We start from the raw sequence: 186,821 nt of genomic DNA on the forward strand, positions 1-186,821 counted from the left end.
CTCCGCTCAGGCACAGCAGGCCCGTATCGGCGCCCGGATGGAGTTCCTCCTGTCGTGCCGGGACCCGGGCGAAGGCGCGGGCCATCCGGGCGAGGCGGAGTCCCTGCCGGGCGTAGTCATGGGTCTCGATCCAGGCTCGGGCCGCCCCCTCGACCCGTCTGGCCGTTTCGGTTCCCTGCCCGATGTGCTCCAGGGCCTCGGCGATGCCATCGGCCATATGCTCCGGCGTAATGCCGGGGAGGCGGAATACCGCGTCGCCCAGATCGTCGAAGAACGGCAGCGGCGTCACGGCGACGGGACGGCCGACCGACAGCCCGTACCGGACGGACCCGCTCGCGGATTCGCTCGTCTTCTGATAGGGGTTGACCACGAGGTCGGCTTCGGCGAGCAGTGGGAGGCAGACCTCGTCCGCCAGGAATTCAGTGCGGAAATCGATCTCGGCGGCGAGATCGAGGCGGTCGATTGCCTCCCGGATCTTCTGCACCTCCTGCGCCGACACGCCGGCGGGATGCTCAGCATTGAGCATGCGTACGTGCACGGTCTTCCCCCGCTGCTTCAGGATCCCGACGGCCTCCACCAGTTCCACCAGCCCCTTGTTGGGAAGGCAGAAGCCGAACGAGGCGATCAGCGGCGGCGTGTTTTGTGTGTGCAGGTCGGAAAGATGGACCTTGTTCATGGCGCCGTGCGGGAACAACAGGACATTGTCGACGAGTCCGAGCGTCTTGAGGCGTTCCATGTCGCCCAAAGTATGCGCCAGAATTCTGCGGCACTTCCGGAGTCCGCCGATGAAGTCCGACAAGCGGAAGTTGTCCATCCCGTCATAGGGATCGATGGTCGAATGCAGGTCGATGAAGACCGTCACTCCCCGGTCGGCGCACGACTCGATGAAGTCGTTCAGTTCGAAGTGGTTGAAGAAGCCGTAATTGAATTGGATGACGACGGCGTCGATCGACAGTGCGGCCACATCGTCCAGTACCTGATCGAAGCCGTTCCTGACCTTCTCGACAGTCCAGTTCCGGAGGCAGTTGGGGCCATCGGGCACCAGCGGTTCCTTGCGCGGGGCGAAGATGTAGACTTCCTTCGAGGGGATGGCCGCGAGCAGATGCTCTGAATAAGTGGCGATCCCGCACTTTTCGTTCCAGGTCGTGATCCACGCCATCCGGACCGGTCCCGTTCCGCCGACGAGTCCGTCCCGTACGGCCCCGCCCAGCGACGCCAGGCGTATCGCCGCATCCTTCCAGGTGAAGTGGGCGAGAAGCCGGCGACGGCCGGCCGCGGCCTTCTCCCGGCGCTCGGCCGGCATGGCTCGGTAGGCGCTCCACAAGCAATTGTCGAGCGAACCTGCGATGGGATCGGCCAGAACGCACATTGCCGGAGTACCGGGGACAGGAGCCCGCCGGTAGTGGAAATCGACGAGCCAGGCGTTCGTATCGTCGCAATAATCGAGGTGGTCGCCCCAGCCGGTCGCAATCACCGGCAGTCCGGACAGGAATGCCTGCGCAATCGTCTGGTCCAAGCCCGGCCTGCGGACGGGAGCGACGAAGACGTCGCACTGCTCGTAGAGCGCCTTCAATTCGCCGTCACCCAAGGCCGTGCCGATCACGACGACATGCGGGTAATGCGGGTTGCCGCTTCGAAGCTGGTCGAGTTGGGCCATGGTCCCGGGCATATCCGGGCCGTTCTGCACGACGATCAGGGACACGTCGTCCTCGTCGCTGAACACATACCCGAACGATTCCAGCAGCAGGTCGAGGCCTGTGTCCGCTGTCCTGAACGAGACGTGCAGGAAGCGGAAGCCCTTGCCCGGGGCAACGACTCCCGGAGCGGTCGCCACGGCCTCCCAGTGGTCCACTCCAATGCCGACGACGGCTGCAGGAATGGAAAGCCCCTGATCGACCAGGGTCTTCAGGCTGTGCCTCGAGATGCAGGCGATGCCACCCAGCCGTTCGTTGGCGCGGTCGACCCACTCGGCTGGGACGCCGGTCTCCGTCCAGCCATGCTCCACCAACAGGGGCCACGCCTCCCGGACATCGGGTGGCGTGGCGGGCAACGCCCCGACCACGTTCACATCGGCAGCAAAGGGCGCTCCGTCCGGAACGACGACACCGCCGAGTTGCTCCACGCTGCGCCGGATTTCGACCAAGGCAGGTGAACGACAATCGGCGGCAGGGCCGAAGCGCCACGTCAAAGCGTTCAGGAGGGCGAGGCTGTCCAGTTCCGGATCGCTCCGCTCCGCTTCGCCCTCTCTCCGCTGGGCCAATTCACGCCGGGCCATATCGAGCAAGGTACGGGTTCTGGCCAGGGCGTTTCGGGTCGGTTCCAGCACCTGACGATTCTCGCGCAGCTCGGCGCATGCGGTGGCGAGTTCGGCCTGCGTCGCCTCGTGGTCCTGCTGGATCCGGACGAGGTCTTGCCGGGTCCGGACGAGGTCTTGCCGGGTCCGGTCGAGGGCGTCCTGCTTTTCGTGGAGCGCCGCCTGCAGGGCGGTGCGCTCGGCCTGCACCGCCTCGTGGTCCTGCTGGATCCGGACGAGGTCCTGCCGGGTCCGGTCGAGGGCGTCCTGCTTTTCGTGGAGCGCCGCCTGCAGGGCGGTGCGCTCGGCCTGCACCGCCTCGTGGTCCTGCTGGATCCGGACGAGGTCCTGCCGGGTCCGGTCGAGGGCGTCCTGCTTTTCGTGGAGCGCCGTCTGCAGGGCGGTGCGCTCGGCCTGCACCGCCTCGTGGTCCTGCTGGACCCGGACGAGGTCCTGCCGGGTCCGGTCGAGGGCGTCCTGCTTTTCGTGGAGCGCCGTCTGCAGGGCGGTGCGCTCGGCCTGCACCGCCTCGTGGTCCTGCTGGACCCGGACGAGGTCCTGCCGGGTCCGGTCGAGGGCGTCCTGCTTTTCGTGGAGCGCCGCCTGCAGGGCGGTGCGCTCGGCCTGCACCGCCTCGTGGTCCTGCTGGACCCGGACGAGGTCCTGCCGGGTCCGGTCGAGGGCGTCCTGCTTTTCGTGGAGCGCCGCCTGCAGGGCGGTGCGCTCGGCCTGCACCGCCTCGTGGTCCTGCTGGACCCGGACGAGGTCCTGCCGGGTCCGGTCGAGGGCGTCCTGCTTTTCGTGGAGCGCCGTCTGCAGGGCGGTGCGCTCGGCCTGCACCGCCTCGCGGTCCCGGTGCGCCTGGACGAGATCCAGTTGGACCTGGGTCAGTATGTTGCGACTTTCTTGAAGAGCACCCTGCGTGGTTGCGAGCTCGGCCTGTGCCGCCTCGCGGTCCCGATGGGCCTGGACGAGATCCTGCTGCACCCGGTCCAGGATTTCCTGGCTCCTGCGCAAATCTCCTTGTGTCGTATCCAACTCCTGCCGGGTCCGGACAAGCTCCTGCTGCGTCTGGGTCAGGATTTCCTGCTTTGCTTGGAAGGCGCTTTGTGTGGTTGCGAGCTCTGCTTGTGCCGCATCTCGTTCCTGTCGTGCCTTGCCAAGCTCATGATGCACATGGTTCAGTGCCGCGTGTGATTCCTCGAGATTGCCGCGCAGCTCCGATTCCGTTTCCTGGAGCCGGCCGCGTTCCGCGAGGAAGCGACTCTCGGCTTCCCGGCTGTGGGCATCGGCCTCAGCCCGCACCTGTTCCAGCTCGCCCTTGTAGCGTTGCACAATGGCGCCAGCCGTCCAGTTGTTCTCGCATGCCTGGACTTCATCAAAAAGGCAAAGCCCGTAACGGAAATGTTCCTTCAGATCAAGATGGGCCTTTGACAAATAATAACGATTTAGCGCATCGAAATAAACAAATACGTATCCTTTAGAGAGAATCAAACTCTCCCATTCTCTGTAGTTTTCAGAACGATTTACCGGATCTATTGCTTCGATGACTATGATCCAGGGGCGCCGCTTGGACTTTGTCCAGCCTCTGAGGACAGCGGCCTCAGCGCCTTCGACATCGATTTTCAGCCAGTGTATGTCATCGGTCGCAGATCGCCCCAGAACATGGTCCAGAGTGATCGACGGAACATCATGGACCACGAAATTATAGCCCTGGCGCCGCCGTTCCTCGGCAATGTCGGCCTTTACCGTGGACATGCCGGGATTGTCCACGATTTCATAGTAGGTCAGCCCTTCAGGGTGATCCAGGACCGCGGCCTGCAGAACGAGTTCATCAGGACGGTCGCGGCGCAGCGCGTCGGCGTATCGCAAGTTGGGTTCGACATGTATGCCGCGCCAACCCTGCTCGTAGAAGGCCTTGCTCACCGAGTCGTAATTGGGATCCCATGCCCCTATGTCGATGTATGTGCCTTTGCTGACGTGCTTCAGGGCCCGCCACAGCAGAGCATCTTCAAAATTCTGGGCATAGGAGACGAAAACCATATTACTCCTTGCATTTTAAGCGTGATTCATCCGCGCCCAGGCGCTTTGGCAATGACAATTTTACCAGCCCGATGGGAGAGCGTGAAGTGTAACTTTCCATGGGGCGCACGTGGGGCCTGTTCCATTTCGCGTATGCCCCACCACCTGTTTCCGATTATAACGTCTTACGTTAGAATCGTTCCGGCGAACAGGGATGGCGGTTCACCTTGCCTCGCCCCGGGCCGCCGGGGCATGGAGGAGGCATGATGAAACCATGGGAGGAGAGGCCAGCGATCGGCCGTGCGGCAAAAAATCACATCCGGAAATTGCCGCAGATCGGAAGCTCATGTGCCGGTCCGGAGTTTCTGCTTGCGTTCAACCCGATTCGGCAACGCCGACTTTCCTGCCGGCGCGCATGGCCTGCTGGCGCAGAGGAAGCGGATGGAAGGGAGGCCAGGCAGGAAATTTCCATGAAAGCATGAGATTCCGGGTCCTTGATTCGCCTTCCGCCCGCATGAGTGCGACCACGCAATCCTGTTTCGCGGTGTTACCTGTTTGCAAGACAGGTGACGGTAATGCCATCTCGCCGAGATGCGCGCTCTTTTGCTTTTGATTTTCGTTGCTTTAGAGATAAATTCCTGTGGCTGCGCGCATAAATATGTTGATGCCTTCGGGGTGCTAAAAATGGACAATTCGAGCACAGAAGAATGCAAGGTCCATAATATTATTCGTGGCGCTTTCATAAATACAGCAGAGGAAAAGTGCAGTATTTATGAAAGCGGCCGCATGGTCTATAATTGCATCAATAGTTCTAATGTATACACACTAGATTATTTCCCGATCGACAAAATCGATGTTGGAGCGCTCGCATCGGAGGGGGTCGTCAGGCTTCTTGACGGCACGCTTGATGACGAGCCGCCGAGTTATGATTTCTGGATATTCAATTGGCACTTCATTACGATGGCCTCTCGCATCGACCTTGAGAGCATCGGAAGGCTTCCCGGCATCAAGTTTTCCATCCTGCTCGAGGTCGAGCCCGGAAATCCATTGCGCCACGTGGCCATCGACGTGTTCGACGGCTATATCGCCCTGGATCCGTCGACGCCTGCGACGGGCAAGATTTTTCCGTTTCCCCGCCCGCTGCCGGGAGAACCGCACCGCCCCGCGGAGAGGAACGGCATCCCGGTCATCAGTTCCTTCGGCTTCGGCACTCCCGGCAAGGGATTCCCGCTTCTCGTCGAACTGGTCAACCGGGAGTTCGATCAGGCGGTCGTCCGCGTGAATATTCCACCGGGCACCTATACGTCCTCCTTCGACGGGATCCACGGAACGGCGTATCCGCAGTACCTCGCCGCCCTGTGCCGGAGAATCGCCAAGCCCGGCATCGACGTCCGCTTCAGCTATGACTTCCTGTCGCCGGACGAACTGCTCGAATGGTGTTCCGAAAGCGACCTGAACTGTTTCCTGTACACGCGGCGCCAGGCCGGGTTGTCGGCGACCACGGATCAGGCGATCCTGTCAGGACGCCCGTTGCTGACCGGAACCAACGACACGTTCCGGCATATCCACAAATATATCCCCCCCTATCCCGTGATGACCCTGCGGGAGGCGCTCGATACCAGCGCGCCGTCCGTCCGCCGCCTGCAACAGGATTGGTCCTCCCAGTCGTTTACGCGGACGTTCGAGCGCATGCTCGCGACCTTCGGCATCGCCGCGGCGTCCGGGGAGAAGGGGGACACGCCGCTCCAGCAATCGGTCCGTCCGCTTCCGGTGCTGGTCCTCTCCTTCGAGGAGGCCGGCGGGACATCCATCCTCTTCCATGAGACCCGGCTCGTGGATTGCCTGGGGCGCTCCGGTGTCTACGATGTCCGCCTGGTCCGCCGTGACGAGCTGGACGACTTCGCGGCGCAGGATACCGGTTACAGGCCGGCGGCCGTGGTCGTGACGGGCTTCCGGGGTGATCCGGGAACACTGGACAGTGCCCTGCCCTTTGTCACCGGGCCGAAGATCATTCTGTGCGGCGAAGCTCCGGAAGGCGGCCCGGTTGCCCGGGGTGAGGACATCTTCGTCCTGCCGCGCCGCCCGATCATTCCCTATTTCACGATCGGTGCGGCCAGGCGGCCCGGGCCGCCGCGCATCTGGCTGATCGGGTTCGCGGCTGATGATTCGAACCTCGGGGAGATGTTGGAAAGGATCAGTCGGGACGTCGGCGAGGCCGAGGTGTTCGTCGAGGCTCCCGGGCCGGTCGGGGCGAAGCTGGAAATCCGCCTCGCCGCGCTCGGGTGGTATCATGATCCGACACGCGCCGTGACGGTTTCGGTACGCTCCCTGCCCGGTGACGCCACAGCCATCATTGAGGAGATGGCGGCGGATTCCATGGCCGTCTTCTACCATGATCCGAGCCGGGGCGAGGAACTCGAGAGCCTGGCTTGCCTCGCCCTGACGACGGAGCGGCCGGTCGTCTTCACGCACGCGGCGCCCTTCCCGCAGTTCCTCGGCAAAGGCACCTGTGTCGAGGATGTCTCGTTCGCCGAGATCATGGCAATGGGCGTCGCCGCTCATATCGCGTTGTACGCCGACTTCGGGGAATGGCAGACTTTCGCCGGGATCGACCGGATCCTGTCGCAGAAAATCAAGGTTTGGCCGGCTATGGGCATTCTGGACAGTCTTCCCGCGCTCGAGGGAGACGCTTTCGTCGACGGGGCCTACCGGGCCGTCCTCGGCCGCATTCCCGATCCGGCGGGGTATGCGCATCATCTGGCCCTGCTGAACGGTGGCATGCCGAAGGCCGAACTGGTGGGCAGCCTCTTCCTCTCCCCGGAAGGGCGGGAGCGGCAGACGGCCATCTACGGACCGATTCCCGGCCTGGACGGGCTGACGGCCCTGGAGGGAGGCGCTTTCGTCGACGGGGCCTACCGGGCCGTCCTCGGCCGCACGTCCGATCCGGCGGGACATGCGCATCACCTGGCCCTGCTGAACGGTGGCATGTCGAAGGCCGAACTGGTGGGCAGCCTTTTCCTTTCTCCGGAAGGGCAGGAGCGCCATCTGCAGAACCGGAGGCCGGCCGCGGGCACGGCGGGCGAGCTTCCATCGCTTTTCGGAGGCGCCTTCGTCGATAGGGCCTACCGGGCGGTCCTCGGCCGCGCGCCCGATCCGGACGGCTATGCCTACCATGTGGCCCGGCTGAAGAATGGCCATTCGAGGGCCGAGATGATCGGCATCCTGTTCCTGTCCGAGGAAGGACTGGCCCGCCAGGCGGCCGTTCACGGGCCGATGGCCGGCCTCGACGAGCTGCCTGTTCTCGAAGGGGCGACCTTCATTCATCGGGCCTATTGGGGTGTCCTCGGCCGCATGTCCGACCCGGAGGGCTTCGCCCATCATCTGGCCCTGCTGGACAGTGGTGTGTCGAAGGCGGAGCTGGTGGGCAACCTCTTCCTCTCCCCGGAGGGGCTGGCCCGCCAGACGGCCCCCGATACCCGGCTTCCCGGAGCGGATCTCCTGCTGGCATTGCGGGATGCCCACGCTCCTGCCGTGGCCGAGCCCCTCCCCTCTCCCCCGGCGGAGGCCCCGCCGTCGGCAGAGCCTTCGGGCGAGGAGGCTCCCGTGTCGGAGGCGCCCGCCCCGGTCGAGGCGGCACCGCCCCTCCCTTCTCCGCCTCCCCCTTCTCCGCCCGCTCCGCCGATCGTCCTGAAGGACACGGAGAGCGGCCGCAGCATCTTCGTTCTGGTCGAAGCCTCGGACTCGCCGCAGGTCGTGCTGCCGAACTTCGTCCTCGGCCTGGGCCAGGAGCTGCTCGCCCAGGGAGAGATCCTCCGCTTCGTCCGCTGGAGCCCCGAGCTCAAGAAGTTCGTGCTTCTGCGCCGGGACGAGCTGAACCGGCTGTCCTGGGCCCCCCATGACTTGCGCCACCTGGAACTCCACTCCGTCCGCGACGAACCGCCCGTCCTTCTCGACGCGCCCTTCACCCCGGGACGCGACTGGCTGCTCGTCCCGGGAACGGTGCGGGCGACGCCCAGCGTTTCCTACCTGTTCGAGACCGACCTGATCATCGAGGCGCGCCGGCTGCGGCTCGGCACGGCCTTTGTGTTCCACGACGCCGACCCCCTGCGGCGGCCCTCCTGCGCCGGTGAGGAGGCGGCGGCATTCGAGCTGTACATGCAGGCTCTCCTGTTGGCCGACGTCCTCATTCCCGCGTCGACGATGGCGGAAAACGACCTGCTCGGCTTCCTCACGCAGCACCAGCGCGCCGACCGGGTGCCGCTGATCAGGCGAATTCCCTTCGCCGCGGACGCTCCCTCTCCTGCGGGAGCCGCCGGGCCGGATGCGGTCCGGCGCCTGCGAGGTTTGCTGAGCGAGGCATCCGACAGTGCCAGGCACCCGACGCCGCTCTATCTCTGCCTGGATGCCGGGACGCCCAGCCGGGCTGACGTCCTGTTCGCCCAACGTCTGGCTCACGCCTTCGCGGTGAGAGGGATCGGCGTCGTTCCCGCTGCCTGGGACTGCGAAGCCGGGCGGCTGGTTCCTGCGGCGATGGCAGATCTTGCCCGTCTGGAGTTGGTGGGCGGGGCAGGCGTCTGGTCGGAATGGATCGGCCCGCAGGAGACCGGGGCGCCGGGCTGGGTGGTCGTCCCCAGGGGCGTTCGCGGAGCGGCGCTTACAGGTCTTTCCGTCTACGCCAAGGCCAACGGGTTGCGGGTCGCCGCCATCCTGACCGACGCCGGGGGCGCGTCCGAGGATGCCGGCCCCTGTTTCGAGGAGATTGCCCGCTTCGACAAGGTGCTGTGCGCATCGGACGGGGCCTTCGACGCTTTCTACCGTTTCCTGCTGTCCTGGCGCGGCAAGCTCTTCTGTGCCGAGGATCGCTTCAAGCGGCTGGCCTCGGCGAACGAGATCCCGGAGCGGCTGCGGCCCGGTGCGCCCAGGCGGTCTGGGCCCGGCGCGCTCCGGATCCACGCGGTGGTCGAGCCGGGCTACGCCGTTCATCTCGGCCCGCTGGCCATGGCGGTGGCCGAGGCGGCACGGCAGGCGACCGGCGGCATAGCGCTCACCATATCCGGTGTGGCGCCGGATACGGCCCTCGCCGGCGCGCTGAAGGGCCATGCCGGCTTCGAACTGCGCTTCGACCAGGATCGCGACGGGGCGGTTGCCGGGCGCTGCCGGGAGGACGCGGATGTCGTCATCTCGCTCAGCGGCGATGGCGCACGAGCCCCGGCGGTGGCCGACAGCCTTTGGCTGGGCGTTCCCTGCCTCGTCCTGGACGAGGGGCCCGGCACGGCCGGCCACGCGCCTGGTCTGGTGCTGGCCAGCCTGCGGGATCAGGCGGCGGTCAGGATCGCGATCCTGAAGCTGCTGGATCAGGATTGGAGGAGCTGCCTCGCCCGCGAGGCTCTCGCCCTGCCGGTGCGGACATGGAACGCCTACGCGCGGGACATAGCCGTCGAACTGGCCACCGACCGGCTGGCGGAGACCCTGTGCGTACCGGAAAGGCGGATGCGGCGCGACATCTATGCGGCGCTGCCGAACCTGCGGCGGCGGCCCAGGCTGTCCATCTGCATCAGTACCTACAAGCGTGCCGGCTGGGTGGCGCTGAGCCTGCAGAACATCTTTGCGCAGATCGGTTCCCCGCGCTCCGATCTGGAAGTCCTGGTGGTCGACAATACCTCACCCGACAACACGCCGGAGGTGGTGAAGCCGTACCTGGACCGTCCGGACTTCACCTATGTCCGCAACCCGAAGAACGTGGGCATGCTCGGCAACCTCGCCGTCACCGCGCAGCGGGCGCGGGGCGAGTATATCTGGATTCTCGGCGACGACGATCTCACCCGGGCCGGCACGATCGACCGGATCCTCCGGATCCTGGACGAGCATCCTGGCATCGGCCTCATCTACATGAATTACGGTTACAGCTCCGAGAACAATCCGGGCTCCATCACCGACCTCCAGGGTTTCCTCGACGGGTACAACACGCTCGAGCCGCCCGGTCCGGACGAGGTCGCTCCGGTCAAGCATCTGGCAGCCAAGTGCGAAAACTTCTTCACGGCGATCTACTCGCATGTCTATCGGCGGGACCATGGGCTGCGGTCCTACTGCCAGGACACCAGCGGCCGCATCTTCGCGACCATGGTCTCCTGCGTCCCGACGGCCTACTACGTCCTGCACTACATGGCGGACGAGCCGGCCTACTGGATCGGCGAGCCGTCGCTCGTCGTCAATTCGAACGTGTCCTGGGTCGACTACGGCGCGATGCTGGAGCTGGAGCATCTTCCGAACTGCTGGGATCTGGCGGAGCGGGCGGGCTGCGACCCGGCGGAGGTGGATCGCCGGCGCGCCAACCGCCTGTGGCTCGTCGAGATGATGTGGCGTGAGCTTTTCGAGAACGACCGCGTCGGGAACAGCGCCTACGTCTCTCCACCCCGGCTGCTCCTGCGCCTGAAGCACCTGGGTGAACTCGACAAGTACATTCCCAACTTCCGGGCCATCTACGACCGTGCGCGCCGGGAGGGCCATCCCGCCGCCCTGCTGCCGACGGAAGTCCTGTTCAGCGCCTTCGGGGGCTGAGGCCGGACGGCGGGGGACGGTCCCGTCTCCCGCCGCGGATCGTCACGCGCACGGAGCACCTCCCATCCGGCTTCAGGAGCGGGCGGGGCGGGTGCTGCTGGCCGGGAAAGGATACGGACGCAATGACCTCTCACGCCCTGACCTATTTCCTGCATATCCCCAAGACGGCGGGGACCAGCACGACCGAATACTTCTACGACTCTCTCCCCGCCGGGACCATCTGCCCCCATCGCCTGTGGGACGGGTTGATCACGGCCGGAGAGGACGAGCTTCGGCAATGGCGGGTCTACATCGGGCATTTCGGCGGCCTGCTGCCTCTGTGGCTGCGCGCCTGGCCGGACATCGTGACCGTGCTCCGCTGCCCGGTCGCCCGCACCATATCGCACATCAAGCATGTCCGGCGCGGCCCGGAGCACCCGCTTCACAAGCTGGCCCAGGGCCTGTCGGTCAAGGACTACTGCTTCCACCCGATCCTGTCGCGCTCCGTCGAGAACTTCCAGGCGCGCTATCTCGCGTCCCTGTCCTGGTCCCTGGACATCACCAGGACCGCCGAACCCGGAGCGAGGAACTACGGCGACGTGTCGGTGGCTTTCGAGGACGCGCTCCATTCCCTGCAACGCGGCCCCTATCTCCACCGCTATGCGGAGAGAGCGCTGGAGAGCATGAAGGCCGTGGGCATCGCGGAGAACCATCACAGGACGCTGGAGCTGTTCGCGGCGGCGCTCGGCCTGCCGGGACCGAAATCCGAATACCGCGCCAACATCGGCGCCACGGCCGACAGCCTGGGGCTGGAGATCACCCAGGACGACTACGCCGCCATCGAAGCCGTCACCGAGATCGACCGCGCCCTGTACGAATGCGCCGTCCGGCTTTTCCAGCGGGCCTGCGCGGAGCATGGCATCCCCGACGCGGCATAGCCGCGACCGACCGGCGTCAACGGCGTCGTCGGCCTGTCACCGGGAGCGTGATTCCCGATCACCAAAGAATCACACCCCATCAGATCATCGACACAATTATAATTATCAACAATGGAGAGATGAAAAATAAAAGGTTGCTAAAATTATTATATTCATCGCTGGCATGCCTCGGAGCGGCTCGACTTTCAGCTTCAACGTCGTTCGCGAACTGTCGCTGCGGCGGGGCTCCCTTCATCAATTGACGACGCCGAGCGTTGCCAAGCTACAGGCCAGTGCAGGAAACGCACAAAACGCCATCATGAAAGCGCATGATGCGGATGAAGAAACCCTGAATCTTGTCAGAAGCGGCACTGTGAAGGCAATCTGTACGATTCGGAATCCTGAAGACGCCATTGCATCCTGGATGGAGGCCTTTGGCGGTGATGTGGATATTCTGATTGCCAGTCTCTCGAAATGGTTCGAGCTTTATGATAATATTCGTGATCATGCGCTGGTCGTAGAATACCAGAAAATTTCTCAAGATACGGTTTCCGCTTGCGCAGTGATTGCTCGATATGTTTATCCGGACGTAAGTGACAGTGAGATAAAAGATATCGTATCACGTCACAATCAAAAGGCAGTATTTGAGAGATCACACGCCTTGAAAAGGGACGATCCATCCGTCAGGGACGTTGTCTTCAGCTACCATGACCGGGAAACGCTTTACCACAGAAGGCATGTTTCCACGCTCGACCCGCGACCGGCTCACGAACGTATCGGCGCGGAAGCCGTCGAGAAGATAAGGCAGGCTTTTCAAGGCCGCTCCATCCCCTGATTCCGCCTTTCAGCGCGGATCGTTCTTGACAATCATCCACACCGGGAATAAGAACAAACCATAAACACCAATTCTGCGCCCCGCGTGGCTCCTGCCGCGCGGGGCGTTTTGCGTTCGGGGCGGGCACGCCGCCGACGAGCGCTTCCCACGACCGGAGACCGCCAGCATGCCCGTTCTGCCCATCGACGACTTCGGCCAACGCATCCAGGTCCTGCTGCCGGGGACGCCGCAGGCCGTGACCATCGACGCGGCCTCACGCACCTCCCTTCCCTTCGGCGCGGACACCACCGTGATCCGGCTGGTTGCCACGTCGGCCTGCTTCCTGGCCTTCGGGCCGGCGCCGGTCGCTACGGCTGGCGACCACTATCTGCCTGCGGGGGTGCCGGAGTATTTCCGCGTCGTCCCCGGCATGGCCGTCGCGGTCGTCCGGGCCGGCACGGACGGCACGCTGCACCTGTCGGAGATGCTGTGATGCTGCCTCGTTTCGGCCGACTCCTGGCCGGCATCCGCCAAGCCCTGCCGTTCCTGAGAACCCGCGCGGGCGGCGTCCTCGCGACCCGTGCGGGCGACCGCCTCATCCGGAGATGACCCGCCATGTCCGAAACCGCCCTTCATGAACTGCCCGCCGCCGGCCCCCTGACCGGGGCGGAGATCGTCCCGGTCGACGACGGGACCGCCACGGTCCGGACGACCGTCGCGGCCATCCGGTCGGGCCTGGCCGTCCAGGGCCACGGCCACACGCCGGCCGATGTCGCGGGGCTGCAACCGGCGCTGGACGCCAAGGCGCCGCTCGCGGTCCCGGCCGGCTCCAGACTGAAGATCGGCATGTCGGCGGCAATCGCCGCGGGGCCGCACCGGCCCGAGAATGTGGGCGCAGTCGCCCTGACGGTGATGGACGGGGGTGGCGACAGCGGCGTGTTCGTCGAGAACATCCACGACGGCACCTATTCCAGCCAGCAGGTCGTGTTCCGCACGGCCCAAGGGGGAATCTCCGCGACCACGCCGCGGCTGCGGATCGCCCCGGACGGGTCGTTGCAGCACCGTGACGACGCCACAACGATCGTGGACGCGGCGTCGCACCTGGGGCTGCGCTCCTACACCGTCGCCACCATACCGACTGCCTCGCCGGCCGGCCGCCTCGCCTTCGTCTCGGACGGGTCGTCGAACCGGCGGCTGGCCGTTGCGGACGGAACCGCCTGGCGTTGGCCCGACGGCTCGGCCGTGTCCTGACCTCCCGTCATCGATCCCCAATTCAAGGAGGGCCACCATGCAGACGACCAAGCACCCCTACGAATTCCTGGTGCGCTGGGATCGCGGCGGAAATCTCGCCGGCGCGCACGCGCAGTTCCGCTACGTGACGCGGAGCGACGACGGCGCCATCGTCGGGGACTTCATCGGTCCGGCGGAGCCGGTGGGCGTGGCCGGTGCGGACGGCTTCCCGCTCGCCGACCTCCTGTCGGAGGTGCAGGCGTCCGCGCTCGCCGCGCTGGAGGCCGCCCGCGCCGAGCGTGACGCTGCCCTCGCCCGGGCTGCCGGGTGAACGGAGGCTGACGAAGCGCTCACAGCAGCCCGAGCGCCGCCAGCCGGTCGCGGTAGCGCCGGCCGACGGCGGCGGCGCTGTGGTTGAGGCGGACATGGGTCCGCCCGGCCCCGGCCAGCCGTGCCCTCAGCGCGGCGTCGACGGCCAGGGCGCGCATGCCCCAGGCCGCGTGGTCGATGTCCGGCTCGGCCCAGTAGGTGCCCTCCCCCCACGGGTACTCGCCGGGGCCGACCGGCCTGGGAGAGGCAGCCACGGCGATGGCCGTGTCCGGACGGACCAGTTCGTTGCTGCCGGACCATCCGGTGGCGACGACCGGCTTGCCCAGCAGCATCGCCTCGGCGATCGTCCGGCCGAATCCTTCCGCGCGGTGGAGCGACACATAGGCATCGCATGCTCCGATCAGCCCCAGGACGGTGGGCCGGTCCAGGGTTTCGGCAAGGATGCGGATGCGATGGTCGCCGGCGCAATGCTCCAGGAACTCCCGCCAGACCGGGCTGTCGGACGGCGGGTTCATGACCTTGAAGACCAGCCCGACCGGCTCGTTCCCATGGGGGAAGGCGCGCCGGAACGCGCGGGCGGCGGCGGCGGGATTCTTGCGGTCCAGATAGGAGTTGGCGTCGAACACATAGAGGAACAGGAAGTCCCGCTCGGGCAGGCCGAACTGCCGGCGCGTCACCGCGGCGACCCGCGGCAGTTCGACCGCCATCGGCATGTGGAGGACCGGAACCGGCGCCAGCGGGGCGAACGCCTCCTGGGTGAAGCGCGACGACACCCACAACTCGTCGATCAGCCCGAAGGCCGTCCGCCAGGGATCCGGCCACCGCGGCAGTTCCCAGGGCCAATAGCCGATCGCCCGGCGCCCGACGGTCGTCCGGAACCCGCGCTCCATCAGGAAACGGGCCGTGTCGAAGCCGGTCAGGCAGAATACCGTGGCGGCGTAGGGAAAGCCGTCGGCCACATGCGCGGCCGCCGAGGAGTCCTGCTTGCGGGCAACCGTTCCCTGCGAGAAATCGACGATGTTGACGGGCACCCCGCTGCCGGACAGGGCCTGCGCCATCATCCGCACATCCTCTCCGATCCCCAGCTCGCCATAGGCATAACCGACGAGGGTGCAGCCGCCGTGGGCCGGTAGCGGGGGAGCCGCCGGTTCCTCGTCCCTCTCCGCCGCCCTGCCGGCGGAGAGGGACGAGGAACCGGCGGCCGGACCTTGCGCGATGAGGCCGCTGTGCCACATCCAGTCGGCCAGTCGTCGACGCCCGTCTTCACCGGAGAGATCGAAGCGGCCCTGCAGATCCTCGCGGAAGGCCAGGACCGCGGACATCAGGTTGGTCAGCGGACGGGCGTCGCGCCCGCCGGCTTCCGCCGGAGCGTTGCACCAGGCGCGGATGCCGTCGTCCACCAGATCGTCGAGGCCCATCTCCCGCACCCCGTGCAGGAAAAGCCAGCCGAGCGCCCGCTGCGGCCCGCCGGGCTGAGCGGCACGGACAGCGGCGGCCACGTCGCCGCGCGCATCGAGCAGATAATGCAGGATCCGGGGAACGGTCAGGCCGCCCGGCGGGCCCGGGAAGGGGATGGGTTCCCAGGCGATCCGCCGCTGTTCCGGCGTGGCTGGCCAGGGAGCATGCTCCTTCCGGCCGAAGCACAGCCACCACATCAGAAAGCGGCGGCGGGTCTCCTCGTCTCCGACATCCTCGGTTCCCCGGACGTCGCCGCGCAACAGGAAGGTGAACCAGACATGCGCGTCGAAGTAGGGCGGCCACGATATCTGCCCGTGCGGGCGCAGACCGTCAGGCCGGTCCGCACGGGTTTGCATCTGCCCCACCATCCGCCGTCCGGTCGCCGTCACCGGTCACCGATGCGGGGGCTATGATCGGCCGTAATGGTCTTCCAGGCGGACGATGTCGTCCTCACCCAGATACGATCCCGACTGCACCTCGATCAGGTTGAGCGGTACCTTGCCCGGATTTTCCAGGCGGTGCGCGGTCCCGAGCGGAATGTAGACGGACTCGTTCTCCTGCAGCAGGATCTGCTCGTCCCCGCGGGTGACCAGCGCCGTGCCGTTCACCACCACCCAGTGCTCGGCACGGTGATAGTGCTTCTGCAGCGACAGGCGGGCGCCGGGCGCCACGGTCAGCCGCTTCACCTGGAAGCGGTCGCCGGAGTGCAGCGACTGGTAGAAGCCCCAGGGGCGGTGGACCCGGCGGTGCAGCAGCGGTTCGCTGCGGCCCTGCTTCTTCAGGTGCTCGACCAGCGGCTTGATGTCCTGTGCGCGGTCCTTGGCGGCAACCAGAATGGCGTCCTCGGTGCCGACCACCACCGTATCGGTCATGCCGAGCAGGGCGATGAGGGCGCCGTCCTCGCTGCGGATGTAGCAGCCGGTGCTGTCCCAGGCGACCGCATCGCCCTGGCAGACGTTGCCGCCTTCATCCTTGTCGCCGATGTCCCACAGGGCCGACCAGGCGCCGACGTCGGTCCAGCCGATGCTGCAGGGCACCACCGCGGCCGAATCGGTCCGCTCCATCACCGCATAGTCGATGGAGGTGGAGGGGGCGGCGGCGAAGGCCTCCTCGTCCAGGCGGAAGAAATCGAGATCCGAGCGGCCCTTGGCCAGGGCGGCGCGGGCGGCCTCCAGAACAGCCGGCTCCCAGCGCTCCAGTTCCGCCAGGTAACGGCGCACCGGCAGCAGGAACATGCCGCTGTTCCAGAAGAAATTCTTCTCTGCGATGTAGCGCTCGGCCATTTCGCGCGCCGGCTTCTCCACGAAGGCGGCGACGCGATAGGCGCCATCCTGCCCGGGAAGCGCGTCGCCGCGCCGGATGTAGCCGTAGCCCGTCTCAGGCGCAGTGGGGACGATGCCGAAGGTGGTGAGCTGCCCGGTCCCGGCGGCGGCGGCGGCGGTCGCGATCGCCTGCAGGAAGGCGTCCTGGTCCTGGATGGCATGGTCGGCCGGCAGGATCAGCATGAGCCCGTCCGGATCCTGTTCGGCGACGATCAGCGCAGCGACCGCCGTCGCCGCAGCGGTATTGCGGCCGACCGGTTCCAGGACGATGCGGGTGGCGGCGAGCCCGATCTGACGCATCTGCTCCGCGATGACGAAGCGATGCTCCTGGTTGCAGACCACCATCGGCGTGGCGAACAGTGCCGGATTGGCGACCCGTCCCACCGTGTCCTGCAGCATCGAGCGCTCCGAGCACAGCGACAGGAACTGCTTGGGATACTTCTCCCGCGACATCGGCCAGAGGCGAACTCCGGCGCCACCGGACAGGACTACGGGGTGGATGCGAGCGTTTTGCGAAGCATTCGTCATGGCAGCCGGTCGGATGATTGGTCCGGCGCTTTGTGTAGAGCTTTTATCGAAAGCTTGCTACAGCAAACTGCGCCGCGATCTTCGGCCAAATCGGCATCGGGCCGGGCTTTTGGCAATGGATCGCGGATGCATGGTCTCCGGCTTGTCCATGACCCGCGGCACTTTCCGCCGTCGGTGCCCCGTGCAGGGGTGGCCGGCGCAGAAATCGGGAGGACGGGGCTGTGAAGGAGGCCGGGATCGGGGTATAGAAGCGACCCGTCCGGTTGGTTTCGGAGTCCGTATGCTGCCGTCCATGACTTCCGCGTCATGCTGTCCCACTCCCCTGCCCGGCCGCCTCCCGTCTCGGGGTGCCCGGCGAGGGAGGGTCATGTCATGACGGTCGGGACCTGTTCTGACGCTTCCCCGCATTCGGGAAGCGGGCACCTCTATGACTCCGGCGGCGGCAGCGCCATGGAACAGGCCCGCGACGACCTGGTCAAGGGCGCGAGCCGCTGGCGGCTGTGGAGCCGGCTCGGTTGGCACGACATCCGCAAGCGCTACCGCCGTTCGGTCCTGGGACCCTTCTGGCTGACGCTCAGCATGGCCGTGATGGTGGCGAGCCTGGGACTGATCTACGGCACGCTGTTCCGGCTGGACCTGGAAGGATACCTGCCTTTCCTTGCCATCGGCCTGGCTACCTGGACCTTCGTCGCTTCCTTTCTCAACGAAGGCTGCATCGTTTTCATCGAGCTTGAGCCGCTGATCAAGAACGTGCGCATCCCGATGTCCGTGCATATCCTGCGGGTGCTGTGGCGCAATCTGATCATCTATGGCCACAACATCGTCATCTTCGCGGTGGTGGCGCTGGTCTTCGGGATCCAGCCGGGAGCAGTCGGCCTGCTGGCCCCGGTCGGCCTTCTGGTGCTGCTGGTGAATGCGGCCTGGATCATGCTGCTGCTGGGGATGATCTGTACGCGCTTTCGCGACGTCCCGCCGATCATCGCCAGCCTGATCCAGCTGCTGTTCTTCGTCACACCCGTCATGTGGAAGCCCGAACTGCTGGGCGAGCGCCGCTATCTGATGGCGCTCAATCCCTTCCATCATCTGATCGAGGTGATCCGGGCGCCGCTGCTCGGCCAGATGCCGGGCTGGGAGAGCTGGGCGGCCGGCATCCTGTTCGCCGTGGCCGGCTGGGTGTTCACCTTCGCCTGTTTCGCCCGTTTCCGCAAACGCATCGCCTATTGGCTCTAGATGGCTTCCATCCACCTGAACGACGTCTCGGTCGACTTCGTCCTCTATCAGGGAAGCGCGCGCTCCCTGAAGAAGACACTGCTGCGATCGTCCACCAGCGGAACGCTCAAGCACGATGCGCACCACCGGATCACGGTGAAGGCGCTGAGCGGCATCTCGCTCAAGCTGGAGCATGGCGACCGGGTCGGGCTGATCGGCGGCAACGGCGCCGGCAAGACGACGCTGCTGCGCGTCCTGGCCGGGGTGTACGAGCCGACCGGCGGACGGATCCGCGTCGATGGGCGGATTACCCCCCTGTTCGACCTCGGCCTCGGCCTCGATGTCGACGCCTCCGGCTATGACAATATCCGGATGCGGGCGGCCTATTTCGGGATCGACAGCGACGAGATCGAGCGGAAGATGGAGGACATCGCCGCCTTCACCGAACTCGGCGACTATCTCGACCTGCCGGTGCGCACCTATTCGGCCGGGATGACGTTGCGGCTGGCCTTCGCCGCGGCCACCGCGGTCGATCCGGAAATCCTGCTGATGGACGAATGGATCGCTGTCAGCGACATGCAGTTCCTGGAAAAGGCACAGCGCCGGGCCGAGAGCTTCGTTCAGCGATCAAGCATCATGGTGGTCGCCTCGCATGTCGAGGACGTCCTGAAGAGGCTTTGCAACAAGGCCCTCTGGTTGGATCACGGCACGGTCATGCGCTTCGGAGCGGTTGACGACGTGCTGGCGGAGTACCATAGCCAGCAGGCGGGCGGATTAACCCCATGGTAAAGACACGCTGCTCGATTTCGATATATTAGGCGGGCGGCGGAACGCGCTCGGGCATATTCGCCCGGCGCGGCGATACGGAGAACGGCAAGCATATGACGACGTCTATCCCCTTTTCCCTGGAAGGCAAGCGCGTCTGGGTCGCGGGCCATCGCGGCATGGCCGGGTCGGCCATTGTCCGCCGCCTTGAGCAGGAGCGGTGCGAGATCCTGACCGTGGGGCGCGAGAGTGTGGACCTGTGCCGCCAGGCCGAAGTGGAGGACTGGATGGCGGAGGCCCGTCCGGATGTCGTCTTCCTCGCCGCCGCCGTTGTCGGGGGCATCCACGCCAACAACAGCCGCCCCGCCGAGTTCATCTACAGCAACCTGGCGATCGAGACGAACGTCATCCATACCGCCTGGAGGGTGGGGGTCCGGAAGCTGGTCTTCCTGGGGTCCTCCTGCATCTATCCGCGGATGGCGGAACAGCCGATTCGCGAGGAATCGCTGCTGACTGGTCCGCTGGAGCCGACCAACGAGTGGTACGCGGTGGCGAAGATCGCCGGCATCCGCGCCTGTCAGGCCTATCGCCGGCAGTATGGCTGCGACTTCATCTCGGCGATGCCGACCAACCTCTACGGCTACGGCGACAACTTCGACATCGAGCAGGGGCACGTTGCGGCCGCCCTGATGGTGAAGATCCACCGGGCCAAGGCCGAGGGCCGCGACAGCGTGGTCCTGTGGGGCGACGGAAGCCCGTTGCGGGAGTTCCTGTTCGTCGACGATCTGGCCGACGGGCTGGTGTTCCTGGCGAAGACCTATTCGGGCGAGCCGCACGTCAACCTGGGCTCCGGCCAGGAAATCTCGATCCGCGGACTGGCCGAACTGCTGGCCGGGGTGATCGGCTATCACGGGACTTTCCGCTTCGACACCACCAAGCCGAACGGAACCCCCCGCAAGATCATGGATTCCAGCCGGCTCGCCGCCATGGGCTGGCAGGCGCCGACCTCGCTGCGCGAGGGGTTCGAGCATACATACCGCTGGTATCTCGAGAACCTGGGCACCGGGCGGCTGCGCGGCCTGTCCGCCGGCCGATAGCGGGGGAGCACCGGCCGCGCGGGTTGCGGATGGGTCAGCCGGGCGACAGGATCCGGCGGGCCCGGCGCAGCGTCCGGTGCAGCCGGTCCCGGCCATAACGCGCCAGATCGCGCAATGCATTCCGTGGCGTCTGGCCTCCTCCTTCCGCGGCCGTCAGACGCCGCTTCAACTCCGCATTCTCCATCCGGACGGCCAGGAAGCTTTCCTGATACAGCTCGATCCGCCGGCGCAGCCATGCCTCCGATTGATAGAGCGGCAGGCTGTTCTGAATGGCGTAGACCTCCGGCTGGCCCTTGGCGAGGTTGCTGGAGGTGCCGCCGAGCCCGAAGGACGCCACCGTGACCGGCATGTGCAGAAGCGTGACCGCATCGTCGGCGATTGCCTTCAGGAACCAGTCGTAATCGGCATGAACCCGCCACCGGGTGTCGAAGGGACCCGTGCGGTCGAAGACGCTGCGCCGCGCGAAGGTTCCCTGGTGGGGCAGACAGCCGCAGACCATCGTCTCCGCCGCCTTGTCCGGGTCCTGCGGAACATGGATGATCGTCTGCCCGTCCGGCATCCTGACCTCGATGTCGCCGTAGAAGAGGTCGCCCTCCGGGTGGCGTTCGACGAAGCGCACCGCCGCCTCCACCGCGCCGGGATCGTAGAACCAATCGTCGGCGTTGAGGAAATGGACGAGGTCGCCCGTCGCCCGCGCCAGCCCCTTGTTCATCGCGTCGTAGATGCCGGTGTCCGGCTCCGATACCAGCGCCGCGAGCCGGGGGCGGTGGCTTTCCAGCAGGTCCAGTGTTCCGTCGGTCGAGGCACCGTCGATTACAATGTGCTCGATGTTTCCGTAGGTCTGGAGCGCGACGCTATCCAGCGTGCGACCAATGACCGCCTGCGCGTTACGGCAGACGGTGATGACCGAAACCTTCATTTCCCGTACCCTGGTGAAACAACCTCCGGCTCGGACCGGCCGGGACAGTCGCTTGTATCCGATGGAGGTGCTACAGTACAGTCGCGCCGCCGGAAGAGCCACCGGGATACAGAGGGCAGATGCACAGCACGACCGATTCCGATCCGCAGAGCGCCTCGCCGCAGGCGTCACGGTCCACCAGCCTGCATGCGCTTGCGGTCGTCGCGCGCCATCATGGTCTGCATCTCTCGGTCGAGCAGCTTCATCGCGACCATGCCATCGAAACGGGAGAGCCGCCGACCAAGCTGCTCCTGAAGATGGCGGAGGAGAACGGCCTGAAGGCCCGGGCGGCGAAGCTCCGGTGGAAGCATCTGTCGCGCCTGGGCAAGGCCTTGCCGTTGCTGCTGCGGTTGCGCGACGGGCGGACCATGGTGCTGGTCGCCTTCCGCAACGAGCCCGGCAGTGCGTCCGCCGCCATGCTGCAGGATCCCCTAAGCCCGGACCAAGCCTGCATCGCGGTCGACGAGTTGCGGCTCTCCTCCGTCTGGGATGGCGAGGCGATCTTCGCCAAGCGGCGATACGGTGCCCGGGACGAGGAGCGCCCCTTCGGCTTCTCCTGGCTGGTCGGCCAGATCCTGCGTGAAAAGCGGATCTTCCGGGATGTCGGCGTGTCCGCGCTGATGCTCAGCCTGTTCGCCCTGTTTCCGCCGCTCGTCTTCATGATCGTGCTCGACCGGGTCCTGGTGCACCAGAGGATGTCGACGCTGTCCGTCCTGGCAGCCGCCATCGCCTTCTTCCTGGTGTTCGACACCATGTTCGGCTATCTGCGCCGCTATCTGGTGGCGCTCGGTACGGCCAAGGTGGATGCGCGCATCAGCACCTACATCTTCGACCGGATGATCGGGCTGCCGATCGATTTCTTCGAGCGGACCCCGACCGGCGTCATCTCCTACAAGCTGAGCGAGGTCTGGCGCATCCGCAACTTCCTGACCGGGCAGTTGTTCGGGACGATGCTCGACACCATGACCCTGCTGGTCCTGATCCCGGCCATGTTCGTGATGAGCGTGCCGCTCACCTTCCTCGTGCTGGGCGTCGCCATGCTCATGTGCCTCGTCGTGGTGGCCTATATCGGTCCGCTGGCGCGGGCCTACGGCAAGGTCGTGGTGGCGGAGCAGCGCAAGGGCTCCCTCATGATCGAGGTGCTGCACGGCATGCGCACGATCAAGTCGCTGGCGCTCGAGAGCCGCAAGCGCCATGACTGGGATGTGCGGGTGGCCGAGGCCGTGCGCGCCAACACCGACATGCAGCTTCTCGCCAACCAGCCGCAGACCATTCTGCAGCCGCTGGAGAAGGGCATCTATGCCGGCACCCTGCTGGTCGGTGCCTATCTTGCGATGGGGGAATCGGCCTCGGTCTTCAGCGGCACGCTGGTCGCCTTCAGCATGATCGCCAGCCGCGCCACCCAGCCCTTCGTTCAGATCGCCGCCCTGATGCAGCAGTTCCAGGAGGCGCGCGGCGCGGTCTTCCAGGTGGCGTCGGTAGTCAACCAGGCGCCGGAGCAGGGACTGGGCCGTCAAGGGGTCCGGCCGGAGATCAAGGGTGACATCTCCTTCTCCGAGGTGCGCTTCCGCTATCCCGGTTCGCAGAACCCGGCGCTCGACGACATCTCCTTCTCCATCGAGGCGGGCAGCGTCATCGGCATCATGGGGCGCTCGGGTTCGGGCAAGACCACGATCACCCGCCTGCTGCAGGGGCTGCACCAGAACTATGAAGGCCTGATCAAGATCGACGGCGTCGACCTGCGTGAGATCGACCTCACCCACCTGCGCTCCAACCTGGGCGTGGTGCTGCAGGATAACTTCCTGTTCAACGGGACGATCCGCGAGAACATCATGGCCGCCAACCGCAGCGCCACCCTGGAAGAGGTGATGCGCGCCGCCCGGCTGGCCGGTGCCGAGGAGTTCATCGAGCGCCTGCCGCGGGGCTACGAGACGATGATCGAGGAAGGCTCCGCCAACCTCTCGGGCGGTCAGCGGCAGCGCATCGCCATCGCCCGTGCCCTGCTGGTCGACCCGTCGGTCCTTATCCTGGACGAGGCGACCAGCGCGCTCGACCCGGACAGCGAGGCGATCATCAACAACAACCTGACCCGCATCGCCCAGGGGCGGACGATGATCGTCATCTCGCACCGTCTCGCCTCGCTGGTCGGCTGCGATCAGATCATGGTGCTCGAACGCGGCAAGCTCTACGACATGGGCAAGCACGACGAGCTCCTGCAGCGTTGCGATGTCTACCGCCACCTCTGGTTCCAGCAGAACCGCCATCTCTCTCCGGGACCCGCCCATGACCGCGCTTCTCTTACGCCGGCAGCAAACACCTGACCGGCTCGCCGAGCAGGCGATCATCGATTTCCAGGGCGAGACCGCGGAGATCACCGGCCGGCCGGAGCCTTTCGGTGCCCGCGCCGTACTCTGGGCGCTTGCCGTCATGGTGGCCACGCTCATCCTGCTGGCTTCGGTCCTGAAGCTCGACCGGGTGGTGACGTCGCAGGGACGGATCGTCTCGCAGTCGCCGACCATCGTGGTCCAGCCGCTGGAGATCTCCATCATCCGCAGCCTGAATGCGCGCGCCGGCCAAGTCGTGAAGCGCGGTGACGTGCTCGCCACGCTTGATCCGACCTTTTCGTCGGCCGACGTGGCGCAGTTGGAGCGGCAGAGCCAGAAGCTGACCGCCGAGATCGCCCGCCTTGCGGCGGAGGCGAAGGGGGCTACCTTCGCTCCGCCGGGCGAGGCCGGCCCCGATATGGCCCTGCAGGCTTCGATCTGGCGCTACCGTCAGGCGGAATACGCGGCCAAGCTCGCCAACTTCGATCAGCGCATGGCCACCTTGCAGGCGACGATCAAGCGCAGCCGGGAGGATGCCGACTATTACCGGTCCCGTCTGAAGATCCTGGGCGAGATCGAGCGCATGCGCCAGACGCTGGAGAAGAATCAGACCGGCAGCCGCATCAACTCGCTGGTCGCCAGCGATACCCGTGTGGAGGCGGAGCGGAACCTGAACCTCAGCGACGGCACGATCCGGACCTCCTCCCACGATCTGGAGGCCCTGCGGGCGGAGCGTGAGGTCTATACGCAGCAGTGGCGCAGCACCGTGCTCAGCGATCTGGCCACGCGCCAGGTCGAGCTGGAGCGTGCCCGTGAAGAGCTGTCGAAGGCGCAGAAGCGGCGTGATCTGGTCGAACTGCGGGCCATCGACGATGCCGTGGTGCTGGAGGTCGGAAGATACTCCGTCGGTTCCGTGGTGGAACCCGCCCAGCCGATCTATACCCTGGTACCGGTCAACGCCAAGCTGGAGGTCGAAGCGGACATCGCCGGCATCGACCAGGGATTCGTCAAGCCGGGTGACCAGGTGCAGATCAAGTTCGATGCCTACCGCTACGTCGAACATGGGATGGCAAAGGGCGTCGTCCGGACGATCAGCGAGGATTCCTTCAATCGCCGCAACGACCAGCCGACCACCCAGCCCTTCTTCCGCGCCCGGATCGAATTGACCGATGTAACCTTGCGCAACGTTCCGGAGGATTTCCGGCTCGTTCCCGGCATGCCGCTTGTTGCCGACATTGTGGTCGGCGAGCGCACCATCATGTCCTATCTTGTGGAAGGTGCGCTGAGGAACGGTTCGGAAGGCATGCGTGAGCCGTGAGGCGACACCGGGCTCGCCATGGCGGAGCCCTGTGAAAGGGAAAGGGTTTCGGTGCCTATGCGCAACCTGATCAAGGCGGCGGGGCGGCTGTTCGGTTCCGCTTCGCCGCAGGACGCCTATGACAGAGGGCTGAAGGCCTTCGAGCGTGACGACCACCAAGCAGCGCTGAGGGACTGGCTGGCGGCCGGCCGTGCCGGCCATGCCGAAGCCCAGTACCAGCTCGGCCGCATGTACGATCTCGGCAAGGGGGTGGTGCGCAACGCGGTCGACGCGGTTGCCTGGTATCGTCAGGCTGCCGACCAGGGGCATGGCGAGGCGCAGGCCCGGCTCGCCGAAATCTACTATTACGGCTGTGAACAGCCCAAGGGCATTGTCCCGACCGATGAAGCACTGTCGATCCTCTTCCCCAACGGCCTGAAGGTCGAGCAGGATTACGAAGAGGCGCTGCGTTGGGCACGGGCGGCTGCCGAACAGGGGGTGCTGGGCGCCCAGGCCATGCTCGGCTACATGTATGCGTCCGGCTTCGGCATCGCGACGGACTATGCCGAGGCCGAGCGCTGGTACCGGGCTGCGGCCGAGCGGGGGAATGCGGCGGCCCAGCTCGGGCTTGGAACCCTGCTTGCCGGCGGCTATGCCGGGAAATCCGATCCGCAGGCTGCGCACCAGTGGTTCCGCAAGGCCGCCGATCAGGACAACTTCACCGCCTGGTACTATATCGGCACGCAATATGCCGCCGGCCTGGGGGTCGAGCAGGACTATCAGAAGGCCATTGCAGCCTTTCGCCTGGCCGCGGAGCATGGTTTCGCCGCGGCGCAACGGGCGCTCGGCCTTCTCTACGTCCGGGGGCTCGGTGTCCAGGCCGATCCACAGATGGCGGAGACCTGGCTGCGCAAGGCCGCCGTCCAGGGGGATGCCGAGGCGATGCTGCAACTCGGTCATCTGAACAGCCGCGGGGCCGGCATGCAGCCCAATCTGTTCGACGCGGCGAGTTGGTACCGCGGGGCTGCCGAACTTGGGCATCGCGAGGCGCAGAAGATCATCGCCCAGATGTATCTGGCGGGGTCCGGTGTCCCGCGCGACGAGATGGAGGCGGCGAAATGGCTGGAGCGGGCCGCCGGCCAGGGCGATCCACTGGCCCAGTTGCGCATCGGCGCCCTCTATGCCGAAGGACGAGGCGTGGAGCGCGACTATGACCGGGCGCTCGACTGGTTCCGACGCGCCGCCGAGCAGGGAAATCCGGACGCGGTCTACAATATCGGCATGCTTCACAGCCTGGGCCTCGGCGTTCCGCGCGATCCGGTGGGGGCGCTCGACTGGTACCGGCGTGCCGCCGAGCAAGGCAGTGCGCTCGCCCAGTTCCGTTTGGGAGCCGCCCTGGCCACGGGGGGGGATGAGGTTCCGCAGGACTATGCCGCTGCAGCGCACTGGTCGCAGCTTGCCGCCGAGCAGGGCCATGTCGGAGCGATGGTCAATCTGGGCCGTTTTCGCATGCAGGGTCTGGGCGGGGAGCGCAACGTTCCCGAAGCGATCCGCTGGCTGACCGCCGCGGCCGACCGCAGAGAGCCGAGCGCCATGACGGCATTGGGCGAACTGCACTCCCACTGGGGGGACGTGAAGGATTTTGCGCTTGCCCGGACCTGGTTCGAGCGGGCAGCCGCCCTGGGGGACGAGCGGGCGAAGGCACTGTTGGCCCGGCTCCTTTCCGCGTCTCCCCCGGCCGGCGAAGGGGCGCAGCCGGTCGGGCCACCGTCGGAGCGCGGCGTGGATGCAGAGGTTCATGCAGCCGGCAAGGGGTAACTTCCGCCTCGCCACTTCCACCTCGTCGCTGCCGGATGGGAGCGGCGCCTTGTCCGTACCGCCGTCGACAGCCGTTTTCAGACCATCAGGATGATCGGCTCCCGGCGGAGCGATCCAGGCCGCAGGGCTATGGCCATCCGGCGATGCGGCGTCCTTGTCTCAGGCAGCAGGACGGTTCCCAGGTCGGCATAGCCAAGCCGGCGGTAGAGCCGCAGGGCGCGGACGTTGTGGGGCAGGACCGCCAGCTCCAGCCGGCTGGCGCGCCCGCTCGCCCAGCAGTGCGCTGCCCGCATCAGCGCTTCGCCCATGCCCCGGCCGCGAACGTCGGGATGCAGCTCGATTCCCAGCGACAGCGCCCCGGAACCCGGCTCGACCGGCCAGTCCGGCGACACCCGGCAATGGCCGACGAACCGGCCGTGTCGTTCGGCGACCAGCCAGCAGTGGCCGGCGCCGGCAAGCCAGCCGGCGAGGGTCGTCGCATCGGGGATCGCCGCCGCCGCATCCCCGCCGTTCAGTTTGACGAGATCGCCCAGCAGGCTCCGGAGCCGTTCGATGTCCGCATGAACCGGGCGCGCTGGTCGCAGGACGACCGGTGGAAGGGTGAAGATCGCGGTCCGGGGGGAGCCGGCGGGCCGCGCATCGGGGAAATCCGGCAGACGCAGTTCCACCTTGTGCTCGCGACCGTCCAGGATGCCGGGCAGAGGCAGGGTAAAGCCATAGCGGCCATCTCCCTTCCCTGCCGCCTCCAAATCGGCACGATGGAGATCCGCAACCGTCTCCGCCCGCAATCTCAGTCCGCAGCCGTCATCGAACAGAACGGTGACCCGCAGCCGCCGGCCCGGCTCGGCCGGCAGCCAGACCCAGCCGGCTACCTGCCGTCCGACATCCTCAAGATAACCTTCGAGGAGAGTGGTCATGGAGCCACCGGAGCCGGTCACGGTCGAAGGACCGGTACGGGACCTCCATCACCTGAGTGGAGCATCGCCGTCGAGCAGATCAAGCAGATATTGGCCGTAGCCGCTCTTGGCGAGCGGCTGGGCAATGCGGGCAAGCTGCTCGGACCCGATGAACCCCTTGCGCCAGGCGACCTCCTCCGGCGAGGCGACCTTCAGGCCCTGGCGGGCTTCGATCGTCTGCACGAATTCGGCGGCCTGCAGCAGAGACTCATGGGTCCCAGTGTCGAACCAGGCATAGCCGCGGCCCAGCTTCTCCACCGCCAGTTTGCGGCTGTGGAGGTAGACGTTGTTGACGTCGGTGATCTCCAGCTCGCCACGGGCGGACGGCTTGATGGTCGCGGCGATGTCGAGAACCGAATTGTCGTAGAAGTAGAGGCCCGTCACCGCATAGTTGGACTTCGGCAGGCGGGGCTTCTCTTCGATGGCGACCGGCCGGCCCTCGGCGTCGAAGCTGACCACGCCATAACGTTCCGGATCGCGGACATGGTACCCGAAGACCGTCGCCCCGTCCTCCCGTCCGGCGGCGCGCAGCAGGGCCGGCTCCAGGTCGTGGCCGAAGAAGATGTTGTCTCCCAGGATCAGGCAGACTCGGTCATCGCCGACGAAGGAGCGGCCGATGAGGAAGGCCTGCGCCAGCCCTTCGGGCTTGGGCTGCTCGGCGTAGGAAAGCGAGATGCCCCACTGGCTGCCGTCGCCCAGCAGCCGGCGGAACTGGGGCTGGTCATCCGGGGTGGTGATCAGCAGGATGTCGCGGATACCGGCCAGCATCAGCGTCGACAGCGGATAGTAGATCATCGGCTTGTCGAACACCGGCAGCAGTTGCTTGCTGGTGACCTGGGTCAGCGGGTACAGCCGCGTGCCGGCGCCTCCGGCCAGGATGATGCCCTTCATGCCTTACGCTCCCATGTCCTGGCGGTCAGTCGAGAATCTCATCCAGCACATGATCCAGTCCGGTTGGCCAGTCCGCCGGCAGGATACCGTAGGCTTGGCCGATGCGGGTCGTGTCGAGTACGGAGTTGGCCGGCCGCTTGGCCGGCGTCGGGAAATCCGCGGTGGTGATCGGGATGACCGGCGGTCGGCGCCCGATGCGGCCGGCCGCCCGTTCCACGATGCGGTCGGCGAAGCCGTGCCAGGTGGTGGCCGGTGTCCCGCCGAAATGGAAGATGCCGGGAGCCCAGCCGCCGGTCAGCCGGGTGCGGGCGATGGTGGCGATAGCGGCGGCGATGGCGGCGGCCGGGGTCGGGCAGCCGTGCTGGTCGGCGACCACCCGCAGCTCGTCCCGTTCCCGGGCCAGCCGGATCATGGTCTTCACGAAGTTGGCGCCATGCGCCCCGAACACCCAGGCGGTGCGCAGGATCACATGGTCGGGCAGCAGCGCCTGCACCGCCTCCTCGCCGGCCAGCTTGCTGGCGGCATAGACGCCTTGCGGGCCGACGGGGTCGTCCTCCCGCCAGGGATCGCTCTTGCTGGTCCCGTCGAAGACATAGTCGGTCGAGATGTGGACCAGCGGAATGCCGGCGGCGGCGCAGGCCCGCGCCAGGTTGGCAGGCCCGTCGCGGTTGACCGCGAAGGCCTTGTCCGCCTCGCTCTCCGCCTTGTCCACCGCGGTATAGGCGGAGGCGTTGACCACCAGGGCCGGGCGATGGGCGGCGACCGCCGCCGCGACCGCCGCGGCGTCGGTCACGTCGCCCTCCGCGCGGGCCAGCCCGACCGGGCGCAGCCCCGTCCCCCAGGCGGTGCGCAGCAGCTCGAAGCCGACCTGCCCGCCCGCTCCGAAGACGAGGACGGTCCGCTCCCCGGTCACGGCGTCCTCAGCCATTGGCCGCCGTCCCGGCGGCGACGCCCAGGCGCTGCCCGCTGTAGCCGCGGGCGGACAGCCGCTCCCACCAGCTGCGGTTCTCCAGGTACCAGGAAACGGTGGCGCGGATGCCGGTCTCGAAGGTCTGCTGCGGACGCCAGCCCAGCTCGGTCTGCAGCTTGGTGGCGTCGATGGCGTAACGGTGGTCGTGACCCGGCCGGTCGGTGACGTGGGTGATCAGCCCGCGCCGCGGCCCGGAGGACAGCGGGCCGGCGAGCTCGTCCACCAGGTCGCAGATGGCGTGCACGACCTCGATGTTGCGCCGCTCGCTGTCGCCGCCGACATTGTAGCTCTCGCCCAGCCGGCCCCTGGTCAGGATGGTCCACAGGGCCGAGGCGTGGTCGTCGACAAAGAGCCAGTCGCGCACGTTCAGGCCGGATCCGTAGACCGGCAGGGCCTGGCCCTGCAGCGCCTTCAGCGTCATCAGCGGGATCAGCTTCTCGGGAAACTGCCAGGGGCCGTAGTTGTTCGAGCAGTTGCTGGCCACCGTCGGCAGGCCGTAGGTGTGGTGCCAGGCCCGCACGAAATGGTCGGAGGACGCCTTGCTCGCCGAATAGGGCGAGTTGGGGGCGTAGGGGGTCGTCTCCGAGAAGCGCCCCTCGTCGTCGAGCGTGCCGAACACCTCGTCGGTGGAGACGTGGTGGAAGCGGAAGCGCTCCTTCGCCTCCCCCGCCAGTCCGCGCCAGTAATCGAGGGCTACGCGCAGCAGCGTCACCGTGCCGATCACGTTGGTCTGGACGAAGGCCATCGGCCCGTCGATCGAGCGGTCGACATGGGTCTCCGCCGCCAGATGGATCACCGCGTCCGGGCGGTGGTCGGCGAAGACCCGGTGCACCGCCGCCTTGTCGCAGATGTCCACCTGCTCGAAGGCGTAACGTGGCGTCCCCTCGAAAGGAGCGAGGCTTTCCAGATCGGCGGCGTAGGTGAGCTTGTCGAGGTTGACGACCGCAGCCGTCGTGTTCGCCAGGACCCAGCGGATGAAGGCCGACCCGATGAATCCCGCACCGCCCGTCACCAGTATGCGCATGCCATCTCCCTTTACAGCACCCAGCGGCGCGGCGATTCTTCGCTATGCCAGGAACAGGTCTGCGGCTTCGGCCAGGGATGGGGCGACCGCATCCTTGCCCGACACCACCGAACCGGCCCCCTCCGGCCAGCGGATGCCGAGCGCGGGATCGTTCCATCGCACTGCCCGTTCGCACTCCGGCGAATAAAAGGCGTCGACCTTGTAGGCGACGATGGTATCGGGTTCCAGGGTACAGAAGCCATGGGCGAAGCCGACCGGAACGAAGAGCTGCTCCAGCCCGTCGGCGCTCAGCTCCACCGCCACATGCTGCCCGAAGGTCGCGGAACCGCGGCGGATGTCCACGACCACGTCCAGGATGCGGCCCCGCAGGACCCGGACCAGCTTGGTCTGGGCGTGGGGGGCAAGCTGGTAATGCAGCCCGCGCACGGTGCCCGGTGTGGCCGAAAGGGACTGGTTGTCCTGGACCCAGCGGCGCTCCAGCCCGTGTCCGGCATAGCTGCGCTCGTTCCAGGTTTCGACGAAATAGCCGCGAGCGTCGCCGAACCGCTTGGGCAGAATCAGCCGCACATCGCCGAGTGCCGTTGGAATGACCTGCATGAGCTCGCGAAGTCCTGTTGAGTGCTGGCCTCTTATGACGCGGCGGAAAGCCTTTTCAAGCATTTTGTGCAGGAAACGGGCGCGGGGGCGCTGGGCCGCCGTCCTGTCACGCGGGGCGCAACCGGTCCACGATCTCGGTGATGGTGGCCTGTGGGCGGCGTCCGACCCTTTCTTCCAACCGGTCGAGGCAGACCGTGAAATCGGGACCGGGGTCCTGCGGCGGCTGGCGTATGCCGATATGCCGGGTCCAGTCGAGGCCGTGACGGGCGAAGACGTCCGCCACCACCTCCCGCCCGGTCCGTGTGACGCCGCTGGCCATCACGAAATCCTCACCGGGGGCTTTCTCCGCGATATCCACGGCGATGTCCATCAGCTCTTCGGCCAGGCTCCAGTCGCTCCGGAAATCCAGTGTCTCCACCTCCATGCGGAAGGTGGGGTCGGCGAGCGCGCGGCCCAGCCCTTCGGCGATCCGCGGGAGGAAATAGGTGGCGGGGCGCCTGGTGGATTCGTGATTGAACAGGAACAGATTGCCGCCGGCGATCCCATGGCGGCTGCGGTAGTAGCGGATCAGTTCCAGGCTGGCGATCTTCCCGATGCTGTAGAGGCAGGTCGCCCTGTAGGGCGTCGTCTCGTCGATGCGGCCCGACAGGGGGCCTGGGAAGATCTTGGCCGAGTTGGCGTAGACCACGCGCATCCCGGGATTGCGGGTGCGTGCATGCTCGAGCACGGCGTGCAAGGACACCGTGTTCACCGCGGCCATGGCGGCCCAGACCGGTTCGTAGGTGAAGCCGGCCGAGCCATGGACCGCGGCGACATGGAAGACGATATCGGGGGAGCTGCGTTCCAGGAGCCGGTCGAGGGCCCCCGGATCCTGCAGGTCCAGGCGCTCGTAGGAAAAGCCGGAACTGGCCGGGACGTGGCGGCTGCCTTCGTCTCGGGCAGCTCCGATGACGGCGTAACCCCGACGCAGGAGGGACTCGGCCAGGAAGCTTCCATCCTGGCCGTTGACCCCCAGGACGAGCGCCTGTGTCGTCATCAGCCGGCGACCTTGGCGTTGAGGAGGAGGTCGTTGAGCTGCTGGGCGCTGGTGGCGGCCTTGGCGAGGGCCTGGTCGTAGTTGTCGGGCCCGACGATTTCGACCTCGGGGAGTGGGAAGAGCATCCTGGTGCCGTTCATGATGGTCTCGCGCTCGCGCTCGAGGAACTCGCGCTTGAAGTGCCAGGGGAGGACGAGATAGTAGTCGGGCCTGCGCTCGCGGGACTCCTGCTCGGAGACGATGGGGATGTCGGTTCCCAGCGTGCGGGCTCCGACCTTTCCCGGGTTGCGCTCGGCGGCGCAGTCGACCAGCAGGCGGTTGATGCCGTACCACTGCAGCAGGACGTTGCCCTTGGTCGAGGCGCCGTAGATGTGGACCTTTCCGCGCCGCGCCTGGACGTCGAACAGGATGCGGTTGAGGTCGTCGCGCAGCCGCTCGATGCGCTGCTGGAAGGCGCGGTAGGGCTTGTCGGTGTCCAGCTCCATCTCGAACTCCTGGATGCGGAGCCGGTGGAGGAAGGCCTTGTCCTCGGGCTTGCCGTAGGACAGGTTGGCGGCGTGGGTGGCGTAGCAGCGGATGCTGCCGCCGTTGATGTCGTTCAGCTCGGCCTTGAAGATGCGCAGGCCGGCCTTGGCGGCGATGGTCTCCAGCACCGACAGGCTGTAGTATTCCAGATGCTCGTGGCACACCGTGTCGAACGAGTTCTGGATCAGCATGAGCGGCAGGTAGGACATCTCGAAGACCCAGACGCCCTCCGGCTTCAGCAGGCCGGCGATCGCCGAGGCGAAGCCGACCGGGTCCTCCAGGTCGTAGAACATGGCGATGGAGGTGACGACGTCCAGCCCGCCCTTGGGCAGGACGGCGAGCGCCTGCTCGGAGGGGAAGACCGTGTTGACCACGGTGGCGCGGTCGGCGATCTCGTTGGCGATGTCGGAGGGGTCGACGCCGTAGCGCGTGGTGCCGTCGGGATAGTGGAACAGCAGCGTGCCGTCGTTGCAGCCGATGTCGAGCACGGTGGGGGCCGGCGTCCCGATCAGCCCCATCACGCTGTCGACGATGCCGTGCAGGTGGGTGCGCATCGTGGCGTTGGTGCCGGAGCGGTACCAGTAGTTGGCGTAGAGGATCTCCGGCGGGAAGCTGTGGGCAAGCTGCAGCAGCCCGCAGGCATGCTCGTCCTGCGTCACGTCGCACAGGACGAGCTGCGTCGGCAGCTTGCGCGTCGGCGGCATCAGGACGCCCGGCTTGACGAACGACCCCTGCAGATACTGATCGCCGAGATCGATCACCGGCTTCAGCTTCGTCGAGCCGCAAATGCGGCACGTCTGGCGGTAACGCGGATGCAAGAGGCCCCCTTATCTCTCGTTCTTGCCAAGTTATATGACACTTGGCGAAAATCCGTGGAATGCTTCCTCTCTAACGCAAAGCTGCGTTGCGCTGCAAGAGCAAGCCTCCACCCTCATTCGTGCGATCGCGTTACACCAATGACATATGAGAGGTGGTCTCCTGAGGATGCACCATTATTATCAGGCCGAACTTCATCAAATGCACGAGGCTGCGTACCAGGAGCAGCCTGCGATCCTCCGGCACCAGGGCGATTGTTTCCGCCACCGTCCGGCCCGGCGGAACCAGGGCCTCGATGGCGAGCGCCAAGTCGGCGGCTGGTGACAAGATGTCGCGTGCCGGTGAGTTCAGCGGATCGGCGTGCAAGGCGGACAGGGTCTCCATCAGCATCGCGGTGGTGGCTCCGTCTGTACGCGCCAGTCGCGTGTTCCCCGCCAGCGTCCGGGTGGGATAGGACCGGAACATCAGCAGGGGATCGGGGCGCAGCGGGTTGCCGCCGATACTGCCGGGGCGCCGGGGCGCCCGTTCCTCCGCGTGGCGGCGGATATCGGCGAGGTGGCGCCAGACCTCCTGGTAGCGGGGGATGATGACCTTCCAGTCGAACATGGCGACAGCCTGGCCACGTCCGGATTCTCCCATCCGCTGCCTCAGTCCGGCGTCGGAAACCAGCAGGGTGTAGGCATCCGCCGCCGCCTGGATGTCGACCGCCGTCACCTGCGAGGTGCGGCCGATGTAGAGGTCGTAGCTGTCGGCCCCCGTGTCGTAGCGGTCGGCAAAGTCCCCGCGGCACCTGGGGGTGGCAGAACGGTCGGGATGCGGAAGCCGTCGACGCCGTGGCGGACCGTCTCGCGGTATCCGTCCCAGTCGGTGACGACGCAGGGCAGCCCTGCCGCCATGGCCTCCACCGGGGTGATTCCGAAGGTTTCCTGGACGTTGTCCACCAGCGAGGTGAACAGGTCGGCGGCGGCCCAGATGCGGCTCCGCACCTCCGGCTTGCGGCCATCGAGGAAGATCGCATTGATGCTCGGACAATAGCGCCGCGCTCCCTCGACGAAGGCGGCGGCGATGGCGTCGTTGCCGAACCAGCCTGCCTGGATCAGATGAATGCGCTGCCCGGTCCGCCGCGCCGCCTGTTCCAGCGCCGCATACATGGGGATCGGGTGGGCCTTCGCATGGAAGCTGAGTCGGCCCATGAACAGGACGGCGATCTCCTCCGGCCCGATGCCGAGCTTCGCCCGCTCCTCGTGGCGCGTTGCGGCGTCGAAACGGAAGGCGCTCGCGTCCACCCCCAGCGGGATCACCGGCAGGTGCGGCAGCACGGGGGCCTCCACCGCGCCCAGCCGGTCGCGCAGATAGTCCGCATAAGGGTGAAGCACCGCCTCCACCGATGCGCGGGCGGCCCAGGACGTGCAGATCACCGCGTCCCAGGGCTGGACCGGCCCGGTCACCAGTCCGCCCAGCATGTCCGGCGCCTCCGCCGTGGTGTGGGTGATGCCGCACAGACTGTAGCCCCGCTGGTTGCCCGCCCGGCGGCGCCAGGCGAACTGGTCGATTCCCGGCCCCGGTACGAACAGGCAGCCGATCTCGGCCAGCCTCGCCGGCTCTGCCGTCGGATAGAGGGCGATCCGGCGACCGGCGGCCGCATGGCGGGCCGCGAGCTTCACGAACAGCCGAGCCGTCTCCGGTCCGTCGGCGTGGCAGGCGAAGCCATCGACGTCGGCGTGGCGGAAAAAGCCGGCCAGAAAGGATTCCCCGGCCACATGGCGGCCTTTCAGGTCCGTCCGCGCGGTTTCGTAACCGTCCGGGTGGAAATAGATAGCGGCGTTGGACACGGGCGGGTGCTCCCGAAGTGACTGGTCGGAGGGCATATGCGGACTGTCCGGCGGAGATTAGCCGTGCGGCGGGGGCCGGGCAACGCGGCCCGTGAACGCCGGAACCGGTGTCCCCCGGCCGATCACCAGCCTGGCAGGCGCCGCAGGTGGTTCAGCAGGCGGTCGGCGTCGACCATGAAGGAGACGGTGTTTTGCGGCCGGTCGTCCTGTGCCTGGCCCTGCTCCACCTGGCCGGAGTAGGCGAGTCCGGTGCCGGCGGCCACCCAGTCGGAAAGGCCGCCGTCCCCGCACTCGACCTCGAGTTCGACGGTGGGCGGTGCGGCGGCCGTCATCGCCGTCCTCAGAAGGCCTTCAGCTTCTTCCAGGCGAACAGCACCATGCGCAGCAGCAGCCAGCCATGGGTGAAGCGGCTGATCTGCGTTTCGCCATAGGCGCGGTCGGCGTAGCGGATCGGCACCTCGACGATCTTCAGGTTCAGCTTGGCGGCGCCGAAGATCAGGTCGAAATCGCCGAAGGGGTCGAAGTCGCCGAAATAGTGCCGGTTGGCGACCACCTGCTCATAGTCGCTCCTCCACAGCACCTTGGTGCCGCACAGCGTGTCGGTGAAGCGCTGGTTCAGCAGGTAGGAGAAGATGCGGGCGAAGGCCCGGTTGGCCAGGAAGTTCAGGAAGCGCATCGCCTGGTCGGCCATCGGGTAGACCAGCCGGGTGCCGTTGATGAACTCGCCCTGGCCGGTCGCCATGGCGCGGTAGAATTTCGGCAGGGTTTCCGGCGGCACCGTCAGGTCGGCGTCGAGGATCATCAGGATGTCGCCGCGGGCGGCGGCGAAGCCGGCGCGCACCGCGTCGCCCTTGCCCTTGCCCGGCTGCTTCATGACCTTGATGTCCCAGTCGGGATAGGCGTCGCGGACGCGCAGGCACTCCTCGTAGGTGTTGTCCCGGCTGTTGCCCTCGACATAGATGACCTCGAGGTCGGGGCAGAAGCGGGGCAGCCGGCGGATGGCGTTCTCGATGTTGCCGCGTTCGTTCCGGCAGGGGATCAGCACCGTGCAGGACGGAGGGCGCCCGTCCCGCCGCCGCCCCTGCCCGGCCGCCGGGGCCGGACGGGCAACGACGTAGTTGCGCAGGCACAGCAGGCGGATGCCCGGCAGCGGGGCGATCGTCCGGTTCAGCAGCGTGCCGAGCCCGAGCAGCCGCTTCGGCACGAGCTGGCGCCACTCCCGCTTCACCGGCTGCCAGCCGGCCAACTCCAGCAGCCCCATGATGTCGGCGGTGGACAGCCAGTTCATCTGGCCCTGCGGCATCTTCAGCCCCAGCCGCTCGGCGGCGGCCAGCACCGGTTCCCAGACGCGGGCATGGTAGCTGACGATGATGCGCGTGCGCTCGGTCGCGAAGCGGTGGAGCTGGCGCAGCGTCTCCTCGATGTCGTCGAGGAAGCCCACCGTGTCGGACAGCAGGATGACGTCGAAGGTCCCCTCGATTCCCGCCAGAGCCGCCGGATCCTCGGCGTTGCCGACATGGAACTCCAGCCCTGGATGGCGGATTCTCGCCTGCTCGACCATCGCCGGGCTGAGGTCGATGCCGACCCCGCGCGAGGGGGTGAGGGAGGCCAGCGTATCGCCGGTGCCGCAGCCGATCTCGAGGATCGAGGCGTTTTCCGGCACCAGGAAGCGCAGATAGGCGCGGTCCGCCTCGTGGAAGGCGCGGTTGCGCTCCACCCAGCGGTCGCGGTCCGCGGCCAGCCGGTCGAACAGCGTCCTCACCTCCTGCTGCCGGGGCGACAGGGGGCGGGGGGTGCCGGGGCTGTCGGCGGCGAGAAGGGGCTCGGTGGTCTCAACGGTCATGGGTGGCAATCCGGGAAGAACGGGTCAACGACGTTCGGAGGGGCAGCGGGTCAGGAGGCCGGCGGCGGGGCGGCCCGGCCGCCGCGGGACAGGGCGAGCCAGGCGAAGCCGCCGGGCAGGGCGGTCAGGGTCACCGACAGGCCGATCATCAGCGACAGGAGAAGGGCGTCCTGCAGCGGGACGCCGAACAGGGCGAAGCCGGCGACCATCGCCCCCTCGCGCACGCCCCAGCCGTTCAGCGAGATCGGCAGGGCGGCGGCGATGATCGCGGTCGGCATAACCGCCAGCACGTCGAGCGGGCCGAGCCCCAGCCCGATCGCCCGGGCATAGAGCAGCGTCGCCGCCAGCGTGCAGAGATGGACGAGCATGCCGTGGCCGAGCGCCCGCAGGGTCGCCCCGGCCAGCAGGGCGCCGCGCAGGCGGGCGACCAGGGCGAAGGCGGCGCCGGCCAGCCGGTTGGCGCGCAGGGCGCCGGGCAGCGGCAGCCGGTCGACCAGCAGGCCGCCGGCAAAGCCGGCGATGCCCAGCAGCACGGTCAGCGGCAGCATCCAGGCCATGTCGGGCGGCACCACCGCCGCCAGCCGCGGCAGTCCGGCGAACAGCAGCAGGCTGACCGCGAGCAGGGCGAGCAGCCGGTCGAGCACCAGGGCCAGCACCACCGTCGCGGTGGCGGGACCGTCCTGCCCCGCCGTCCTCTCCCGCCGCTCCTTCCGGCCGTCCTTCCAGGTCAGCCAGCCGCGCACGGCGTCGCCGCCGAGGCCGCCGGGCAGCACCTGCCCGAAGAACAGGCTGGCCGCCATCAGCATCAGGGCGCGGCTGCGGGTCAGCAGGATCCCGACGGCCCCGCAGGCCGCCCGCCAGCGGGCGCCGGCGAACAGCACGGCGGCGAAGCTGAAGCCCAGGCCCTGGAGCAGCGGCGGCAGCGGCGCGCCGGCCAGCCGGTCGGCCATCCCCGCCCAATCGGCCTTTTCGACCAGCCACAGGACCAGCAGGAGGGTGACCGCCAGCTTGCCGAGCAGCATCCACGGCTTGCGGCCTGCGCCGGCGGACCGGCCCGGCGGGGCGGGGAAGAGGGCGTCCTGGGTCATCGGCGGGCGGTCATCAGCGGGCGATCATCGGCAGGCGGCCGCGGGGCGGCAGGAAGGTTGCGGGCGGGCGCACTGTAGCCTGTCGCCGGCCGGATCGCACCGTCAACTTCACGAAGCACCGCCGGCCGTTCCCCAGCCCGGCTTCCGAATAAATCGCGCAAGGTTCGTTCGGTTTCCGCTGGTGGTACCTCGTGCATTCGAAGGATCGGACAAAAGATCGGATAGTAACCGCTGATGGGGAGATCTCTCCGGCCGCGTTGACAGCACGCAGACGGTTTCATTAGTTCGGGATAGTGTCATCCGGAACGGCCGCATCCACGGCCGCCGGGTGAGAGGTTGGATAAGGAAGCCAAGAGCATGTCCGACGGACCGGCGTCTCCCTCCCGCGTTCTGGTGACCGGCGGGGCCGGCTATATTGGCAGCCATGTGCTCCATGCGCTCACCGACGCCGGCATTCCGGCGGTCACCATCGACAACCTGTCGACCGGCCGGCGTGCCGCCGTTCCCGCCGCGGTGCCGCTGATCGAAGGCGACGTCGGCTCGGCATCGCTGCTGGAGCAGGTGATGCGCGAGCACCGCGTCGACGCGGTGATGCATTTCGCGGGCTCCATCGTCGTGCCGGAGTCGGTGGAAAGGCCGCTGGCCTACTACCGCAACAACACGGTCAACAGCCTGACGCTGATGGACTGCTGCGTCCGGCTGGGGATCGACAGGATGGTCTTCTCCTCGACCGCGGCGGTCTACGGCGATGCCGAGCGCGTGCCGATCGACGAGGACAGCCCGACCCGGCCGATCAACCCCTACGGCACCTCCAAGCTGATGACGGAGCAGATGCTGCGCGACGCCGGGGCGGCGCACGGGCTGCGCAGCGTCATCCTGCGCTACTTCAACGTGGCGGGCGCCGATCCGGCCGGCCGCACCGGGCAGGCGACGCCGGCCGCCACCCACCTGATCAAGGTGGCCTGCCAGGCGCTGCTCGGCCGCCGGCCGCCGCTGGCGATCTTCGGCACCGACTACCCGACGCCCGACGGCACCTGCATCCGCGACTACATCCACGTCAGCGATCTCGCCGACGCGCATGTGCTGGCGCTCCTGCACCTGCGCCGCGGTGGCGAGAGCCTGGTGCTGAACTGCGGTTACGGGCGCGGCGCCTCGGTCCGCGAGGTCTTGCGCACCCTGGAGGCGGTCAGCGGCGAGCAGGTCCCCGCCAGGCTCGCCGAGCGGCGGCCCGGCGACCCGCCGCAGCTCGTCGCCGGGGCGGACCGCATCCGGCAGCGGCTGGGCTGGGTTCCCAGGCACGACACGCTGGAGGAGATCGTCCGCAGCGCGCTCGCGTGGGAGCGCTCGCTGGAGCCGGGGCCGCAGCGGGCCGGGTGACGCCCCGCTCCGCTGCGCCCGGATCGCCGGTCTCGTCCTTCCTGCTTGCCTCTTGTCTGGCTGCCGCTTCGGCCTATAGTGCCCCGGCCGTGCCGGTCCCGCCATGGGCCGGTCCTCTGGGTGTGGCCTTCGGCAGTCTGCGGGCAAGGTCGGGCGTCGGCGGGCGAAATGGAATGCGGGGCTGCCGTGAGATGGTCCGGAGCCGCCCTGTTCGCCGGTCCGCTCCGGTTCCGTCGCGCTGTCGGATCATGCGATTACAAGCAGTGCGCCACACTCCGGGAGGCATGCCATACCTTTTGGAGTTCATGAATGGACCGTCATCCGAACCCGCCTTCCCGATCCGAGCGGGAGGGGGACACCCCCCGGGGTTCCGGGACCGAGGCGTTCTGCCGGCTGATCGAGACGCTGGGACGAACGGAGACGGTTCGGCATGTTCTGGTCACCGGCTGCTCGACGGACGGCCTCGCCCAGGCTCTGCGTCGGGGGCTGAAGGACAATTCCAACCACCCCCGGCTGTTCTGCATCGGGTCGCCACCGGACGAAGCCGACGACCTTGCCCGGTACTATGATCTGCCGTCCATTCCGGCAGGCGGGTTCCCGACTGCCGACAGCGTCGCCGGCTTCTACGCCGCCCTGCCCGCCGACCGGGAGCATGTCCCCCTCTGGCAGGTGCTGGACCGGTTGCGGCAGGAGTTCCGGCAGGCCGAGCACGGTGCGGAGGACGGCGCCATCGCCCGGATCAAGGCGGAGCAGGCGATCGCGCAGTTCGATATGGTGCTGATCGACGGGTCCGACTTCACCGGCCCGGCGGAACTGGAGGAGCTGCGCGGCGCGGCCCTCATCCTGCTTTCCGGCACCAACGGCTACAGGGGAGCCGGGGCGCGGCAGAGCCTGCTGGCCGATCCCGCCTACGAACCGATCCACGACGACCCTGCGGGCGGCTACGCGGCCTTCCGCCGTGTTGGTCTTGGGGGGGGTCTGCCGATTCATTTTTTCACGATCGTGCTGAACGGGGAGCCGTTCATCCGGTATCACGAGGGGGTGTTTTCCCAGCTTCCGATGGAGTGGCACTGGCACATCGTGGAGGGGGTGGCGTCCCTCAAGCACGACACGGCGTGGAGCGTGGCGTCGGGCGGGCGGGTTCTGGACAGCGTGCACGACCGCGGGCGCAGCAACGACGGCACCTCGGCCTATCTGGACGAGCTGGCGGCGCGCCATCCCGACCGGGTGACGCTCTACCGCAAGCCGCCGGGCGAGTTCTGGGACGGCAAGCGCGAGATGGTCAACGCGCCGCTGCCGTCCATCGGCGAGGACTGCCTGCTCTGGCAGGTCGATGCCGACGAGCTGTGGACGGCCGGGCAGATCCGCACCGTCCACGCCCTGTTCCAGGACAATCCCGGGCGCAGCGCCGCCTTTTACTGGTGCGACTATTTCGTCGGGCCCGAGCGCATCATCGCCACCCGCCACAACTACGCGCAGAACCCGCGCCAGGAGTGGCTGCGCACCTGGCGCTTTTCCCCCGGCATGCGGTGGGCGGCGCACGAGCCGCCGGTGCTGGCCGACGCCGACGGCCGCAACGTCGCCGCGGCCGACCCCTTCACCCAGGACGAGATGGAGGAGGCCGGCGTCGTCTTCCAGCATTTCGCCTACGCCACCGAGGCGCAGGCCGCCTTCAAGGAGAGCTACTACGGCTACCGCGACGCCACCGCCCACTGGTGGCGCCTGCAGCGCGAGGCGGCGGGGCCGGTGCTGCTGAAGGATTATCTGCCCTGGGTCACCGACACCACCCTGACCGACCTGGCCGCCGCCCGCGGCGTGGTGCCGCTGGCGGTGCCGGAGGGCAGCGGGGCGGCGGGCGGCTGGCGCTTCCGCGATCCGGACGAGGTGGCGGCGCTCCGGCGGGCGCTGCCGGCGGTGCATCCGAAGATCCTGGTGGACGGGGTGTTCTACCAGCACCTCAACTCGGGCATCGCGCGGGTGTGGACGGCGGTGCTGAAGGCGTGGGTGGCCTCGGGCTTCGCCCGGCATGTGCTGCTGCTCGACCGCGCCGGCACGGCGCCGCGCATCCCGGGCGTGCATACCCGGACCATCCGCGCCCACAGCTACGACGCCACCGGGGCGGACAGCCTGTACCTGCAGCGGCTGTGCGAGGAGGAGGGGGCGGACCTGTTCGTCTCCACCTACTACTCGACGCCGACGACGACGCCGTCGCTGTTCATGGGCTACGACATGATCCCCGAGGCGCTCGGCTTCCCGCTGGAGGACGAGGCGTGGCGCGAGAAGCACCGGGCGATCCGGCACGCCTGCGCCCACATCATGATCTCGCACAACTCGGCGCGCGACCTGGAGCGGCTGTTCCCCTCGGTGCCGGCGGGCAGCACGGCGGTCGCCTACTGCGGCGTCGACGCCGGCTTCCGCCCCGCCACCTTGGACGAGGTGGCGGCCTTCCGCGCCCGCCATGGGCTGAACGGGCCCTACCTGCTGATGGTCGGCGAGCGCTCGGGCTACCAGGGCTACAAGAACGGGCTGCTGCTGTTCCGCGCCCTGGGACAGGAGGCGGCCTCCGGTAATCGGGCCGGCGACCTGACGGTGGTGTGCATCGGCGGCCGGCCGGAGGTCGAGCCGATGTTCCGCGCCCTGGCGCCGGGGGTGCGCACGGTGCGGCTGTCGCTGCCCGACGAGGAGCTGCGCTTTGCCTATGCCGGGGCGCAGGCGCTGGTCTACCCGTCGCGCTACGAGGGCTTCGGCATGCCGATCGTCGAGGCGATGGCCTGCGGCTGCCCGGTCATCACCTGCGCCAACTCCTCGATCCTCGAGGTGGCGGGCGAGGCGGCGCTGTTCGTCGGGGAGGACGACGCGCAAGGCCTGCTCGACGCCATCGCCCGGACCCGCGATCCCGGCCGCCGCGCCGAACTGGTCGACCGCGGCCTGGAGCAGGCCGCACGCTTCACCTTCCCCGCCATGGCCCAGACCATGGCCCAGACCATGAGCGAAACCGTCCGGAGCCTCAAAACAGGCATCCTCGCCCCGCCTTCAACCCTCTGGAACGACGTCAGGACGATGCTGGCCGATGCCCAGCGCCGTATGCCCGACGGATGCCCTTCCCTTCCGGACGATGTTCCGCTGCAGCAGTGTCAGGCTGAGCTGGAGCGGAGCCAGGAGGCGCTGTCCCAGTGCCGGGCCGAGCTGGCACAGGTCCGGGAAATGGCGGAGTCGATGCGGAACAGCCCCTTCTGGCGGCTGCGCGGCCTCGTGATCGGCGGCCTGCGCCGGGCGGGGCTGCGCCGGCGATCCTGATCCTTCCCCCGTCTCTCCGGTCCCTGCCGTGCAAGGACCGGAGAGACGGGGTGGCCGTCAGTACGCGGCGTAGCTCTTCTCTTCCACGATGCGGGAATTGAAGAGCTCGTTGATCTTCTTCTTTACGGCGGCCCGCTTGTCGTTCGTCTTGTAGACGGAGCGGGCGAGTGCGACGAAATGTTCGTCGAAGCGGCCGTTGCGCTCGCAGTCGCGGACCGCGTCCTCGATATCCCAGATCTGCTTGTTGACCGCCTTCAGCTCCGCTTCGAGCGCGGCGAGCTCCGGGGAGGCCGGCACGCACTCCTTGCGCGCCTGCTCGAGGACCGTGATCTCGAAGCGGATGTTCTTCAGCTTTTCCGGATCGGAGATATTCTCGGACTTGATCTGGAGAATCGTGATCTTGTCGATCAGTTCTCCGATCGCGATCTCTACCATCGGCGGCTTGACAGTATTCGTCATGTCTTGAATCCGTTATTCGAGGCCGGTGGCCGTCAGATACTGCGACAGGAGATTGGACCCGGCGGCCTGATCGTGCCGTGCAATCAGGTGGGCGGCAAAATCGTACATGCGATAATTGACGTGGGCAATATAGGCGGCCTTCAGGAGAGCTGCGGCACCTTGATCGGCCAGCCGGTCCGTCGTCTTGACGTAGATGGCATCGGCCCAGGTCAGCTTGGTGCGCGCCTGCTGCCGCGGCAGGGCCGCATAGCCCGAGTGGCCGAGCTTGGTGAGGTCGAGAAGCTCGAAGCCCCGGGCGCGCAGGAAACGGTCGATATCGGGGAACAGGGGCTGGTCGACGTAGATCGGCTCGAATTCCACCTCGGTATGGACGAAGAGGACGCGCTCCAGCAGCCGCTCCGCTCCGAGGAGCACGTCGAGCTCGCCTCCCTGGACGTCGATCTTCAGATAGTCGCAGCCGCCCACCTCCGCGATGTCGTCCAGGCGCGTCGTCTCGACCGCCAGCCGCTTCACCGGCCGGCACATGTCGGCGAGCGCATAGAACTGGCGCAGATAATCCAGGTTTGGTTCCAGCAGGGAGGAGGTCGGGTCGAAATAGTTGATCTGGAACGAGGCGGGACCACCCTTGCCGATGAAGTGGTTGAGCATCATCACGCCCGGCTCGGCGGCGGTCCGCTTGTCGGCGGCTTCCTCCAAGGGCTCAAACCCGATCACGCGGCAGTGTCCGTCGGCCATCAGCGACGCGTAGACATGGTCCTCCGAGGTCAGCATCTGCGCGCCCACGTCCACCACCGTGACCGGCAGTTCGCCGATGGCGTCCGCGACTGCCGCGGGGAACGGAGCGGCGAGGCTGGCATTCGCCTCTGCCGCCTCAACCACGCGGTTGCCGACGTCCTTGCGGATATTCTCGATCGTTCCGGACAGTGCGGCCACACGCTCTTCCAGGACGGCCCGCTCGCAGGCGGCCTCGCTATACTGCCGGGCGAGCTGGAGGTAGAGCGCGCGCAGCCCGTCCGCCGTCCCCTCGGAGCCGGCCCGGGCGCTCCACTGCCGGGCGAGATCCGCGAACAGAGCATCTGCCTTCACCGTCTCCACACCCTCGGGAAGCGTGTAGCGGGCGGTGCTGAGCGACTCCACGACCGTCTGGAGTTGCTCGACCGCCGAACGGAGCGAGGCCAGCTCCGCTTCCTGCCGGGCCACGCGGATCGTGTTGGATTCGTATCCGGCAGCCATCCGCTCCATGTCTTCGCCAAGCTGGTGGATCAGCATGCCGACCCGGGCATCGAGACGTCCGACATCCGCCTGGATGGCGCCCTGGACCGATGACTGGGCCGCAGTCTGCGCCTGCCCGATGGCGGAGACCGCATCGGCCAGTCCATCGCTCCGGGCACGGAGTTCTGCCAACTCGGCCCTGATCGCAATGATCTCGCCGATGAGGCGTTGGAATTTCGTCCCGACGATCGGCACCATCGAGAGCAGGCGGCTGGTGACACTCATAAGACCTGAAGCCTTGCTGCGGGGAGAAGGGGAGGACGGCAAGTTCCTTGCCCGAATGAGATGGAAACTCTTGGTCTTTGCCGTTTCCGGAAGGGATGAAGTTATGATGTGCCGCAGATGTACCGTCAACGCATCGTACCGACGGCGGTTCACGTCATTTCGGCAAGCCAGGCATCCGAGTAGGGCTTGCCGATCTTCCTCAGGGTCAGCGTCTCGCCGGTGGCGACGTCGACCACCGGCATGTCGCCGATCAGCGCGAAGCGATCCACACCCGCCGTATAGCTGAGGCACCCCTCGGCATCCCGGCTGTCGCGGTGACGCGACGGGAAGGCCTTGATCTCCTCCAGGTAGGGCAGCACCGAGTGGGCCAGGTCGTGGCGGACGAAGAAGGCGTTGATGCCGTTGGAATTCGTCCCGAGGAATTCATATCCCCGCTGTTCCGCCAGATGGCGCAGCGCCGCGATCGAGGCCCCGAAATACAGGCCGCTGTGATGGGCCGCGAAGCGGGTGAAGGACGGATCGTACGGCACCACGACCGGCCGCGTATCGCCCAGGATCGGGTTGTACTCGCAGATTACGATCGCCGGGTCGACAGCGGTGACGGCCTTCCAGACCCAGTAGTCGTTGCCGTCGATGTCGACGGACAGGATGCCGAGCGGGCCGCCGAAACCGTTGCCGTCCAACAGGTCGTTGATGTTCTCGGCGGTGATGAAGGCCGGAACCGCCGTCAGGTCGTGCATCCAGTACAGTCGTTCGGACCGCAGGGCGCGCATGTGGTCCTCGCTGCCGTCCATCACCAGACCGCGCCAGTTGCGGTTCATCAGAAGGAACCGGCAGTTGGCCTCCCGGAAATTCTCGACCCCGAATTCCACGAAGCGGGTGTTGGGAACCGGCACATGAGCGGCCAGCCAGTCGATGATGCCGTCCTCGCCCCACTGGGAGAAAACCTTGAACTCGACCTCCGCGAGGTTGCGGATCCGCTGGAATCGGGGCAGTGACCGGCTCGCCATCCGGCCGCTCAGGAGCAGCGACCGCTCCATCGCATCGAGCACATGGTGATGGAGCATCGCGCCGTAGCCCGCCGCCTGGGCGGACTGCGCGGCGATCTCGTTGAGCCTGGGCGCCAGGGCCTGCTCCATCTGCGCGGTCAGACCTGCTCCGTCAGGCAGGGAGCCCACTGTCCGGTCGATGCGCTGGATGGTTTCCTCAAGTTGCAGCACAGTATCGTCCAGACGCCGCGTCCGGTTCGACAGGCTCCAGAATTCCCGGACCATGGCCTTCAGTTCGGACTTGATACGCATGAGCCTCGGCACGGTCATTCCCTCTGTTGCCGTTGATCGGACGTCTTCGCTGACTGATCGTTCAGGTCAGGCTGATCTGCGGAGCCCCATCAGCGGGGCGTGCCGCCGACGCTTGTCCCAAGGCGGCCTGCACCGCGACCGCCATGTCCCGATACTCTTCCATGATCTGCTTGATCTGGTGCATGTACAGCTTGTTGGCCTGTGTCTTCTGTGACGCATGGACGCGGCTGCAAGCCAGCATGTCGGGGATATGGTAGGCGGTTGCTCCCGCCAGCCCCATGCGCAGCCACATTTCATAGTCCATGGCGTAGAAGAGATGCGGCTTCAGCCAGCCGCCGGACAATTCCCAAATCCGCCGGGAGAAGAAGACTTCCGGCTGAAAGAAATAATTGCCCGTATGCCAGGACCGCGTGAATTTCATGAGATCGAGACCACTCAGCGGCGTCGGACCGCCGAACGGAAGCGCACAGTGATGCCGAAACAGCTCTTCCGCGCGGGTTTCCCCGATGCGCACGCAGCCTCCCACCACGAGATCCGGGGCGTGCTCAACATAGGTTTCGGCGATCCGGGCGAAGGAGCCCGGCTCCGCGAGGTCATCGCTGCACAGCCAGTTCAGGATGTCGCCGGTGGTGCGGCGGAATCCCTTGTTGAGGGCATCCGACTGGCCATCGTCTGGCTCAATCACCAGGGTCGAGAGATGCGGCCGGTAGCGCTCCAGGATCTTGACGGAACCGTCGGTCGATCCGCCGTCGATCACGATATATTCCAGGTTCGGATAGCCCTGGCTCAGCACGGAGTCGAGACAGGCCTCCAGGAAGCCGGCCTGGTTGTAGCTGACGGTGACCAGGGAGATCCTGGGGTGTTCGGCCTTCCTCAGAGGAAACGGGGCATGGCGCGGGGCGGCCGGCGCAATCAGGCCGAAGCCGGCGCCGAAGGGAGCGGCATCGGGCAGATCGGTCGTGGCGGACAGCGGCACGACGATTCCCGGCACGGAGACGCCGTGCCCGGCCAGGACCGACAGCGTCTCCGTCACGGCGCCCGGATCCAGGACGACGATGAGGCCGGTCGCCCGCAGCCCGTCCGGCACCGCCATGCGGAACCAGTCGAGGAAGGAGCCCGGCCGCGGACGGCGCAGGAAGCCCTCCGCGATCCAAGGCGCGTCCTGGCCATAACCTGGGTCGAGTCGGACTGCCTCCGTGCCGAGCGCCGCCACGGCCAGCCTCAGCGCCTCCGCCTCCTGTCCTTGTCCGATGATGCGGACCGTCTTGCTGCCGGCGGCCTTGTGGACGAGCGCGGCGAGCCGCTCGGCCGCCACCCTGGCGGAGGCCGGCACGCCGTCCAGCAGGTGGCGCAGGATCGGCAGCCGGCGCCACCAGGGCCAGACGGCGGCCTGCACAGGCGGGCGGCGGCGCGGCTGTGGCGGCTGTGGAAGGGCCGTGGGGCCGGACAGGTGGTCCACCGAGAGGGCGAAGCGCGGCCGGTCGCGGGGGATGCGGGACGGGAAAGGAATAGCCTCCCGAGCGATCTCCTCGTCGTCCAGGGCGATCTCCTCCTCGCAGATGCGGCGCAGCGCATCGGCCTGCACCACCTCGTCCAGCATCAGACGGAAGGGAAAGGGACTGCCCCACCCCCGCACCTCTAGGACGTGTCCGGAAGCGGCCTTCTCCGCATTGGGCGGAGGCTGCTCGCTCGAAGGGGCGGAGGGTTCCATGGATTGCCTCACTCTGCGTCGACGGCCTGGGCCCTGGCCGGGGCGGCGGAGGGATCGAACACTTCGAAGTCGGTATGCAGTTCCGCTACGCCGTAGAACTTCATCATCGGCTGGTCCCAGAAGACCAGGATCGGACCCAACTTGTCGTGCCGGTCGAGGAAACGGCCGGCGTTCTGGTCATCCGTCCCGTGCTGCTCCGCCGTCGCCAGCGAGATCGAGTATTCCCCGGGCATCACCGAGAAGCGCAGCCTGAAATGCACCACCAGCATCCTGCCCGGCTCCATCGGCTCCAGCACATGGCCGAGATTGCGCAGGCTGACGCCGTAGATGAGCTGGTTAAAGCGGTCATAGACCTCCACCCCGACGTTGGGCTCCACGATGCGCTCATGGGCCTTCAGCGCGAGCCAGATGTTCAGGGAGTGGGCGGAACGGACCTCCAGCACGTCCGCCCCCGCATCAGTGCAGACGCGTGCGGCGGTGATCTCCAGCCCACCGTTTCCCAGTCGCACCTTTCCATCCAGAATCGAGCGGCTGTGGATCGTGTCGATCAGCTCGCCTGCCGGAGCCGCCTCGGCCACCGCGGCGGCGGCTCCGGCGACGGCGGTGCCCGCCGGGGACGGGGTGGTGTTGGCCTGATAATAATGCATGACCGCTTCGTCGGGGGCGCCGATGAAGGTCGCCCGGCCGCCGTCGAGCAGAACGGCGCGGTCGCAGATGTTGCGGACGGCCGACATGTCGTGGGAGACGAACAGAAGCGTCGTGCCGCGGTCCTTGATCTGCTGGATCGCCTCGAAGCACTTCTGCTGGAAGAACAGGTCGCCGACGCTCAGCGCCTCGTCGACGATCAGGATGTCCGGCTCCATGAACAGGAAGATCGAGAAGGCGAGCCGCACGAACATCCCGGAGGAATAGGTCTTCACCGGGCGGTCGAAGAAGGGGCCGATGTCGGCGAACCGCTCGATGTCGTCCATCCGCCGGGTGGCATAGTCCGGATCGAAGCCGTGCAGCTCGGCGCTCAGCGAGACGTTCTGGCGACCGGTCAGCTCCACGTTGAAGCCGGTTCCCAGCTCCAGCAGGGCCAGCACCCGTCCGTCGACCCGGATGGAGCCCTCCGTCGGATGCAGCGTGCCGGTGATCATCTTCAGCAGTGTGCTCTTGCCGGAGCCATTGCGGCCGATGATGCCGACGCACTCCCCGCGTTGGACGGTGAAGTCGACGCCACGCAGGACCCAGTTGTCCTTATGGTCGCCCGGACGGTCGCCGCGCAGCCAACTGGCGATCCGGGCTCCGGCGCTGTTGTACAGCTTGAAGTTCTTGCCGAGGCCGGCGACCTCGATGACCGATGACGACGTCACAGCACATCCCTCAGATCTTTTCTGACGCGGCGCATCGTCACGATGCCGAGCAGGACCGCCGCCCCCGCCCAGGCCAGCATGGCGGCCCAGAGGCCGGGATCGGGCGGGGTGTAGTAGAGCAGGACCGAGCGGAAGCCGGACAGGAACGGGGCGAACGGGTTGACCACCGCGATCGTCTTCAGCAGCCGCGGCGCCGCCTCCTCGGTGTAGAGGATCGGGGCGAGCCACATCAGGACCTGCAGGATGACCGGGACGATCTGCCCCAGATCGCGGAAGAACAGGTTTAGGCAGGCCAGGAACAGTCCCAGCCCGAAGACCAGCGTCAGCAGCAGCAGGGCCACGGGCGCCAGCAGGAGCCACGAGACGTCCGGGAAATGCCCCATCACCGTGGAGAAGGTGAACAGGATCAGCAGCAGGATCAGGAAGGACAGCAGGGACGTGAAGGTCGCCTTCGCGACGAACACCTCCTCCGGAATCGGCAGCTTCTTCAGGAAATGGGCGCTTTCCAGCAGAGCCGTGCTGCCGCGGCCGACGGCCTCCGTGAAGAACAGCCAGGGAATGAGGCCCGAGGTCAGGTACAGCGCCATGCTGAATTCGGTGGAGTAATTCCCCTTCACCCGCACCGGCATGATGCCGGAGAACACCAGGCTCATCACCGCGACCATGGTGAAGGGATGGATCACGTTCCACAGGAAACCGAGCCTGGTCCCGGCATAGCGGTTCTTCAGGTCGTTCACGCTGTTGCTGATGATGTAGCGGCGGTACTGGTAAAGCGCCTTGATCATGATGCGAGATTTACCGCCTGCGGGAACTCGGGCTGGGACAGCCGGGATTGCGAAAGCTCGTCACCCAGCCTCTCGGCGATGCGGCGGCGATGGGGAAAGATCCAGCCGGGATCCTGCGGCAGCAGCGGCTGGATGCGCTCCCTGGCGAAAGCGGCCAGATCGGGCTGCCAGCCGTACCGTCCGGCCGTGGTCAGGGCCGACTGCGCGGCGTCCAGGATGCGGTTCTGCCGGATCAGGCACATCTCGATCAGTTCGGCATAATAATCGAAACGGACGGGAATGGTCTCGCCATAGGCGGCCTGCGCAGCCCCGATCCCATCCCGGGAAGCGGTGACGATGCAGCGCGCGATCCTCTCCGGATTCTCGTCAGTCATATCCAGCATGTGACCATGCGGCAGTCCCCAATAGGCGAAGTCGTGCGAGAAGCAGCCGAACACCGACCTGGAGCGGGACAGCAACTGGATGTTCGGCAGGGGCTGCGCCGCGGTGGAGGTGGCCGCCACGGTGCCGCCGCTTCCGGCGCCGACGAACAATGTGCAGTACCGGGTCAGGGCCGCGCTTTCGCGCAGCGAGAGTTCCCCGCCATGATAGGACTGCGGGTGGCGCAAGGCCATCGGCAGATGGGTGGAGAAGACGACGCTGGCCGAGGGCAGCCGGTCGTAGACCAGGGCGGCGACCTCCTGGGCGAGGTCGGGGGTGACGAAGGACTGGCCGCTCTTGGGCGAGCACTCGAACAGGATGCGGTGCTCGTGGTTCATCAGGCCGGTCCGCCGGACGAAATCCTCGACCCTCTGCTCCTCCTCGTCCGTCAGGACGATGACGTTCTCGATCGGGACGGTGATCGGGCGGCCGTAGCTGCGCAGGATGCTGGGTCGGATCGTCCCGTCGAAGTTCTGGAAGTTGTTGGGCCAGATCTGCGACAGGAAGGCATGGTCGAATTCATGACGAAGCAGCCGGCGGGTCGCTTCGCGCTCGAAGATGCGCCAGACCATCTCGTGGTGGGACCAGTCGGAGACCGCGATCTCCCAGACCTCGTCGATGTGGGGGTTGTTGGTCAGCAGCGGCGCGCACTGCGACGAGATCGCCCAGGTGATGTGGGCGTTGGGGTGGTCCTGACGGATCTGGCGGGCCAGGATGGTGGTGTAAAGGCAGTCGCCGTTGGCACCGAGCTGGCCGAGCAGGATACGCGTCACCTTGGAAACTCCTATCGCCAATGCCCGGCAGCGGTCCCGGACGACGGCCCGGGAACGGCTGCCTTGTGCATCATCAGCCGGCGACCTTGGCGTTGAGGAGGAGGTCGTTGAGCTGCTGGGCGCTGGTGGCGGCCTTGGCGAGGGCCTGGTCGTAGTTGTCGGGCCCGACGATTTCGACCTCGGGGAGTGGGAAGAGCATCCTGGTGCCGTTCATGATGGTCTCGCGCTCGCGCTCGAGGAACTCGCGCTTGAAGTGCCAGGGGAGGACGAGATAGTAGTCGGGCCTGCGCTCGCGGGACTCCTGCTCGGAGACGATGGGGATGTCGGTTCCCAGCGTGCGGGCTCCGACCTTTCCCGGGTTGCGCTCGGCGGCGCAGTCGACCAGCAGACGGTTGATGCCGTACCACTGCAGCAGGACGTTGCCCTTGGTCGAGGCGCCGTAGATGTGGACCTTTCCGCGCCGCGCCTGGACGTCGAACAGGATGCGGTTGAGGTCGTCGCGCAGCCGCTCGATGCGCTGCTGGAAGGCGCGGTAGGGCTTGTCGGTGTCCAGCTCCATCTCGAACTCCTGGATGCGGAGCCGGTGGAGGAAGGCCTTGTCCTCGGGCTTGCCGTAGGACAGGTTGGCGGCGTGGGTGGCGTAGCAGCGGATGCTGCCGCCGTTGATGTCGTTCAGCTCGGCCTTGAAGATGCGCAGGCCGGCCTTGGCGGCGATGGTCTCCAGCACCGACAGGCTGTAGTATTCCAGATGCTCGTGGCACACCGTGTCGAACGAGTTCTGGATCAGCATGAGCGGCAGGTAGGACATCTCGAAGACCCAGACGCCCTCCGGCTTCAGCAGGCCGGCGATCGCCGAGGCGAAGCCGACCGGGTCCTCCAGGTCGTAGAACATGGCGATGGAGGTGACGACGTCCAGCCCGCCCTTGGGCAGGACGGCGAGCGCCTGCTCGGAGGGGAAGACCGTGTTGACCACGGTGGCGCGGTCGGCGATCTCGTTGGCGATGTCGGAGGGGTCGACGCCGTAGCGCGTGGTGCCGTCGGGATAGTGGAACAGCAGCGTGCCGTCGTTGCAGCCGATGTCGAGCACGGTGGGGGCCGGCGTCCCGATCAGCCCCATCACGCTGTCGACGATGCCGTGCAGGTGGGTGCGCATCGTGGCGTTGGTGCCGGAGCGGTACCAGTAGTTGGCGTAGAGGATCTCCGGCGGGAAGCTGTGGGCAAGCTGCAGCAGCCCGCAGGCATGCTCGTCCTGCGTCACGTCGCACAGGACGAGCTGCGTCGGCAGCTTGCGCGTCGGCGGCATCAGGACGCCCGGCTTGACGAACGACCCCTGCAGATACTGATCGCCGAGATCGATCACCGGCTTCAGCTTCGTCGAGCCGCAAACGCGGCACGTCTGGCGGTAACGCGGATGCAAGAGGCCCCCTTATCTCTCGGTCCCTGTGCCGGCGGGCCGGCTCGGTCCGTGTGCCGGCCCGCCGGCGACGGGCCACTCCAAGCGGCTGAACCGTGGACGCTCTTTAGCGCAACCCCCCCTGCGTCGCAAGAGAAAGGCCCCCCTGCGGACCGGAGGGAAACCTGCCCGCTGTCGGCTCCGGCCGGATTTCAGCTTTCCGAGCATGGCCCCGCCGGGTTAGGAGAGAGGGGTTGGGCAGCCTAATCGATGGCAAGCGAGAGAGAGCGGAACATGGCCGAGGGAACCCCCGATTACTACGCGATGGTCGAAGAGGCCTGGCAGCTCAGCGACGCCGCCCGCGACTATGTCAAGAACGCGGGGCGCGAGGTGGACAATGCCGAGCTGTGGGACAAAGTCTTCTCCCCGTCGCCGCTGATCGACCGCGAGCGCACCGGCCGCGAGGGCGGGCAGCCGCTGGCCCGCATCTTCTTCACGAACCCCTACGGCCTGCAGTACCGCCCGGACCACAAGGACTGGATTCCCTTCCGCCACGGCGCGCTGGATCCGGCCTATCTGAAGATCGACTGATCCCGAGCCCGGCCGCCCGACGGGCGGCCGGTCAGAGCCCCAGCTCCGCGGCGAGCGCGCCGGCCACCCGGTCGACGTCGCCGTCCGCCATGTCGGGGAACAGGGGCAGCGACAGGGCGGCGGCGTAGAAGGCGTCGGCCCCCGGCAGCGCCAGCCCCTCCAGCCGCCGGCGCCAGAAGGGCTGGCGGTGGACCGGGATGTAGTGGACCTGGGTTCCGATGCCGCGCTCCCGCAGGCCGTGCATCACCGCGGCGCGGGAGCGGCCGAGCCCGGCGAAGTCGATCAGCGCCACGGCGAGATGCCAGGCCGGACGGCACCAGGGCACGCGCCCCAGCGGCCGGACGGCGGGGGCCAGCGGCGCCAGACGCTCCGCATAGAGCTCGGCGAGCCGGCGTCGGCGCGCCACGAAGCGGTCGAGCCGGCCGAGCTGGCTGAGCGCGAGCGCGCATTGGATATCGGTCAGCCGGTAATTGTGGCCCGGCTCCGCCATCTCGTAATACCAGGGATTGGGCGAGTCGTCGGCGTCGAAGCCGGCGTCCGGGTCGGCGAGCGGGGCCGGATGGCGCGTCATGCCGTGGCTGCGCAGCACCCGCATCCGTTCGGCGAGCCGCGCGTCGGCGGTGGTGACCGCGCCGCCCTCGCCGGCCGCGATGGTCTTGACGGGATGGAAGGAGAAGGCGGTCATCGTCCCGTCGGCACAGGCGCCGACCGGCACCTCCTCGCCGCCGCCGCTCCGGGTGACGCTGCCCAGCGCGTGGCAGGCATCCTCCACCACGGCCAGCCCGCGGCTGTCGGCGAGCGCCCCCAGCCCCGCCATGTCGGCGGCCTGCCCGGCGTAATGGACGGGGAACAGGGCGCGGACGCGCAGCCCGGCGGCCTCGGCCCGGGCGATGGCCTCCTCGGCCTGCGGCACGCCCATCAGGCCGGTCGCCGGATCGACGTCGGCGAAGGCGACCTCCGCCCCGGCATGATGGACGACGCTGGCGGTGGCGAGGAAGGTGAGGGAAGGCACCACCACCGCGTCGCCCGGGCCGAGATCCAGGGCGAGCGCCGCGAGGTGCAGGGCCGCCGTCCCGGTGGCGCAGGCGACGGCATGCGGCACCGCCAGCCGTTCGGCGAGCGCCGTCTCGAACGCCTCCACCGCCGGCCCCTGGGTCAGCCAGTCGCCGCGCAGCACGGCCGTCACGGCGGCGATGTCGTCCTCATCGACCGACTGGCGGCCGTAGGGCAGGAAGGGCGCGCCGGTCACGCCGTCTCCGCCAGGAGGCTGGTCAGCTCCTCCCCTTCCAGCCAGAGGTCGTTGCTGTCGCTGGCATAGCGGAAGCCGTCGGGCACCGTCCGGGCGCCCAGCTCCACATAAGGCTCGTGCTTCCACCAGGAGAAGGCCGGCTCGATCACGTAGCGGTCGCACAGCTCCACGGTCTGGCGGGAGTCGTCCTCGGTGATCATCACCTCGTGCAGCTTCTCGCCCGGCCGGATGCCGACCACCCTCTGCGGCAGGTGCGGGGCCATGGTGCGGGCGAGGTCGACGATGCGCATGCTGGGGATCTTGGGCACGAAGATCTCGCCGCCGCGCATCAGGGCGGCGCAGGAGACGACGAATTCCACCCCGCGCTGCAGCGTGATCCAGAAGCGGGTCATCCGCTCGTCGGTGATCGGCAGGCTGTCGGCCCCCTCGGCGATCAGCTTGCGGAAATAGGGCACCACGCTGCCGCGCGACCCCACCACGTTGCCGTAGCGCACCACCGAGAAGCGGGTGCCGACCGAGCCGGACAGGTTGTTGGCCGCGATGAAGATCTTGTCGGAGGCCAGCTTGCTGGCGCCGTAGAGATTGATGGGGTTGGCCGCCTTGTCGGTGGACAGCGCGATCACCCGCCGGACGCCGTTGCGGATCGCCGCATGGACCACGTTCTCCGCACCGTAGACGTTGGTGTGGATGCACTCCATCGGGTTGTATTCGGCCGTCGGCACATGCTTCAGCGCCGCCGCGTGGATGCACAGGTCGACCTCCCGCATCGCAAGGTCAAGCCTCCCGCGGTCGCGCACGTCGCCGATGAAGAAGCGCAGCCGCGGCAGCCATTCGGCCGGCAGGGACTGCTGCATCTCGTACTGCTTGAACTCGTCGCGCGAGAAGACGATGACGCGGCGCGGACTGGCGCGCTCCAGCAGGGTGCGGACGAAGCGGGACCCGAAGGACCCGGTTCCGCCGGTCACCAGCACCGAGCGGTCGGAGAACTCGCCCAGCCCGGCGGACAGCCATGCGGCGGCGGATGCGGCTTCCTGAGGATCGAAAACGGCCATGGAACCCGAAAGATATAAGACGGCAAGGTAGGAACGTTGCCAGACTTTGCGCTCGGGTGTCCAGCGGCAGTGCCGGAAAGCGCATCGTCGAGTCCCTTCCGGCGACCATCCGTCAGCCGGCGGCGGCGGCGCGCAGCAGCCCGACCAACCGTGGGGCGGTGACGGCCAGGGAGTACTGCGCCTCCACCTTGGCGCGGCCGGCCGCACCCATCCGGGACCGCAGGCCGGGATCCCTGGCCAGGCGACGCAGCGCCTCCAGCCACTCGTCCGGCGTCTCGGCCAGGAAGCCGTTGACGCCATGCTCCACGATGTCGCGGTTGACTCCCACCGGCGAGGCGATCACCGGCTTGCCGCAGGCCATGTACTGGATCAGCTTGTAGCCGCACTTGCCCTGCTCCCAGGGCGTGTCGTCGAGCGGCATGATGCCGATGTCGAACGCGGCGATATGCCCCGCCTCGCTGTCCTCGCTCCAGGGGTGGTGATCGGTGGAAGGGCCGTACAGGACCTTGGGGTTGGCCCCCACCAGACTCAGCCGCGCCCCGGTTTCCGCCTCGAGTCGCCGCAGCGGCCCGGCGATCAGGCTGAGGTAGTGATCGGTCATCGGCGAACCGATCCAGCCGACCACCGCCGGTCCGTCGGCCGGTGCCGGAGGCGGTAGTGGATAGCGGTCGAGGTCCACCACGGTCGGCAGGATCTCCACCGCCCGGGCCCCCGCCGCGGCGGCGCGGTCGGCAAGATAGGCGTTGCCCGCGGTGACCAGGGCCGCCCGGCGCATCACCCGGTCGAGCTTGCGCCCCAGGAGGTGCCGGACCAGCGGCCAGCGGCTGCGGTCATAATGATGGAACCAGGCGTCGTCGAAATCGACGATGTAGGGCGGCGCATTCCGCAGGAACCAGCTCTCTATTCCATAGGGCAGCCAGGGCAGGAGTTCCTTCTCGATCCACAGAAGGTCGAACCGGCACAGCCCGGCCATGTGGCGTAGCCGGTCGGCGTAGGCGGCGGCGATGCGCAGGGGCGAGCGCGGCTTGCCGGCGTACAGCGCCTCCAGATAGGAGTCCGGCAGCAAGGGGGCCACCGATACCGACAGTCCCGCCTCGGCGAGAGCCGGCAGGAACTGGTAGTGCCGGATACGGCTGCTGGGCCCCATCGGGCTGTAACGGGTGAGCAGCAGGATACGCATGGCCGCGGGTGGTGTTTCTTCTGACAATGGCACGGCGGCGGCGTTTTCTGGAGACCAGGGGCGGCGAGCCGTAGCGGGCGGGGCGGCCGGAGGCAGGCCGGACCCGCAGGTGCGGTCCGATTTCCTTGGAACGTTCAGTGCGCGGCGCGGAACCGGATACAGTGCATCTTCCCCAAAGAGGCCGGGCAGATCCACCGGCACATTATGTGTCGGAATGTTTTGCAGGATCCGCGGTTATTGTCCATTGGGCGAATTCGGTTTGTTTGTGTACCACTTAAGCGGCGCGTGCCCTGGGCAGGGTATCCGATTGGGCTGTTTCATTCCGCACTTGCAAATTGGGCATACCGATGATATCGAGCCTAGTGTGTGCCACAAGGCTCAAAGCTTTAGCCACTTTGGCGGGGGTTTCAAAACATGGCAGTTTCGTCCACGATCACTGGTGGCATCACCAATGCCACCGACACGTCCACCCTTGCGGGTGCGATCATCAAGAACACCAGCCTGGTGAACTCGGCCAATCTGACCAGCACCCCCTTGCTGGTGACCAGCGCCGCCAGCCCTGTGGATCCCGGAACCGCTTCCGGCGTCGCCCTGATCGCGTCCACGGTTGCCGGCGCAGTAACCCTGCTCGGCGGTGCGGGCAACAACAACCTGCTCGTCGCCAACGACAAGGCTGGGACTGTCCTGCAGGCGGGTACCGGCATTGGCCAGACCCTGGTCGGTGGCACGGGTGGCCAGCTTCTCGGCACTTCCGCCACGGGCAACGGTGCGGCCACCATCCTGGGCGGTACGGGGTCGGACACGGTCGTTGCTGCGGCCGGCAACAATGTGCTGACCGCTGGTGAAGGCAACAACACCATCGTGGCTGTCGGCGGCAACAACCGGATTTTTGCCGCCGGCAATGATACCGTTTTTGCTGCAGGCGGTAACGCCACCATCGGTGCCGGTACTGGTAACTCCACGCTCTTCGTCACCAGTGGCAACAACCTGATCACCGGCGGCCAGGGCAACACCACCATCGCCGCCGCGGCCGGCAACAACACCATCTTCGGCGGCTCGGGCAACACCACCATCGCTGGCGGCGGTGGCAACGACGTGCTGATCGGTGGCACCAGCAAGTCCGCCAACGTCGTCATCGGCGGCTTCGCCGGCAACGACACCCTCATCGGCGGCGTCGGCAACGACACGCTGTTCGGCGGTGACGGCAACGACGTCTTCGTGTTCAGCACGGTCTTCGGCGGCGGCAAGCACATCATCGGCGACTTCAAGGCCGGCACCGACCTCATCGCGGTCCAGGGCTACGGCATGACCGCCGCCCAGGTTGCCAGCAGCGTCACGGTCACCGGCGGCAGCTCGGTGATCTCGCTCAGCGACGGTACGCAGATCACGATCGCCGGCGTCACTGGTCTGACGGCCAGCAGCTTCGCGGTCTAATAAAAACCCCTGCACATGCCTTATGGACCTGCCGAGCAATCGGCGGGTCCATTTTTATATCAACGGCCTTCTTCCCCGGTCGCAGGTCCGTTCCCATCGATTCCGCCTTTCCGTCGGCCGATTCCTCTCCAGGGCGGATGCGGTGGCCCGGTGCCCGGAAGGGATCCTCACTCCTATGCAAGTTCCTCTGGATTTGAAGGATCAGGCATCCCGGCAGCAGCTCGACCGGCTGCTCGACGCCGACCGAGTCGCCGAAGCCGAGGACGTCGCCCGCGCTTTGCTGGCGGACGAGGACTCCCATGTTCAAGGAGCGACCGGCCTGGCCCGCTGCGCCTTCGCCCGCGACGATCTCGACGGAGCGTTGCGCTGGTCCGGGCGGGCTGCGCGCTTCGCCCCCAACGACATCGCCCTCAAGGCCTTTCACGGTGCCCTTCTGACTGCCGCAGGGCGCCCCGCCGAGGCCGTCGCCCTGCTGGAGAACCAAGCTGAACAGGCGGTCACCCCGACCGCGTCGATCGCCCTGGCACAGGCACTGGCCCGTCTCGGCAGCCAGGACCGGCTGCTGCCGCTGGTCGCCCGCCTGCTCCACCGCTTTCCGCCGGCCATCGCACCCCTGCTGGCCGACCTGGCCGAGCATACGGTGCTTTCCGGCATGACGGTCGGCTGGGCGGCAGCCGATCCGGACCTGTGCATCACCGGCGCCTTGTCCGTGAAGGAGGGGATTTCCGCGGATTCGGTGCTACGCATCGATTCGCCGCACGGACCGCTTCTGGCGCTTGCCCTGCCTGCCTTCCTGCAGCGTTTCGGACGATCCGGCGGGCCGCAGGGCCTCTTCCGCTTTGCCGTCCCGCTCGACGCGACAACGGAGGGAGAGGAGTTGGCTCTCACCCTGAGCGGCGTGCCGCTGCTGGGGTCTCCCCTGCGCCCCCTGCGCTGCGCTCCGGTCGAGGGAAGCGCCGTGCTGGAAGGCAGCGTCCTGTCCGGCTGGGCCTGGTGTCCCGGTGATCCCCCACGGCAGGTGGCCGTACGGGTCGGCGACTCCACCGGCCGATCCGTGACCTTCGCCGCCGACCGCCCGATCGAGGCTCCCGGGGACTTCGGAATGGAGGACGGGAAGTACGGCTTTCTCCTCGACCTGGAGAAGACGTCGCTGACCCCCGGCCTGCTGCAGGTTACCGCGGGGGCGGGCGATACTCCGCTCGCCGGCAGCCCCCTGCCCTGGCCCGGCCCGAACCGGGCAATCCGGCTGCCGGCTCCCGTCCTTCCACCACCTGCCCGCCCGGGCCGCAGCCTGCGCCCCCCCGCCGCCATCGACGTGGTGATCCCGGTCTACCGGGGCCGGTCGGAGACACTGGCCTGCCTGCATGCGGTCCTCGCCACGGTGGCGGGCCTGCCCTGCGAGATCGTCGTGGTCGACGACGCCACTCCCGAACCGGACCTCGCCCGCGACCTCGACGCTCTTGCGGCCGAAGGGCGAATCACCTTGCTGCGCAACGAGCGCAACCTCGGCTTTCCGGCCACCGTCAACCGCGGGCTGAAGTCGCATTTCGACGGGGTGCGGGCCAAGCGGGACGTCGTGCTGCTCAACGCGGACACGCTGGTCGCCGGCGATTGGCTGGTCCGGCTGCGGGCCGCAGCATGGTCGGCCCCCGACATCGGTACGGTGACGCCCCTGTCCAACGACGCGACGATCCTCAGCTATCCTTCCGGGCAGAAGCGGCCGCCGGCGCCGACATCCGCCGGGACACAGGCGCTCGACCGGATCGCCGCCACCGTGAATGCCGGCCTGCGGGTGGAGTTGCCGACCGCGGTCGGCTTCTGCACCTATATCCGGCATGACTGCCTGGAGGAGACCGGGCTGCTGGAGGAGCGTCTCTTCGGACGGGGGTACGGCGAGGAGAACGACTTCTGCCTGCGCGCCCGGCAGCGGGGCTGGCGCCATGTCGCCGCGGCCGACGTCTTCGTCGCGCATGTCGGCGGCCGCTCCTTCGGTCGCCACAAGACCATCCTCGGCGCCCGCAACGGCCGGCTTCTGGAGAGCCTGCACCCCGGATACGATGCGCTGGTGCGCGCCTTCATCAAGGACGACCCGCTGATGGCGGCGCGGCGGCGGCTCGACCTTGCCCGCTGGACGGCCGGACCGGACCACCAGGCCATCCTGCTGGTCACGCTGGGTGGCCGCGGCGGCGTCGCCCGCTTCGTGGAGGAACGCAGCGCCGCCCTGCGCGCGGAGGGCCGGCGGGTTCTGCGCCTCGTGCCCGAGACCGACGAGGATGAGGAGGCCGGGGACGAGCGGGATGCGAAAAGGCGGGACGGAGAAGGGAAAGGCGACGACAGACGCGCGTCCCCCGCACCGCTCCCGGCCGAGCGGCGCTGCCGGATCGTGGTGGACGCCCGCCCCGACCTGCACGACCTGACGTTCCGCACCCGCACCGAGTTCGCGGAACTCGTGTCCGCCCTGCGGCAGGCCGGCGTCGCGGCGGTGGAGTTCCACCACCTGATGGGCCATGACCCTCTGGTGCTCGATCTGCCGGGACGGCTCGGGGTGCCATACGACCTCGTCGTCCATGACTATGGCCTGATCTGCCCCCGCGTGAACCTGGTGGACGGCGGCGGCCGTTATTGCGGCGAACCGGACCTCGCCGCCTGCGAGCGCTGCACCGCCGATCCACGGGACCGTTTCGACCCGGACCTGACGGTGACCGCGCTCCGCCGGCGCAGCCGCCATCTGGCCGCCGGAGCGCGGCGGATCACGGTGCCGACGCGTGACGTGGCCGACCGCCTGCTGCGCCATATCCAGCCCCGCCCTGTCACCGTCACACCCTGGGAGACGGTGGTTCCGGTTCCCGGCCCCCGGCCGCCGCGCACCCGCGAGGGCCGATGGCGCATCTGCACCATCGGTGCCGTCGGCATCCAGAAGGGCTACGAGATCCTGCTGGCCTGCGCGCGGGACGCGGCGGCGCGCGACCTGCCGCTGGAGTTCGTGGTGGTCGGCTTCACCGAGGAGGACCCGCCGCTGTTCGCCACCGGCCGGGCCTTCGTGGTCGGTCGCTTCCACGAGGAGGAGGCGGTCGATCTGGTGCGGGCGCAGGGCGCCCACCTTGCCTTCCTGCCCTCCATCTCGCCGGAAACCTGGTGCTACGCCCTGTCGACCGCCTGGCGCTCCGGGCTCCAGGTCGCCGCCTTCGATCTGGGTGCGCTCGGCGAGCGAATCCGCGCCCATGGCGGCCATCTTCTGCCTCCGTCGCTGGATGCGTCGGCAATCAATGATGCGCTCCTGGGTCTCCTTGACGCTCATACGCTGTCTGGCGTAGCAATCGATCCACCCGTTCCCGTCCGGCCGGGTCCTGGACCCGGCGGCCTGGCCGCGCCGGACATGCCGGACCGCCACCGCCCAACCTTCCGTTCCCGTGGAGTATCGTCGATGTTCGGTAGCGCTGCGCCCGCTGAAGCTGCACAGTCCAGCCAGATCAAAGCCACGGCCCAGACCCTTGCTTTGACGCCCGGCTTCTACTCCCTGATCGTAACGAATGGCGGCGGCGCCGCGGTCGTCGGCGATTTCCCGCTGCCGAGCGTGCAACTGGCCGCCGCCCCCAACGCGGCGGCGGGAACCGATGTAGAGATGATCGGAACGGCGCCGGGCAACTGGCTGACCAAGCCGGGCGACGTGGTCATCATCAAGGTTTCGGGCGGGACCGCCAACGTGGTCCTCACCTCCTACAAGCATGTCGACCGGCCGAACGCCTTGCTGAACCTGCAGGTCGCGCGTATCGACGACGCGGTTGCCCCGCAGGCCGCCCCGATCTCCCAGGCCGCTTCCATGCCGGCGGCTCCGATGCCCATCGGTCCGGCACCGGTACCGCAGCAGGCTCCTCTCCAGATCACCCGGCCGCCGCGGACCGAGATCCTGGCCCACATCCAGCGCCAGGGCGATATGCGCTTCGCCGATGGCAACTGGGCCGGCTGCGTCGGCCAGCGGCAGTGGATCGAAGCCTTCTCCATCACCCCGGTGGAAGGCCTCGCTCCCGAGGACATCGAGTACAAGGGCCTGACGGCCAACGGCTGGGAGACCCCCTGGATCTCCGGCGGCAACATGTGCGGCAGCCGCGGCCTCGGCACGCCGCTGATCGGCTTCTCGATCCGCCTGCGCGGTGCCGCCGCCGAGCGGTTCGACTGCCACTATGAGGGCGCGTTCGTCAGCGGCCACCGCTCCGCTCCCGGCCTGAACGGCACCCCCTGCCGGTCCGACGCCATCGGCGATCCCCTGGAAGGCATCCTGCTGCGCATCGTGGAGAAGCAGGCCGGTCTGCGGCCGGGCTTCCTCTGAACCCAGCCGGCTCCTGGGCGATGATTCAGTCCCTTTCCCAGACGACGGACAAGACGGCCCGGGGGGCATCGATGCGCAAGACGGTGCTCAATGTCGGCTGCGGGCCTCGTGGCACCAGCGCCATCGGCCCGCTCTTCCCGGCGGAGACCTGGCAGGAGGTCCGGCTCGACATCGACCCGGGGGTCGGGCCGGACGTCGTCGCATCGATGACGGACATGTCGCCCATCCCGGACGGGAGCATGGACGCCGTCTGGTCGTCGCACAACCTGGAGCACCTCCATGCGCACGAGGTGCCGGGGGCGCTGGGAGAGTTCCTGCGGGTCCTGCGCCCCGGCGGCATGCTGATGCTGTTCGTTCCCGACCTGCAGGCGATCGCCCAGATCGTGGCCGAGGATCGCCTGGACGATCCGCTCTACATGTCGAGCGTCGGGCCGGTCTCGCCGCTCGACATCATCTTCGGCTTCGGGGCGGCGATCGCCGCCGGAAACCACTTCATGGCGCACCGCACCGGCTTCACGCCCAAGGTCCTGGGGCGGGTCCTGCAGGAGGCAGGCTTCGAACCCGTCGCGATCTGGCGCCGGGCGATCGCTTATGAACTGCAGGTCAAGGCCTTTCGCCCTCCTGCCCCGGCGAGGGTGATGGAGGTCATCGGCCTCGGTCCGGACGCCGCCGGCTGAACCCGGCCGCGACGGCGAGGATGCCGGCCCGACCGTAACGGCCCTGTCCGGGGCGCTTCCTGCGGAATCGACGACACGCGATGAACTATCTCTTCGTTCACCAGAACTTTCCGGGGCAATATCAGCACATCGTCCAGCATCTGGCCGCGCAGCCGGGCAACCGGGTGGTGTTCATCTCGCAGGAAAATCCTGTCCAGATTCCCAACGTGGAACGGGTCGTCTACCAGCCCTTCCGCACGCCGCGACCGACCACCCACCATTACATCCAGGAACTGGAGCAGGCGGTCGTCTTCGGGCAAAGCGTCTTCGAGGCCTGTCGGAAGCTGAAGAACGATGGCTTCCGACCGGACATCATGATCGGGCACAACGGCTGGGGCGAGACCCTCTACATGAAGGACGTCTGGCCGGACGTGCCCCTGCTGGCCTATTTCGAGTTCTTCTACCACCTGCACGGCGCCGATATCGGCTTTGATCCGTCCCTGCCGGTAACGCCCAACGACGGGCCGCGGGTGCGCACCAAGAACGTCATCAACACGCTGGGCTTCGCGGCCGCCGACTGGGGGCAGGCGCCGACGCGATGGCAGTGGTCGCTCTATCCCGACTACATGCGCGCCCGCATCAGCGTCATCCATGAAGGTGTCGACACCGCCATCGTCCGGCCGGAGCCGGAGGCCTGGATCCGGTTGCCGAACGGCACGACCCTGACCCCGCGGGACGAGGTGATCACCTACGTCGCCCGCAATCTGGAGCCTTACCGCGGCTTCCACGTCTTCATGCGCGCCCTGCCCGGCATCCTGAAGCGCCGCCCCCGGGCGCAGGTGCTGATCGTCGGCGGTGACGAGGTCAGCTACGGCCAGCAGGCGCCGGACGGCCGGAGCTTCCGCGAGATCATGCTGGAGGAGGTCGGCCGGGGAATCGACCGGGAGCGGGTGCATTTCCTCGGCAAGGTGCCCTACGGAACCTTCCTCACCCTGCTGCGCGTCTCTTCGGCTCACATCTATCTGACCTATCCCTTCGTCCTGTCCTGGTCCTTCCTGGAGGCCATGGCCACCGGCTGCCTGGTGATCGGCTCCGCCACCGCCCCCGTGCAGGAGGTCATCCGCGACCGCGAGAACGGGCTTCTGGTTGATTTCTTCGACGGTGCGGCGCTCGCCGACCGGATCGACGAGGCCCTGAGCCATCCCGACCGCATGCAGGACATCCGCGAGCGGGCACGCCGGACGGTGGTGGAGAATTACGACCTGCACACCGTCACCCTGCCCCGTCACATGGCCCTGATGGACGATCTGGTTAACGGAAGGACCCCGCGATGACGGCCTGGAGCGACGGCTACAACTCGGATATCGCCTATACCCACGGCTTCTACCGCGAAATCTCGCCGGGCTACCTCAGCTACGTCTGCCTGCTGAACGGCATCCGGACGCCGCCGCTCGACCGGCCCTTCCGCTATTGCGAGCTGGGCTGCGGCCAGGGGGTGACCCTGAACATGCTGGCGGCATGCCATCCGCAAGGCCGGTTCGTCGGCATCGACTTCAATCCCCTTCACATTGCCGGCGCCCGGCGGCTGGCCGAGGAGGCGGGGCTCTCCAACGTCAGCTTCCGTGAGCAGAGCTTCCGGGACGCGGCGGCCGCGGCAGAACGGGCGGGGGAGGAGGACGGCTTCGACTTCATCACCCTGCACGGCGTCTACAGCTGGATCAGCCCGGACAACCGGCAGGCGCTTGTCGACATCCTGGCGCGGCTGCTGAAGCCGGGCGGCATCGTCTACGTCAGCTACAACGCCCAGCCAGGCTGGTCGCCGATGATGCCGCTGCAACGGCTGATGCTGGCCCATGCGGCGGCCAATCCGGGGCGCAGCGACCGCCAGTTCGATGCGGCGCTGGACTTCCTCGGCCGGCTGAACCAGGCCGGCGCCGGCTATTTCGCCGCCAACCCGGCGGCGGCCCAGCATCTTGCCACCATCGGCAACCAGGATCGCCGCTACCTGACCCATGAATATCTCAACACCCACTGGGAGCCGCTGGCCCACGCCCAGGTGGTGAAGGATCTGGAGCGGGCGAAGCTGTCCTATGGCTGCTCGGCGACGATCTCGCACAACATCGACGAGCTGGCGGTAAAGCCGGACCTGCGGGCCATCCTGGCGGAGATCGCCGACCCGGCCCTGGCGGAGACGGCCCGCGACTTCGCGATGAACCAGGTGTTCCGCCGCGACATCTTCGTCCGCGGTGCCGAGCGGATGGCCCGGCGCGAGACGGAGGAGGAGCTGCGCCGGCTGCGCTTCACCCTGCTGGTCCCGCGCGAGGCAGCCACCCTGTCCATCCCGATCCCGCTGGGGGAACTGCGCCACGATCCGTCGCTCGGCGCCATCCACGACGCGCTCGCCGCCGGTACGCCCAGCCTCGCCGAAATCGAGGCCCGGCCGGACCTCGCACGCCACGACTTCGGCACGATCTCGCGCTTCCTGTCCCTGCTGGTCTCGATCAACCATGCCGCCCCCCTGCTGCCCTCCCCGTCCGCCGAGAGCCGGGCGGCCGGTGCGCGGCTGAACCAGGCCATTGCCCGGCGCATGCTGATCGATGAGACGCTGTTCTATCTGACGGCGCCGGTGATCGGGACCGGCTTGCAGGCCGATACGCTGGAGCGGATCGTGCTGGCCGGGCTGCTGGCCGGCCAGCCGGTCGACAGCTGGGCACTCGCCGGCTTCGCGACGACGTGCCTGCAGGCGCTCGGCCGTTCCGTGCTGGACGAGAACGGCGCCCCGATCACCGAGCCGTCCCGGATGCGCGAGCGGCTCGTCGGCATCCTCTCCGCCATGCTGCCGATAAAAATGCCGGTGTGGCAGCGCGTCGGCATCATATAAGGATCGGTTTTCGCAAGCCCTCCTTCCATGAACCGCCCCTGGACTTCCGCATGAACATCCCCACCGCCGACCGCATCCGCGATGCCTTCCTGGAAACCTCCCGGAACTTCGCGGCCTTCGCCGAACAGACCGGCCCGGTGGCCGTCGCCGCCGGACTGATGATCGAAGGGTTGCGAGGCGGCGGAAAGGTGCTGTTCTGCGGCAACGGCGGCTCGGCGGCCGACAGCCAGCACCTCGCGGCTGAACTGACCGGGCGCTACCTGCACGACCGGCCGCCGCTGGCCGCCGTCGCATTGACGGTCGACAGCTCCGCCCTGACCGCCATCGCCAATGACTATTCCTATGACGAGGTCTTCGCCAGGCAGGTGCGCGCGCTGGGCCGCGCCGGCGACGTGCTGGTCGGCATCTCCACCAGCGGGAACAGCCGCAACGTGGTGGCGGCACTGGAGGCGGCCAGGGCGCTCGGCCTGCGCACGGTCGGTCTGACCGGAGCCGGCGGCGGCCGTATGGCGGAACTGTGCGACGTCTGCATCCGCGTTCCGTCGACCGACACGCCGCGCATCCAGGAAATGCACATCGCTGCAGGCCACATGCTGTGCGAGCTGGTGGAGACGGCCTTCCTGTGACGGCGGCCCCCTGCCCCTCCGGTTCGCCGCCCCCGAGGCAATGCGTGATCCTGGCCGGCGGGCTGGGCACCCGGCTCGGCGAGCGGACGCGCGACACGCCCAAACCGCTGGTGACGGTCGCCGGACGGCCCTTCCTCGATCATCTCGTCGGCAATCTCGCCCGGTTCGGCTTCGAGCGGGTGCTGCTGCTGGGCGGCTACCGCGGCGAGCGGATCGCCGGCTACTGCCACGACGCCAGCCGCTTCGGCCCCATCCTCTCCTGCCTGCTGGAACCGGAGCCGGCCGGTACCGGCGGCGCCCTTCTGCAGGCACGCGATGCGCTGGACGAGGAGTTCCTGCTGCTGAACGGCGACTCCTTCTTCGATCTGAACCTTCTCGACCTCGCCTTGCCGGGTGCCGACGAGACGGAGAACGGGGAGCGGCCCCTCGCCCGGGTGGCGCTGCGGCGGATCGCCGATGCCGGACGCTACGGCACGGTGGAACTGGCGGGCGGCCGCATCACCGCCTTCGCCGAACGTCCCGCCGGCGGCGGGGAGGCGGTCATCAACGGCGGCATCTACTGGATGCGCCGGGCGTTGCTGGAGCGGATCGCCAGTACCCCCTGCTCGCTGGAACGCGACGTGCTGCCGGGGCTGGCGGCGGACGGGCGGCTCGCCGGGCGTTGCTACGATGGAGCCTTCATCGACATCGGGATCCCCGAGGATCTGGGGCGGGCGCAGGAACTGCTGCCGCGCTGGACACGCCGGCCGGCCGCCTTCCTCGACCGCGATGGGGTGCTGAACGTCGATCACGGCTATGTCCACCACCGCGGCCATTTCGAATGGGTCGAGGGCGCCGTCGACGCGATCAAGCTGCTGAACGACCGCGGCTACTACGTCTTCCTGATCACCAACCAGTCCGGCGTCGCGCGCGGCTATTACGACGAGCAGGCGGTCCGCGCCCTGCACGGCTGGATGGGCGAGGCGATGCGGCGTCGGGGTGCCCATCTCGACGACATCCGCTACTGCCCCTACCATCCCGAGGGCACGGTCGAAGCCTACCGCCGCCCCTCCGACTGGCGAAAGCCGGCCCCCGGCATGATCCTCGACCTGATGCGGCATTGGCCGGTCGAGCCCGCCGGCAGCTTCGTCATCGGCGACACGGCCACCGACCTTCAGGCAGCGGAGGCCGCCGGCCTGCCCGGCCACCTCTTCCGCGGCGGCAGTCTGCTCCATCGGGTGCGGGAGGTTCTCGGTGGGCGCTGAAGGCTCCCCACGCGGCCGTTCCGTCAAACAACAAAGACCGCCCTCGCGGGCGGTCTTTGCCGGTGTGCCAGCCCCAGGCGGGATTAACGCTTCAGGCTAGAGTCTTAATATTATCGTTCTAGATACAGGCAAAGCAATTGCGCATTATAGCGTACGCCGTTTTATGCAGCGGAAGATCCCTCCATCGGACGTACAGGGCTTCCTGCGCGAGTCGTTAGCGTCCTGCCGCGGCGGGATGGTCGTGCGGGAGGGAGACATGCCAGCCGGAGGGCCAGATGCCGATGGTCGTTCTGGATGGATCGGCCCGCCAGTTCGCAACCTCGCTCCGCCAGTCCGGTCCGGAGAACATCCCGTTCTCCTTGGTGAAATAGGTGACGCCGTGGACCAGGAAGCCGGCCAGCAGGGCAAGGGCGAGCCCCCGGCGCCAGCGGGCGGCCAGCGGGGACATCAGGACCACCAGGACCGCCAGCCCCATGAGCGCATTCGGGGCATAGGCATAACGCCCGCCGACCAGAGGCAGGACGAGGAGCCAGGGGTCGGCTCCCAAGGCGCCGGCAAAGGATGGAACCGCGAGCGCCGCCGCCGCCGCCGTCAGCATGCGGGACACGGGGTGGCTGGCGACGACCACGGCGACCAGGCCGCCGACCCCGGCCAGCACGGCGGCGGTCCTGTAGTGCGCCATGTGGTCCTGGGCGGAGAGGAAGGCCGCGGCCATGGCGTTGGCTTGGGTCCCCAGCCACGGCAGGGCGATCAGCTTGATGCCGAAGGTGCAGATCAGGGCCTTGATCTGGAAGGAGCCGGCGCGCTGCCCCTCCAGCAGGCCGCGGGCGACCAGCCAGGCCTGGACCACGGCGCACAGCCCGATGATGGCGAGTTCCGCATAGGCGAGACGCGACGGCCGCCGCCAGGCCTTCCAGGCGAACAGGGGGGCCAGGAAGGCGCTGACCGGCCCGGTGGCGCCGGCGAGCGCCAGGAAGCCCAGGCGCAGGGGCGTCGGGATCGCGCCGGGCGAGGTCACCAGAAGGAGAGCGGCGCCCGTCGCGAAGTAGAACTGGCTGTTGATGGTGTTCAGCCAGACCTCCTCGCTCGGGACGGCGAACAGCACGACCGCCACGCCGAGCAGCCGGGCCATCGGCCGGGAAAAGGCGTCCGACACGGCGACGAACCACAGCACCGTCAACTGCACGGCCAGGGCGGCATAGACGGTGACCAGCGGCGCCAGTTCGAGCGGCACCGCCGTCGCCGCCAGGGCGGCGATCTTGTTGAAGGCCGAGAAATAGCCGACCCGCGGCGCCAGCAGGGCGTCGTACCAGCTCCCCAGCAGGGCGTCGCGGAAGTAGACCACGCCCTCCTCCGCCCAGAAGCGGCCGCCGGTCAGCACGGCGGGCGTCCTCAGGACCATCAGGATCGCGGCCGCCGCCAGCAGGAGCGGCGGCGCCGTCACATACCCTGCGGTGGCCGGTCGGGAGAGGGGCAGGCTCGTGCGGTCGGACATGGGGGACGCCGTTTTCATGGCCGCGCCGTGGCGGCGGAGTCGTTGCCGCACTGCGGCGGCGGCGGATCGGTCAGGCGTTAACATACCCGTCCGCCGGCTGCCAAGCCGGATTGCGCGGTTCCCGTGGCGGCCATTCCCCCGATCCTTGACAGGTCTGAGCCGTTCCATGTTAGTACCTGCTCCGGCTGCGGACCGCGGCCTCCCTTTTACTTCTACAATGTGCGGGCGCGATGGCTTTCAACGCCGCAGCAGATCACTCTGGCAAGGATACCCTTCCGCTAGTCGTGGACCTGGACGGGACCCTGCTGAAGACGGATCTGCTTTACGAGGCCCTGTTCCTGCTTCTTGGCGTAAAGCCTCTGGACGCCATCAGATCCGTTTTTTCACTTCGCGGCGGGAAGGCGGCCTTCAAGGCGAGCCTTGCCGACAGCGCGGTGCTGGATCTCCATTCGCTTCCGATGGACGAGGAGGTGCTGGCGCTGATCCGCAAGGCGCGGGCGGGCGGGCGGCCAGTCTATCTCGCCTCCGCCTCCGACCGCCGCTATGTCGAGGCGCTCGCCGCGCATGTCGGGCTGTTCGACGGGATCTTCGCGTCCGACGGGGCGGTCAATCTCGGCGGCAGCGCCAAGGCCAAGGTCCTGACCGAGGCCTTCGGCGCGGGCGGCTACGACTATATCGGGAACGACACGGTCGATCTGCCGGTGTGGTCCTCGGCCCGGACGGCCTATGTCGCCGATCCGCGCCCCGGCCTGCTGAAGGCCGCCCGGCAGGTGGCGCAGGACGTCCGGCCGCTGACCCCGCGCCCGCGCAACCTCGGCCACTATCTGCGCGCCGTGCGGGTGCATCAGTGGCTCAAGAACCTGCTGATCCTGGTGCCCGGCCTCGCGGCGCACGTCACCGATCCGGCCGCCTACGGCGTCGCGCTGCTGGCCCTGCTCAGCTTCAGCCTGTGCGCCTCCAGCGTCTATCTGCTGAACGACCTGCTGGACCTGCGCAACGACCGCGGCCACGCCACCAAGCGGAACCGCCCCTTCGCGGCGGGGACCCTGCCGCTGATCCACGGCTTCTGGCTGTTCCCGGCGCTGCTGGCGGCCTCGCTCCTGCTGGCGCTTCTGGTGTCGCCGCTCTTCCTCGCGGTGCTGGCCGCCTATTACACGCTGACGCTCGGCTACTCGCTGTGGATCAAGCGGCTGATGATGCTGGACGTGGTGGTGCTGGCCGGCCTCTACGGCATCCGGGTGGTCGCCGGGTCGGCCGCCTTCGCCGTTCCCCTGTCGGAATGGCTGATCGCCTTCTGCATCTTCCTCTTCCTCAGCCTTGCCCTGGTGAAGCGGGCGGCCGAGCTGGTCAGCCGCCAGAACGCCGGCCGCGGCGACCCCGCCGGCCGCGGCTACCGGCTGATCGACCTGCCGGTCCTGGAGATGCTGGCCTCCGCCAGCGGCTTCGTGGCGGTCCTGGTCCTGGCCCTCTACATCAACAGCCCGGACGTCGCCCGCCTCTACGCCCATGCGCAGATGCTGTGGGCCGGCTGCCTGATCCTGATGTACTGGGTGGGGCGCATCCTGGTCCTCACCCATCGCGGCGAGATGCACGACGATCCCGTGGTGTTCGCGGCCACCGACCGCAACAGCCTGGTCTGCTGCGGACTGCTCGTCCTCGTCGTGCTCGCCTCATCGATCCCGGGAGCGGCGCTTTGACACAGGCGGGCATGGCCATCGCCGTCCGCTACGCGGCCTTCGCCGCGGTCGCGACGGCCCTCAATCTCGGGGCCCAGGGGGTTCTGCTGGCTTTCTACGACGGTCCCTACCGGCTGTCCGCCGCCCTCGTCCTCGGGACCGGGGTCGGGCTGGTGGCGAAGTACATCCTGGACAAATACTGGATCTTCGCCGATCCCTCCGAGGGACTGGCCAACCACGCCCGTGCCTTCTCCCTCTATACCGTCATGGGCCTCGCCACCACCGCCGTGTTCTGGGGAACCGAACTGCTGTTCGACCGGCTGTTCGGCGGGCACTGGACGCTGGTCGGGGGAGCGATCGGGCTGGTGATCGGCTATACGGTCAAGTATCAGCTCGACCGCAGCTTCGTGTTCCGGAGGACTGTTTGATCCTGTCAGGGTGGGGTCGGTATCCCAAAATCGACTGTGTGGTGGTGACTCCGCGCTCTGCGCCGGAGGCCGCCGCCACGGTTCGGCAGGCGGACAGCCTGATCGCGCGCGGCAACGGACGGTCCTACGGCGATCCGGCGGTGAACCGCAGGGCGACGATGTCGATGCTGCAGCTCGACCGGATGCTGGCGTTCGATCCGCAGACCGGGCTGCTGACCTGCGAGGCGGGCGTCCTGCTGTCGGACATCCTGACCGTCTTCGTGCCGCGCGGCTGGTTCCCGGTGGTGACGCCCGGAACCCGCTTCGTCACGGTCGGCGGCGCCATCGGGTCGGACGTCCACGGCAAGAACCACCACAAGGACGGCTCGTTCGGCGACCATGTGCAGTCGCTCGACCTGCTGCTCGCCGACGGGCGGGTGGTCACCTGCGGCCCGGAGCGGGAGCCCGAGCTGTTCGCCGCGACCCGCGGCGGCATGGGGCTGACCGGCGTGATCCTGCGGGCGACCATCCGGCTGCGCCCGATCGAGACCGCCTGCATCCGGCAGGAGACGCTGCGCGCCCGCGATCTCGGCGAGATCATGGAGCTGTTCGAGCAGTCGGACGACTGGACCTACACCGTCGCCTGGATCGACTGCCTGGCGCGCGGGGCGCGGCTGGGGCGGTCCCTGCTCTATCGCGGCGAACATGCCCTGCGCGACGAGCTGCCCGCCGACCGGCGGGCGTCCCCGCTCGCCCGGCCGGCCCGCCGGACCCTGACGGTCCCGGTCGACGCGCCGGGCGGCGTGCTGAACCGCTGGACCGTCTCCGCCTTCAACGAGCTGTATTTCCGCAGCGGCCGTCCCGGCACCGCCATCGTCGACATCGACCCCTTCTTCTATCCGCTCGATTCCATCCTGGAATGGAACCGCATCTACGGCCGCGCCGGCTTCACCCAGTACCAGTGCGTCCTGCCCAAGGCGGTCAGCGAGCATGGGCTGCGCGCCCTGCTGAACGCCATCGCGGCGTCCGGGGCCGGCTCCTTCCTGGCGGTGCTGAAGCTGTTCGGGCAGCAGGACGGCCTCGTCTCCTTCCCCATGGAGGGCTACACGCTGGCCCTCGATTTCCCGGCCACGGTGCCGACGTTGGGGTTCCTGAACGAGCTGGACGCCATCGTCACCGATCACGGCGGCCGCCTCTACCTCGCCAAGGACGCCCGCATGGCGGCCGGGCTGCTGCGCCGGGGCTATCCCGGCCTGCCGGAGTTCCAGCGGATCCGGACCGCCTGGAATCCCGCGGGCACCTTCCAATCCCTCCAGTCGGAAAGGCTGGCGATATGAGCGAGGCAGAGCGCCCTGTGACGTTCAGGACGATCGAAGCCGCCCGAGGCTTGGCCGCCTTTTCCGTCGTGCTGGCACACATCCCGCTGGGCGGTATCCTGCCCGGCGCGCCCGGCGTAGAATTCTTCTTCGTGCTGAGCGGCTTCATCATGGGCCATCTGCATTTGGCCGACCTGTCGAACGGCCGGAAGATTCCGTCCTTCTTGTGGAAACGCTTCTGCCGCATCTATCCTCTCTATTGGCTGACGCTGCTGCCGTTGCTCTACATCTTCAGGTCTCTTCCAGACGCGACCTGGCTCAGGATTCTGGACTGGCTGACCCTGGCGCCGACAGGACAGAACAATATTCTTCTCCCTGCCGCCTGGACCTTGCGGCACGAGATGTTCTTCTACCTGATGCTGGCCGTAGGAATGATCCCGCGTGTGGGCAAGCTGATCCTGCTGGCGTGGATCGGCACCACCGTTCTTCTGCTTTTCGTCGTCACCCCTTACACCGCCTCTCTGCAAACGCAGCCGGTGTTCTTCTTCCTGCTCCACCCCTTCAACTGCGAGTTTGCCATCGGCTTTGTAGCCGGCGGGGCCGCAAAGTGGCTGCTACGCTGGCCGGCCGGGACTTGGCTTGCCATTCTGGCCGGTGCCGTCGGCGGTCTGATATGGCGGCTGTCGGTCGACGGGTGGGGCTACGAATATGGCCCGGCCTTCGCCCGGCTGATCTATGGCGGCTGCTTCGCCGCCATCATTCTGGGATTGGTCAAGATCGAGATGGCCGGACTCTGGCGTCCTGGACGCTGGACGCTGCTTGCCGGCGGAGTGTCCTATCCGCTCTACCTTTGCAATGGGCCGGTCGCGCTCTGTCTGCAGATTTATGTCTGGGACCATCATCCGGTAGAACCGGACATCCTGCGCATCACCTATCTGGTCGTTGTTTCAGTGGTCGCCACCCTGCTCTATCTCTGCTTCGACAAGCCAGTACGGCGGGCGTTGAGGCGATTGGGCGAAATGGTCGGCGAGAGGGTGACCAGGGCGCGGGCACAGCGTGCCGTTCCAGCCGATGCCATGCGTGTGCAGAGCTGACGGACCCAAGCCGGCTCAAGGGCGACGGGGGATCGCCCGGACCTGCCGCTTCCAAGGGGGAACCGTGCGGAAACCCTCCCCTTCCCCTCCGATCGGAAAGGCTGACGACATGAGCGAGCGAATGGTAGGTTATGTGAGCAGCACGGTTCTGATCCTGGGTGCCGCGTCCGACATCGGCCGCGCCATCGCCCGCCGCTATGCCGAGACCGGCCGCCCTCTGATCCTGGCCGCGCGCGACCCGGAGCGGCTGGAGCCCGATGCCGCCGACCTGCGCCTGCGCTACAAGGTGCCGGTGAGCCTGCACGCCTTCGATGTGCTGGACAGAGACGGCAATGCCGGCTTCCTCGACGGGCTGGGCGAGCTTCCGGGCACCGTGGTCTGCACGGTCGGCCTCCTCGGCCGCCAGGAGGAGGACCAGCACAGCCCCGCCGCGACCGAGCGGATCATCGCCACCAACTTCACCGGCCCCGCCCTGGTGCTGGGGCTGCTGGCCGACCGGATGGAGGCCGCCGGCGGCGGGACGATCGTCGCCGTCAGCTCCGTCGCCGGTGACCGCGGCCGGGCCAGCAACTACATCTACGGCTCCGCCAAGGCCGGGCTGACCGCCTTCCTGTCGGGCCTGCGCAACCGGCTGGCCGGCAAGGGCGTGCATGTGGTGACGGTGAAGCCGGGCTTCGTGCGCACCCGCATGACCGAAGGCATGCCCCTGCCGGGCCTGCTGACCGCCGATCCCGACGAGGTCGGACGCGCCGTGGTGCGGGCGGAGGCCCGCGGCAAGGACGTGATCTACGTGCGGCCGATCTGGCGGCTGGTGATGACCGTCATCCGCCTGCTGCCCGAGGCCCTGTTCAAGCGCACCCGGCTGTAGCGCGCGAGCCGGTATCAGTCCGCGTTGCTGGAGTCGTCCGGACGGTAGACGATGATCTTGCTGCCGGCATCCTCGAAGCGGAAGGGCACCGTCACGAGGCCGGAAAGGGCGCGGCGCACGTCCGGCTGGCGGTCGGGCGGGACGAACAGCAGGAGGAAGCCGCCGCCCCCCGCCCCCAGCAGCTTGCCGCCCAGCGCACCCGCCGACATCGCCGTGGCGTAGAGCTCGTCCACCGTCCGGTTCGACACCTTGCTCGACAGCTCGCGCTTCAGCATCCAGCTCTCGTGCAGCAGGCCGCCCAGCTCGGTCAGCGGCCGGCCGGGGGTGCACAGGATGCGCGAGGCCTCGTCGACCATGCTCCGCATCGTGTGGAGATGCGCCTCGCGCCGGTCGAGGTTGGCCAGCTTCTCCCTCTCGATCTCCACGGCATAGCGGGACAGGCCTGTGAAGTAGAGGACGAGATTGCCCTCCAGCTCCTCCCGCCGCTCGCGGCGCAGGACCAGCGGCGTCACCTCGATGCCGCCGTCCGGGCGGAAGTCGATGCGGTTCAGCCCGCCATGGGCGGCCCACACCTGATCCTGCGAGCCGACCGCCTCGCCGATCACCTCCTGCTCGATGCGGATCGCCTCCTGCGCCAGATCGCTCTTGCAGATCATCCGGCCGCGGTGGGCATGCAGGGCGTTCAGCAGCCCGACCGTGAAGGAGGAGCTGGATCCCAGGCCCGAGCGCGCCGGCAGGTCGCCGTCATGGTGGACCTCCAGCCCCACCTCCGTTCCCGCCCCCGCCCCCATCTCGCCCAGGACGGCGCGGACGGCGGGGTGGCGGATCTCCTCCACCTGCTTCACCAGCTCGATGCTGGAATAGACGATGCGGAAGCGGTGCTCGAAGAAGGGCGGCAGGGTGCGCAGGCTGATGTAGCAGTATTTGTCGATGGCCCCGCCGATCACCGCCCCGCCGTGCCGCCGGTACCATTGCGGGAAGTCGGTTCCGCCACCGAACAGCGAGACCCGGAAAGGCGTGCGGCTGATGATCATGCGGGCGGCATCTCCGAATACGGTCGCGCCTCACCCGACCGGTCCCTGCGGAGATACCGCCAATTGGTAAATTAATCCTTGAAGACTACTCCTGCGGAGTCCGGGCTGCTCAGCCGAACCAGCGGCCGACGTCTCCGGCCTGGCCGAGGATGGTGATGCTGGCTCCCGGACGCAGGTCGAGCACGGTGCTGCCGGCGACCGTCCGGGCGGAGGCGACGATCCCCTGCAGGCTGAGAGAGGGATCGTAGAGAGCCAGGCGATCGACTCCAGGCAGGAAGTCGACCACCACCGACCCGCCGGAGTTGCCGCCGAAGGCGAAGACGTCCGCCCCCTCGCCACCCCACGCGGTGTCGGCCCCCTGATCGAGGAACAGCAGGTCGTCGCCGGCTCCTCCGAACAGGGTATCGTCGCCAGACCCGCCGAAGATCGTGTCGCTGCCGGCCCCGCCATCGGCGATATCGTCGCCGAGCCCCAGGGACAGGATGTCGTCGCCGTCGCCCCCGAACAGGGTGTCGTTGCCGTCCTCGCCGAAGATCGTGTCGTTGCCGGTTCCGCCGTCGGCGATGTCGTCGCCGAGCCCCAGGGACAGGATGTCGTCGCCGTCGCCCCCGAACAGGGTGTCGTTGCCGTCCTCGCCGAAGATCGTGTCGTTGCCGGTTCCGCCGTCGGCGATGTCGTCGCCGAGCCCCAGGGACAGGATGTCGTCGCCGTCCTCCCCGAACAGGATGTCGGCCCCCTCTTCGCCGAACAAGGCGTCGCCGCCGCTGCCGCCGCCGATCACATCCCCGCCGGCTCCGCCGCCCACCGTGTCGTCGCCGGTTCCACCGTTGAGCAGGTCGCCGCCGGCCCCGCCCGACAGCAGGTCGGTGCCGCCGCCGCCGAAGACGGTGTCGTTCCCGGCGCCCATCCCGACCCTCTGGGCGGCATCGTCGCCGTAGAGCCGGTTGTCGCCCATCCCGCCGGTGACGATGGCCGGCCCCATGACGAAGGCGAAGTCGATCTCGTCCAACTGCAGCACCGTCCCGACCGGCAGCCCGCCGGCGTCGATCAGCAGCGCCTCGGCAGCGCCGGTGCCGCGGATCGCAACGGGGGCCGTCGCGCTGCCCTGCGGAACGGTCGGCACGATGGAGCGCACGGTCAGGCCGGCTTGGCCGGCCGGCGAGGCGAAGGCGGCGGCGATGGCCGCGGCCAGCCCGCTCCCGCCGCCGCTCGCGGCGACGCGTTCCTGCAGCAGCCCCGCCAGGGCCACGGCCGCCTGCGCCGGGGTCTGCGGCGCTTCCGGCCCGGTCGCCGTCAGGGACAGCCCCGCCGGCAGGGCGGCGGCCAGCAGCGGCGTCGTGCCATCCGACGCGGTCCCGCCGGTCAGGGCAAGCGGCACCGGAGCCGTGACGCCGGACGGGACCGTGGCTCTGAGCGTCTGCCGGCCGGCGGCGTCGGTCGTCATCTCGACCGCCGCCTGCGGGCCGTTGCCGTCCCCCACCGCCAGGAAGCGGGAGACCACGTCCGTCGCCGCGGAGGCGGTGCCGCTGGACGGATCGACCGCCACCAGCAGGAAGTCGTTGTAGCCGCCGGAGGTCAGCGGCACGGACAGGGCGAAGGCGGTTTCCCCCGCAGCCAGGGTGACGGACCCCGCCAGGGCCTCGCCGCTGTCCAGCCGGCCGTTGTTGTCGGCGTCGCGGTAGACCTCCACCCGCGACCCGGCGGCGGCGCTGCCGGTCAGGCGGACGGCCGTGGCGTCATAGGTGACAGCGCCCAGCGCCGGGGCGGGCATGCCGACGACGAGGCGCGCCGTCGACGGGGCGGAGTTCAGGCTGCCCACCGCCGCGTCCACCAGAACATAGGTGACGGTCGCGGTGCCGAGATGACCGGCGGCCGGCGTGAAGCGCAGGTCGGCGCCGCCGGCCGCCAGGGGCAGCACCGTCCCGGCGGGACCCAGCAGGATGGCGGACCCGTCGGCCGCGGCGAGCGTGCCGCCGCTCACCGCCAGGATGCGCATGCCGGCGGGCGGCACGCCGTCCGGATCGCTCAGCACGGCCGGCGCGATGCGCAGGTTGGCGGCGGCCGGCCGGCTGTCGCGGGTGACCGCGGCGGCCCCGCCGTCCGGGGCGGTCGCCGCCACGTCGCCGCCCGCCGCCGGCAGGGAGGCGACCGGCAGGGTCAGGGTGCCGCTGCGGTCCGGCAGGGCGGGATCGGCGAAGTCGGCCTCCAGCCGGACGGTCGCCGTCGCCGTACCGGCGGCAGGCGTCATCGTCAGGGTCGCCAGGGCCTGGTTGACCGCCCAGGCGGCCCCGCTCAGCGCCATCGCGCCGTTGCCGAGGTCGGTGGCCTGCACCCCGGCGACGGTGGACAGGGCCAGGACGGCGCCGGCCGGCGTCAGCCGCACCGTCACCTGCCCGTTGTCCGGGTTCTCCAGCCGCAGGCCGGACAGCGCGGTCGTCTGCCCGACGATCAGCGCGTCCAGTTGCGGCAAGGTCAGGGAGGTGCCGTTCAGCAGGGCGAAGCTGGCGCTCGCGGTGCCCGGAGCGGTGCGGGAGTCGCCGTCCTCCACCAGCGCCGTCAGGGTGGCGGTTCCCGCCGCGCCCGCGGTGAAGCCGAGGGTGGCGAGGGTGGCGTTGATCGCGGCGGCCGACCCGCCGATGGTCAGGCCGCCGGCCCCGTCGGCGACCACCGTGGCCCCGGCCGCCGCCGTGGCCGACAGGGCGCCGCCGGTGACGCCCAGCCGCAGGGTCAGGCTGTCCCCGTCGGCATCCGCCACGCTCAGTCCCGGCAGGGACGCCGTCGCGCCGGCCAGCATGTTGGGCAGCGCCGGCAGGGTCACGGTCGGGGCATTCAGCAGCGTCAGCGCGATGCTGCCGCCGGCGTCCGGCGTCGCGGGATCGCCGTCGGAGACGGTGACGCCGATCGAGGCGGCGGTCTGCCCGGCCGTCCCGGTGAAGCTCAGCGTCGCCAGCGAGGCGTTGACCTGCGCCACGCTGCCGCTCACCGTCGTGACGCCGGCCAGGGTGGCGACGGTGGCCGGTCCGCCCACGGCCAGGCTGCCGTTGGCCGGCGTCAGGGTCACGGTGACGGCCGCGCTGTCCCCGTCGGCGACGGACAGGCCGGGGATGGCGGTCGGGCTGCCGGCCAGCAGGGTCAGGGAGGCCGGCGCGCTCAGCCGCGGATCGACGGGGTCGTTGTTGCGGATGGTGCCGGCCGCGGTGGCGGTGGCGATGACGGCGCCGCCCGGGTTGGACAGGGTGACGGTGAAGCCTTCGTCGCTCTCCACGGCCGTGTCGCCGGCGACCTGGACGGTGATGGTCTTGCTGGTCTCTCCCGGCGCGAAGCTGATCGTGCCGGAGGGCAGAACGCCGCCGGTGAAGTCCGCGGCGTCGGCCGCCTGGAGCCCCGAGCCCGTCACCGCCCAGTCGACCGAGGCGCTGCCCGCCAGGCCCTGCGTACGGGTGACGGTGAAGGTGAAGGCGGTGGAGCCGCCGTCGCCCTCCCGCTTCACCGCGTCGGTGGCGGCGATCGAAAGGCTGCCGTCGTCGTCGAGGATGGTGCCGGTGGCGCTCGCGCCGTCCAGCACGGCGCCGGTCGGGTTGAACAGGGACACCTCGAAGGTCTCGTCGCCTTCCGCCGCGGTGTCGCCGGCAACCTGGATGGTGATGGTCTTCGACGTCTCGCCCGCCGCGAAGCTGATCATCCCGCTGGCGAAGCTGCCGCCGAAATCCGCCGCGTTGGCCGGGCGGGTCCCGATGCCGCCGACCGTGTAGGCGGCGGACGAGGAGCCGGTGAGGACGCCCGTGCGGGTGACGGTGAAGGTGAAGGCGGTCGTGCCGCCGTTGCCCTCGGCCTTGACCGCATCGGTGGCGGCGATCGACAGGCCGGTGTCGTCGTTGCGGATGGTGCCGGTGGCGCTCGCGGTGCCGATCGTCGCCCAGTCCGGGTTGGAGAGGGTGACGGCGAAGCCTTCGTCGCCTTCCGTCCCCCTGTCTCCGGCGGCCTGGACGGTGATGGTCTTCGAGGTCTCGCCGATGGCGAAGCGCAGCGTGCCGCCCGGCAGGCTGCCGCCGAAATCGTCCCCGTCCGCCGCCGCGGCGCCCGACCCCGTCACCGTCCAGTCGACCGTCGAGGCGCGGGTGATGTCGCCGACGCGGGTAACGGTGAAGGTGAAGGCGGTCGTGCCGCCGTCGCCCTCGGCCTTGTCGGCGTCGCCCGCCGCGATGGCCAAAGTCGGCGCGATGCCGAAGCGGTCGATCGCGAAGGCGCTCAGGAGGCCGATCTGCAGGAGTTCCACATTGCGCACGCTGTCGAGCCCGGTGGCGGCCCCGCCGACCCGCCAGGCCCCGGCGCCGGCCGCCATCACGGAGTCCGGCGTACTGTCCAGGACCAGCGTGTCGATGCCGTCGCCGCCGTCGATGTCGTCGTCACCGGCGCCGCCGGTCAGGACATCGTTGCCGGCGCCGCCCACCAGGACGTCGTTGCCGGCCCCGCCGACCAGCGAGTCGGCCTGCTCTCCCCCCATCAGGGTATCGTTGCCGGCGCCGCCGAACAGCGTGTCGGCCCCCGCCCCGCCAACCAGGGAATCGTTGCCCTTGCCGCCGATCAGCAGATTGTCGACCTGATTGCCGATGAGGGTGTCGTCGCCGTCGCCGCCGGTCGCGTTCTCGATCAGGGAACGGGGATCGCCCTGGTAGAGGTAGGCGTTGGCGAGGTTGTTGGCGGCGGAGATGCCGTTCGTGCCGTCGAGCACGGCGTACTGCCCGCCGAGATCGCTCCATCCCCCCGGAGAGAGGTCGATCTTCAGGTTCGTCGTGTAGTTGGCGAAGTTGTAGCTGTCGACGCCGCCGCCGTCCCAGATGGTCGTCAGGATGACCGGCGCGGCGGGGTCGAAGGTATAGGTCGTGTCGCCTGGATTCGTGCCCCAGTTGGCGCCGTAGAGATGCTGGATGGCGGCGATGTCGTTCAGCATCGGCCCCATGGGATAGCTGCCCGGCTCGATGGTGTAGTACCCGATGCCGCTGCCGAAATGGCTGCTGTAGCTCATGACCGAGACTTCCACCGAGTCCCGGTCGGGCTGGGCCGCGGGGAAGCCGTTGATGCTGTCGTGCGGGTGCTTCAGGCCGAGCGCGTGCCCGACCTCGTGCAGGAGGGTGAAGTAGGAGTAGGACCCCTCCGACAGGTCACCGGACTCGATGGAGTGGCCGAACTGGATATCGCCCGACTCCGGTGTGTCGCCGGGGAAGTCGACGACGCGGGCGGTATAATTGTCCGAGGACTTGTACCAGTAGATGCGGATATCCGCGCTTGCGGGATTCCCGGACTGGGTGAATCTCAGTCCGGAAACCGCGCTCCATCTGCCGAGGATGTCGAGGAATACCGCCTGCTCATCGCTCGTCAGGGTGGAAAAATAGCCAGGATTGAGCGAAATTGAGTAATCGGAGAGGGCGCCGACGGCCGTCGGGAAGCTGTAGGTGATGGATGTCGTGTTCCATTTCGTCCCATACAGCGTCGTGTCGATCGCATCGATACCGGTGAGCTGATTCTCGATGGAGACACCGCCAGCCATTTTTGCCTCGAATTTTATAGGGTGAATCGATCACGACGGTTCGCGCGACAGATCGGATCGGACGATCTGCTTTCTATTCCCGTTGTTATACGAGGAACTTTATATTCCCGTAAAAATCATCGGTACCGCGTTACATCGCAACATAAGATTATAATGCCGCCCCATCAACCGTCCCTGACGGCGGCAGGCGGCACCACCCGAAGGGCTGGCATTCGGCGTTGCGGCTTGTCAGCGGATCATTGCGCGGCAGGGGGGACGCAGCAGGGGGTGCGCCGCACAGGAGGCTTCGGATGGCACAAAGAAAAAGCGGCAAGCCCGAGGGGGCTTGCCGCCGTCGACCCGCCATCGCCGACTCGTCGTCAGCGGAACGCCGGCCGGATGGCCGCGCCGGAAAACCGGCCCCGGCCGGCCGTCACACGTTGCCGTGCACGCTGTTGCGCAGCATGCGGTAGCCCTTGATCAGCTCGCGGATGCCGTCGTCCAGCGAGTGGGCGGGGGCGTAGCCGGTGGCCTCGATCCGGGCGTTGGAGACGATGTAGTCGCGCTTGTCCGGATCCTCGCCGATCGGCGCCTCCAGGAAGACGAACTGCGGCAGGTGGGAGCGGATGCGCTCGCACAGCTCCCACTTCGACAGGTTGGCGTCGGACAGGCCGACATTGTAGGGCCGGTCGCGCATCGTCCCGAAGTTGGCCAGCCCGTGCAGGAAGGCCCGCGCCACGTCGCGGATGTGGATGTAGTTGCGCTTGAAGTGCGGCTCGAACAGCACGACCGCCCGGTCGAAGACGGCGCGGTGGACGAAGTCGTTGACCAGCAGGTCGACGCGCATGCGCGGCGCCATGCCGAAGACGGTGGCGAGCCGGAAGGAGATGGCGTTGCCGCGCTCCAGCACCGCGGCCTCAGCCTCCACCTTGGTACGGCCGTAGAGCGAGATGGGACGCAGCGGCGTGTCCTCGGTGCAGAACTTCCCCTGCTCGCCGATGCCGTAGCCGGAATTGGTGACCGGCATCAGGATGCGCTGCTCGCGCGACAGCAGCCGCACCAGCGACAGCACGGCGTCGCGGTTGGTGGAGACGGCCGCCAGCTTGTCCATGTCGCACAGCGGCGCGCCGACCAGGGCGGCCAGCGGAATCACCGCGTCGGCCTTGGCCAGCAGCGGGCGCAGCGTGTTCTCGTCGCGGGCGTCGCCGCGCACCACGTCGAACCGCGGGTCGGCGCAGACGTTCGACAGGGAGTTCTGCCGGAACATGAAGCTGTCCAGCACGGTGACGCGGTATCCCGCCTCCAGCAGCGCCGGCACCAGGATGGAGCCCAGATAGCCGGCCCCGCCGGTCACCAGGATGTGCGTCTCGGCCATTCTCGTCCTCTCCCTCTCGGTGGCGTCAGCGGCAGGTGGCGTCCAGCACCTCGCGCAGGCGGGTGATCTGCGCGCTCAGGTCATGCGGGTGGTTGCCGACGAAGAAGCCCAGGTCATGCGCCAGGAAGGCGTTCTCGATCGTCCCGACCGTGTCGTAGTCGTAGTATTTCAGCACGTCGTGCCGCAGGAAGCAGCCGCCGGTGATGATGCGGAAGCCGATGTCGGCCTGCTTCAGCGCGGCGAAGACCTTCTCGCGGTCGGGCTTCAGCGCCGGGTTGAGGATGATCGTGAAGCTGAAGCTGGAGGACTGCGCCCCCGGCAGCTCCTTCTGGATGATGAAGCGCTCGTCGCCGGCGAAGAGCCTCTGGAACAGCGCGTGGTTCCTGCGCCGCGCCGCGGTCATCGCCGGCAGCTTCTTGAGCTGCTCGCGCCCCACCGCCGCCTCCAGCTCCAGCGGGCGGACGTTGTAGCCGGGCAGGATGAAGCGGTAGGCCTCGAAATGGTCCGAGGAGCGGCGCTCGTAGAGCGGCGTGTCGGCCGGCAGGTCGCGGGTCCAGCCATGCGCCCGCAGCGAGCGGCAGAGATGCGCCAGCTCCAGGTCGTCGGTCAGGATCATCCCGCCTTCCATGGTCGAGATGTGGTGCGAGAAGAAGAAGCTGAAGGTGTTGATCTCGCCGAAGGTGCCGGTGCGGCGCCCGTTCAGCGTCGCGTCCATCGACTCGCAGTTGTCCTCGAACACGACTAGGCCGTGGGCGTCGGCGAAGGCGCGGATGACGTCCAGCGCCGCCGGGTTGCCGAGGATCGACACCGGCAGGATGGCGCGGGTGCGCGGGGTCAGCGCCTCCTCCAGCCGGGAGACGTCCATGTTCAGGCTGTCCAGCTCGACGTCCACGAAACGCAGCTTCAGCCCGTACTGCTGCAGCGGATGGTAGGTGGTGGCCCAGGAGATGGCCGGGACGATCACTTCGTCCCCGCGCTGCAGCGGCCGGTCCTTGCGGTGGGCGAGCGCCGCCACCCCGACCAGATTGGCCGAGGAGCCGGAATTCACCATGATCCCGTGCTTCACGCCGAAATAGGCGGCGAACTCCCGCTCGAAGGCGGCGACCTCCGCCCCCATGGTGAAGTCGCCCGACGCGATGACGCGCTGCATCGCGGCGACCTCCTCCGGTCCCCAGGAGGATGCGGCCAGCTCATAGAACATCGACGGGTTTCTCCTGCTCAGAAGGGGCCGCGGAACTGGATCTGGTGGGCCAGCCGGGTCCGCTCGGGATCGGGCTGCCACGGGGCCGCGGCGGGGCGCAGCATGGCATGGACGGTCGAGGCGACGGTGCCCGGATTGGGATAGAAGCGCGCCTCCAGCGGCGGCGAGGGCGGGCAGGTCGTCGGCTCGAAGCCGATGCGGCGCACCGCGATGCGGGCGTCGCCCGTCCGCTCCAGCACCTGGGCGACGATCTCCGCCCCGGCGCCGCAGGCGGTCCAGCCGTTGTCGGCCACCAGCAGCCGGCCGGTGCGGGCGGCCGAGCGGGCGATGGTGTCGATGTCCAGCGGACTCAGCCAGATGGGGTCGATCACCTCGGCGGAGATGCCGACCTCGGCCAGCAGCTCGCGCGCGCGCAGGCATTCCAGCACCATGTTGGAGATGCCGACCACCGTCACGTCGTCGCCCGGCGCCACGATGCGGGCCTTGCCGGGCTTCACCTCGTAGGGGGCCTCCGGCACCTCCGCCTCGGTCGGGTAGAGCAGCCGGTGCTCCATGACGATGACCGGGTTGTCGTCGCGCACGGCGGCGATCATGCAGCCCTTGGCGTCGTGGGCGTTGCTCGGCGCGACCACCTTGAGGCCCGGCACATGCATGAACATGGAATGCAGCGCCTGGGAATGCTGCGCCCCCTGCCCCCAGGACTTGCCGATCATCGAGCGCACCACCAGCGGGACCTTCACCGCCCCGCCGTACATGTAGTGGGCCTTGGCCGCGATGTTGACGAGCTGGTTCATGCACAGCAGCAGGAAGTCCATGCGGATGTGCGTGTGGATGGGGCGCATCCCGGCCATGGCGGCGCCGATGGCGACCCCGGTCATGGCGTCTTCCGACAGGGGCGTCGTGAAGACGCGTTCCGCCCCGAACTCGGCCAGCAGGCCGCGGGTCGAGCCCTGGATGGCCTTGTGGTCGTCGACGTCCAGCCCGAACAGGAAGACGCTGTCGTCGCGCCGCATCTCCTGCGCGAAGGCCTCGCACAGCGCGTCGACATAGCGCAGCAGCCGGCCGCCGGAGGAGGCGCCGTCCGGCGAGGAGCGGTCAGGCGAAGACATGGTCGTGCAGTTCCTCGGGATCCGGGAAGGGGCTTTCTTCGGCGAAGGCGAAGGCGGCGGCGACCCGCCGGTCCACCTCCGCGTCGATGCGCTCGCGCTCGCCGGCGGGCAGCAGGGCGGCCAGCCGCGCCACCTGGTCCGTCTCCGCCCAGGGGGCCAGCTCGCTTTCCGGCCGGTAGCCCTGGTCGTAGTCGCGGTTGGGACCGACATGCTCGTACCAGCGGTAGCACGTCACTTCCAGGAAGGCCGGGCCACCGCCGTCGCGCATCGCCGCCACCGCCTCCGCGGCGCGCTCGCGCAGCTCGAACAGGTCGCCGCTGTCGATCCGCTGCGCCGGGATGCCGTAGGTCGCCACCCGCTCGACCAGCCGGTCGGTCGCCCAGCGCTTGGCGAGCGGCTCGTGGATGGCGTAGCCGTTGTTCTCGCAGACGAACAGGATGGGCAGCCGGTGCAGGGCGGCGAAATTCAGGCTCTCGGCGAAGCAGCCCTCCTCCGTCGCGCCGTCGCCGAGGAAGCAGACGACGACCGAGCCGCCGGCCCGCCGCCTGGCCGCCAGGGCGAAGCCGGTGGCGACCGGGATCGAGGTGCCGACGACGGCGGAGGCGCCGATCACCCCGGCCGCCATGTCGACCAGATGCATGGAGCCGCCGCGCCCGCCGGCGCAGCCCGCCGCCTTGCCGTACATCTCCGCCACCATGGCGTCGAGGTCGCCGCCCTTGGCGATGTAGGCGGCATGGCCGCGGTAGGTGATGGAGACATGGTCGTCCGGCCGCAGCACGTCGCAGACGGCGACCGACACGAATTCCTGGCCGATGGAGAGGTGGACCGGGCTCTTGATCCGGTCGGTCGGGTAGACCCGCGCCACCTCCTCCTCCAGGGTCCGGATCAGCCGGAGCTGCCGGTACAGGCGGGCGACCAGATCGTTCGCCGGCTCTTTCACATGCATCACAATCGCCCGTGCAGAAGAGGCCGGCCGGAAGATCGGCACAGCCGGGTCAACCGCGCCTACACTCGGTTGAAATAGTTAATATTTTATAATCCCCCCGTTGCCACCCCTCATCCGGTCCCGTGCAGCGGGCGGGACTGCGCCAGAAGGCCGGCGACGGCGCGGCGCAGGGCGTCGGCGCCGATCGGCTTGTGGAGCAGCAGATAGTCGCCGCTCGCCGCCTCGCGCAGCCGGTCGGGCGCCGTGTCGCCGGTCAGCAGGGCGGCCGGGACGCGGGCGCCGTAGAGCTCGCGCACCTTGTGGATCACGTCGGTCCCCCGCTCGCCGGCGCGCAGGCGGAAGTCGGTCAGTACGGCGTCGATCGGCCGGTCGGCCTGGCGCAGCGCCTCCATCGCCTCCTCCACCCCGCCGGCCGGCACCACCTCGCAGCCCCATTCCTCCAGCATGGTGGTATAGCTGATCAGCAGCAGGGCCTCGTCGTCGACCGCCAGCACGCGCCCGGACAGCCGGCCCTGCACCGGGGCGGCGGCGGCCCGCGCCGGCTGCGGGACGGCGGCGGCCGGCATCTCGATCCAGAAGCGGGAGCCGCGGCCGGGAACCGAGGCCACGCCCAGCCGGTGGCCCAGCAACTCCGCCGTCCGCTTCACGATGGACAGCCCGAGCCCGAGCCCGCGGTCGCGGTCGCGCTCCGGATTGCCGATCTGGACGAACTCCTCGAAGATCTCCTGCTGGCGGTCCTCCGGGATGCCGGGGCCGGTGTCGAGCACCTCGATGCGCAGCCGCCCCCGGCCGGCGCGGCAGCCCACCAGGACCGAGCCGCTCTCGGTATAGCGCAGGGCGTTTTCCAGCAGGTTGCGCAGGATGCGCTCGAACAGCACCGGGTCGGTGCGCCCGATGCGCCGGCAGGGCACCGTGCGCAGGCGGATGCCCTTGGCCTCCGCCCGGCGGACATACTCGCCGCACAGCCGTTCCAGGAGCGGGGCGATCTCCGCGTCCTCCAGGTTGGGGCGGACCTGCCCGGCCTCCAGCCGGCCGACGTCCAGCAGGCTGGTCAGCAGGCCGGACAGCGCGTCCAGCGACTGCTGCATCGGCTTGACCAGCCGGTACTCGTCGGGCCGGTCGCGCAGCCGGTCGGCCAGCAGGTCGATGAACAGGGTCAGGCTCTGCACCGGCTGGCGCAGGTCGTGGCTGGCCGAGGCGAGGAAGCGGGTCTTGGCCCGGCTGGCCGCCTCGGCCGCCGCCCGCGCCCGCTCCGTCGCCTGTTCGGCCTGCCGGCGCTCGGTGACGTCGGTGCTGACGCCGACGACGCCGATCACCATCCCGCGGCTGTCGGTCAGGGGCGCCTTGGTGCTCTGGTAGATCCGCTCCGCCCCGGCGACCGCGAAGAACTCCTCGAAGCGCCGGATGACGTTGCCGGCGACCACCTCGCGGTCGTTGGCGATGTAGCGGTCGGCCCGCTCCGCCGGGAACAGCTCGCGGTCGGTCAGCCCGATGCACGCCTCCGGCGGGCGGCCGATCAGCCGGCTGACGGCCTGGCTGACCACGATGTAGCGGCCGTCCAGATCCTTGGCGTAGATCAGCTCCTCGGTCGACTGCAGAACCGCCCGCAGCAGGGCCTCGCGCTGCCGCAGGGCCTGTTCGGCGGTGATGCGGTCGTGGATGTCGGTGTTGCTGCCGATCCAGCCGGCGAGCCGCCCCGCCTCGTCATGCAGCGGCTGGGCGCGCACCCGCTGCCACAGCCAGGCCCCGTCGTGCCGGCGCGTCCGCTGGTCGATCTCGTAGGGCCGGCCGCCGGCGACCGCCGCCTCCCAGCCCCGCACCACCCTGGCGCGGTCGTCGGGATGGACGATGGACGCCCAGGCATCGGCGGCTCCCAGGATGTGCGGCGGCTCCAGGCCGGTGAAGGCGGCGAACTGCGGGCTGACATAGTCGATCCGCCCGTCGACCGCCGCCGTCCACACCAGGTTCGGCGTCGCCTCCAGCAGGGTGCGCCAGCGTTCCTGCTCGGTCCGGATCCGGCCCTCCAGGGTGCGCTGCTGCAGCCGCAGCCGCCGGGTCTGCCGCAGCATGACCAGCGCGCTGATCCCGAACAGCCCGGTCAGCACCAGGGCCGCCGCCGCGACCGCCTGCATCTCGGCCCGGCGATCCTCCGCCATCCGCTGGGCATAGGCCTGCAGCCCGGCGATCTCGCCGCGCAGTTCGTCCATGGCGGCCTTGCCGCCGATGAAGATCTCGGGCGACTGGATGGTCCCGGTCGCCCGCCGGTCGTCGATGATCCTCTGGGTGTAGGCGAGCTTGCGCCCGACCAGGTCGCGGATGTGGCGGGAGGCGGTGATCAGCTCCGCCTGGTCCCCCGCCATCGCGTCCAGCTCGTCGAGCTGCCCGCCGATCTGCGACAGGGCGGCCTGATAGGGCTCCAGGAATTCCTCCCGCCCGGTGATGACGAAGCCGCGCTCGCCGGTCTCGGCATCCTTCATGACGGACAGCACCGCCTCGCCGCGGTCGGCGACGGCCATCACCGCATCGGCCTCCGCCCGCTTCTCGGTGAAGTAAACGGCCCCGATCAGCGCCGTAACGAGCATCAGCATGACGAGTGCCGGCCCCATAAGGCGGAATAATCCCGCCTCTCCACCTGCATCCACCGCCGGCTTCTTCGTCTTCATGTGCCGTGCCTTCCAGGCTTTTCACGAGACTGTTCCGTGACTTCAGAAGCTTGTACTTGGCAGCAATCCCTCCGTCACTCGCTGCAGCTTCCAGGTCTGCAATACTCCGTTGGTCAGTCGGAATGCCTTGAGCCTGATCAAACAAGACAAAGATAGGTAGAATGCGGACGGCGCTCCGCCAGCATGGCCTGTCCTGCGCCCATCACGCCGGCCCGTCACGCCGACCCATCACGCTGGAAAGCCGGACCGGCGGCCCCGCGGCATCAGCCGCCCGGCCGGGCCTGCGCCGTGGCGAGCGCCCCGGCGATTTCCGGCTGCCAGACCATGGAGACGAGCGCGATCTGCGTCAGCAGGTTGATCTCGCCGCGGCCGATGGCGGCCATCACCTCCTCGCGGGTGAGGAACAGGATCTCGGTGTCCTCCAGGTCGTCGGACACCGGCTCGGTCACCCGCCGGCAGCCGGTGGCGTGGAACATGTGCGACCACGCCCCGCCCTGGTTGGCGTTGACCACATAGGCGCCGAGCGGCGTCCAGGACGCCGCCTCGAAGCCCGTCTCCTCCCGCAGTTCGCGTCGGGCGGCCTCCAGCGGGTCCTCGCCGGGATTCAGGTGGCCGCCGGGGAAGACCATCCCGACGCTGCGGGGTCCGTGGCGGTACTGGCGGTAGGTGATGATCCGCCCCTCCTGCGTCTCGGCGAAGATGCAGGCGAAGGACGGCATGTCGAGCTGGTAGTAATCCGGGATGCGGCGACCGTCGGGCAGCTCAACCGTCTCCACCCGGACCTTCAGGAAGGGTCCGCCGTCGAGAAGGTCGCGGCTGTCGAGCACGGTCCAGGGGGCATGGCGCGGCGGCATGAGGGGAGTCTCCAGGAGGGCAGGGGCCGGACGGCGGAGCCCTACCCGCTCCGCCCGTCCCGGCACAAGGGGGTTGCCGGCCGCGGCGCGCCCTTTACCCCGCAATCGTGGCAGGCGGGCAGAGGTCCGCCGCTCCGCCCCGTCCCCTTTGCAATAGCATTCAAGCAAGAAAGAAGTAAGAGACCCCCTCTAAAGAGGTAATCACCAATCCACGCCTCACCAAAAGGTGATCTTAACACCTCATTAACTGGCACGATGGCTCAATGTTGTCACCGAATACAGCCGATCCGGCGAAACAAAAAATACATCCCGAAAGGAATCGACCATGAAGATCTCTGCCTTTTCGTCCGACATCTTCACCGCTGCCAACCTGCACCTGTCGGTGCTGGACGAATTCATTGCGATCGTCCAGTCGAAGCTGGCGGAAACGGTCAATCCTTTCGCCCGCGACAGCCTGAACGACCTGCTGGCCAACCTGACGGAACAGCGCGACAGCTACCTGATGCTGGCCGACAGCATCGCCCTGACCGCCCACGTGGCCTGAACGACGCCCGGTCGCCGCCTGACCTGCGGGCAAATCCCGGCAGGGCGCCGCAAGACATCACGGCCCTGTCACAGGTCCTCGCCGATCCCGGACCGTGGTGAAGGGCACGGGTCTTCGCAAAGGGCCGGACGCAGGGTCCCGGGGCGACGCCCCTCACGCCCCCTCACGCCGCGACATAGATCTGGTTCACGAACGGGTCGTAGCCGCCGGCATTGCGGTCCAGCACCGGCCGGCGCGGGGCGTGGGGCGTCCGGTTGATGTTGTACTGGGCGGTCAGCAGCAGGCGCCGCCCGCGGCGCGGCAGGGCGCCCTTGTGGACCCCATAGGTGTCGCCCATGAACCAGGTCCCGGCCGGCCCGGTCATCGTCACCTCGCCCGCCGTCCCGAAGGCGTTGCGCACCTCCTCGTCGGACAGGGCCCGGCCGGTGGAGAGCAGGGTGCTGCGTTGGCTGCCCTTGATGAAGACGTGCGGTCCGCCGTCCTCGTCCACGTCGGTCAGGTAGAAGAACAGCTTGAAGCCGCGCAGGCTGTCCAGGTCGCGGTGGTGGCGCTGCGTCCCCTTGGCGGCCGGCCGGTCGCCGAAGGACCACCAGCAGCCGATGTTGTCGAGCAGCGGCTTGCAGCCGAGGAACAGCTCCGCCGTCTCCAGCACCAGCGGGTTGTTGAAGAGATCCAGCACATGGGGCGCCTTCAGGATCTGCTCGACGCCGAAATAGCCCATGTTGGACTCCGGGCTGGGCGGCGCGTCGGCCCGGAACCGGCCGAGATGCGGCCGGAACGGGTCGTGGCAGGGCGTCTCCTCGAAATAGCGGCGCAGGTCCGCGACGATGCCCGCGTCGATCGGCGGCATCGCCGGGGTGATCCCGTCGGTCTCCAGCATCCGGCACCAGGCGCGTGCCTCCAGCGAGGGGGCGAAGCCGGGCGTGCGCGGGCGCCGCGCCGCGATCAGGGCGGCCAGCCGGTCGCGCAGCACCGGATCGGTGACGATCGGCAGGATGTCGTAGATGGCGTAGCGCGGGTCCTGCCGGACCTTGCGGACATAGTCGCCGGGAGAGGCGATGCGCGTCCGCGCCCTGTCCCGGACATCGTCGAGAAACGCCGTGATCCGCATCCTGCCCCGCTGATGCTCCGCGCCTGACGACCACGGCAAGCGACCCGTGGAAAGCGCACCAAAACCGGGCAAGACTGTTCAGGATTGCAGGAGCCTTTGCAAGGCGCCACCGACCTTCTGCCCCAGGCCGGATCTGGGGCAGAAGGTCGCGGCGCGGCCCGGCGGGGAAGGCCCGGCAACGGACGGAACGGGAGACGGATCGACGATGGGGCGTTCGCGGATCGAGCACCGGGTCCTGTACCGGGACCCGCAATTCTATGCCTCCTTCCCGTCGGCGGCGACGCGGGCGGACGGGACGGTGCTGGTGGCCTTCCGCCGGGCGCGCGACCACCGCTGGCTGCGCGGCGCCGGCTGGAGCCGCAGCACGGCCGGCTTCAACCACATCGACCACCTCGATTCCCGCTCGCAGACGGTGCTGCTGACGCTCGGTCCCGACGGCGCCCCGCGGGAGGAGGAGCCGCTCGCCCTGCCGCCCGACCCGCAGGCGGCCGACCAGGACGCCAGCCTGCTGGTCCTGCGCGATGGGCGCATCCTGCTGGCCGGCTTCTGCTGGTATCCCGTCCCGGCGGAGGACGGGCAGGCCCTGCGGGAGCTCGGGCTCGGGCTGGCGGGCAGCCCGCTGAAGACCGGCGACCTCTATCTCTTCTGGGGCGGCTACACCCGCTACAGCGACGACGGCGGGCGGAGCTGGTCGCCCCACCGCTTCCTGCCGCCCCTGCCGGGCCATCCCGACATCCTGCCCGGCCGGCGCCCCATGCATGCCGGCGCCGTGCGTGGCCGCGCGGTGGAGGCGCCGGACGGCACCCTGCTGCAGACCAGCTACACCCATCACCCGCAGACCGGCAGCTACGCCAGCCACCTCTACGCCTCGACCGACCGGGGGGAGAGCTGGCAATACCGCTCGCTCATCGCCTTCGACCCCCGGGGCAAGGCCGGCTTCTGCGAGACGGCCCTGCATCTGACGCCTGGAGGCGCGCTTCTCGCCTTCCACCGCACCACCGGGCTGGGCGACCATCTGGCGACCTCCCGGTCCCACGACCTCGGCCACAGCTGGGAGGGCTGGGAGGTCCGCGACATGGTCGGCCATCCCTACGACGCCTGCCCGCTGCCCGACGGGCGGGTCCTGCTGTGCGGCGGCTACCGCCACGCCCCCTACGGCATCCGCGGCCGCCTCTGCGATCCGGACGGCCGGGCTCCCGGCATGACGGCCTTCGATATGGCGGCCTTCGACACGGCGGAGGAGATCGTCCTGCGCGCGGATGGGCCGGCCCCCGACCTCGGCTATCCCTGGGCGACGCCGCTGCCCGACGGCCGGGTGCTGGTCGCCTACTACATCTGCGACGGCGCCGGCCTGCGCGGGATCGAGGCGAGCGTGCTGGCGCTCCGGTAGGCGGCACGCGGTCGCAGCCACCGCCGTCTCCGGCGCCGCCCCTGGACCGTCTCCCCGCCCGCCGCTACCCTGCCGCCATGCAGACGCACCCGAACGCCCCGGACTTCCAGCCCCGCAAGGCGGTCCCCGGCATCCCGCCCGCCGCCTATCACGATCCGGCCCTGTTCCGCGCGGAGGAGGAGCGCATCTTCCGCCGCTGCTGGATCTTCGCCGGCTTCACCGACGAGCTGTGCCGCCACAACGACTATGTGACCCGCAGGCTGGGCGGGGTCGACGTGGTGGTGCAGAATTTCGAAGGCGTGCTGCGCGGCTTCCGCAACGTCTGCACCCACCGCTTCGCCATCATCCAGACCGCCCCGCGCGGCAACGGCATGCTGCGCTGCTCCTACCATGGCTGGACCTTCGACCGCGACGGCGTGCCCTACGGCATTCCCGGCAACGAGGCCTGGTTCGGGCTGGACCGCGAGGCCCGCTGCGCCCGCGCCCTGACGCCGGTGGCGGTGGCGGCCTGCGGGCGCTTCGTCTTCGTCCGGGTGGCGGCGGAAGGACCGCCGCTCGACGACTGGCTCGGCCCCTGCGGCGATGTGCTGCGCCATGCCTCGGAGATCTTCCTGCGCCCCTTCGACGAGCGGGAGTTCGTCTGGCAGGCCAACTGGAAGATGGGGGTGGAGAGCGTCCTGGAGGTCTACCACGCCGACACCGTCCATCCGGCGACCTTCCGCAAGCTGGTGAAGGGCGACTGGCGCTGCGACTACGAAGGCGGAACCCACTCCCGCGGCGTCACCTCGATCTCGGACAAGAGCGCCCGCTGGTGGGACGGGGTGGCGGAACGGCTGGGCTTCCGGCCGAGTCCGCGCTTGCGCGAGTACGACCACCTGCACCTGTTCCCCAACCTGGAGATCGGCTTCACCCGCGGCACGGTGATGAGCGTCCAGACCTATGATCCGCTGGGCCCCGACCGCTGCGCGCTGCGGCTCCGGCTGTTCCTCGCCGACCCCGGCCCCGAGGGCGGCGGCAAGGGGGGCGAGGCGGCGCGGCGCGCCATCGAGGCGACCGCCCGCGAGCTCAACATCGCTCTGCTGCGCGAGGACCAGGAGGCTTCGGAATCCGCCTTCCGCGGCGCCGGCCAGTCGGACAGCCCCGCCCTGCTCGGCCTCAACGAGGAGCGCATCCAGCAGTTCCACGCGGTCTGGCGCTCCGCGATGGGAGATGCCGCCTGATCGCCGGCCACCCGATCGCCGGATGCCCTACAGCGCGATGAAGGCGACATAGGGGCTGTCGCCGCCGGTCGAGAAAGTGGTGGTCAGGGCGGAGCGCGCCATGCCGGAGAAGGTGATGCTGGCATCGACCGAGCCATTGCCGTCGATGTCGCAATGGACGGTAGCGCCCTTGAAGCCGTCGGCGCCGCCCATCTCCACCCAGCTCATCCGGGAGACGCCCTGGCGGAAGCCCCACAGCGTCGCCCACTCCCCACGCTCGTAGTCGGCGAGCGTGGACCAGGTGACCTGCGGATTCCGGCCGTCGACGAAGAACGTGTCCTTGCCGACCCCGCCGATCAGCCAGTTCGATCCCGATCCGCCATCCAGAACGTCATCGCCGGGACCGCCGGCCGCCGCGTCGTTCCCGCCCAGCAGGTTCAGGAAGTCGTTGCCGGACGAGCCGCCGACCACCTCGCCGCGCTCGTCGCCCAGATAGGCCCAGTCCAGATAGGAGACGGGTCCCCGATAGGCCTGCACCGCCGCCTTGCCCAGGACGCCGTCCACGATACGCTCGAACCACATGTCCCGATCCACAGGAAGGGCGGGTGCGGGCGGTGGCGCATCGCCGCCCGACGGACCGGACGGCACGGGCGGCGGCAGGGAGGGCGTGGGGGTCTGAATACCGCCCCCGCCATTGCCGCTGTTGCCGCCGGGCAGCGGGAGCGGCGACCGGGGCACCCCCATCGACGCCCAGTCCAGATCACGGAAGCCGAAGGCCAGGACGGTCGAGCCGGGCAACAGCCGGTAATCGCGGTTGTAGGCGTCGGCGAAGGCGGGATCGACGGTCCGGTCGCCCGGCCCGTAGCCGGCGATCTGGTCGAGGAGGTTGCCGTCCACCACCGTGCCGCTGCCGGCCGACAGCAGGGTGAGGTAGCTGCCCAGCGGCGACGTGCCGGAGATCAGGTTGCCGGTGACGGTGTTGTTGTAGGGCGTCCCGGCCGCCCCCGCGATCGGCACCCATTCGATGCGCAGGAAGTCCTCGTCGTTGCTCGCCAGGATGCCGAGGTTGTTGGTGACGAGGTTGTCGTGCCCGCCGTGGATCATCACGCTGGCCCAGGCGGTGTCGCGGAAGAAGTTGTCCCGGACGGTCACGCCGCTCGCCATGTCGTCGAGATAGACGCCGAATCCCTTCTGCCCGACCAGCCAGCGGCCCGCGGAATCGGTGGCGAGCCCGCCGGCATGCTCCACCCAGTTGCCCTGGATCAGCGTGTTGGTGGCGATGCCGGAGCGGCCCAGCAGCTCGATGGCGCCGGAATCCGCCGTCTCCTCGCCGGTGTGGCGCACCCGGTTGTAGAGGATGCGGGTGTTGAGGTTGACGGTCGACGCGTCCCAGTTCTTCAGCGAGATGCCATAGCGCGCGGCATGGTCGATGTCGTTGTAGGCGATCTCGCTGTCGTTGACGCCGTAGCCCATGATGCCGGCGCCGCCCTTGCGGACCTCGCCGACATGCTGGATGCGGTTGCCGATGACCCGGTTGGCGTTGGACCGGCTTTCCAGCAGGATGCCGTTGATGCCCAGATGGTCCAGGTAGTTGCCGGACAGCAGGTTCCCGTCCGCCCCCTGGCGCAGCCGGATGGCGGTGCCGACGTTGAGGAAGCTGTTGCCGGCGATGCCGTTCCCGTCGGCCCCGACCAGCTCCAGCGCCGCCCCGTCGGTCAGGGCGTTGGCGAAGGTCAGCCCCTCCACCGTCACGCCGGTCGCCCCGGCCAGGCGGACCAGCGTGCCGAGCCGCGCGACCTCCACGCCGCGCCCGTCGAAGCCGTCTCCCGCCTGGATCACCAGCCGGCGGTCGGCCGCGCTGTAGGCGAACTCGCCCGGCTGGTCGACATGGGCGGGGTTGCCCAGCAGCCGGAAGGTGGAGCCGTCGCGCAGCGTGGTCGGGGCGGCCGACTTGAAGGTGATGGTCCGGGTCGCCGTGTCGATGGAGGCCACCTCGACGATCCCGTCCTGCAGCCGCTCGGTGTCGAAGACCTGCAGCCGGCTGCCCGGCACGAGGTCGGCCGCGGCGACGTCGCCCTCGCGGTAGCGCAGGGCGGTCTTGCTGGCGCCGCCCGCCGCCGCGTCGGCGACGTACCAGCCGGTCCTGGGATCGGCCGGATCCCGGGCGGCCTTGGAAGCCAGGGAATAGCGCACCCCCCCGACCGTCACGTCGAGCCCGGGCGCCGCCGCCAGCGGCGCGGAGTAGCGCCCCTGCCCGTCGGCGGAGAAGCCGGTGACCTGCTGGCCGCCGCTGATCACCGCCTGCTCGCCGGGATAGCCCAGGATCCGCACCCCGCTGTCGAGGCCGGTCAGCTCCAGCGTGCGGGTCAGGCTGTAGGTGCCCTCGCGCACGTAGGTGGTCTTGACGGCGCTGCCGCGCATCGCCGCCTGCGCCCGCTCCAGGCTGGCGAAGGGTCCGTCGGTGCCGTCGGCGTTGGGCGCGGCGAGGCGGCCGGACCAGCTGTCCTTGCCGTTGGCCGCGACGTAGAAGGCGGCGCCGGCCGGGACCGCCGCTGCCGAGGCGGTGCCCTGGAACAGCGGGGCGGCCACCGTCAGGTCCAGCCCGCCGGCCTGCAGCGGCGGCCCGCCGGCCGCCGCGAAGACGGTCCTGCCGTTGACGGTCACCGCGCCGACCTGCAGGCCGCCCGTACCGCCCTCCTGCCGGATCTGCACCCGGTGGGCCTGCGAGGGGTCGACCAGGGCGGTAAAGCCGTAGCTCTTCGCCCCGGCGCCGTCCGCCACCGCCTCGCCGACCGGCCGCCCGTCGAGCAGCACGGTGAAGCGCGGCGCCACGCCGTCCGCTGCGCCGCCGGCCGCCGTGACGGTGATGGGGACCGGGCGGGTGATCACCTCCTCCGCCCGGGGCGGCGGGCGGACCACCGGCCCGTCGAACATCTCCTCGCCCAGGCCGAAGGACAGGGCGCCGCCCCAGTAGAGCCCGCTCTGGCCGCGGACCACGTCCTTGCCGTCCACCACCCCCTTGTCGTAGGTGGCGGAAAGGTCGGTGGCGGGGATCTCCTGTCCGCCCACCACGATCGAGCCGACGAACAGGTTGCGGTCGACGCCGCCGGCCACCCCGTCATTGTCGTACCAGATGGTGATCCGGTGTCCGACGTCGGGATCGAGCTGGGTGCGGAAGCCGTAGGCGGCACTGCTGGTCGCCCATACGTTGGCGTCGCCGATCACCACGCCGTCGACCAGCAGCTTGAAATGCGGCGCCCGGCCGCCGGCCGCGACTCCCCAGGCGTTCACGATGATCGGCAGGTCGATCGATCTGCGGTCTGCGGTGGTGGTCATGGCCGGTCCGAAAGGGGTTACCACCTGACGTTATTGCATACCCCTTTATTTCTCGCCTGTGATAACCACCCCGGCTCCGATCCGGTCACGGCCCCGTTCCGGACGGTCCGGGCCTGCGTCTCCTTCGGCTCTGGTGCGCGGACGGCAAGGTTGCTACTAGGTTGGGCATGCGCGACCTTGCCCGTCACATCGACACCCTGTCCCACGCCCGCGTCCTGTGCGTCGGGGACGTCATGCTGGACCGCTTCATCTACGGCGCGGTCGACCGCGTCTCCCCCGAGGCGCCCATCCCCATCCTGCGCGTCGAGCGCGAGGTGACGATGCTGGGCGGCGCCGGCAACGTGGCGGCCAACGCGCGCGCGCTGGGGGCCGCCTGCCGCTTCGTCTCGGTGGTCGGCGACGACCCGGCCGGGCTGGAGATCGCCGGCATCCTCGCGCGCGCCGCCGACAACCACGAAGCCGGTGGTGGGGAAGCCGGTGGCGGCGGGCTGGTGACCGAGCCGGGGCGCCAGACCACCGTCAAGACCCGCTTCATCGCCGGCAGCCAGCAACTCCTGCGGGCGGATGTCGAGACCGTCGCCCCCATCCGCTCCGAAGCCGCCGTGCTGGAGGCCGCGACGGCCGCCATGGCGGGCGCCGGGGCGGTCATCCTGTCCGACTACGGCAAGGGGGTGCTGACCGGGGATCTGGTGGCCCGCCTGATCGCGGCGGCGCGGGATGCCGGCCTGCCGGTCGTCGTCGATCCCAAGGGCAGCGACTATGCCCGCTACCGCGGGGCGGACGTGGTGACCCCCAACCGCAAGGAGCTGATGCAGGCGACGGGGATGCCGGCCGACAGCGACGCCCAGGTCGAGGCGGCCTGCCGGGCTCTGATCGGGCGCTGCGGCATCGGCGCCATCGTCGCCACCCGCAGCGAGCAGGGCATGTCGGTGGTGACCCGCGAGACGGCGGTGCACCTGCCGGCCGAGGCGCGCGAGGTGTTCGACGTCTCTGGCGCCGGCGACACGGTGGTGGCGACGCTGACCGCCGCCCTGGCGGCCGGAGCGGGGCTCGCCGACGCCGCCCGGCTCGCCAACCTCGCCGCCGGCATCGTGGTCGGCAAGGTCGGCACCGCCGTGGTGCGCGTTCCGGAATTGCTGGCCGCCCTGCATGCCCAGGAATGGCGCCATGGCGAAGAGAAGGTCGCCACCCCGGAGGTGGCGGCCGAGCGGATCGCCCGCTGGCGGGCGCGGGGCAGGCGCATCGGCTTCACCAACGGCTGCTTCGACCTGCTGCACCCCGGGCACATCTCGCTGCTGAACCAGGCGCGGGCCGCCTGCGACGTGCTGGTGGTCGGGCTGAACAGCGACGCCTCGGTGAAGCGGCTGAAGGGCGAGACGCGGCCGGTCCAGACCGAGACGGCGCGCGCCACCGTGCTGGCCTCGCTCGCCTGCGTCGACCTGGTGGTGATCTTCGGCGAGGACACGCCGGAGGCGCTGATCCGCGCGCTGCGGCCGGACGTGCTGGTGAAGGGGGCGGACTACACCATCGCCACGGTGGTCGGCGCCGACTTCGTGCAGAGCTACGGCGGCAAGGTGGTGCTGGCGGAGCTCGTCGAAGGACAGAGCACCACGGGCACCATCCGCCGGATGAAGGGCTGAAGCGGACGGCGCGGCGCGCCGGGAGTACCCATCAGGCCCCGGCGATGATCCCTCCAGGCTATTGCGGCGCGGCGGCGGACCGTCGACTTGATCGCCGTCGGAAGGGCCGGCGTCCCCGCCGCCCTCCCCCACAGCCTTGGAAGGACATCTCATGGCGTCCGCACAGATGCATGGGACGGGGGTGCGGCCCGTCCGGCTCCCGCCGGCCCGGAGCGTTCTCCTCCTGCTGGCCGCCCTCTGCCTGACCGCCGGACCGGCGGCGGCGCAGGAGCGTGCCCTCTACGTCGCGGCCGACGGGAACGACGGCTGGTCGGGGCGGCTGTCCCGCCCCAGCCCGGACGGCCGGGACGGCCCCTTCGCCACGCTGGGCCGGGCCGTGGAGGCCTCGCGGGCGGGCGGCGTCAAGGCGATCTACCTGCGGCGCGGCACCTACCGGCTCGACCGGACGCTGGTGCTGGGACCGCAGGACGACGGGCTGCTGCTCGCCGCCGCGCAGGGGGAAAGCGCGGTGCTGAGCGGCGGCGAGCCGGTCGGCCCGCTTTCCCCGGCGGGCAAGGGCCTGGTCTCCGCCCCGATGGCGCGGGATCCGGGGCTCGATCTCTTCGCCGACGGGCGCCGGCTGCGGCCGGCCACCGCCGAGAACCGCAACGCCGGCGACCCCGAGCTCGCCGACTGGTTCCATGGAGGCCCCGCGGCGGCCGGCCCCCACAAGCGGCGCTTCCGCTTCGACGGCGCCGACCTGCGCCCCTCCGACCGTTCCCCCGGCGTGCGCATCCAGGTGCTCGACCGCGAACGGATGGCCGACGACATCCGCCGCATCGCCGCCCTCGACCCGGCGAGCCGGGAGGTGGAACTCGACCGCGACGCCTGGTACCCGCTGCGCGACGGCACGACCTACCGGGTGCTCGGCCGGCCGGAGGATCTGCGCCGTCCCGGCCAGTTCGCCTGGGATCCGGGGAGCGGCCCGAACGGTGGGCGCCTCCTGCTGCGGCCGGCCGGCAGGACGCCGGGCAGCGTGGTGGTCGCCCGGCTCGGCACGCTGCTGCGCCTGGAAGGGGCGCGGTCGGTCAGCGTGCGCGGGCTGGACTTCCGCGACGTGCCCTACGACGGCAAGGCGGTGGTGGTGAAGGGCGGCGGCGGCCACCGCTTCCAGGCCAACCGGTTCGCCGGGGTCGGCACGGCCATCTCGCTCGACGGCTCGTCGGGCAACCGGCTGGAACGGAACCTGATGGAGGATCTGGGCCGCACCGGCATCGAGATGACCGGCGGCAGCAACGACAACCGCATCGTCGCCAACACCATCCGCAACGTCGGCGAGGTGACCTTCTTCGGCGGCGGCATCATGGCGTCGGCGGCCAGCCGCACCCTGATCGCCAACAACGAGATCGCCGGCGCCGCGCGCTACGGCATCTCGATCAAGAACTGGAACCGCGACACCATCTCCACCGACAACGTGATCGAGTACAACCGCATCACCGACACCGCGCGGGTGACCGCCGACGCCGGCGCCATCGAGACGCTCGGCCGCAGCGACGTCGACACCCGCACCGTCATCCGCTTCAACGACATCCGCCGCACCGGCGGGCTGGCGGTCGACGCCTCGGGCCGCTGGCTGAAGCGCTACAAGGGCTTCGGCATCTATCTCGACGACCTGACCAACGGCGTGCGGGTGGAGGGCAACTTCCTGATGGACACCGGCATGGCGGGCGTCTTCATCCACGGCGGCGACGACAATGTGGTGGAGAACAACGTCGCGGTGCTGACCCGGCCGAACGACCGCTTCGTACGGCTGGAATGGGTGCCCCAGGCCAAGGAGGCCGGCCGGCTGCAGAACAACCGCATCCTGCGCAACGTGATCGAGGCGAGGGTCCCCGTCGAGCGCTACTGGGACAACATCAGCGGCGGCTCGCCGGTCGTCGACTACAACGTCCTCAGCAACGCGCCGCGCTACCGCCCGCCGTCCGACCCGCCGCCGGGCGGCGACCGGCCGGAGGCCAACTCGCTGGCCGCCGACCCGCAGTTCGTCGATCCGCGCGCCGGCAACTTCGCCCTGCGCGCCGGTTCCCCCGCCGCCGCGGTCGGCTTCCGTCCGATCCCGTGGAAGCGCATCGGGCCGGAGGGCTGGCGCCCGCAGGACGATTGAGGCCCCGCGGACCGGGCCGGACCGGGAGAGACCGGCCCGGACAGGGAAACGGCGCTGCCCGGCTCATGCCGGACCGCGCCGTCCTGCGTTCCGCCGACCGGGACAAGCCCGGAAGGGCCCGATCAGAAGAGATGATCGGGCGCCAGCTCGCCCTGGCCGGCGACATGGTTGCCCATGAACTCCCACTCCAGGTCCGAGATGCCCATGGCGAGCGCCTTGGAGCCCGCCTGCAGGCTGTAGTCGCCGGCCAGACGGTTGGTGAACAGCGGGTTGCCCAGCACGTCGCCGCTGCCGTAGGCCGGGGCGTTGGCGACGAAGTTCTTGTTGATGACCGGGTTGTTGGCGCTCCACAGCTCGACATAGTCGTCGAGCGGCAGCTCGCCGTAGACCAGGTTGCCGGTGATGGTGTTGTTGTAGGGCACCGCCTTCGCCCCGTGGGTCGGGCTGGCGCTGCCGACCCGGATGAAGTCCTCCTGGTTGCTGGCCAGGACGGCGAAATTGCCCTTCACCACGTTGTTGTCGCCGCCGTGGATGAAGACGCTGTTCCAGCCGGTCTCCTTGATGAAGTTCTGCGCCACGGTGGTGCCGCCGGACATGTCGTCGAGATAGATGCCGAAGCCCTTCTGGTCGTGCACCCACTGGCCGGACGTGCTGGTGGCGAGGCCGTGCGCCCCTTCGATGTAATTGCCGCGGATGATGGTGCCGGTGTTGACGCTGGAGCGCCCCAGCGTCTCGATGGCGCCGGCGTCGGCGGTCTCGCGGACGGTGTCGGTGACCCGGTTGTACTCGATCACGTTGTTGTAGTTGAGCGTCGTGTCGCTCCAGTTCTTCAGCGAGATGCCGTAGCGCGCGCTGTCCGAGATGTCGTTGTGCGAGATGACGTTGTTGCTGACGCCGGCTCCCATCACGCCGGCGACGTGCTTGTAGATCTCGCCGATGTGGGAGATGTCGTTGCCGCTGATGCGGTTGCCGTTGCTGCCGCCCGTCATGTTCACGCCGTGGCGGGCGAGATGCTCCATGTCGTTGCCGAAGACCAGGTTGTTGGACGACCCGTTCTTCAGCGCGATGCCGGTGCCGACGTTGAGGAAGTCGTTGTTGCTGATGTGGTTTCCGGACGCCTTGCTCAGCACCAGCGCCTCGCCGGTAGCCAGCGTGTTGGTGAAGGTCAGCCCCTCGAGCGTGACGCCCTTGGCCTCGGTCAGGCGGACCAGCGTGCCGAGCCGCGCGACCTCGACCCCCTCCTGCTGGAAGCTGGTGGGATGCTCCGGCTTGAAGACCAGCTTGCCGTCGGACTCCCGCCAGGCGAACTCGCCGGCCTTGTTGACGTGGCCCGGGTTGTCGAGCAGGCGGAAGGTGGCGCCGTTGTGGATCTCGAAGCCGGCCGAGCTCTTGAAGGTGAGGGTGCGGGTCGCCGTGTTGATGGAGGCGACCTCGACGATGGCGTCCTCCAGCCGCTCGAAATCCATGATCTGGATCCTGGTGCCGGGGGCGATGTCGCTGCGGGCGATCTCGGTGCCGTGGTAGCGCAGGGAGGAGCCGCGGGGACCTTCGGCGGCGGCATCGGCGAAGTACCAGCCGGCCGTCACGTCGTCATGGCTCCAGTTGCCCTTCTCGGCCAGACGCTGGCGCACGCCGCCGATGCTGAGGTCGAGGTCGGTCGCGGTGGCGAGCTTGGCCGAATAGACGCCGTTGCCCTCGCTGGTGAAGCCCTTGACCACCTGGCCGCCGCTCAGCGTCGCCTTCTCGCCGTTGTAGGCCTTGAAGCTGTGGCCGTTGTCCTGCGCCGTCAGCTCCAGCGTCTTGGTCAGGTGATAGGTGCCGCCGCGGACGTAGGTGGTGTCGATGCTGCTGGCCCGCATGGCGGCCTGCGCCTTCTCCAGGCTGGCGAAGGGGCCGTCGGTGCCGTCGGCGTTGGGGGCGGCGAGCTTGCCCGACCAGCTGTCCTTGCCGTTGGTGGCGACGTAGAAGGCCGCGGCGGCCGGCGGCTTGCTCGCCACCGTGCTGGTGAAGGTGCTGGCCGGCACGCTGAAGTCGAGGGCGCCGTTGGACAGCAGGGCGCGCGTCCCGGCGACCACGTCCTTGCCGTCGAGCGCCCCCTTGTCATAGACGACGCCCGTCGCGGTCGAGGCGATGGTGCGGCCATTCACCGTCAGGGAGTCGACGTAGAGGTTGCGGTCCTGGGTGCTGCTGTAGGCGTCGTTGTCGTAGACGACCTGGATATGGTGGGCTTTGGTCGGGTCGACCGCCGCCTTGAAGCTGTAGGTCTGGGTGGCGGCGGTGGCGTTGGCCTCGCCGACCAGATGCCCGTCGACCATCAGCTTGAAGTGGGCCGGAATGCCGTTGTAGGAGGTGCCGGAGGCCTTCACCGCCAGATCGATCATCTTGGTCGGGGTGTTGTCGTCCGACGGCTTCTGCACGACGGGGGCCGGGCCGTTGAAATAGCTCTCGGGCAGGCCGAAGGTCAGCGCCCCGCCCCAGAACAGCCCTTCCTGGCCCGGAACGACATACTGCGAGTCGACGGGTCCCTTGTCGTAGGAGGCGTACTGGCTGGTCGAGGCGACGAACTGCCCGTCGACCTTGATGCCCTTGACGAACAGGTCGCGGCCGGGGGCGTCGTTGGGATAGATGATCTGGATCTTGTGCGGCTCGTTCGGGTCGCCCTTGATCGTGAACTTGTAGTCGGTCGGGCTGGTCGCCTTGACGTCCACCTGCGCGACCAGCTTGTCGTCCACCAGCAGCTTGAACAGCGGGGGCACCCAGTGGCTGCCGTTGCGCCAGGCGGTGACCGTCAGGGCGTAGGTGTCGTCGACCGGGGCCGTCTCGGCCGGAACGGCCGGCGTGGGGAAGTGCGAGGCCGGCAGGTCGACGTTCAGCGCCCCGCCCCAATAGAGCCCTTCCTGCCCGGCGGTGACGTCGCGCCCGTCCAGGGCGCCGCGGTCGTAGCGGACGGAGCCGTGGGTGACCGGGATGTCCATGCCGTTGATCTCGAAGGACCGGACGAACAGGTTGCGGTCCATGCCGTTGATCAGCGCGTCGTTGTCGTAATGGAGCTGCAGCCGGTGCGCCTGGTCGGCGGCAACCTTGGCGGTGAACTCGTAACGGCCCGGCGTGGCCGAATTCACGCTGGCCTGGCCGATTTCCTGACCGTCGAGCCGCAGGACGAACCGAGGCCATACTCCTCCTGCAGCGGCCCCCCAGGCATTGATGGCGAACTTCACGTCGATCAGGCCGGATGTGGTCGAAGCCATAGGACTGCCCCTTCTCGTTTTCCTCGCCGGCTCATGCACCGGCCACGACAAAGGGACGTCCATTTGGTTAACTGGATCTTGCGGGTTATGGTTAAATTTTAGTTAATATACTGGTTTCCCGTGATAAAAAGCGGTCAATATTCCCTTGTTAACAGGAATGTCACAGCAGAACTCTACCGATCCGGGCGGGAAATCGAATGGTCCGTCAGGGAAAGGCGATCAAAAAGAGCAAAACCAGAAGCAGTTCCCAGCGAATTTTGCCCGTCCCTGCGACAATCTTTCCCATTCATTCCAATGTTGGTCACAGGCTCAGTCCGCATCCTGCAAACCATCACTCTTCACTCCCAGCGCCGCCCGTCCATGTCTTCGTAGATGGCGAAGCGGCCGCGCACGGTACGCCAGTCCTCGGCCAGCATTTCGAAGATGTGCAGGTCGATCTCCCGCCCATCCTTCACCACCTGGCGCGACAGCACGCCGACCGGGCGGTAGCCCAGCATGGGCTGGCCCTTCAGCAGGCGGGGGCTGTTGGTGCCCAGGATGTGGTTCACCACCTTGCGCAGCCCCATGGTGAAGAAGACGTGGTTCAGCATGTAGGCGAAGTTCAGCGGGGCGGCCCCCATGCGCCCCGCCCGCTCGCCGGTCAGCACGCCGATGGTGGCGATCTTCCAGGCGGGCTCGGTCACGGTGATGGAGACATGGCCGACCGGCACCCCGTCGACGCACAGCAGCCGGTGGACATAGTCGGTGCGCCCGGCGCAGCGGCGCAGCCAGGCCTTCTGCCGCTCGACGTCGTAGGGCACCTCGGTCAGCATCTGGCTGGCGATGTCGGGCCGCGTGCGCCAGTCGAGAATGAGCTGCGCATGCTCCTCCGTCGGCACGATGAAGCTGAGGCTGCTCATGCCGTGCGGCCGCCGTCCACGGTGACGATGGAGCCGGTCATCCAGCGGCTGGTGTCGGCCAGCAGGTAGGCGATCATGTGGGCGATGTCGTCGGGATGGCCGAAGCCCATGGGCTGCAGCCGGCGCAGATGCTCGTACTGCTCCCCGGTCAGCTTCTGCTTGCCGCGCTCGATCAGTTCGGTCTCGACGATGGAGGGGACGACGCAGTTGACGCGGATGCCGTCGCTCAGCAGCTCCACCGCCAGCCCCTTGGTGGCGGCGATGATGCCGCCCTTGCTGGCGGCATAGACGACGTTGCCGGGCGAGGCCGCCGTCGCGGCGGTGGAGGAGATCAGCACCATCGCCGCCCGCTCGGCATGGCATCCCTTCTGCCGCAGCCCGCGGGCGAGCGCGAGGGCGCTGCCCAGGTTGGCGTGCATCACCTCGTCGAAGAAGCCGGCCGAGAAGATGCGGATCGGCCGCAGCGTCTGGATGCCGGCGCAGTGCGCGATGCCGTCGAAGGGGCCGTCCGCCGCCTGCTGCTTCACCCAGCCGGGCACCGCCTCCAGATCCGACAGGTCGAAGGGGGCGACCGCATGGCCCTGCCCCTCCAGCCGCCCGGCGGTCTCCTCCAGCCGGCCGGCGTCGCGGCCGTTCAGCAGCAGCCGCGCCCCCAGCCTGGCCAGCACCACCGCCGTCGCCCGGCCGATTCCGGCCGACGCCCCGGTCACCAGGATGCGGCGGCCGGTCAGGTCCATGGGGTTGTAGGAGGGGGTCGGGATGGTCATGGCGGTGGTGGAATCCGGTTGTCGCGGGGTCCGGCCGACCATAGCACAGGCCGCCCGGCAGCCATGGTCATAGACGCTGCGAAATTTGCCTGTCGTTAGGGCATTTTGCCGTAGGGTGGCTGCCGGAGTCCGCCACACGGGATTCCCTCAAGGACCAGAGACGAAGGAACCGAGCCCATGAAAGCGACCATCGACGGTGTCCGGATCGCCGGCCTGCGCGCGGTGGTGCCGCGGCAGCGCCATTCCTTCGTCGAGGATCCCGGCCTCTTCACCCGGGAGGAGGCGAAGAAGCTCGCCGCCACCATCGGCGTGCAGGAGCGCCGAATCCTGCCGCGGCCCTACTGCGCGTCGGACCTGTGCGTCGCCGCGGCGGAGGGGCTGCTGGCGCAGCTCGACTGGGATCCGTCGACGGTCGAGGTGCTGGTCTTCGTCTCGCAGGACGCCGACTACGTCCTGCCCTCCACCGCCTGCATCATCCAGAAGCGGCTGGGGCTGCCGACCAGCACGGCGGCCTTCGACGTGCCGCTCGGCTGCTCGGGCTATGTCTACGGCCTGTGGATCGCCGCCCGGCTGCTCGGCGGGTCGAGCGCGACGCGGGCGCTGGTGCTGTGCGGCGACAATTCCAGCCGCTACCTGCATCCGGAGGACCGCGCCACCCTGCCGCTGTTCGGCGACGCCGGCTCCGCCACGGCGCTGGAGGTCGACGCCGGGGCTCCGCCCATTCCGCTGGTGATCGGCACCGACGGCAGCGGCGCGCCGCACATCTTCGTGAAGGCCGGCGGCAAGCGCGACTGCCTGATCCCGCCCGCCGTCTCCTGCGGCGAGCCCCCCCGCAGCGCCGAGGACGAGGCGCGGCTGGAGCGCGACGCCCGGCTGACGCTGAACGGGGCGGAGGTCTTCTCCTTCACGCTGCGCGCCGTGCCGCCGCTGCTGCGCGAGGCGATGGAGCATGCCGGCACGACGGTCGAGGGCATCGACTGGTTCGTCCTGCACCAGGCCAACCGCTTCATGCTGGAGCATCTGCGCAAGCGCGTGCAGATCCCGGCCGGGAAATTCGTCATCGACATGGAGCGCTACGGCAACACCAGCTCCGCCTCGATCCCGCTGGCGCTGTGCAGCAGCCTGGGCGACAGCCTGGCCGGCGGCCGGCGCAAGGTGCTGATGGCCGGCTTCGGCGTCGGCTGGTCCTGGGGCGCCATGGTCGCCGACATCGGCCCGGTCCCGACGCCGCAGGTCGCCGAGCTGCCGGACGACTGGCCGGTGCTGGCGGTGGGGTGAGGGACGTCCATATCGGACGATGATGAGCCGGCCGCCGCAGCCACGGCGGCCGGCACCGTCAGCCCACGATCTTCCACGACCCGTCGGGTTCGCGGCAGGCGGTTCCGTGCGCCTGCTCGGTGCGGCCGCCGACCACGATCGTTTGCTGGAACTCCCGGCAATAGGCGCCGCCCTGGGCATAGCCGTCACGCACCGGAACGATGGTCCCGTAGTGGCCGGTTTGAGGGTTGTTCCAGGTGATGCGCTCACCGATCGGGGCGCTGTATGCACGGGTCTCGGCTTGGCGGGCATACTGCTCGTCCGCCCGGTCGAGCGATGCACCGACCTCGCGGCCAAGGAAGGCGCCGAGCAACGTACCCACCCCCACGGCCACCAGCTTGCCGCTGCCGCCGCCGAAGCGCGAGCCGATCAAACCACCGGCGACGGCGCCACCGACCGTGCCGAACCCCTCCTTGGTTCCCATCGACCCGGTCTGGCAACCGGCGAGGCCGGTGGCCAACAGCGTGACAATCACGATGCCGGTCATTCTGGAGCGCATGATCAATCCCCTAGCGAAAAAAGCGGTGGTAAAGCCCAGCCTAAGTATATCGCCCCGGCCCGGCTCCGATCCAATACAGAAAGCACCGCATTCCAGCCGTACCCAATGGCTCTCCGGCAGGACAGGACGCCGAACCGCGGGCTTGGCCTGTGGCGACCGGTCGCCTTGTCAGGCAAGGGCGGGCATGCTAAGCCCCGGACAAGGCACGGGCGCCACGTCGCATGGAGCTGCCCCGCCCGTGACAGTGGCATGCAGGATACCCGACACCAGCATCGCCCAGGGAGGCCGCATGACTTACGGAACAGCGTTCGACCATGTCGTCGGCTCAAGCACGATGAACAGGATCGGGCTGCCACTCCTCCGCATTTCGCTGCTTTCGTCCGTTTACGACCGACTTCCGGTTCCCGAAGAGGCCGCCGCGGACACCAGTCTCGCCGACCTGAAGGCCATCCTGGACAGGGACGGCATCGTCGTTCTCCCCGACTTTCTTCCCGAGCCGGTCTTCGAAGCGGTGCGCCGGGAGTTCCACGCCTTCGACGAGACGCACAACCACGCCGAACCCGACCGTCACGGCACCGGCGTTGACTGGCGACACGCCGCCTGGAACTGGGCGAACGGCGACGGCGGCATGCCGACCATCCACGATGCCGTTGCCTCGAATCCCGTCGCGCGGCGGCTCATCATGCATGTCCTGCGGGCGCCTGTCCCGCCGGCGCTGCGGGTCAACCTTCAGCACCTGTCGCTGCCGCCGGACCGGGTGGACGACCGCGACGTCGAATGCGTGCTCCACGCCGACCGCCCTTTCCCGTGCGTGAAGGCGTTCTTCCTCGTCGAGGACTGCGCGGTCGAAGACGGCGCCTTTGTGTTCGCCCCCGGCACCCATCGCCTGACGCAGGAACGCCTCGCCTTCGAGCATGAGTTCGCGGTGCAGTATGCGCTCCAGCAGGAAGGCCGGCTGGACGAAGTCGATCCGGCCTTCCTGGAACGCAACCGCGTTACGCTGGACGAGGCCGCCCGCCGAACCCTGGACGTCCACCCGCTGAGCATCACCGGCCGTCGCAACACACTGATCGTCGCCAATGTCTGCGCCTTCCACGCACGCGGCCCCCTGACGCCGGGGCACAGCCGGTCGATGATCCGGATGCTCTGCTACGACTACCAGTTGCCTTTCTACTGGAAGGCGATCGCCGGCGAGCCGGCGCTGCAGCCGATGATCCCGATGCTCACGAGCGGTGCGCTGCAGCCGACGTCAGCCTTCTGAGGCTGCGGCGGCACCGCCGCTCCCCTCCACGCCATCCGGTCGCCGCCCGAAGGCCGGCGAGAGTCCTTGCGCCTGCCGAGGAACGCATGCTAAGCGAAATTCAGGATGGGCGAAATTTAGGATGGCCGGGTCACCTTCGGTCCTGAAACGGGATTAAGACCACCGGGACGGGAACGGCCCGAGCCGGGTAGCCCCTGCGCCGGGAAGGCCATGACGGAACCCCCCATGACAGAACCAGCATCCGGCCCCCGCATCGAAGCCATGGCGCTGATCCCGGCTCGCGGCGGTTCCAAGTCGGTGCCGCGCAAGAACGTGCGGATCGTCGGCGGCAAGCCCCTGATCGCCTGGTCGATCGAGGATGCGCTCAAGGCCACCCGCGTCACGCGCGTCATCGTCTCGACCGATGACGACGAGATCGCCGAGATCGCCCGCGCCTGGGGAGCCGAAGTGCCTTTCCGTCGTCCCGCGGAGATTTCCGGCGACGTCTCGGTCGACTACGACTTCCATCGGCATGCGCTGGAGTGGCTTCGCAAGGAGGAGGGATACGAACCGGAGCAGGTGGTGCTGCTGCGCCCGACGACTCCGGACCGTCACCCCGCGGTCATCGATGCCGCGATCGGACTGTTCGCCGCCCATCCCGAAGCGGACTCGCTGCGTTCGGTGTCACCCGCCAGCTTCTCGCCCTATAAGATGTGGCGGCTCCAGGAGAACGGCTATCTGACGCCCGTCGTCACCCTGGAAGGCCGGAGGGAATCGTACAACCTGCCACGCCAGCTTCTGCCGCAGGCATGGCACCATGATGGCTACATCGACATCACGCGACCTCGCACGGTGTTCGAACTGGGATCGGTCACCGGCTCCGTCGTCCTGCCCTTCATGATCCAGGACCAGTCGATCGACATCGACGTCGAGCAAGAGATCGACGAAGCCGATCGCGTCCTGTTGAACCGGCTGGACTGACGCATGGCAAAGGTCCTTCTCGTCAATCCCAACCGCTGGGGCCGCGGCATCACCACCATCTGGATCGCCAGCCATGCGGCCGTGCTGCGGGCACGTGGGCACGAGGTCCGGCTGTTCGACGCCACTTTCTACCGCAACTGGGCGCAGAACGAGATCGCCTACAATACGGCAAACCGGCAGTACCGCCCGACCGGCTATGACGGCTCCGTCACGGTCTGCGGCGAAGATGTCTTCGAAGCGGTCCAGCGGACGCTCGACGCCTTCGACCCGGATGTCGTGTTCTGGTCAGCCCTGTCGTCCCATATCCACGGCGAGGGTGAATACGTCAATATCCAGCACGGCTGCACCCTGATGCAGGAGCGGCGGACGCGGGCACTGAAGGTCGCAGGCGGGCTCCAGCCGACTGCCGAGCCGCAGGCCGCGCTCCACCGCTTCCCGGCTGTAGACCTGCTGATTGCCGGAGAATCGGAGTTCGTGCTGGCCGATCTGGTCGATTGCGTCGCGGCCGGAGCCTCTCCGGCGACGATCCCGGGACTGATCCGCCGGAGTCCCGACGGGGAGGCGGTCGTCCATCCCCGCCAGCCGATCATCGCCGATCTCGATGCCATCCCTTCCTACGACTACTCGTTGTTCGACGATCAGGTCTTCCTGCGGCCTTACAATGGCGCCGTCGTCCGCGCCGTCGATTACGAGATGTCGCGCGGTTGCCTCTATTCCTGTACCTACTGCGTCGAAACCGTCATCCAGCGTTATTACGGGTTCGAACGGACCACCCCGCGCGGCGCCCTGACCGGGAAAGGATACCTGCGCTGCAAGAGCGCGGAACGGATCGCCCAGGAAATCACCGACCTGCACGAGCGCTACGGCATCACGTTGTTCCGTTGCCAGGACACCAACTTCCTGACCATCGACCGCCCGGTCCTGGCAAGGCTGGCCGACCTGATGGATGCGGCCTGCCTGCCGGTTTGCCTGTATATCGAAACCAGGCCGGAAGGCATCAATCCATCCTCGGCCGCACTCCTGAAGCGGTTGCGCGTGGACGGAGTGGGCATGGGGGTGGAGTTGGCGACCCAGTCCTTCCGGGAGGGCAGCCTGAACCGCTTCACCGACCAGGACCGCATCGTCGCGGCCTTCGACCTGCTGCGCCGGCACGGGATCCGGCGGACCGCCTACAACATCATCGGTCTGCCGGGGCAGGACGAGGACTCGATCCTGGAGACGATCGCGTTCAACCGGCGCCTTGATCCCGACAACATCACCGTCGCCTTCTATTCCCCCTTCTCCGGAACCAAGCAGCAGGAAAAGGCCGCCGAGGAATCCTACTTCAACGACTATGAGTTCGACCTCGACGCACAGCTCCGCACACTGAGCCGACATGACCGGCTGACCGCCGAACTGCTGCGCTTCTACAAGGAGAATTTCGTCCGGCTGGTGCGGGAAGGAACCGACGATCTGGCCGCATTGAAGCATCACGCCGGGCTTGGAGGCTGATCGCCGGTGCCGACGCTCGACCTGCCTCCCGATCCCGTCGCGGATGCGCTGCCGGCAACCGGGCCGCTGGTGATCGTGGATCTCGAGTGGACGGCCTGGGAAGGGTCCCATGCCCGGGGCTGGAGCGAGCCCTGGGAATGGCGGGAGGTCATCAACATCGGTGCGGTCCGTGTCGATGCCGGGGCCGGCTTCCGCGAGACCGATGCCTTCGACACGTTGGTTCTGCCGGTGCGCAACCCGGTCCTGTCGCCCTACATCACGCGCCTTACCGGCATCACCAATGACCGCCTTGCGGCGGAGGCCATCCCATTTTCCAAAGCCATGCATCGCTTTGCCGCCTTTTGCGCGGACGGGGCGCCTGTGGTTATGAACGGTTACGACGGCCTGATCCTGCGCGAGAACTGCGCCCTTGCCGGCATTCCCGAGCCCCCCGTCCTTCGGCGGACGGTGAATCTGCGGCCGCTGCTCGCCCGCGTCCTCGGTTGCGAGGCCTCCCTGGTGGTAAGCGCCTTGCTTCCCGACCTTCTCGGGATAGCCGGACCGCCCCATCGCCATGCCGGCATCTGGGACGCCCGCGCCATCGCCGCCGCCTTGACCGAGTTGCGCCACCGGGGATTGGTCTGAAGAAGCCTGTCGCCTTGACACATGAGTTCCGCCCTTGTTAGCGTAACAACTTGAAGAGTTCTTGCCTTTTCTTGCAGAACCAACAGGAAATCGCCATGCAGACCGCACGTTCTTCGTGTCAATACTTTATAAATTTCAAAGACCGGACGTGCAGCGTGGCCGAGTACATGGCCTCCAGCGCCTATCAGGCGGCAGTCCTGGAAGGTACGGTGGGCATCATCGACCTGCGGCTGGACACCGGGACTTGGCGGATTGCCGGGCGCTTTCCCTGCTTCAAGGGGGACTCGGCGATCTGGATTCCTTTCGAGCCCGCCCGTGGCCTCAAGCTCGTCTTCGGCGAGGGCAAGGTGAACCACGACGTGCTAGACAGGCTGCGCGGCGTGGAGTCCCCGGCATTGCCCAGGCTTTACGACGTGTTCGACGTTGATATCGAGTACACGCCGCCCCAGGGCGTCCCTGCGGACGAGGCCGGCGCGGCCTCCATGCCCGCCGTGGCGCTGGTCATGGAAAATTGCCAGGAAGGACCTCGCTTCTACTCCAGCAACTGCAGCGTCAACTTCCCGCACATCGAGGAGTGCGTGAAGGAGTTCGCACGGCTGCAGCTTGTGCCCATCGACGACTGGACGAAGCTGACCAACATGGTCGGCGGGCGCGTCGTCGATTGCCAGGAGTTCCGTCACCTGCCCGAGCGTTACGCGTTCGACGACACGGGCTTCGACCGGCCGGCCCTGAAAAGCTACGTGGACGCGTTCGTCGACCGGATCAACCGCCACTGCGTCGCCAACGGCATCAAGCCTTCGGGACCGCCGACCTACCAGGGCTTCCGGTTCCGCAGCGGCTACGAGATCCCAGGCTACTCCTCCGACGGGCTGGAATATGATTCCTACCGCAAGCTGCCATTCGTGCCGCTACAGGGCGTCACCGGCAAGCGGGTCCTGGAACTGGGATCGAATCTTGGATTCTTCCCATTCCAGGCGGCCATCCATGGCGCCGCCGAAGTGACCGGCGTGGAGCTTCTGGAGGAAGAGCACGGCTTCGCCAGGACGCTCAACGAGCGCTTCTTCCGCTTCGACAATGTCGAGTTCCTGCGCGCCGACCTCCTCGACTTCGTCGCCGGCGTCAGCAAACCCTACGACCTCGTGCTCCTACTGTCGGTGATCCATACGGTCTTCCCCGGCTACACCCAGCCGGAGCTCGATGCCTTCTTCGCCCGCATGGCATCAATCACCACGAGCTTCTGCTTCGAAACCCCGGTCTATTACCGCCTGATGCCGGGAGGCCCGGAATACGTCGCCCAGGTGCTGCAGCGGCATTTCCGCGTGGTCCGGCTGGTCTATGTCTACAAGGCCTACAAGATGGGGCAGCGCGCCATCTTCTTCTGCTATTCCTGAGAGAGGGCCGCGGACCATGACCGTTCCCGCCGGGGAAAAGCCGGACCTGCCGACGCGCGGGCGCATGGCGAAGCTGTTCGCGCTGGACGGCCGGGTGGCGCTGGTCACCGGCGCATCGCGCGGTATCGGCCGGGCCATCGCGGAAGGATTGGCTGACGCGGGCGCCACGGTTGTCGGCGTCGGGCGGACACCGGCCAGCGACCTGCCGGAGACCGCGTTCCTGTATCGAAGCCTCGACGTCACCGATGCCGATGCGGTAGCGGCCTTGTGCAAGGAGATGGCCGGGCGGTTCGGCCGGTTCGACATCCTGGTCAACGCCGCCGCCATCTCGCTGAAGCCGGCTCCGGACGCCACGGGGCGCCTTGCCGCCTTCGACGCTACGCTGAATGCCAACCTGCGCGCCCCTTACGCCTGCTGCCTCGCCGCGGCCGAGCAGATGGATCAGGGGGGCTCGATCATCAACGTGACCAGCATCAACAGCGTGCTCGGCTTCCCCGGAAACCCGGGCTACGTGGCAGCCAAGGGCGGTTTGCGGCAGTTGACCCGGGCCCTGGCGGTCGATCTCGGCCCCCGCGGAATCCGGGTCAACAATCTGGCTCCCGGCTATGTCCGGACGGCGATGACCGAGGCCAGCTATTCGGACCCGGCTCTGCACGCGCAGCGGTTGCGTCACATGATCCTCCCCCGCTGGGGGGAGCCGGCCGATCTGCAGGGGGCCGCCGTGTTCCTCGCATCGGAGGCATCGGCCTACGTAACCGGACAGGATCTCTTTGTCGACGGCGGCTGGACCGCCAAAGGACTGACATGACGACAGACGACATGACGACGGACGAGGCGCCAGGCGGTCGTGCGGTCATCGGGATCATGCAGGGGCGGATGCTGCCGCCCTTCGAGGGCCGTTTCCAGGCCTTCCCGGCCGGGCAGTGGGAGCGGGAGTTTCCGCTCGCCGCAGATGCCGGGCTCGACTGCATCGAGTGGATCTACGAAGTGCCGAACGAGCACGCCAACCCGCTCGGCAGCGAGGCCGGGATCATGGCGATCCGCCGCTGCGTGAAAGAAACCGGGGTGACGGTCCGTTCGATCTGTGCCGACTACTACATGGTCCGCCGCCTCGTCGCCCCGGACGGAACGGTGGATAAGGACGCGCTTGCCCACCTGACAGGGCTGATCGGACGGGCGCGTATGGTCGGTGCCCGCCACATCGTGCTGCCCTTCGTCGACTCCTCGCGGCTGGCAACCCCGAAGGAGGTCGCGGGCGCCGCCGCCGCTCTGACCACGGCTGCCCCGGCCGCCGCCGATGCGGGCATTGAACTGCACCTGGAGACCGACCTGCCGCCCGCAGCCTTCGCCGGCCTGCTTGAGCGCATCGGGCATCCGATGGTGCGGGCCAATTACGACATCGGGAACAGCGCCTCCCTCGGTTACGAACCGGCGGAGGAACTCCGGGCCCTGGCTCCCTGGCTGGGCAGCATCCATGTGAAGGACCGGCTTCACGGCGGCGGTACCGTCCCGCTCGGAACCGGGTCCGCCGACTTCCCGACCTGCTTTCGCGGGTTCCGCGCCGCCGGATATGACCGGCACTACATCCTGCAGGCTGCGCGCGGCGAGGCCGGGGACGAAGTGGCGTGGGCGCGTGCGAACCGGCGCTTCGTCGAAACCCGTCTCGCCGAAGCCGCGGCGGAGGCGTAGCCGGCATGGACCTGCATCTGGCGGACAAAGCCGTTCTGGTGACCGGGGCCAGCCGCGGCATCGGGTTGGCCGTCGCCCGCACCTTCCTCAAGGAAGGCGCCCGCGTCGTCCTGACGGCACGCGGCACGGAGGGTCTGGCCACGGCGCAGGCCGTACTGGAAAGCGAAATCCCCGGCGCCCGCATCGCAACGATCGCTGCCGACATGACCGACGCCGAGGCCATCGACCGGGTCGTCCGGCAGGCGGAAGACGCGCAGGGGCCGCTGGAGGCGGTCGTCGCCAACGTCGGCAGCGGAACGAGCCGCGCAGGGGTCGTGCTGGACCGCTCCGACTGGACCCGGGGGCTCGACGCCAATCTGGTGGGAGCGATGCTGCTGGCGTCACGCGTCCTGCCCGGCATGACCGCGCGGGGAAGCGGCAGCCTGACCTTCATCGCCTCCATTGCCGGAGTCGAGGCGATCAACGCGCCCGTCATTTATTCGGCAGCCAAGGCGGGCCTGGCCATGGCGGCGAAGACCCTGGCCCGCCAGGTTGCCCGGCAGGGTGTCCGGGTGAACGCCGTAGCTCCCGGCAACGTGCTGGCTCCCGGCGGCAGTTGGGAGCGCAAGATGGCGGAACGCCCGGAGTGGTGCGCGCAATACATCGATGCCGAGGTTCCGCTCGGCCGTTTCGCACGGGCGGAGGAGATCGCCGACATGGTGGTGTTCCTGGCCTCTGCCCGTGCCAGCTTCATGACAGGATCGATGGTGGTGGTGGATGGCGGACAAACACGCAGCCTCTGAAGACCGCAGTCTCCGGACACTCTTCGATATGACCGGGCGCACGGTCGTCGTCACCGGTGGTGCCGGGCTGCTCGGGCGCCGTCACGCGGCCGCCGCGGCCGAACTGGGGGCGACGGTCGTCCTCCTGGATCTCGACGGCGAGGCCGCAGCCGCAGCCGCGGCCGGGCTGCCGGGCGCCATCGGGCTTGCCTGCGACATCACCCGGCCCCCGGCGGTCGAGGCGGCCCTGGCATGCATCCTGGATAGGACGGGCCGGATCGACGCACTGGTCAACAATGCGGCCAACAATCCCAAGGTCGAGGACGGAGCCGGCGGCGGCCACTGGTCGCGATTGGAAAACCTGCCGCTGGAGGTGTGGAACCAGGACATCGCGGTGGGGTTGACCGGCGCCTTTCTGTGCTCGCGCGTCTTCGGCTCCCGGATGGCGGAGGCCGGGTCCGGCGTGATCCTGAACATCGCTTCGGACTTGGCCGTCATCGGACCGGACCAAAGGCTCTACCGTCAGCCTGGCCTCACGGACGACCGGCAGCCCAGCAAGCCGGTCACCTATTCGGTGGTCAAGGCCGGCCTGCTCGGGTTGACGCGCTACCTTGCCACCTACTGGGCGGAGCGGGGTGTGCGCTGCAACGCCCTGCTGCCCGGAGGCGTATCCAACGGCCAGGACCCCGCCTTCGTGGCACGGCTCGCCGAACGCATCCCCTTGGGGCGCATGGCCGAGCCCGACGAATACAAGGCCGCCGTGGCCTTCCTGATCTCGGACGCCTCATCCTACATGACAGGCGCCACCGTCTCGGTCGACGGCGGGCGCACCTGCTGGTGAGCGCCGGTGCGGCCGGCTGCGACCGGCCGCATCCGGCACCGGTGTCAATGCTGAACGGGGCTTCCTCAAAACGGCTGGACGAAAATTCCCCAGTTAATCCGGCGGTTCACGGGTTGGCGGCGACTTCTGTCGGGCGATGTTTGGGTGGCCGGCCGCGGCGCCGAGGAGCAGCGGCAGCGGGCTGAACCGCCGGGCGGGCGGTGAAGGGGTCGGGGATCAGATCAGCATGCCGACGCAGCCGGTAACTGGCGCCTTCGATCCGCACGACGACGGCGTGGTGCAGCAACCGGTCCAGCAACGCCGTGGCAACCACGGTGTCGCCGAACACCTCGCTCCACTCCGAGAAGCCGCGGTTGGAGGTCAGGATCATGGCGCCGCGCTCGTAACGGGCGTTGACCAGCTGGAAGAACAGGTTGCCGCCGCCGGCGATCACCGGCAGATAGCCGATCTCGTCCACCACCAGCAGCTGGGGCCGGCACAGGAAGCGGATCCGCTCGCGCAGGCTGCCCTCCCGCTCCGCTTTGGACAGCGAGCTGACCAGGTCGGCCAGCGTGGTGAAGTAGACGCTCCGTCCCGCCTTCACCGCCTCGACGCCCAGGGCGATCGCCAGGTGCGTCTTGCCGCAACCCGGCTGGCCGAGGAAGTGCACCACCTCGTGGCGGTCGATGAAGTCGAGCTGCGCCAGGGTCAGGATGCGGTTGCGGTCGAGTGAGGGCTGGAAGGAGAAGTCGAAGCCAGCCAGCGTCTTGATGTCGAGCAGGCGGCTCATCTTCAGCGCCGTCTTGACCCGACGCCCCTCGCGCAGGCTCAACTCGGCGTCGAGCAGGGCGTCGATGGCCTCCAGGGCGGAGATCTCGCCGCGTTCGAGCTGGCGCAGCAGGTGCTCCAGCACTTCGAGCGCGCGTGGCATCTTGAGGCCGACGAGGTGGTGGCGGATGCGATCGAGGGTGGAGGCGGCTCCCGTGCTCATCGCGCCACCTCCCCGTCGGCGAGGCGCCGGGCGATGGCGTCGTAGATGGCCAGCGAGCGCGGCGTCACGACGTCGGACGTGGATGGTGGAGGCGCCACCCCCTGGCGCGGTGTGGTGCTGTTGGACGGGGGCGGCAGGGTGCGGTGGCCCTCGGCGATGCGGCGCTTGCCCCGGCCTTCCTGGACGGGATGGGCGGCGATGAGGCGGCCATCCTCCAGGATGTGCACCTCGTTGGCGGTGAGCTGCACCTCGACGCTGCGGCGCCGGGTGCCGTCGGGCACCGAGTACAGGTTGCCGCCGACGGAGACCATGCCGTCCTTGGTGATCCGCCGGTCGAGACCGAGCACGGCGGTGTAGGGGCCGGCCGGCAGCGGCTTGAGGGCGAGGCGCTCCTCGGCGAAGTGCTCGGCGACGATGCGGCCGGTGGTGCCGTGCACCCGGCGGTTGGCCACCTGGTCGAGCCACTGGGCGAACTGGGCGTTGAGGTCGTCAATGCTGCGGAAACTGCGGGCCAGGAAGAAGTCCTCGCGCACGTAGCGGAACGGCCGCTCGACCTTGCCCTTGGTCTTCGCCCGGTACGGCTTGCAGGCCTTCGGCAGGAAGCCGTAGTGCGCCGCCAGCGCCAGAAGCTTGGCGTTGTAGGCGATGCCCTTCTCGTCGACCTCGCCCAGGACGGCGGTCTTCATGCGGTCATAGAGGATCTGCTCGGGCACGCCGCCAAGCGCGTCGAAGGCGGCGACGTGGCAGCGCAGCACGGTGGCGAGGTCCTGACGCGGGACGAAGCGGCCCCACATCATGCGGCTGTGGCCGAGCACCAGGGAGAAGAGCCAGACCACGCGCTCGGCCCCCGGCTCGTCGGTGAAGGTGGTCTTGAAGAAGGCGAAGTCCACCTGCGCCTGCTTGCCGGTCGGCGTCTCGAAGCGGCGCTCGAAGGTGAGGTCGGGTGGCGGGCGGACGGTGCGCAGGAACTCAGTGACGGTGGAGTAGCCGCCGGTGAAGCCGAGGTCGCGGACCTCGCGCCAGAGGCGTCGCCCGGTGAGTTCAGGAAAGCGTGCGACGCGCTCGCGCAGGTAAGCCTCGAAGGGGCGCAGGAGCGAGGGGGCGGGTTGGCGTGGTTTGTAGGCGGGCGGCTCGAGACCGCGTTCGATGTACTTGCGGACCGTCTTGCGGTCGCGGCCGGTGCGGCGGGCGATGGCGGAGACGGACAGCCCCTGCCGGGCGAGGTCCAGGATCATGACAAGCTCCCCAAGGGTGACCACCGACACCTCCAGCATGGCCTCGTGCCAGTACGGGATATCGGTGGTTGGCGCCCGGTGCCGGGGCATGCCCCGGCACCGGGCTGTCACGCCGGACTGAGGAATTTTCGGCCAGCGCTTTTGAGGAGCATCCGCTCAGCAGCTACAACCGGTTCAGTACATGTCGGCCGAGAATTTCAGGTTGGCCGGCAGGTCGCAGGCTGCGATGTAGCGGAAGATGCCGGTCACCCTCGTCCGGTTGGTGGCGTTGTGGTTCGACCGGTGCAGCATGTTGCCCTGGAACACCACGGCGTCACCGGGATCGGCGATGCAGACATGTTCCCGATGGCTGGCTGCAATGGCCTCGGCATCGTGAGGCAGCAGATCGGTATAGCCGCGCGGCCGGCTGATCTTCCTGTACGGCAGGCGGCCCAGCCGGTGGGAGGCGGCCAGGACGCTCATTGCGCCGTTGTCCACCGTCGCGGGATCGAGGAGCGGGCACCAGAAGGTCATGACGTCGCCGGGCAGCCCCGGCATGTAGGAGTTCTCCTGGTGCCAGTTGTAGGCGAGCCGGCTGTCACGCGGCGGGCTGAACAATGCGATGGTGTCGATGCTCAGTACCGGCAGATCGGCACCGGAAATGCGCGCCGCCACGCCGGCCAGATGAGCCGACAAGGCCGCAAAGGCGGGAAGCCGGGGTGCTGCAAGATAGAGACGGTACAACGCCTCCTGGTTCTCGCGGTCGAGCCGGCTGCAGGACAGCCCCAGGTCACCCTCGTCCACGCCGGTCAACGCGCACAGAGCGGTCAGTTCGCCCACCACCCGGGAGACGAGGTCCCGCGGAAGGACATTGCGCAGGATCAGAAAGCCATCCCGCTCATAGGCGGACAGGTCCGTATCGATCCCCCAGGCAATATCGGTCATGGTCGGTCGGCTCCCCGGCACGGTCACTTGCGGCGCAGATACATGGTGGGCATGCGGCTGAACGGAATGTGCCCGGTCTCGTAGAGATGCCCGTACTCGCGCAGGAACTCGACGGCGGCGGTGCCCTCGCCGGCCCAGGCCTGGCTCATCGCTTCGTCGAAGACCACGAGTCCGCCCGGCAGGATCCGGTCATGCACGAAGCCGAGCGCGGCCTTGGTCGGCTCGTACAGGTCGAAGTCCAGGATCGCCATGCTCAGCATCACGTTGGGATGCCTGTCCGCGAAGGCCGGAATGGTTTCGCGCGCGTCCCCGACGACCAGATGCACCCACTCCTCATAGCCGAAGAAGGAGATCATCCGCTCCAGCCGGGCACGGTCGCCCTTGTACATGCCCTGATATTGGCCGTGCGATGCCGCGGACGGATCGCGGGTATCCTTCTCGGTCACGTCGGTCAGACCGACGAAGCTGTCAAAACCGTAGAGGTGCTTGTAGGTGTTCGGCTGCAGAAGCCGCAGGAGCTTGGCGACCAGCAGCAGGTTGTTGCCGTTCCACACGCCGAACTCGGCGATGTGTCCCGGGGTGCCGGCGCTGAGCTTCACCAGTTCGAACATCGCCATGGCCCGCGCGATCGTCTGCTCGCCCGCCAGTAGGCCGAAATTGTCAATCGGATCCCAGAAATCGGGCTTCTGCAACTCCTCCGCCAAGGCGCGACGCTTGCGCCGGTACTCGAAGTTCTCGCCTTCGAATTTGTCGGTAAACTTCTGGATGCCGTCGATGATCTGCATAAGCGCGTTCCTCCTCCGCCCGCCTTTCCCGATCCTGCAGGCCGCCTCAGGACACGGCCATTTCCCGAAGGAGATGGTCGGCCAACGCACGCACCGCCCCGTCGCCGCCCGGACGCGGCAGAACCAGCCGCGCATAGGGCAGGACATCGGGATGGGCATCGGCAACCACCACCGGCAGACCGACCAGGCGCAGACAATCCAGGTCGTTCACGTCGTTGCCGACATAGGCCACATCCGCCGGATCGATCTTCCGCCCGGCAAGCAGCGCGGCCAGGTAGGTTCCCTTGTCGTCCACCCCCTGGTGGCATTCCATCCGCAGCTTGCGGCAGCGGGCCGCCACCACTGGATTCCGTTCGGTCGACAGAACCAGCATCGGTACGCCTGCCTTGCGCAGCCGGTCGATCCCCAGGCCATCGCCACGGCTGCAACGTACCATTTCGCTCCCATCCTCGCCGACCGTGACGCGATTGTCCGTCATCACCCCGTCGAAGTCGAAGACGATCAGAGCCGGCCGCTGCGGCAAAACGGCCGGCAGGGCATAGGGCGGGCGGGTGATCAGGGCCTCCACCGCCGCCCGGCCTTCGGCGGTGTCGGCCCGCAGCGCACTGGGGGCCGCCATTTCAAAGGGAATGCAGCGACCCGCCGGGCGGCCGTCCGGACGGACGGCCCGCAGGTCGCGGAGCACCGCCAGGGCCCCGGTCTCCTCGAGCAGGCCGGAGCCCGTGCCACCCAACCAGCCCGGAAGCCGGCGCCGCACGGCGCCGACGACCGCATCGGCATCGGAAGCGTGGAGCAGCGCCACCGCGGCGCGGATTTCGTCCGGCCGGCGCAGCGGCGTCACGGGATCGAGCAGGACGGCAACGGCATCCGGCACGATCGGGGCCAGGGACCTGTCGCCGGGCCAGCGGACGGATTTGGCTCCATGGGCGCGGGCAAGCGCCGCGACACCCGGATCGTCCGTAACCACGATGGCGTCATCGCAGCCGGCCGCCAGGGCCTGCCGGATGGCATGGGCCGGAAGTGCCAGGCCTGCAGCAAGCGGGCGCAGCGGATCGTCCGGCATGCCAGACGTGGTCTCCGGCACGGGGACGAGTGCGATGACGGAAGGCGATCCGCTTGCCGCGAGGTTCACGATCCGGCTCCCGCCTCAGGAGGCGGTCGCAGGCTCGGTCTCCCAGTAGCGCAGCTTGCGGGCAACCGCCTTTTCACCATCCAGGACCCGCTTGACGCCGTCACCGAGAACCACCGGGACCTTGCGGAGTTGGGCCACCAGCGTCTCGATGCCGCGCCCCTCCAGCGAAGCCGCCTGATCGCTGCCGTACATGGCGCGGCTGATGGTGATGTGCCGCTCGATGGCGACGGCCCCCATCATGGCGGCAACCACCGAGGGCGACACCGAAGGCTCGTGGCCGCTATATCCCACCGGACACCCGTAGCGCTCCGCCAGTGCGGGGATGCAGCGCAGGTTCAGATCCTCTTCCGCCGCCGGATAAGTGGCGACGCAATGCATGAGGGTGAAGGGACAGTCATGCCGGCGGAACACCGCGACGGCGCGGTCGATGTCGGCATAGTCCGCCATGCCCGTGGAGATGAAGGTCGGCTTGCGTTCCCGCGCGACCGCCTCGACCAGGGCGTCATGGGTCAGCATGGCGGACGCGATCTTGTTGTAGGGACAGTCGTAGCGGCGCAGGAACTCCTGGCTCGGAACGTCCCAGGCGGATGCGAACCAGGCGATGCCGAGTTCGCGGCAGTAGGCGTCGATGGCGTCGTATTCCGTTACCCCGAACTCCAGCGCCTCTTTTTGCGCGCGCTGCGTATTGCCCCACGGGCTCTCCCGCGGCTGGTCCAGGAATTCAGGAGTATAGACGATGTCGATCGTCCGCTTCTGGAACTTTACGGCATCGCAGCCAGCCCGGTGCGCCAGGTCGATCAGCTTCTTCGCGACGCCCAGATTGCCGTTATGGTTGATCCCGATTTCGGCGATCACCATGATGTGCTTGGCAACGGACTGAACGCCGACGGGAATGGTGTCGGTAGACAAGTGATTGTTTTCCATGGTTCCTTATCCCACCTCGTGCGGCGTGCATCCTCGCTCTTAGCACCCAATGAATTAACCGATTCTTTATCACGCCCGCCTGAGAACAGCTTTTCGGATCCCGGTCCGCGTCGAGGGAATCCCGCCGGGAATGCGGGCATGGGCACCGGACGGCCGCCAAGTGGACGAAGGGGGATCATGATCGATATTGCGCGAAGCACGGTGCTGGTGACCGGGGCGGACGGGTTCATCGGGTCGCACTTGGTCGAAGCGCTGGTCGCCCGCGGCGCCGCAGTGCGCGCCTTCGTCCAGTACAATTCCTTCGGCCGGGCCGGCTGGCTCGACACCCTCCCGGCGGAAACCCGTTCCGCCATAGGGATCATTGCGGGCGACATCCGCGACCCCTCCCAGGTCCGTGCAGCCGTCCAGGGGTGCGGGGTGATCCTGCATCTGGCGGCGCTGATCGCCATCCCCTACTCGTACCGGGCGGCGCACAGCTATGTGGAAACCAACGTCACCGGGACGCTGAACGTGCTGGAGGCGGCACGCGAAGCAGGGATCGAGCGGCTCGTCCACACCTCCACCAGCGAGGTTTACGGAACGCCGCAGCGCGTGCCCATCGACGAGACCCATCCCCTGAACGCTCAGTCGCCCTACGCCGCCACCAAGATCGCCGCCGACCAGCTCGCCCTCTCGTTCCACAAATCCTTCGGAATACCGGTCACGGTTCTGCGGCCGTTCAACACGTACGGACCACGGCAGTCGGCCCGCGCCCTGATCCCGACGATCATCACCCAGATCGCGCGCGGGGCCGGCCGCATCAGGCTCGGCGCCCTGACGCCGACACGCGACTTCTCCTTCGTGACGGACACCGCCTCCGGCTTCATCGCCGCCGCCGAAGCCGACACCGCGGTCGGTAAGGTGACCAACATCGGCAGCGGATTCGAGATTTCAGCCGGCGAGACGGCACACCTCATCGCGGAACTGATGGGCCGGACGGTCGAGATCGACTGCGAGGCTGAACGCCTGCGTCCTGCCGCGAGCGAGGTGGAGCGGCTGTGGGCCGATACCACCGAAGCCGCCCGCCGGTTCGGCTGGGCCCCCTCCCATGGCGGCCGGGACGGCTTCCGCCGGGGATTGGAGCGCACCATCGCCTGGTTCTGCGATCCGGCGAACCTGGCGCTGTACGGAGAGGGATACCAGTTGTGAACGGCGGCACGTTCGATCTCGACGCCGCGTTGGCCGCCCTGCGTGGTGTGCTGTCCGCGCAGCGGCCGATGCCGCTGCACGAGCCGGTCTTCGCCGGGAACGAATGGGCCTACGTCAAGGATTGCCTGGACACCGGCTGGGTATCGTCGGTCGGCTCCTATGTCGACCGGTTCGAAGCGATGCTGGCGGAGCGCTGCGGCGTGGCACACGCGATCGCCACGGTCAACGGCACCGCGGCCTTGCATCTCGCCCTGCTGGTGGCAGGGGTGAAGGCCGGAGACGAGGTCCTGGTTCCCGCCCTGACCTTCGTCGCCACGGCCAATGCCGTCGCCCATTGCGGGGCCGTGCCCCATTTCGTCGACAGTGCCCCCGACCGGCTGGGACTCGATCCCGTGGCGCTCGAAGACCGGCTGCTCCGAACGGCGCGACGGAGCGGCGGGATCTGCATCAACCGCCACACCGGGCGGCGGATCGCCGCCATCGTGCCGATGCATGTCTTCGGCCATCCGGTCGACATGGAGCGGCTGGGGGACATCGCCGGTTCGTGGGGGCTGCCGGTCGTGGAGGATGCAGCCGAGGCGCTCGGCAGCACGCTGCGAGGCCGGCCGGCCGGCAGTTTCGGCCAACTCGCCGCGGTCAGCTTCAACGGCAACAAGATCGTCACCACCGGCGGCGGCGGTGCAGTGCTGACCGACGATGCGGAGTTGGCGCGCATGGCCCGCCACCTCTCCACCACCGCCAAGCACCCACACCCCTGGGCTTACGAGCACGACGCCGTCGCCTTCAACTACCGGCTCCCGAACCTCAACGCCGCACTCGGCTGCGCACAGCTCGAACAGCTCGACGGCTTCATCGCCGCGAAGCGATCGCTGGCCGCGCGCTACAGGGCGGCGCTGGACGGTGTTGCCGGCCTGCAGGTCGTCGCCGAGCCGGAGGGCTGCCGCAGCATCCACTGGCTGAACGCCGTACTGACGCCGGACCGCGACGCCCGGGACACCCTGCTCCGCGCCACCCACGGGGAGGGTCTGCTGACCCGTCCGGCATGGAAGCCCATGCACCTCCTGCCCATGTTCGCCGACGCCCCCCGTGCGCCGTTGCCCGTGACGGAGGATCTGCAGGCCCGCATCGTCTGCCTGCCAAGCGGAGTCCGGGCCGCCGGGGAGGACGGCCGGCTCCCGCCCCGCCGGAAAGGCGGTCGGACATGACGCGCCGGATCTGTGTGTTCACGGGCGGCCGGGCGGAGTACGGACACCTGCGCGGCCTGATGCGGCACCTGGATGCCGACCCGGGCGTGACGCTCCGGATCCTGGTCTCGGGCATGCATCTGGCGGCGGAGTTCGGGCACACCGTCGACGTCATCGAAGCCGACGGCTTCACCATCGCCGCCAGGGTCGAAATGCTGCTGTCGGGCGACACGCCCTCCGCAACGTGCGCGTCCATGGGCCTCGGGCTCATCCGGTTCGCCGACGCGCTGGACCGGCTGCGCCCCGACCTCCTGGTCGTGCTCGGCGACCGGTTCGAAGCCCTGGCGGCTGCCCAGGCGGCCCTGGTCCTGGGGATCCCCATCGCCCACCTGCATGGCGGCGAAGCGTCGGAAGGCGTGCTCGACGAAGCCTTCCGTCACGCGATCACCAAACTCGCGCACCTGCATTTCGCTGCCGCCGAGCCCTACCGGCAGCGCATCATCCAGCTTGGCGAGGCTCCGGACCGGGTGTTCACCGTCGGCGCGCCCGGGCTGGATGGAGTTGGCGACGGGCCGCCCATGGACCGGACGGAACTGGAGGAGGAACTGGGGTTCCGCCTGGGGCCGGTCAATTTCCTGGTCACCTATCACCCGGTCACGCTGGGCGGCCGGCCGCCGGAAGCGGCCGCAGCGGCTCTGTTCGACGCCCTTGATCGTTTCCCGCATGCCCACGTGATCGTCACCAGGGCCAATGCCGACAGCGGCGGACGGGCCATCAACACGGCCATCGACCGCTTCGCCGCCGACCGTCCGGGCCGCGTCTTCGCCACCGCCTCGCTTGGCCAGCGACGCTACCTGTCGGCGATGTATCACGCCGACGTCGTCATCGGAAACTCGTCGAGCGGCCTGATCGAGGCGCCGGTCGTAGGCCGCCCGACCGTCAATCTCGGCGACCGCCAGAAGGGGCGGCTGCGTGCACCCTCGGTCATCGACTGCACGGAGGAGGCCGGGGCCATCGCGGCAGCCGTGGAACGGGCCCTTGGTCCGGAGATGCGGGCCGTGTCGGCACGGCGCGAGAGCCCCTATGGCCGTGGCGGCGCCGCGGCACGCATCGCGGGCATCCTGGCACGCTTTCCGCTCGACGGCCTCCTGCACAAGAGCTTCCACGACCTGCCCGCGGCAGGCCCGGCGCAGGAGGCCGTCCCGTCATGACCCTGCCTCCGGTCGTCCTTCTGGGTGGGGGCGGACACGCGCGGGTCCTGGCCGACACGCTGCGGTGCGCGGGCTTCTCCGTCGCCGGCGTCGCCGGCCCGACCCCTCCTGCCTGGCCGGGCCTGCCCTGGCTCGGCAGCGACGACACGATCCGGCAGGCGGTGCCGGAACCGTTCCTCCTCGCCAACGGCATCGGTGACATCGCGCTCCGCCACACGCTCTACGACCGCATGGCGGCGCAGGGACACGGTTTCGTCACCGTGTGCCATCCCGCCGCGACCGTCGCGCAGGACGTGATGCTGGCGGACGGCGTGCAAGTGTTCGCCGGGGCGGTCGTCCAGCCGGGGGTCGAGGTCGCGGCCGACGCGCTTCTGAACAGCCGGTGCTCGATCGACCATGACTGCCGGATCGGCCCCCACGCCCACGTCGCGCCGGGGGCGGTGCTGTGCGGTGGTGTCGTCGTCGGCGAGGGTGCGCTGATCGGTGCCGGAGCGGTCGTGACCCCCGGCCGCCGGATCGGGGCCTTCGCACGGGTGGGCGCAGGCGCCGTCGTGGTGGAGGACGTGCCCTCCGGCACTGTGGTGGCCGGCGTTCCCGCACGCCCCCTGCGGAAGGATGAGGATCGATGAGCCGGAGGGAGACGATCCCGTCCATGGAAGAGCGCCTGAAGGCCCACACGGTCGCGCCCTCCTGCACCATCCTGGAGGCCGTGCAGTGCATCGACCGCAACGCGCTTCACATCGTCCTGGTGACGGATACGGATCACCGTCTTCTCGGCACGGTGACGGACGGGGATGTGCGCCGGGCAATCCTGCGGGGGGTACCGCTGGCCGCACCGGTCGGCGACATCATGGAACGAAGCCCGGCCGTGGCGCAGGTCGGCATCGGCGAGACGGAGGCCGCGGCCCTTCTCCAGGCACGCCGGCTACGCCACCTGCCGGTGGTCGACGGGAACGGGGTGGTGGTCGCCCTGCTCGGCCTCGACGAGCTGATCAGCGGCACGCGCCGGCCGAACGCCGTTCTGCTGATGGCCGGCGGACTCGGCATGCGCCTGCGGCCGTTGACCGAAACGATGCCGAAACCGATGATCCCCATCGGTGGCAAGCCGCTGTTGCAGACGATCATCGAATCCTTCATCGCACAGGGGTTCCACAACTTCTACATCTCGCTGAATTACCGCGGCGAGGTGATCCGCGAACATTTCGGAACGGGTGAGGCGTGGGGCGCGCGGATCCGCTACATCGAGGAGCAGGAGCGGCTGGGCACCGCCGGCTGCCTGGCCCTGCTGCCGGACCGGCAGGAGCATCCGCTCCTCGTCATGAACGGGGACATCCTGACGGCGGTCAACTACCAGCACATGCTCCAGTTCCATGCCGATTCCGGAGCCGCCGCGACCATGGCCGCCTTCGAGCAGCAGTTGCACGTCCCCTATGGCGTCCTGGAACTGGACGGGCCGCGGCTGGTCCGCGTCGTGGAGAAGCCCGCCCATCAGTTCTACATCAACGCCGGCATCTATATCCTCGACCCGGAAATCCTCGACCACCTTCCGGCGACGCGGCCTTATGACATGCCAACGCTGTTCGAGGATCTGATCGCCCGCGGCGGCAAGGCGGCCGCCTTCCCCATCCGCGAATACTGGCGCGACATCGGCCGATGGACCGACCTGGAACTGGCCGAGGCCGAGTTCCCGGACGTCTTCAAATGAGGCCCGCATGAGTCCCCCCCTCCTCGACGGCACCGCACTCGTCATCGGGCAGGGCTCGATCGGGAAGCGGCACGCCCGTCTGCTCGGCGAGCTCGGTCTGGAGGTGGCGACCGTCAGCCGGCGCCCCGGCGGCGACTTCGCCGGCATCCCGGAGGCCCTGGCCGCAGGATCCTGGGATCTGGCCGTGGTGGCGACCGAGACGGCGGCCCACCGGCCGGCACTCGGCACCCTGGCGATGAAAGGCTTCACCGGGCGCGTCCTTGTGGAAAAGCCTCTGTTCGACCATCCCGCCCCGCTGCCGGACCATCGCTTCGCATCGCTTCACGTCGCTTACCAGCTCCGTTTCCATCCGGCACTCGTCTGGCTGCGGCACCGGCTGCGGGACGAGCGGGTGCTCTCGGTGCAGGGCTATGTCGGCCAGTATCTGCCCGACTGGCGGCCTGGCCGCGACTACCGCCGGTCCTACTCTGCCCGGGCGGCGCTGGGCGGCGGCGTGCTGCGGGACCTCAGTCACGAACTCGACTATCTCGGCTGGATACTGGGGCCGTGGAGGAGGCTGGCGGCGCTGGGCGGCCAGTCGGGCGCGCTGGAGATCGACAGCGAGGACGTGGTGGTGCTCCTCGGGGAACTGGACCGTTGCCCCGCCCTGTCCCTGCAGCTCAACTACCTGGACCGGCAGACCCGGCGCGAGCTGGTGATCAACACCGCGTTCCATACGGTTTCGCTGGATCTCGTGACCGGCACGGGCCGGGTTGACCGGGATCCGCCACAGATGTTCGCGGTGGAGCGGGACGGGCCCTACCGGGCCATGCACCGGGCGATCCTCGACGGCACCGCGGACGGGCCCTGCGAAGCCGGCGGCGGCATGGCGGTGCTGGCAGCCGTTGCCGCGGCCGAGACGGCGATACGCGAGCGTCGCTGGGTGGAGGTGGAGAATGGCTGACCGGACGCCCAAGCGCCTGTGCACGATCTGCGCCCGCGGCGGCTCCAAGGGGCTGCCGGGCAAGAACATCCGCCCGCTCCTGGGGCGGCCGCTGCTCGCCCATTCCCTGCTGCAGGCACGCGCGAGCGGCCTGTTCGACGCCGTCGCCGTCAGCAGCGACAGCCCTGCCATCCTGGAGGTGGGCCGCGCCTGGGGAGCGGATCTCCTGGTCGAGCGGCCGGCCGCCATGGCGACCGACGATGCCGGCAAGCTGCCGGCCATTCGTCATGCGCTCTCCATCGCCGAGGACAGGCTCGGCATCCACTTCGACACGCTGGTCGACCTGGACTGCACGTCGCCGCTGCGGCTTCCCTCAGACATCGCCGGAGCGGTCGCCCTGCTGGAGGAGAGCGGAGCCGGAAACGTCATCACCGGTACTCCGGCTCGGCGTTCTCCCTACTTCAACATGGTGGAGACCGGGCCGGACGGCGCCGTCCGGCTCGCCAAACAGCCGGAGGGTGCGGTCCTGCGCCGCCAGGATGCGCCGCCCTGCTACGACATGAACGCCTCGATCTACGTGTGGAACGTCCGCGGCTTCACCGGACATGGGCCGCTGATCGATGCGGACACACGGCTGTTCGTCATGCCGGCGGAGCGGTCCGTCGACATCGACGCGGAGCTGGATTTCGCCATCGTCGAGTTCCTGATGCAACGCGCCGGCGGACCGGAGTGACCATGGACCCTCTCCTTCCCGACTATCGCGGGCTGTTCGACCTGACGGGCAAGGTGGCCGTGGTCACCGGCGCCTGCGGCATCCTGGGTCAGCATTTCTGCAGCGCCCTGGCCAGCCATGGCGCTACGGTGGCGGCCGTCGACCTGGATGCGGAGGCCGCCGCACGGCTCGCCGCCGACCTGACCGGACGCTTCGGCACGCCGGCCATCGGTCTCGCCTGCGACGTCAGCCGGCCAGACGCCGTCGCGGAAGGAGTGGAACGCGTGTGCGGCGCCTTCGGCCGCATCGACGTCCTGCACAACAATGCGGCCTCCAAGTCGGCGAGCCTGGACGCCTTCTTCGAACCGGCCGAGACCTTCGCGCTGGAGACTTGGCGGGAGGTCATGGCGACGAACCTGGACGGGATGTTCCTGATGGCGCAGGCGGCCGGCCGCCGGATGGTGGAACAAGGCGGCGGCAGCATTATCCAGACCGCGTCGATCTACGGCGTGGTGGCGCCCGACCCCCGGATTTACGAAGGCTCCTCCTATATGGGCCGGCCGATCAACACGCCGCCGGTCTACAGCGCGTCCAAGGCCGGCGTGCTTGGCCTCACCCGCCATCTGGCGGCTCTCTGGGCCCCGCACGGCGTGCGGGTCAACACGCTCACGCCCGGCGGCGTGGAAAGCGGCCAGAACGACGCCTTCCGTGAACGCTACGGCGCCCGCGTGCCCCTCGGCCGCATGGCGAAGGCGGCGGAAATGGTCGGGGCCCTGGTGTGGCTGGCATCGGACGCCTCGTCCTACGTGACCGGCCAGAACATCATTGTGGATGGAGGGCTCACCGCGTGGTAGGCCGCTGGCGCCCGCGCGGCACTGCATAGGGAACGGATCATGCTGTCAAAGCTGCTGGCGCAGCATATCGGCGTCAACGTCGCGAAGATGCGGGCGCCCAACTTCCTGGAACGCCAGGACGAGATGGAGCGCGCCAAGGTCGCGCGGATCGAGCGCGGCGCCGGCTGGCGCAGCGTCGAATCCTGCCCGCTGTGCGGCGGTGCCGCCGCGACCCATGTCCTGACCAAGCGCGGCTCGGACATGGTCGCCTGCACGGGCTGCGGCCTGTACTACCACCGACGCATTCCCGCCGATCTGGGCGACGTCTACGATACCGGGGCCTATGAGGTCTATTCCCGACCCGAGGACGACGAGCACTTCACCTACCGCAAGGAACGCTTCGGACGCGAACGCGTCGCCATCCTGGAACGCCATGGCGGCCCGCTGGCCGGCAGGCGCCTCCTCGATATCGGCTGCGGCGCCGGCTGGTTTCTCGCGGCGGCGCTGGAGGCCGGCGCACTGGCCTTCGGCACCGACTATTCCATCGCCAACCGGACGGAGGCCGCGCGCCGCACCGGCGTGCCGATCTTCGACCAGAACCTCGACCGGCTGCCCGAGCGCGATTTCGACATCGTCACCCTGTTCGACGTCATCGAGCATGTGCCGGAGCCGCTGCCCTTCCTGCGGCAGGTGGACAGGCTCCTGCGTCCGGGCGGCCTCCTCCTGGTCTATACGCCCAACGCGGACAGCTTCGCCGTCCGGGCGGCCGGCCCGCTGGCGTCGATCATCGACCCCACCGAACACATCCTGCTGTTCACCCTCGACAGCCTGAGGCACCTCGGCGATCGGATGGGCTACGAGCTGCCCTATCTGGAAACCCGCGGCCTTGACGTCGCCGGTTGCCTCGCGCTACCGGATCTGGCGGAGTCCGTGGACGGCGGCTTCCTCGTCCGCCATGCCGACGCGCTGCAGGCGATGATCGATGCGGCTGGCTGCGGAAACTATGCCCGCGTTCTCTACCGGAAACGCCCATGATCAGGCAGTCAGCCGGACAGGCTCATCAAATCTCGGCGCTTCCCAAGGACGAGCGCATCGTCGTCCTGATCGTCGACCACCCGCGCCGCGACCTCGCCGGGCTCGTCCTGGTCGCCCGCGCGCTATGCGCCTCGGGTCGCGCATGCGCACTCATGCCCGCCAACCTGCGCTTCTGGGAATTGCCGGCAGTGCTGGACCGGGTGGACTTCGTCCTGCTGCAGAATGCCGTCCAGGGCAACGAGGACATGATGGCCCTGCTGGCGCGCGAGGGCATCCCCTACGGCGTCCTGCAGTCCGAGGGATCGGTGTATTTCGAGGAGCCGGGACCGGACGACGCGCCGATGACGCGCAACGACACGCTGGACGGGCTGATCCTGGAGAACGCCGCCCTGCGCGACCGCGTCGCGGTGTTCTGCGCCTGGACGGAGTGGGTGGCCGACTATCTGGTGCATTTCGGCTATTTCCGGCCGGACCAAGTCGCTGTGACCGGAACGCCGCGCACCGACCTGCTGGTAGCGCCGCTGGCCGGCGCGTCGCGCAGCCTGTCCGCCTCGGCAGGGCGCTACGGACGGCCGCTGGTGATGGTCAACTGCACCTTCACCATCGCCAACCCGCGCTTCGTGACGCCGGAGCAGGAGATCAGCTACGCGGTGAGGGACAGCAACGGCAAGTTCACCCGTCCTTTTCTGGAGGCCTACCAGCACTCGGCACGCGATGCCCTGCAAGGCACCGTGGCGCTGACCAACGACCTGGCGCAGCGCTTTCCGGATGTGGCCTTCCTGGTCCGGCCACATCCCTTCGAATCCCTGGACATCTACCGCGAGACCCTGCTGCCTCTCCCCAACCTGCATCTGGACGGCAGCGGCAGCATCGAAGGCTGGCTGCTCCGTGCCGACGCCGTGATCCACTGGTGCAGCTCGACCGCCATCGAGGCGGCGGTGGTCGGCATTCCCGCCCTCCAGCCGCAATGGCTGCCGCAGATCCGCCGCGTACCGTTCGCCGATGCCGCGAGCGTCGCCTGCGACACCCTTGAGGATCTGGCCCGCCACCTGGAAGCCATCGTCGCCGGCCGCTTCACGCTGTCCGGGGAAGAACGCGCCCGCATCGATGCGACGGTACGGCGCGCTTTCCATATGGCGGATGGACAAGCACACCGGCGCGTCGCCAGAGCCGTCCTGGCCGCGCTCGACCGGACGGGGGGCCGAACCGGGGAAGCGGCGGGGCCACCGCGTGATCTGCCGGCGGTTCCGCAGGCCTCGCTGGAACGCTGGCAAGCCTCCGACAAGCGGTTCGACGCGCATGATGTCCATGCCATCCTGGCGGCGGTGGATGGGGCATCCGGGGCCGCAGCGGCTTCCCCCGCCACCGCCCTCCCCGTTCCAGGCACGCAGGCGGGCATCTTCGACCCGCACTTCCCGGCACCGCAGAGCGTTGTCCTCATTCCTGCGGCGGCGGCCTGCAGGGCGATTCCGCAGGACGCCTCATGAGCGCCGCGCCGGCTTTGCGCTTTCCCCGTACCTTCACCATCGCCGGCCGGCCGATCGGTGCGGGACACCCGTGCCTGCTGATCGCCGAAGCCGGGGTCAACCACAACGGCTCCGCGGAGCTGGCGCACCGGCTGATCGATGCCGCAGCCGAGGCCGGGGCCGATGCGGTGAAGTTCCAGACCTTCCGTACGGACGGCCTCCTCACCTCCGATGCTCCCAAGGCGGCCTACCAGGTGGCGAACACCGGCACGGGCGGCAGCCAGCAATCCATGCTGCGCGCGCTGGAACTGCAACCGGACGTCTTCGCCGGGTTGTCGGAGCATTGCGCCCGCCGGGGCCTCCTGTTCCTGTCCACCCCGTTCGATCATGAGAGCGTCGACCTCCTCTCCGCCCTCGGGATGCCGGCTTTCAAGGTCCCCTCAGGCGAGGTGACGCATCCGGCCCTGCTGGAGCATGTGGCGGCGCAGGGACGTCCGGTACTGCTGTCCACCGGCATGGCGACACTGGCCGAGGTGGACGAGGCGGTACGCTGCCTGTCGGGGGCCGGTTGCCGCGAACTGGCACTGCTGCAATGCACCTCGACCTACCCGGCCCCGCCGGAAGAGGCCAACCTGAGGGTGATCGGCACCTACGCGCAGGCCTTCGGGGTTCCCGTCGGCTTCTCCGACCATACGCTCGGGGAAGCCGTGGCACCCGCGGCGGTGGCTCTCGGCGCCGTCATGGTCGAGAAGCACTTCACCCTGGATACCGCCCTCCCGGGTCCGGATCACCGGGCCTCGCTCGACCCGTCTGGCTTCCGCCGCCTGGTGGCGGCGGTACGCGCGGTGGAGGCCGCTCTCGGCGACGGGATCAAGCGGCCGACGGCCGGCGAAATGGACACCCGCGCCGTGGCGCGCCGCAGCCTGTTCGTCCGGCATGCCCTGCCGGCAGGCCACCGGCTGACGGCGGTGGATCTCGTCGCGCTGCGGCCAGCCGGCGGCATCGCCCCCAACCATCGCGACCTCATCCTTGGCCGGCGGACCACAAGGCCCCTGACCGGCGGCGAACGCCTCGACTGGAGCGACCTCGCATGACCCGAGCCGGAACCATTCCCGCCCCCGCCCCCGCCCCCGCCCCCGCCATCCGCCTGATCCCGCGGATCGAGGTCAAGGGACCAAATCTCGTGAAAGGGATCCAGTTCGACGGCTGGCGGGTCCTGGGCCTGCCGGAACGGTTCGCCGGGCTCTACAGTGCCGGGGGAGCCGACGAGATCATCCTGCAGGATGTGGTGGCGAGCCTCTTCCGCCGCCCTCCCCGGCTCGACGTCATCCGCCGGGTGGCCGCCGTGACCACGGTGCCCCTGACGGTCGCCGGCGGGATCCGCTCGGTGGAGGACGTGCGCGCGGTGCTGCGGGCGGGTGCGGACAAGGTCGCCATCAACACCGCGGCCATCGCCGACCCCGGCTTGCTGCGGGATGCGGCGCGCACCTTCGGTGCACAGTGCATCGTGGCGTCGATCGAGGCGATGCGCACGGGCCGCGGCCGCTACGAGTGCTTCGTCGACCATGGCCGGCAGCAGACGGGCATCGATGTGCTCGACTGGGCGCGCAGGGCCATCGACCTCGGCGCGGGGGAGATCCTTCTGACCTCGGTCGAGCGCGAAGGAACCGGCGAGGGCTTCGATCTGGAGCTGACCGCCGCCGTCTCCCGCGTGGCGCCCGTACCGGTGATCGCCTCGGGTGGAGCCGGCCGGCCGGAGCATGTCGTCCAGGCGGTCCGTGACGGTGCCGCGGATGCGGTCGCCGCCGCCTCGCTGTTCCATTTCCGCTACGCGCAGCCGGTCGAAGGGCCGACCCTGCACTGGCTTTCCCCGGATTTGCGGATGGGTACGCCGGTTGATTCCGGCAACGTCGATTTCCTCAACCACGGCTATGGCGGGCTGCGCGCGATCCTCGTCGAACCATGCGCGATCGCGACGGTGAAGCAGGCCATGGCCGCGGCCGGAATTCCGGTGCGTCCGGACGCAACCGACGCGACCGAAGCCACCATTGCGTGGAGCACCCCATGACCGCCGCCCGATCGTCCCTGCCGATCGTCATCGTCGATTACGGGCTCGGCAACCTGTTCAACCTGGAACGCGCCTTCCTCGATCAGGGTGCCGCCGAGGTCCTGGTGAGCGGCGACCCGGCCGAGATCGCCGCCGCACAGGCCATCGTCCTGCCCGGCGTCGGCGCCTTCAAGTCCGGCATGCGCCGGCTCGAGGAGAGTGGTCTTGCCTCCGTCCTGCGCGATGCCGCCAGCAAGACCCCGATGCTGGGGATCTGCCTCGGCATGCAGCTGCTGCTCGACGCGTCGGAAGAGGATGGGCACTGGCCGGGCCTGGGGATCGTTCCCGGCCGCGTGCGCCGCATCGAACCGGAGGCATCGGGCGATGCTGCGACGACGAAGGCACATCTGAAAGTTCCGCATATGGGATGGAACGCCATCGAGCCGCCGGACGGGCGGACGGACGATCCCTGGGCGGAGACCCTGCTGGAGAAGGTGCCCCCGGGCAGCCTGATGTATTTCCTCCACAGCTATGTCGTGGAACCGGAAGCGCCCGCCTCCGCCCTGGCGATCACCCGCTACGGACGCGACCGCTTCTGCTCGGTGCTGCGGCAGGACCGGGTAATGGGGTGCCAGTTCCACCCCGAACGCTCGGGCTCGACCGGACGAGCCATCATCCGGAGCTTCCTGAACCTCGCGCAACGGACCTAGGACGAAGACCATGCAGACGATCCTGGACCGCCAGTTCAACGACCTCCCCGACGACGTCGCCTTCTGCCGGAACTGCGTGGTCTCCAACCAGCGGCCGCGCACCCTGTTCAACGAGCATGGCGTGTGCTCCGCCTGCCAGTGGTCCTACGAGAAGGACAACGTCATCGATTGGGAATCGCGCGAGCAGGAGCTGGAGCGCCTGTGCGACCAGCACCGCAGTCGGGACGGCAGCTTCGACGTCGTCGTGCCCGGCAGCGGCGGCAAGGACACCGCCTTCGTCGCCCACCAACTGAAGCACAAATACGGCATGCACCCGTTGTGCGTGACCTGGACGCCGTTCGAATGGACGGACATCGGCTGGCAGAATTTCCGCGCCTGGAACAACGCCGGGTTCGACATCATCCTGGGCCAGCCGAACGGCCAGCTCCACCGCAAGCTGGCCCGCCTCGCCTTCGAGCTGAAGGGGGATGCCTGGGAGCCCTTTGCCTACGGACAGAAGGCCTGGGCGTTCCACATGGCCGCGCGCTTCGGCATCAAGCTGATCATGTACGGCGAGAACGGGGAGCTGGAGTACGGCGGCTCGACCAAATACAAGCACAAGCCCAAGGAAGGGCCGGAGGAATGGACCCATGAATACTACAAGGGCAGTTCGGTCGACGACCTGATCCGCGCCGGCCGCGACCGGGGCCTGCTCAGCCGCGAGGAGGAGATGCAGGAGACGGTCCGCTGGTACAAGGCGCCGCATCCCGACGTCATCGCCGCCCAGGGGATCGAGATGCACTGGTTCTCCTACTACAGGAAGTGGATCCCGCAGGAGAACTGGTACTACGCGGCCCGGCACTGTGGGTTCCGCGCCAATCCCAAGGGACGTTCGGAAGGCACCTACACCAAATACGCGAGTCTCGACGACAAAGCCGACGGCTTCCACTGGTACCTCAGCTACATGAAGTTCGGCATGGGCCGCTGTTCACGGGACGTGCAGACCGACATCCGCCGCCACCACCTGACCCGGGACGAGGGTATCGCGCTCGTCCGGCGCTATGACGGGGAATTCCCGGCCGAACATTATGACTGGTTCCTCGACTATCTCGGCATCGACGACGGCTTCTTCTGGCAGGTGATGGACTCCTACCGCCGGGTGTCGAAGGTCTGGACGCAGGCCGACGGCGAATGGCGGCTGACGCATGTGGTGTCCTGACCCGGTCGGCGAAGCGGGGGGCCCACGTTGAAGCAGGCGCCGGTTGCGCCTATGATCCGCGCGATCTTCGTCGGGAGTTGACATGGGCCAGACCGATCCATCGGCGTTCTACGAGGCTTGGCGGCGCCGGATCCGCGACGATGCCCTGGCGAACTACCAGTTCGAAATGGGGCTGGCGAACCGGAACGCCGGCGCTCCCGACGTTGCAATCGCCTGTTTCCGGCGTGCCATCGACGCCCGCCCGGACATGGCAGAAGCCCATCTCGAACTGGTCCGCACCCTCCAGACGCTGGGCCGCGCCGCCGAGGCGCAGGCGGCGCTGACCGCCGGACAGGTCGCAAGGCCGGGTTTCGAAGCCGAAGGTTACTTCCGGCTCGGCAAGCGCTTCTTCGAACAGGACCACATGGCCGAGGCCGAGCAGGCCTTCCTGGCAGCGCTGGAGCGGGCACCGGAGCACGCGCCGGCGCGCTCCTACCTGGTCCTGCTGGACGGCTGGCGGCTCAATGTCGGCGGCATGATGGACGGCATACGCCGCATTCCGGAAGGCGCCGGGCACGATCCGGACATTGCCCACGAGAGCACGCGCCTCGGCTTCGCCTTGTTCCGTCAGATGCTTCTGAAGCCCGCCATCGCCCTCTTCGATCTGGCTGCCCGGTTCGATCCGGACAACGCGACCGAGGCGGTCTTCTTCGCCGCCATCGCCCGCCATGGATCGGGAGATGCCGGCGGGCAGCCGCCCGCCGTCCTGGACGAGGGGATGGTCCGCAAACTTACCCCACTGATCGCCAAATCCATGTTCTTCGGCATGGTGCGCAATGAGTTCCCGGAGGCCGGACGGCTTGCCGCCATCGCGACTGCCGTCGATCCCGCTTCCACGGTCTCCGCAGGCCGTCTCGCCCAGGCGCTTGCCGCACAAGGACGGACGACCGAGGCCGCCGCCTGGGCGACGCGCGCCCTGCGGCTGCACCCCCGGCAGAGTCACGCCCTGCTGGCCCGCGCGCTCTGCGCCCAGGCGACAGGTGACGTCGAGGCTGCGCTCTTCCTGCTCCAGCAAGCCGTGGACACGACCATGGACGGTGCCGCCCGGGCCGAAGCCCGTCTGGCGCAGGGCCGCGCCCTGATCGCCGCCGGCCGCCCCGACGATGCGGCGCAGGCCCTGGCCGACGGCTTCCGGGCCGGCGAGCCGACGGTGTTCGCCGAGTATCTGCTGACCGAACAGGTCCTGGCGCATCTTGCCGGAGGCAACCGCGCGCGGGCGGCCGCCCTGCTCCGCCTCGCCCTCGCCCGGATGCCGGCCTTCGCACCGGCGCTGCGCGCACTGGAGGAGTTCCTGCGCTCCTCGGGTCAGGAACATGCCGCCCGCACCGTCTCACAACGGGCCGCCGCGCTTTGATGCGGATATGCTGAATTCCGTCAGGGCCGCCGGCGGTAGACGACGATCACCGAATCCCCCGGCGGCTCCATCACCGGATCCTCGAATCCCAGTTCGAGGACCGCGCTCATCTGTTCCGCGATGGGGCGTAGCGCCGCCATCTGCGGAGACAGGTTGACGAGGCCGGGGTCGCCGTGGCCCAGATACTTGTAAAGCGCCCGCAGGATGAGGTTCTGGAGGTACCAGCGGCGATGCCCGCCGTCGCTCAGCGTCTGCTGGTGAAGATCGAGAAGCTCGATTGGATAGAGCCGGGGCAACCCGGTCAGGCAGGCATGCGTCCACCAGGTGACATGGTGCGGCGGCATGTTGAGCACCGGATTGACGGCATGGGCGTTGAAGGAATCTGCACTGGGAACGGACAGGATCAGCAGCCCACCCGGCTTCGTCAGCCGGACGCAGGCCGACAGGAAGCCGGCGACGTCCGCCACATGCTCCATGACCTGGAAGGAACACACGGCATCATAGCCGCCGGGATGGGCCGCCGCATGGTCCCGTGCCGACTCCGCCAGGACGGTCAGCCCGCGCTCCCGGCACGCCGCCACGGCGGCGGGTGAGAACTCCAGCCCCGTGTAATGAGGCGAAGGCAGGGCGTCGGCGAAGTGGCCGTGGCCGCACCCCACCTCCAGCACCTTGTCCGCCTCACCGATCCACCGCGCCGCATGCCGGAACTCGAACTTGTCCTTCTGATAGTACCAAGGGATCCGGGCGAGCTGTTCGTAGAAGGACCCGGACCCGGTCACGGAAGGATGAAAGAAGATCAGGTCCGTCGGCACGGAGCGGTACATCGCAACCTCTTCGACGCCGCCGAACTCGGCACCGACATCGATACCGAACAGGGTCCGGTACAGGGCCGCGATGTCCCGGACCCGCAGCGTCCGCAGATGGCGGACATCCGGCGAACCGGTCAGCGGACAGCGGGCCTCCGTACCGGCGGAGGCGTGAAGGCAGGGCTCGGCGCCGGGAGCGGTGGGCTGGAAAGCGGACGGGATGGTCATGGTGCGGCGGGCCTGATGGCGAATGGCGGGCGTCATGCTACCAGCACTCCCCCTCCACCGGAAACCGACCGTGCGCCCGCGGCAGCCGAAAGCCGTTTCTCTGTAAGATAGGGGTGTGTTACGGTCTTTGGCATACGGCTCTTGGTCCGTATTCCTTCCCCATCCGGTCATGCGCACACCCGTCGCCCTGTTCGTCTTCAACCGCCCGGACGTCACGCGTAAGGTGTTCGAGCGGATCGCCGCCGTCCGGCCGGAAGTCCTTCTGATCGTGGCCGACGGTCCGCGCGCCGATCGCCCGGATGATGCCGCGCTGTGCGCGGAGGTCCGCCGGATCGTCACCGCCGTCGACTGGCCCTGCGATCTGCGGGTCAACTTCGCGCCCCGCAACCTCGGCTGCGGGCTGCGGGTTTCGACGGGCCTCGACTGGGTGTTCCGTCTCGTCGAAGAGGCGATCGTCCTGGAGGACGACTGCCTGCCGGCCCCGGACTTCTTCCCCTTCTGCGAAGCGATGCTGGACCGCTACCGCCACGACACACGGATCGGCATCGTGTGCGGCAGCAACTTCGCCAATGGCGAGGCGGAGCCGGACGGGGACTATCTGTTCTGCCGCTACGGGCCGATCTGGGGATGGGCGACGTGGCGCCGGACATGGCGCTTCTACGACTTCGCCATGTCGACCTATGACGAGGACCGCGGCCGGGGGCTGTTGTCCGACCTCTTCACCGATCGCAAGGTGGTACGGTTCTGGGAGCGGGCCTTCGACGAATATGCCGCCGGCCGGATCGATACCTGGGACTATGCGCTGACATACGCCACCCTGCGGCAGTCGATGCTGCATGTCATCCCGGCCGTGAATCTCATCACCAACATCGGCTGCGGGCGCCCCGACGCCACCCACACCCGCGATCCGCATCCGGTTGCCGAGTGGCCGTCGGGAAGCCTGCATTTCCCGCTGCGCCACCCGTCGGCCGTCGTTGCGTCGCTGGCCTTCGAACGGTCGTTCGAACGGCGGGTCTTCGGGATCCGGCATGGCATGCCGGATCCCGCGGAGCCGAAGGACTGAAGACATGCGCATCCTGACGGTCAGCACGCTCGACCATGGCGGCGGGGCGGAGGCGGTCGCCTGCGACCTGGCCGAAGGCTATGCCGCGCATGGACATGAGTCCTGGATCGCGGTGGGAACGAAGCGCTCCAGCGATCCGCGCGTACTGACGATAAGCCGCGCCCGGAATCATCGCCCGCGCAACCCCGATGCACCGGAACCCGAAACGCCGGAGGCGATCGCCGCCGCCGCCGCGGACGGGCTTGAGGATTTCTCCTATCCCGGAAGCTGGGACCTCCTCGACCTGCCGCCGCAACCGCCGGACCTCGTTCATTGCCACAACCTGCACGGCGGCTACTTCGACCTGCGGTTCCTGCCTCGGCTGAGCCGGCGCGTGCCGACCCTGCTGACCCTGCATGACAACTGGCTGCTGACCGGCCATTGCGCGCACCCCTTCGCATGCGAGCGGTGGCGGACGGGGTGCGGCGACTGTCCGGACCTGTCCATTTACCCGAGGCTGCTGGCGGACGGCTCCGCCGCCAACTGGCGGCGCAAGCGCGACCTCTACGCCGGGAGCCGCTTGTACGTCTCCACCCCATCCCGCTGGCTGATGGACCGGGTCGAGGCCGGCATCCTGCGCCAGGGGATGATGGCCGGCCGGGTCATCCCCAACGGGATCGACACGGATGTCTTCTGTCCCGGTGACCGGGCCGGCGCCCGCCAAGCCCTGGACCTGCCGCAGGACGCACTGATCCTGTTGTTCACCGCCAACGGCATCAAGGCCAATCCCTGGAAGGATTATCCAAGCACACGCGCCGTGATGGAGCGGCTGGGGGCGCTGGAGCTCGGCCGACCGCTGGTCCTCGTGAACCTCGGCGACCGTGGCGAGCCGGAGCGTATCGGCTCGGCAACCGTGCGGTTCGTCCCGTTCCAGCGGGGCAAGGAGCGGGTGGCCGCCTATTACCGGGCCGCCGACATCTATCTGCACATGGCCCGCATGGAGACGTTTCCCAGCGTGATCCTGGAAGCCATGTGCTGCGGTACCCCGGTTGCCGCCACGGCCGTCGGCGGAATCACCGAACAGATCGACAGCGCCTTCGGCTTCCCGAAAGGTGGCCCCGCCCATGGGCCGGAACGGGCGACGGGCGTCCTGGTCGGGCCGGCCGCGGTCGAGGATATGGTCGAAGCGTTGCGGCGCCTGCTGACCGACGACGGGTTGCGCCGTCGGCTGGGAACGAACGCAGCCGCGCTCGGCCGACCGCGCTTCGATCTCCGGCGGGCCGTCCGCGACTACGTTTCCTGGCTGGAGGAAATCGCCCAGGATTGCCCGGCCGGTCCCGTCACCGCTTAAGCAGATTTGCAGGCTTTCCCGATGAAGATCCTCTGCTACTCCCCGTACGTCGCATGGCAGATTCATGCTGCCTGGGAAACCACCATCCTGCAGGCCCTGCAGTTCGACGGCGCCGATATCGATTACGTTCTGTGCGATGGAGCCCTGCCGGCCTGCGACCTCGATTGGCCGGGCGACCCGCGGACGCCCTCGAAATGCAACCGCTGCCAAAAGCAGCAGGCCGGCTTCGCCGGGGGCCAGCCCGTGCGCTTCCAGTGGTTCGGCCGGTACCAGAGGCCGGAAGACGAGGCGGAGGCGCGGGCTTGGCTGGAATCCCTGCCCGGGGATGGGCTGATGGAGGCCACCTACCAGGGCTATCCCATCGGCGAGTGGGTCAGGTCGTCGACCCATCAGCATTTCCGGATCAACCGGCTGGACCTGGATAACGACTATGTGCGCCGGATCTTCCGCGACTTCCTCCTGGCGGGCGTGATGACGGTGAAAGGGTTCGGGCGCCTGCTCGACGCCTCGCGCCCGGATCTGCTCCTCGTCCTGAACGGCCATCGCTCGACCTTGCGCGTAGCGCGGGAGCTGGCCCGCGAGCGCGGCATCCGGACCCTGGTCCACGAACGGGGCCTTCATCACCGTCAGACAGTCAGTCTTGTCGAGAACGACCACTGCAACTCGCGCACCCTCTATCCGGCGCTCTGGCAGGCTTGGGGAGAGGTGCCGCTGACACGCGCCGAGATCGAGGCGGCCACCGGCTACATGGAGAACAGAGCCCATGGCCGGCTTCTCAACTGGCGTCAGTTCTCTCCTGCCCCGACCGGCGCCGCGACGATTTACCGGACGCTCGACCTCGATCCGCTCCGCCCGGTCTGGGCCATGTATCCCGCTTCGGCGGACGAGCTGGTGGGCATCGCCGATTTCGGGGACGTAGCGGGGATGCAAGTCGCCTGGATCGAGCACACCATGCGCTTTGCCGCCGCACACCCGGAGATCCAGCTCGTCATCCGGACCCACCCCAACCTCGACCCGGCGTCCATTCCAAACAAGGAGTTCAGCGCCCCTATCCCGGCCAACCGGGACGAGCTGGCCTATTTCACCGAGCTCCGGCAGCGCCTGCCCGCCAACGTCCGGATGATCATGCCGGGGGACGCGGTCAGCTCCTACGACCTGTGCGACGCGGCGACCGTGGGAATGGTCTTCAGCTCCACCATGGGACTGGAGATGGCATGCCGGGGAATCAATGTGGTGCTTGCCGACGGTGGGATGTGGCAGGGCCTTCCCTTCATGCATCAGGCCGCCGCCCCGTCGGACTGCCGGGAGGTTTACGAGCGCATGCTGAAGCTGAAGCCGCAGACCCGATCGGCAGCCGTTCAGCGGTCGGCCTTGCGCTTCGCCTACGCGCTGGTCTACCGCTGGCTGCTCCACATGCCGCTGGTGGAGATGCCGACCCCATACTCCGGGAAGCTGGCCTTCACGGCACCGGAGGATCTCGCCCGCGGCAAGGATCCGGCCCTCGACCGCATCCGCCGCATCGTCTTCGACGGGGAGTCAGTCATCCCGCGGCCGGATGCCGGCCATCTTGTCCGCACCGATGCGGAGGAACGGGCCTGGTTCGGCATTTAGTAGCGGCCCCGGCCGCCCCGCATCAGCGCAGAGCATGCCGGAGAACCTGCGCAAAGCGCTCCAGGTCGGCGCTGGACATCCGGTAGGCATGGTCGGCGGCCAGATTGGTCCGCTGCAGGCTGGCCAGCCTTTCCGGTGATCGGATCAGCGTGCGCAACGCATCCACGAATGCCTCGAAGAATGCCGGATCTGCCGGTCCGTCGGTCGCCTGGAGAAGGGCTGTCCAGTCCTGCACGAAGCACTTCCCGCCGGGCTCCAGGCCCGAGCGGCGGGCACGACCGGGAACGATCACCCCGGTCTCCCCGTCCTCCACCAGCTCGGCCATGTGCGCCCCGTCGGACAGGACGGGGACCACGCCCCAGCCCATGGCCTGTACCAGTCCGTTGCGGTAGGCCGTGACACCGGGCAGAAGGAACAGGTCGGCGCGCTCGAACAGCCCCCGGTACCGGTCCCACGGCAGCGGCTCCGGATAATGCTCGATCCGCGGGTGTTCGTGCACCAGTGCCCGCAGGCGGGGTCCCAGCGTGCGCGGCAGAGGGGTCCGCAGCAACAGCCGCAGCCGTGGCTCCTCCTCGGCCAGGACCGCGAAAGCGGCCAGCACGTCGACGCCACCGCGCGCATAGAAGGTTTCGTCGGCGGTATTCCGGCTGGCGGTGAACAGCAGCACGAGATCGTCGCCCGGCTCCTTGGGACGGATGCTTGGGTTCGATGGCGAGGCGGTGGTCTCATCCAGCGAAAAGCAGGGATTCACGAAGACGCACTTGTCCCGGATGGCGGGGCTGTCGAAGAACCCGGCCAGCATCTCCGTGGAACTCCGATACGTCACGATGATGGCACGGCATTCCGGGGCCTCCAGCGTGTGCCGCACGATCCAGTAGAAGGGGTGATCGGGACCGACGCGGGTATCTTCGTAGGGAAAGAACGGCTGGAAGAGCACCGGCAGATAATCGAAGACCAGGACGAAGGGGCGTTCTCCGAGGCCGGTGACGGCCATCGACAGCAGGTCGATGCGGCAGCCCGGCGCATCGTAAAGTGCGGCCTCGAAGCGTGAGGCAACATAGGCGGCGGCGGACTCGGCGGTAACCGCCGGGTGGACCTGCCTCAGCTCTGAGAAGCGTCGCTTGGCCAATGCCAGGGTATCCCGGAACCGGCAGAGCGGTGCCGGCCGGGGGTCGGCAATCCGGAAGTCCAGGTCAGGACAGAGCCGCACCAAGCCCATGACGAAAGGATGGTCTCCCGCCAGCGGTGCGTAATAGGGTAGCCGCATCGGGACATGGATGGCCCCTCCAGCCGGGACAGGCTGCGCAAGGGGACGCGGGGGCGCGACAGCCTCCACCACGGCATGCGCACGCTCCTCCAGCTCCGGGCACAGGAGGATGGCTTCCACAAGCGGCGCCAGATAGCGTGGGTCCGGCGCACGCGACAAGGCCCCGAGCGCCCGCTCCGCCCCACGCACGGGCTCCCCCGCACGCAGCAGGATTTGAGCCTGCCGGAAGAAATCCTCCACGTCGTCAGCTCCGGCCGCAAGCGCCTCCTCACCCACGGCAGCGGCCTCGGCGAACCGCCCCATGCGGGCAAGGCAGCGTCGTTGCATGGCGTGGCGAGCAGGTCCTTCCGGAATTGCGTGCATGAGCAGGTCAAGCGCCTGCGCATATCGGCGCGATGCGATCAGAAGGTCGACGGATTGAAGCAGGTCTGGCACAGGAACAGCCTGGGAGAAGCGACGGTAAGGAACTATTGCACCGCGCGGCGGAACTCGTCGATAACGCCCTCCCGCCGTCAGCCTCCACAAAATACACGCTTTGACAACGTTTCCGCGCATTCCGCCTGCCGCGGCGGATGTCTTGCGGACATCCTGCGGCTTTCCTGCAACAGGGACGGGAGATGCATCGGCCGCCCCCCGATGCCGCTTGCCCGGCCGCGGACTTGATCGCTAAAAAATCTCTTAATTTTGCACGGTTTTGTCACTGGCACCGTGATCACCGGCACCGGCGCGAGGGCTCGATGGACGAACAGCAGTTGGACCTTGTCGGGCTCGCCACCGGGTGGCTCTACACCCTGTCGGACCAGATGGCCTCCTACGACGGCCGGCTGATGTTCCTCGGCGGGCTGGTCGCCAGCTTCATCCTCAGCCAGCTCGTCGCCTGGGTGACCAGCAGCGCACTGCGTCTGGCCATCGTCGCCGGCGTCGTGGTCGCCGCCGGGACCGGCATCCTGACCGTTCTGCCGAAGCCGGGCAGCGCCCCCGGCGCCCCGACCGCCGCCGCCCTCTCCGCGGTGAAGCCGCCGGCCCGCCCGGGTTCCCAACCCACCGGCCAGCCCGCTGCCCAGTTGCCTGCCCAGCCGGCGATCCAGCAGCCCGTCTCCGCCCCCATCCGCCTGACGCCTCCCGCCCAGGCCGCGGCCCCCGAGCTGCGCCGCAACTGACGGCCTCTCCGGCAGGTTGCCGGGGAGGAAAGAGAACAGGCTGCCGCCATGACCGATCCCGCGCAGATCACCCTGCCCAAGCTGGAGGCTCTGGGGCTGACCGACGACGCCGGCCGCCCCTTGGTGGAATCGGAACCCCTGCTGCCCGGCGCCGATGTCGCAATCCTGCCCCTGGCCTTCGGCCACACGAACTTCGAGACCCCCCGCATCCACGAGCATCCCTTCGCGGGGGCTTGGCGGCAGGCATGCTACAGCCCCGCCCCTGTCCGGCTCTACCGGCTGCGCGGAGCCTACGTCCATTCCACCGCCGGAGTGGTGATGGTCGCCAACCGGCTGGTCGCCGAAACGCTGCAGCATGTCTGGCCCCAGGAACATGGGATGGAGGTCGATCGGCAGACCGGCTTCACCACCCTCTGCAGCGCCGCGGTCCGCCGTGTCGCCGGCCGCGCCGTCCATCTGCTGGCCGCCGGCGCCTACAATTACTACCACTGGCACATCGACGCGGTATCGCGGCTGTCCATCCTGCCGAAGGCGCATGCTGACGACCTGCTGCTGGTGCCGCCGCTGGAACACGGCTTCCAGCGCGACACGCTGGAACGGCTGGCCGCGGAGCATCCCCTGACGCTGCACGCCATCGGACCCGCCGAAACCGTCCTGGTCGACGAACTGATCCTGATCCCCAACTTCGGCGGCTTCGGCTACTACCCGCGGCCCGAGATGCTGGATGTGTTCGACCGGCTGATGCGCCCCATGGATGCCATGCCGCCCCATCGCCGGCTCTACGTCAGCCGGGCCCGCTCGTCCAAGCGCCGGCTGGAGACCGAACCGGAGATCGCGGCCCTGCTGGCGGCGGAGGGCTACGAGATCCTCGACCTCGACACCCTGACACTGGATGAGCAGATCCGCTGCTTCGCCGAAGCAACCCACGTCGTCGGCCCGCACGGCGCCGGCCTGACCAATCTGGTCTTCTGCCGTCCGGGCACCGCCGTCTGCGAGTTGCAGATGGACTGCTACATGAACTGGCTGTTCCGCCGGCTGGGCAACCTGCGCGGCCTGCGCTACGGCTGTGTGCTCGGATCCATCCAGGGGCCATGGGAGCTGGTCTGGCCGCACGACCGCAGCTGGCGCCTGCCACCCGACCACCTGCACGATACGCTGCAGGGCGCCGGCTTCCTCGGCTGACCCTCTTGCCGCCGCAGTCGGATCCACCCCGGCCGGTAGAGGCCATTTGACGCCTGTAGGCTCTACCAATATGGTGCCCCCGGCTGCATCGCATCGGAGGGGACCGTGACGGGAGAGGAGCTGCGCGCCCTGCGGGAAAAGCGCGGGCTGACGCAGGCCGAGATGGCCGCCTGGGTCAACGAGCGCACCGGACGCAAATACGACAAGCAGAAGATCTCCCGCTGGGAGACGGGGGCGGAGCGGGTGACCCGCGACGTCGCGATCCTGCTGCAGGTCTCCGAACTGGAGCGGCCGAAGGAGCCGGCCGGCCGCCGGGCGGTCGCCATGGCGGTCGCCCTGCAGAAGGGCGGCACCGGCAAGACGGTCAGCTCGATCAACGTCGCCTATCTGCTGGCCCGCGCCGGCAACCGGGTGCTGCTGGTCGATGCCGACCCGCAGTCGAACGCCACCGTCCATGTCGGGGTCGACCGCGCCACCATCGTCGCCCGTGCCCGCGGCGGCCAGACGCTGACCGACGTGCTGGTGCACGACAAGCCGCTCGCCGACATCATCATGCCGACCGGAATCCCCGGCCTCGACCTCGTGCCGTCGGCGGTGTCGCTCGCCAATGCCGACGGCGCCCTGCAGAGCATCGATCCCAACGGCCCCAGCACCATCCTGGTGGACAGGCTGGACCAGGTGCGCGGCGACTACGACTACATCATCGCCGACTGCGCCCCCAACCTGGGTCTGGTGACGCTGAACGTGCTGAATTCGGTGGATCTCGTGCTGATCCCCTGCCAGACCGAGCCGCACGCCATCTACGGGGTGGAACTGATCCAGCAGACCATCACCCGCATCCAGAGCCGCACCAACCCGGCCCTGCGCGTGCTGGGTATCCTGCCGACCATGTTCAACGCCCGCCTGACCCAGGACCGCGCCTCGCTGGAGGACATCCGCAAGGGTTTCGGCGGCGCCATGCGCGTCTTCTCCCCGGTCCCCCGCTCCACCGTCTATCCCCAGGCGGCCGGCGCCGCCGAGGTGACGCTGGCCGTGGTGCCGGACGCCCCGGGGCTGGATGCCTATCTGGAGGTCGCCTCGGCCCTGATCCGGGAGCGCGACGGCACCGCCCCCCAATCCGCGACGCCCGCCAACCCCGCGGAGGCCGCCCATGGCTAAGCTGCAGCGCAAGACCGCCACCTTCCTGGGCTCGCTCGCCGAGAGTGACGCCGGCGCTGCCGTCCGGGCGGGCGGGGCGGAGCTGATCGACGACGGCCACCCCGTCGCCGTCTCCCCCGACATGCCACGGCTGGTCGAGATCGACCTCGACCGCATCGAGCCCAACCCCGACCAGCCGCGCACGGTGTTCCGCGAGGAGGAGATCCGCTCGCTCGCCGAATCCATCGAGCGGGTGGGGCTGCAGCAGCCGGTCGTCGTGCGCCAGCAGGGCCGCGGTTTCCTGCTGATGGCGGGCGAGCGGCGCCTGCGCGCCCACCAGATGCTCGGCCGCCGCACCATCTTCGCCCTGATCTCCCGCAAGGGGGAGCCGGACGAGGTGGCGCTGATCGAGAACATCCAGCGCGTCGACCTCGACGCCGTGGACCTCGCCCGCGGCCTGCAGCGGCTGATCGACAGGCACGGCTACACCCACCAGGAGGTGGCGGCGGTGCTGCGGCTGTCCGATACCGAGGTGTCGCGCCGGCTGAAGATCCTCGCCCTGCCCGCCTCCATCCTCGCCGAATATCAGGCAAGTCCCGACGCCGTCAGCCGCAGCGTGCTGTCGGAGATCGCCTATGCCGAGGGCGAGGCTGAACAGCGCCGCCTGTGGGAGCTGGCCAAGCAGGGCCTGCCCTCCTCGGCACTGCGCGCCGAACGCCCCAAGCAGCGCGCTGCCGACCCCTACACCATCCTCGGCAACGGGCTGAAGCGCATCGGCCGCGAGATCGCCGCCATGCGGGCGGTCTCCGACGCCATGGCCACGGAGCACAAGGACCGCCTGCGCAGCCTGCGCGCCGAGATCGACAGCCTGCTGGCCGAGTGACCGTCTCCCCCCGGAACCGGGTGACCGCAAAGGTTGCTTACTACTGGTGATGCACTCAATGCGCGCACCCGATTCCGGGGGCTCCAGGATCCGGGGCCGGCGATCAGGCGGGGACGATCGCCGCCCGGCCCGTTATTCCCCGCATGGCATTGCGGGTGTCGACGATCAGCGGAACGCCGTCGGCCAGCAGCCGGTAATCCACCGCATCATGGTCGGTGCAGATCAGGGCGGCGTCATAGCCGGCCAGACCGTCCGCCGTCAGCGGCACGCTTCGTCGGCCGGCGAAGCAGGAATGCTCCCGCGTCGGCGGGATCTGCGGGACATGGGGGTCGTGGTAATCGACCACCGCCCCCCGCCCCTCCAGCAGGTGCAGCAGCGCGAAGGCCGGGCTTTCCCGGATGTCGTCCACGTTCTTCTTGTAGGCGAGCCCCAGCAGCAGGATGCGGCTGCCCTTCAGGCTCCGGGCGAAGCGGTCGTTCAGCGCGTTCTGCAGGGTCTGCGCGACATGGTCCGGCATGGCGGAGTTGACCTCGCCCGCCAGTTCGATGAAGCGGGTGTTGATGTCGTATTCCCGCGCCTTCCAGGTCAGGTAGAAGGGGTCGATCGGGATGCAGTGGCCGCCCAGCCCCGGCCCCGGATAGAAGGGCATGAAGCCGAAGGGCTTGCTCTTGGCCGCCTCGATGACCTCCCAGATATCGATTCCCATGCGGGTGAAGACCAGCTTCAGCTCGTTGACGAGCGCGATGTTGACCGATCGGAAGATGTTCTCGGTCAGCTTGACGGCCTCCGCCACCTGGGCGGAACCGACCGGCACCACCTGCGACACCACCTTGGCGTAGAGCGCGCAGGCGATCCGCCCGGCGTCGGCGCCGACGCCGCCGACCACCTTCGGGATGGTCCGGGTGGAAAAGCTGCGGTTGCCGGGATCCTCCCGTTCGGGCGAATAGGCCAGGAAGAAGTCCCGTCCGGCGACGAGCCCGCTGCGCTCCAGGATCGGCTGCAGCACCTCCTGCGTGGTGCCAGGCCAGGTGGTGGATTCCAGGATGACGATCTGTCCCGGCCGCAGATGGGGGCGCAGTGCCTCCGCCGTCCGTTCCACATAGCCGAGATCCGGCTCGCGCTGCCTGGTCAGCGGCGTCGGCACGCAGATGATCACCGCATCGGCATCCGCCAGATCCACCATCTCGCAGGTCGCCTGCAGGCGCCCCGAGGCGACCAGGCCGGGCAGGGGGGAGGCATCGATATGGGCGATGTAGCAGCGGCCGGCGTTGAGCTGTTCGCTCTTGGTCCGGTCGATGTCGTAGCCGATGCTGCGGAACCCGGCCTGCCCGAAGGCCAGGAGCAGCGGCAGACCGACATAGCCGAGGCCGATCACGCCGACCACAGCCTCCCCGGACTCGATCTTCGCGATCAGGTCGTCGGGGGAGACGGGCGGGAGGGATGTGTCGTGAACGTGCAAGTGCCGTAACCTTTCCGTTCTGACGCTCCGGACAGGAGCCGGGAGACCGAAGGGCGGGCGCTGTCCGGATCGAACGGTTCCGTTATCCCATGTCCGATCGAAGGACCGCAATCTCACCGGGCGCGGCCACCATCCTGAGGAGAGCGGGGCAGGTCACGGGACGCCGCATGGCTCCCCCGCCGGCGAGGGGCGGAACGCCTCGTCGGTCTGATGATCGTCACTGCTGCCGTCCGATCGAGGCATCGGCATGACCGGGCCCGCCGTGCCGCAACGACAGGATACGGATGCTGCAATTTCATCTCCTCCCGCGCGCACCCGGTTCCGGGGACCTCATGCAACGGCGCATCTGCGGGACCAGCCGGACGAACGGACCGCCACACGGCTCCCGTGTCAATGCCGATCGCTTGGCAGGAAACACCGGAACGGCCGGCGGAGGGCAGGGTGCCGGCGGCAGCCTGTCTTTCGCCGCATCGGCTCCCGTCAGGTCCGGAGGGGCGGAGCGTATGTTTTCCGCCGCCCTTGCCGACGCCGTGCCTGCCCGTTAAGCTCTCCCCGTCATCGTCCGGACGTGTACCGCCATCCCATTTTCCCGGTCCGGTGCCGGCTTTCATCCTGCGGCCCCTTTTCTCTCTCACCGTGCACTCCCCGCACAACGGACGTCCGCGAACGATCGCCGCCAAGCCGTTGAAGCAGAAGTGAAAGAATGGAGACGGCACCGTTGTGCGGCCGGGGGATCCTGCACAACGCGCACAAAGACGCCGTGCGACCCCGGACGGGACGACGCGGCAGGAGGACGCGGATGGAAGATGCGGACGGAAGACGGGAACCGGAAGCCTTGCTATGGTCCGGCGACTCCACGCCTCTCCAACCTCACCCTCCGGATGACCGACACGCCGACCGCTCCGCAAGAGGCCGACCTGCTGATCGGGCAGGGGATCCACTGCCTGGAGGCCGGACGCTACCCCGAAGCGGCGGCGTTGTTCCGCAGGACCCGGGCCCTGCGCGGGGCGGCGGAGGACTGCTACCATCTCGGTCTCGCACTCCACTGGCTGGAGCAGAGGCAAGAGGCGATGGCCGCCTACCGGCAGGCCATCTCGCTGCGGCCGGATTTCCCCGAAGCGCTCGGCAATCTGGGTATCCTGCTGAAGGAGATGCACCGCCTGGGCGAGGCGGCGGCGGTCCTGCGCCGTGCCCTGACGATCCGCCCCGACCATGTCGAGGCCCTGTCAAACCTGGGCCTGGACCTGCAGGCCGAGGATCGTGCGGCCGAGGCGGCGGCCGTCTTCCGTAAGGCGCTTGCCCTGCGGCCCGGCTCTGCGGAGCTCCTCTACAACCTCGCCCGCGCACAGGAAGACCGGAGATCCTATGACGAGGCCGCAGCCGCCGCGCGGCGGGCCGCGGCGCTACGGCCCGATTATGCCGAGGCCTGGTCGTTGCTGGGCACCGTGCTGGGCAATCAGGAAAAGTTGCCGCACGCCCTGGCGGCTTACCGTGTGGCGCTCACCCTGCGCCCGGATCTTCCGAAGGTGCTGTGCAACCTCGCCAAAATCCTTCAGGAGAAGGGCGCCCTGGAGCAGGCAATCCGGGTCTACGGCCGGTCCCTGCACAGCCAGCCCGACCTCCCGGAAGCCCACTGGAACCTGTCGCTGGCCCTGCTGCTGAAGGGCGAGTTGGAGCGGGGGTGGGAGGAGTATGAGTGGCGGTGGCGCCGGCCGTCCTTCCAGAAGGCCGGCCCCCGCTTCACCCAGCCGCAATGGCGTGGCGAGTTCGGACAGGGGCGCACCCTGCTCATCCATGCAGAGCAGGGGTTCGGTGACTCCATCCAGTTCATCCGCTATGTCGGAGCGATCCTGCTCCACGGCTGGCGGGTGGTGGTGGAACTGCCGCGCCCCCTGCTGCGCCTGTTCTCGACCATCCCCGGCATCGCTCTGGTGGCGGCCGGAGACCCGCTGCCCCCTTTCGATGCCCACTGCCCGATGCTGAGCCTGCCGCTCGCCTTCGGCACCGGTCCCGGCACCATCCCGGCCCCCATCCCCTATCTCGCCGCCGAGCCGGAGCGGGCCGCCCTCTGGCGGGACAGGCTGCCGCCGCGGCCGCCCGGCGGTATCCGGGTGGGGGTGGTCTGGCAGGGCAACCCGCAGGGGACGGTCGACCGCGGCCGCTCCTATCCGCTGGCCAGCCTGGCGCCGCTTGCCCGCCTGCCCGGCGTCCGGCTGGTCAGCCTGCAGAAGACCCACGGGCTCGACCAGCTCGGCCGGTTGCCGCCGGGCATGGAGGTCGCCTCCCCCGGCCCCGGCTTCGACGAAGGCCCCGACGCGTTTCTCGACACTGCGGCGGCGATGGCCGGGCTCGACCTGATCGTCTCCTCCGATACCTCGGTCGCCCACCTCGCCGGCGCCCTGGGGCGGCCGGTCTGGGTTGCTCTGAAGGCGGTGCCGGACTGGCGGTGGCAACTGACGGGGGAACGAAGCCCGTGGTATCCGACCATGCGGCTGTTCCGCCAGGGGTTGCAGGGGGACTGGGAGGATGTCTTCCGCCGCATGGCGGCGGAGCTCGCCCGTCTGCTGCCCGGCTGACACCCCATCCCGGAAGCCGGCAGTCGGGTGTCGGTCAGGCCGCTCCGTCGTCGCCGGCGTCGCGCAGCCGCGGCAGCAGCTTCGGCAGGGCGCTCGACAGGATCAGGGTGGCGATCCCCAGGGCGGTCGGCAGCATCCAGTCGGGTTTGCCGTCCATCAGATGGTCGCTCGCCGCGCCGAACTGGACGAAGGCCACGGTCATCGGCAGTTGCCCGATCAGCGAGCCGACGGCATAGGGGGCGAGGCGGACGCGCGTCAGCCCCAGCGCATAGTTCACCGCCGTGTGCGGCAGGACCGGCACCAGCCGCAACGTCGCCACGGCCCGCCAGCCTCCCTGCTCGATCCGCTGGACAAGGCGGCCGAAGCGCGCCATGTCACCCGGCGACAACAGGCCGTTGTTGATGTAGCGGGCGATCAGGAAGCCGGTCACCGCGCCCAGGACGCTGCCGGCGGCAGCCAGCATCCCGCCCCACCAGACGCCGAAGATCAGCCCCGCGACCATCGCCATGGCCGAACGCGGCAGGAACAGCAGGCTGGCCACGATGTGGAACAGCAGGAACAGCAGGGGAGCGGCACTGTGATGGCGCAGGATGTCCTGCAGGCTGGCGATGTCTGGACCGCCCCGCAGCAGCCAGACCGCCGCCCCGCCGACGAGGGCGAGCGCCAGCAGGATCTGCCCTGCGGTCCGCAGGCTGGAAAGCGAAGGCTGCATGTTCTCCCGACCCTGGGTTCGCTTGGGGGCGCTGGAGTTCCCCCGGCATTGCGGCGATTATGTCTGCCCCTTTCCGCCCGCCGTCAACCGTCCCTCCGGGTATGGGTGGTCCGCCCGCCGCCGGAAGGGCCGGTCACCCGCCGTCCGGCGGCCCGTCCCGGCCGGCAGAGAAGACGAGCTCGCTGACGTTGCGCCGCCACAGCTCGGCATCGCGGATATAGCGACGGGCGACGTCCGCGTTCTTGTGGCGGGTCTGGCGCATGATGTCGTGGAGTTGGGCATCCTGGTTGGCCGCTGCGGTGGCGAGACCGGCACGCAGGCTGTGGCCGGCGAACCTGGCGGGATCGTAGCCGGCCCGGGCGGCGGCGGCCTTGACGATGCGCGCCACCGCCTGCCCGGCCAGCCGGCCGCGGTCCGGCCGCAGCGTGCCGCCGCCGTCGGCCTGGAAGAAGAGCGGCCCCGGCCCCTCCCCCCGCAGCTCCAGCCAAGCGCGCATTGCGGCGACGACATCGATCGCCGGCACGGGCGAGCCGTAGACCGCGACGGTCTGCCCGCCGCCCTGCTGGTCTGTCTTGGAGCGGCGGATCGTCACCGTCACGCCGCGATCGTGGAACTCCAGGTCGTCGCGGTCGAGCGCGACGATCTCGCTGCGCCGCAGGGCGCCGCCGAAGCCGAGCAGGATCACGGCGCGGTCGCGGACGCCCTTGGGCGTGCCGGGCAGGCTGTCCACCATGCGGATGAGGATGTCCGGCAGGATCGGCGCGGCGACGCGCGTCGGCCGGCGCCCCTTGCTGCGGGCGATGCCCTCCAGCACGGAGCGGATGAGATAGTGCTGCCGGTCGATCGGCACCCCGACCGCGCGGTGGGCTGCGACGATCGCCCCGAGATGGACCTCCAGCGTGGCGACGCTCAGCCGCTCCGCCGCCTTGGCGAGATAGAGGGCGACGACTTGCGGGTCGCCGGCCAGCGGCAGAAAGCCCAGCTCGCGGCACCAGATGGTGTAGGCCGACCAGGCCGAGCGATAGGTGGCGATGGTGTTGAAGGCACGGGCCCGGTTCGCGAAGGCGGCGGCCCGGGCGGCGATGTCGCGGACCGCCTCGGCCCGGTCGCCGGGCACCTCCAGGCTGCCGAACAGGCCGGTCTCCACCACGATCACGTCGGCGGCCATCTCACACTCCGGTCTTGCGGGGCTCGGCAGCCCCTATGCCTCATAGACTTTATTATCGTGCATAGCTGATCCGGCACGCAAGCCGCAGATGGATGCGGCGAATGCGCCCCCTTTCAGAGGACTCCACTCAAAGAAGTTTAATCCGGCTTTAGTATTATCTCGTGTCCCGGGCATGGCAGGCAGGCGGACGCGCGACAGCCCGCCGCCGCAGGATGGCAGCGGCGGGGCGATGTCGTTGCGGAGGTCCGGAAAGAGCCGGCGAGCCTTCAGCCGAGGCCCGGCGGAGGGAGCGGGGCGCCGGTGGCAAGCGCTGTGAGAAGGGCATCATGGGCCGGCAGGCAGCGCCGGGCCAGGTCGTAGCGCTCGACCACCAGCCGGCGCGCCCGCTCGCGGATGGCGGCACTACCCTGGGGATCGTCGAGTGCCCGTTCCACCGCGTGGACCAGGGCGGAGCGGTCGAAGAAGTCGGCCAGCAGCCCGGTCTCTCCGTCGCTGATCGCCTCCATCACAGGAGCAGTCGCCGACCCCACGACGAGACAGCCGGCCGCCATTGCCTCCAGCATCGACCAGGAGAGGACGAAGGGGTAGGTCAGGTAGACATGCGCGGAGGAGACCCGCAGGATCGTCAGGAAGCGGTCATAGGGCACCTTGCCGAGGAAATGCACGCGGTCCGGATCCAGCCGCGCCCCGACCTCCTGCAGCATCACCTCGCGCCAGCTATGGCCGTCGGGAGCGCGCCGGCCATAGCTGACGTCATCGCCGCCGACGATCACCACATGGGTACGGGGCCGGCGGGCCAGCAGGTCCGGCAGGGCGCGCATGAAGACGTGGAAGCCGCGGTAGGGCTCCAGGTTGCGGGCGACATAGGTGATCACCTCGTCCTTGCGCGACAGAGTGATGCCGCGCTCCGGCAGCATGAGGACGGCGGCCGGATCGGGGGTGACCACATCGGTGTCGATGCCGTCGAACAGCACGCTGATGCGCCCCCGCACCAGCTCCGGAAACTGGGCGTGCTGCCAGCGGGTGGGTGTGATCCCCCAGTCGGTCGAGGCAAGGCTGAGCAGATGCGTGGCGTTGCGCGTGCGGGCGCGCAGGGCGTCGTCGAAGCTGCTGGGAAACTCCGGGTCGAAGCCGACGTCGGCTCCCTCCGCCCGGTAATAGAACTCGTAGAAGTTCAGCAGCTTGCTGTCGGGAAACACGTCCTTCAGATAGAGAGACTCCCCCCAGCCGGCATGAGCGCAGATCACGTCGGGGACGAAGCCGCGACGTTTCAGCTCCAACCCGGCCCGGACCAGCGCTTGGCCGCGGCGGACCGCACCTTCGACGCCGCGCAGATAGGGGTGGGTCTCCGGCGAGCCATCCTTGGGAGACGGGTAGCCCAGCACCGTCACCCCTGGCGGAACGGGGCGGCCCTTCAGGTTGGCCGCATCACCGATTCCGACGACCTCGTTTGCCGGATCCATCGCCTTGTAGCGGGCGAGATGCTTGTACTGGCCCGGGAAGTTCTGGTGGATGAAGAGCAGGCGCATCGGATGGCTTCAGCTGGGGTGGTGCTGGGAAATCGGCCGTGCACCCTACCATGCGGATGGTCTCTGCCTGGAATGTTGTCGCGAGGTAGTCCGGAGTTTGGAGTCTTGTCGCGGCCCGTTTCCTCTGTCCTGGCGGGTCATATGTCGGCGCGCTCCCAAAAGAGTTAGCTCATGTGGCTATGGCATCCTTGCATTATCTCATGGTAAGTTTTTCTCAATCGAAGAAAAAATGGAAGATACTGGAGAAAGCAAATGGATATGAGAAAATACAGGAAGATGCGCACTGCAGGAGACCGCAGAAGACTTGAGTGGTACGGCGAAAAAATATTCAGCCAATCAGATGAAGATGGGATAATTTCAGAAATATTCCGCAGGATAGGCTGCAAAAATAAGGTGTTCGTTGAATTTGGCTCTGAGGTCGGAACAGAGAATAATACGCGGAATTTGCTGGAATCCGGCTGGTCTGGCCTATGGATCGAGGGCAACCCCGATTATGCGAAGAGTATAAGGTGGAACTTTCGTGACAAGATATCAGAAAAAATTTTGATGTTTTCAGAAGCTTACGTTGATGTTCAGAATATAAATTCCATCATAGAAGAAAATGGAATATCGGGAGAGATTGATTTCCTTTCAATAGATATTGATGGAAACGACTATCACGTCTTTGAAGCAATATCCGTTATAAACCCTAGAGTTGTATGTCTGGAGCATAATCACTGCTATACTCCATGTGCTGAGTACGTCATGCCATATAACCCCGACTATCGCTGGAGTGCAGGACGGAGTGATTTTGGTGCGTCTCTGACTTCAATGGCGAAGCTTGCGGGCAGGAAGGGATACACACTTGTCGGCTGCTCGCTTTATGGAGCCAACGGCTTTTATGTCCGCAACGACCTGGTTGGGGATCACTTCACGGGCCCTTTTACTCCGGAGCGCCTCTTCAACCCGCTGGATTACGAGAAGGTCGTAAACTTTCCGGTCCGTGGCGGCAAGCCGCAGGTCGGGAAACGCTGGATGGAGGCTGGATCTGGCTGGTGGGCGGTCGTACGGCGCTTGGTGCGTGGCTAAGCTGTGCTGATCCCGTTGCTGGCTCAGCGCGTGAGCTGGGACAGCTTGCGTTCAGGGATCGGCGGGGGAGAGGGGTGGAGGACCAGACCCTGTTCGTCCACCTCGACCCGTCCTTCGGGATAAACGGCAAGCGCCAATTGTAGCGCCTCGATGAAGCGCTTTCGAAAGTCGCGCAGGCGGCTGTAGCCGGCTCCGAACTGTTCGAACACGGCCGGCCATGTGATGGGGGTCGGCCGTGTCAGGCTGTGCAGTCGATAGGCGAGCCAGATGTAGATGTCGATGCTGGAACTGTTGTTCTGGATGTGGCGCAGGGCCGGCTCCCAGATCGGCACGGGATGGGCTTTCAGTTCGCGGAAGAAGGCTTCGGACAGCAGGACGCGGTCTTCCCATAGCGTCCCCTGATGGGCATCCTCGCCCGAGGAGAAGTGGATGCCGCCCTTGACGATCGAATCCTTTTCGAACCCCACCCCGTGGGCCTCTTCCCAGGCGAAGGTCAGGTTGCAGGCCGCGATGCGAGAGGCCTGTTCGCGGATGTCGCGATAGGTCTGGCCGCCCACGGAGAGCCCCATCCGGTCGAGCCAATCGTGCATGCTGCGTCCCAGCTCGACCTCGCGGCTGTCGGTCTGGAGCGCCCGGGTCTGCAGGTAGAGCAGGATCATGCGTGCGCGGCTGCCGTAGGGTACACCGTAAAGCTTAAAGCCGCCGCCACGGATCGGCAGTCGACCGGGCTCGATCAGCAGACGAATCCGGTGGCCGCGCCGTTCCCAGGGCTGGTCATCCGGAAGCCTGCGATGGGGAAGGGCGGTCAGCGCGAAGCCAGAGTAGGTGATCCCCAGATCCTGCCGTTCTTCTTCCAGTACCGCGGCAGCGACATCGACCAGCGAGCGCTGTTCGGGACTGGTCTGCAGTGCTTTTGCCTGCTCCCGGCCGACTTGGCTGATCAGACGATGCAACTGGCCCATTGCGCGCTGTTCTCGCCGTTTGTTCCAGGTTCATTTCTGTCTGCGCTCATAACACGGGCTGTCCACAGCCGCAATTTGGAATCTTGTCGCGCAGACTATTTGTAAGGCTACTAGAATCTCCTATTTGTTTGCGCGACAAGACTCCAGTAGAGACTCGCGAGTCGCGCGACAAGAGTCCAGGAATCCCGCGACAACATTCCAGGGGATAAGCGTTTCCTTCTGTGGAAGCATGGCCGGACGCGACAAAACTCCAGATCTATATTCCCGAGTCGCATCCGAATCGTGAGTCGCGTCGCGACTCGATGGATTGGGGTGATCGGGGCCGACCGGCAGGTCGTATCCTCGCTTGCGATACCGGATCGGGTGGTGTCGAGGCGCGACAAGACTCCAAGCTCGGGCTTCGCCTGCGCGGCCCTTCCCGCTTCCCGGTCCGTCGCAGGCCGGAAAAAAAAGCGCGGCCACCCTCTCATGGGGTGGCCGCGCCGGCTGATCCGTTCCGTCTTCTGTCCGGTCTTATCCGAAGAAGCGCCGACGGAAATAGTCGATGGTGCGTTCGAGGCCATCGCGCAGCGGGACCCGGGGTTCCCAGTCCAACATGGTCTTGGCCTTGGTGATGTCGGGGCGGCGCTGCTTGGGGTCGTCCTGGGGCAGCGGGCGGAACTCGATGGTGGAACGCGATCCGGTCAATGCGATGACCTGCTCGGCGAGTTCCAGGATGGTGAACTCGCCCGGATTGCCGAGGTTGAGCGGTCCCGTGTGCTGCGGATCGCTGTCCATGAACCGCAGCATGCCCTCGATCAGGTCGTCGACATAGCAGAAGCTGCGGGTCTGCTGGCCTTCGCCATAGACGGTGATCGGCTCGTTGCGCAGCGCCTGCATGATGAAGTTGGACACCACGCGCCCGTCGTTGGGGTGCATGCGCGGTCCGTAGGTGTTGAAGATGCGGATGACCTTGATCGGCAACTGATGCTGGCGGTGATAGTCGAAGAACAGGGTCTCGGCGCAGCGCTTGCCCTCGTCGTAGCAGGACCGCGGGCCGATGGTGTTGACGTTGCCCCAGTATTCCTCCGGCTGGGGATGGACCGTCGGATCGCCGTAGATCTCGCTGGTCGAGGCCTGCAGGATGCGGGCGTTCAGCCTCTTGGCCAGCCCCAGCATGTTGATGGCGCCGTGGACGGAGGTTTTGGTGGTCTGTACCGGGTCGTGCTGGTAATGGACCGGCGAGGCCGGGCAGGCCAGGTTGTAGATCTGGTCGACCTCGACGTAGAGCGGGAAGGTCACGTCGTGGCGGATCGTCTCGAACAGCGGGTTGCCCATCAGATGGGCGATGTTGCTGCGCGATCCGGTGAAGTAGTTGTCCAGGCACAGCACCTCGTCGCCGCGCTCAAGCAGGCGTTCGCACAGGTGCGAGCCGAGGAACCCGGCTCCGCCGGTCACCAGGACACGCCGATTGTAGCTACGAATTCCGGTCATGGGGTCTCTCTGGTTCTCAAGTCTCGAGGCCTGCCGGCGGGGCGGACTGGCGACGCCGGATATGTGCCGCAGATGCCGGGAAATGCGGGGGCTTGGCAAGTCGAAACGGCACCCCCGGCGACCGGCGAGGCCGGTGCGGTCGCCGGGGATGACGCTGGAATCGATCTTATGCTATGCCGTGGCCCTTCTTAAGACGGCTTCCCCGTTTTTTCCAGGCAGCGAGACGGATTTTCCATGCGCATTGCGATGATTGGGACGGGCTATGTCGGGCTGGTGTCCGGCGCCTGTTTCTCGGAGTTCGGCGTTCATGTGTGCTGCGTCGACAAGGACGCGGAGAAGATCGAGCGCCTGAAGCGCGGTGAGATCCCGATCTACGAACCGGGCCTGGACGATCTGGTGGCGCGCAACGTCGCCGCCGGCCGCCTGTCCTTTACGCTGGACCTGAAGGAGGCGATGCAGGGCGTCGACGCCGTGTTCATCGCGGTTGGCACCCCGACGCGGCGCGGCGACGGCCATGCCGACCTCTCCTACGTCTATGCCGCCGCCGAGGAGATCGCCGCCAACCTCGACCACTACACGGTGGTGGTGACCAAGTCGACCGTGCCGGTGGGCACCGGCCGCGAGGTCGAGTCGATCATCCGCCGGGTGCGGCCGGCCGCCGAGTTCGACGTCGCCTCCAACCCCGAGTTCCTGCGCGAAGGCTCGGCCATCGGCGACTTCATGCGGCCGGACCGGGTGGTGATCGGCGCCGGCTCCGAGCGGGCGGCGGAGGTGATGCGGCGGCTCTACCGCCCGCTCTACCTGATCGAGACGCCGATCGTCCTGACCTCGCTGGAGACGGCGGAGCTGACGAAGTACGCCGCCAACACCTTCCTGGCGGCCAAGATCACCTTCATCAACGAGATCGCCGACCTGTGCGAGAAGGTGGGGGCCGACGTCCACGACGTCGCCCGCGGCATCGGGCTGGACGGGCGCATCGGCAAGAAGTTCCTGCACCCCGGCCCTGGCTACGGCGGGTCCTGCTTTCCCAAGGACACGCTGGCGCTGGTGCGCACCGCCCAGCAGGTCGGAAGCCCGCTGCGCATCATCGAGACGGTGGTGGACATCAACGACAAGCGCAAGAAGGCGATGGCCGAGCGCATCGTCGCCGCCTGCGGCGGCAGCGTGGAGGGCAGGACCGTCGCGGTGCTGGGCGTGACCTTCAAGCCGAACACCGACGACATGCGCGACAGCCCGTCGCTGGACATCATCCCGGCGTTGCAGAAGGCCGGCGCGCATGTCCGTGCCTTCGATCCGGCCGGCATGCACGAGGCGGCCAGGCTCCTTCCGGGCGTCGAATGGGCGAAGGACGCCTATGGGACGTTGCAGGACGCCGACTGCGTCGCCATCCTGACGGAGTGGAACGAGTTCCGCGCTCTTGACCTGAAGCGGGTCAAGGCGTCATTGAAGCGTCCGGTCATGGTCGACCTGCGCAACATCTATAACCCGGAGGACATGGTCCGTGCCGGGTTCTCCTACAGCTCTATCGGGCGGCCCGGCAAAGCAAAGGCCCTCTGACGTCCGCCGGGTGGGCCTGCCGGAAGGGGGCGGTGTCGACCGGAAGGCGGCGCCCCCCGGTCAGGCACCGGCGATTCCGCGGACGCGCAGGGCCTCCACCACCCGGTCGGCCAGCCGGTCGGCATCCTCCGCCAGCGTGTCGAGCCGCAGCTCGGGGGCCTGCGGCGGTTCGTAAGGCGAATCGATGCCGGTGACGTTGCGCAAGCTGCCCGCCCGCGCCTTGGCGTAGAGGCCCTTGGGGTCGCGCCGCTGGCATTCGGCGAGCGGGGTGTCCACGAAGATCTCCATGAAGCTTCCCTCCGCGAACAGGGCGCGCACCATCTCCCGCTCGGCGCGGAAGGGGGCGATGAAGGCGCACAGCACGATCAGCCCGGCCTCGGTCATCAGCCGCGCCACCTCGCCGGCCCGGCGGATGTTCTCGACCCGGTCGGCGTCGGTGAAGCCGAGGTCCCGGTTCAACCCCAGCCGGACATTGTCGCCGTCCAGCAGCATGGTGTGGTGGCCGAGCGCGTGCAGCCGCCGCTCCACCCGGTTGGCGACGGTCGATTTGCCTGCGCCCGGCAGACCGGTGAACCACAGGACGGCGGGCCGCTGGCGCTTGATCCCCGCCCGCTCGGCCGCCGACACCGCCAGCTCCTGCCGGTGCAGGTTGGCGGCCCGGCGCAGCGGGTGGCGGATCATGCCCGCGCCCACCGTCCGGCTGGTGAAGCGGTCGACCAGGATGAAGGAGCCGGTATCGCGGTTGGCCGCATAGGCGTCGAAGGCCAGCGGGGCGGCGGTGGACAGGTTGCACAGCCCGACCGCGTTCAGCCCCAGCGTCGCCGCCGCCCCGTGCTCCAGCGTCTCGACGTTCAGCACATGGCGCAGCGCCGTCACGGTCGCCGGCATCCACCGCGCGCCCGAGCGCAGCAGATAGGAGCGGCCGGGGATCATCGGCTCCTCCCCCATCCACAGCAGGTGGGCGGCGAACTGGTCAGCGACCTCCGGCGCGTCCCCCGCCCCCGCCCCGGCGCCGCTCAGCAGGTCGCCGCGCGCCGCGTCCACCGCCTCCTCCAGGACCAGCGTCACCGCGTCGCCGGCCCGCGCCTCCTCCGGCTCCCCCTCCAGCGTGACGATGCGGGCGACCCGGGCCGGCGTCCCGGCCGGCCACACCGTCACACGGTCGCCGGCGGCAACCCGCCCCGACAGGACGCTGCCCGACAGGCCGCGGAAATCGGTGTCGGACGCCGCCGGGCGGGCCACCCACTCCACCAGGAAGCGCAGGGGAGCGGCGGCGCGGTCCCCCTCCCCCGGCTCGACCGCCTCCAGATGCTCCAGCAGGGTGGGGCCGCCGTACCAGGGCATCCGGGCGGACCGGTGGACCACATTGTCACCGGCGCGCGCCGACAGCGGGATGGCCGTCACCGTCGTGAAGCCGAGCGGGGCGGCGAAGGCCCGGTAGTCCCGCAGGATGGCGTCGAAGACCGCCTCGCCGAAGCCGGCCAGATCCATCTTGTTGACCGCCAGCACGATGTGGCGGATGCCCATCAGGGAGCAGATGACGCTGTGGCGCCGCGTCTGGGTCAGCAGCCCCTTGCGCGCATCGACCAGCAGCAGGGCCAGCGAGGCGGCGGAGGCGCCGGTCGCCATGTTGCGGGTGTACTGCTCGTGCCCCGGCGCGTCGGCCACGATGAAGCTGCGCCGGCTCGTGGCGAAGAACCGGTAGGCGAGATCGATGGTGATGCCCTGCTCGCGTTCCGCCTCGAGCCCGTCGACCAGCAGGGAGAAGTCGATCTCCCCGTCCTGTTCGACCCGGCCGCGGCTGTCGCGCCGGACCTGCTCGAGCTGGTCGTCGGGCACCAGCCCGGCGTCGTGCAGCAGGCGGCCGATCAGCGTGGACTTGCCGTCGTCCACCGACCCGCAGGTGAGGACGCGCAGCAGTCCGTGCCCGGTGCTCCTTTCCGGTCCGCCGGAGGCTGGAGAGTCCATCAGAAATATCCCTCCCGCTTCTTGCGCTCCATCGCCGCCGGCTCGTCGCCGTCGATCAGCCGGCCCTGCCGTTCCGAGCTGCGTGAGGCGCGCATCTCCGCGATGATCTCCTCCACCGTCGCCGCACCGGACGGGATCGCGCCGGTCAGCGGATAGCAGCCGAGCGTGCGGAAGCGGACGCGCAGCCGCTCCGGTACCTCGCCGGGATCGAGCGGCAGCCGCTCGTCGTCCACCATGATCAGGGTCCCCGACCGCCGGACCACCGGCCGCTCCGCCGCGAAATAGAGCGGGACCACCGGCAGCCGCCGGGCGGCGACATAGCGCCATACGTCCAGCTCCGTCCAGTTCGACAGCGGGAAGACGCGCACCGTCTCCCCCGGCTGGAGCCGTGTGTTGTAGAGCCGCCAGGGCTCCGGCCGCTGGTCGCGCGGGTTCCAGCCGTGGCCCGGGCTGCGGATGGAGAAGATGCGCTCCTTGGCCCGGCTCTTCTCCTCGTCCCGCCGGGCGCCGCCGATCGCCGCGTCGAAGCCGTGGCGGTCGAGCGCCTGGCGCAGCGCTTCCGTCTTCATGACGCGGGTGTGCAGGGCCGATCCGGAACGCACCGGATCGATGCCGCGTGCCGCCCCTTCCTCGTTGCGATGGACGATCAGCTCGACCCCCAGCCGGCGCACGGTCTCGTCGCGGAAGGCGATCATCTCGCGGAACTTCCAGCCCGTGTCGATGTGCAGCAGCGGGAAGGGGAGCGGACCGGGATGGAAGGCCCGGCGTGCCAGATGCAGCAGGACCCCGCTGTCCTTGCCGATGGAGTAGAGCAGGACCGGCTTGCGGAAGGCCGCTGCCGTCTCGCGCAGGATGGAGACCGCTTCCGCTTCGAGAAGCCGGAGATCTTCGGGCAAGGGGGGAGGAGGGTGGGGCATTACGGGGTCCGCTGCATGTCCGTCCGCGGTCGCTCCGCCGGGGGCCGGAGCCAGTCTATCGGGCGGCCCGCCCGCCCGCCACGCGCAGCAGGGCGTTCAGCGCCGCCTCCGGCGTGACGGGGGAGACGACGAAGCCGTTGGCCCAGCAGCGCAGCCGCTCCGCCGGCGCGCCGATGTCGAAGACGCCGACCGGCAGCCCCAGCCCGACCACCTCGTCCAGCACGTAGCAATAGGTCTCCGGCCAGATGGAGGGCAGGAACACGGCGTGACATCCCCGCTCCGCCAGCAGGCCGGGAAGCTGGTCCGGGCTGTAGGGGCCGTTGTCGCGGAAATGGGCCGAGCCGATCGGCCGGTCGATGTTGCCGAACAGCTCGAAGGCGACGGGGAGCCGGTGCGCCTCGGCCAGCCGCACCATCGCCTCCAGCATGCGGGAGCCCTTGGCCACCCCGATGCCGCCGACCACCGCTACCCGCAGGACCGGGCCGGGCGGCGGGGGCGGCAGCGGCGCCACCGTCACATGGTCGGCCAGGTGCGGGATGATGCGCACCCGCTCGTCGCGCAGGGCGAAGGCCCGCCGCATGACGGCGAGCGCGCTCCGGGAGAAGAAGACGTGGCGGTCGGCGAGGTCGAAGATCTCCTGCCAGGCCCGGCGATGCGCCGCCAAGTCCAGGGTTCCGCCTTCCGGGACACGGAAATGCGGATTGGCGGGCGCGCAGGCCCGGCAGCGCTCCGGTCCCGGCACGCCGCAGAAGCGGTCCTCCGCGTCGATCAGGTTCAGCGACGGGCAGACCGGGAAATAGTCGTGGTGCAGCAGCCGCAGCGGCACCTCCCGCCCGCAGAGCTCCCCGGTCCGCAGCGTCCGCAGGAAGGCCATCACGGCGTCCGGCGCCCGATAGCCGACCAGGGAGCCGACGACCGCCTCGCTCAGCGGCAGCACCCGCGCGAGGGCCGCGAGATCGGCGAGGTCGTTCGCCGGGAAATCGAAACGGCCGTCGGCGTGCAGCAGCTCGATGTCGAGCGCGCCGTCCGGCATGCCGACCCGCGGCCGCAGGGCCGGACGCACCAGAAGCACCGCCTTGCCGGCCGCCTGAAGCCGGGCGATCTCCTTGGCGCGGAAGGCGGCCGTGCCGCCGCCGCCGGCATGGTCGAACAGCAGGACCGTGCGCGGCCGGCCGAGCCTTCCCTGGGCCACCGCGGCGGCGGCGGCGCGCAGGGGGCGCAGCGGATCGGCCCGGATGAAGTCCTGCACCTCGGCGTCGAACTCCGGATAGCGCTGTCGGATGATCTCGCCGGACGCCGCGATGCGGCCCTGCTTCTCCTGGCTGGAGAAGCTGCCGCCATGCTTGTGGTGGACGTAGAGGTTGGGGATGGCGACGTTGGCGAAGCCGTGGCGCATGGCGCGGCGGCACCAGTCCACCTCCTCGCCATAGCCGCGCCCGAAGGCCTCCAGGTCGAAGAAGCCGATCTCCCGCAGCACCCGCCGGTTCAGCGCCATGCAGAAGCCGACGCCGGTCGGCAGCTCGACCGGCGGCAGCTCCGCCATCGCGGCGAAGGCCGCGTCGATCTCGCCGACCGCAGCGCCCAGGAAGGGGGCGTTGTCGTCCGGCATGGCGGGGAAGCCGCAGATGGTGCCGGCGTTGGTCAGCGGCGTGGTGCTGGCGATCCAGGGCATCCGCTCGATCGGCCCGACCAGCCGCTCCAGCCATCCGGCCGGCAGCTCGACGTCGGTGTTCAGCAGCACGACATGGCCGTCGGGGTTCAGCCGCGTCGCCGCCTCGACCCCGGCGGCGACGGCGCGCGGATAGCCTTCGTTGCGCGGCTTGGCGACCACGGCGACGTTGTCGAGCGAGCAGCCCAGCGCCACCAGGAAGGCGGTGATGCTGCGGTCGGGGTTGCCGTCGTCGACGAAGACGATCCGGTGGCAGGGCTCCACCGTCTCGACCAGCGACTGGAGCAGCGGGGCGAGGAACGGCTTGCCGCCGAAGACCGGAACCACGATGGAGACCGGGGCCTGCAGCGGTGCCGGGCGGCGCGGCGCGGCGGCGAACAGACCGAGCGCCTCGTGCGCCCGCGTCAGGGCGGCCGGCAGGGCGGCGGCGAAGCGCGGTCCCCGCTCCGTCAGGAAGCCGTACTCCATCACGGCGATGCCGCTGCCGTCGGCCGGTCTCCAGTCGTGCAGGGCCGTCCCGTTGCGGACCAGCAGCGGGGCGAAGGCCTGCTCGCCGCCTGCACCCAGCCGCAGCCACACCGCCCGGGCGTCGCCGGGCAGGACGGCCGCGAGGTCGAAGCCGGACCGGTCGGCCATCGGTGTCCCGAGCGACAGCCCGACATCGTGGCGGTCCAGTCCGCTGCTCAGCCGGTCGGCGGCGGATGCGGCGGGCGGCGCGCTTCCATTGCCGGCGAGGGCCTCGATCCGGCAGGGACCGTGGCGGTGGTGGAAGGCCCAGCCCTCCACACGAAGGTCGGCGCCGACGGTGACCTTGTCGATGCAGAGCCTGAAACCGCTGTCGGGCGTGATCATGGCTGTCCTTCGGCGGTCCGGGCGATGCCGAACAGTCCGGCAGCGTCGGCAGGATCGAGGATCAGGTCGGTGTCCCACGGCATGACGCCGCGGACCGGTCCGGTCTGAGCGCAGCGGACTTCCAGATAATCGAGCCCGCGCAGGGTGGCGATGAACCAGAAGAAGGTGTCCGGCATGCTGGCCGGGGTCAGGGCGACCACGCGGCTTCCCGGCGGCAGGAAGATAATGTTGGTCATGGCCGCTCCCATGACACCCGCCACCTCCCCCGCCCCGGAGAACAGCGCGATCTGGTCCGGCAGGGCGAGCAGGCCCGGCTCCACCGGGACCCAGCCCGCTCCCTGGGCCTGCAGCAGAAGATCATCCTCTCCCGTCAACCGCCGGAACCCCGCGGCCTGGCGGCTGACGAACAGACGACGGGCAGGCGGTGGCATGCCGGGACGGCCGGCCGCCACCGCATCGGACAGCGCCCGGACGCAATCCATCACCAGCGGCGACATGTAGACGCCGTGTTCGGTCAGCCCTTCCACGAGGATCAGCTCGTCGAAGCGGCGCGGCTCGTCGCCGGCGACCACAGCGCGGGCCGGATCGATCCCCAGAAGGGCGAGCGACGATGCCATCGAGGCGCGGATCTGTCCCGGCACGTCCGCCACCAGGAAACGGGGAGCGAGGTTCGGCAGATGGCTTGCCACGAGATGCGCCTTCGGCAGCATCTCCATCATCCAGTGACCGTAGTTGCCGACGCCCCTCTTCTTGCACAGCACCACCGGACCTTCCCGGTCGGCCGGCCCTGACCCGGTGGCGATGGCGGCGAGGACGGCGGCCTGTGCCCTGGCCACCTCCGCTCCGCTGTGCTGGGTGATCGTTTCGCGGTAGAGCGCGCCATCCTGGTCGAAAACCAGGCCTTCCCGGGCGACCCAGACGTCCCGCAGCCGCAGGATGCGTACCCGCCGTTCCTCGAACCGTCCCATTGCCCAGGTACCTTCCATGGAATGGAGGACGGGTGGCGGGATCAGCCCGGCGTGGCGCAGGGCGGGCGGGCGGGCGTCGAAGGCAGGTGAGGAAAGGACCAGGAGATCCGAGTCTGTCGGCAGGCTGATCAGGGCAGGCGGCATGGGAGCGTCGGGATCCGCAGCGGCGTTGTCCGGCCGTCCCGGCGCCGCCCGCGACTATAGCCGCAAGCCCGTCCGGGAGAAAGCGGGCTCGTTCCGGTCGGGAAAAGCGCTCATCCCTGCGGCTTGGCTTTCCCCAGGCCGCACAGCAGGTCGGGCAGGGCCCGCCACAGCAGCGCCGTCCCGCGCAACACGGCACCGGCATCCCGCGGCGATCGCGCGACGAGTGCGTGGACCAGCCGCGCCAGCGGTTCCACCAACAGGCTGACGGCCGCCACCAGCACCGTGCCGGTCATGCCGAAATGCTTGGCGGCGAACTGGATCCGGCTGCGCAGCGAATAGAACAGCCGCAGGTCGCGCACCCGGTCGGTGGTGCCGCCGCCGCGGTGGTAGGCCTCCGCCCCGGCGAAATGCACCACCTCCCATCCCGCCTGCCGGGCGCGCAGGCAGAGGTCCACATCGTCGAAATAAACGAAGAAGCGCTCGTCGAAGCCGCCGAGCCGCTCGAACAGGTCGCGGCGGATCATCAGGAAGGCGCCCATCACCTGATCGACAGGCCGCGTGTCGGCATGGTCCCAGTCCGTCATGAAGTGCGGCGGGAAGCAGGCGGGCCACAGCCGGTCCAGCCCAAGCGCCTGAGCCAGAATGCGGCCCGGCGTCGGGAAGCGGGCGCAGGCGCGCTGGGTTCGCCCCGCCTCGTCCACCAGCCGGATGCCGAGGATGCCGGTCCGGGCGCTCGCCGGTTCCTCCAGGAAGGAGAGGGCGGGCGCCAGGGAAGTGCCCGATAGCCGGGTGTCGGGGTTGAGGAACAGCAGCCAATCGGACCGGGCCCCGGCGGCGCCCTGGTTGCAGGCGGCGGCGAAGCCGCGGTTCGCGGGGTTTCGCAGCACGGCCAGCGGCACCTCCGACGTCTCTGCCGACGTCTCTGCCGACGCCCCTGTCTCCAGCCCATCCGCCGAGCCGTCGGTGGAGGCGTTGTCGACCACCACCATCCGCTCCAGCGTAAAGCCGCCGGTCAGCGCCGCCGGCAGCGACGCGACGCACTGTCGCAGCAGTGCACCGGAGTTCCAGTTCACGGTGACGATGGTCAGGCTGGGGGGCATGGGACGGAATGACGGCAATGTCGGAGGACGCCACCATGGCACGGTGCGGTGGCGGGAAGCCAGTTGGAGTGACCTGTGCCCCCGACCGGAACCCCCCTCCAGGGGAAATGCGGGTTTCCGGCAAGATTGCCGGCCTGAGCCTGAACAAGGCGATGCTCCAGGAGGAGCTGGCGAAAAGGCATGACGACTGGTCGGCGGCGGGAGATCATCCGGTGGCTGCAGGATCGCTATCGGGGGAGCGAACGCCGGAGCTGTGCGGCGATGCGCTTTGACCGCAGCTCGCACCGCTACAAGACGATCCGGGACGACCAGGCGCCGCTGCGCCAGCGGATCAAGGAGATTGCCGCCACGCGGATCCGCACGGCTATCGGCGGATCCACATCCTGCTGTGTCGGGAGGGCCGGACAAGCCGACCGACAACGCCGTCATCGAGTCCTTCAACGGGCGTTTTTCGGGATGAGTGTCTGAACACGCATTGGTTCTTGAGCCTGGAGGATGCCCGCGCCAAGATCGAGGCCTGGAGGCGGCACTATAACGAGGATCGTCCTCACGCATCCCCGGGGGCCCTGACACCGGCCGATGAAGCGCCGGACCTCTCGCCCCGCCTGGAGGAGTTTCGGGTCGAGGATCAGTCTCAGGTCACACAGTTTCTGGTTATGGAAGGACTCTCGATGTTGAGCGGATCCCGCCCACGCTTGTTGCCGTGGTCATAGGCTGTTAAGAGAGCGGGGCTCACTGGATCGATGCAGAGGACGGGGATGGAAAAGATCGAGATGGGTGGCGCGGAAATCATCAACTGGACCAAGACGATCACGTGGGAGAGTGATGACTGCCATCTGAATGCCACCTGCCCGGCCTGTGAGGATGCGGGAGCCAAGCGGATTCGTCTGAAGGTGCGCTCCCCTTGGCCTCCGCACGATGAGCAGCCTTTGGTTGTATGCCAATCCTGTGGTACTGCCTTCCATCCGACCATGGGGCAGCCTCCCTATGAGGCAGTTCTCGATCCCTTGGTGGATGTCTACTTGGAGCAGAACGCCGGCATCGACGTAATGGCAGAGCTTCTTGCCGCCGTCGATCCTGCCGGCGTGCGTCGCTATATCGAGATTGGCTGCGGCTTCGGCTTCCTGCTGGACTACGCCCGTACTGCCTTCGGCTGGGAAGCCCGTGGTTTCGATCCAGGATATAGTGCTCGCTTAGGGCGAGAGGTGCTCGGTGTAGACATTCAGCATGTCTATTTGCATTCGGCAGCCGATGCTGGTGCGGAACCATTCGATCTCGCACTGTGCGCAGAGGTAATCGAGCATGTCTTCGAGCCGGAAAAACTGTTGGTTATTCTGCGTGACGTTCTGACGACGAACGGCACACTCTTGCTCACCACGCCCAGTGCCAGTGGCATTCGTCCGGAGACGCAGCCGGGAACCCTGCTGTCACTTCTCTGCCCTGGCTACCACTATGTCCTCTATAGTCCACAGGGGATAGAGCTCCTGCTCCGGCGCGTCGGTTTTAAGAGTGTCTCGGTGATTGACCGTGGCCACACGCTACGGATTGCTGCCTCCGTCGGGGAGGAGCTGCGGGCCGACCTGACCCGTGCCTTCGATCGGAGTTCTTACCATGATTATTTGCGCACCCGAATCAAAACGACAGATCCGGTCTCGCCGCTGGGGGTTGGATACCGCTACCGGCTGCTGAAGGAGATGACCAACGCTGGTGATTTCAAAGCTGCTCATGCTGCGCAGTCTGAAGTCGCCGAAGTCTTTCTCCGGCGCTGGAATATCGATCTGGCTGATCCTGCCGCCCTGTATGCGAAGCTCTCGGAGTCCGTACAACCGGACAGTATCGATGCCTACCACGCCCTTTATCCATTCTGCCTGGGTAATGTCCTGTATTTCAGCGGCATATTGGCGTGGCTAGCTGACGGTCAACGTGACATTGCATACACATGGTTCCAGGCTGCAGCGCTTGCCGGTGAGCGGATGCGCGCAGCTTTGCACATTATTGGGGCCGATGACGAGGAAAGCGAAGAGCTGATGTGGCGGGCGCGGGGCTTCGTGGCGCACCTGCTGGCGTGGGATCGACCAGCGGATGCCGCGGAGGAGGTGCTGCGGTTGGGCGACCACCCAAGCCCGCTGCTGGGAGAGCGGATTCCGGCGTACATCCTGGAGGACACCCAGCGGAAGATCTTCGTCGACCTGGTGAATCTCGGCCATTATGCGGCGGCCGACCGGCTCGTGGTGCCGGTGGAGGCCGCCCTGCCGGCCGAGGGGGCCGTTCTAGCCTCCACCGCCTTCGCGCTCGGCATCCTCACCCTCAACCATCGCAAGGCGCCGCGGGCGGCCGCCGACTTCTTCGGCCGCTCCTACGAGGCCTGCATGGCGCTGCCCGACCGCGAGACCGCGCCGATCGCCCGGTCTCTGCTGTGGCCGGCGCTGTTCCATCAGGGACAGGCGCTCGTCAATGCCGGACTGAAGCAGGAGGCGGGCGAAGCCCTGCGCGCCATGTTGAAGCCGGCCGCCGGCCTGCCGCCGCTGCCGCTCGAGCTGCGGGCGCGGGCGGAACTGCTGGTCCGTACCCAGCATCTGCCCGTCTGATGCGGCCCGGGGGATCGATCCCCGTCGATCCAGAAGCCCAGGCCGAACCGTTCCAAGGATGACCCGGTTCCGATGATGCAGTTGCTCCGCCTTCCCCTGCGCCTGCGCTTCGTGTTCGTTTGGTTGATCGCACAGTCCAAGCTTCTCGGAGCCTACCTCTCCTATGCGGCCAGTGTGACCCGCAAGGCGAGCTATGTCCGCGAGCGCCTCGAAGGACGCCATCCGCTGGCCGGCGCGCGCCGGGTGGTGGTGTTCGTCCATTACGACCGGCAGGGCGTGGTCCACGATTTCGTGCAGCATTATCTGCGCCAGCTCCGCGACCTCGGCTTCGCCATCGTCTTCGTCAGCAACTCGCCGAAGCTGGGGCAGCTGGAAAGCCTGCAGGATCTGTGCGCCCTGATCATCCGGCGCGACAATGTCGGGTATGATTTCGGCGCCTACAAGGAAGGCGTCGCCGCCATTCCGGACCTCGGTGCGTTGGATATGCTGCTGCTCGCCAACGACAGCGTTTACGGGCCGCTCTACCATCTGGCCGGCGTGCTGGACCGGATGGATCCGGCGGTGGCCGACGTCTGGGGCGCGTCGGACAGCTGGGAATTCTCCTTCCACCTGCAGAGCTATTTCCTGCTGTTCCACCGCAAGGCCCTCGCCTCCCCGGCCTTCGCCGCCTTCTGGACGGGGCTGCGCTACGTCCAGTCCAAGACCTGGGTGGTGCGCAAGTACGAGGTCGGGCTGACGCGGGCGCTGCGCCGGGGCGGCCTGCGCTGCCGCGCCGCCTTTCCCTACCGCCAGGCGGCTTCCGCCCTGGTCGAGGCTGTGCTGGAGCGCGACATCGCCGGCGATGGCCTGGATCCGGTGCGCAGGAGCTTCATCCAGCAGATTTTCCGCACCATCAACGCCGGGGTGCCGCTGAACGGGACGCATTTCTTCTGGGATTACCTGATCTCCCAGATGGACTTCCCCTTCCTCAAGCGCGACCTGCTGCAGAAGAACCCGGCCCGCATCCCGCTGCTGACCTACTGGGAGCGGGTGGTGAAGCAGTCCACCGACTACGACACCGACCTGATCCTGCGCCATCTGGAGCTGTCGCTGAAGAACCGCAGCGTCTGAGGGCTGCTTCCCGGGCACATGCGTGGACAAAGAGCAGGTGACCTGTTCGTCGCCCCTTCCCGTTGCGCACGGTGCGCCCTATGGTGCGCACCGCACAGGTCCGGTCGCCGTGCCGTAAACGAGATCATCGATGGAAGAGCCCCTGGTCAGTATCGTCATACCCGCCTTCAACCGGGCTCATACGCTGCGTCGTGCCATCGCAAGCGTGCTGGCCCAGGAGATCGCGGACTGGGAGCTGATCGTGGTGGACGACGGGTCCTCGGACGGCAGCGCCGACATTCCCCTTTCCTATAACGATCCGCGCATCCGGGTTCTGCGTCACGAGCGGAACCGGGGGGCCGCTGCGGCGCGCAATACCGGGGTCGGAGCGGCCCGCGGCCGCTACATCGCCTTTCTCGACTCCGACGATGAATGGCTGCCCGGCAAGCTCGCCACCCAGCTTGCGGCAATGGAGAAGCCGTCGGGCGCGCCTCAGGTCTCCTGCACCGGCTTCGTCCTCCATCGCGAGGAGAGCGGCCGTTACAGCGAGCGCCGGCCGAAGGCGGACGGGAGCTGGTTCGACACGATGCTCGACGGCTGCTACGTCTCCCCAGGCTCCACCATGATGGTGCGCCGCGACTGCTTCACCGCGGTGGGGCCGCTCGACGAGGGGCTTCCCCGGCTGGAGGATTGGGACTGGCTGCTGCGCTGCATGGAGCGCTTCTCCTTCGACTGCCTGCCGATGCTGGGAACGGTGGTGCATGTCAGCCGGCGGCCGCATTCGGCCGCGGTGGCGGTCGCCATCGACCGGCTGCACAGCCAGCACGCCGAACGGGTCCTGCGGGTCTCCGGCCCGGAAGGGCTGCGGCGCTTCCGGGCCAGCCTCGCGATCGAGCAGGCGGTGGCGGCGGTGCACGAACGCTCCTTTCCCAGTGCGGTCGGCCATATCGGCCGGGCCTTCGCCCGCTCGCCGATGCGCACGACGCGCTTCCTGGCCCGTTGCGCGGTGCGCGTCTTCTGACCTGCCTATGCCGCCGGAGCCCGCTTCAGCGATGGACGGGCAGGCGCCGGTAGAGTGCGACCAGCTTTTCCACTGCCGCCGCCCAGGTGAAGTCGCGGGCGCGCCGCCGTCCGGCCTCGACCAGCCGGTCGCGCAGCGCCCGGTCGCCGATCAGCCGGTCCAGAGCTCCGTGCAGGGTTTCCGGCGTTCCCGGATCGAAGTAGAGCGCGGCGTCCGCGGCGATCTCGGGAAAGCAGCTGCGGTTGCTCAGCACGGCCGGGCAGCCGTTGGCGAAGCTTTCCAGGATGGGCAGGCCGAACCCTTCGTAGAGCGAGGGGTAGATGAAGGCCTCGGCATGAGCATAGGCCCGGGCGAGGTCGGGGGCGGCCAGCGTATGCTGGTGCAGGCGTGCTGCGCAGCCGGCCTCCTGGAAGGGACGCCGTTCCTCCTCTGCGAGCGGGCCGCCGCCGACGCAGACCAGATGCAGGTCGGGCCGTCGGGCCAGGCAGGCGGCCAACGTACCCGCCACCCCGGCGAAATTCTTGTAGCCGTCGCGTCGGCCGACCAGCAGGAGATAGCGGTCCGGAAGCCCCATCCCCGCGGGTTGTCCCGGCGCCCATACCGCGTCGCCGGAGAGCCCGTGATGGATCACCGTCACCCGGTCCGGGTCCAGGCCGTAGAGCCTGACCAGATCCGCCTTGGTGGTCTGCGACACCGCGACGATGGCGGAGGCGGCCTCGCACAGGGCCCTCTTGCCGGGATGGACCATGTCGGGATGGGGGAAGGCCGCCGGCATCAGCTCCGGCGCCATGTCATGGACGGTGACCACCAGGGGCCGGTCCTCCAGCAGGTCGAGGTAGCCGGTGTCGTAGAAGGTCGGGTGGAAGACGTCGAAGGACATCCGACGCAGCGCCCGCCGCATCAGGCGCTTGTTGTGGGCGCGCAGCAGGGTCCGCTTGCCGGGGAAATGCCGGCCGTCCAGGAAACCGCAGACGTTCAGGTCGGGCTGGTCGATCAGATGCGCGTTGATCACCCGGCGGAAGGGCAGCAGCACCTCCACTCCCGGATGCGTCTGCAGCCCCGCGATGACCTCGGCGAAGCAGCGGGAGACGCCGCCATGGCGCTGGATGGAAAAGATGTGGTCGTCGAACAGGATGCGCATCTGATCAGCGCCGCCCCCTCAGCGGCGCCATCGTACGCCCAGCCGGCCGAGGACCGCCAGCGTCACCCGGCGCAGCCGCCAGAAGGGGCTGTTCTGCATGCTCGACAGTTCGTTCTGCACGGCCTGCAGATGCTGTTCCGCCCGTTGCAGGCGGCGGCGCAGCACCCAGGGCGAATCCTCATCCTCCATCGCGCCTGGAGCCGACCCGCCGGCCGCCTGGATGGTCCTGACGTCGTTCCAGAGGGTTGAAGGCGGGGCGAGGATGCCTGTTTTGAGGCTCCGGACGGTTTCGCTCATGGTCTGGGCCATGGTCTGGGCCATGGCGGGGAAGGTGAAGCGTGCGGCCTGCTCCAGGCCGCGGTCGACCAGTTCGGCGCGGCGGCCGGGATCGCGGGTCCGGGCGATGGCGTCGAGCAGGCCTTGCGCGTCGTCCTCCCCGACGAACAGCGCCGCCTCGCCCGCCACCTCGAGGATCGAGGAGTTGGCGCAGGTGATGACCGGGCAGCCGCAGGCCATCGCCTCGACGATCGGCATGCCGAAGCCCTCGTAGCGCGACGGGTAGACCAGCGCCTGCGCCCCGGCATAGGCAAAGCGCAGCTCCTCGTCGGGCAGCGACAGCCGCACCGTGCGCACCCCCGGCGCCAGGGCGCGGAACATCGGCTCGACCTCCGGCCGGCCGCCGATGCACACCACCGTCAGGTCGCCGGCCCGATTACCGGAGGCCGCCTCCTGTCCCAGGGCGCGGAACAGCAGCAGCCCGTTCTTGTAGCCCTGGTAGCCCGAGCGCTCGCCGACCATCAGCAGGTAGGGCCCGTTCAGCCCATGGCGGGCGCGGAAGGCCGCCACCTCGTCCAAGGTGGCGGGGCGGAAGCCGGCGTCGACGCCGCAGTAGGCGACCGCCGTGCTGCCCGCCGGCACCGAGGGGAACAGCCGCTCCAGGTCGCGCGCCGAGTTGTGCGAGATCATGATGTGGGCGCAGGCGTGCCGGATCGCCCGGTGCTTCTCGCGCCACGCCTCGTCCTCCAGCGGGAAGCCGAGCGCCTCGGGGATCATGTCGTAGCCCATGAACAGCGACGGCGTCGTCGTCGGCGTCGAGTAGTAGGTGGAGACGAACAGGTCCGCCCCCTCCTCCTCGCACAGCCGCTGCAGGTACAGGCTGTCCGCCCCGGTGGCGTCGTAGCTGTGGGCGCGGATGGTCCGGGTATGCACGCCCGGGATGCGCGGCGCCGTGCCGGCGCGGTCGAGCAGCAGCACATGCCGGGCGAAGCCCGAGGCCACCCACGCCTTCAGCACCGCCGTCCACACCCGCGCGATGCCCGAGTTGAGGTGCTGGTAGAACACCCCGTCCACCAGGATCTTCGGATGCACCGCCGGCAGCGCCCGCCGGAGCGCCGCCACCTCGTCCGGATCGCGGAAGCGCCAGCCGCCCGCCGCCCCGCTGCCCTCCGGCACCGCCAGCGGCACCACGCCGCGGGCGGCGGCCAGGTCGGTCAGGGTGGTGTCGGTGACCCAGGGCAGATAATCCTTCAGCAGCACCGGCCCCGCCGCCTCGCGCTGCAGGCGCCACCAGTGGGCGGTGGCGTCGCGGTAGCCGTAGTAGCTCTCCTTGAAGGCGGCCTGCGCCTCGGTGGCGTAGGCGAAATGCTGGAAGACGACGCCGGCCTCCTCCATCTCGTCCTGGGTGAAGGGGTCGGCCGCGGCGACGTTGCGGCCGTCGGCGTCGGCCAGCACCGGCGGCTCGTGCGCCGCCCACCGCATGCCGGGGGAAAAGCGCCAGGTGCGCAGCCACTCCTGGCGCGGGTTCTGCGCGTAGTTGTGGCGGGTGGCGATGATGCGCTCGGGCCCGACGAAATAGTCGCACCAGTAAAAGGCGGCGCTGCGCCCGGGATTGTCCTGGAACAGGGCGTGGACGGTGCGGATCTGCCCGGCCGTCCACAGCTCGTCGGCATCGACCTGCCAGAGCAGGCAGTCCTCGCCGATGGACGGCAGCGGCGCGTTGACCATCTCGCGCTTGCCGTCCCAGAACTCGCCCGGCGGCTTGCGGTAGAGCGTCACCCGGTCGGGATGGCGCGCCGCCAGCTCGTCCAGATAGGCCGAGGTGCCGTCGTTGCTGCGCCCGCGGTCGTGCACGCTGTCCAGAACCCGCCCGCCCGACGCCACGCTCCACGCCGTGTCGTGCTTGAGGGACGCCACCCCCTCCACGATGTGCCAGTGCCACTCCATCGGAAGCTGGGAAAACACCCCCTCGTGATACCGGATGAACGGCTCCCCGTTCAGCACGATCGTGAAAAAATGAATCGGCAGACCCCCCCAAGACCAACACGGCGGAAGGCCGCGTAGCCGCCCGCAGGGTCGTCGTGCAGCACCTGCCAGCCTGGCCGCGTCAGCAGGCGGTGGCGCAGCAGCCAGCCGGTGCCGCTTTCCGCCGGCTCCGCCAGCAGGACGAGACTGGCATCCTCGGCCAGATCCAACGCCTTCAGGCCGGCGAAGCCGGCGTTCTCGATCAGCAGGATCTCGAAGTCGCCGCGCTCCTGCCGGCGGAAGTCGAGGGGGGTTCGGCCCCGGCGGCCCCCTCCCGGCGCCGGCCCTCTTCCTCCAGCCGGTCGAGCAGGAGGGCGAGCGGCGGCTGGTCGGGATCGTCGCGCAGGCGCAGCCAGGCCTCCGCCACTTCATGGGCGTTCGGAAGGGAACCCGCTCCGCCGTCCACCAGCACCGGCCGCCGGGGATTGCGGGCCAGCCCACGGGCAAGGGCTTCCCGTCCCGGGCCGCTGCCGACGGCAAGGGCTCGTACGACCGGTTCGCTGCTGGCGAACCGTTCGACAAGGGAGGTGAAACCGGACGGGAGGGAGCCGGCGGCGGGCGGCAGGGAGGACGGCATAGGCGGAGGCTCTGTTGGGCGACGGTTTGGTCGCAGACACGACTGGCGGGAACGGTTATGGGATGACCGGGGGTCAGCCGGCCCAATCCTTTGTCCATCCGATCCGGCGAAGGCAATAGCCGATCGACTGGGTGAGGAAGCGGCCGGGCCAGAGGGGATCGGTTGCGGCCCCGCCGCGCGCCAGCGTCACAGCATCGGCCGGCTGTCGAGCTGCCAGGGCGTGGACCGCCGCCCTGCCGACTTCCAGCGCATGCCAGGCGCGCGCCTCGTGCCGCAGGGCGGGTGGAGCGTCCGGATCCTGCATCCAGCGCCGGGCGAGCCGCAGATGCTCGTCCAGCCATGGGACGGTATGCCGCATGCCGCCGACGATGGTCAGAGAGCCGGCATGCTGCCGGTAGGCATAGACCGGCTCCGCCACCGGAACCGTCCGCATCCCGGCGGTCCAGGCCCGCAGCAGGAACTCCCGGTCGCCGGCATAGCGGTAGGACGGATCGTAGACACCCACCCGGTCGTAGAACTCGCGGCGGAAGAAGCGGGCGTTGATCATCGGGACGCCACGGCACAGGTCGAGCGGCCTCAGCCGTTTCATGGCAGGGTCGTCGTAGCGGCGCAGTTCCCGCAGGACGCCGTCTCTGCCGGCCTCCATCACTACGGCTCCACCGCAGGCCGCATCGGCCTCCGGGTTGGCGGCGAGCGCCCGCTCCACGGCGGCGAGGGCGCCGGGTAGCAGCGTGTCGTCGGTGTTGAGATGCCCGATGATGCGGCCGCGCGCGATGGCGAGGGCGCGGTTGATCCCGTCATAGAGTCCGCTGTCCGGTCCGGTCAGGACGCGCAGGTGCGGATAGCGGGCCAGCACCTCCAGCGTGCCGTCGGTGGAGCCGCCATCGGCCACGATATGCTCGACCGTTACGTCCCGCTGGGCCAGGACGCTCTCCACCGCCTCCGCGACGAGGCTGACCCGGTTCAGGCAGGGCGTGACGATGGTGAAGGTCGGTGCGCCGGCCTGCGTCGTCCCCTGCTTCATTCCGCAGAGGCCTTGCTCTGTATGGCCTGTGCGGGGCGGCTGGGCCGTGAGCGCACCGGATCGATGGTCTTGGCTGCAGGCCGGAGGTCGGCCTCATGAAGTGGATCGAGCATGAAACCGGAAAGCTGCCTTTTCTCAAGGGCCGCCCAGGCAGGGCTGCCGCACCGGGAGGAAACCACCCCCGTCAATGCCCGCTGTCTACCACACTCCTCGCCACAGGGCTCCACTCTTGTCTTTGCCCGGTGTCTTCGCTAAGCCGGACGCTGCCGGGCAGCGAGGTAAACCCCCCGTGGCGGCACTGTCCGACGATACTATAGGACTGGAACAGTTACGGGGACGAAGCAGGTGCCCGGCCATTTTCCAGGCGCAGCGGGGTACACAACCCCGCTGTTGACGGCTCCACGGAAAAGACCGTAGTTTCCGTCCACTTCTGAAGTGCCGCCATCTTCTAACCGTGCTGCCTGAATGCAGCCTAGACCCTAGCCTGAGAAACAGGAGCGAGCATTGAGCAAGGTTGCTTTGATCACTGGTGTCACGGGACAGGATGGCGCCTACCTGGCGGAGCTCTTGCTGTCGAAGGGCTATACCGTCCACGGAGTCAAGCGGCGTTCCTCCTCCTTCAACACGGAGCGCGTGGAGCATCTTTACCACGACGTCCATGAAGGCGATGTCCGGTTCCGGATGCACTATGGCGACCTGACCGATGCGACCAACCTGATCCGCATCGTGCAGGAGGTCCAGCCGGACGAGATCTACAATCTGGCGGCCCAGAGCCATGTGCAGGTGAGCTTCGAGACGCCGGAATACACGGCGAACTCCGACGGGCTCGGCACCCTGCGCCTGCTGGAGGCGATCCGCATCCTCGGGATGGAGAAGAAGACCCGCTTCTACCAGGCTTCCACCTCCGAGCTGTACGGTCTCGTGCAGGAGACGCCGCAGAAGGAGACCACGCCCTTCTATCCGCGCAGCCCCTATGCCGCCGCCAAGCTCTATGCCTACTGGATCACGGTGAACTACCGTGAGGCCTACGGCATCCACGCCTCCAACGGCATCCTGTTCAACCATGAGGGGCCGACGCGCGGCGAGACCTTCGTGACGCGCAAGATCACCCGTGCCGTCGCGGCGATCCAGACCGGCCGCCAGAAGGCGCTCTATCTCGGCAACCTGGACGCCAAGCGTGACTGGGGCCATGCCCGCGACTATGTCGAGGGCATGTGGCGCATCCTCCAGCAGCCGCAGGCCGACGATTACGTGCTCGCCACCGGCGAGACCCATTCCATCCGCGAGTTCGTCGAGCTGGCCTTCGGCTGCGTCGGCCGCAAGATCGAATGGCGCGGCACGGGTGTGGACGAGAAGGGCATCGATGCCGCCACCGGCGACGTGCTGGTCGAGGTCGATCCGCGCTATTTCCGCCCGACCGAGGTCGACCTGCTGCTGGGCGATCCGTCCAAGGCGCATGCCAAGCTGGGCTGGAAGCACACGACCACCTTCCCCGAACTGGTGCGCGAGATGGTCTCCAGCGACCTTGCCCGCCTCGAGCGAGAGACGGCGGCGCGCTGACCTGAGCAAGGACGATGGCTCGTACCGCGCTGATCTTTGGCGTCTCCGGTCAGGACGGCGCTTATCTTGCGCAGTTTCTGCTGTCCCGCGGCTATGCCGTCCACGGCACGTCGCGGGACAGCGAAATCGCGTCGTTCCGGAACCTGGAGATTCTCGGGATCCGCGGGGATGTGCAGGTGCATTCGGTTGCCTTGCACGATTTCCGCAACATCGTGCAGGTCATCCGGCAGGCCAAGCCCGACGAGATCTACAATCTCTCGGCACAGTCGGCCGTCGGCCTGTCCTTCGAGCAGCCGGTCGAGACGATCGACAGCATCCTGAACGGCACGCTCAACATCCTCGAGTCCATTCGCTTCCTGGACATCGACACCCGGTTCTACCATGCCTCGTCGAGCGAAAGCTTCGGCGACACGCTCGACGGGCCGGCCAGCGAGGCGACGGCCTTCCGCCCCTGCAGCCCCTATGGCGTGGCCAAATCGGCGGCGCACTGGCTGGTCGCCAATTACCGGCAGGCCTATGGCCTCTTTGCCTGCTCCGGCATCCTGTTCAATCATGAATCGCCGCTGCGGCCGGCGCGATTCGTTACCCGCAAGATCATCCGCGGGGCCATCGCCGTAGCCCAGGGCCGGCTGTCCAAGCTGGAAATGGGCAACCTGTCGGTAGCACGGGACTGGGGCTGGGCACCCGAGTATGTGGACGCGATGTGGCGGATGCTGCAGCAGGAGACGCCGGACGATTTCGTGATCGCGACCGGCCGCATGCATGCGCTGGAGGATTTCGCCCGTATGGCTTTCGAGCGCTTCGGGCTCGACTGGCGCGACCATGTGGTGCAGGACAGGATGCAGCGCCGGCCCATGGACATCCACTACAGTGTGGGAAACCCGGCCAAGGCGGAGGCCCGGCTGGGATGGAAGGCCAAGACGCTGCTGCCTCAGATCATCGAGCACCTGATCGAGGCCGAGCTGGCCTCCGCGTCGTGAGGAGTCGGGAGCACCGGGCACGGTCGCTGCGCCTGACGAAGATGGTGGCACGCTCCATCGCGTGAGGGGTGGGACCGGACCTCTCTTTTCGGAGGCAGGTGGGACGGTGCGGGACTCGGTTCGCAAATTCCTCTACTTCGTCGGGCATACCATCCAGGCGGACGGCCGCTCGGGAGTGCAGCGTGTCGTCGTCAATCTGGCGCGGGAACTTGCCAGGATCGCCGATGTCGATTTCGTGACCTGGGACGCCCCCCAGAACCAGCTCCGCTACGCAGACCGGACCGAGCTGGAACAGTTGTTCCGCTCGCGGACCCTGCCGCCGGGGGTCAAGGTCAACCGCTATGCCCGGCGCGTGGACCACCGGTTTGCCGACACCCTGCCGGCCGGCGAACCGGTCTGGCTGATCCAGCCGGAGATCGCCTATCACGCCCCCCAGGGCAACGATGTCTTCGCCCGTATCGTCGCCCAATGCCGCGAATACGGGATCCAGGTCGCCTCGATCTTCTACGACCTGATCCCGATCACCAATCCCGACTATGCCCTTCACCGGAGCGTCCACACCGTCTACGTCAACCGTCTGGCGCAGAGCGATCTGATCCTGCCGATCTCGCGCTATTCCGCCGATGCCCTTCTGGACCACTATGTCCGGCTGGCCGGGCGGGCCGTCGCAGGGGCGGCCGCCATCGCGTCGCGGATCCAGGCCATGCCCCTCCCCGACCGCGACGACGGGATCCTCCATCCCGCCGACGCCCCGGCCCGGCACCCGGAGCGGATGATCCTGTCTGTCGGAACGGTCGAACCGCGCAAGCGGCAGGTCGAACTGATCCGGGCGTTCAAGGCGCTGAAGGACGGGCCGTTGCGCGGCTGGAGGCTGGTGATGGTCGGGTCCCTGCATCCGGCCGTGGCGCAGATCTTCCGGTCGCTGACCGACGACGATCCGGCCATCGACTATCACGGCTATCTGCCGGATGCGGAGATCGAAGCGCTGTACCGCCGGGCTGCCTTCTCGATCTTTGCCTCCAACGACGAGGGATTCGGTCTGCCGATCTGCGAGAGCCTGGCACGTGGGGTTCCCGCGGTTTGCGCGGAGTTCGGCTCCATGAGGGAGATCGCCGAGGGCGGCGGCTGTCTGACGGTGGATGTCAATGATCTCGCCGCCCTGACCCTCGCGCTTGAGCGCATGGCCACCGACCCGGCATTGCGGGCCCGGCTCGACGCGGAAATCCGGACCCGGATCTTCCGCGGCTGGGCGGACTACGCGCGGGAGGTCGTTTCCGTTGTCTCCGCCCGCGATGACCGAATTGCCGCCGGACAGGACAGGGCTGTCTTGCGCAGAGCCCTCCAGGATCTCGGTGCCGGCGGACAGGATGCTTCCGTGGCGGTTCGCGACCTGCCGCTTTCGGCGGGAGTGCTGCAACTCTGCGCCTGCGATCCCGCACATCCGGCAGCGCCGGCTGCCGTGGCCGGGCTTCCCGCGCTGCCGGAGGGCTGGAGCCGGGCCTTTCTTCTGCGGTCGGAGACGGTCGGGCCGCTCCTGGGCTGGACGCGGGAGGCCGCTGCGGTTCTTTTGTCATCCGACGCCTGCCTGGCGCCCAGCGCGGCGCTCGACCAGGTGCTGATCGGGCTTGCGACCGTCACGTCCTTCACCGAGCTGCCCCCCGGACTCATGGTCGGCCGGCCCGACCATGCCGAGCTGGAGGAGAAGGGGGCCGAGGCTCTAGCCGCATTGATGCGCCGCAAGGCCCTGCGCCGCACCGTCCGGGACCGGGAGCGGATGCTGATGGCTCTCGCCGGCGCGACGGAGCCCGCCTATGCCGAGCTTCGCAAGGCTGCCGGCGACCAGGCGGAAGGCGCGCTCCTGACGATCGCCGTATCGACCTACAACCGTTACCCGTTCCTGCGGGAGAATGTCCGCTGGTTGCTGGAGCAGACGGCCTCCTGTCGGGACGCGGTGCGGCTGCTGGTGATCGACAATGATTCGACCGATGGCAGCTGGCGGCTGCTGCGGGAGGAGTTCGACGGCGAACCGGTCGAAATCCGGCGCAACTGCGCGAACGTCGGCATGCTCGGCAATCTCCGGGTCTGCGCCGCCGCCGTGTCGACTCCCTTCACCTGGATGATCGGCGACGACGATTACATCATGCCGGATGCCGTTCCGGCCGTGGTGATGCAATTGCGCGAGCGGCCGGAGCTGCCCTTCCTGTTCGTCAATTTCGGAGTTTATCACCGCGAGCGGTTCGGCAATGGGGATCGTGCCGCCGGCTTCATCGGCGAACGGACCGTGCTGGCGCCCGAACCATCGCCATCGGGATCATGCATGGTGCGCGAGGCGGCGGCGGAACACGACAACCTGTTCACCGCCATCTACCCCATCGTCTTCCGCACCGACCTCGCAGCGGCCTGTTTCAATTTCCCCTTCGACGGCGCCCCGTTCAGCACTCTGGTGGAATGCGTGCCGACGACACGGATGATTCTCGGCACCTATCCGGAGGCCCCGGCCTGGTGGAGCGCGCCCGTCGGAATCGTCGGCAACGCAGTGAACTCCTGGCGCCATTGGCGCGTGCGGTGGCATGGAGCGATGATGCCGGAGATCATCGCGCTCGCCGACGAGGCGGGGGTCGATCCGGCGAAGCTGCGCCCCTGGTCGGAAATCCATTGGGATCTGTTCCTGGAGGCCAGGGGATTGTACCCCGACGCCCGTTTCGCGGAGGATGTCGGGCCGGCCTCGCTGGACTGTGCCCGGCGCGTGTTCCGCCGCGACCCGGTCGCGTGATGCCGGGGGCTCTTCGGTGAAGCCGGTCCCGAGACAGTGGAGAAGTGGCCCCATGGAGTTTTCCGCCGGATCGCCTGCGTCGCCCGTGCTGCCAGGAGCCGAGGCGCCGCCCAGCCCGGCCGCATGGAGCCTTTCGGCCTCTCCCCTGCTCGATCCGCTCTACTATGCGGCCCGGTGCGGCCTGCGCTTTGCCACGGCGGAGGATGCCGCCGCCCATTACGTGACGACCGGCTGGCGGGCCGGACTGGATCCCCATCCTCTGTTCGACACCCGCTGGTATCTGCAGCGCTATCCGGACGTGGCCGGGACGGGGGCCGACCCCCTCAGCCATTATCTGCTGATCGGTGCGCGCGAGGGCCGCTCGCCCAATCCGCTCTTCCTGCCGGACTGGTACAGGACCCACGCGCCCGAGGCGGCCCAGATGCCTGTCGACCCGCTGGTCCATTACGCCCTGGCCGGCGGCGCTCTGGGATATGATCCGTGTCCGCTGTTCGATACCGGCTGGTACGCTGCGGCCAATCCCGACGCCGCCGCGTCGGGCCTGACGCCGCTCGGCCATTACCTCCACGTCGGCAGCCGGCGTGGCGCCACCCCCCACCCCCTGTTCGATCCGGTCTGGTACAGGGAATCCAACGGCGATGTCGCGGCGTCCGGCCTCGATCCGGTCGTCCATTATCTCCACTGGGGCCGTAACGAGGGGCGGGCCCCCAACGCCTTCTTCGATCCGGCCTGGTATCTGGACAGTTATCCCGATGTGCGGGGTGCCGGCGTCGATCCGCTCTGGCATTTTCGGGAGCATGGCTGGCGCGAAGAACGCGACCCGTCACCGCGGTTCTGCACCCGCTGGTACCTCGACAGCTACCCTGATGCCGCGGCGACCGGGGATAACCCGCTGATCCATCACCTGCGCATCGGCCAAGCCGAGGGGCGGCCCGCCTATCCCGGGGATCCGGCCGGCCTGCGTCCGCTGACCCCGGATTTCGCCCTTGGCGACGTCGTGTTCGACAGATGGCGGGCGGCTGCCTTCGCCTCGGCCGGGGCGGCTGCGGGGAAACGGTTGCCCCTGTCCCCGCCTCCCCGACTGCTCGTGGTTGTTGCGGCCGGCGATGCGGCGGAGGCGGCGCGGCTGCCGGCATCGCTTGCAGCCTTGTCAAGCGGTGCAGCCTTGGCCGGGCTGGCGGACTGGCTGGTCTTCGATGCGACAGGCGCCGCAGCGATGGGACGGCTAGCGGCCGATGTGGCCGTATGTACGGGGGTCGAGGCGCTCGCCGCCCGGCTGGATGCCTGCGGCGAGACCGATCTGGTCTGCTTCCTGCGCGCGGGCGACCGTATCGATGCGCCGGCGCTCGCCGCGCTGGAGCGGGCGGCGGCGGAGGGGGGGCTTCTCATCCTCTTCGACCTGTATTATCGCCGGAACGGCAGCGTGTATCCCCTGCTGCTGCCGGGCGTGGACCTGATCCATGCGTTGAACTGCGACTATTTCCGCTCGCGTTTCGCGGTCCGGTCCCGGCTGGCGGCGGCGGCTGTGCGCTCGACCGGGCAACCGGGTGGTCATGCTGCCGCACTGCGTATCCTCTCCGGTCTGACGCTGGGCCGTAACTACGGCGCGCTCGCCCACGTCCCTCTGCCGCTCGTCGAGGTCCCCGATCAGGGGGAGGCGATCATTGCGGAGCGGCTTGCTCTGCTCGATCCCGCAACTCCCGTGGCCTATCTGCCCTCCGGTCAGGATCCGGCGCCCGCGGCCGGGACGGGCGTATCGATCATCATCAGCACCAAGGACAAGGGGCGGCTCACCGATCTGCTGGTCCGCCAGATCCTTGCGCTGGGCGATCTGGTCGAGGATGTGGTGATCGTGTCGAACAATACGGCCAACGGGGTCGCGCGCGCCAATCTTGCCCGCTTGGCGGACCATCCCAAGGTGACGCTTGTCCGCCATGACCACCCTTACAACTTCTCGATCCAGTCCAACCTCGGCGCGCGCAGGGCGAAGGGGGAAACCCTGCTTTTCCTCAATGATGACATCGTGCCGGTCACGACCGACTGGCTGGAGGAGTTGCTGGCCCCCTTCACCAATCCGGAGGTGGCGGTGGCCGGCCCGCTGCTGCTCTATCCGGACGAACGGGTCCAGCATGGCGGCATGTTCCTCGGCTACAACGGCATCGCCGGGCACACGCTGCGCTACGCCTCGCTGCCGGAAGAGGACTATCTGTTCATGGCGAGCGCGCCGCGGGAGGTATCGGCCGTGACCGGCGCGGCGCTGTTGATCCGGCGCGGCGTGTTCGAGGATCTCAACGGCTTCGACCCGCAGTTGGCGACTTATCTGCAGGACGTGGATCTGTGCCTGCGCGTCGTGGAGACGGGGCACCGCGTCGTCTTCACGCCGCGCCCGGTCCTGCTGCACATGGAATCGGTGTCGTTCCATGGCATGTTGAAAGACACGGCATTTCAGGAGCAGCGCCGCCTGGAATGCCGCCATTTCACCGACCGCTGGGGAGCGCGGGTCGCCCGTGACCGCCACCATAACCCCTGCTTTGCGCCGAACGACGAGACCCTGCAGACCCTGCGGTGACCGGAGAGGTCGGAGCCGGGCGGGACCTTGCCCGCTCGGTACCGCTGCTCAGGC

140 protein-coding genes and 1 pseudogene are annotated in these 186,821 nt (G+C 68.4%); 75 read left to right on the plus strand and 66 right to left on the minus strand.

The annotated features are described in order from the left end of the window. The coding region (locus tag DEW08_RS29545) for an FkbM family methyltransferase (protein ID WP_146214790.1) at nt 1-4,336 on the minus strand (4,336 nt) is incomplete at its 3' end. 663 nt (nt 4,337-4,999) lie between these two features. Here DEW08_RS29545 and DEW08_RS29560 point away from each other — a divergent pair. From DEW08_RS29560 to DEW08_RS29580, 6 genes are all read left to right on the plus strand, one after another. Then, complete coding sequence (locus tag DEW08_RS29560; RefSeq protein ID WP_168220567.1) at nt 5,000-10,873, plus strand: DUF4214 domain-containing protein; 5,874 nt, start codon at nt 5,000-5,002, stop codon at nt 10,871-10,873. A 122-nt stretch (nt 10,874-10,995) separates the two neighbouring features. After that, the gene (locus tag DEW08_RS29565; RefSeq protein WP_109334199.1) at nt 10,996-11,790 is read left to right on the plus strand and encodes a hypothetical protein; all 795 of its coding nucleotides are present in this window, start codon (nt 10,996-10,998) and stop codon (nt 11,788-11,790) included. Nucleotides 11,791-12,028: 238 nt separating this feature from the next. Beyond that, nucleotides 12,029-12,604 (plus strand): hypothetical protein, encoded by a 576-nt coding sequence (locus DEW08_RS30875; protein WP_146214791.1) that lies wholly within the window; start codon nt 12,029-12,031, stop codon nt 12,602-12,604. A gap of 166 nt (nt 12,605-12,770) precedes the next feature. Beyond that, nucleotides 12,771-13,076 carry a hypothetical protein gene (locus DEW08_RS29570; RefSeq protein ID WP_109334201.1) on the plus strand — a complete coding sequence of 102 codons (306 nt, stop codon included), beginning with the start codon at nt 12,771-12,773 and terminating at the stop codon, nt 13,074-13,076. Nucleotides 13,077-13,198: 122 nt separating this feature from the next. Then, nucleotides 13,199-13,834 carry a hypothetical protein gene (locus DEW08_RS29575; RefSeq protein ID WP_109334203.1) on the plus strand — a complete coding sequence of 212 codons (636 nt, stop codon included), beginning with the start codon at nt 13,199-13,201 and terminating at the stop codon, nt 13,832-13,834. Nucleotides 13,835-13,871: 37 nt separating this feature from the next. After that, the gene (locus tag DEW08_RS29580; RefSeq protein WP_109334205.1) at nt 13,872-14,144 is read left to right on the plus strand and encodes a hypothetical protein; all 273 of its coding nucleotides are present in this window, start codon (nt 13,872-13,874) and stop codon (nt 14,142-14,144) included. 19 nt (nt 14,145-14,163) lie between these two features. On the opposite strand, the gene DEW08_RS29585 is transcribed toward DEW08_RS29580, so the two are convergent. Further along, the gene (locus DEW08_RS29585) at nt 14,164-15,957 is read right to left on the minus strand and encodes a glycosyltransferase (protein ID WP_168220569.1); all 1,794 of its coding nucleotides are present in this window, start codon (nt 15,955-15,957) and stop codon (nt 14,164-14,166) included. Nucleotides 15,958-16,008: 51 nt separating this feature from the next. Next, the gene (locus DEW08_RS29590) at nt 16,009-17,451 is read right to left on the minus strand and encodes a mannose-1-phosphate guanylyltransferase/mannose-6-phosphate isomerase (protein ID WP_109334209.1); all 1,443 of its coding nucleotides are present in this window, start codon (nt 17,449-17,451) and stop codon (nt 16,009-16,011) included. 372 nt (nt 17,452-17,823) lie between these two features. Between DEW08_RS29590 and DEW08_RS29595 the strand changes: the two genes are divergently transcribed. The 3 genes from DEW08_RS29595 to DEW08_RS29605 all read left to right on the plus strand — a co-directional run bounded on the left by DEW08_RS29595 (nt 17,824) and on the right by DEW08_RS29605 (nt 20,522). Then, on the plus strand, nt 17,824-18,681 hold the full coding sequence (locus DEW08_RS29595; RefSeq protein WP_109334211.1) for an ABC transporter permease: 858 nt from the start codon (nt 17,824-17,826) through the stop codon (nt 18,679-18,681). After that, nucleotides 18,682-19,449 (plus strand): ABC transporter ATP-binding protein, encoded by a 768-nt coding sequence (locus tag DEW08_RS29600; RefSeq protein WP_109334213.1) that lies wholly within the window; start codon nt 18,682-18,684, stop codon nt 19,447-19,449. Nucleotides 19,450-19,541: 92 nt separating this feature from the next. Then, nucleotides 19,542-20,522: a GDP-L-fucose synthase family protein gene (locus DEW08_RS29605; protein WP_109334215.1), complete on the plus strand. Its 981-nt coding sequence runs from the start codon at nt 19,542-19,544 to the stop codon at nt 20,520-20,522. Between the two features lie 34 nt (nt 20,523-20,556). Here DEW08_RS29605 and DEW08_RS29610 read toward each other — a convergent pair whose 3' ends face one another. After that, nucleotides 20,557-21,441 (minus strand): glycosyltransferase family 2 protein, encoded by an 885-nt coding sequence (locus DEW08_RS29610; RefSeq protein ID WP_109334217.1) that lies wholly within the window; start codon nt 21,439-21,441, stop codon nt 20,557-20,559. A 119-nt stretch (nt 21,442-21,560) separates the two neighbouring features. Here DEW08_RS29610 and DEW08_RS29615 point away from each other — a divergent pair, with 119 nt between their 5' ends. From DEW08_RS29615 to DEW08_RS29625, 3 genes are read left to right on the plus strand one after another with little or no spacing between them, the layout of a single operon-like run. After that, nucleotides 21,561-23,801 carry a peptidase domain-containing ABC transporter gene (locus DEW08_RS29615; protein WP_109334219.1) on the plus strand — a complete coding sequence of 747 codons (2,241 nt, stop codon included), beginning with the start codon at nt 21,561-21,563 and terminating at the stop codon, nt 23,799-23,801. Then, nucleotides 23,764-25,122: an HlyD family type I secretion periplasmic adaptor subunit gene (locus DEW08_RS29620; protein ID WP_109334221.1), complete on the plus strand. Its 1,359-nt coding sequence runs from the start codon at nt 23,764-23,766 to the stop codon at nt 25,120-25,122. Before DEW08_RS29615 ends, DEW08_RS29620 begins: the two co-directional genes overlap by 38 nt. 57 nt (nt 25,123-25,179) lie before the next feature. Then, nucleotides 25,180-26,919: a tetratricopeptide repeat protein gene (locus tag DEW08_RS29625; protein WP_109334223.1), complete on the plus strand. Its 1,740-nt coding sequence runs from the start codon at nt 25,180-25,182 to the stop codon at nt 26,917-26,919. A gap of 77 nt (nt 26,920-26,996) precedes the next feature. Here the strand turns inward: DEW08_RS29625 and DEW08_RS29630 are convergent, their stop codons facing one another. The 12 genes from DEW08_RS29630 to DEW08_RS29685 all read right to left on the minus strand — a co-directional run bounded on the left by DEW08_RS29630 (nt 26,997) and on the right by DEW08_RS29685 (nt 38,497). Beyond that, complete coding sequence (locus tag DEW08_RS29630; RefSeq protein WP_245987087.1) at nt 26,997-27,857, minus strand: GNAT family N-acetyltransferase; 861 nt, start codon at nt 27,855-27,857, stop codon at nt 26,997-26,999. A gap of 27 nt (nt 27,858-27,884) precedes the next feature. Further along, nucleotides 27,885-28,766, minus strand: a complete 882-nt coding sequence (gene rfbA / locus DEW08_RS29635; RefSeq protein ID WP_109334225.1) for a glucose-1-phosphate thymidylyltransferase RfbA — start codon at nt 28,764-28,766, stop codon at nt 27,885-27,887. 25 nt (nt 28,767-28,791) lie between these two features. Further along, a complete protein-coding gene (gene rfbD, locus DEW08_RS29640; RefSeq protein WP_109334227.1) occupies nt 28,792-29,694 on the minus strand; it encodes a dTDP-4-dehydrorhamnose reductase in 903 nt (300 codons plus the stop codon). Further along, nucleotides 29,687-30,760, minus strand: coding sequence for a dTDP-glucose 4,6-dehydratase (gene rfbB / locus DEW08_RS29645; RefSeq protein ID WP_109334229.1), 1,074 nt, complete (start codon nt 30,758-30,760; stop codon nt 29,687-29,689). The genes rfbD and rfbB overlap by 8 nt, the downstream gene beginning before the upstream one ends. Before the next feature lie 42 nt (nt 30,761-30,802). Next, nucleotides 30,803-31,357 (minus strand): dTDP-4-dehydrorhamnose 3,5-epimerase, encoded by a 555-nt coding sequence (gene rfbC / locus DEW08_RS29650; protein WP_109334231.1) that lies wholly within the window; start codon nt 31,355-31,357, stop codon nt 30,803-30,805. A gap of 106 nt (nt 31,358-31,463) precedes the next feature. Then, nucleotides 31,464-32,393, minus strand: a complete 930-nt coding sequence (locus DEW08_RS29655) for a GDP-mannose 4,6-dehydratase (RefSeq protein WP_109334233.1) — start codon at nt 32,391-32,393, stop codon at nt 31,464-31,466. Beyond that, the gene (locus DEW08_RS29660; RefSeq protein ID WP_109334235.1) at nt 32,393-33,736 is read right to left on the minus strand and encodes a class I SAM-dependent methyltransferase; all 1,344 of its coding nucleotides are present in this window, start codon (nt 33,734-33,736) and stop codon (nt 32,393-32,395) included. The genes DEW08_RS29655 and DEW08_RS29660 overlap by 1 nt, the downstream gene beginning before the upstream one ends. A 130-nt stretch (nt 33,737-33,866) precedes the next feature. Beyond that, nucleotides 33,867-34,448 (minus strand): hypothetical protein, encoded by a 582-nt coding sequence (locus tag DEW08_RS29665; RefSeq protein WP_109334238.1) that lies wholly within the window; start codon nt 34,446-34,448, stop codon nt 33,867-33,869. Continuing rightward, complete coding sequence (locus DEW08_RS29670; protein WP_168220570.1) at nt 34,445-35,566, minus strand: glycosyltransferase family 4 protein; 1,122 nt, start codon at nt 35,564-35,566, stop codon at nt 34,445-34,447. The genes DEW08_RS29665 and DEW08_RS29670 overlap by 4 nt, the downstream gene beginning before the upstream one ends. Before the next feature lie 122 nt (nt 35,567-35,688). Next, complete coding sequence (locus DEW08_RS29675; protein WP_109334242.1) at nt 35,689-35,898, minus strand: hypothetical protein; 210 nt, start codon at nt 35,896-35,898, stop codon at nt 35,689-35,691. An 8-nt stretch (nt 35,899-35,906) separates the two neighbouring features. After that, nucleotides 35,907-37,409 carry a glycosyltransferase gene (locus DEW08_RS29680; RefSeq protein WP_109334244.1) on the minus strand — a complete coding sequence of 501 codons (1,503 nt, stop codon included), beginning with the start codon at nt 37,407-37,409 and terminating at the stop codon, nt 35,907-35,909. A 50-nt stretch (nt 37,410-37,459) separates the two neighbouring features. After that, nucleotides 37,460-38,497 carry a lysylphosphatidylglycerol synthase transmembrane domain-containing protein gene (locus DEW08_RS29685; RefSeq protein WP_109334247.1) on the minus strand — a complete coding sequence of 346 codons (1,038 nt, stop codon included), beginning with the start codon at nt 38,495-38,497 and terminating at the stop codon, nt 37,460-37,462. Between the two features lie 357 nt (nt 38,498-38,854). Here DEW08_RS29685 and galE point away from each other — a divergent pair, with 357 nt between their 5' ends. Both galE and DEW08_RS29695 read left to right on the plus strand, forming a co-directional pair. Then, nucleotides 38,855-39,874 carry a UDP-glucose 4-epimerase GalE gene (gene galE / locus DEW08_RS29690; RefSeq protein WP_109334249.1) on the plus strand — a complete coding sequence of 340 codons (1,020 nt, stop codon included), beginning with the start codon at nt 38,855-38,857 and terminating at the stop codon, nt 39,872-39,874. A 309-nt stretch (nt 39,875-40,183) separates the two neighbouring features. Then, the gene (locus tag DEW08_RS29695) at nt 40,184-43,171 is read left to right on the plus strand and encodes a glycosyltransferase family 4 protein (RefSeq protein WP_109334251.1); all 2,988 of its coding nucleotides are present in this window, start codon (nt 40,184-40,186) and stop codon (nt 43,169-43,171) included. Nucleotides 43,172-43,228: 57 nt separating this feature from the next. On the opposite strand, the gene DEW08_RS29700 is transcribed toward DEW08_RS29695, so the two are convergent. The 8 genes from DEW08_RS29700 to DEW08_RS29735 form a co-directional block, all read right to left on the minus strand. Then, nucleotides 43,229-43,630 carry a DUF6165 family protein gene (locus tag DEW08_RS29700; protein WP_109334253.1) on the minus strand — a complete coding sequence of 134 codons (402 nt, stop codon included), beginning with the start codon at nt 43,628-43,630 and terminating at the stop codon, nt 43,229-43,231. A gap of 12 nt (nt 43,631-43,642) precedes the next feature. Continuing rightward, on the minus strand, nt 43,643-45,127 hold the full coding sequence (locus DEW08_RS29705; protein WP_109334255.1) for an FkbM family methyltransferase: 1,485 nt from the start codon (nt 45,125-45,127) through the stop codon (nt 43,643-43,645). A gap of 149 nt (nt 45,128-45,276) precedes the next feature. After that, entirely contained in the window at nt 45,277-46,446 is a 1,170-nt protein-coding gene (locus DEW08_RS29710) for a hypothetical protein (protein WP_146214792.1), read from the minus strand. A 43-nt stretch (nt 46,447-46,489) separates the two neighbouring features. Continuing rightward, on the minus strand, nt 46,490-48,139 hold the full coding sequence (locus DEW08_RS29715; RefSeq protein WP_146214793.1) for a glycosyltransferase family 2 protein: 1,650 nt from the start codon (nt 48,137-48,139) through the stop codon (nt 46,490-46,492). 8 nt (nt 48,140-48,147) lie between these two features. Next, the gene (locus DEW08_RS29720) at nt 48,148-49,494 is read right to left on the minus strand and encodes an ABC transporter ATP-binding protein (protein WP_109334261.1); all 1,347 of its coding nucleotides are present in this window, start codon (nt 49,492-49,494) and stop codon (nt 48,148-48,150) included. Beyond that, the gene (locus DEW08_RS29725) at nt 49,491-50,279 is read right to left on the minus strand and encodes an ABC transporter permease (RefSeq protein WP_109334263.1); all 789 of its coding nucleotides are present in this window, start codon (nt 50,277-50,279) and stop codon (nt 49,491-49,493) included. Before DEW08_RS29725 ends, DEW08_RS29720 begins: the two co-directional genes overlap by 4 nt. Further along, a complete protein-coding gene (locus DEW08_RS29730; RefSeq protein ID WP_109334265.1) occupies nt 50,276-51,472 on the minus strand; it encodes a glycosyltransferase family 9 protein in 1,197 nt (398 codons plus the stop codon). The genes DEW08_RS29725 and DEW08_RS29730 overlap by 4 nt, the downstream gene beginning before the upstream one ends. Nucleotides 51,473-51,545: 73 nt before the next feature. Further along, nucleotides 51,546-52,889, minus strand: coding sequence for a class I SAM-dependent methyltransferase (locus DEW08_RS29735; protein ID WP_109334267.1), 1,344 nt, complete (start codon nt 52,887-52,889; stop codon nt 51,546-51,548). Nucleotides 52,890-53,159: 270 nt separating this feature from the next. On the opposite strand from DEW08_RS29735, the gene DEW08_RS29740 reads away from it, so the two are divergent. Continuing rightward, complete coding sequence (locus DEW08_RS29740; protein ID WP_109334269.1) at nt 53,160-53,456, plus strand: hypothetical protein; 297 nt, start codon at nt 53,160-53,162, stop codon at nt 53,454-53,456. A gap of 31 nt (nt 53,457-53,487) precedes the next feature. Here DEW08_RS29740 and pseC read toward each other — a convergent pair whose 3' ends face one another. From pseC to DEW08_RS29755, 3 genes are all read right to left on the minus strand, one after another. After that, nucleotides 53,488-54,705, minus strand: a complete 1,218-nt coding sequence (gene pseC, locus DEW08_RS29745; protein WP_109334271.1) for a UDP-4-amino-4,6-dideoxy-N-acetyl-beta-L-altrosamine transaminase — start codon at nt 54,703-54,705, stop codon at nt 53,488-53,490. Beyond that, the gene (gene pseB / locus DEW08_RS29750) at nt 54,702-55,757 is read right to left on the minus strand and encodes a UDP-N-acetylglucosamine 4,6-dehydratase (inverting) (protein WP_109334273.1); all 1,056 of its coding nucleotides are present in this window, start codon (nt 55,755-55,757) and stop codon (nt 54,702-54,704) included. The genes pseC and pseB overlap by 4 nt, the downstream gene beginning before the upstream one ends. Before the next feature lie 112 nt (nt 55,758-55,869). Continuing rightward, nucleotides 55,870-56,937: a glycosyltransferase family 4 protein gene (locus DEW08_RS29755; protein WP_109334275.1), complete on the minus strand. Its 1,068-nt coding sequence runs from the start codon at nt 56,935-56,937 to the stop codon at nt 55,870-55,872. A 414-nt stretch (nt 56,938-57,351) separates the two neighbouring features. On the opposite strand from DEW08_RS29755, the gene DEW08_RS29760 reads away from it, so the two are divergent. From DEW08_RS29760 to DEW08_RS29790, 7 genes are all read left to right on the plus strand, one after another. After that, nucleotides 57,352-58,371 (plus strand): calcium-binding protein, encoded by a 1,020-nt coding sequence (locus DEW08_RS29760; protein ID WP_109334277.1) that lies wholly within the window; start codon nt 57,352-57,354, stop codon nt 58,369-58,371. A 175-nt stretch (nt 58,372-58,546) separates the two neighbouring features. Then, nucleotides 58,547-62,698, plus strand: a complete 4,152-nt coding sequence (locus DEW08_RS29765; RefSeq protein ID WP_109334279.1) for a glycosyltransferase — start codon at nt 58,547-58,549, stop codon at nt 62,696-62,698. A gap of 71 nt (nt 62,699-62,769) precedes the next feature. Continuing rightward, nucleotides 62,770-63,375 (plus strand): class I SAM-dependent methyltransferase, encoded by a 606-nt coding sequence (locus DEW08_RS29770; RefSeq protein WP_109334281.1) that lies wholly within the window; start codon nt 62,770-62,772, stop codon nt 63,373-63,375. 80 nt (nt 63,376-63,455) lie between these two features. After that, a complete protein-coding gene (locus DEW08_RS29775) occupies nt 63,456-64,688 on the plus strand; it encodes a glycosyltransferase family 4 protein (RefSeq protein ID WP_109334283.1) in 1,233 nt (410 codons plus the stop codon). Further along, entirely contained in the window at nt 64,685-66,235 is a 1,551-nt protein-coding gene (locus tag DEW08_RS29780; RefSeq protein WP_109334285.1) for a class I SAM-dependent methyltransferase, read from the plus strand. Before DEW08_RS29775 ends, DEW08_RS29780 begins: the two co-directional genes overlap by 4 nt. Nucleotides 66,236-66,285: 50 nt before the next feature. Further along, a complete protein-coding gene (gene gmhA, locus DEW08_RS29785) occupies nt 66,286-66,861 on the plus strand; it encodes a D-sedoheptulose 7-phosphate isomerase (protein ID WP_109334287.1) in 576 nt (191 codons plus the stop codon). Between the two features lie 44 nt (nt 66,862-66,905). Then, entirely contained in the window at nt 66,906-68,105 is a 1,200-nt protein-coding gene (locus DEW08_RS29790; RefSeq protein WP_109334289.1) for an HAD-IIIA family hydrolase, read from the plus strand. 214 nt (nt 68,106-68,319) lie between these two features. On the opposite strand, the gene DEW08_RS29795 is transcribed toward DEW08_RS29790, so the two are convergent. Continuing rightward, nucleotides 68,320-69,600 (minus strand): hypothetical protein, encoded by a 1,281-nt coding sequence (locus DEW08_RS29795; protein WP_109334291.1) that lies wholly within the window; start codon nt 69,598-69,600, stop codon nt 68,320-68,322. A 230-nt stretch (nt 69,601-69,830) separates the two neighbouring features. Here DEW08_RS29795 and DEW08_RS29800 point away from each other — a divergent pair, with 230 nt between their 5' ends. The 5 genes from DEW08_RS29800 (at nt 69,831) to DEW08_RS29820 (ending at nt 74,961) form a co-directional block, all read left to right on the plus strand. Then, entirely contained in the window at nt 69,831-71,297 is a 1,467-nt protein-coding gene (locus DEW08_RS29800; protein WP_109334294.1) for a UbiA family prenyltransferase, read from the plus strand. Between the two features lie 11 nt (nt 71,298-71,308). Then, nucleotides 71,309-71,704 carry a GtrA family protein gene (locus DEW08_RS29805; protein WP_109334296.1) on the plus strand — a complete coding sequence of 132 codons (396 nt, stop codon included), beginning with the start codon at nt 71,309-71,311 and terminating at the stop codon, nt 71,702-71,704. Between the two features lie 44 nt (nt 71,705-71,748). After that, nucleotides 71,749-73,020, plus strand: a complete 1,272-nt coding sequence (locus tag DEW08_RS29810; protein WP_245987090.1) for an FAD-binding oxidoreductase — start codon at nt 71,749-71,751, stop codon at nt 73,018-73,020. Continuing rightward, a complete protein-coding gene (locus tag DEW08_RS29815) occupies nt 73,017-74,093 on the plus strand; it encodes an acyltransferase family protein (RefSeq protein WP_109334300.1) in 1,077 nt (358 codons plus the stop codon). The genes DEW08_RS29810 and DEW08_RS29815 overlap by 4 nt, the downstream gene beginning before the upstream one ends. Before the next feature lie 133 nt (nt 74,094-74,226). After that, nucleotides 74,227-74,961: an SDR family oxidoreductase gene (locus DEW08_RS29820; protein ID WP_109334462.1), complete on the plus strand. Its 735-nt coding sequence runs from the start codon at nt 74,227-74,229 to the stop codon at nt 74,959-74,961. A gap of 14 nt (nt 74,962-74,975) precedes the next feature. On the opposite strand, the gene DEW08_RS29825 is transcribed toward DEW08_RS29820, so the two are convergent. The 8 genes from DEW08_RS29825 to DEW08_RS29860 form a co-directional block, all read right to left on the minus strand. Beyond that, a complete protein-coding gene (locus DEW08_RS29825; protein ID WP_109334302.1) occupies nt 74,976-75,995 on the minus strand; it encodes a GHMP family kinase ATP-binding protein in 1,020 nt (339 codons plus the stop codon). A gap of 109 nt (nt 75,996-76,104) precedes the next feature. Further along, nucleotides 76,105-81,543, minus strand: a complete 5,439-nt coding sequence (locus DEW08_RS33375) for a Calx-beta domain-containing protein (RefSeq protein WP_109334304.1) — start codon at nt 81,541-81,543, stop codon at nt 76,105-76,107. Between the two features lie 412 nt (nt 81,544-81,955). Beyond that, complete coding sequence (locus DEW08_RS29835; RefSeq protein ID WP_109334306.1) at nt 81,956-82,897, minus strand: NAD-dependent epimerase/dehydratase family protein; 942 nt, start codon at nt 82,895-82,897, stop codon at nt 81,956-81,958. A 25-nt stretch (nt 82,898-82,922) separates the two neighbouring features. Beyond that, the gene (locus tag DEW08_RS29840) at nt 82,923-84,098 is read right to left on the minus strand and encodes a DegT/DnrJ/EryC1/StrS family aminotransferase (RefSeq protein ID WP_109334308.1); all 1,176 of its coding nucleotides are present in this window, start codon (nt 84,096-84,098) and stop codon (nt 82,923-82,925) included. Nucleotides 84,099-84,115: 17 nt separating this feature from the next. Further along, nucleotides 84,116-85,207: an alpha-ketoacid dehydrogenase subunit beta gene (locus DEW08_RS29845; protein WP_109334310.1), complete on the minus strand. Its 1,092-nt coding sequence runs from the start codon at nt 85,205-85,207 to the stop codon at nt 84,116-84,118. Next, on the minus strand, nt 85,194-86,153 hold the full coding sequence (locus DEW08_RS29850) for a thiamine pyrophosphate-dependent dehydrogenase E1 component subunit alpha (RefSeq protein WP_109334312.1): 960 nt from the start codon (nt 86,151-86,153) through the stop codon (nt 85,194-85,196). Before DEW08_RS29850 ends, DEW08_RS29845 begins: the two co-directional genes overlap by 14 nt. A 110-nt stretch (nt 86,154-86,263) precedes the next feature. Continuing rightward, the gene (locus DEW08_RS29855; RefSeq protein ID WP_109334314.1) at nt 86,264-88,816 is read right to left on the minus strand and encodes a PAS domain-containing protein; all 2,553 of its coding nucleotides are present in this window, start codon (nt 88,814-88,816) and stop codon (nt 86,264-86,266) included. A gap of 263 nt (nt 88,817-89,079) precedes the next feature. Further along, nucleotides 89,080-89,670, minus strand: coding sequence for an NUDIX hydrolase (locus DEW08_RS29860; RefSeq protein ID WP_109334316.1), 591 nt, complete (start codon nt 89,668-89,670; stop codon nt 89,080-89,082). Nucleotides 89,671-89,995: 325 nt separating this feature from the next. Between DEW08_RS29860 and DEW08_RS29865 the strand changes: the two genes are divergently transcribed. Beyond that, a complete protein-coding gene (locus DEW08_RS29865; RefSeq protein WP_109334318.1) occupies nt 89,996-90,214 on the plus strand; it encodes a hypothetical protein in 219 nt (72 codons plus the stop codon). A 163-nt stretch (nt 90,215-90,377) separates the two neighbouring features. Here the strand turns inward: DEW08_RS29865 and DEW08_RS29870 are convergent, their stop codons facing one another. Continuing rightward, nucleotides 90,378-91,325, minus strand: a complete 948-nt coding sequence (locus DEW08_RS29870; RefSeq protein WP_109334320.1) for a phytanoyl-CoA dioxygenase family protein — start codon at nt 91,323-91,325, stop codon at nt 90,378-90,380. 205 nt (nt 91,326-91,530) lie between these two features. On the opposite strand from DEW08_RS29870, the gene DEW08_RS29875 reads away from it, so the two are divergent. Together DEW08_RS29875 and DEW08_RS29880 are read left to right on the plus strand one after the other, a co-directional pair. Further along, nucleotides 91,531-92,715, plus strand: a complete 1,185-nt coding sequence (locus DEW08_RS29875) for a sialidase family protein (RefSeq protein WP_109334322.1) — start codon at nt 91,531-91,533, stop codon at nt 92,713-92,715. A 77-nt stretch (nt 92,716-92,792) separates the two neighbouring features. Next, nucleotides 92,793-93,935, plus strand: a complete 1,143-nt coding sequence (locus tag DEW08_RS29880) for an aromatic ring-hydroxylating oxygenase subunit alpha (RefSeq protein ID WP_109334324.1) — start codon at nt 92,793-92,795, stop codon at nt 93,933-93,935. A 27-nt stretch (nt 93,936-93,962) separates the two neighbouring features. On the opposite strand, the gene DEW08_RS29885 is transcribed toward DEW08_RS29880, so the two are convergent. Continuing rightward, on the minus strand, nt 93,963-97,250 hold the full coding sequence (locus tag DEW08_RS29885) for a carbohydrate-binding domain-containing protein (RefSeq protein ID WP_109334326.1): 3,288 nt from the start codon (nt 97,248-97,250) through the stop codon (nt 93,963-93,965). A 167-nt stretch (nt 97,251-97,417) separates the two neighbouring features. Between DEW08_RS29885 and rfaE1 the strand changes: the two genes are divergently transcribed. Together rfaE1 and DEW08_RS29895 are read left to right on the plus strand one after the other, a co-directional pair. Further along, nucleotides 97,418-98,890, plus strand: coding sequence for a D-glycero-beta-D-manno-heptose-7-phosphate kinase (gene rfaE1 / locus DEW08_RS29890; RefSeq protein ID WP_109334328.1), 1,473 nt, complete (start codon nt 97,418-97,420; stop codon nt 98,888-98,890). Between the two features lie 151 nt (nt 98,891-99,041). After that, nucleotides 99,042-101,033: a right-handed parallel beta-helix repeat-containing protein gene (locus tag DEW08_RS29895; protein ID WP_245987091.1), complete on the plus strand. Its 1,992-nt coding sequence runs from the start codon at nt 99,042-99,044 to the stop codon at nt 101,031-101,033. Between the two features lie 122 nt (nt 101,034-101,155). Here the strand turns inward: DEW08_RS29895 and DEW08_RS29900 are convergent, their stop codons facing one another. From DEW08_RS29900 to DEW08_RS29910, 3 genes are all read right to left on the minus strand, one after another. Then, complete coding sequence (locus DEW08_RS29900; RefSeq protein ID WP_109334333.1) at nt 101,156-104,281, minus strand: carbohydrate-binding domain-containing protein; 3,126 nt, start codon at nt 104,279-104,281, stop codon at nt 101,156-101,158. Between the two features lie 338 nt (nt 104,282-104,619). After that, nucleotides 104,620-105,180, minus strand: a complete 561-nt coding sequence (locus DEW08_RS29905; protein ID WP_109334335.1) for a GNAT family N-acetyltransferase — start codon at nt 105,178-105,180, stop codon at nt 104,620-104,622. Then, entirely contained in the window at nt 105,177-105,947 is a 771-nt protein-coding gene (locus tag DEW08_RS29910) for an SDR family NAD(P)-dependent oxidoreductase (protein ID WP_109334337.1), read from the minus strand. Before DEW08_RS29910 ends, DEW08_RS29905 begins: the two co-directional genes overlap by 4 nt. 177 nt (nt 105,948-106,124) lie before the next feature. Between DEW08_RS29910 and DEW08_RS29915 the strand changes: the two genes are divergently transcribed. Continuing rightward, on the plus strand, nt 106,125-107,225 hold the full coding sequence (locus DEW08_RS29915) for a 3-oxoacyl-ACP synthase III family protein (protein WP_109334339.1): 1,101 nt from the start codon (nt 106,125-106,127) through the stop codon (nt 107,223-107,225). A gap of 58 nt (nt 107,226-107,283) precedes the next feature. Here the strand turns inward: DEW08_RS29915 and DEW08_RS29920 are convergent, their stop codons facing one another. Further along, nucleotides 107,284-107,751, minus strand: coding sequence for an RT0821/Lpp0805 family surface protein (locus DEW08_RS29920; RefSeq protein ID WP_245987092.1), 468 nt, complete (start codon nt 107,749-107,751; stop codon nt 107,284-107,286). A gap of 301 nt (nt 107,752-108,052) precedes the next feature. Between DEW08_RS29920 and DEW08_RS29925 the strand changes: the two genes are divergently transcribed. The 9 genes from DEW08_RS29925 (at nt 108,053) to DEW08_RS29965 (ending at nt 116,781) form a co-directional block, all read left to right on the plus strand. Continuing rightward, on the plus strand, nt 108,053-109,024 hold the full coding sequence (locus DEW08_RS29925) for a phytanoyl-CoA dioxygenase family protein (RefSeq protein ID WP_146214794.1): 972 nt from the start codon (nt 108,053-108,055) through the stop codon (nt 109,022-109,024). A 225-nt stretch (nt 109,025-109,249) separates the two neighbouring features. Further along, complete coding sequence (locus tag DEW08_RS29930) at nt 109,250-109,984, plus strand: acylneuraminate cytidylyltransferase family protein (protein ID WP_168220571.1); 735 nt, start codon at nt 109,250-109,252, stop codon at nt 109,982-109,984. 3 nt (nt 109,985-109,987) lie between these two features. Continuing rightward, nucleotides 109,988-111,475, plus strand: a complete 1,488-nt coding sequence (locus DEW08_RS29935; RefSeq protein ID WP_109334347.1) for a B12-binding domain-containing radical SAM protein — start codon at nt 109,988-109,990, stop codon at nt 111,473-111,475. 6 nt (nt 111,476-111,481) lie between these two features. Next, a complete protein-coding gene (locus tag DEW08_RS29940) occupies nt 111,482-112,099 on the plus strand; it encodes a 3'-5' exonuclease (protein ID WP_109334349.1) in 618 nt (205 codons plus the stop codon). Between the two features lie 155 nt (nt 112,100-112,254). Further along, nucleotides 112,255-113,490, plus strand: a complete 1,236-nt coding sequence (locus tag DEW08_RS29945; RefSeq protein WP_109334351.1) for a class I SAM-dependent methyltransferase — start codon at nt 112,255-112,257, stop codon at nt 113,488-113,490. Nucleotides 113,491-113,506: 16 nt separating this feature from the next. Next, entirely contained in the window at nt 113,507-114,298 is a 792-nt protein-coding gene (locus DEW08_RS29950) for an SDR family oxidoreductase (protein ID WP_245987093.1), read from the plus strand. Continuing rightward, nucleotides 114,295-115,179, plus strand: coding sequence for a sugar phosphate isomerase/epimerase family protein (locus DEW08_RS29955; protein WP_109334353.1), 885 nt, complete (start codon nt 114,295-114,297; stop codon nt 115,177-115,179). Before DEW08_RS29950 ends, DEW08_RS29955 begins: the two co-directional genes overlap by 4 nt. 5 nt (nt 115,180-115,184) lie before the next feature. Further along, nucleotides 115,185-115,961 carry an SDR family NAD(P)-dependent oxidoreductase gene (locus tag DEW08_RS29960; RefSeq protein WP_109334355.1) on the plus strand — a complete coding sequence of 259 codons (777 nt, stop codon included), beginning with the start codon at nt 115,185-115,187 and terminating at the stop codon, nt 115,959-115,961. A 28-nt stretch (nt 115,962-115,989) separates the two neighbouring features. Continuing rightward, on the plus strand, nt 115,990-116,781 hold the full coding sequence (locus DEW08_RS29965) for an SDR family oxidoreductase (RefSeq protein ID WP_245987094.1): 792 nt from the start codon (nt 115,990-115,992) through the stop codon (nt 116,779-116,781). 106 nt (nt 116,782-116,887) lie between these two features. On the opposite strand, the gene istB is transcribed toward DEW08_RS29965, so the two are convergent. From istB to DEW08_RS29995, 6 genes are all read right to left on the minus strand, one after another. After that, complete coding sequence (gene istB, locus DEW08_RS29970; protein ID WP_109324589.1) at nt 116,888-117,751, minus strand: IS21-like element helper ATPase IstB; 864 nt, start codon at nt 117,749-117,751, stop codon at nt 116,888-116,890. Then, on the minus strand, nt 117,748-119,010 hold the full coding sequence (istA, locus tag DEW08_RS29975) for an IS21 family transposase (RefSeq protein ID WP_109325261.1): 1,263 nt from the start codon (nt 119,008-119,010) through the stop codon (nt 117,748-117,750). Before istA ends, istB begins: the two co-directional genes overlap by 4 nt. 150 nt (nt 119,011-119,160) lie before the next feature. Then, the gene (locus tag DEW08_RS29980; RefSeq protein WP_109334359.1) at nt 119,161-119,910 is read right to left on the minus strand and encodes a phytanoyl-CoA dioxygenase family protein; all 750 of its coding nucleotides are present in this window, start codon (nt 119,908-119,910) and stop codon (nt 119,161-119,163) included. 23 nt (nt 119,911-119,933) lie between these two features. Next, nucleotides 119,934-120,695: a TylF/MycF/NovP-related O-methyltransferase gene (locus DEW08_RS29985; protein WP_168220572.1), complete on the minus strand. Its 762-nt coding sequence runs from the start codon at nt 120,693-120,695 to the stop codon at nt 119,934-119,936. Between the two features lie 46 nt (nt 120,696-120,741). Next, the gene (locus DEW08_RS29990) at nt 120,742-121,827 is read right to left on the minus strand and encodes an HAD hydrolase family protein (protein ID WP_146214796.1); all 1,086 of its coding nucleotides are present in this window, start codon (nt 121,825-121,827) and stop codon (nt 120,742-120,744) included. A gap of 15 nt (nt 121,828-121,842) precedes the next feature. Continuing rightward, nucleotides 121,843-122,685: an N-acetylneuraminate synthase family protein gene (locus DEW08_RS29995; RefSeq protein WP_245987099.1), complete on the minus strand. Its 843-nt coding sequence runs from the start codon at nt 122,683-122,685 to the stop codon at nt 121,843-121,845. A 243-nt stretch (nt 122,686-122,928) separates the two neighbouring features. On the opposite strand from DEW08_RS29995, the gene DEW08_RS30000 reads away from it, so the two are divergent. From DEW08_RS30000 to DEW08_RS30070, 15 genes are all read left to right on the plus strand, one after another. Then, nucleotides 122,929-123,939, plus strand: a complete 1,011-nt coding sequence (locus tag DEW08_RS30000) for an NAD-dependent 4,6-dehydratase LegB (protein ID WP_109334367.1) — start codon at nt 122,929-122,931, stop codon at nt 123,937-123,939. After that, nucleotides 123,936-125,144: a LegC family aminotransferase gene (locus DEW08_RS30005; protein ID WP_245987095.1), complete on the plus strand. Its 1,209-nt coding sequence runs from the start codon at nt 123,936-123,938 to the stop codon at nt 125,142-125,144. The genes DEW08_RS30000 and DEW08_RS30005 overlap by 4 nt, the downstream gene beginning before the upstream one ends. Continuing rightward, a complete protein-coding gene (neuC, locus tag DEW08_RS30010; RefSeq protein ID WP_109334369.1) occupies nt 125,141-126,334 on the plus strand; it encodes a UDP-N-acetylglucosamine 2-epimerase in 1,194 nt (397 codons plus the stop codon). The genes DEW08_RS30005 and neuC overlap by 4 nt, the downstream gene beginning before the upstream one ends. Then, the gene (locus tag DEW08_RS30015; RefSeq protein WP_109334371.1) at nt 126,331-126,963 is read left to right on the plus strand and encodes an acetyltransferase; all 633 of its coding nucleotides are present in this window, start codon (nt 126,331-126,333) and stop codon (nt 126,961-126,963) included. Before neuC ends, DEW08_RS30015 begins: the two co-directional genes overlap by 4 nt. Beyond that, nucleotides 126,960-128,039 carry a nucleotidyltransferase family protein gene (locus tag DEW08_RS30020; RefSeq protein ID WP_245987096.1) on the plus strand — a complete coding sequence of 360 codons (1,080 nt, stop codon included), beginning with the start codon at nt 126,960-126,962 and terminating at the stop codon, nt 128,037-128,039. Before DEW08_RS30015 ends, DEW08_RS30020 begins: the two co-directional genes overlap by 4 nt. A gap of 7 nt (nt 128,040-128,046) precedes the next feature. Continuing rightward, complete coding sequence (locus DEW08_RS30025) at nt 128,047-128,982, plus strand: Gfo/Idh/MocA family oxidoreductase (protein WP_109334373.1); 936 nt, start codon at nt 128,047-128,049, stop codon at nt 128,980-128,982. Further along, the gene (locus DEW08_RS30030) at nt 128,975-129,694 is read left to right on the plus strand and encodes an acylneuraminate cytidylyltransferase family protein (protein WP_109334375.1); all 720 of its coding nucleotides are present in this window, start codon (nt 128,975-128,977) and stop codon (nt 129,692-129,694) included. The genes DEW08_RS30025 and DEW08_RS30030 overlap by 8 nt, the downstream gene beginning before the upstream one ends. 2 nt (nt 129,695-129,696) lie before the next feature. Further along, nucleotides 129,697-130,527: an SDR family oxidoreductase gene (locus tag DEW08_RS30035; RefSeq protein ID WP_109334377.1), complete on the plus strand. Its 831-nt coding sequence runs from the start codon at nt 129,697-129,699 to the stop codon at nt 130,525-130,527. A 39-nt stretch (nt 130,528-130,566) separates the two neighbouring features. After that, nucleotides 130,567-131,541: a class I SAM-dependent methyltransferase gene (locus DEW08_RS30040; protein WP_109334379.1), complete on the plus strand. Its 975-nt coding sequence runs from the start codon at nt 130,567-130,569 to the stop codon at nt 131,539-131,541. Continuing rightward, entirely contained in the window at nt 131,538-133,028 is a 1,491-nt protein-coding gene (locus tag DEW08_RS30045) for a surface carbohydrate biosynthesis protein (protein ID WP_109334381.1), read from the plus strand. Before DEW08_RS30040 ends, DEW08_RS30045 begins: the two co-directional genes overlap by 4 nt. Then, entirely contained in the window at nt 133,025-134,101 is a 1,077-nt protein-coding gene (gene neuB / locus DEW08_RS30050) for an N-acetylneuraminate synthase (RefSeq protein WP_109334383.1), read from the plus strand. Before DEW08_RS30045 ends, neuB begins: the two co-directional genes overlap by 4 nt. Next, entirely contained in the window at nt 134,098-135,075 is a 978-nt protein-coding gene (gene hisF, locus DEW08_RS30055) for an imidazole glycerol phosphate synthase subunit HisF (RefSeq protein WP_109334386.1), read from the plus strand. Before neuB ends, hisF begins: the two co-directional genes overlap by 4 nt. Continuing rightward, complete coding sequence (gene hisH, locus DEW08_RS30060) at nt 135,072-135,764, plus strand: imidazole glycerol phosphate synthase subunit HisH (protein ID WP_168220573.1); 693 nt, start codon at nt 135,072-135,074, stop codon at nt 135,762-135,764. Before hisF ends, hisH begins: the two co-directional genes overlap by 4 nt. A gap of 10 nt (nt 135,765-135,774) precedes the next feature. After that, nucleotides 135,775-136,962, plus strand: a complete 1,188-nt coding sequence (locus DEW08_RS30065; protein ID WP_109334388.1) for an N-acetyl sugar amidotransferase — start codon at nt 135,775-135,777, stop codon at nt 136,960-136,962. 82 nt (nt 136,963-137,044) lie between these two features. Then, a complete protein-coding gene (locus DEW08_RS30070) occupies nt 137,045-138,355 on the plus strand; it encodes a tetratricopeptide repeat protein (RefSeq protein WP_109334390.1) in 1,311 nt (436 codons plus the stop codon). A gap of 20 nt (nt 138,356-138,375) precedes the next feature. Here DEW08_RS30070 and DEW08_RS30075 read toward each other — a convergent pair whose 3' ends face one another. Then, entirely contained in the window at nt 138,376-139,425 is a 1,050-nt protein-coding gene (locus DEW08_RS30075; RefSeq protein ID WP_168220574.1) for a class I SAM-dependent methyltransferase, read from the minus strand. 133 nt (nt 139,426-139,558) lie between these two features. Between DEW08_RS30075 and DEW08_RS30080 the strand changes: the two genes are divergently transcribed. Genes DEW08_RS30080 through DEW08_RS30090 form a run of 3 tightly spaced genes read left to right on the plus strand, consistent with a single transcriptional unit; the run spans nt 139,559 to nt 143,393 of the window. Continuing rightward, on the plus strand, nt 139,559-140,452 hold the full coding sequence (locus tag DEW08_RS30080) for a hemolytic protein HlpA-like protein (RefSeq protein ID WP_109334394.1): 894 nt from the start codon (nt 139,559-139,561) through the stop codon (nt 140,450-140,452). Nucleotides 140,453-140,456: 4 nt separating this feature from the next. Next, complete coding sequence (locus tag DEW08_RS30085) at nt 140,457-141,782, plus strand: glycosyltransferase (protein WP_168220575.1); 1,326 nt, start codon at nt 140,457-140,459, stop codon at nt 141,780-141,782. A 21-nt stretch (nt 141,783-141,803) separates the two neighbouring features. Further along, nucleotides 141,804-143,393 (plus strand): hypothetical protein, encoded by a 1,590-nt coding sequence (locus DEW08_RS30090; RefSeq protein WP_109334398.1) that lies wholly within the window; start codon nt 141,804-141,806, stop codon nt 143,391-143,393. A gap of 22 nt (nt 143,394-143,415) precedes the next feature. Here the strand turns inward: DEW08_RS30090 and DEW08_RS30095 are convergent, their stop codons facing one another. Next, nucleotides 143,416-145,095 carry a glycosyltransferase gene (locus DEW08_RS30095; RefSeq protein ID WP_146214797.1) on the minus strand — a complete coding sequence of 560 codons (1,680 nt, stop codon included), beginning with the start codon at nt 145,093-145,095 and terminating at the stop codon, nt 143,416-143,418. A gap of 302 nt (nt 145,096-145,397) precedes the next feature. Between DEW08_RS30095 and DEW08_RS30100 the strand changes: the two genes are divergently transcribed. The 4 genes from DEW08_RS30100 (at nt 145,398) to DEW08_RS30115 (ending at nt 149,022) form a co-directional block, all read left to right on the plus strand. Beyond that, nucleotides 145,398-145,820 (plus strand): hypothetical protein, encoded by a 423-nt coding sequence (locus DEW08_RS30100; protein ID WP_109334402.1) that lies wholly within the window; start codon nt 145,398-145,400, stop codon nt 145,818-145,820. Nucleotides 145,821-145,868: 48 nt separating this feature from the next. Beyond that, nucleotides 145,869-147,002 carry a glycosyltransferase family 61 protein gene (locus DEW08_RS30105; RefSeq protein WP_109334404.1) on the plus strand — a complete coding sequence of 378 codons (1,134 nt, stop codon included), beginning with the start codon at nt 145,869-145,871 and terminating at the stop codon, nt 147,000-147,002. A 105-nt stretch (nt 147,003-147,107) separates the two neighbouring features. Further along, the gene (locus tag DEW08_RS30110) at nt 147,108-148,160 is read left to right on the plus strand and encodes an AAA family ATPase (RefSeq protein WP_109334406.1); all 1,053 of its coding nucleotides are present in this window, start codon (nt 147,108-147,110) and stop codon (nt 148,158-148,160) included. Continuing rightward, nucleotides 148,153-149,022, plus strand: coding sequence for a ParB/RepB/Spo0J family partition protein (locus DEW08_RS30115; RefSeq protein WP_109334409.1), 870 nt, complete (start codon nt 148,153-148,155; stop codon nt 149,020-149,022). The genes DEW08_RS30110 and DEW08_RS30115 overlap by 8 nt, the downstream gene beginning before the upstream one ends. Nucleotides 149,023-149,125: 103 nt before the next feature. Here the strand turns inward: DEW08_RS30115 and DEW08_RS30120 are convergent, their stop codons facing one another. After that, nucleotides 149,126-150,481: a nucleotide sugar dehydrogenase gene (locus tag DEW08_RS30120; protein ID WP_109334411.1), complete on the minus strand. Its 1,356-nt coding sequence runs from the start codon at nt 150,479-150,481 to the stop codon at nt 149,126-149,128. Between the two features lie 881 nt (nt 150,482-151,362). Here DEW08_RS30120 and DEW08_RS30125 point away from each other — a divergent pair. Then, on the plus strand, nt 151,363-153,057 hold the full coding sequence (locus DEW08_RS30125; protein WP_168220576.1) for a tetratricopeptide repeat protein: 1,695 nt from the start codon (nt 151,363-151,365) through the stop codon (nt 153,055-153,057). Between the two features lie 34 nt (nt 153,058-153,091). On the opposite strand, the gene DEW08_RS30130 is transcribed toward DEW08_RS30125, so the two are convergent. The 3 genes from DEW08_RS30130 to DEW08_RS30140 all read right to left on the minus strand — a co-directional run bounded on the left by DEW08_RS30130 (nt 153,092) and on the right by DEW08_RS30140 (nt 156,466). After that, the gene (locus tag DEW08_RS30130) at nt 153,092-153,769 is read right to left on the minus strand and encodes a TVP38/TMEM64 family protein (RefSeq protein ID WP_109334415.1); all 678 of its coding nucleotides are present in this window, start codon (nt 153,767-153,769) and stop codon (nt 153,092-153,094) included. Between the two features lie 133 nt (nt 153,770-153,902). After that, the gene (locus tag DEW08_RS30135) at nt 153,903-154,937 is read right to left on the minus strand and encodes a site-specific integrase (RefSeq protein WP_109334417.1); all 1,035 of its coding nucleotides are present in this window, start codon (nt 154,935-154,937) and stop codon (nt 153,903-153,905) included. A 266-nt stretch (nt 154,938-155,203) separates the two neighbouring features. Continuing rightward, nucleotides 155,204-156,466: a glycosyltransferase family 4 protein gene (locus tag DEW08_RS30140; RefSeq protein ID WP_109334420.1), complete on the minus strand. Its 1,263-nt coding sequence runs from the start codon at nt 156,464-156,466 to the stop codon at nt 155,204-155,206. A 252-nt stretch (nt 156,467-156,718) separates the two neighbouring features. Here DEW08_RS30140 and DEW08_RS30145 point away from each other — a divergent pair, with 252 nt between their 5' ends. Beyond that, nucleotides 156,719-157,534 carry an FkbM family methyltransferase gene (locus DEW08_RS30145; RefSeq protein WP_109334422.1) on the plus strand — a complete coding sequence of 272 codons (816 nt, stop codon included), beginning with the start codon at nt 156,719-156,721 and terminating at the stop codon, nt 157,532-157,534. A 23-nt stretch (nt 157,535-157,557) separates the two neighbouring features. Here DEW08_RS30145 and DEW08_RS30150 read toward each other — a convergent pair whose 3' ends face one another. Beyond that, nucleotides 157,558-158,496: a replication protein RepA gene (locus tag DEW08_RS30150; RefSeq protein WP_109334424.1), complete on the minus strand. Its 939-nt coding sequence runs from the start codon at nt 158,494-158,496 to the stop codon at nt 157,558-157,560. A gap of 513 nt (nt 158,497-159,009) precedes the next feature. Next, the gene (locus tag DEW08_RS30155; protein WP_109334426.1) at nt 159,010-159,969 is read right to left on the minus strand and encodes a UDP-glucuronic acid decarboxylase family protein; all 960 of its coding nucleotides are present in this window, start codon (nt 159,967-159,969) and stop codon (nt 159,010-159,012) included. A 234-nt stretch (nt 159,970-160,203) separates the two neighbouring features. Here DEW08_RS30155 and DEW08_RS30160 point away from each other — a divergent pair, with 234 nt between their 5' ends. Further along, the gene (locus DEW08_RS30160; protein ID WP_109334428.1) at nt 160,204-161,526 is read left to right on the plus strand and encodes a UDP-glucose dehydrogenase family protein; all 1,323 of its coding nucleotides are present in this window, start codon (nt 160,204-160,206) and stop codon (nt 161,524-161,526) included. 60 nt (nt 161,527-161,586) lie between these two features. On the opposite strand, the gene cysC is transcribed toward DEW08_RS30160, so the two are convergent. From cysC to DEW08_RS30185, 5 genes are all read right to left on the minus strand, one after another. Beyond that, complete coding sequence (gene cysC, locus DEW08_RS30165; protein ID WP_109334430.1) at nt 161,587-163,494, minus strand: adenylyl-sulfate kinase; 1,908 nt, start codon at nt 163,492-163,494, stop codon at nt 161,587-161,589. Then, nucleotides 163,494-164,411, minus strand: coding sequence for a sulfate adenylyltransferase subunit CysD (gene cysD, locus DEW08_RS31605; protein WP_109334432.1), 918 nt, complete (start codon nt 164,409-164,411; stop codon nt 163,494-163,496). The genes cysC and cysD overlap by 1 nt, the downstream gene beginning before the upstream one ends. A 55-nt stretch (nt 164,412-164,466) precedes the next feature. Next, nucleotides 164,467-166,932: a glycosyltransferase gene (locus DEW08_RS30175; protein ID WP_109334434.1), complete on the minus strand. Its 2,466-nt coding sequence runs from the start codon at nt 166,930-166,932 to the stop codon at nt 164,467-164,469. Then, entirely contained in the window at nt 166,929-168,044 is a 1,116-nt protein-coding gene (locus DEW08_RS30180) for a glycosyltransferase family 61 protein (RefSeq protein ID WP_109334436.1), read from the minus strand. The genes DEW08_RS30175 and DEW08_RS30180 overlap by 4 nt, the downstream gene beginning before the upstream one ends. 110 nt (nt 168,045-168,154) lie before the next feature. Next, nucleotides 168,155-169,144 (minus strand): glycosyltransferase family 2 protein, encoded by a 990-nt coding sequence (locus DEW08_RS30185; RefSeq protein WP_109334438.1) that lies wholly within the window; start codon nt 169,142-169,144, stop codon nt 168,155-168,157. A 400-nt stretch (nt 169,145-169,544) separates the two neighbouring features. Between DEW08_RS30185 and DEW08_RS33930 the strand changes: the two are divergent. The 4 genes and pseudogenes from DEW08_RS33930 to DEW08_RS30205 form a co-directional block, all read left to right on the plus strand. Continuing rightward, nucleotides 169,545-169,719, plus strand: a pseudogene (locus tag DEW08_RS33930) (integrase core domain-containing protein); the annotation flags it as partial. A 183-nt stretch (nt 169,720-169,902) separates the two neighbouring features. Continuing rightward, on the plus strand, nt 169,903-171,732 hold the full coding sequence (locus DEW08_RS30195) for a class I SAM-dependent methyltransferase (RefSeq protein ID WP_245987097.1): 1,830 nt from the start codon (nt 169,903-169,905) through the stop codon (nt 171,730-171,732). Between the two features lie 72 nt (nt 171,733-171,804). Beyond that, complete coding sequence (locus DEW08_RS30200; RefSeq protein ID WP_109334440.1) at nt 171,805-172,842, plus strand: rhamnan synthesis F family protein; 1,038 nt, start codon at nt 171,805-171,807, stop codon at nt 172,840-172,842. Nucleotides 172,843-172,972: 130 nt separating this feature from the next. Further along, the gene (locus DEW08_RS30205) at nt 172,973-173,842 is read left to right on the plus strand and encodes a glycosyltransferase family 2 protein (RefSeq protein WP_109334442.1); all 870 of its coding nucleotides are present in this window, start codon (nt 172,973-172,975) and stop codon (nt 173,840-173,842) included. Between the two features lie 25 nt (nt 173,843-173,867). Here DEW08_RS30205 and DEW08_RS30210 read toward each other — a convergent pair whose 3' ends face one another. From DEW08_RS30210 to DEW08_RS30225, 5 genes are all read right to left on the minus strand, one after another. Next, nucleotides 173,868-174,983 carry a glycosyltransferase family 4 protein gene (locus tag DEW08_RS30210; RefSeq protein WP_109334444.1) on the minus strand — a complete coding sequence of 372 codons (1,116 nt, stop codon included), beginning with the start codon at nt 174,981-174,983 and terminating at the stop codon, nt 173,868-173,870. Nucleotides 174,984-175,001: 18 nt separating this feature from the next. Next, nucleotides 175,002-177,224, minus strand: coding sequence for a glycosyltransferase family 4 protein (locus DEW08_RS30215; RefSeq protein WP_146214798.1), 2,223 nt, complete (start codon nt 177,222-177,224; stop codon nt 175,002-175,004). Between the two features lie 32 nt (nt 177,225-177,256). Beyond that, on the minus strand, nt 177,257-177,454 hold the full coding sequence (locus DEW08_RS30885) for a hypothetical protein (protein WP_146214799.1): 198 nt from the start codon (nt 177,452-177,454) through the stop codon (nt 177,257-177,259). Nucleotides 177,455-177,486: 32 nt separating this feature from the next. Continuing rightward, nucleotides 177,487-177,861 carry a hypothetical protein gene (locus tag DEW08_RS30220; RefSeq protein ID WP_109334448.1) on the minus strand — a complete coding sequence of 125 codons (375 nt, stop codon included), beginning with the start codon at nt 177,859-177,861 and terminating at the stop codon, nt 177,487-177,489. 73 nt (nt 177,862-177,934) lie between these two features. Continuing rightward, the gene (locus tag DEW08_RS30225; protein WP_109334450.1) at nt 177,935-178,885 is read right to left on the minus strand and encodes a glycosyltransferase family 2 protein; all 951 of its coding nucleotides are present in this window, start codon (nt 178,883-178,885) and stop codon (nt 177,935-177,937) included. Between the two features lie 504 nt (nt 178,886-179,389). Between DEW08_RS30225 and gmd the strand changes: the two genes are divergently transcribed. From gmd to DEW08_RS30245, 4 genes are all read left to right on the plus strand, one after another. Then, nucleotides 179,390-180,445: a GDP-mannose 4,6-dehydratase gene (gene gmd, locus DEW08_RS30230; RefSeq protein WP_109334452.1), complete on the plus strand. Its 1,056-nt coding sequence runs from the start codon at nt 179,390-179,392 to the stop codon at nt 180,443-180,445. A 14-nt stretch (nt 180,446-180,459) separates the two neighbouring features. Then, nucleotides 180,460-181,425, plus strand: coding sequence for a GDP-mannose 4,6-dehydratase (locus tag DEW08_RS30235; RefSeq protein ID WP_109334454.1), 966 nt, complete (start codon nt 180,460-180,462; stop codon nt 181,423-181,425). 106 nt (nt 181,426-181,531) lie between these two features. Then, nucleotides 181,532-184,198, plus strand: a complete 2,667-nt coding sequence (locus tag DEW08_RS30240; RefSeq protein ID WP_109334456.1) for a glycosyltransferase — start codon at nt 181,532-181,534, stop codon at nt 184,196-184,198. A 52-nt stretch (nt 184,199-184,250) separates the two neighbouring features. Then, nucleotides 184,251-186,767, plus strand: a complete 2,517-nt coding sequence (locus DEW08_RS30245; RefSeq protein WP_168220579.1) for a glycosyltransferase — start codon at nt 184,251-184,253, stop codon at nt 186,765-186,767. Nucleotides 186,768-186,821: the final 54 nt, after the last annotated feature.

It is taken from the genome of Azospirillum thermophilum, assembly GCF_003130795.1.
GTDB lineage: Bacteria > Pseudomonadota > Alphaproteobacteria > Azospirillales > Azospirillaceae > Azospirillum > Azospirillum thermophilum.

Coding starts and splice junctions, on each gene's coding strand:
- DEW08_RS29560 (WP_168220567.1), top strand. CDS start 5,000: ATGGACAATTCGAGCACAGAAGAATGCAAGGTCCATAATATTATTCGT.
- DEW08_RS29565 (WP_109334199.1), top strand. CDS start 10,996: ATGACCTCTCACGCCCTGACCTATTTCCTGCATATCCCCAAGACGGCG.
- DEW08_RS29570 (WP_109334201.1), top strand. CDS start 12,771: ATGCCCGTTCTGCCCATCGACGACTTCGGCCAACGCATCCAGGTCCTG.
- DEW08_RS29575 (WP_109334203.1), top strand. CDS start 13,199: ATGTCCGAAACCGCCCTTCATGAACTGCCCGCCGCCGGCCCCCTGACC.
- DEW08_RS29580 (WP_109334205.1), top strand. CDS start 13,872: ATGCAGACGACCAAGCACCCCTACGAATTCCTGGTGCGCTGGGATCGC.
- DEW08_RS29585 (WP_168220569.1), bottom strand. CDS start 15,957: ATGCAAACCCGTGCGGACCGGCCTGACGGTCTGCGCCCGCACGGGCAG.
- DEW08_RS29590 (WP_109334209.1), bottom strand. CDS start 17,451: ATGACGAATGCTTCGCAAAACGCTCGCATCCACCCCGTAGTCCTGTCC.
- DEW08_RS29595 (WP_109334211.1), top strand. CDS start 17,824: ATGACGGTCGGGACCTGTTCTGACGCTTCCCCGCATTCGGGAAGCGGG.
- DEW08_RS29600 (WP_109334213.1), top strand. CDS start 18,682: ATGGCTTCCATCCACCTGAACGACGTCTCGGTCGACTTCGTCCTCTAT.
- DEW08_RS29605 (WP_109334215.1), top strand. CDS start 19,542: ATGACGACGTCTATCCCCTTTTCCCTGGAAGGCAAGCGCGTCTGGGTC.
- DEW08_RS29610 (WP_109334217.1), bottom strand. CDS start 21,441: ATGAAGGTTTCGGTCATCACCGTCTGCCGTAACGCGCAGGCGGTCATT.
- DEW08_RS29615 (WP_109334219.1), top strand. CDS start 21,561: ATGCACAGCACGACCGATTCCGATCCGCAGAGCGCCTCGCCGCAGGCG.
- DEW08_RS29620 (WP_109334221.1), top strand. CDS start 23,764: ATGACCGCGCTTCTCTTACGCCGGCAGCAAACACCTGACCGGCTCGCC.
- DEW08_RS29625 (WP_109334223.1), top strand. CDS start 25,180: ATGCGCAACCTGATCAAGGCGGCGGGGCGGCTGTTCGGTTCCGCTTCG.
- rfbA (WP_109334225.1), bottom strand. CDS start 28,766: ATGAAGGGCATCATCCTGGCCGGAGGCGCCGGCACGCGGCTGTACCCG.
- rfbD (WP_109334227.1), bottom strand. CDS start 29,694: ATGGCTGAGGACGCCGTGACCGGGGAGCGGACCGTCCTCGTCTTCGGA.
- rfbB (WP_109334229.1), bottom strand. CDS start 30,760: ATGCGCATACTGGTGACGGGCGGTGCGGGATTCATCGGGTCGGCCTTC.
- rfbC (WP_109334231.1), bottom strand. CDS start 31,357: ATGCAGGTCATTCCAACGGCACTCGGCGATGTGCGGCTGATTCTGCCC.
- DEW08_RS29655 (WP_109334233.1), bottom strand. CDS start 32,393: ATGACGACACAGGCGCTCGTCCTGGGGGTCAACGGCCAGGATGGAAGC.
- DEW08_RS29675 (WP_109334242.1), bottom strand. CDS start 35,898: ATGACGGCCGCCGCACCGCCCACCGTCGAACTCGAGGTCGAGTGCGGG.
- DEW08_RS29680 (WP_109334244.1), bottom strand. CDS start 37,409: ATGACCGTTGAGACCACCGAGCCCCTTCTCGCCGCCGACAGCCCCGGC.
- DEW08_RS29685 (WP_109334247.1), bottom strand. CDS start 38,497: ATGACCCAGGACGCCCTCTTCCCCGCCCCGCCGGGCCGGTCCGCCGGC.
- galE (WP_109334249.1), top strand. CDS start 38,855: ATGTCCGACGGACCGGCGTCTCCCTCCCGCGTTCTGGTGACCGGCGGG.
- DEW08_RS29695 (WP_109334251.1), top strand. CDS start 40,184: ATGGACCGTCATCCGAACCCGCCTTCCCGATCCGAGCGGGAGGGGGAC.
- DEW08_RS29700 (WP_109334253.1), bottom strand. CDS start 43,630: ATGACGAATACTGTCAAGCCGCCGATGGTAGAGATCGCGATCGGAGAA.
- DEW08_RS29705 (WP_109334255.1), bottom strand. CDS start 45,127: ATGAGTGTCACCAGCCGCCTGCTCTCGATGGTGCCGATCGTCGGGACG.
- DEW08_RS29710 (WP_146214792.1), bottom strand. CDS start 46,446: ATGACCGTGCCGAGGCTCATGCGTATCAAGTCCGAACTGAAGGCCATG.
- DEW08_RS29715 (WP_146214793.1), bottom strand. CDS start 48,139: ATGGAACCCTCCGCCCCTTCGAGCGAGCAGCCTCCGCCCAATGCGGAG.
- DEW08_RS29725 (WP_109334263.1), bottom strand. CDS start 50,279: ATGATCAAGGCGCTTTACCAGTACCGCCGCTACATCATCAGCAACAGC.
- DEW08_RS29740 (WP_109334269.1), top strand. CDS start 53,160: ATGGCCGAGGGAACCCCCGATTACTACGCGATGGTCGAAGAGGCCTGG.
- pseB (WP_109334273.1), bottom strand. CDS start 55,757: ATGGCCGTTTTCGATCCTCAGGAAGCCGCATCCGCCGCCGCATGGCTG.
- DEW08_RS29755 (WP_109334275.1), bottom strand. CDS start 56,937: ATGCGTATCCTGCTGCTCACCCGTTACAGCCCGATGGGGCCCAGCAGC.
- DEW08_RS29760 (WP_109334277.1), top strand. CDS start 57,352: ATGGCAGTTTCGTCCACGATCACTGGTGGCATCACCAATGCCACCGAC.
- DEW08_RS29765 (WP_109334279.1), top strand. CDS start 58,547: ATGCAAGTTCCTCTGGATTTGAAGGATCAGGCATCCCGGCAGCAGCTC.
- DEW08_RS29770 (WP_109334281.1), top strand. CDS start 62,770: ATGCGCAAGACGGTGCTCAATGTCGGCTGCGGGCCTCGTGGCACCAGC.
- DEW08_RS29775 (WP_109334283.1), top strand. CDS start 63,456: ATGAACTATCTCTTCGTTCACCAGAACTTTCCGGGGCAATATCAGCAC.
- DEW08_RS29780 (WP_109334285.1), top strand. CDS start 64,685: ATGACGGCCTGGAGCGACGGCTACAACTCGGATATCGCCTATACCCAC.
- gmhA (WP_109334287.1), top strand. CDS start 66,286: ATGAACATCCCCACCGCCGACCGCATCCGCGATGCCTTCCTGGAAACC.
- DEW08_RS29795 (WP_109334291.1), bottom strand. CDS start 69,600: ATGTCCGACCGCACGAGCCTGCCCCTCTCCCGACCGGCCACCGCAGGG.
- DEW08_RS29800 (WP_109334294.1), top strand. CDS start 69,831: ATGGCTTTCAACGCCGCAGCAGATCACTCTGGCAAGGATACCCTTCCG.
- DEW08_RS29805 (WP_109334296.1), top strand. CDS start 71,309: ATGGCCATCGCCGTCCGCTACGCGGCCTTCGCCGCGGTCGCGACGGCC.
- DEW08_RS29815 (WP_109334300.1), top strand. CDS start 73,017: ATGAGCGAGGCAGAGCGCCCTGTGACGTTCAGGACGATCGAAGCCGCC.
- DEW08_RS29825 (WP_109334302.1), bottom strand. CDS start 75,995: ATGATCATCAGCCGCACGCCTTTCCGGGTCTCGCTGTTCGGTGGCGGA.
- DEW08_RS33375 (WP_109334304.1), bottom strand. CDS start 81,543: ATGGCTGGCGGTGTCTCCATCGAGAATCAGCTCACCGGTATCGATGCG.
- DEW08_RS29835 (WP_109334306.1), bottom strand. CDS start 82,897: ATGGCCGAGACGCACATCCTGGTGACCGGCGGGGCCGGCTATCTGGGC.
- DEW08_RS29840 (WP_109334308.1), bottom strand. CDS start 84,098: ATGTTCTATGAGCTGGCCGCATCCTCCTGGGGACCGGAGGAGGTCGCC.
- DEW08_RS29845 (WP_109334310.1), bottom strand. CDS start 85,207: ATGTCTTCGCCTGACCGCTCCTCGCCGGACGGCGCCTCCTCCGGCGGC.
- DEW08_RS29850 (WP_109334312.1), bottom strand. CDS start 86,153: ATGCATGTGAAAGAGCCGGCGAACGATCTGGTCGCCCGCCTGTACCGG.
- DEW08_RS29855 (WP_109334314.1), bottom strand. CDS start 88,816: ATGAAGACGAAGAAGCCGGCGGTGGATGCAGGTGGAGAGGCGGGATTA.
- DEW08_RS29860 (WP_109334316.1), bottom strand. CDS start 89,670: ATGCCGCCGCGCCATGCCCCCTGGACCGTGCTCGACAGCCGCGACCTT.
- DEW08_RS29865 (WP_109334318.1), top strand. CDS start 89,996: ATGAAGATCTCTGCCTTTTCGTCCGACATCTTCACCGCTGCCAACCTG.
- DEW08_RS29870 (WP_109334320.1), bottom strand. CDS start 91,325: ATGCGGATCACGGCGTTTCTCGACGATGTCCGGGACAGGGCGCGGACG.
- DEW08_RS29875 (WP_109334322.1), top strand. CDS start 91,531: ATGGGGCGTTCGCGGATCGAGCACCGGGTCCTGTACCGGGACCCGCAA.
- DEW08_RS29880 (WP_109334324.1), top strand. CDS start 92,793: ATGCAGACGCACCCGAACGCCCCGGACTTCCAGCCCCGCAAGGCGGTC.
- DEW08_RS29885 (WP_109334326.1), bottom strand. CDS start 97,250: ATGACCACCACCGCAGACCGCAGATCGATCGACCTGCCGATCATCGTG.
- rfaE1 (WP_109334328.1), top strand. CDS start 97,418: ATGCGCGACCTTGCCCGTCACATCGACACCCTGTCCCACGCCCGCGTC.
- DEW08_RS29895 (WP_245987091.1), top strand. CDS start 99,042: ATGGCGTCCGCACAGATGCATGGGACGGGGGTGCGGCCCGTCCGGCTC.
- DEW08_RS29900 (WP_109334333.1), bottom strand. CDS start 104,281: ATGGCTTCGACCACATCCGGCCTGATCGACGTGAAGTTCGCCATCAAT.
- DEW08_RS29905 (WP_109334335.1), bottom strand. CDS start 105,180: ATGAGCAGCCTCAGCTTCATCGTGCCGACGGAGGAGCATGCGCAGCTC.
- DEW08_RS29910 (WP_109334337.1), bottom strand. CDS start 105,947: ATGACCATCCCGACCCCCTCCTACAACCCCATGGACCTGACCGGCCGC.
- DEW08_RS29915 (WP_109334339.1), top strand. CDS start 106,125: ATGAAAGCGACCATCGACGGTGTCCGGATCGCCGGCCTGCGCGCGGTG.
- DEW08_RS29920 (WP_245987092.1), bottom strand. CDS start 107,751: ATGACCGGCATCGTGATTGTCACGCTGTTGGCCACCGGCCTCGCCGGT.
- DEW08_RS29925 (WP_146214794.1), top strand. CDS start 108,053: ATGACTTACGGAACAGCGTTCGACCATGTCGTCGGCTCAAGCACGATG.
- DEW08_RS29930 (WP_168220571.1), top strand. CDS start 109,250: ATGACAGAACCAGCATCCGGCCCCCGCATCGAAGCCATGGCGCTGATC.
- DEW08_RS29935 (WP_109334347.1), top strand. CDS start 109,988: ATGGCAAAGGTCCTTCTCGTCAATCCCAACCGCTGGGGCCGCGGCATC.
- DEW08_RS29950 (WP_245987093.1), top strand. CDS start 113,507: ATGACCGTTCCCGCCGGGGAAAAGCCGGACCTGCCGACGCGCGGGCGC.
- DEW08_RS29955 (WP_109334353.1), top strand. CDS start 114,295: ATGACGACAGACGACATGACGACGGACGAGGCGCCAGGCGGTCGTGCG.
- DEW08_RS29960 (WP_109334355.1), top strand. CDS start 115,185: ATGGACCTGCATCTGGCGGACAAAGCCGTTCTGGTGACCGGGGCCAGC.
- DEW08_RS29965 (WP_245987094.1), top strand. CDS start 115,990: ATGACCGGGCGCACGGTCGTCGTCACCGGTGGTGCCGGGCTGCTCGGG.
- istB (WP_109324589.1), bottom strand. CDS start 117,751: ATGAGCACGGGAGCCGCCTCCACCCTCGATCGCATCCGCCACCACCTC.
- DEW08_RS29980 (WP_109334359.1), bottom strand. CDS start 119,910: ATGACCGATATTGCCTGGGGGATCGATACGGACCTGTCCGCCTATGAG.
- DEW08_RS29985 (WP_168220572.1), bottom strand. CDS start 120,695: ATGCAGATCATCGACGGCATCCAGAAGTTTACCGACAAATTCGAAGGC.
- DEW08_RS29995 (WP_245987099.1), bottom strand. CDS start 122,685: ATGGTGATCGCCGAAATCGGGATCAACCATAACGGCAATCTGGGCGTC.
- DEW08_RS30000 (WP_109334367.1), top strand. CDS start 122,929: ATGATCGATATTGCGCGAAGCACGGTGCTGGTGACCGGGGCGGACGGG.
- neuC (WP_109334369.1), top strand. CDS start 125,141: ATGACGCGCCGGATCTGTGTGTTCACGGGCGGCCGGGCGGAGTACGGA.
- DEW08_RS30015 (WP_109334371.1), top strand. CDS start 126,331: ATGACCCTGCCTCCGGTCGTCCTTCTGGGTGGGGGCGGACACGCGCGG.
- DEW08_RS30020 (WP_245987096.1), top strand. CDS start 126,960: ATGAGCCGGAGGGAGACGATCCCGTCCATGGAAGAGCGCCTGAAGGCC.
- DEW08_RS30025 (WP_109334373.1), top strand. CDS start 128,047: ATGAGTCCCCCCCTCCTCGACGGCACCGCACTCGTCATCGGGCAGGGC.
- DEW08_RS30030 (WP_109334375.1), top strand. CDS start 128,975: ATGGCTGACCGGACGCCCAAGCGCCTGTGCACGATCTGCGCCCGCGGC.
- DEW08_RS30035 (WP_109334377.1), top strand. CDS start 129,697: ATGGACCCTCTCCTTCCCGACTATCGCGGGCTGTTCGACCTGACGGGC.
- DEW08_RS30040 (WP_109334379.1), top strand. CDS start 130,567: ATGCTGTCAAAGCTGCTGGCGCAGCATATCGGCGTCAACGTCGCGAAG.
- DEW08_RS30045 (WP_109334381.1), top strand. CDS start 131,538: ATGATCAGGCAGTCAGCCGGACAGGCTCATCAAATCTCGGCGCTTCCC.
- neuB (WP_109334383.1), top strand. CDS start 133,025: ATGAGCGCCGCGCCGGCTTTGCGCTTTCCCCGTACCTTCACCATCGCC.
- hisF (WP_109334386.1), top strand. CDS start 134,098: ATGACCCGAGCCGGAACCATTCCCGCCCCCGCCCCCGCCCCCGCCCCC.
- hisH (WP_168220573.1), top strand. CDS start 135,072: ATGACCGCCGCCCGATCGTCCCTGCCGATCGTCATCGTCGATTACGGG.
- DEW08_RS30065 (WP_109334388.1), top strand. CDS start 135,775: ATGCAGACGATCCTGGACCGCCAGTTCAACGACCTCCCCGACGACGTC.
- DEW08_RS30070 (WP_109334390.1), top strand. CDS start 137,045: ATGGGCCAGACCGATCCATCGGCGTTCTACGAGGCTTGGCGGCGCCGG.
- DEW08_RS30075 (WP_168220574.1), bottom strand. CDS start 139,425: ATGACGCCCGCCATTCGCCATCAGGCCCGCCGCACCATGACCATCCCG.
- DEW08_RS30080 (WP_109334394.1), top strand. CDS start 139,559: ATGCGCACACCCGTCGCCCTGTTCGTCTTCAACCGCCCGGACGTCACG.
- DEW08_RS30085 (WP_168220575.1), top strand. CDS start 140,457: ATGCGCATCCTGACGGTCAGCACGCTCGACCATGGCGGCGGGGCGGAG.
- DEW08_RS30090 (WP_109334398.1), top strand. CDS start 141,804: ATGAAGATCCTCTGCTACTCCCCGTACGTCGCATGGCAGATTCATGCT.
- DEW08_RS30100 (WP_109334402.1), top strand. CDS start 145,398: ATGGACGAACAGCAGTTGGACCTTGTCGGGCTCGCCACCGGGTGGCTC.
- DEW08_RS30105 (WP_109334404.1), top strand. CDS start 145,869: ATGACCGATCCCGCGCAGATCACCCTGCCCAAGCTGGAGGCTCTGGGG.
- DEW08_RS30115 (WP_109334409.1), top strand. CDS start 148,153: ATGGCTAAGCTGCAGCGCAAGACCGCCACCTTCCTGGGCTCGCTCGCC.
- DEW08_RS30125 (WP_168220576.1), top strand. CDS start 151,363: ATGACCGACACGCCGACCGCTCCGCAAGAGGCCGACCTGCTGATCGGG.
- DEW08_RS30130 (WP_109334415.1), bottom strand. CDS start 153,769: ATGCAGCCTTCGCTTTCCAGCCTGCGGACCGCAGGGCAGATCCTGCTG.
- DEW08_RS30135 (WP_109334417.1), bottom strand. CDS start 154,937: ATGGCCGCCGACGTGATCGTGGTGGAGACCGGCCTGTTCGGCAGCCTG.
- DEW08_RS30140 (WP_109334420.1), bottom strand. CDS start 156,466: ATGCGCCTGCTCTTCATCCACCAGAACTTCCCGGGCCAGTACAAGCAT.
- DEW08_RS30145 (WP_109334422.1), top strand. CDS start 156,719: ATGGATATGAGAAAATACAGGAAGATGCGCACTGCAGGAGACCGCAGA.
- DEW08_RS30150 (WP_109334424.1), bottom strand. CDS start 158,496: ATGGGCCAGTTGCATCGTCTGATCAGCCAAGTCGGCCGGGAGCAGGCA.
- DEW08_RS30155 (WP_109334426.1), bottom strand. CDS start 159,969: ATGACCGGAATTCGTAGCTACAATCGGCGTGTCCTGGTGACCGGCGGA.
- DEW08_RS30160 (WP_109334428.1), top strand. CDS start 160,204: ATGCGCATTGCGATGATTGGGACGGGCTATGTCGGGCTGGTGTCCGGC.
- cysC (WP_109334430.1), bottom strand. CDS start 163,494: ATGGACTCTCCAGCCTCCGGCGGACCGGAAAGGAGCACCGGGCACGGA.
- cysD (WP_109334432.1), bottom strand. CDS start 164,411: ATGCCCCACCCTCCTCCCCCCTTGCCCGAAGATCTCCGGCTTCTCGAA.
- DEW08_RS30175 (WP_109334434.1), bottom strand. CDS start 166,932: ATGATCACGCCCGACAGCGGTTTCAGGCTCTGCATCGACAAGGTCACC.
- DEW08_RS30180 (WP_109334436.1), bottom strand. CDS start 168,044: ATGCCGCCTGCCCTGATCAGCCTGCCGACAGACTCGGATCTCCTGGTC.
- DEW08_RS30185 (WP_109334438.1), bottom strand. CDS start 169,144: ATGCCCCCCAGCCTGACCATCGTCACCGTGAACTGGAACTCCGGTGCA.
- DEW08_RS30195 (WP_245987097.1), top strand. CDS start 169,903: ATGGAAAAGATCGAGATGGGTGGCGCGGAAATCATCAACTGGACCAAG.
- DEW08_RS30200 (WP_109334440.1), top strand. CDS start 171,805: ATGATGCAGTTGCTCCGCCTTCCCCTGCGCCTGCGCTTCGTGTTCGTT.
- DEW08_RS30205 (WP_109334442.1), top strand. CDS start 172,973: ATGGAAGAGCCCCTGGTCAGTATCGTCATACCCGCCTTCAACCGGGCT.
- DEW08_RS30210 (WP_109334444.1), bottom strand. CDS start 174,983: ATGCGCATCCTGTTCGACGACCACATCTTTTCCATCCAGCGCCATGGC.
- DEW08_RS30220 (WP_109334448.1), bottom strand. CDS start 177,861: ATGCCGTCCTCCCTGCCGCCCGCCGCCGGCTCCCTCCCGTCCGGTTTC.
- DEW08_RS30225 (WP_109334450.1), bottom strand. CDS start 178,885: ATGAAGCAGGGGACGACGCAGGCCGGCGCACCGACCTTCACCATCGTC.
- DEW08_RS30235 (WP_109334454.1), top strand. CDS start 180,460: ATGGCTCGTACCGCGCTGATCTTTGGCGTCTCCGGTCAGGACGGCGCT.
- DEW08_RS30245 (WP_168220579.1), top strand. CDS start 184,251: ATGGAGTTTTCCGCCGGATCGCCTGCGTCGCCCGTGCTGCCAGGAGCC.